The sequence below is a fragment of the Mesorhizobium muleiense genome (assembly GCF_900099905.1).
In the GTDB taxonomy this organism is placed as follows: Bacteria; Pseudomonadota; Alphaproteobacteria; order Rhizobiales; family Rhizobiaceae; genus Mesorhizobium; species Mesorhizobium muleiense.
The window spans coordinates 394,911-619,932 of sequence record NZ_FNEE01000002.1 but is presented as its reverse complement, the minus strand read 5'-3'; the positions used below and the strand labels follow the sequence as shown (position 1 = coordinate 619,932).

231 protein-coding genes, 3 tRNA genes and 2 pseudogenes (2 of these 236 only partly in view) are annotated in these 225,022 nt (G+C 62.5%); 140 read left to right on the top strand and 96 right to left on the bottom strand.

The window, feature by feature from the left end; all coding sequences use genetic code 11:
- Nucleotides 1–158: the final stretch of an OpgC family protein gene (locus tag BLT09_RS07035; RefSeq protein ID WP_091591597.1), read on the top strand. The gene continues 1,057 nt to the left of window position 1, outside the view; the window shows 158 of its 1,215 coding nt (coding positions 1,058–1,215); the start codon falls outside the window, past its left edge; the stop codon is at nt 156–158.
- Nucleotides 159–477: 319 nt separating this feature from the next.
- On the opposite strand, the gene BLT09_RS07030 is transcribed toward BLT09_RS07035, so the two are convergent.
- Nucleotides 478–1,560 (bottom strand): LacI family DNA-binding transcriptional regulator, encoded by a 1,083-nt coding sequence (locus BLT09_RS07030; RefSeq protein WP_023798425.1) that lies wholly within the window; start codon nt 1,558–1,560, stop codon nt 478–480.
- Between the two features lie 136 nt (nt 1,561–1,696).
- Here BLT09_RS07030 and BLT09_RS34220 point away from each other — a divergent pair, with 136 nt between their 5' ends.
- On the top strand, nt 1,697–1,840 hold the full coding sequence (locus BLT09_RS34220; RefSeq protein WP_091591595.1) for a hypothetical protein: 144 nt from the start codon (nt 1,697–1,699) through the stop codon (nt 1,838–1,840).
- A 68-nt stretch (nt 1,841–1,908) separates the two neighbouring features.
- A complete protein-coding gene (locus tag BLT09_RS34215) occupies nt 1,909–2,073 on the top strand; it encodes a hypothetical protein (protein WP_091591593.1) in 165 nt (54 codons plus the stop codon).
- 28 nt (nt 2,074–2,101) lie between these two features.
- Here BLT09_RS34215 and BLT09_RS07015 read toward each other — a convergent pair whose 3' ends face one another.
- Together BLT09_RS07015 and BLT09_RS07010 are read right to left on the bottom strand one after the other, a co-directional pair.
- Nucleotides 2,102–2,476: a DUF423 domain-containing protein gene (locus BLT09_RS07015; RefSeq protein WP_091591591.1), complete on the bottom strand. Its 375-nt coding sequence runs from the start codon at nt 2,474–2,476 to the stop codon at nt 2,102–2,104.
- Nucleotides 2,477–2,510: 34 nt separating this feature from the next.
- Nucleotides 2,511–3,770: a multidrug efflux MFS transporter gene (locus tag BLT09_RS07010; RefSeq protein ID WP_091591854.1), complete on the bottom strand. Its 1,260-nt coding sequence runs from the start codon at nt 3,768–3,770 to the stop codon at nt 2,511–2,513.
- A 149-nt stretch (nt 3,771–3,919) separates the two neighbouring features.
- Here BLT09_RS07010 and BLT09_RS07005 point away from each other — a divergent pair, with 149 nt between their 5' ends.
- Nucleotides 3,920–4,177 (top strand): DUF982 domain-containing protein, encoded by a 258-nt coding sequence (locus BLT09_RS07005; RefSeq protein WP_023798420.1) that lies wholly within the window; start codon nt 3,920–3,922, stop codon nt 4,175–4,177.
- A 258-nt stretch (nt 4,178–4,435) separates the two neighbouring features.
- Here the strand turns inward: BLT09_RS07005 and BLT09_RS07000 are convergent, their stop codons facing one another.
- Complete coding sequence (locus BLT09_RS07000; RefSeq protein ID WP_023798419.1) at nt 4,436–4,594, bottom strand: hypothetical protein; 159 nt, start codon at nt 4,592–4,594, stop codon at nt 4,436–4,438.
- Between the two features lie 203 nt (nt 4,595–4,797).
- Here BLT09_RS07000 and BLT09_RS06995 point away from each other — a divergent pair, with 203 nt between their 5' ends.
- Nucleotides 4,798–5,769 (top strand): glycosyl transferase family 90, encoded by a 972-nt coding sequence (locus BLT09_RS06995; RefSeq protein WP_091591589.1) that lies wholly within the window; start codon nt 4,798–4,800, stop codon nt 5,767–5,769.
- Nucleotides 5,770–5,803: 34 nt separating this feature from the next.
- Here BLT09_RS06995 and BLT09_RS06990 read toward each other — a convergent pair whose 3' ends face one another.
- Nucleotides 5,804–6,847, bottom strand: a complete 1,044-nt coding sequence (locus BLT09_RS06990; RefSeq protein WP_091591588.1) for an aldo/keto reductase — start codon at nt 6,845–6,847, stop codon at nt 5,804–5,806.
- 256 nt (nt 6,848–7,103) lie between these two features.
- On the opposite strand from BLT09_RS06990, the gene ppk2 reads away from it, so the two are divergent.
- Nucleotides 7,104–8,024 carry a polyphosphate kinase 2 gene (ppk2, locus tag BLT09_RS06985; protein WP_091591586.1) on the top strand — a complete coding sequence of 307 codons (921 nt, stop codon included), beginning with the start codon at nt 7,104–7,106 and terminating at the stop codon, nt 8,022–8,024.
- A 193-nt stretch (nt 8,025–8,217) separates the two neighbouring features.
- Here the strand turns inward: ppk2 and BLT09_RS06980 are convergent, their stop codons facing one another.
- The 4 genes from BLT09_RS06980 to hemB form a co-directional block, all read right to left on the bottom strand.
- The gene (locus BLT09_RS06980; RefSeq protein WP_091591584.1) at nt 8,218–8,862 is read right to left on the bottom strand and encodes a dihydrofolate reductase family protein; all 645 of its coding nucleotides are present in this window, start codon (nt 8,860–8,862) and stop codon (nt 8,218–8,220) included.
- 135 nt (nt 8,863–8,997) lie between these two features.
- The gene (locus BLT09_RS06975) at nt 8,998–9,348 is read right to left on the bottom strand and encodes a HepT-like ribonuclease domain-containing protein (protein ID WP_091591583.1); all 351 of its coding nucleotides are present in this window, start codon (nt 9,346–9,348) and stop codon (nt 8,998–9,000) included.
- Entirely contained in the window at nt 9,348–9,644 is a 297-nt protein-coding gene (locus BLT09_RS06970) for a nucleotidyltransferase family protein (protein WP_091591582.1), read from the bottom strand. Before BLT09_RS06970 ends, BLT09_RS06975 begins: the two co-directional genes overlap by 1 nt.
- A 42-nt stretch (nt 9,645–9,686) precedes the next feature.
- A complete protein-coding gene (hemB, locus tag BLT09_RS06965; protein ID WP_091591580.1) occupies nt 9,687–10,718 on the bottom strand; it encodes a porphobilinogen synthase in 1,032 nt (343 codons plus the stop codon).
- 205 nt (nt 10,719–10,923) lie between these two features.
- Here hemB and BLT09_RS06960 point away from each other — a divergent pair, with 205 nt between their 5' ends.
- The 16 genes from BLT09_RS06960 to BLT09_RS06885 all read left to right on the top strand — a co-directional run bounded on the left by BLT09_RS06960 (nt 10,924) and on the right by BLT09_RS06885 (nt 26,176).
- Complete coding sequence (locus tag BLT09_RS06960) at nt 10,924–11,967, top strand: enoyl-CoA hydratase/isomerase family protein (RefSeq protein WP_091591578.1); 1,044 nt, start codon at nt 10,924–10,926, stop codon at nt 11,965–11,967.
- Nucleotides 11,964–12,386 (top strand): DUF6163 family protein, encoded by a 423-nt coding sequence (locus BLT09_RS06955; protein ID WP_091591576.1) that lies wholly within the window; start codon nt 11,964–11,966, stop codon nt 12,384–12,386. Before BLT09_RS06960 ends, BLT09_RS06955 begins: the two co-directional genes overlap by 4 nt.
- Before the next feature lie 255 nt (nt 12,387–12,641).
- Nucleotides 12,642–13,157, top strand: a complete 516-nt coding sequence (gene ldtR / locus BLT09_RS06950) for a transcriptional regulator LdtR (RefSeq protein WP_027154640.1) — start codon at nt 12,642–12,644, stop codon at nt 13,155–13,157.
- Nucleotides 13,158–13,518: 361 nt separating this feature from the next.
- On the top strand, nt 13,519–14,772 hold the full coding sequence (locus BLT09_RS06945) for a L,D-transpeptidase family protein (RefSeq protein WP_091591574.1): 1,254 nt from the start codon (nt 13,519–13,521) through the stop codon (nt 14,770–14,772).
- Nucleotides 14,773–15,082: 310 nt separating this feature from the next.
- Entirely contained in the window at nt 15,083–16,396 is a 1,314-nt protein-coding gene (gene glyA, locus BLT09_RS06940; protein ID WP_091591572.1) for a serine hydroxymethyltransferase, read from the top strand.
- 81 nt (nt 16,397–16,477) lie between these two features.
- A complete protein-coding gene (locus tag BLT09_RS06935; RefSeq protein ID WP_413468438.1) occupies nt 16,478–17,068 on the top strand; it encodes an invasion associated locus B family protein in 591 nt (196 codons plus the stop codon).
- Between the two features lie 134 nt (nt 17,069–17,202).
- Nucleotides 17,203–17,679, top strand: coding sequence for a transcriptional regulator NrdR (gene nrdR / locus BLT09_RS06930; RefSeq protein WP_023798407.1), 477 nt, complete (start codon nt 17,203–17,205; stop codon nt 17,677–17,679).
- Between the two features lie 2 nt (nt 17,680–17,681).
- Nucleotides 17,682–18,803: a bifunctional diaminohydroxyphosphoribosylaminopyrimidine deaminase/5-amino-6-(5-phosphoribosylamino)uracil reductase RibD gene (gene ribD, locus BLT09_RS06925; RefSeq protein ID WP_091591570.1), complete on the top strand. Its 1,122-nt coding sequence runs from the start codon at nt 17,682–17,684 to the stop codon at nt 18,801–18,803.
- Nucleotides 18,804–18,920: 117 nt separating this feature from the next.
- The gene (locus tag BLT09_RS06920; RefSeq protein WP_091591568.1) at nt 18,921–19,538 is read left to right on the top strand and encodes a riboflavin synthase; all 618 of its coding nucleotides are present in this window, start codon (nt 18,921–18,923) and stop codon (nt 19,536–19,538) included.
- Between the two features lie 366 nt (nt 19,539–19,904).
- Nucleotides 19,905–20,399, top strand: a complete 495-nt coding sequence (ribH, locus tag BLT09_RS06915; RefSeq protein ID WP_091591567.1) for a 6,7-dimethyl-8-ribityllumazine synthase — start codon at nt 19,905–19,907, stop codon at nt 20,397–20,399.
- Nucleotides 20,396–20,896, top strand: coding sequence for a transcription antitermination factor NusB (nusB, locus tag BLT09_RS06910; RefSeq protein ID WP_023798402.1), 501 nt, complete (start codon nt 20,396–20,398; stop codon nt 20,894–20,896). The genes ribH and nusB overlap by 4 nt, the downstream gene beginning before the upstream one ends.
- Nucleotides 20,893–22,110 (top strand): MFS transporter, encoded by a 1,218-nt coding sequence (locus BLT09_RS06905; protein ID WP_091591566.1) that lies wholly within the window; start codon nt 20,893–20,895, stop codon nt 22,108–22,110. The genes nusB and BLT09_RS06905 overlap by 4 nt, the downstream gene beginning before the upstream one ends.
- 252 nt (nt 22,111–22,362) lie before the next feature.
- A complete protein-coding gene (gene osmF, locus BLT09_RS06900; protein WP_023798400.1) occupies nt 22,363–23,274 on the top strand; it encodes a glycine betaine ABC transporter substrate-binding protein OsmF in 912 nt (303 codons plus the stop codon).
- A gap of 39 nt (nt 23,275–23,313) precedes the next feature.
- Complete coding sequence (locus BLT09_RS06895; protein ID WP_091591564.1) at nt 23,314–24,480, top strand: ABC transporter permease; 1,167 nt, start codon at nt 23,314–23,316, stop codon at nt 24,478–24,480.
- Entirely contained in the window at nt 24,477–25,415 is a 939-nt protein-coding gene (locus BLT09_RS06890; RefSeq protein WP_091591562.1) for an ABC transporter ATP-binding protein, read from the top strand. Before BLT09_RS06895 ends, BLT09_RS06890 begins: the two co-directional genes overlap by 4 nt.
- A complete protein-coding gene (locus BLT09_RS06885) occupies nt 25,412–26,176 on the top strand; it encodes an ABC transporter permease (RefSeq protein WP_091591561.1) in 765 nt (254 codons plus the stop codon). Before BLT09_RS06890 ends, BLT09_RS06885 begins: the two co-directional genes overlap by 4 nt.
- Nucleotides 26,177–26,186: 10 nt before the next feature.
- On the opposite strand, the gene BLT09_RS06880 is transcribed toward BLT09_RS06885, so the two are convergent.
- Together BLT09_RS06880 and BLT09_RS06875 are read right to left on the bottom strand one after the other, a co-directional pair.
- A complete protein-coding gene (locus tag BLT09_RS06880) occupies nt 26,187–26,393 on the bottom strand; it encodes a type II toxin-antitoxin system HicA family toxin (protein ID WP_027154628.1) in 207 nt (68 codons plus the stop codon).
- Nucleotides 26,390–26,596 (bottom strand): type II toxin-antitoxin system HicB family antitoxin, encoded by a 207-nt coding sequence (locus BLT09_RS06875; RefSeq protein ID WP_208602482.1) that lies wholly within the window; start codon nt 26,594–26,596, stop codon nt 26,390–26,392. The genes BLT09_RS06880 and BLT09_RS06875 overlap by 4 nt, the downstream gene beginning before the upstream one ends.
- 102 nt (nt 26,597–26,698) lie before the next feature.
- Here BLT09_RS06875 and BLT09_RS33540 point away from each other — a divergent pair, with 102 nt between their 5' ends.
- Nucleotides 26,699–26,812: a DUF2165 family protein gene (locus BLT09_RS33540; RefSeq protein WP_139172543.1), complete on the top strand. Its 114-nt coding sequence runs from the start codon at nt 26,699–26,701 to the stop codon at nt 26,810–26,812.
- Between the two features lie 253 nt (nt 26,813–27,065).
- Complete coding sequence (locus BLT09_RS06870) at nt 27,066–29,207, top strand: sodium-translocating pyrophosphatase (protein ID WP_091591559.1); 2,142 nt, start codon at nt 27,066–27,068, stop codon at nt 29,205–29,207.
- Nucleotides 29,208–29,463: 256 nt separating this feature from the next.
- On the opposite strand, the gene BLT09_RS06865 is transcribed toward BLT09_RS06870, so the two are convergent.
- On the bottom strand, nt 29,464–30,006 hold the full coding sequence (locus tag BLT09_RS06865) for an outer membrane protein assembly factor BamE (RefSeq protein WP_091591558.1): 543 nt from the start codon (nt 30,004–30,006) through the stop codon (nt 29,464–29,466).
- A gap of 114 nt (nt 30,007–30,120) precedes the next feature.
- On the opposite strand from BLT09_RS06865, the gene BLT09_RS06860 reads away from it, so the two are divergent.
- The 7 genes from BLT09_RS06860 (at nt 30,121) to BLT09_RS06830 (ending at nt 35,158) form a co-directional block, all read left to right on the top strand.
- A complete protein-coding gene (locus tag BLT09_RS06860; protein ID WP_027154625.1) occupies nt 30,121–30,663 on the top strand; it encodes a ubiquinol-cytochrome C chaperone family protein in 543 nt (180 codons plus the stop codon).
- A gap of 26 nt (nt 30,664–30,689) precedes the next feature.
- A complete protein-coding gene (locus tag BLT09_RS06855; RefSeq protein ID WP_091591556.1) occupies nt 30,690–31,253 on the top strand; it encodes a YceD family protein in 564 nt (187 codons plus the stop codon).
- A 131-nt stretch (nt 31,254–31,384) separates the two neighbouring features.
- Nucleotides 31,385–32,455, top strand: a complete 1,071-nt coding sequence (gene plsX, locus BLT09_RS06850; RefSeq protein WP_023798389.1) for a phosphate acyltransferase PlsX — start codon at nt 31,385–31,387, stop codon at nt 32,453–32,455.
- Between the two features lie 9 nt (nt 32,456–32,464).
- Nucleotides 32,465–33,436: a beta-ketoacyl-ACP synthase III gene (locus BLT09_RS06845; RefSeq protein ID WP_091591554.1), complete on the top strand. Its 972-nt coding sequence runs from the start codon at nt 32,465–32,467 to the stop codon at nt 33,434–33,436.
- 105 nt (nt 33,437–33,541) lie between these two features.
- On the top strand, nt 33,542–33,865 hold the full coding sequence (locus tag BLT09_RS06840; RefSeq protein WP_023798387.1) for an integration host factor subunit alpha: 324 nt from the start codon (nt 33,542–33,544) through the stop codon (nt 33,863–33,865).
- 195 nt (nt 33,866–34,060) lie between these two features.
- On the top strand, nt 34,061–34,603 hold the full coding sequence (locus BLT09_RS06835; RefSeq protein WP_091591552.1) for a MerR family transcriptional regulator: 543 nt from the start codon (nt 34,061–34,063) through the stop codon (nt 34,601–34,603).
- A gap of 216 nt (nt 34,604–34,819) precedes the next feature.
- Complete coding sequence (locus BLT09_RS06830; protein WP_091591551.1) at nt 34,820–35,158, top strand: hypothetical protein; 339 nt, start codon at nt 34,820–34,822, stop codon at nt 35,156–35,158.
- 53 nt (nt 35,159–35,211) lie between these two features.
- Here the strand turns inward: BLT09_RS06830 and BLT09_RS06825 are convergent, their stop codons facing one another.
- Nucleotides 35,212–35,487 (bottom strand): hypothetical protein, encoded by a 276-nt coding sequence (locus BLT09_RS06825; protein WP_091591549.1) that lies wholly within the window; start codon nt 35,485–35,487, stop codon nt 35,212–35,214.
- A gap of 351 nt (nt 35,488–35,838) precedes the next feature.
- Nucleotides 35,839–36,366 (bottom strand): hypothetical protein, encoded by a 528-nt coding sequence (locus BLT09_RS35790; RefSeq protein WP_425284456.1) that lies wholly within the window; start codon nt 36,364–36,366, stop codon nt 35,839–35,841.
- Between the two features lie 18 nt (nt 36,367–36,384).
- On the opposite strand from BLT09_RS35790, the gene BLT09_RS06815 reads away from it, so the two are divergent.
- A tRNA-Pro gene (locus BLT09_RS06815) sits at nt 36,385–36,461 on the top strand.
- A gap of 449 nt (nt 36,462–36,910) precedes the next feature.
- Nucleotides 36,911–37,531: a hypothetical protein gene (locus BLT09_RS06810; protein WP_091591547.1), complete on the top strand. Its 621-nt coding sequence runs from the start codon at nt 36,911–36,913 to the stop codon at nt 37,529–37,531.
- 495 nt (nt 37,532–38,026) lie between these two features.
- On the opposite strand, the gene BLT09_RS34210 is transcribed toward BLT09_RS06810, so the two are convergent.
- Complete coding sequence (locus BLT09_RS34210) at nt 38,027–38,185, bottom strand: hypothetical protein (protein WP_167366352.1); 159 nt, start codon at nt 38,183–38,185, stop codon at nt 38,027–38,029.
- Nucleotides 38,186–38,301: 116 nt separating this feature from the next.
- Here BLT09_RS34210 and BLT09_RS06805 point away from each other — a divergent pair, with 116 nt between their 5' ends.
- Both BLT09_RS06805 and BLT09_RS06800 read left to right on the top strand, forming a co-directional pair.
- Nucleotides 38,302–38,481 (top strand): hypothetical protein, encoded by a 180-nt coding sequence (locus tag BLT09_RS06805; RefSeq protein WP_091591545.1) that lies wholly within the window; start codon nt 38,302–38,304, stop codon nt 38,479–38,481.
- Nucleotides 38,482–38,635: 154 nt separating this feature from the next.
- Nucleotides 38,636–39,391, top strand: coding sequence for a hypothetical protein (locus tag BLT09_RS06800; RefSeq protein WP_091591541.1), 756 nt, complete (start codon nt 38,636–38,638; stop codon nt 39,389–39,391).
- Nucleotides 39,392–39,495: 104 nt separating this feature from the next.
- On the opposite strand, the gene BLT09_RS33535 is transcribed toward BLT09_RS06800, so the two are convergent.
- The 5 genes from BLT09_RS33535 to BLT09_RS06770 all read right to left on the bottom strand — a co-directional run bounded on the left by BLT09_RS33535 (nt 39,496) and on the right by BLT09_RS06770 (nt 45,537).
- Entirely contained in the window at nt 39,496–39,891 is a 396-nt protein-coding gene (locus tag BLT09_RS33535; protein WP_139172541.1) for a hypothetical protein, read from the bottom strand.
- Nucleotides 39,892–40,858: 967 nt separating this feature from the next.
- Nucleotides 40,859–42,181: an O-antigen ligase family protein gene (locus BLT09_RS06785; protein ID WP_236473743.1), complete on the bottom strand. Its 1,323-nt coding sequence runs from the start codon at nt 42,179–42,181 to the stop codon at nt 40,859–40,861.
- Nucleotides 42,178–43,713 carry an undecaprenyl-phosphate glucose phosphotransferase gene (locus BLT09_RS06780; RefSeq protein ID WP_091591536.1) on the bottom strand — a complete coding sequence of 512 codons (1,536 nt, stop codon included), beginning with the start codon at nt 43,711–43,713 and terminating at the stop codon, nt 42,178–42,180. The genes BLT09_RS06785 and BLT09_RS06780 overlap by 4 nt, the downstream gene beginning before the upstream one ends.
- 124 nt (nt 43,714–43,837) lie before the next feature.
- Nucleotides 43,838–44,968, bottom strand: coding sequence for a glycosyltransferase family 4 protein (locus BLT09_RS06775; RefSeq protein WP_091591535.1), 1,131 nt, complete (start codon nt 44,966–44,968; stop codon nt 43,838–43,840).
- A 5-nt stretch (nt 44,969–44,973) separates the two neighbouring features.
- Nucleotides 44,974–45,537, bottom strand: a complete 564-nt coding sequence (locus tag BLT09_RS06770) for a polysaccharide biosynthesis/export family protein (RefSeq protein ID WP_091591533.1) — start codon at nt 45,535–45,537, stop codon at nt 44,974–44,976.
- A 259-nt stretch (nt 45,538–45,796) separates the two neighbouring features.
- Between BLT09_RS06770 and BLT09_RS06765 the strand changes: the two genes are divergently transcribed.
- Together BLT09_RS06765 and BLT09_RS06760 are read left to right on the top strand one after the other, a co-directional pair.
- On the top strand, nt 45,797–48,031 hold the full coding sequence (locus BLT09_RS06765; RefSeq protein WP_091591531.1) for a GumC family protein: 2,235 nt from the start codon (nt 45,797–45,799) through the stop codon (nt 48,029–48,031).
- Between the two features lie 57 nt (nt 48,032–48,088).
- Complete coding sequence (locus tag BLT09_RS06760; protein WP_091591529.1) at nt 48,089–48,460, top strand: endonuclease domain-containing protein; 372 nt, start codon at nt 48,089–48,091, stop codon at nt 48,458–48,460.
- Nucleotides 48,461–48,502: 42 nt separating this feature from the next.
- On the opposite strand, the gene BLT09_RS06755 is transcribed toward BLT09_RS06760, so the two are convergent.
- Entirely contained in the window at nt 48,503–49,726 is a 1,224-nt protein-coding gene (locus BLT09_RS06755; RefSeq protein ID WP_091591527.1) for a GNAT family N-acetyltransferase, read from the bottom strand.
- A 91-nt stretch (nt 49,727–49,817) separates the two neighbouring features.
- On the opposite strand from BLT09_RS06755, the gene BLT09_RS06750 reads away from it, so the two are divergent.
- From BLT09_RS06750 to BLT09_RS06710, 9 genes are all read left to right on the top strand, one after another.
- The gene (locus BLT09_RS06750) at nt 49,818–50,873 is read left to right on the top strand and encodes a polysaccharide deacetylase family protein (protein ID WP_091591526.1); all 1,056 of its coding nucleotides are present in this window, start codon (nt 49,818–49,820) and stop codon (nt 50,871–50,873) included.
- Between the two features lie 438 nt (nt 50,874–51,311).
- Nucleotides 51,312–52,376: an ABC transporter substrate-binding protein gene (locus BLT09_RS06745; RefSeq protein ID WP_139172537.1), complete on the top strand. Its 1,065-nt coding sequence runs from the start codon at nt 51,312–51,314 to the stop codon at nt 52,374–52,376.
- 47 nt (nt 52,377–52,423) lie between these two features.
- Nucleotides 52,424–52,816 carry a substrate-binding domain-containing protein gene (locus BLT09_RS06740; protein WP_091591522.1) on the top strand — a complete coding sequence of 131 codons (393 nt, stop codon included), beginning with the start codon at nt 52,424–52,426 and terminating at the stop codon, nt 52,814–52,816.
- A 51-nt stretch (nt 52,817–52,867) separates the two neighbouring features.
- Nucleotides 52,868–53,875 (top strand): ABC transporter substrate-binding protein, encoded by a 1,008-nt coding sequence (locus BLT09_RS06735; protein WP_091591850.1) that lies wholly within the window; start codon nt 52,868–52,870, stop codon nt 53,873–53,875.
- A 47-nt stretch (nt 53,876–53,922) separates the two neighbouring features.
- Entirely contained in the window at nt 53,923–54,933 is a 1,011-nt protein-coding gene (locus BLT09_RS06730) for an ABC transporter substrate-binding protein (protein WP_091591520.1), read from the top strand.
- Between the two features lie 89 nt (nt 54,934–55,022).
- The gene (locus BLT09_RS06725) at nt 55,023–55,517 is read left to right on the top strand and encodes an SCO family protein (RefSeq protein WP_139172535.1); all 495 of its coding nucleotides are present in this window, start codon (nt 55,023–55,025) and stop codon (nt 55,515–55,517) included.
- Entirely contained in the window at nt 55,483–57,591 is a 2,109-nt protein-coding gene (locus BLT09_RS06720) for a sensor histidine kinase (protein ID WP_167366351.1), read from the top strand. The genes BLT09_RS06725 and BLT09_RS06720 overlap by 35 nt, the downstream gene beginning before the upstream one ends.
- Entirely contained in the window at nt 57,588–57,953 is a 366-nt protein-coding gene (locus BLT09_RS06715; RefSeq protein WP_091591515.1) for a response regulator, read from the top strand. The genes BLT09_RS06720 and BLT09_RS06715 overlap by 4 nt, the downstream gene beginning before the upstream one ends.
- Nucleotides 57,954–57,966: 13 nt before the next feature.
- Nucleotides 57,967–59,115: a response regulator gene (locus BLT09_RS06710; protein WP_091591514.1), complete on the top strand. Its 1,149-nt coding sequence runs from the start codon at nt 57,967–57,969 to the stop codon at nt 59,113–59,115.
- A gap of 200 nt (nt 59,116–59,315) precedes the next feature.
- On the opposite strand, the gene BLT09_RS06705 is transcribed toward BLT09_RS06710, so the two are convergent.
- Nucleotides 59,316–59,534 (bottom strand): DUF2842 domain-containing protein, encoded by a 219-nt coding sequence (locus tag BLT09_RS06705; protein WP_091591512.1) that lies wholly within the window; start codon nt 59,532–59,534, stop codon nt 59,316–59,318.
- A gap of 152 nt (nt 59,535–59,686) precedes the next feature.
- Here BLT09_RS06705 and BLT09_RS06700 point away from each other — a divergent pair, with 152 nt between their 5' ends.
- Nucleotides 59,687–60,778 (top strand): COX15/CtaA family protein, encoded by a 1,092-nt coding sequence (locus BLT09_RS06700; RefSeq protein ID WP_091591848.1) that lies wholly within the window; start codon nt 59,687–59,689, stop codon nt 60,776–60,778.
- On the opposite strand, the gene BLT09_RS06695 is transcribed toward BLT09_RS06700, so the two are convergent.
- The 3 genes from BLT09_RS06695 to speB are packed head-to-tail and all read right to left on the bottom strand — an operon-like array spanning nt 60,768 to nt 63,578.
- Entirely contained in the window at nt 60,768–61,607 is an 840-nt protein-coding gene (locus BLT09_RS06695; RefSeq protein WP_091591510.1) for an aminoglycoside phosphotransferase family protein, read from the bottom strand. The genes BLT09_RS06700 and BLT09_RS06695 overlap by 11 nt on opposite strands.
- A complete protein-coding gene (argC, locus tag BLT09_RS06690; protein ID WP_091591509.1) occupies nt 61,608–62,540 on the bottom strand; it encodes an N-acetyl-gamma-glutamyl-phosphate reductase in 933 nt (310 codons plus the stop codon).
- Nucleotides 62,541–62,570: 30 nt separating this feature from the next.
- Entirely contained in the window at nt 62,571–63,578 is a 1,008-nt protein-coding gene (speB, locus tag BLT09_RS06685; RefSeq protein WP_091591507.1) for an agmatinase, read from the bottom strand.
- 406 nt (nt 63,579–63,984) lie between these two features.
- Between speB and BLT09_RS06680 the strand changes: the two genes are divergently transcribed.
- The gene (locus tag BLT09_RS06680) at nt 63,985–65,043 is read left to right on the top strand and encodes a glycerophosphodiester phosphodiesterase family protein (RefSeq protein WP_091591505.1); all 1,059 of its coding nucleotides are present in this window, start codon (nt 63,985–63,987) and stop codon (nt 65,041–65,043) included.
- Between the two features lie 273 nt (nt 65,044–65,316).
- On the opposite strand, the gene BLT09_RS06675 is transcribed toward BLT09_RS06680, so the two are convergent.
- Nucleotides 65,317–66,189 carry an aldo/keto reductase family oxidoreductase gene (locus BLT09_RS06675; RefSeq protein ID WP_091591503.1) on the bottom strand — a complete coding sequence of 291 codons (873 nt, stop codon included), beginning with the start codon at nt 66,187–66,189 and terminating at the stop codon, nt 65,317–65,319.
- Between the two features lie 97 nt (nt 66,190–66,286).
- On the opposite strand from BLT09_RS06675, the gene BLT09_RS06670 reads away from it, so the two are divergent.
- The gene (locus BLT09_RS06670; protein ID WP_091591500.1) at nt 66,287–67,195 is read left to right on the top strand and encodes a LysR family transcriptional regulator; all 909 of its coding nucleotides are present in this window, start codon (nt 66,287–66,289) and stop codon (nt 67,193–67,195) included.
- A 74-nt stretch (nt 67,196–67,269) separates the two neighbouring features.
- Here the strand turns inward: BLT09_RS06670 and rpsI are convergent, their stop codons facing one another.
- The 5 genes from rpsI to BLT09_RS06645 form a co-directional block, all read right to left on the bottom strand.
- Nucleotides 67,270–67,752 carry a 30S ribosomal protein S9 gene (rpsI, locus tag BLT09_RS06665; protein ID WP_023798354.1) on the bottom strand — a complete coding sequence of 161 codons (483 nt, stop codon included), beginning with the start codon at nt 67,750–67,752 and terminating at the stop codon, nt 67,270–67,272.
- A gap of 1 nt (nt 67,753) precedes the next feature.
- Entirely contained in the window at nt 67,754–68,218 is a 465-nt protein-coding gene (gene rplM, locus BLT09_RS06660; RefSeq protein WP_091591498.1) for a 50S ribosomal protein L13, read from the bottom strand.
- Nucleotides 68,219–68,498: 280 nt separating this feature from the next.
- Nucleotides 68,499–68,897, bottom strand: a complete 399-nt coding sequence (locus BLT09_RS06655; protein WP_091591496.1) for a type II toxin-antitoxin system HicB family antitoxin — start codon at nt 68,895–68,897, stop codon at nt 68,499–68,501.
- Between the two features lie 19 nt (nt 68,898–68,916).
- Nucleotides 68,917–69,108 (bottom strand): type II toxin-antitoxin system HicA family toxin, encoded by a 192-nt coding sequence (locus tag BLT09_RS06650; protein ID WP_091591847.1) that lies wholly within the window; start codon nt 69,106–69,108, stop codon nt 68,917–68,919.
- 50 nt (nt 69,109–69,158) lie between these two features.
- The gene (locus tag BLT09_RS06645; RefSeq protein WP_091591495.1) at nt 69,159–69,614 is read right to left on the bottom strand and encodes a PaaI family thioesterase; all 456 of its coding nucleotides are present in this window, start codon (nt 69,612–69,614) and stop codon (nt 69,159–69,161) included.
- Nucleotides 69,615–69,765: 151 nt separating this feature from the next.
- Here BLT09_RS06645 and BLT09_RS06640 point away from each other — a divergent pair, with 151 nt between their 5' ends.
- From BLT09_RS06640 to BLT09_RS06620, 5 genes are all read left to right on the top strand, one after another.
- Nucleotides 69,766–70,587: an enoyl-CoA hydratase gene (locus tag BLT09_RS06640; protein ID WP_091591493.1), complete on the top strand. Its 822-nt coding sequence runs from the start codon at nt 69,766–69,768 to the stop codon at nt 70,585–70,587.
- A 2-nt stretch (nt 70,588–70,589) separates the two neighbouring features.
- Nucleotides 70,590–71,012, top strand: coding sequence for a VOC family protein (locus tag BLT09_RS06635; protein ID WP_091591491.1), 423 nt, complete (start codon nt 70,590–70,592; stop codon nt 71,010–71,012).
- A gap of 107 nt (nt 71,013–71,119) precedes the next feature.
- Nucleotides 71,120–71,641, top strand: coding sequence for a CoA-binding protein (locus tag BLT09_RS06630; protein WP_091591489.1), 522 nt, complete (start codon nt 71,120–71,122; stop codon nt 71,639–71,641).
- 202 nt (nt 71,642–71,843) lie between these two features.
- Nucleotides 71,844–73,124, top strand: a complete 1,281-nt coding sequence (locus BLT09_RS06625; RefSeq protein ID WP_091591487.1) for an O-acetylhomoserine aminocarboxypropyltransferase — start codon at nt 71,844–71,846, stop codon at nt 73,122–73,124.
- Between the two features lie 21 nt (nt 73,125–73,145).
- Entirely contained in the window at nt 73,146–73,496 is a 351-nt protein-coding gene (locus BLT09_RS06620) for a cupin domain-containing protein (protein ID WP_091591484.1), read from the top strand.
- Here the strand turns inward: BLT09_RS06620 and BLT09_RS06615 are convergent, their stop codons facing one another.
- Nucleotides 73,497–74,753, bottom strand: coding sequence for a cytochrome P450 (locus BLT09_RS06615; protein WP_091591483.1), 1,257 nt, complete (start codon nt 74,751–74,753; stop codon nt 73,497–73,499).
- Between the two features lie 104 nt (nt 74,754–74,857).
- Between BLT09_RS06615 and BLT09_RS06610 the strand changes: the two genes are divergently transcribed.
- A complete protein-coding gene (locus BLT09_RS06610) occupies nt 74,858–75,958 on the top strand; it encodes an NAD(P)/FAD-dependent oxidoreductase (RefSeq protein WP_091591845.1) in 1,101 nt (366 codons plus the stop codon).
- On the opposite strand, the gene BLT09_RS06605 is transcribed toward BLT09_RS06610, so the two are convergent.
- Entirely contained in the window at nt 75,955–76,542 is a 588-nt protein-coding gene (locus BLT09_RS06605; protein WP_091591481.1) for a hypothetical protein, read from the bottom strand. The two genes, BLT09_RS06610 and BLT09_RS06605, sit on opposite strands and share 4 nt — an antisense overlap.
- A gap of 334 nt (nt 76,543–76,876) precedes the next feature.
- Between BLT09_RS06605 and clpP the strand changes: the two genes are divergently transcribed.
- The 4 genes from clpP (at nt 76,877) to BLT09_RS06585 (ending at nt 82,238) form a co-directional block, all read left to right on the top strand.
- Complete coding sequence (gene clpP / locus BLT09_RS06600) at nt 76,877–77,506, top strand: ATP-dependent Clp endopeptidase proteolytic subunit ClpP (RefSeq protein WP_091591479.1); 630 nt, start codon at nt 76,877–76,879, stop codon at nt 77,504–77,506.
- 294 nt (nt 77,507–77,800) lie between these two features.
- Entirely contained in the window at nt 77,801–79,075 is a 1,275-nt protein-coding gene (gene clpX, locus BLT09_RS06595) for an ATP-dependent Clp protease ATP-binding subunit ClpX (RefSeq protein ID WP_027155315.1), read from the top strand.
- A 284-nt stretch (nt 79,076–79,359) separates the two neighbouring features.
- Nucleotides 79,360–81,771, top strand: a complete 2,412-nt coding sequence (gene lon / locus BLT09_RS06590; protein WP_091591478.1) for an endopeptidase La — start codon at nt 79,360–79,362, stop codon at nt 81,769–81,771.
- A gap of 194 nt (nt 81,772–81,965) precedes the next feature.
- On the top strand, nt 81,966–82,238 hold the full coding sequence (locus tag BLT09_RS06585) for an HU family DNA-binding protein (RefSeq protein ID WP_023798342.1): 273 nt from the start codon (nt 81,966–81,968) through the stop codon (nt 82,236–82,238).
- Between the two features lie 76 nt (nt 82,239–82,314).
- On the opposite strand, the gene BLT09_RS06580 is transcribed toward BLT09_RS06585, so the two are convergent.
- The 4 genes from BLT09_RS06580 to BLT09_RS06565 all read right to left on the bottom strand — a co-directional run bounded on the left by BLT09_RS06580 (nt 82,315) and on the right by BLT09_RS06565 (nt 87,405).
- The gene (locus BLT09_RS06580; protein ID WP_091591476.1) at nt 82,315–83,337 is read right to left on the bottom strand and encodes an aldo/keto reductase; all 1,023 of its coding nucleotides are present in this window, start codon (nt 83,335–83,337) and stop codon (nt 82,315–82,317) included.
- Between the two features lie 202 nt (nt 83,338–83,539).
- A complete protein-coding gene (locus tag BLT09_RS06575; protein ID WP_027155318.1) occupies nt 83,540–84,457 on the bottom strand; it encodes a carbohydrate ABC transporter permease in 918 nt (305 codons plus the stop codon).
- An 11-nt stretch (nt 84,458–84,468) separates the two neighbouring features.
- Nucleotides 84,469–85,590 (bottom strand): carbohydrate ABC transporter permease, encoded by a 1,122-nt coding sequence (locus BLT09_RS06570; protein WP_091591475.1) that lies wholly within the window; start codon nt 85,588–85,590, stop codon nt 84,469–84,471.
- A gap of 150 nt (nt 85,591–85,740) precedes the next feature.
- Nucleotides 85,741–87,405 carry an ABC transporter substrate-binding protein gene (locus BLT09_RS06565; RefSeq protein WP_091591473.1) on the bottom strand — a complete coding sequence of 555 codons (1,665 nt, stop codon included), beginning with the start codon at nt 87,403–87,405 and terminating at the stop codon, nt 85,741–85,743.
- A gap of 291 nt (nt 87,406–87,696) precedes the next feature.
- Between BLT09_RS06565 and BLT09_RS06560 the strand changes: the two genes are divergently transcribed.
- The 3 genes from BLT09_RS06560 to rbsK all read left to right on the top strand — a co-directional run bounded on the left by BLT09_RS06560 (nt 87,697) and on the right by rbsK (nt 90,251).
- Nucleotides 87,697–88,755: an ABC transporter ATP-binding protein gene (locus tag BLT09_RS06560; protein WP_091591471.1), complete on the top strand. Its 1,059-nt coding sequence runs from the start codon at nt 87,697–87,699 to the stop codon at nt 88,753–88,755.
- Between the two features lie 97 nt (nt 88,756–88,852).
- Nucleotides 88,853–89,305: an RbsD/FucU family protein gene (locus BLT09_RS06555; RefSeq protein WP_023798333.1), complete on the top strand. Its 453-nt coding sequence runs from the start codon at nt 88,853–88,855 to the stop codon at nt 89,303–89,305.
- Nucleotides 89,306–89,309: 4 nt separating this feature from the next.
- Entirely contained in the window at nt 89,310–90,251 is a 942-nt protein-coding gene (rbsK, locus tag BLT09_RS06550; protein WP_091591470.1) for a ribokinase, read from the top strand.
- 860 nt (nt 90,252–91,111) lie between these two features.
- On the opposite strand, the gene BLT09_RS06540 is transcribed toward rbsK, so the two are convergent.
- Nucleotides 91,112–91,897: an ion transporter gene (locus BLT09_RS06540; RefSeq protein WP_091591469.1), complete on the bottom strand. Its 786-nt coding sequence runs from the start codon at nt 91,895–91,897 to the stop codon at nt 91,112–91,114.
- A 575-nt stretch (nt 91,898–92,472) separates the two neighbouring features.
- Here BLT09_RS06540 and BLT09_RS34850 point away from each other — a divergent pair.
- Together BLT09_RS34850 and BLT09_RS06530 are read left to right on the top strand one after the other, a co-directional pair.
- Nucleotides 92,473–92,790: an EF-hand domain-containing protein gene (locus BLT09_RS34850; RefSeq protein WP_236473745.1), complete on the top strand. Its 318-nt coding sequence runs from the start codon at nt 92,473–92,475 to the stop codon at nt 92,788–92,790.
- Nucleotides 92,791–92,845: 55 nt separating this feature from the next.
- Nucleotides 92,846–93,952, top strand: coding sequence for a flavodoxin family protein (locus BLT09_RS06530; protein WP_167366349.1), 1,107 nt, complete (start codon nt 92,846–92,848; stop codon nt 93,950–93,952).
- A gap of 167 nt (nt 93,953–94,119) precedes the next feature.
- On the opposite strand, the gene BLT09_RS06525 is transcribed toward BLT09_RS06530, so the two are convergent.
- Nucleotides 94,120–94,196 (bottom strand) — tRNA-Asp (locus BLT09_RS06525).
- Between the two features lie 215 nt (nt 94,197–94,411).
- Between BLT09_RS06525 and BLT09_RS06520 the strand changes: the two genes are divergently transcribed.
- Nucleotides 94,412–94,487: transfer RNA gene (locus tag BLT09_RS06520), tRNA-Val, on the top strand.
- 110 nt (nt 94,488–94,597) lie between these two features.
- On the opposite strand, the gene BLT09_RS06515 is transcribed toward BLT09_RS06520, so the two are convergent.
- The gene (locus BLT09_RS06515; RefSeq protein WP_091591467.1) at nt 94,598–94,846 is read right to left on the bottom strand and encodes a hypothetical protein; all 249 of its coding nucleotides are present in this window, start codon (nt 94,844–94,846) and stop codon (nt 94,598–94,600) included.
- A gap of 157 nt (nt 94,847–95,003) precedes the next feature.
- Between BLT09_RS06515 and BLT09_RS06510 the strand changes: the two genes are divergently transcribed.
- The 7 genes from BLT09_RS06510 (at nt 95,004) to BLT09_RS06480 (ending at nt 103,022) form a co-directional block, all read left to right on the top strand.
- Nucleotides 95,004–95,546: a class I SAM-dependent methyltransferase gene (locus BLT09_RS06510; protein WP_167366348.1), complete on the top strand. Its 543-nt coding sequence runs from the start codon at nt 95,004–95,006 to the stop codon at nt 95,544–95,546.
- Between the two features lie 509 nt (nt 95,547–96,055).
- Entirely contained in the window at nt 96,056–96,526 is a 471-nt protein-coding gene (locus tag BLT09_RS06505) for a VOC family protein (RefSeq protein WP_091591464.1), read from the top strand.
- Between the two features lie 316 nt (nt 96,527–96,842).
- Nucleotides 96,843–98,780 carry an asparagine synthase (glutamine-hydrolyzing) gene (gene asnB, locus BLT09_RS06500; protein WP_091591462.1) on the top strand — a complete coding sequence of 646 codons (1,938 nt, stop codon included), beginning with the start codon at nt 96,843–96,845 and terminating at the stop codon, nt 98,778–98,780.
- A 21-nt stretch (nt 98,781–98,801) separates the two neighbouring features.
- Nucleotides 98,802–99,059: an acyl carrier protein gene (locus BLT09_RS06495; RefSeq protein WP_091591461.1), complete on the top strand. Its 258-nt coding sequence runs from the start codon at nt 98,802–98,804 to the stop codon at nt 99,057–99,059.
- Nucleotides 99,060–99,081: 22 nt separating this feature from the next.
- Nucleotides 99,082–100,623 (top strand): class I adenylate-forming enzyme family protein, encoded by a 1,542-nt coding sequence (locus BLT09_RS06490; RefSeq protein ID WP_091591459.1) that lies wholly within the window; start codon nt 99,082–99,084, stop codon nt 100,621–100,623.
- The gene (gene nadE, locus BLT09_RS06485; protein ID WP_091591457.1) at nt 100,620–101,627 is read left to right on the top strand and encodes an NAD(+) synthase; all 1,008 of its coding nucleotides are present in this window, start codon (nt 100,620–100,622) and stop codon (nt 101,625–101,627) included. Before BLT09_RS06490 ends, nadE begins: the two co-directional genes overlap by 4 nt.
- 159 nt (nt 101,628–101,786) lie before the next feature.
- Nucleotides 101,787–103,022, top strand: coding sequence for a flavin-containing monooxygenase (locus BLT09_RS06480; protein ID WP_167366347.1), 1,236 nt, complete (start codon nt 101,787–101,789; stop codon nt 103,020–103,022).
- A gap of 94 nt (nt 103,023–103,116) precedes the next feature.
- Here the strand turns inward: BLT09_RS06480 and BLT09_RS06475 are convergent, their stop codons facing one another.
- From BLT09_RS06475 to BLT09_RS06440, 8 genes are all read right to left on the bottom strand, one after another.
- Entirely contained in the window at nt 103,117–104,226 is a 1,110-nt protein-coding gene (locus tag BLT09_RS06475) for a hypothetical protein (protein ID WP_091591454.1), read from the bottom strand.
- Between the two features lie 264 nt (nt 104,227–104,490).
- Nucleotides 104,491–105,276 carry an SDR family NAD(P)-dependent oxidoreductase gene (locus tag BLT09_RS06470; RefSeq protein WP_091591453.1) on the bottom strand — a complete coding sequence of 262 codons (786 nt, stop codon included), beginning with the start codon at nt 105,274–105,276 and terminating at the stop codon, nt 104,491–104,493.
- A 13-nt stretch (nt 105,277–105,289) separates the two neighbouring features.
- Complete coding sequence (locus tag BLT09_RS06465) at nt 105,290–106,285, bottom strand: ABC transporter permease (protein ID WP_091591842.1); 996 nt, start codon at nt 106,283–106,285, stop codon at nt 105,290–105,292.
- A 138-nt stretch (nt 106,286–106,423) separates the two neighbouring features.
- The gene (locus tag BLT09_RS06460) at nt 106,424–107,464 is read right to left on the bottom strand and encodes a sugar ABC transporter substrate-binding protein (RefSeq protein ID WP_091591450.1); all 1,041 of its coding nucleotides are present in this window, start codon (nt 107,462–107,464) and stop codon (nt 106,424–106,426) included.
- 39 nt (nt 107,465–107,503) lie between these two features.
- Nucleotides 107,504–108,268, bottom strand: a complete 765-nt coding sequence (locus tag BLT09_RS06455; RefSeq protein WP_091591840.1) for an ATP-binding cassette domain-containing protein — start codon at nt 108,266–108,268, stop codon at nt 107,504–107,506.
- Nucleotides 108,269–108,306: 38 nt separating this feature from the next.
- Nucleotides 108,307–109,473 (bottom strand): ROK family transcriptional regulator, encoded by a 1,167-nt coding sequence (locus BLT09_RS06450; RefSeq protein WP_091591839.1) that lies wholly within the window; start codon nt 109,471–109,473, stop codon nt 108,307–108,309.
- Nucleotides 109,474–109,816: 343 nt separating this feature from the next.
- The gene (locus BLT09_RS06445; RefSeq protein ID WP_091591448.1) at nt 109,817–111,106 is read right to left on the bottom strand and encodes a M23 family metallopeptidase; all 1,290 of its coding nucleotides are present in this window, start codon (nt 111,104–111,106) and stop codon (nt 109,817–109,819) included.
- Nucleotides 111,107–111,277: 171 nt separating this feature from the next.
- The gene (locus BLT09_RS06440) at nt 111,278–111,745 is read right to left on the bottom strand and encodes a peroxiredoxin (RefSeq protein WP_091591837.1); all 468 of its coding nucleotides are present in this window, start codon (nt 111,743–111,745) and stop codon (nt 111,278–111,280) included.
- Between the two features lie 95 nt (nt 111,746–111,840).
- Between BLT09_RS06440 and BLT09_RS06435 the strand changes: the two genes are divergently transcribed.
- Nucleotides 111,841–115,224, top strand: coding sequence for a YhdP family protein (locus BLT09_RS06435; RefSeq protein ID WP_091591447.1), 3,384 nt, complete (start codon nt 111,841–111,843; stop codon nt 115,222–115,224).
- A 104-nt stretch (nt 115,225–115,328) separates the two neighbouring features.
- Here BLT09_RS06435 and BLT09_RS06430 read toward each other — a convergent pair whose 3' ends face one another.
- Nucleotides 115,329–117,059 (bottom strand): adenylate/guanylate cyclase domain-containing protein, encoded by a 1,731-nt coding sequence (locus tag BLT09_RS06430; RefSeq protein WP_091591445.1) that lies wholly within the window; start codon nt 117,057–117,059, stop codon nt 115,329–115,331.
- A 307-nt stretch (nt 117,060–117,366) separates the two neighbouring features.
- Here BLT09_RS06430 and BLT09_RS06425 point away from each other — a divergent pair, with 307 nt between their 5' ends.
- Nucleotides 117,367–118,926 (top strand): BCCT family transporter, encoded by a 1,560-nt coding sequence (locus BLT09_RS06425; RefSeq protein ID WP_091591835.1) that lies wholly within the window; start codon nt 117,367–117,369, stop codon nt 118,924–118,926.
- A gap of 116 nt (nt 118,927–119,042) precedes the next feature.
- Here the strand turns inward: BLT09_RS06425 and BLT09_RS06420 are convergent, their stop codons facing one another.
- Together BLT09_RS06420 and BLT09_RS34845 are read right to left on the bottom strand one after the other, a co-directional pair.
- Nucleotides 119,043–119,264, bottom strand: a complete 222-nt coding sequence (locus tag BLT09_RS06420; protein WP_425284457.1) for a hypothetical protein — start codon at nt 119,262–119,264, stop codon at nt 119,043–119,045.
- A 250-nt stretch (nt 119,265–119,514) separates the two neighbouring features.
- A pseudogene (locus tag BLT09_RS34845) lies at nt 119,515–119,746 on the bottom strand (sulfite exporter TauE/SafE family protein); the annotation flags it as partial.
- 164 nt (nt 119,747–119,910) lie between these two features.
- Here BLT09_RS34845 and BLT09_RS06410 point away from each other — a divergent pair.
- The 4 genes from BLT09_RS06410 to BLT09_RS06395 all read left to right on the top strand — a co-directional run bounded on the left by BLT09_RS06410 (nt 119,911) and on the right by BLT09_RS06395 (nt 122,369).
- Nucleotides 119,911–120,357: a thiosulfate oxidation carrier protein SoxY gene (locus BLT09_RS06410; protein WP_091591834.1), complete on the top strand. Its 447-nt coding sequence runs from the start codon at nt 119,911–119,913 to the stop codon at nt 120,355–120,357.
- Between the two features lie 15 nt (nt 120,358–120,372).
- The gene (soxZ, locus tag BLT09_RS06405; protein WP_174654410.1) at nt 120,373–120,699 is read left to right on the top strand and encodes a thiosulfate oxidation carrier complex protein SoxZ; all 327 of its coding nucleotides are present in this window, start codon (nt 120,373–120,375) and stop codon (nt 120,697–120,699) included.
- 90 nt (nt 120,700–120,789) lie between these two features.
- The gene (locus tag BLT09_RS06400) at nt 120,790–121,104 is read left to right on the top strand and encodes a c-type cytochrome (RefSeq protein ID WP_091591443.1); all 315 of its coding nucleotides are present in this window, start codon (nt 120,790–120,792) and stop codon (nt 121,102–121,104) included.
- Nucleotides 121,101–122,369 carry an NAD(P)/FAD-dependent oxidoreductase gene (locus tag BLT09_RS06395; protein WP_091591441.1) on the top strand — a complete coding sequence of 423 codons (1,269 nt, stop codon included), beginning with the start codon at nt 121,101–121,103 and terminating at the stop codon, nt 122,367–122,369. Before BLT09_RS06400 ends, BLT09_RS06395 begins: the two co-directional genes overlap by 4 nt.
- Before the next feature lie 259 nt (nt 122,370–122,628).
- On the opposite strand, the gene BLT09_RS35650 is transcribed toward BLT09_RS06395, so the two are convergent.
- Genes BLT09_RS35650 through BLT09_RS06385 form a run of 3 tightly spaced genes read right to left on the bottom strand, consistent with a single transcriptional unit; the run spans nt 122,629 to nt 123,687 of the window.
- Nucleotides 122,629–122,904 (bottom strand): TlpA family protein disulfide reductase, encoded by a 276-nt coding sequence (locus BLT09_RS35650; protein WP_329608819.1) that lies wholly within the window; start codon nt 122,902–122,904, stop codon nt 122,629–122,631.
- A 58-nt stretch (nt 122,905–122,962) separates the two neighbouring features.
- On the bottom strand, nt 122,963–123,094 hold the full coding sequence (locus tag BLT09_RS35645; RefSeq protein WP_329608820.1) for a hypothetical protein: 132 nt from the start codon (nt 123,092–123,094) through the stop codon (nt 122,963–122,965).
- Nucleotides 123,094–123,687, bottom strand: coding sequence for a protoglobin domain-containing protein (locus tag BLT09_RS06385; RefSeq protein ID WP_077376545.1), 594 nt, complete (start codon nt 123,685–123,687; stop codon nt 123,094–123,096). Before BLT09_RS06385 ends, BLT09_RS35645 begins: the two co-directional genes overlap by 1 nt.
- Before the next feature lie 90 nt (nt 123,688–123,777).
- Here BLT09_RS06385 and BLT09_RS06380 point away from each other — a divergent pair, with 90 nt between their 5' ends.
- On the top strand, nt 123,778–124,359 hold the full coding sequence (locus BLT09_RS06380) for a MarR family winged helix-turn-helix transcriptional regulator (RefSeq protein WP_077376548.1): 582 nt from the start codon (nt 123,778–123,780) through the stop codon (nt 124,357–124,359).
- Between the two features lie 139 nt (nt 124,360–124,498).
- Here the strand turns inward: BLT09_RS06380 and BLT09_RS06375 are convergent, their stop codons facing one another.
- The 10 genes from BLT09_RS06375 to BLT09_RS06340 form a co-directional block, all read right to left on the bottom strand.
- Nucleotides 124,499–126,625, bottom strand: a complete 2,127-nt coding sequence (locus BLT09_RS06375; protein ID WP_329608823.1) for a heavy metal translocating P-type ATPase — start codon at nt 126,623–126,625, stop codon at nt 124,499–124,501.
- 56 nt (nt 126,626–126,681) lie between these two features.
- Nucleotides 126,682–127,410 carry a sulfite exporter TauE/SafE family protein gene (locus tag BLT09_RS34840; RefSeq protein WP_329608821.1) on the bottom strand — a complete coding sequence of 243 codons (729 nt, stop codon included), beginning with the start codon at nt 127,408–127,410 and terminating at the stop codon, nt 126,682–126,684.
- A gap of 30 nt (nt 127,411–127,440) precedes the next feature.
- A complete protein-coding gene (locus BLT09_RS35465) occupies nt 127,441–127,563 on the bottom strand; it encodes a hypothetical protein (protein ID WP_023798301.1) in 123 nt (40 codons plus the stop codon).
- 153 nt (nt 127,564–127,716) lie between these two features.
- On the bottom strand, nt 127,717–127,941 hold the full coding sequence (locus BLT09_RS06370) for a hypothetical protein (protein ID WP_023718671.1): 225 nt from the start codon (nt 127,939–127,941) through the stop codon (nt 127,717–127,719).
- Complete coding sequence (locus tag BLT09_RS06365; protein WP_091591438.1) at nt 127,895–128,089, bottom strand: hypothetical protein; 195 nt, start codon at nt 128,087–128,089, stop codon at nt 127,895–127,897. The genes BLT09_RS06370 and BLT09_RS06365 overlap by 47 nt, the downstream gene beginning before the upstream one ends.
- A 3-nt stretch (nt 128,090–128,092) precedes the next feature.
- Nucleotides 128,093–129,757 carry a cbb3-type cytochrome c oxidase subunit II gene (locus BLT09_RS06360; RefSeq protein ID WP_091591436.1) on the bottom strand — a complete coding sequence of 555 codons (1,665 nt, stop codon included), beginning with the start codon at nt 129,755–129,757 and terminating at the stop codon, nt 128,093–128,095.
- Complete coding sequence (locus BLT09_RS06355) at nt 129,754–131,196, bottom strand: cbb3-type cytochrome c oxidase subunit I (protein WP_091591435.1); 1,443 nt, start codon at nt 131,194–131,196, stop codon at nt 129,754–129,756. Before BLT09_RS06355 ends, BLT09_RS06360 begins: the two co-directional genes overlap by 4 nt.
- 135 nt (nt 131,197–131,331) lie before the next feature.
- A complete protein-coding gene (locus BLT09_RS06350; protein WP_023798298.1) occupies nt 131,332–131,796 on the bottom strand; it encodes a c-type cytochrome in 465 nt (154 codons plus the stop codon).
- An 11-nt stretch (nt 131,797–131,807) separates the two neighbouring features.
- Complete coding sequence (locus BLT09_RS06345) at nt 131,808–132,953, bottom strand: metallophosphoesterase family protein (RefSeq protein WP_091591434.1); 1,146 nt, start codon at nt 132,951–132,953, stop codon at nt 131,808–131,810.
- A gap of 90 nt (nt 132,954–133,043) precedes the next feature.
- Entirely contained in the window at nt 133,044–133,742 is a 699-nt protein-coding gene (locus BLT09_RS06340) for a carboxypeptidase regulatory-like domain-containing protein (RefSeq protein WP_413468442.1), read from the bottom strand.
- Nucleotides 133,743–133,936: 194 nt separating this feature from the next.
- On the opposite strand from BLT09_RS06340, the gene BLT09_RS06335 reads away from it, so the two are divergent.
- The 4 genes from BLT09_RS06335 (at nt 133,937) to groL (ending at nt 137,993) form a co-directional block, all read left to right on the top strand.
- Entirely contained in the window at nt 133,937–134,542 is a 606-nt protein-coding gene (locus BLT09_RS06335) for an SCO family protein (protein ID WP_091591431.1), read from the top strand.
- Nucleotides 134,543–134,622: 80 nt separating this feature from the next.
- Complete coding sequence (locus tag BLT09_RS06330; RefSeq protein WP_091591430.1) at nt 134,623–134,865, top strand: hypothetical protein; 243 nt, start codon at nt 134,623–134,625, stop codon at nt 134,863–134,865.
- Nucleotides 134,866–135,038: 173 nt separating this feature from the next.
- Nucleotides 135,039–136,295, top strand: coding sequence for a 5-aminolevulinate synthase (gene hemA / locus BLT09_RS06325; RefSeq protein ID WP_091591830.1), 1,257 nt, complete (start codon nt 135,039–135,041; stop codon nt 136,293–136,295).
- A 54-nt stretch (nt 136,296–136,349) separates the two neighbouring features.
- Nucleotides 136,350–137,993, top strand: coding sequence for a chaperonin GroEL (gene groL / locus BLT09_RS06320; RefSeq protein WP_091591429.1), 1,644 nt, complete (start codon nt 136,350–136,352; stop codon nt 137,991–137,993).
- Nucleotides 137,994–138,296: 303 nt separating this feature from the next.
- Here the strand turns inward: groL and tyrS are convergent, their stop codons facing one another.
- Entirely contained in the window at nt 138,297–139,550 is a 1,254-nt protein-coding gene (tyrS, locus tag BLT09_RS06315; protein WP_091591427.1) for a tyrosine--tRNA ligase, read from the bottom strand.
- A 205-nt stretch (nt 139,551–139,755) separates the two neighbouring features.
- Nucleotides 139,756–140,430 carry an alpha/beta hydrolase gene (locus BLT09_RS06310; RefSeq protein ID WP_027154148.1) on the bottom strand — a complete coding sequence of 225 codons (675 nt, stop codon included), beginning with the start codon at nt 140,428–140,430 and terminating at the stop codon, nt 139,756–139,758.
- A 258-nt stretch (nt 140,431–140,688) separates the two neighbouring features.
- On the opposite strand from BLT09_RS06310, the gene BLT09_RS06305 reads away from it, so the two are divergent.
- From BLT09_RS06305 to sufA, 7 genes are all read left to right on the top strand, one after another.
- Nucleotides 140,689–141,852: a cysteine desulfurase family protein gene (locus BLT09_RS06305; RefSeq protein ID WP_091591828.1), complete on the top strand. Its 1,164-nt coding sequence runs from the start codon at nt 140,689–140,691 to the stop codon at nt 141,850–141,852.
- A gap of 187 nt (nt 141,853–142,039) precedes the next feature.
- Nucleotides 142,040–143,557 carry a Fe-S cluster assembly protein SufB gene (gene sufB / locus BLT09_RS06300; RefSeq protein WP_023798290.1) on the top strand — a complete coding sequence of 506 codons (1,518 nt, stop codon included), beginning with the start codon at nt 142,040–142,042 and terminating at the stop codon, nt 143,555–143,557.
- Between the two features lie 30 nt (nt 143,558–143,587).
- Nucleotides 143,588–144,343, top strand: a complete 756-nt coding sequence (sufC, locus tag BLT09_RS06295) for a Fe-S cluster assembly ATPase SufC (protein ID WP_091591425.1) — start codon at nt 143,588–143,590, stop codon at nt 144,341–144,343.
- 43 nt (nt 144,344–144,386) lie between these two features.
- A complete protein-coding gene (gene sufD / locus BLT09_RS06290) occupies nt 144,387–145,655 on the top strand; it encodes a Fe-S cluster assembly protein SufD (RefSeq protein ID WP_091591826.1) in 1,269 nt (422 codons plus the stop codon).
- A 194-nt stretch (nt 145,656–145,849) separates the two neighbouring features.
- Nucleotides 145,850–147,091 carry a cysteine desulfurase gene (locus BLT09_RS06285; protein ID WP_091591423.1) on the top strand — a complete coding sequence of 414 codons (1,242 nt, stop codon included), beginning with the start codon at nt 145,850–145,852 and terminating at the stop codon, nt 147,089–147,091.
- A 5-nt stretch (nt 147,092–147,096) separates the two neighbouring features.
- The gene (locus BLT09_RS06280; protein WP_027154153.1) at nt 147,097–147,489 is read left to right on the top strand and encodes an SUF system Fe-S cluster assembly protein; all 393 of its coding nucleotides are present in this window, start codon (nt 147,097–147,099) and stop codon (nt 147,487–147,489) included.
- An 89-nt stretch (nt 147,490–147,578) separates the two neighbouring features.
- Entirely contained in the window at nt 147,579–147,959 is a 381-nt protein-coding gene (gene sufA / locus BLT09_RS06275; protein ID WP_091591421.1) for a Fe-S cluster assembly scaffold SufA, read from the top strand.
- 211 nt (nt 147,960–148,170) lie between these two features.
- On the opposite strand, the gene BLT09_RS06270 is transcribed toward sufA, so the two are convergent.
- A complete protein-coding gene (locus tag BLT09_RS06270) occupies nt 148,171–148,668 on the bottom strand; it encodes a GFA family protein (RefSeq protein WP_091591419.1) in 498 nt (165 codons plus the stop codon).
- A gap of 91 nt (nt 148,669–148,759) precedes the next feature.
- Between BLT09_RS06270 and BLT09_RS06265 the strand changes: the two genes are divergently transcribed.
- Complete coding sequence (locus BLT09_RS06265) at nt 148,760–149,083, top strand: TfoX/Sxy family protein (RefSeq protein WP_091591417.1); 324 nt, start codon at nt 148,760–148,762, stop codon at nt 149,081–149,083.
- Nucleotides 149,084–149,254: 171 nt separating this feature from the next.
- Here the strand turns inward: BLT09_RS06265 and BLT09_RS06260 are convergent, their stop codons facing one another.
- The gene (locus tag BLT09_RS06260) at nt 149,255–150,175 is read right to left on the bottom strand and encodes a carbohydrate kinase family protein (protein WP_091591415.1); all 921 of its coding nucleotides are present in this window, start codon (nt 150,173–150,175) and stop codon (nt 149,255–149,257) included.
- Between the two features lie 276 nt (nt 150,176–150,451).
- Here BLT09_RS06260 and recA point away from each other — a divergent pair, with 276 nt between their 5' ends.
- Nucleotides 150,452–151,549 carry a recombinase RecA gene (gene recA / locus BLT09_RS06255; protein ID WP_023798282.1) on the top strand — a complete coding sequence of 366 codons (1,098 nt, stop codon included), beginning with the start codon at nt 150,452–150,454 and terminating at the stop codon, nt 151,547–151,549.
- Nucleotides 151,550–151,904: 355 nt separating this feature from the next.
- Nucleotides 151,905–154,571, top strand: a complete 2,667-nt coding sequence (gene alaS, locus BLT09_RS06250; protein ID WP_091591414.1) for an alanine--tRNA ligase — start codon at nt 151,905–151,907, stop codon at nt 154,569–154,571.
- A gap of 338 nt (nt 154,572–154,909) precedes the next feature.
- On the opposite strand, the gene BLT09_RS06245 is transcribed toward alaS, so the two are convergent.
- Both BLT09_RS06245 and BLT09_RS06240 read right to left on the bottom strand, forming a co-directional pair.
- Nucleotides 154,910–155,536 (bottom strand): glutathione S-transferase family protein, encoded by a 627-nt coding sequence (locus tag BLT09_RS06245; protein ID WP_091591412.1) that lies wholly within the window; start codon nt 155,534–155,536, stop codon nt 154,910–154,912.
- Between the two features lie 8 nt (nt 155,537–155,544).
- Nucleotides 155,545–156,756 (bottom strand): NADP-dependent isocitrate dehydrogenase, encoded by a 1,212-nt coding sequence (locus BLT09_RS06240; RefSeq protein WP_091591410.1) that lies wholly within the window; start codon nt 156,754–156,756, stop codon nt 155,545–155,547.
- Nucleotides 156,757–156,973: 217 nt separating this feature from the next.
- On the opposite strand from BLT09_RS06240, the gene BLT09_RS06235 reads away from it, so the two are divergent.
- The 6 genes from BLT09_RS06235 to BLT09_RS06210 all read left to right on the top strand — a co-directional run bounded on the left by BLT09_RS06235 (nt 156,974) and on the right by BLT09_RS06210 (nt 161,837).
- Nucleotides 156,974–157,822, top strand: a complete 849-nt coding sequence (locus BLT09_RS06235) for an RNA methyltransferase (RefSeq protein ID WP_091591824.1) — start codon at nt 156,974–156,976, stop codon at nt 157,820–157,822.
- A 130-nt stretch (nt 157,823–157,952) separates the two neighbouring features.
- Entirely contained in the window at nt 157,953–158,765 is an 813-nt protein-coding gene (murI, locus tag BLT09_RS06230; RefSeq protein ID WP_091591408.1) for a glutamate racemase, read from the top strand.
- Between the two features lie 62 nt (nt 158,766–158,827).
- Nucleotides 158,828–159,016, top strand: coding sequence for a DUF3008 family protein (locus BLT09_RS06225; RefSeq protein WP_023717374.1), 189 nt, complete (start codon nt 158,828–158,830; stop codon nt 159,014–159,016).
- 361 nt (nt 159,017–159,377) lie between these two features.
- The gene (rpsD, locus tag BLT09_RS06220) at nt 159,378–159,995 is read left to right on the top strand and encodes a 30S ribosomal protein S4 (protein ID WP_023798277.1); all 618 of its coding nucleotides are present in this window, start codon (nt 159,378–159,380) and stop codon (nt 159,993–159,995) included.
- Between the two features lie 137 nt (nt 159,996–160,132).
- Nucleotides 160,133–161,020: a tRNA 2-thiocytidine(32) synthetase TtcA gene (gene ttcA / locus BLT09_RS06215; RefSeq protein WP_091591406.1), complete on the top strand. Its 888-nt coding sequence runs from the start codon at nt 160,133–160,135 to the stop codon at nt 161,018–161,020.
- Nucleotides 161,010–161,837 carry an inositol monophosphatase family protein gene (locus BLT09_RS06210; protein WP_091591404.1) on the top strand — a complete coding sequence of 276 codons (828 nt, stop codon included), beginning with the start codon at nt 161,010–161,012 and terminating at the stop codon, nt 161,835–161,837. Before ttcA ends, BLT09_RS06210 begins: the two co-directional genes overlap by 11 nt.
- Nucleotides 161,838–161,910: 73 nt before the next feature.
- Here BLT09_RS06210 and BLT09_RS06205 read toward each other — a convergent pair whose 3' ends face one another.
- Nucleotides 161,911–163,455 carry a GMC family oxidoreductase gene (locus BLT09_RS06205; RefSeq protein ID WP_208602481.1) on the bottom strand — a complete coding sequence of 515 codons (1,545 nt, stop codon included), beginning with the start codon at nt 163,453–163,455 and terminating at the stop codon, nt 161,911–161,913.
- Between the two features lie 46 nt (nt 163,456–163,501).
- Nucleotides 163,502–164,179 carry a FadR/GntR family transcriptional regulator gene (locus BLT09_RS06200; RefSeq protein WP_091591403.1) on the bottom strand — a complete coding sequence of 226 codons (678 nt, stop codon included), beginning with the start codon at nt 164,177–164,179 and terminating at the stop codon, nt 163,502–163,504.
- Between the two features lie 211 nt (nt 164,180–164,390).
- On the opposite strand from BLT09_RS06200, the gene BLT09_RS06195 reads away from it, so the two are divergent.
- The 9 genes from BLT09_RS06195 (at nt 164,391) to BLT09_RS06155 (ending at nt 173,466) form a co-directional block, all read left to right on the top strand.
- Nucleotides 164,391–166,019, top strand: coding sequence for a GMC family oxidoreductase (locus BLT09_RS06195; RefSeq protein WP_091591401.1), 1,629 nt, complete (start codon nt 164,391–164,393; stop codon nt 166,017–166,019).
- 274 nt (nt 166,020–166,293) lie between these two features.
- The gene (locus tag BLT09_RS06190) at nt 166,294–167,445 is read left to right on the top strand and encodes a cupin domain-containing protein (protein WP_091591399.1); all 1,152 of its coding nucleotides are present in this window, start codon (nt 166,294–166,296) and stop codon (nt 167,443–167,445) included.
- 72 nt (nt 167,446–167,517) lie between these two features.
- Entirely contained in the window at nt 167,518–168,651 is a 1,134-nt protein-coding gene (locus BLT09_RS06185) for an LVIVD repeat-containing protein (RefSeq protein WP_091591397.1), read from the top strand.
- Between the two features lie 9 nt (nt 168,652–168,660).
- On the top strand, nt 168,661–169,068 hold the full coding sequence (locus BLT09_RS06180) for a RidA family protein (protein WP_027154168.1): 408 nt from the start codon (nt 168,661–168,663) through the stop codon (nt 169,066–169,068).
- Between the two features lie 25 nt (nt 169,069–169,093).
- Nucleotides 169,094–169,714 (top strand): glutathione S-transferase family protein, encoded by a 621-nt coding sequence (locus BLT09_RS06175; protein WP_091591395.1) that lies wholly within the window; start codon nt 169,094–169,096, stop codon nt 169,712–169,714.
- Entirely contained in the window at nt 169,714–170,643 is a 930-nt protein-coding gene (gene fhmpcd1 / locus BLT09_RS06170) for a 5-formyl-3-hydroxy-2-methylpyridine 4-carboxylate 5-dehydrogenase (protein WP_091591820.1), read from the top strand. Before BLT09_RS06175 ends, fhmpcd1 begins: the two co-directional genes overlap by 1 nt.
- A gap of 124 nt (nt 170,644–170,767) precedes the next feature.
- Nucleotides 170,768–171,610, top strand: coding sequence for an ABC transporter ATP-binding protein (locus tag BLT09_RS06165; RefSeq protein WP_023798266.1), 843 nt, complete (start codon nt 170,768–170,770; stop codon nt 171,608–171,610).
- A 14-nt stretch (nt 171,611–171,624) separates the two neighbouring features.
- Complete coding sequence (locus BLT09_RS06160) at nt 171,625–172,422, top strand: ABC transporter permease (protein WP_236473751.1); 798 nt, start codon at nt 171,625–171,627, stop codon at nt 172,420–172,422.
- Nucleotides 172,423–172,455: 33 nt separating this feature from the next.
- Nucleotides 172,456–173,466: an ABC transporter substrate-binding protein gene (locus tag BLT09_RS06155; protein ID WP_091591391.1), complete on the top strand. Its 1,011-nt coding sequence runs from the start codon at nt 172,456–172,458 to the stop codon at nt 173,464–173,466.
- Nucleotides 173,467–173,505: 39 nt separating this feature from the next.
- Here BLT09_RS06155 and BLT09_RS06150 read toward each other — a convergent pair whose 3' ends face one another.
- A complete protein-coding gene (locus BLT09_RS06150; protein WP_413468439.1) occupies nt 173,506–173,925 on the bottom strand; it encodes a hypothetical protein in 420 nt (139 codons plus the stop codon).
- Nucleotides 173,926–174,028: 103 nt separating this feature from the next.
- On the opposite strand from BLT09_RS06150, the gene BLT09_RS06145 reads away from it, so the two are divergent.
- From BLT09_RS06145 to BLT09_RS34835, 8 genes are all read left to right on the top strand, one after another.
- Nucleotides 174,029–175,057 carry a putative B6 ABC transporter substrate-binding protein gene (locus tag BLT09_RS06145; protein WP_091591389.1) on the top strand — a complete coding sequence of 343 codons (1,029 nt, stop codon included), beginning with the start codon at nt 174,029–174,031 and terminating at the stop codon, nt 175,055–175,057.
- 78 nt (nt 175,058–175,135) lie between these two features.
- A complete protein-coding gene (locus tag BLT09_RS06140; protein ID WP_091591388.1) occupies nt 175,136–176,704 on the top strand; it encodes a putative B6 ABC transporter ATP-binding protein in 1,569 nt (522 codons plus the stop codon).
- The gene (locus BLT09_RS06135) at nt 176,701–177,798 is read left to right on the top strand and encodes a putative B6 ABC transporter permease subunit 2 (protein WP_091591386.1); all 1,098 of its coding nucleotides are present in this window, start codon (nt 176,701–176,703) and stop codon (nt 177,796–177,798) included. The genes BLT09_RS06140 and BLT09_RS06135 overlap by 4 nt, the downstream gene beginning before the upstream one ends.
- Before the next feature lie 4 nt (nt 177,799–177,802).
- Nucleotides 177,803–178,738: a putative B6 ABC transporter permease subunit 1 gene (locus BLT09_RS06130; RefSeq protein ID WP_091591384.1), complete on the top strand. Its 936-nt coding sequence runs from the start codon at nt 177,803–177,805 to the stop codon at nt 178,736–178,738.
- Nucleotides 178,739–178,782: 44 nt separating this feature from the next.
- Nucleotides 178,783–179,589, top strand: coding sequence for a 4-pyridoxolactonase (pldA, locus tag BLT09_RS06125; RefSeq protein WP_091591383.1), 807 nt, complete (start codon nt 178,783–178,785; stop codon nt 179,587–179,589).
- A 26-nt stretch (nt 179,590–179,615) separates the two neighbouring features.
- On the top strand, nt 179,616–180,794 hold the full coding sequence (ppaT, locus tag BLT09_RS06120; protein WP_091591381.1) for a pyridoxamine--pyruvate transaminase: 1,179 nt from the start codon (nt 179,616–179,618) through the stop codon (nt 180,792–180,794).
- 31 nt (nt 180,795–180,825) lie between these two features.
- Nucleotides 180,826–181,572 (top strand): pyridoxal 4-dehydrogenase, SDR-type, encoded by a 747-nt coding sequence (pldH, locus tag BLT09_RS06115; RefSeq protein ID WP_091591817.1) that lies wholly within the window; start codon nt 180,826–180,828, stop codon nt 181,570–181,572.
- Between the two features lie 268 nt (nt 181,573–181,840).
- Nucleotides 181,841–182,074 (top strand): hypothetical protein, encoded by a 234-nt coding sequence (locus tag BLT09_RS34835; protein WP_244529057.1) that lies wholly within the window; start codon nt 181,841–181,843, stop codon nt 182,072–182,074.
- Nucleotides 182,075–182,087: 13 nt separating this feature from the next.
- Here BLT09_RS34835 and BLT09_RS06105 read toward each other — a convergent pair whose 3' ends face one another.
- The 5 genes from BLT09_RS06105 to BLT09_RS06085 all read right to left on the bottom strand — a co-directional run bounded on the left by BLT09_RS06105 (nt 182,088) and on the right by BLT09_RS06085 (nt 188,212).
- On the bottom strand, nt 182,088–183,332 hold the full coding sequence (locus BLT09_RS06105) for a multidrug effflux MFS transporter (protein ID WP_091591377.1): 1,245 nt from the start codon (nt 183,330–183,332) through the stop codon (nt 182,088–182,090).
- A 110-nt stretch (nt 183,333–183,442) separates the two neighbouring features.
- A complete protein-coding gene (grxD, locus tag BLT09_RS06100; RefSeq protein WP_023798253.1) occupies nt 183,443–183,778 on the bottom strand; it encodes a Grx4 family monothiol glutaredoxin in 336 nt (111 codons plus the stop codon).
- A 173-nt stretch (nt 183,779–183,951) separates the two neighbouring features.
- Nucleotides 183,952–184,185, bottom strand: coding sequence for a BolA/IbaG family iron-sulfur metabolism protein (locus BLT09_RS06095; protein WP_023798252.1), 234 nt, complete (start codon nt 184,183–184,185; stop codon nt 183,952–183,954).
- An 80-nt stretch (nt 184,186–184,265) separates the two neighbouring features.
- Entirely contained in the window at nt 184,266–186,506 is a 2,241-nt protein-coding gene (gene purL, locus BLT09_RS06090) for a phosphoribosylformylglycinamidine synthase subunit PurL (protein WP_091591375.1), read from the bottom strand.
- A 293-nt stretch (nt 186,507–186,799) separates the two neighbouring features.
- Entirely contained in the window at nt 186,800–188,212 is a 1,413-nt protein-coding gene (locus tag BLT09_RS06085) for an aminotransferase-like domain-containing protein (RefSeq protein ID WP_091591373.1), read from the bottom strand.
- A 132-nt stretch (nt 188,213–188,344) separates the two neighbouring features.
- Between BLT09_RS06085 and BLT09_RS06080 the strand changes: the two genes are divergently transcribed.
- The gene (locus BLT09_RS06080) at nt 188,345–188,551 is read left to right on the top strand and encodes a DUF1127 domain-containing protein (RefSeq protein ID WP_413468440.1); all 207 of its coding nucleotides are present in this window, start codon (nt 188,345–188,347) and stop codon (nt 188,549–188,551) included.
- 289 nt (nt 188,552–188,840) lie between these two features.
- Nucleotides 188,841–189,092, top strand: a complete 252-nt coding sequence (locus BLT09_RS06075; protein WP_091591369.1) for a type II toxin-antitoxin system Phd/YefM family antitoxin — start codon at nt 188,841–188,843, stop codon at nt 189,090–189,092.
- A gap of 108 nt (nt 189,093–189,200) precedes the next feature.
- Here the strand turns inward: BLT09_RS06075 and BLT09_RS06070 are convergent, their stop codons facing one another.
- Genes BLT09_RS06070 through purC form a run of 5 tightly spaced genes read right to left on the bottom strand, consistent with a single transcriptional unit; the run spans nt 189,201 to nt 191,680 of the window.
- Entirely contained in the window at nt 189,201–189,617 is a 417-nt protein-coding gene (locus BLT09_RS06070) for a hypothetical protein (protein ID WP_027154186.1), read from the bottom strand.
- A 45-nt stretch (nt 189,618–189,662) separates the two neighbouring features.
- Complete coding sequence (gene purQ / locus BLT09_RS06065; RefSeq protein WP_023798248.1) at nt 189,663–190,331, bottom strand: phosphoribosylformylglycinamidine synthase subunit PurQ; 669 nt, start codon at nt 190,329–190,331, stop codon at nt 189,663–189,665.
- Nucleotides 190,328–190,582 carry a hypothetical protein gene (locus BLT09_RS06060; RefSeq protein WP_091591367.1) on the bottom strand — a complete coding sequence of 85 codons (255 nt, stop codon included), beginning with the start codon at nt 190,580–190,582 and terminating at the stop codon, nt 190,328–190,330. The genes purQ and BLT09_RS06060 overlap by 4 nt, the downstream gene beginning before the upstream one ends.
- Before the next feature lie 18 nt (nt 190,583–190,600).
- On the bottom strand, nt 190,601–190,843 hold the full coding sequence (purS, locus tag BLT09_RS06055) for a phosphoribosylformylglycinamidine synthase subunit PurS (protein ID WP_091591815.1): 243 nt from the start codon (nt 190,841–190,843) through the stop codon (nt 190,601–190,603).
- 42 nt (nt 190,844–190,885) lie between these two features.
- Nucleotides 190,886–191,680 carry a phosphoribosylaminoimidazolesuccinocarboxamide synthase gene (purC, locus tag BLT09_RS06050; RefSeq protein WP_023798245.1) on the bottom strand — a complete coding sequence of 265 codons (795 nt, stop codon included), beginning with the start codon at nt 191,678–191,680 and terminating at the stop codon, nt 190,886–190,888.
- Between the two features lie 277 nt (nt 191,681–191,957).
- On the opposite strand from purC, the gene BLT09_RS06045 reads away from it, so the two are divergent.
- Nucleotides 191,958–192,278: a DUF1476 domain-containing protein gene (locus tag BLT09_RS06045; RefSeq protein WP_091591813.1), complete on the top strand. Its 321-nt coding sequence runs from the start codon at nt 191,958–191,960 to the stop codon at nt 192,276–192,278.
- Between the two features lie 212 nt (nt 192,279–192,490).
- Nucleotides 192,491–193,264 (top strand): HpcH/HpaI aldolase family protein, encoded by a 774-nt coding sequence (locus tag BLT09_RS06040; protein WP_023798243.1) that lies wholly within the window; start codon nt 192,491–192,493, stop codon nt 193,262–193,264.
- Here the strand turns inward: BLT09_RS06040 and BLT09_RS06035 are convergent.
- On the bottom strand, nt 193,261–193,809 hold the full coding sequence (locus BLT09_RS06035) for an RBBP9/YdeN family alpha/beta hydrolase (RefSeq protein ID WP_023798242.1): 549 nt from the start codon (nt 193,807–193,809) through the stop codon (nt 193,261–193,263). The genes BLT09_RS06040 and BLT09_RS06035 overlap by 4 nt on opposite strands.
- Before the next feature lie 304 nt (nt 193,810–194,113).
- On the opposite strand from BLT09_RS06035, the gene BLT09_RS06030 reads away from it, so the two are divergent.
- A complete protein-coding gene (locus tag BLT09_RS06030; RefSeq protein WP_091591811.1) occupies nt 194,114–194,941 on the top strand; it encodes a VOC family protein in 828 nt (275 codons plus the stop codon).
- A gap of 218 nt (nt 194,942–195,159) precedes the next feature.
- Here the strand turns inward: BLT09_RS06030 and purB are convergent, their stop codons facing one another.
- From purB to BLT09_RS06015, 3 genes are read right to left on the bottom strand one after another with little or no spacing between them, the layout of a single operon-like run.
- A complete protein-coding gene (gene purB / locus BLT09_RS06025; protein WP_091591366.1) occupies nt 195,160–196,467 on the bottom strand; it encodes an adenylosuccinate lyase in 1,308 nt (435 codons plus the stop codon).
- 59 nt (nt 196,468–196,526) lie between these two features.
- Nucleotides 196,527–197,045: a hypothetical protein gene (locus BLT09_RS06020; protein WP_091591364.1), complete on the bottom strand. Its 519-nt coding sequence runs from the start codon at nt 197,043–197,045 to the stop codon at nt 196,527–196,529.
- On the bottom strand, nt 197,042–197,767 hold the full coding sequence (locus BLT09_RS06015) for a DUF2259 domain-containing protein (protein ID WP_091591363.1): 726 nt from the start codon (nt 197,765–197,767) through the stop codon (nt 197,042–197,044). The genes BLT09_RS06020 and BLT09_RS06015 overlap by 4 nt, the downstream gene beginning before the upstream one ends.
- Nucleotides 197,768–197,908: 141 nt before the next feature.
- On the opposite strand from BLT09_RS06015, the gene BLT09_RS06010 reads away from it, so the two are divergent.
- Nucleotides 197,909–198,163, top strand: a complete 255-nt coding sequence (locus tag BLT09_RS06010; RefSeq protein ID WP_023798236.1) for a DUF2171 domain-containing protein — start codon at nt 197,909–197,911, stop codon at nt 198,161–198,163.
- A 23-nt stretch (nt 198,164–198,186) separates the two neighbouring features.
- On the opposite strand, the gene BLT09_RS06005 is transcribed toward BLT09_RS06010, so the two are convergent.
- Both BLT09_RS06005 and BLT09_RS06000 read right to left on the bottom strand, forming a co-directional pair.
- Nucleotides 198,187–199,188, bottom strand: coding sequence for a P1 family peptidase (locus tag BLT09_RS06005; protein ID WP_091591810.1), 1,002 nt, complete (start codon nt 199,186–199,188; stop codon nt 198,187–198,189).
- A complete protein-coding gene (locus BLT09_RS06000) occupies nt 199,188–200,273 on the bottom strand; it encodes an ABC transporter substrate-binding protein (protein ID WP_091591808.1) in 1,086 nt (361 codons plus the stop codon). The genes BLT09_RS06005 and BLT09_RS06000 overlap by 1 nt, the downstream gene beginning before the upstream one ends.
- 191 nt (nt 200,274–200,464) lie before the next feature.
- Between BLT09_RS06000 and BLT09_RS05995 the strand changes: the two genes are divergently transcribed.
- The 7 genes from BLT09_RS05995 (at nt 200,465) to BLT09_RS05965 (ending at nt 207,019) form a co-directional block, all read left to right on the top strand.
- Nucleotides 200,465–200,959, top strand: coding sequence for a flavin reductase (locus BLT09_RS05995; protein ID WP_027154198.1), 495 nt, complete (start codon nt 200,465–200,467; stop codon nt 200,957–200,959).
- Between the two features lie 33 nt (nt 200,960–200,992).
- On the top strand, nt 200,993–201,922 hold the full coding sequence (locus BLT09_RS05990; RefSeq protein ID WP_027154199.1) for an AAA family ATPase: 930 nt from the start codon (nt 200,993–200,995) through the stop codon (nt 201,920–201,922).
- Between the two features lie 4 nt (nt 201,923–201,926).
- Entirely contained in the window at nt 201,927–203,177 is a 1,251-nt protein-coding gene (locus BLT09_RS05985; protein ID WP_091591361.1) for a vWA domain-containing protein, read from the top strand.
- A gap of 28 nt (nt 203,178–203,205) precedes the next feature.
- A complete protein-coding gene (locus tag BLT09_RS05980) occupies nt 203,206–203,544 on the top strand; it encodes an XdhC family protein (protein ID WP_091591359.1) in 339 nt (112 codons plus the stop codon).
- Between the two features lie 240 nt (nt 203,545–203,784).
- Entirely contained in the window at nt 203,785–204,489 is a 705-nt protein-coding gene (locus BLT09_RS05975; protein WP_091591358.1) for an XdhC family protein, read from the top strand.
- Entirely contained in the window at nt 204,486–206,108 is a 1,623-nt protein-coding gene (locus tag BLT09_RS05970) for an NTP transferase domain-containing protein (RefSeq protein WP_091591356.1), read from the top strand. Before BLT09_RS05975 ends, BLT09_RS05970 begins: the two co-directional genes overlap by 4 nt.
- A gap of 32 nt (nt 206,109–206,140) precedes the next feature.
- The gene (locus BLT09_RS05965; RefSeq protein WP_236473753.1) at nt 206,141–207,019 is read left to right on the top strand and encodes an alpha/beta hydrolase; all 879 of its coding nucleotides are present in this window, start codon (nt 206,141–206,143) and stop codon (nt 207,017–207,019) included.
- Here BLT09_RS05965 and BLT09_RS05960 read toward each other — a convergent pair.
- Nucleotides 207,016–208,065, bottom strand: coding sequence for a DUF1176 domain-containing protein (locus BLT09_RS05960; protein ID WP_091591355.1), 1,050 nt, complete (start codon nt 208,063–208,065; stop codon nt 207,016–207,018). The genes BLT09_RS05965 and BLT09_RS05960 overlap by 4 nt on opposite strands.
- A gap of 124 nt (nt 208,066–208,189) precedes the next feature.
- Here BLT09_RS05960 and BLT09_RS05955 point away from each other — a divergent pair, with 124 nt between their 5' ends.
- Nucleotides 208,190–208,696 (top strand): DUF1993 domain-containing protein, encoded by a 507-nt coding sequence (locus BLT09_RS05955; protein WP_091591353.1) that lies wholly within the window; start codon nt 208,190–208,192, stop codon nt 208,694–208,696.
- Between the two features lie 44 nt (nt 208,697–208,740).
- Here BLT09_RS05955 and BLT09_RS05950 read toward each other — a convergent pair whose 3' ends face one another.
- The gene (locus BLT09_RS05950; protein WP_023798224.1) at nt 208,741–208,905 is read right to left on the bottom strand and encodes a hypothetical protein; all 165 of its coding nucleotides are present in this window, start codon (nt 208,903–208,905) and stop codon (nt 208,741–208,743) included.
- Between the two features lie 243 nt (nt 208,906–209,148).
- Between BLT09_RS05950 and BLT09_RS05945 the strand changes: the two genes are divergently transcribed.
- Together BLT09_RS05945 and BLT09_RS05940 are read left to right on the top strand one after the other, a co-directional pair.
- Nucleotides 209,149–210,216 (top strand): aldo/keto reductase, encoded by a 1,068-nt coding sequence (locus BLT09_RS05945; RefSeq protein ID WP_091591351.1) that lies wholly within the window; start codon nt 209,149–209,151, stop codon nt 210,214–210,216.
- A 59-nt stretch (nt 210,217–210,275) separates the two neighbouring features.
- The gene (locus BLT09_RS05940) at nt 210,276–211,541 is read left to right on the top strand and encodes a cysteine desulfurase-like protein (RefSeq protein ID WP_091591350.1); all 1,266 of its coding nucleotides are present in this window, start codon (nt 210,276–210,278) and stop codon (nt 211,539–211,541) included.
- An 18-nt stretch (nt 211,542–211,559) separates the two neighbouring features.
- Here the strand turns inward: BLT09_RS05940 and BLT09_RS05935 are convergent, their stop codons facing one another.
- From BLT09_RS05935 to BLT09_RS05910, 5 genes are all read right to left on the bottom strand, one after another.
- Entirely contained in the window at nt 211,560–212,591 is a 1,032-nt protein-coding gene (locus tag BLT09_RS05935) for a histone deacetylase family protein (RefSeq protein ID WP_091591804.1), read from the bottom strand.
- A gap of 7 nt (nt 212,592–212,598) precedes the next feature.
- Entirely contained in the window at nt 212,599–213,042 is a 444-nt protein-coding gene (locus tag BLT09_RS05930; RefSeq protein WP_091591803.1) for a GNAT family N-acetyltransferase, read from the bottom strand.
- A gap of 274 nt (nt 213,043–213,316) precedes the next feature.
- Nucleotides 213,317–214,246 (bottom strand): 3,5-dioxohexanoate:acetyl-CoA acetone transferase, encoded by a 930-nt coding sequence (kce, locus tag BLT09_RS05920; protein WP_091591347.1) that lies wholly within the window; start codon nt 214,244–214,246, stop codon nt 213,317–213,319.
- Between the two features lie 3 nt (nt 214,247–214,249).
- Nucleotides 214,250–215,629: an aminotransferase family protein gene (locus tag BLT09_RS05915; protein WP_091591346.1), complete on the bottom strand. Its 1,380-nt coding sequence runs from the start codon at nt 215,627–215,629 to the stop codon at nt 214,250–214,252.
- Between the two features lies 1 nt (nt 215,630).
- Nucleotides 215,631–217,271 (bottom strand): N,N-dimethylformamidase beta subunit family domain-containing protein, encoded by a 1,641-nt coding sequence (locus BLT09_RS05910; RefSeq protein ID WP_091591344.1) that lies wholly within the window; start codon nt 217,269–217,271, stop codon nt 215,631–215,633.
- Nucleotides 217,272–217,427: 156 nt separating this feature from the next.
- Here BLT09_RS05910 and BLT09_RS05905 point away from each other — a divergent pair, with 156 nt between their 5' ends.
- The 8 genes and pseudogenes from BLT09_RS05905 to BLT09_RS05865 all read left to right on the top strand — a co-directional run.
- The gene (locus BLT09_RS05905) at nt 217,428–217,676 is read left to right on the top strand and encodes a ParB N-terminal domain-containing protein (RefSeq protein ID WP_023798216.1); all 249 of its coding nucleotides are present in this window, start codon (nt 217,428–217,430) and stop codon (nt 217,674–217,676) included.
- Nucleotides 217,677–217,815: 139 nt separating this feature from the next.
- Nucleotides 217,816–218,300 (top strand): annotated as a pseudogene (locus tag BLT09_RS05900) (SRPBCC family protein).
- 26 nt (nt 218,301–218,326) lie between these two features.
- Nucleotides 218,327–219,283: an alpha/beta fold hydrolase gene (locus BLT09_RS05895; RefSeq protein ID WP_091591801.1), complete on the top strand. Its 957-nt coding sequence runs from the start codon at nt 218,327–218,329 to the stop codon at nt 219,281–219,283.
- A gap of 187 nt (nt 219,284–219,470) precedes the next feature.
- A complete protein-coding gene (locus tag BLT09_RS05890; RefSeq protein ID WP_091591343.1) occupies nt 219,471–219,869 on the top strand; it encodes a GFA family protein in 399 nt (132 codons plus the stop codon).
- 184 nt (nt 219,870–220,053) lie between these two features.
- Nucleotides 220,054–220,302 carry a hypothetical protein gene (locus BLT09_RS05885; RefSeq protein ID WP_091591341.1) on the top strand — a complete coding sequence of 83 codons (249 nt, stop codon included), beginning with the start codon at nt 220,054–220,056 and terminating at the stop codon, nt 220,300–220,302.
- A gap of 218 nt (nt 220,303–220,520) precedes the next feature.
- Nucleotides 220,521–221,537, top strand: coding sequence for a glycoside hydrolase family 25 protein (locus tag BLT09_RS05880; RefSeq protein ID WP_091591340.1), 1,017 nt, complete (start codon nt 220,521–220,523; stop codon nt 221,535–221,537).
- A gap of 150 nt (nt 221,538–221,687) precedes the next feature.
- On the top strand, nt 221,688–223,886 hold the full coding sequence (locus tag BLT09_RS05875) for an esterase-like activity of phytase family protein (protein WP_091591338.1): 2,199 nt from the start codon (nt 221,688–221,690) through the stop codon (nt 223,884–223,886).
- Between the two features lie 870 nt (nt 223,887–224,756).
- Nucleotides 224,757–225,022: the 5' end (the start) of a glycine-rich domain-containing protein gene (locus tag BLT09_RS05865; RefSeq protein ID WP_139172529.1), read on the top strand. It continues 520 nt past the right edge of the window; 266 of the gene's 786 nt are visible here — the first part of the coding sequence; its start codon is at nt 224,757–224,759; the stop codon falls past the right edge of the window.

The following is a 225,022-nucleotide window of genomic DNA, read 5'->3' as shown; positions in this document are numbered from 1 at the left end:
GCCTGCTGATCGCCGCCGGCATCGCCATCCAGTTCGCGCTCGCCTATTATCTCGAATGGCTGTCTTCTGTTGGCGGCAACAGCAAGCCGGTCCGCAGCCAGGCGCCGCCGATCCATGCGTCCTTCGGCGTGGGGACCATGGCGACTAGCAACCCCTAGAGATTTTTGCAGCCGAGTGGAATCACTTGGCGTCACAGAAATGCGGCTAAAACAAATAGATAGAGCGGGATCCCAAGTTCAATTCGAATGCATCCCGCCCTAGTCCGGATAGTAATCGGGACAAAAATGGCGGGGAGGCAGCGGTGCCGGATCGGTCGCGCTACGGTCGCGCTGGCTGTGGGTGACGAGCCCAAAGGTCCGGGCCCTGACCGAGGCTTGTACCCGCGGGGGGTCACCTCGCGCTCCCTGCGGGCGGGGCAAGAACACTGGCCAGGCGCAGGAAACCGCGCCACGCATTAAATTAATTTGACGACCGGGCTCAGGCTGCCTTGGGCGGCGGTCCCGAAGATGCCCTGACGACAAGCTCGACGCCAAGCGTCTCGCGCCGCACCGTGCCGTCGAAATCGAGGATCGTTCGCGCTGCCCGGCGGCCGATCTCGGCGATTGGCTGCGCGACCGTGGTCAGCGGAGGATCGCAAAGTGCGGCGTCAGGCACGCCGTCGAAGCCGACGACGGAGACGTCGCCGGGAACCGCAATGCCACGCGCGGCCAACCATTCGATCGCGACCATGGCGATCCGGTCCGACATCGCCAGGATGGCGGTCGGCTGCGCTGCCGAGGCGAAGATCGTTTCGAGGCCGGCCCTTGTGCTGGCTTCGTCGTTTTCGGTCTCGTATACCGGGATCCCGGCGGTATCGACGCCATACCGGGAAAACGCCTCGAAATAGCCGACGAGGCGATCGCGCGTGCCGGTGTAAAGGGCCGTCCGGACCTTCTCCGGCGAGACAAGGCCGGTGCTGCCGTCGGCGAAGGGCAGCGCCAGCACGGCAAAGCGCCGATGGCCAAGCTCGGCGAGATGCTGCGCCGCCAGGCGGGCGCCGGCGACATTGTCGACGCCGATTGCCGAAACGGTGTCGTCGTCGAAGCCGAGTTCAAGCGCGACAAAGGGGAGTTTGCGTTCGCGCGTCAGTTCGACAAGCCGTGAACCGCCCTCGATGCAGAACAGGATGAAGCCGTCGACCAGCGCGCTCTGGATGTTCCAGGCAAGTTTTTCCTGGTTGCCGGCCGATACCAGCGCTATTCCCGCGCCGGTGGCGTCACAGGCCTCGGAAATGCCGGCCATCATCGCGCGGGCAAAGGGATCATCGAAGAAATAGGACAGCGGCTCGGTCGTGGCGACGCCGATCGCGTTGACCTTGCCGGCGCGCAGCAGCCGGCCCTTGGGGTCGGGCCCGGCATAGCCCATCGCCTCGGCCGCCGCCTTGACCCGTTCGCGGACTTCCTCGCGCACTATTTCGGGACGGCTGAAGACGTTGGAGGCGGTGCCGTGCGAAACCCCGGCGGCCTTGGCGATGTCGGCCAGCCGGATGGGTCTTGTATTGCTTTCGCTGGATGATGCCATTTTTCTGCTCCAGCCTGCTGTCTAGCACCTTTGTTGGATCGATTCAAATTTTGCTTGACATCAGAGTGATCCAAGCCTAGTTTTGAATCGATCCAATTGGGTGTCGTCATTGGATCGATTCAGCAAGGAGCGAGCCATGCACCCCGTCAACTATCTGTTCGAAGACGTCTATCGCAACGACTGGAGCATAATTTCGAAGCCGGTGACCCGGACGCGTCGCGGCAGCGCCGGCCCGTGGATCCGCGATCTGCGTTTTCTCGTGGAGCGCAAGCGGAGCTGATCGGCAGCGCTTTTTCATGCCTGTCGATTGGATCGATTCAAATCTCAAATCGAAAAGGAAACCAAGCCATGCACCCGATCAATCATCTGTTCGAAGAGATCTATCGCAATTATTGGGGCATCTCGCCGGCCATCGACAGGCCGGAGCGGCGGCGCCTGGCCAAGCCGGCGGCACGCAATCGCGACCTGCCGGTCCGGCCAGAGCGCCGGCAAGAGTGGCCATCGTCTGACTGACCTTTGGCGGAAACCGAATCCGGCCGCCTCAGGAGCGCGGGCGCTTCAGCGCCGAGGCCGCAACCGCCAGCCAACCGGCAATGAGCAAGGTGCCGCCGATCGGCGCCGACATCGAAAAAAGCCGCGAGCCGAGGAAGTCGCGGGCGAGCAGGTCGCCGCAGAACAAGACAAGCCCGACGAGAAGAATAAGGCTTGCGGTACGCATGATCCGGTTTGCGCCGACGAGCCCGACGGCCAGGAAGACCGGTGCATGCATGAGCAGGAACGACGCGACCGTGCCGACGAAAGCGCCGCCCAGATGTGCCGCCGCGGCAAAAAGCGCCACACCGGCCGCGCCGCACAGACCGCCGACGAAAACGAGGATGCGGCCGATGCCGCTTGCTGGGTGGTCGGCTGTGCTCATGTCTTGGACTCCGTGAAGTGGCCCGCAAACCGTGTCAGGATTTGCCCGCCTGCACCAGCATGTCGCGTGCGCGGCGCGACTGGACCAGCCAATTATACGCCGCTCCGCCCGCCATCAGCACGGATGTGCCGAGAAACACCGCGCGCATGCCGAAATGACCGCCGACGAAGCCGCCGAGCAGCGGCCCGGCAACCTGTCCGACATACTGCGCCGAGATCGACAGACCGAGCACATTGCCGCCGACGCCGTCCGGGACATTATGGCGGATGACGCTGGTGATGCAGGGCAGGAGGCCGCCAAGCGCCAGTCCCATCAGGAAACGCAGGCCGACGAGCTGCCAGCCCTGGGTGACGAAAGCCTGCGGGATCAGCAGCAGCGCCGAAACGGCAAGCGCCGCGATGATAACGTTCCAGTGACCGACGCGGTCGGCGAGCTTGCCGAGACGCGAGGCCGACAGGATGGCGCCAAGTGCTGCCGCCGACATGACCACGCCGGACATCAGCGTGACCCGGCTTTGGTCCTCGATGATCTGTTGCACATAGACCGCGATGATCGGCTCGATCGACATGGTGGCGAAGCTCAGCAGCATGCCGGTCACCAGCATCGCGACGACCGGGCGCTTGTCCGAGATTTGCGACCAGCCGCCTTTCGGCTTCTCGGTCGATGCCGATTTGTCGGTTTCCGGGCGAGGGTCCTCCTTGATGAGAAAAGTAGTTGCCAGGAACGCCAGGAAAATGACGCCGCCGGCGAGCAGGAAGGTGGCGCGGATGCCGATCAAGGGCGGCAGCGCGCCGCCGAGCAAGGGACCGACGAGAGCGCCGCCGGTGATGCCGGCCGACAGCACGCCGAGCGCCCAGCCCGACCGTTCCTTCGGCGTCTGCATGGCGACGAGAATGGTCGAGCCCGAGGAATAGCCACCGGCGAAACCGATCAGCAGGCGTAGCAGCACCAATTGCCAGACGGTCTCCACCATGCCGGTCAGCGACATGCAGACGGCCATGCCGAAACTGGCGCGCACCAGCATCAGCTTGCGGCCGTAGCGGTCGCCAAGCCGTCCCCACAGCGGCGCGACCAGCGCGGCGGCGAAGAAGGTCGCGCCATAGGCGACGCCGGACCATTGCACAACAGCCGCGTGGCCCTCGGCGCCCAGCTGCTCGACGTAAAGCGGCAGGAAGGGCAACAGCAGAGTCATGGCGACAAGCGTGCTGAACGAGCCGGCAAAGCACACGGCGAGATTGCGGCGCCAATGGATATTGTGGGCGCCTTGGGTGGCAGCGGTGGAGTCTTGCGGCATGTCTGTCCTGTCCGGCAGCCTCTCGACGGCATCATTGCACAAGAACTGGCGCGGCCTGCCTGCCAGGGGATTAGTCAGCGTCGCGAGGTGATTGCGGTGGCAACCACTTTCGCACTCGCTTCGCGAGCGGCGATGGCGTAAGAGCGGCGATGGAAAACAACCGATTTGAAACACCCGTGACCGTCAAGGGCGCGGCGGGAACCACTCAGCTCTTGCGCACGGCCCGCGAGGCTTCCGACTACCTCCTCAACAACTGGCCCGGCAAGCGCAGTCCAAAGCATCGCGAAGCGCTACAGGCCTGCCATGATGCGCTGGCCGGCGACAAACCGGCAATGATCGCAAGGCGTGCCTTCATCGCCGCCGCCCGCGAAGTGAACGTTTTCGTCAGCGACAAGGCGCCGGTCTGAAGACGCAGCGAAATCTGATCTGATCCGCCGCGCGGGCCGGTTGCGCTTTTACTAAGGGGCAATCGCTTTAGCTTGCGCTGCCCCTCTTGCCCTGCCCGTCCTCCGCAGCAGCTGCGGAGGGTGGACCGGGCATTTCTCACCGGACGGGAGAAAGCGGCCTGCACTAAGGGTTTCGCCAATCTCCGGCGTTGCAGAAAGCGCGCCAAAGTTGCGGCCAGTTCCCTTCTCGCCGTCACTAGGAAGCGATTGCCCTGCAGTTTACTCTGCGGTTTCCGTTTCGGTCTCGGACGTGGTCTCGTCTTCCGGCTTCGAACGTTCCTTGGCTGCAACCTTGGCCGCTTGCTTTTCCGCCTTCTTGGCAGCCTTCTGCCGGTCGCGTTCCTTGCGTTCCTGGCCGTAATTCGGTGCTCGCGCCATATCTCTTCCTTTCACAATCCCAAAGGTTCTTAGCCCTGCCTAGGAGCATTGGGCTGCAAACACAACACCGCAAAGAGCGATCGGCTCCATGGACAGCCAGGCAGGCCGGCTGAACACGGTTCCGTGGCTTGCAAGATAGCCGGCACAATGGTGTAGGAGGGACCGGGGGGCAAATCACAAGCCGATTTTTCACCAAGTGACCGATGGCCACCCTTCAAAGAAACGCACAGAAGCTATTCTACTATGCGCGCAATGCCGTGCGCGATATCGCACCGCAGGCGCTGTTCCGCCGCAGGCTCGCCGGGTTGCTCGATCAGGCCAGGCTTTCGGACGGATCGGTCCGGGCGCGTCTCAACTGCTACAACAGATTGCAGGACGCTTTCGCGCCGAGCGGCGGGGCCGTGCCGGTCAGCCGGCTACCGAGAGGCCGGAGCATGTATTACTACGATCTGAAGGAATTTACCCGCTACTTCGATCCCGATTTGCGCATCGATCTCGAATTCGGCGACGTCGTCGACGTGCCTGCGATGCCGTCGATCGTCAAGGATCGGCCGATCGCCGGCGACAACAGCAACGGGGTGCTGTTCAAGCTCAACAAGTTCCGCCACTTCCACATGCCCGCCGACGATGTAGCCTTCGCGGACAAGCTTCCGGTTGCGGTGTGGCGCGGCGAGCTCAACAACCCGATAAGGACCTTGCTTCTGGAGGTTGCGCGCGATTTGCCCTTTTGCGATGTCGGAACGCCCAAACCGACGGCAGCGCCGGAATATCGCAAGTCTTATCTGAGCATCGACCAGCAGCGGCGCTGTCGCTACATCATTTCGCTCGAAGGCAACGATGTGGCGACCAACTTGAAATGGGTCATGAGTTCGAATTCGCTGTGCCTGATGCCACCGCCGACATATGAGACATGGTTCGCCGAAAGCGAACTCGTGGCTGGTGTTCACTATGTGCCGCTCGAAGCCGATTTCACGGATCTTGCCGAGCGGGTGCAATATCTCGAACGGCATCCGACTGAGGCCGAACGCATCGTTGCCGCCGCCAACGCCTATTGCCGCAAGTTCGCCGACGAGCGGGCCGAGCAGGCGATCTGCTTGCTCGTGCTCTACAAATATTTCGTGCTCAGCGGCCAGATCGAGCCTGATCCCGAGGTCTGGCGTTTTATTTCAGGCTAGGCCCGCGGCGACTTCGACCTGATCCGGATCGTTGTCAGATGTCCTCCCGGTCAAGAACCAGATCGGCCGGACCAAACCGGTCTTTTGCCGTGAATTGCTGGTGCCAATAGGGGTAGAGAACGGGCGGGCGGCTCACAGCGTCGAGGCGTGCGCGCTCATCGCTGGTCAGCACCAGGCCGGCTGCGGCGATATTGTCCTTGAACTGCGCTTCGGTCCGTCCGCCGATCACCAGCGAACTGACCGCGGGCCGGCCGAGCAGCCAGGCAAGCGCCACCTGCGCCGCCGAAACGCCATGGTTCTCGCCGATATGGGCAAGCACGTCGACGATCCGCCACAGCCGATCCTCGTCGCGGATCGGCGGTTCGGTCCAGCCGCTGATCTGGCGGGCGGTGGCCTGGTCGCGGTGGTATTTGCCGGACAGCAGTCCACCGGCGAGCGGGCTCCATACCAGCACGCCAAGCCCCTGGTCGACCGAGATCGGCAGCAGTTCGTATTCGGCTTCGCGCGCTTCCAGCGTGTAGTGGATCTGCTGGGTGACGAAGCGCGGCTGGTGCTGGCGGTCGCTGATCCCCAGCGCCTTCATCACTTGCCAGCCGGAATAGTTGGAGCAGCCGACATAGCGGATCTTGCCCTGGCTGACGAGCGTGTCGAGCGCGGCGATGGTCTCTTCGAGCGGCGTCGTGCCGTCCCATTCGTGCAGGAAATAGATGTCGATGACGTCGGTCCTGAGGCGCTTCAGGCTCTTCTCGCACTCGCGGATCAGATGATAGCGCGACAGGCCCTCATCGTTGGGACCGTCGCCGATCCGCATGCGCGCCTTGGAGGCGATCAGCACATCGCCCTTGCGTTTGCCGCCGAGCGCTTCGCCGATGATCTCTTCCGAAAGCCCGTTCGAATAGACATTGGCGGTGTCGATGAGATTGATGCCGGCATCGATGCAGAGGTCGATCATCCGGCGTGCCTCGTCGAGATCGGTCTTGCCGACCGCCGAAAATGCGCCAGCGCCGCCAAAAGTCATGGTGCCCATGGTCAGCGTCGAAACCTTCAGCCCGGAACGGCCGAGTGTGCGGTATTCCATGTCAGATCCTCGCGATAGCGTTGAAAAGGGTGCTTTGAAGGTTGCTCGGGGAAACCTGGCATTTGTAGGACAATTCGAGCCGCTTGTCGTGCGTGCCAGGCAGGCTGATCGATCACATCTCGCGGAGTTGGGCGACCGGCGTGCGGGCCGGCTGCAATAAAACCGTCATTGCGGGCCTATATGCAAGTCGGCTCAAGGTGTCCGATCTCGGCCGGCAGGCCGAGGCCGACGCGGGCGTGCACGCGGAGCAGCATAAATGACCGAAGCAAAACAGAATTCTCCCGCCAGGGACTGGCTGGAAGCGGAACTCGCCGACACGCTCGACGAGGACTACGAGCTGGAGATGTCGGAACCGGCGCTGTCGCTGGAAATCGCCAAGATCTACAAGAACGCGCATCCGCCCTCGATGGATCGCCTGCAATATTTTCGCGACCTGATCACGCTGCAATCCGAATTGATCAAGCTGCAGTCCTGGGTGGCTTACACCAGGAAGAAGCTGGTGGTGGTTTTCGAGGGCCGCGATTCGGCCGGCAAGGGGGGCGTCATCAAGCGCATCACCCAGCGGCTCAATCCGCGCATCTGCCGCGTCGTCGCACTTCCGGCGCCGACCGAGCGCGAGAAATCGCAATGGTATTTTCAGCGCTACGTGCCGCATCTGCCGGCAGGCGGCGAGATCGTGCTGTTCGACCGCTCCTGGTATAACCGCTCCGGCGTCGAACGTGTGATGGGCTTCGCCGAGCCGGACCAGGTCGAGGAGTTTTTTCGCGACGTGCCGGAGTTCGAGCGCATGCTGGTCCGCTCCGGCATCACCCTGGTCAAATACTGGTTCTCCATCACCGACGAGGAGCAGCAGATGCGCTTTCAGATGCGCATCCATGATCCGATGAAGCAGTGGAAGCTGTCGCCGATGGACCTGCAGTCGCGCGTGCGCTGGGAACAGTATACCAAGGCCAAGGAAGAGACCTTCGCCCGCACCAACATTCCCGAAGCCCCCTGGTTCATCGTCGAGGGCAACGACAAGAAGCGGGCGCGGCTGAACTGCATCGATCATCTCCTCAAGCAGATGCCTTATGAGGAAGTGCCGCACGAAGAGATCACGCTGCCCGATCGCGTCTTCAATCCAGAATACGAGCGCCAGGTGCTGCCGCGCGAGCTGTATGTTCCGGAGAAGTATTGAGGAGCGCGCCTCTTCCTTCTCCCCTTGTGGGAGAAGGTGGATCGGCGCGCAGCGCCGAGACGGAAGAGGGTGTTGGAAGAAATGAGGCGCTGGTGATCCTGGCGCTGTGCGCCAAGCTGGAACACCCCTCATCCGACCGAGCTTCGCTCGGCCACCTTCTCCCACAAGGGGAGAAGGGGGAACTTAACCAGGCTCACGCCCGCTCGATGGTGACATGCATGGCATTCGGCGTGCCCACCTGCTCGCTGCAGCGGTAGCCGAGTTTGACCATGTCGATGCCGGCAAAAAGGTTCTCGCCTGAGCCGAGCAGCATCGGCGATATCGCCAGATGCATGTCGTCGATGAGCTTTTCCCTCAGATATTGCCGGATCGTGGCGACGCCGCCGCCGAGCCGGACATCCTTGCCGTCTGCCGCGGCTTTCGCCTTTTCCAGCGCCGAGTGAATGCCGTCGGTCACGAAATAGAAGGTCGTGCCGCCCTCCATGACGATAGGATCCCGCGGATGGTGGGTGAGCACGAAGACCGGCACATGGTAGGGCGGATTGTCTCCCCACCAGCCCTTCCAGGTGTCATCGGGCCAAGCGCCGCGGATCGGCCCGAACATGTTGCGGCCCATGATCCACGCGCCGATGTTTTCGAAGCTGCGCGTGGCGAACGCGTCGTCGGTATCCGTGGTCCCGTCATCTTCGCCGGACATGTTGCGGAAGCTTCGGGTGCCGAACATCCATGTGTGCAGGGCTTCCCCGCCGACGCCCAGCGGCTCTTTCAGGTCCTGGTCGGGACCGGCGCCGAAGCCGTCGATAGATACGGTGAAAGCGTTGACGCGAAGCTTTGACATGAGGACCTCCCTCTAATCCAGTTGTGAAATGCAAGCAGTTGTTTCTATCTAGACCGATTGCGTTTTGCAAGCGGTATTTCGCTGCCGAGCAGAAAGCGGCTCGTTTGGCTCGCAAAGAAGGGGTAGTTGCAGCAGCTACTTGCGCCGCGACGCCTCGAGTATGCGCTCGACAGCTAGGCGGAGCGGCGACAGACTGTCTGTCACTACGGTCCAGACGATGGCGTCGGAAGTCTTGTGGTATTCGTGACGCAAAACGTTGCCAATTCCACGAATCTGTTTCCAGGGAATTTCTGGAGCAAGAGCGAGCAAATCGTCCGGGATGTGCCGGGTGGCTTCGGAGATAATCTCGATGCCGCGCTCCACGCCATGACGAAGCAGCCAGTCGTCACGAAAGTCGTCCAGAGTCTTGCCGGCGGTGGCAGTGCTGATGCCATCCAAAGCCGCCATGATCTCGGCCAGGATAGGCTCGATCCGGCGGACGGCCATCAGAATACGCGCACGGCCGATCGTTCGATCTCGGCCTTCAACATGGGATGAAGGCTGTCACGCGTGGTGATGTCGATTTCCGTTGACATCTTCTCTTCCAGAAATTGCTTGATCCCGACCAGGTCGATCAGAGAAAAGCGCCGCGCCGGGTCATAGTCGATGAACAGATCAAGATCGCTGTCCGGCTGGGCATCGTCCCGCGCTGCCGACCCGAACAGATACAGCGAAGTCGCGCCCATGCCTTTGATGGCATCTGCGTTTCTCTGCAACCGTTCGATGACCTCGTTCCTGCTCATGGGTCCATTCTAGCGGATTGCAGCAGAATCCCAAAACGATGCTTACCCCCTCAGCATCGCCGCCACTTCAGGCGCGAAATAGGTGAGAATGCCGTCGCAGCCGGCGCGCTTGAAGGCGAGCAGCGATTCCAGCATCGCCTTGTCGCCGTCGATCCAGCCATTGGCGGCGGCCGCCTTGATCATCGAATATTCGCCCGACACCTGATAGGCGAAGGTCGGCATCCGGAATTCGTCCTTCAGCCTGCGGATGATGTCGAGATAGGGCAGGCCGGGCTTGACCATCAGCATGTCGGCGCCCTCGGCGAGGTCCTGCTCGGCCTCGCGCACGGCCTCGTCGGAATTGGCATGGTCGAGATAGTAGGTCTTCTTATCGCCCTTGAGCAGGCCGGCGGTGCCGACCGCCTCGCGATAGGGTCCGTAAAAGGCGGAGGCGAATTTCGTCGCGTAGGACATGATCGCCACATCCTGAAAACCATTGGCGTCGAGCGCATCGCGGATGGCGCCGATGCGGCCGTCCATCATGTCGGAAGGGGCAATGATATCGGCGCCGGCAGAAGCCTGGATGACGGCAGCCGCCGTCACCTGCTCCACGGTCTGGTCGTTGACGATGATGCCGTCACGCAAGATGCCGTCGTGGCCGTGCGAGGTGAAGGGGTCGAGCGCCGCATCGGTGATGATGCCGATCTCGGGCACTGCGCGCTTGATGGCGCGCGTGGCGCGGTTGATGACGTTTTCCGGATCGAGGATGTGCGAGCCGGTCTGGTCGCGCAGGCCGAGTTCGACATTGGGGAAGGTGGCGATCGCCGGAATGCCGAGCTTTGCCGCGCGCTCGGCCTCCTTGACGGCAAGGTCGAGCGACAGGCGGAAGACACCAGGCATGGCGGCGATCGGTTCGCGGATATTGTTCCCATCGACGACGAAGATCGGCCAAATCAGATCGTCGACGGAGAGCCGGTTCTCCTGCACGAGGCGGCGCGACCAGTCGGCCTTGCGCATGCGGCGCAAACGGCGACTGCCGGTGATCTCGTCGACGCTGCGCGCGCCGGCAGGCTTTGCTGGGGTGAATTTGTTCATCGCCAAAACTCCGGATTGGCGGCTTTTAACACGAGCCTCCGCCGCTGACCAATGCGGCACGATAGTGCCAGGCACAAGCTGGATACCGGTATACGAGTTCCTGACCGTTGTTGCCGGACGGGATTGCGGCTTGGCATTGACGCAGCCATGCGCCACGCTTTAGCACTTCAGTCCCGGCGGCATTGGGCGAGGGATTCTTTAGGCGATGGATTTTGGCGGCGGCAACGAGATCCGCTTCGAACGACTGGGCAGCGCCGGCGTCGTCACGCTGACGCGGCCGCAGGCGCTCAATGCCGTCACCCATCGCATGGTCAAGGCGCTCGACAAGGCGCTGCGCGCCTGGGAGCGCGACGACGGCATCGATGTTGTCGTCGTCAAGGCCGAGGGCAGGGCGTTTTCGGCCGGCGGCGACATCCTCCACATCTACGAGGCCGGCCGGGCGGGAAAGCCGCCGGTCGATTTCTTCGCCGACGAATACCGGCTGAACGCCCGCATCGCGCGGTTCGAAAAACCCTATGTCGCGCTGATCGACGGCATCGTCATGGGCGGCGGCGTCGGCATCTCGTTCCACGGCTCGCATCGGCTGCTGACCGAGAACGCCCAGTTCGCCATGCCGGAAGTCGGCATCGGCTTTTTCCCGGATGTCGGCGCCAGTCATCTGCTGCCGGGCCTCGGCGGCAGCTTCGGCATGTATCTGGCCCTGACCGGAAACCGCATCCGCTATGGCGACGCTTTGTGGTCGGGCCTGGCGACGAACACGATCAAGGCGCAGGACCAGGCCGGCTTTCTCGACCGGCTGGTTGCGACAGGCGACCCTGAAGCGGCGCTGCGCGGCTTTTCCGTCCCGGCCCGGCGCGAAACGGACAGTCCGACACTGGAAGCCATCGCCCGCCATTTCGCGCAGCCGTCGCTGAGCGACATCATCGGCAGCCTGGAGCGCGCCGCACCCGCAGACGCGTTCGCGGCAAGGACGCTGGCGACAATCCGCACCCGCTCGCCGACCAGCCTGCATGTTGCCTGGCGCGAGATAAGCGCCGGGCTGACGCTGTCGATGGACGAGTGCATGCGGATGGAGTTCCGTATCCTCAACCGCATGCTTGCCGGCCACGATTTCTACGAGGGCATCCGCGCCGCCATCATCGACAAGGGCTCGACGCCGCAATGGCGGCCGGCAGGCATCGACGACGTCAGTGCTGCCGACGTCGATGCCTATTTCGCTCCGCTCGGCGAACGGGAACTCAAGCTGTGAGCGAGGTCACGTCGAGACGCGTCGTGCTCCAGCCCTCGACGGTCGAGGTCATCTTCGCCTGGTTTCAGCGCGTCATCTCAGGCTACTGTCTGTTGTTCGGGATTTTGTACTGGATCCGGCTGATCGGCTTCTATCCCGGCTCGTTGTGGCGCTTCGACCTGATGCCGGTGCATTGGCAGGTGGCGGCGGTGACGCTCGCCGTCTTCTTTCCCTTCGCCGCCGCCGGTCTGTGGATGCTGGCCTCCTGGGGGCCGGTGATCTGGTTCATCTGCGCGGCGACCGAGACCGTCATGCATGCCGGCTTTCCCGAGCTCTTCGGTCACCGGCCGCTGATCGTCGCCTCGCATGCGGCGGTGGCGCTGCTCTACATCGTCTTTCGCGTGGTGATCTGGGTGCAGAAGCGCCGGAGCCGGCAATAGAGCATCGGATCGATGCTCAACAAGAATAACCCACGCGTCCGGTTGGACGGGCAAATTACCGCCCTGACTCATTGGCTAAATCTTTAGGTTAATCGTCCTTGTTGGGGTGACCCTTCGTTAAGCCTCTTTCGAAACCTATTACCGGTAAGCTCTTGTTAGCCCTAGCGTTTAAGTCGAATTTTATGAGTATTCGATAGTGTCGCGATCAAGGTGAAAAACAAAAAATCACCAGGCGACAAACGAGAGGCGAAGACAATGATCAATTCCCGTCCGGCGGCGAAGACCGCCAACGTATCCGATGACCGCCGCGAGGCGATCCGTTCGCTGTACATGGAATCGCTGCAGCTGGTGGAACGGCTGCACCGCCGCCTGCTTGACGTGATCAAGGACGAATTCGACCGCAACGGCCGTTCCGATATCAACGCCATCCAGGCGCTGCTGCTCTTCAATATCGGCAATTCGGAACTGACCGCCGGCGAGTTGCGCTCGCGCGGCTATTATCTCGGCTCGAACGTCTCCTATAATCTGAAGAAGCTGGTCGATCTCGGCTTCATCAACCACCAGCGCTCGCGCATCGACCGCCGTTCGGTGCGGGTCTCGCTGACGCCGAAGGGCAGTGAGGTGGCGGAAGTCGTCGCCGGCCTCTACGAGCGTCATGTCGGCTCGATCGAGCAGGTCGGTGGCATCAACACGGAAGAATTCAAGCAAATGAACCGCGCCCTGCAGCGCCTCGACCGCTTCTGGAACGACACCATCGCCTATCGCATGTAAACCATGTCCATCGCATGCAACCGCGCCACTGGCGCGGTCGGGGAGCGATCCAAAAGACCGGTGCCGAAAAGCATCGGTCTTTGCGTTTCGTGAGGCCAGCCGATCCAAATCGCGGTCAGGGTCACGTTGCCGCCATATTCCCGGTGGAAGCGAAAACGCGGTGATGTAGCGGCGCGAGCCAATCCGTCTCCCCGCCAACCGCCTCAGTGAAGGCGCGTCGCGCCCGGCGCGTTCTCGCACAGAATCGAGTGGTGCATGGTTGGCTAATTGTTAAGGGCGCCAACCTTAGAGTGGGCAGGGCCTAGCATGCGGGCGGATTGCCCGGTGAAAAAAAACTGTTACAGGACTATCTGGAGCGTACATGAGAACCAGTCGCCGTTTCTTCCTTTCCGGAGCCTCCGCGTTGGCCGCGACGATGGTTGCCGGTGGCGCCAGCGCGCAGGACGTGATCGCGGACATCCTGAAATCCTCGGGCCGCGGCAACTGGAACGACCAGTTCGACGCCCGCGCCAGCGAGGGCGGCAAGGTGGCCTCGACGCTGCCGATCGTCAGCCTACAGACCGTTGCGTACACCGAGCAGGCGATCGCGCAGTATCAGAACATTGTCGCGCAGGGCGGCTGGGAGCGGGTCCCGGACACCAAGAAATTGCAACTCGGCGTCATCGATCCCGACGTGGTGCCATTGCGCAGGCGCTTGATGATTTCGGGTGACCTGGCGCAGAGCGCCGGCCTTTCAGAGGCCTTCGATTCCTATGTCGATGCGGCGGTCAAGCGCTTCCAGGCGCGTCATGGCCTGCCTTCCGACGGGACCCTGGGCCAATATAGCTATGCGGCGATGAATGTCTCGGCGCAGGTCCGGCTTGGCCAGCTGCAGACCAACCTGCAGCGGCTGAACGAACGCGCCGGTACGCTGGGCAACCGCTATGTATTGGTCGATATTCCCGGCGCCCAGATCGAAGCGGTCGAAAACGACCGCGTCGTGCTGCGCCACACTGCCGTCGTCGGCAAGATCGATCGCCAGACGCCGATCGTCGATTCCAAGATCAACGAGATCATCGTCAATCCGTACTGGAACGCGCCGGTCTCGATCGTGCGCAAGGACATCATTCCGCTGATGCGGAAGGACCCCAATTATCTCAAGGACAGCAAGATCCGGCTGTTCGCACCGGATGGCAGCGAGGTCGATCCACTGACTGTCGACTGGTCGACCGACGACGCGGAGAAATACCGCTTTCGCCAGGATCCGGGCGCCGGCAATGCGATGGCCTCGGTCAAGATCAATTTCCCGAGTCCGGACGGCGTCTACATGCACGACACGCCGCAGCAGAGCCTGTTCGGCAAGATGATGCGCTTCGATTCCTCGGGCTGCGTGCGCGTCCAGAACGTGCGCGACCTCGTCACCTGGATCCTGCGCGACACGCCGGGCTGGAGCCGCCAGCATTTCGAGGCGTCGATCAAGAGCGGCGAGAACATCCCGGTGCAGGTTACCAATCCGGTGCCGGTCTTTTTCCTCTACATCTCGGCCTGGTCGACGGGGCCTGGCGTCGTGCAGTTCCGCGACGACATTTACGGGCTCGACGGAGCCAACGAGCTGCAGATCACCTCTGCGCTCTAAGCCACTGATCTTATTGAATTGATGAAAGGCCGCCATCGAGGCGGCCTTTTTGATGTGCGCCAGGCATCGCGCGTGGTGCGCAAGCACCGTTTGGCCGGGATGGTAGCCGGTCAATGACTGGAGGTGAAAGTCCTCTGCTGGCCCAAGTGGCGTCGCGAAGCCTTGCTGAACGGCCGGCAGGCGAGGAAATAGGTGGCTCTTCGCCACGCTGCCGCAATCCGACCAGCAAATTTCGCGCCGCAAACGTGGCGGGGCGAAAGCAACTGTGTTAATGGCGCGGCAGACCCCCCGGACGACAAGGATCTCAAGCATGGCAACAGCAGCGGCAGTGTCGAACAAATTCGAATCCTTCTTCGAAACCACGCTTGCCGATGCCGATCCGGAGATTTTCGGCGCGATCCGCAACGAACTCGGCCGCCAGCGCCACGAGATCGAGCTGATCGCTTCGGAAAACATCGTCTCCCGCGCCGTTCTGGAAGCGCAGGGGTCGGTCATGACCAACAAATACGCCGAGGGCTATCCGGGCAAGCGCTACTATGGCGGCTGCCAGTTCGTCGACGTGGCCGAGGACCTGGCCATCGAGCGCGCCAAAAAACTGTTCGGCTGCAACTTCGCCAACGTTCAGCCGAATTCCGGCAGCCAGATGAACCAGGCGGTCTTTTTGGCGCTGCTGCAGCCCGGCGACACCTTCATGGGGCTCGACCTGAATTCCGGTGGCCACCTGACGCACGGTTCGCCGGTCAACATGAGCGGCAAATGGTTCAAGGTCGTTTCCTACGGCGTCCGCAGGGACGATCACCTGCTCGACATGGACGCGATCGAGAAGACCGCCCACGAGACCAGGCCGAAGCTGATCCTGGCCGGCGGCACTGCCTATTCGCGCGTCTGGGACTGGAAGCGTTTTCGCGAGATCGCCGATTCGATCGGCGCCTATCTGATGGTCGACATGGCACACATCGCCGGCCTGGTCGCCGGCGGCGTACATCCGTCGCCGCTGCCATACGCCCATGTGGTCACCACCACCACGCACAAGTCGCTGCGTGGCCCGCGCGGCGGCATGATCCTGTGCAATGACGAGGACATCGCCAAGAAGATGAACTCGGCGGTGTTTCCAGGCCTGCAGGGCGGTCCGCTGATGCATGTCATCGCCGCCAAGGCGGTGGCCTTCGGCGAAGCGCTGAAGCCAAGCTTCAAGATCTATGCCGAGAGCGTTGCCGCCAACGCCAAGGCGCTGGCCTCCAGCCTGCAGGAAACCGGCCTCGACATCGTCTCCGGCGGCACCGACAACCATCTTATGCTGGTTGACCTCAGGCCGAAGAACGCCACCGGCAAGCGTGCCGAGGCAGCGCTTGGCCGTGCCAACATCACCTGCAACAAGAACGGCATCCCTTTCGATCCCGAAAAGCCGTTCGTCACCTCGGGCGTGCGCCTCGGCACGCCGGCTGGCACCACGCGCGGTTTCGGCCAGGCCGAGTTCCGCGAGATCGGCAAGCTCATCGCCGAAGTGCTGGACGGGCTCAAGGCCGCGAATTCCGATGAGGGCAATGCAGCCGCCGAAGCAGCGGTGAAGGCGAAGGTGGCCGCGTTGACGGATCGTTTTCCGCTCTATCCCTATCTCGGTTGAGCTCACGCAAGGTGTCGTCCGTTATCGCCGGACGAGAAGCACTTTTTCAGCGGGGACGGAGTCCGGACAGGAGCCTTGACGATGATGCAGATTTTCCGTGTCGCTGGCTTTGGCGCGCTTGGCGTGTTGTTGGTCACATTGACCAGCTTGCCGTCCGCCGCCCAGGCACAGTCTGCGCCCACCCCAGCCGCACCGAAGACCGAAACCTTCGGCAACTGGTCCACCACTGTGGACGAGATCGATACCGGTGGGGATCTGCGCAAGACCTGCGTCGCCTCGACCGCCTTCCTCGACGCGAGCGGTACCAGCGGCACGCTCACGCTTGCCATCTCGAACGGCGATGCACTGCCGCCCAATGGCTATCCGACCCTCGTCATCGCCATGAAGAACAAGGACTTGCCGACTGGCGAGAACATTCCGGCGGTGTTCGGCGATGGCGACGGCAAGGTCAAGGCGACCGTCGATGCCATGGCCGGTGGCGGCGGAAAATGGATGTTGAACAACAAGCCCGAGATCAGCCTGGCCCTGCTGCGTGCCATGCGCCGCGCCAGCGCGCTCGACGTCATATTCGCCGACACGCCGGTCGCGACCGTATCGATGGACGGCTTCACCAAGGCCTATCGCAGCCTCGGCGTGTCATGTGGGTTCCCGACTGCTGATGTCGCGCCGTAATCGGCCGGTATTGCCGTTGATGCTGGCAATTTTCCCCGCGCCTCGCTATCTCTGAGGCGCGACCCGATACTTTGCCATCGCGGCAAAAACCTCTAAGCCTTCGCTCCACGAGATTCGCGAACACAAGGCTGCTCATGCGCTGTCCCTACTGCCAGTCCGAAGATACGCAGGTGAAGGATTCGCGCCCCGCCGAAGACGGCGCGGCCATCCGCAGGCGGCGCGTCTGCCCCGATTGCGGCGGCCGCTTCACCACCTTCGAACGGGTGCAGTTGCGCGACCTCGTTGTGGTGAAGAAGTCCGGACGCAAGGTGCCGTTCGACCGCGACAAGCTGCTGCGCTCGGTCGAGATCGCCGTGCGCAAGCGCAACGTCGATCCCGAGCGCATCGACCGCGCGGTGACCGGCATCGTGCGCCAGCTCGAAAGCTCCGGCGAGACCGAGGTCGCCTCGGGCGAGGTCGGCCGCCTGGTGATGGAGGCACTGAAGTCGCTCGACGACGTCGCCTATGTGCGCTTCGCCTCGGTCTATCGCAATTTCCGCGAGGCCAAGGATTTTCATGACGTGCTGGGTGAGCTTAAAGGTGACGAGCTCAAGGAAGAGGACGCCGGCTGAGCATGGCAAGGCGCAGCCAAGCCGAGCAAGAGGTTCTTGATCGCCGCTTCATGGCGGCGGCACTGAGGCTGTCGCGGAAAAACGCCGGGCGGACCTCGACCAACCCTTCCGTCGGCACGCTGATCGTGCGCGACGACGGCGCCGGGCCGATGATCGTCGGCACCGGCGTCACCGCTGTCGGCGGCCGGCCACATGCCGAGACCGAGGCGCTGGCGGAGGCCGGCGAGCTCGCACGCGGCGCCACCGCCTATGTCACATTGGAGCCCTGCGCCCACCATGGCCGCACCCCGCCTTGCGCCAGTGCACTGGTCAATGCCGGCGTCGCGCGGGTGGTTGGGGCTGCGAGCGACCCCGATCCACGCGTGTCCGGCAACGGCTATGCGATCCTGCGTGCCGCCGGTGTCGAAGTGGTCGAAAAGGTGCTCGTGGCAGAAGCCGCCGAGCAGATGGCCGGCTATCTCATTCGATCTCTGAAAAAACGTCCGGAAGTGATCCTGAAACTTGCGATTTCCAGCGATGGCAAGATCGGCATGGAAGGCGCGGGGCAGGTCTCGATAACCGGCGACATCGCCCGGCGCGAAGTCTATCTGATGCGCGCCGAAGCCGACGGCGTGTTGATCGGCATCGGCACGGCGCTGGAGGACGATCCCGCGCTGACGGTGCGGTTGCCGGGGCTGGAGAACCGCTCGCCGGCGCGCATCGTGCTCGACCGCCAGATCAGGCTGCCGGAGACGTCGAAACTGGTCGCCGGCCTCGACCGGGTTCCGCTCTATGTCGCCGCCTGTGCCGAAGCCGATCCGCACCGGCGCGCCGCGCTCGAACGCGCCGGCGTGCGCTTCATCGGCACCGAGACGTATGAAGGCGATATTGCGCTGCCGGAACTGCTTGAGGATCTTGCCGCACTCGGCATGGCGAGCGTTCTGGTCGAGGGCGGCGCCAAGGTGGCCAAGGCCTTCCTCGCCGAAGGGCTGGTCGACCGCATCGTGCTGTTCCAGGGGCAGGAGCCGATCGGCAGGAGCGGCATTGTATCGCCCATCGACGCCGACCATATCCCGGCAGGATTTCGCAAATTGCGCGACATGCGTTTCGGCGAAGACAGCTACGCCGAGTGGATAAGACCATGATCCTGAAAAGTGGAGCCGATTTTTGGACAAGAACATGGTCAAACTGAAAGACATGATCCCGAAACGTGGGAACCGGTTTTCGGAAAAGATCATGGCCAACCAAGAAGCCAGAGTCTGATGTTTACCGGGATTGTCACCGATGTCGGCACCGTCGCTGCCGTCAAGCCGCTGAGAGAGGGCGTCGGCTTGCGCATCGACACCGCCTATGACCCGCAGACGATCGCCATTGGGGCTTCGATTTCCTGCGGCGGCGTCTGCCTGACGGTGACGGCGCTGCCGGAAAGCGGCGCCAACGCGCGCTGGTTCGAGGTCGAGGCCTGGGAAGAGGCACTCAGGCTGACGACGGCGATGGGCTGGAAATCCGGCACCAGGATCAATCTGGAGCGGCCGCTGAAGATCGGCGACGAACTCGGTGGCCACATCGTTTCAGGCCATGTCGACGGCATGGCCGAGATCGTTGCGCGCAAGGAGGAGGGCGATGCCGTGCGCTTTACGCTGGAAGCGCCGCGCGATCTGGCCAAATTCATCGCACCCAAGGGTTCCGTCGCGCTCGACGGCACCTCGCTCACCGTCAACAAGGTCGACGGCACCCGCTTCGACGTGCTCTTGATCCATCACTCGCTGACCGTGACCACCTGGGGCGAACGCCAGGTCGGCGACCGCGTCAATCTGGAGATCGACACCATGGCCCGCTACGCGGCCCGCCTGGCGGAGGCCGCGAAAGAGGGGCTTTGATGGTCCTGCCGGAGAGCGGCGTGGATTCATACGGTTATCCGAACAGGACGAGCACCTCGGATCTGATTGGCGCCCTTGTTCCGTTTGGCGCTGCCCCTCACCCGCCTGCCGGCGACCTCTCCCCGTAAACGGGGCGAGGGGCGATTTCATCGATGGTTTCGCCAATCACCAGCGTTGCAAGAAGGGCGGCGGCGATGCGGCCGGCCTCTTTCGCCCCGTTTACGGGGAGAAATGCCCGGCAGGGCAATGAGGGGCAGCGCCGGCTTCGGAGGAAACCAATAATCAGGCACGTCCGCATCTCCACCAATCTTCTGCTTGCGATCAAACCGGCTTCGGCCTAAGTCACCGGCGATCCCGGAGACATCTATGGCTGGCACATCCCAACACGGCAAAGCGTTCATTCGCCCGAAGAAGAAGGCCCACCTTCTTGTCATCGAGGCACGCTTCCACGACGACCTTGCCGACGCGCTGCTCGAAGGCGCGACAAGCGCGCTCGAGGAAGCGGGCGCGACATACGACGTCGTCACCGTTCCGGGCTCGCTCGAAATTCCGGCAGTGATTTCCTTCGCCCTCGACGGCGCCGCCGAAGGCGGGCCGAGCTATGACGGCTTTGTCGCCCTCGGCACCATCGTGCGCGGCGACACCTATCATTTCGACATCGTCGCCAATGAATCGAGCCGTGCCCTGATGGACCTGTCCGTCCAGGAAGCGGTCTGCATCGGCAACGGCATCCTGACCACCGAAAATGACGAGCAGGCCTGGACGCGGGCCAGGCGTTCGGAAGGCGACAAGGGTGGCTTTGCCGCGCGTGCAGCGCTGACCATGATTGCCCTCAAGCAACAGTTGGGAGAGCGGTCGTGAGCGAGCCCGCATCGCCCGGCCAGCCCGCGGTGCGCCACGCCAACAAGCGCGGTGCAGCCCGTCTGGCCGCCGTGCAGGCGCTCTACCAGATGGATGTGGCCGGCAGCGGCGTCTTCGAGATCACCGCCGAATACGAGGCGTTCAGGCTCGGCAAGGAAGTCGACGGCGCGCTCTATCGCGAGGCCGACGCGCAATGGTTTCGCGCCATCCTCGCCGGCGTCGTCGAGAACCAGAAGACCATCGACCCGATCATCCGCCAGGCGCTGACCGAGGACTGGCCGTTGTCCAGGCTCGATTCGACGCTGCGCGCCATATTGCGCGCCGGCGTCTACGAACTGATGAAGCGCGAGGACGTGCCGGTGGCTGTCATCGTCTCGGAATATGTCGATATCGCCAAGGCGTTTTACGAAGAAGACGAGCCGAAGCTGGTCAACGCGGTGCTCGATCGCGTGTCGCGCCGGGTGCGCGGCGAAGGGCGTGGCAAGGACGCTTCATGACGGCCGTCGCTATCGCCGAGGCCGGCAGGGAAGCGCGCCGCACGGCGCTCATCCTTGCCGCTTCGCAGGCGATCATCGGCTCGGCCGCACCCATCGCCATTTCCGTGGGTGGGTTGGCCGGGCACTATCTGCTCGGGTCCGACAAGTCGCTGGCGACGGCGCCGATCACCGGCTTCAACGTCGGCGTGGCGCTCGGCGCCCTGCCGGCAGCAGCCATCATCCGCCGGCTCGGCCAGCGTGACGGCTTCATGACCGGGACGATCGTCACCGCGCTCGGCGGTCTGGTCGCCACGCTGGCGCTATTTTACGCCAGCTTCTGGCTGTTCGCCTTCGGCCTGCTGGTGATCGGCATCGGCGGCGCCTTCGTCCAGCAATTCCGCTTCGCCGCCGCCGACAACGCGCCGCCTGAATTCAAGGCCCGCGCCATCTCCTTCGTGCTGGCCGGCGGCATCGTCACCGCCATCCTTGGGCCTCAGATCGTCATCTTCACCCGCGAATTGTTTGCTCCTGTGATGTTTGCCGGCTCGTTTGCCTCCATCCTGGTGCTGGCGGCGGTCGGCGCCGCCATCCTGTCGTTGCTGCGCATCCCGGCCAAGGCGACGGGCAAAGCGGAAATCGCCGACAGCGACGCGCGGCCGCTCGCCGAGATCGTCACCAGGCCGCGTTTCGTTGCGGCGCTGTTTTGCGCCGTTGGCAGCTATGCGCTGATGAGCTTCGTCATGACTGGCGCGCCGCTCGCCATGGTCGGCTGCGGCCTGTCGACGGACGACGCCACGCTCGGCATTTCCTGGCATGTCATGGCGATGTTCGCGCCGAGCTTCTTCACCGGCTCGCTGATCTATCGCTTCGGCGCCGAACGGATTGTCGCAACCGGCCTTGTGCTGCTGATCGGCTGCGCCGTGGTAGCGCTGTCGGGCCTGGCACTGTGGCAGTTCTGGACGGCGCTGATCCTGCTCGGCCTTGGCTGGAATTTCGGCTTCATCGGCGCCACCGCCATGGTCGCCGACAGCTACCGGCCATCGGAAAAGGCCAAGGTCCAGGGTTTTCACGACTTCGTCCTGTTCGGCTCCGTCGCCTTCGCCTCGCTGATGTCGGGCGCGGTCTACAACGCCTGGGGCTGGGAGATGCTGAACTGGATCATCTTCCCGGTGACGGTGCTGTGCTTCGTGGCGCTGGGCGTGCTGAAGATGACCGCGCGGCCGACCAGCTCATGACCCCGATCCGAAGGTTCGGAAAGGACCATGCGCAAATCAATAGTGCTACAGCGTCCTTTGCGCGTCCAAACGGACGCGACGCGCTGTAGTGACATGACGCTGTCGGGATCAGACAGCAGCGGATTCACCCGCATCCGAACAAAATTATTGCCCCCATCCCCCTTCTTATGAAACCGTGTGCCCCGACGGGGCATTGAAAGTCATGCTCATATGCGGCAGCCGCAGTCCGGTTCTCAGCAAGGGATTTGTGAAATGTTTTCAGTCAAGGTTCTGGCCGGCGCGGCACTGGCGCTCGGCATCACCGCAGCCTCGGCGAGCGCTCAGGTGGTCGTGTCGTCGAAGATAGACACCGAAGGCGGCGTGCTCGGCAACATCATCCAGCTGGTGCTGAACGCCAACAATATCCAGACCACCGACCGCATCCAACTCGGCGGCACCCCTGTGGTGCGCAAGGCGATCACCGCCGGCGAGATCGACATCTATCCGGAATACACCGGCAATGCCGCCTTCTTCTTCGAAAAGGCCGACGATCCGGTGTGGAAGGATGCCGCCAAGGGCTATGAAACGGCCAAGAAGCTCGACTACGACGCCAACAAGATCGTCTGGCTGTCGCCGTCGCCGGCCAACAACACCTGGGCGATTGCGCTGCGCAAGGATGTCGCCGAGACCAACAAGCTGGCGACGCTGTCCGACTTCGGCAAATATGTCTCCGGCGGCGGTCAGGTGGTGCTGGCGGCCTCGGCCGAATTCGTCAATTCGGCTGCCGCGCTGCCGGCTTTCCAGACCACCTATGGCTTCACGCTTAAGCCGGACCAGCTGATCACGCTCTCCGGCGGCGATACGGCGGCGACCATCGCCGCCGCGGCGAACCAAACCAACGGCGCCAACGCCGCCATGGTCTACGGCACCGACGGCGGCATCGCGCCGTCCGGCCTGGTCGTGCTCGAAGACGACAAGGGCGTGCAGCCGGTCTACCAGCCGGCGCCGATCATCCGCGAGGCGGTGCTGAAGGAGCATCCCGAAATCGAGACGCTGCTGAAGCCGGTCTTCGCCAAGCTCGACCTCGTCACCCTGCAGGAACTGAACGGCCGCGTTCAGGTCGGCGGCGAGCCGGTCAAAGGCGTCGCCGAAGACTTTTTGAAGAAGAACGGGTTTTTGAAGTAGTCAGCACGTTTTGAAAATGACGCCGGTGCGAGGCGCGCCATGACCACCCGCTTCGACAAGCTCGGTGTGATCATCGCCGCGATCGTTGCCTACGCCGCCTTCGCGGCGCCCTTCGCCACCTTGCGCGCCAACCGCATCGTGCCAGGCGAGGCGCGCTCGATTCTTGAAGCGCTGCCGCCGACGCTGGGGCCGCTGCTGCTTGCAGTCGTCGTCGTTGCGGCGGTCGTCGCCTTGCTGAAAACGCCGCTGGCCCTGCGCCTGGCCGCCAGCGTGGTCGCGCTTGCCGCACTGGCGCTGCTCATCGGCGTCGCCGGCAGCTTCCTGACGCCTGAGGGCAACAGCTTTGCCCGCATCTCGCCGGCTTCGGGTTTCTGGCTGCTCATCTTCGCCTTTACGCTGTTGCTCGCCGATGGGCTGACGAGGCTGAACCTGTCGCCATCGGCGCGGATCGGCGTGCTCGTCGTCGCGGCAGCGGCGATCGGCCTGCTGCTGGTCTCGGGCAGTTGGAACAGTCTGTCGATCCTCAAGGAATATGCCAACCGTGCCGACAGTTTTTGGGCCGAAGGCTCCAAGCATGTGACGCTGGCGTTGGGCTCGCTGGCAGCAGCGGTGTTAGTCGGCCTGCCGCTCGGCATCCTCTGCCACCGCGTCGAAAAATTGCGGGCCGGCGTGCTCAACGCGCTGAACATCATCCAGACCATTCCCTCGATCGCGCTGTTCGGCCTGTTGATCGCGCCGCTCGGCTGGGTCGCCACGCATGTGCCCGGCGCGGCCTCCCTCGGCATTCGCGGCATCGGCACCGCGCCTGCCTTCGTCGCCCTGTTCCTCTACTCGCTGCTGCCGGTGGTGGCCAACACCGTGGTCGGTCTTGCCGGCGTGCCGCGCGCCGCCAACGATGCCGCACGCGGCATGGGCATGACCGAGCGCCAGCGCCTGTTCGGCGTCGAATTTCCACTGGCCTTCCCGGTGATCCTCACCGGCATCCGTATCGTGCTGGTCCAGAACATCGGCCTTGCCACCATTGCCGCGCTGATCGGCGGCGGCGGTTTCGGCGTGTTCGTGTTCCAGGGCGTTGGCCAGACGGCGATGGACCTGGTGCTGCTCGGCGCCGTTCCGACGGTGGCTATGGCCTTTACTGCCGCCATCATCCTCGACGCATTGATCGAAATGACCTCCACCAGGCGACGCGAGGCACAACCGGCATGATCGAGATCGAAGGCATTACCAAGCGCTATGACGCGACGACCGTCGTCGACGACGTGTCGATGGTGATCGAGCCGCGCACCATCGCCGTCATCGTCGGCACCTCCGGCTCCGGCAAGACGACGCTGCTGCGCATGATCAACCGGCTGGTCGAGCCGACCGCCGGCGTGATCAGGCTCGACGGCGCCGACAACCGCTCGCTGCCCGGCTACGAACTGCGCCGCAGCATCGGCTACACCATCCAGGGCCATGGGCTGTTTCCGCATCGCACCGTGGCGCAGAACATCGCCACCGTGCCGGTGCTGCTCGGCTGGGACGCGGCCCGCACCAAGCGCCGTGTCGACGAGTTGATGACGCTCTACCAGCTCGATCCCCAGGCGTTCGGGCCACGCTATCCGCACGAGCTCTCCGGCGGCCAGCAGCAGCGCGTCGGCGTCGCCAGGGCACTTGCCGCGGAGCCGAACGTGCTGTTGATGGACGAGCCGTTCGGCGCGCTCGACCCGATCATCCGCAACAAGGCGCAGGAGGACCTTCGGGCGATCCAGAAGCGCTTCGGCACCACCATCATCCTCGTCACCCATGACATGGAGGAGGCGGTGCGTATGGGCGACAAGATCGCGGTGATGGATGCCGGCAAGCTGGTGCAATATGCCAGGCCCGCCGAGATCCTGGCGAAGCCGGCCAGCGCCTTCGTCGAGACCCTGGTCGGCGCCAGCGAAAAACCGTTCAGGCTGCTGTCGCTCGGCCGGGTGCGCGACGCCGTGGAGACGGGCACCGCCGAAGGCGAGGCGATCCCCGCCGACGTCAGCCAGCGCGATGCGCTGGCCGAACTGTTGTGGTCGGGACGCCCGGCGTTGCCGGTGACAGGCGCGGATGGCAAGCCGCTCGGCCGCGTGACTGTGGATGGGCTGGTGAAACGCGCGGCGAGGCCGGCATGAAAGAGGCCGGTGTAAAAGCCTGGCTTCCGTCACTGCTCAGGCTTGCCCTTGTGGTGCTGCTCATTGCGTTCGTGACCAATCCGGGTTGGTTCGAGCCGCTGCTGAAGCCGCTGACCGAGAGCAACGCGCCGGCAATCTACAACCAGGGCAGCCTGTTGACCCTGACGCTGCTGCATCTGAGGACCGTGCTGATCGCGACGGTGGCGGCAACCATCGTTGCCGTGGCGCTCGCCATCCTGGTCACCCGGCCGGCCGGCGTCGAATTCCTGCCGCTGTCGCGCAGCCTGGTCAATATCGGCCAGACCTTTCCGCCGGTGGCGGTGCTGGCGCTGGCCGTGCCGGCCGTCGGCTTTGGCGAGAAGCCGACACTGATCGCGCTGTTTCTCTATGGCCTGCTGCCGATCTTCGAGAACGCGCTGACCGGGTTGACGACGATGCCGGCCAATGTGGTCGAGGCGGCGCGCGGCGCCGGCATGACCGGCTGGCAAAGGCTGGTCAAGGTCGAGCTGCCGCTCAGCGCGCCGATCATTCTCGGCGGTATCCGGCTTTCGGTGGTCATCAGCCTCGCCACTGCGACGATCGGCTCGACCGTGGCGGCCAGGACGCTCGGCGAGGTGATCATCGCCGGTCTGTTGTCCAACAATCTCGCCTTCGTGCTGCAGGGCGGGCTGATCGTCGCCGCGCTTGCCGTGCTGATCTATGACGGGCTGTCGGCGATCGAGCGCTACACCGCACGCCGCATGGGGCAGGAGACGGCGTAATTAGCAAAATTCAGATATCGCCTTCGCTCATCTCGGCCAGCGCCAAGAGATGTCGCAAGAGTCCTGTTTTGAGCGGCCTGTTGCCGTGAATCGGGATCGAAAGGCGCACGATGCTGCCTTCCTTGCCGTAGATGTGATGACTGCCGGCAACACGCAAAAGCCTTCGTCCTTGCCGCTCGATGGCACGCGCAAGCTCCTTGCCGGAAATGGACTTCAAACAGCGATTTCCATGATCCGGCCGGGTTTTGAAGTGAAAGATAGCGGCTCTACCGAGAGGCAGCCTTCGATTGCTTCACGCAAGTTCTCGACAAGTTCGTCCAAGGTTTCACCCTGGGTCGCGCAGCCGGGAATTGCCGGCACTTCGGCCAGTAGCCACCTTCTTCGGCTTCGTGAATGATCGCCTTGAACTTCATCGGTCATCTCCAACTCCACCCTGAAGATAGGCTGGCCCGCCGATATTTGCAGAGCTGCATGAGCGCTGTCTATCTGCAAGTTCTGCCTGCCTGATCAGGCTCTCGACGGGTGTGGCAGTCCAACGTCTGCAACGGCCAGCAGAAGGCTTTCATGTTCTACATGACCATGCGGGCGGTGCTGATCTTCGCCGTCAGGCTGGACTGCGACCTGCGCAAAGGCTGACAACCGCCAGCCGATTTCAATCGATCTGATCGGGTGGCGGCACTTGCGAGCGTGTTGCCGCCCCATTGCTTTTGGGCGAAGGCCGGGGCTTTTGGGCGAAAGCCGGGCAAAAACCGAACAATATCTTGACGTTCGCAGCCCTGTTTCGCATAAGCCGATACGAGGGGAGCGGATTCGGCGCGCGGAATCCGCTCCCCGTCTCAACGGCCCAGGGAGGGGTTCTTTTGGGTCATCAATCGAGGAAAATCCGGCAATGACCATAATTTTAGCTGTCATCGCCTGCGGTCTGCTTTCAGTCCTTTACGCCATCTGGGCGACAAAATCGGTCCTCGCGGCCGATCAGGGCAATGCACGCATGCAGGAAATTTCCGCGGCCATCCGCGAAGGCGCGCAGGCCTATCTGGCGCGCCAGTACACCACCATCGCCATCGTCGGCGTCGTGGTCCTGCTGCTCGCCTGGTGGCTGCTTTCAATCACCGCCGCCATCGGCTTCCTGATCGGCGCCGTTCTGTCGGGCGCCGCCGGCTTCATCGGCATGCACGTCTCGGTGCGCGCCAATGTGCGCACCGCGCAAGCGGCTTCCAACAGCCTCGCAGCCGGCCTCGAGATCGCCTTCAAGTCGGGCGCCATCACCGGGATGCTGGTCGCTGGCCTGGCCCTGCTCGGCGTCTCGATCTATTACCTGATCCTCACCCAATTCATCGGCCTCCAGCCCAACGACCGCGTCGTCATCGACTCGCTGGTTTCGCTCGGCTTCGGTGCCTCGCTGATCTCGATCTTCGCCCGTCTCGGCGGCGGCATCTTCACCAAGGGCGCCGACGTCGGCGGCGATCTCGTCGGCAAGGTCGAAGCCGGCATTCCCGAAGACGATCCGCGCAACCCGGCCACCATCGCCGACAATGTCGGCGACAATGTCGGCGACTGCGCCGGTATGGCCGCCGACCTGTTCGAGACCTATGCGGTGACCGTGGTCGCCACCATGGTCCTCGCCGCCATCTTCTTCGGCGGCACCGCCGTTCTCAGCGCCACGATGCTCTATCCGCTGGCCATCTGCGGCGCCTGCATCCTGACCTCCATCGTCGGCACCTTCTTCGTCAAGCTCGGCTCCAACGGCTCGATCATGGGTGCGCTCTACAAGGGCCTGATCGTCACCGGCCTGCTGTCGATCGTCGGCCTCGGCATCGCCACCTCGGCAACGCTGGGCTGGGGCGAGATCGGCACGGTCGACGGCATGGCCATCACCGGCGCGAACCTGTTCATCTGCGGCCTGATCGGCCTTTTGGTGACCGGTCTCATCGTGGTGATCACCGAATATTATACCGGCACCGACAAGCGCCCGGTGAACTCCATCGCCCAGGCTTCGGTCACCGGTCACGGCACCAACGTCATCCAGGGCCTTGCGGTCTCGCTGGAATCGACGGCACTTCCAGCGATCGTCATCGTCGGCGGCATCATATCGACCTACCAGCTCGCCGGCCTCTACGGCACGGCGATCGCAGTCACCACGATGCTCGGCCTTGCCGGCATGATCGTTGCGCTCGACGCCTTCGGCCCGGTCACCGACAATGCCGGCGGCATTGCCGAAATGGCCGGCCTGCCCAAGGAAGTGCGCCAGTCGACCGATGCGCTCGATGCCGTCGGCAACACCACCAAGGCGGTGACCAAAGGCTACGCCATCGGTTCGGCCGGTCTCGGCGCGCTGGTGCTGTTTGCGGCCTACTCCAACGACCTGAAGTTCTTTGCCGCCAATGGCGACAAATACCCTTACTTCCAGGGCATGGGCGAAGTCTCTTTCGACCTCTCCAACCCTTATGTCGTCGCCGGTCTGATCTTCGGCGGTCTGATTCCGTATCTGTTCGGCGGCATCGCCATGACGGCTGTCGGCCGTGCGGCGGGCGCCATCGTCGAGGAGGTGCGCAAGCAGTTCCGCGAGGATCCGGGCATCATGGCCGGCACCTCGAAGCCGAACTATGCGCGTGCGGTCGATCTTCTGACCAAGGCGGCGATCCGGGAAATGATAATTCCGTCGCTGCTGCCCGTGCTGGCGCCGCTGGTCGTCTATTTCGGCGTGCTGCTGATCTCTGGCTCGAAGGCGTCCGCCTTTGCAGCACTTGGCGCCTCGCTGCTCGGCGTCATCGTCAACGGCCTGTTCGTCGCCATCTCGATGACCTCTGGCGGCGGCGCCTGGGACAACGCGAAAAAATCGTTCGAGGACGGCTTTACCGACAAGGACGGCGTCAAGCATCTCAAGGGCTCCGAGGCGCACAAGGCCTCGGTGACCGGCGACACGGTCGGCGATCCCTACAAGGACACCGCCGGTCCGGCAGTCAACCCGGCGATCAAGATCACCAACATCGTCGCCCTGCTGCTGCTGGCCGTGCTCGCGCACGGCTGAGGCGGCTTGGCCTTCCGAGGCCGAGATCCACAACCGAACCCGCAGGAGCGATCCCGCGGGTTCGTCTATTTTGGACGTCCAGCATCAGGGCATTGGCGCCGGTGACGGGTCCAAGCTCGCGTTGAAATGGTCTGAGGAAACAAAAACCCGCAGGATCGCTCCCGCGGGTTTTCGGTCGCCTGAGATGTTGCTGCTTCCCCTCGAAGTTAAAAGAAGGGAAGCAAAAAAGATGAGAAGCCGATTCTGCCGGGATTGATCAGGTGCCGGGCGAGGCGCCGCCGCCGCCGGGGAGGCCGGGCGCCAGCTTGCTGGCGCCGCCCATGATCTGGCTGAGGAAGCTCTGGTCCTTGCCGCCGGTCGGCGTGGTCCGCGAGATGAAGTCGAACACCTTGCCGTCCTTCAGGCCGTAATTGGCGATCTGGGTAACGCGCCCGTCCTCGCCGAAATAGACGGCCAGCACCTTCTGGTCGACCAGCCTCGGCTTGTCGAAGGCGACGTAACGCTTGCGCGTCTGTGAGATGTAGTAGAAGGCCTCGTTGTCGAAAGTCGCCTTGGTCGACGGGGTGCCGAGCGCCAGAAGCACCTGTTCGCGGCTCGAGCCGACCGGCACCAGGTCGATCGCCTGCTGGTCGATGACGTAGCCCTGCGTCAGCGTCTCGCTCGGATTGAGATCACCGATCATCTTCGACGAGTTGCAGCCGCAAAGCGCCGAAGCTGCCACCAGCAGCGAGATCGCGCCGGCGGATCTCGGAAAAGCGGACCTGGGCAGAAAAGTCGACTTGATTTTCAGCGCGCGCAACTACAACTCCATTAGCTGGCCGCAACTTGCGCTGGGCCGCAAAACCGGTAAACCAGCTTGCTCGCCGATGCAACAAGGCCAATTCAACAAACGGTCCCCGGGAGACCACCCTCAATGTTCCAGCGCCTTTTTGGTCGCGAACGTCACGCCAACCGCGCTATCACCGAGGCGCTTTACGCACAAATCGTGGCAGCGGCGCGGCAAACCGTGTTTTATTCCGACTGGGATGTCCCGGACACGCCGCTTGGCCGCTTCGAGATGCTGTCGCTGCACATGTTCCTGTTCCAGCACCGGCTGCGCGGCGAGGGTGGTGTTGCCGGGGAGGTCGCGCAGGTGCTGATCGACGAGTTCTTCATGGATGTCGAGCATTCGCTGCGCGAACTCGGCATCGGCGACGTCGGCGTGCCGAAGCGCATGAAGAAACTGGCGAAGATGTTTTATGGCCGCACCGCCGCCTATGACGATGCGCTGGAACGAAACGACCATGACGCACTCGTCGCGGCGCTTGCCCGCAATGTCAGGCCCGATGCCGGCACCTGGCCGCAGGCGACGCATCTGGCCGGCTACGTCGCCGATGTCTCCAGGCGACTCGCGGAACAGCCAACCGAATCGATTGTTTCCGGCACTGTGGCATTCCCCGCGGCCAAACCTATTTAAGAAAACAAGCCTATTTAAAGGAAAATATGAAACACGCCGATTCCCAGAGCCCCGATCGCCAGAGCCCCGTGTCCTTCGTGGCCAACGTCGCCCGGCTGCCGCAAAAGGGACTGCCGGTGCTGATCGATGCCGACGCCGCGCAGCGCGCCGCGCTGGCAGGCGAGCACGAGTTGCTGTCGGTCGAGAACTATCGCGCCGAACTGCTGGTGGCGCCATGGAAGCGCAACGGCGTCAAGGTCAGCGGCCGCGTCGAGGCCGATATCACCCAGGCCTGCATCGTCACCCTGGACCCGATCGAGGCGCATATCGACGAGGCGGTCGACGCACTGTTCCTGCCGGAGCAGTCGAAGCTCGGGCGGCAGGGTTTCGAGGGCGGTGGCGAGATAATGCTCGATGCCGAAGGGCCGGACAGCCCGGAAACATTTTCCGGCAATTCAATCGATGTCGGGGCGCTCGCCGAACAGTTCTTTGGACTGGCGATCGATCCCTATCCGCGCAAGCAAGGCGTTTCGATGGAGGCTGCCGACGATGCCGGGACTGCGGAAAGCGAATTTCAGCAAAAGCTGCGTTCCCTGCTGGGGAAATCCTGAAAACCCGACCCAATCGGAGAAAGCCGGTTGTGCGGCAGCCCAAAAACGCTATTTTCGCCGAACCTTCGCGAGCCCCAAACCCGTTGCCAGCGCCAGGCGCTCGCTCAAGCAAACTGTGAGATGAACACCGCGTGATCAGGATTTCCATCGATGCCATGGGCGGCGATCACGGACCAAGCGTGGTCATCCCGGCGCTCATGACGGTCGCGACCCGGCGTCCCGACATCCGCTTCGTCATCTATGGTCGCGAGGAGGCAGTGCGCCCCGAACTCGCAAAGCTGCCCAAGCTGGCGGAAGTGAGCGAGTTCATCCACTGCGAGATAGCAGTCCGGATGGACGACAAGCCGAGCCAGGCGCTGCGCCATGGCCGCTGGAAGTCGTCGATGTGGAAAGCGGTCGAGGCGGTCAAGGCAGGCACTGCCGACGCCTGCATCTCGGCCGGCAACACCGGCGCGCTGATGGCGATGTCGAGATTCTGCCTGCGCACCATGGCGACCATCGACCGTCCGGCGATCGCGGCGCTGTGGCCGACATTGCGTGGCGAAAGCGTGGTGCTGGACGTCGGCGCCACCATCGGCGCGGATGCGCATCAACTGGTTGATTTTGCCATTCTGGGCACTGGCATGGCGCGCTCGGTTTTCGGCATCGAACGGCCGAGCGTCGGTCTGCTCAATGTCGGCGTCGAGGAGATCAAGGGCCAGGAAGAGGTCAAGGAGGCGGGCCGCATGTTGCGAGAGGCCAACATGGCCTCGATGAACTACCATGGTTTCGTCGAGGGCGACGACATCGGCAAGGGCACGGTCGACGTGGTCGTCACCGAAGGATTTGCCGGCAACATCGCGCTGAAAACGGCGGAAGGCACGGTACGGCAGATCGCCGGTTACCTGCGCGCCGCGATGGACCGCACGCTGATGGCCAGGATCGGCTATGTATTCGCCAAGGGCGCCTTCGATCGCCTGCGCGAAAAGATGGATGTCGGCCGCTCCAACGGCGGGGTTTTCCTGGGTCTGAACGGCGTCGTGGTGAAAAGCCATGGCGGCGCCGATTCGGACGGCTTCGCGGCGGCGATCGAGCTTGGCTACGACATGGTGCGCAACAATCTGCTCGATCGCATCGAAGCCGATCTTGATCTGTTCCATGCGCGCAATCCGCATGCCCAGACATCCAGGAAATCCGACGTCGTTGCCGACGCAGAGGAATAGGAAAGAGCCTTGATCAGATCAGTCGTGCGCGGCACAGGCTCCGCGCTGCCCCGCCGCATCATGAAGAATGCCGATTTCGAAGGCATGGTCGAGACGTCAGACGCATGGATTGCCCAGCGCACCGGCATCCGCCAGCGCCATATCGCGGCCGACGACGAGACGACGGCTTCGCTCGGCGAGGCGGCGGCGCGCGCAGCCCTCGACAATGCCGGCCTGACGCCGGCCGATATCGACCTGATCGTGCTGGCGACCTCGACTCCCAACAACACCTTTCCGGCGACCGCCGTCGACATCCAGAACCGGCTCGGCATGCATCACGGCTTCGCCTTCGACATGCAGGCGGTGTGCTCGGGCTTCGTCTACGCGGTGACGACGGCCGACCTCTATATCCGCGGCGGCCTCGCCAAACGCGTGCTGGTGATCGGCTCCGAAACCTTTTCGCGCATCCTCGACTGGAGCGATCGCTCGACCTGCGTGCTGTTTGGCGACGGCGCCGGCGCGATGGTGCTGGAAGCAGGCGAGGGGGCGGGCGGCATTGCCGACCACGGCGTGCTGGCGGCCAGCCTGCGCTCCGACGGGGCTCACAAGGACAAGCTGTTCGTCGACGGTGGAGCGTCGACCACCGGAACGGTGGGCCATCTCAGGATGGAAGGCCGCGAAGTGTTCAAGCACGCGGTCGGCATGATCACCGACGTCATCGAAGCGACGTTCTCAGCTGCCGGGATCACCGCTGAAGATCTCGACTGGTTCGTGCCGCATCAGGCCAACAAGCGGATTATCGACGCTTCCGCCAGGAAGCTCGGGATAGCGGAACAAAAGGTGGTGGTTACCGTCGATTTGCACGGTAACACCTCGGCTGCTTCGGTGCCGCTGGCGCTGTCGGTGGCGGTCGCCGACGGCCGCATCAAGAAGGGTGATCTGGTGCTGATCGAGGCGATGGGCGGCGGCTTCACCTGGGGCGCGGTCCTGCTTCGCTGGTAAGTGCCGAACGGACCGGTTCGGTCCTTGACCTTGCCGGATCAATTACTTAGGCTCTATCTTTGCTTATATAGAGTTATGTTTTTTGAGCTGATGGGGACGGTTCGCATGGGGGGAAAGACACTTACGCGCGCCGATCTTGCTGAAGCCGTTTATCGCAAGGTTGGCCTGTCGCGTACTGAATCGGCCGAGCTCGTCGAAGCGGTTCTGGACGAGATCTGTGAGGCGATCGTTCGCGGCGAGACGGTAAAATTGTCGTCGTTCGCAACCTTCCATGTCCGCTCCAAGAACGAGCGCATCGGGCGCAACCCCAAAACCGGCGAGGAAGTGCCGATCCTGCCGCGCCGCGTGATGACCTTCAAATCGTCGAATGTGCTTAAGAACCGCATCCTGCGCGCGCACCAGATCAGCAAGGCCAAGGGCAGCAAATAGCGCCTGCGCTTCAAAGCCCGGTTGAAAACGGTCGCCTGCTTTGACGCCGGGCTTGAATATTGTTTCATAAACCGCTGAAATAAGGCTCGATTCGGCAGGACAAGCCGGATCGGAATGACTCTTTGTTGAGCATGATCCTGGCCGAAAACCGTTTCCCACTTTTCGGGACCATGCTCCAGCGTGAGGATTTCGCCCATGGACAAGAGCCCCGACGCTTTCCGCACCATCAGCGAGGTCGCAGAAGATCTCGACCTGCCGCAGCATGTGCTGCGTTTTTGGGAAACGCGCTTCAACCAGATCAAGCCGATGAAGCGCGGCGGTGGCCGCCGCTACTACCGGCCGCAGGATGTCGAATTGATCAAGGGCATCCGCCACATGCTCTACGATCAGGGATACACGATCAAGGGTGTGCAGAAGCTGTTGCGCGAGAACGGCAATCATTTCCTGGTCGCCATCGGCAATGGCGACATGGCGGCCGTCGAGGCGATCTCGCAGCGCCGGCAGGCCGATGCGGTGCCGTTGACACCGGCGGCCCAGCCGCGCGCCGCCGATGACGAGATGCTGGTCGGCGAGCCCAAGGTGAAACCCAGCCGGCGCTTTTTCGGCCTGGGCAAGACCGAGGAAGAAGGCCCGGTACAGCCGGGCACGTCGAAACTCTCGCGCGACAATCGCGCTTTGCTGCAGGAGGCGCTGTTCGACCTTCTGGAATGCAAGCGCCTGCTCGATCAGGTGCGCTAGCATGGCCCCGAAAAATGCGCAAAAAAATGCTGCAGACACCTTGCGCCTCCGATAGGACGCGCCGCGCTGTAGTGCATGTTGGGATAGCGACTGCATAGAACTTCACGCGGGTCGCATGAATCCCTTCTGAGGCGACGCGCTCTAGGGATCGGTCGCGGCAAAAACCGGAACCGGTTTTGCGATCGTGCGTTCCTTCGCAAAAGAAGGAAGCCTGTCATGGTATCATTTTCGACCCTCTCCGACATCGATCTTGAAAAACAGGTCGCGGCTCTCTCCAGGGAACTGGCGGCGTTGAGGAAAGCCGTTTCCAGGCGCGGCAGCGCCTATTACGAGGACGGGCGTGACACCGCGTCGGACTATTACTCGGACCTCGCCGAGCGTTTCAGTGACGCTCTGCCTGCGATCAGGAGGCATGGCAGGGTGATAGAGAAGACAGCCCGCGATCATCCCGCGACAGCCGCCGCAGTCGGTCTGGTTGTGGTCGGGCTCGTCGCCAGCATGTTCCTCAGCCGCCAGCAGAAAACGTCGCGGACGAGATCGAGATCGGCACGTTGAGACAAGAAAATGGCGGCGCGGACGGCCGCCATTTTCGTTGACCAAAAGGTCGATCAGCGCGCGACCTTGAGCTTGTTCTTCGGGCTGACCTGCGCGGTCTGGCTGCATTTGCCGTAGACGGTGCCGTTGGAGTCGGTGGCGTCCGTATAAGTACCCTTGCAGTCGAGCTGCAGCACCAGGCAGTGACCCGCGCCCTTGCAAACCGCGCCGCCGCCGCTCGGATGCGTGCCGTTGGCGAAGGCCGAGCCCGGCAGTGAAATCGAGCCGAAGGCCGAGACGACGATGGCAGCGGCGAGCGACAGGCGCTTGAAGTTCGAGATGTTGGTCATTTGAGCATTTCCTTCTCTTGATCGAGGATCGCCGCCAGGGCGTCCTTCCGGTTGGGACCGCCTTTGTGGCGTCCATGCCGTGTGGTGCGGCCCGGAGAGAAAAGGTTCACGCGTCGGTTCAAGAAAATTCGCAGCCCCTGACGCGTTCTGCGTGCTCCGGCTCCCGCTGCTGAGATTCGATCCTACAGCCGCTTGACAAGGGAGCCGCTCAGAACCGTCGAACAATTCGGCGATCGGCCAGTCAAAGACCCCGATCGGGATGACCGTCCCGTGCCGGTGCCGCCGAGGCCTGTGCCGGGCTGCGCCGATCGGAATCACGATGCCGTGACGGCGTTTTTGGCGCTTGGCAAATCACCATCGAGAGGGCATTCTCTGCGCCGTCTCAGGCAACTTCTTGATTTGATCAAACTCTTTAAATCCACGGAGTTGCCAAATGCCCCAAATAGCAACAAGCGAAGCTTTTTCCGAACTGTCGGCGACCGAAGCTGCGCCCGACCACAGCGCCCTTAAGGCCATCCGAGAAACCAGGGGATACAGCATGGAAGAGCTGTCCCTGACGTGCGGACTGTCGGTCGATGAGATCGCCGACATCGAGAACGGCAGGAATGCCGATTTGTCGAAGCTCAGGCGAATAGCCTCTGCGCTCCGGCTTCCGGAAAGCGCGCTGATCGATACGGCCGCGCTGACACAATCCGTGGAAAATCCAAGACCCGTCTCATAGCAGCGACGCCAGAGGATCAAGCCAGACAGGCGAGGTGTGTTCTGGATTTGAAGTTCCTGAATGCTGACGACATCCACCAGAGCAGGAACTTCAAATCCACCATGCCGGGCATCGGCGTGATGGCCGCCGAATTCGGTTGACCCGAACCGCGTTATCACGATACATCGCGACCGGTCCGGAGTGTAGCGCAGCCCGGTAGCGCACTTGACTGGGGGTCAAGGGGTCGTCGGTTCGAATCCGGCCACTCCGACCATTAATTCCTTGAAATCCCTACGTCTTATTGAAGGCGCCCTCTGGCGCCTTTTTCCAGTTTCGGAATGAAAGGCGCTCAAATCGCCCGTTTCGGAACCCGGAGTCCCGAAAAAGGCCCGAAGCGGACGCGCGAATGTTCTGCATTCGTGCGCCTCGGCGATTCCGGATTCAGTACCAAACCCTCTCTAAAGGAACCCGCGATGCGTATCCTTTCCATTGTGCCCACCGTAGACCCTGGCGATGGACGCTTTCCGTGCGTCGCCAAATTCGATGCAGAGATAACAGCCGATATCCGAATGTACGGAATGCGACTGCTGAAATCTCCAGACGGGAGATACCTCACCTACGCTCCGTCCGCCGGAGCGAAAAGGTGCGCCACATTCTCTCCCGGCTTTGCCGAGGCTATCACGGCCGCAGCGACTGCGGCTTTTCACGGAGGCCGTGCAGCCAATGTCGGAATCTGAAACCGGTCTCTCCTACTGGACCAAGAACGTGAAAGACCCACGAGATCCCGTCGGCAAAATCAAGCTCTCCGACCTAATGAACTACGACGCGAGGGCGACCTATAAGTACAAGATGCTCTGGGAATTCCATCTTGGCTGGTCGCATGCCGATTACGAACATACGTCGCTGGCAAGCGTGCGGAGGATCCGGGACACGTTCAAAGAGCGAAGCCCATTCGGCAAGACCATGTCGATTCAGCATATCGACGAAGGCAATCGCGACCTGTGCGCGTGGGGATACATGCGCGAGCTTGAAAAAGGCAAAGGCACCAAAGCCTCTCGTTTTTCCATAAATTGGGATTTGCTGGCGCTGGCGGCATCTGGCCGCTTCCCGCCTAGTGTTCACCTACAGGGTGACGCTAGCGAAATTGAATCTAGCGTTCACCCTGTAGGTGACGCATGTGTTCACCCTGTAGGTGACGCAAGCCTCGATAGCGTTCACCCTGCAGGTGACGAAGACCTGTTTACTTCTACCCGGCTAAAGACCGGGTTAGAAGTAATCAGTAATGAAGTATCCGCGGCTGGACGCACCGGCTGCTGTCGCGCCGGGCGCCGCCGCGGGATTTGACAAATGCTGGTGCTCTTATGGCAAGTACGGCAGCAAGGTTGCCTCTAAAGCCGCGTGGGCAACCATCTAGAATCCGGATGTGGACCACATAGCGGCGCGTGCTGCCTCGTGGTGCGCCTCAGCAAGACCTGGCCAGAAGCGCATGCCCTTCGAAAAATGGTTGGCCGAAGAGAAGTACGACGAAGCCGATCGTAAGATCCCGACAGTCGTCAAGATGCCTCGCAAGAGGCCGGGCGCCACCAGGCGAAAACGCCTATAAGTTGGGTTATTCGAGTCTTGCGACTGCATGGCTCTCGACGTTGACCCAATGTGGCGACGCGCTAGCAACGACTAGCTGAAACCGCGTCTCGAGCGCCCTTTCCTGAAGACGCCATATAACCACAGCCCGCACCGTCACCATTGGCGCGGAAACGGTACAGGTACGCCGCATCAGTTGGGCCGAGTTTTATCGCCTGCGGCCCGACCTGCGGCCGGCGAACGATAATGAGCAAATGCCTAAGTCGGCTCACCGAACTCTGCCTCGTTTCTTGCCGCCGGCCGACGCTCGTCATCGACAGGCGGAAGCTGCATGACCTCCGCCTCGGTGCGACCGAACTCACGGCCGATTTGAAATGCTGCGAACAGCGCGCCAAGGCCGATCAAGAATCTAAGCATAGTGTGGTCTCCCTTCGGCGGTAGAAACCGCACGGCATGCAGTTTGTTCCACATGGGCGGAACCTCAACGTTCAACACTCGTTGCCACAGACCGTGGGCCAAGAAGGACGCAACACATGGCAGTCAAAAAGAACAGCGACACCAGCCGAGTTAAGAAGGGTGCAGAGCTAGAGGTTGAACACCTGACGGAAGTTACGGATTTGTCGCCCAACCAGGCGCGAGGCCTCCTACGCAAGCACGGCAACGATTGGGCGAAGATCAAAGACGAGGCCAAGGACTTAAAAAAAGACGACTAAGGGGGGCTTTCGATCTCCAGCCGGGGGCATTCAGGCGCACCCGCTGCAATCTCACTCAGACATTTTTTGATTATCTTTGATTTTTCTACCGCCCCGCACATTGCGGTTCGGCACTGCCCGGCCAAGCCGGTTTCTCAAGATGGGATGACCACCCATGACCATGACTACCCGCAAGGAAATGTTTGCTGCAGCCGACGCCATTCTGAAAGCCAACCCTGAGAAAAGCACGACAACGCGCATTCGATACCGTGGCGGCCGTCCGGCCTGGAACTGGCTAAGGAAGCATGACCAGAAAGGCGCCGCCTGCCTGTGGCTGATTGCTCGGCAACGGTTGCCGCAGGCCGCCAACGACAACCTGCCAACTGAAGCTGGCCTCAACATCGACCGAAGCCGAAAGGACGGAAGGCCGAGAGGCAAGAATCCGGATCCGCGCTCATTAGATGCGTACCTGGCCTTGCCTGCCGTAAAACCCCGGCTAGGCGACCCGGAACCAGAGCCGGCAAGAACAGGCAATTGGGATGCGGTCTCGCGCGGGGTCAGTATAAAATCGCGGGACTGGTTATATCCGGACGCCGTTTTCACAGGCGCAACGCGCTTCAGCTTCCATCCTCCTGAGATCGCGCCAGGCGCAAGCTTCCTTGGTGCCATAGGCGGTCTCGGCCAGCTTAAAATGGGCAAGAGCCGCGGTGATGTTCGGATGGTTGCCGGATCAGTTCCGTCTGCCCCACCCGGCGACGTTGAGACGGTCATCGAGGTGATCCTTTCGGGAGACAACGTTGCCGACGTTGGCAAGGCCTTTGGGGCAAAGGGCGGATACGCCGACCGGCGCGGGAGCGCAGAACTACTCGCTGCCGGCAGATGGGCAAAGTTGGCGGTGGCGAATGATGGTCACCGGATAAGGGCAGCTTAGCAGCCTTTTAGGGGCTGATCATGCGATAGCCGTTCCCGTCATTTCGCCATCGCTCGGTCCCTGTGGCGTCCGTGATATCGGCCCACAAGCCGGGTTGCCGGAACTCAGCTTTCACCTCTTCGCCCTTTATGCGGATGGCGGAGAGTGAAGTACCGCCGCTCAAAAGGAAGCATTGCATACGAGACTGCATCTCCATCAGAGATGCAGTTCATGCCCGATTTTTCGATGATCGTCCCAACAGTAAAACCGGTGCTGGGATCCCGTAGATTTTCAAGGGTGCTCCAACGCACCCTTACCTTTTTGCCGGTGACTGCGGCGATGCATCGGTATTCGGTACTCGAGTAGATAACGGTGCCCGCATCTTGGCGATTAAGAGTGTTGACACCGATCCAGACCAACCCGCCGACCCACAGGAACGCAAAGATCACAATCGCGCGATGATCGTGCCGTACGAGCGATGAAGTCACAGCAGGCATGTTAGCTTCGTCCAGGTTACCCATCAGTTTTAGTCATAGCCTATAGCCGAGATGTGCCTAGAGGCCTGGTGCCAAATCGTGGCCGCAAAAACCTATAGGGCAACAGCAACGATCGGGGCGCTTCGGCGTCCCTTATCTTTTGCGCTCGACGCCTCGTTATCGTCGTGCGCAACCCGTCTTCGGCTAAGTAGGCCGGGCGGGACCAATTCAAAAGCCGCCGCCTTCGGGCGAGCGGCTCCTTTGACGACCTTCAATTCAGGATTCCCATGAAATGAAAGACCGCCGCATCTCGGTGCGCGATGTCATCGACACCGTAGCGCGAGGGGCTTGGTTGCCCATGCCGCACGTACGGCAGGTTATCAGTGGCCTCAAACTTCGCCGACGCATCGGCGCAGGGCGCCCGGTGGCGCCACCCACTACGCCTCGAACTGCACCTGGAAGCGGACCTTCGAAAGTGAAGGGCTCGAAACGCGGGAACCTTTCATCCGCGAGCCGCTTTGTTTGCATGTCCCAAGCCGTGCAACCACCCATATTGCCAAAGGGTAGCCCAGATCGGGACGTCAACTGTGAAGTCGCCTTGGAAGCCGCATTTGCAGCCTTGGTGACTGCCTCGGAAGCGAAGGGGTGGACGCCGCGCGAAACGGCTGCAGCCCTACTGAAAATCGCAACGGAGCATGCCCAGCGGTTCAGGCTTGTGCCGGCTGAGCCGCCAAGGTGGCGAACGCGAAGAGGTATGTTCATCGCGTGTGCCACGCTCGTGTTTTTGCTGTGTGCAGCCATCGTTGGTGGGTTGCTTAGATGACGATCAACGTTTCGCCCCCGGATACGGCCGTTGCCGCGGTCGTAGTGATGGCGTTGCCGCCGTTAGATTGCGCAACGCTCGCCTAAGTTCATCCGGCCAGCGCCATGCCGACGGCTATGCCTATGCCCATCACCAGCCCTGCAGCGAGTTCCCGCCATATTCGACGGCAGTGGCTAAGACCACCACTCGCTACGCCCACGTGCTGGACCTCCGACCATTTTCAAGGGACTTAGACTTGCCCCAGAAATCCATCATGCCCCAGCCGCCGGCGAACACAGCGCCCGCCGGCCGCAACTGCCGCTGATGGCGATATTCGAGAGCGATCGCGCCCCAGATCAGCCCGAGCAGCAGATAGACGTGGCGCCAGTGATCGATGTCGATGAAGGTGCCCAGCGCGATATTGCCGATGAAGGCGACATAGGCGCACAGAAGGTAGGGCTGCCACGGCCTGTCGCGCAGGAGAATGCGGAAGCCGGTTGCCATCGTCCAGCAGGTCAGCGTCAGGAACGAGACGAAGCCGAGCCAGCCATAGTCCAGCAGCATTTTCAGCCAGATGTTGTGCGTGTCCTCGCCGAAAATCGTGCCGAAGACGAGCGGGCCGATGCCGAGCGGATGCTCCAGCGCCATCTGGAAACCGAAGATATAGCGGGCGAAACGGCCGAGGCGGGCGGTATCGTAGCTCTGTTCCAGCTGGGCGCGGCTGGAGAACATTTCCGAGACGCCCGGCAGCTGCAGGATGACGAGCATCGCGATGACCAGCAGCGAAATGGCGGCGATGGTCATGACGACGACACGCAGCCGGAATTTTCCGCTGGCGCTCTGCAGGAACAGGGCGCCGGTGAGCAGGATCGCCGAAACGCCGAACATGCCCCAGGCGCCGCGCGAGAACGAGAAGAAAATCCCGGCGGTGATGATCAGCAGCGGCATCGCCAGCAACGGCATGCGTGAGACGGGGCCGGTCAGCAGGAGGTGGAGCAGGTAGATGCCGGGCAGCACCAGGAACGGCCCGAACACGTTCGGATCCTGGAAGGCGCCGGTGGCGCGGTCGTATCTGGTGAAGATCTCCGCCCCCGGGAAGGCATGGAAATAGCCGGCGATCCCGAGCAGCGAGGTCAGCACCGCCGACATCACATAGGCCCGGAAGATCACCCGGTAGAGATTTGGCTGGACCGATGTCACCGAGGCGAAGAACACCGCGGTAAGCGCCAGGAACAGCGACACGGCGAGATAGAGCGGGGTGCCGGCAATATCCGACATCAGGGTCATCGCGATCATGCCGCCGATGTTCATGACCACCAGCAGCACCAGCAGCGGCGCCGCCGCGCGCGATATGCGCAGGCCGAACAGGGCCCACACCGCCATCAGCGCGACCATATAGAGGTCGTATGGCGCCGGCTCGGCGATGACGAAGCCGGACAGGAAGACGCCGAGGAAAACCGCGCCCGACGCAATCAGCGCGATCAGCTTGGCGTTGACCGCGGCCGGCGACAGTTCATGCGCGACTGCGCTCAATAGGCATTTTCCGTATTGAGCAGCCGGATCGGTGTCAGGAACAGGATCCTCAGATCGAACAGCAGCGACCAGTTCTCGATATAATAGAGGTCGTACTCCGTCCGCATGCGGATCTTCTCGTTGGTATCCATCTCGCCGCGCCAGCCATTGATCTGCGCCCAGCCGGTGACGCCGGGCTTGACCTTATGGCGTGCGAAATAGCCGTCGACCACCTCATTATAGAGAAGGTTGTGCGACTGGGCGGCAATGGCATGCGGGCGCGGGCCAACCAGCGACAGCGAACCGAAAAGCGAATTGAAGAACTGCGGCAACTCGTCGATCGAGGTCTTGCGGATGAAGCGGCCGACGCGGGTAACGCGCGGGTCGTTCCTGGTCACCGTCTGCTTGGCGGTCGGGTCGGCCTTGTCGGTATACATCGAGCGGAACTTGTAGACCTCGATGATCTCGTTGTTGAAGCCATGCCGCTTCTGGTGGAACAGCACCGGTCCCTTGCTGTCGAGCTTGATGGCGATCGCGGTCGCCAGCATGACCGGCGAGAACACGATGATGCCGATGATCGAGAAGACGATGTCGAAGGCGCGCTTGGCGACCGAATCCCAGTCGTTGATCGGCCTGTCGAAGATGTCGAGCATCGGCACCGAGCCGATGTAGGAATAGGCGCGCGGCCGGAATCGCAGCGCGTTCGAATGTGCCGAGAGCCGGATGTCGACAGGCAGCACCCACAGCTTCTTCAAAAGCTGCAGGACGCGCGATTCGGCGGTCAGCGGCAGCGATACGATCAGCATGTCGATGCGGGCGATGCGGGCGAACTCGATGAGCTCGGAAACGGTGCCGAGTTTTGGATAGCCGGCGACGATGGGCGGCGAGCGCTTGTCGCCGCGGTCGTCGAAGATCCCGCAGATGCGGATGTCGTTGTAGGGCTGCTTTTCGACGGAGCGGATCAGGACTTCCGCCGCCGTGCCGCCGCCGACGATGACGGCGCGGCGCTCCATGCGCCCGTCGCGCGCCCAGCGCCGGATCAGCTTCGACATCAGCAGTCTCAGGCCGAAGATCAGCATGAAGCCGACGACGAACCAGGTGCCGAAAACCAGGCGCGAATAGTCTTGCGACATCTTCATGGCGAATGCCGTCAGCGCCATCAAGGCGAAGGTGCCGGCCCAGACCATCAGCAGACGGCCGAAATTGGCGAGCGGCCGCATGAACGAGACGATCTGGTAGCAGTCGGTGACGTCGAGCAGCACCACGGCGAGCGACGAAGCGGCGGCGATCGCCAGCGGATATTGCCAGGCGAGATGGTTGAAGAAGCCGACATAGTAAAAATAGATGCACAGGCCCGACAGGAACAGCAGTGCGAATTCGACCATCCGCAAGACGCCGCTGACCATGATCGGCGACATGGTGTCGCGCCGGTATTGCGACGCGACCTGACGGGCGACGTCGTTCATGCCGCCGGGGCTATCGTCAGCGGCCGGGCCGTTGAAATTGCGCACCGCGTCTTTCGAAAAGCGGCGTTTGGGATCGAAGTCGCTCATGATGCATCCGCAAAGCTTCACGCAAGTGAATAGCGAAATAGAGCTAAGAAACCCTTGAAACAACAAATAGGTGTTGGAGAAGCTTTGAAGTCAGCGCCGTTTTGGGGTTAGCGCCCATTTCGGGTTAGCGCTTGAGCGCCGCGAAATAGGCCGTCTCGATCGCGGCGGCCATCACGTCGGCGCCGAATCGCGCCTTGAGGTCGGCGGTATCGGGCATCAGCCTGCCATAGGCATCGGGGTCGGCCAGCGCCGCGCTCATCTTGTCGGCGAGCTCGCGCGGATCGGGCCGGATCAGGGCAGGGGAGCCGGCGCCAAGAATTTCCGGGATGCCGCCGACGCCGGTGGCGATCATCGATTTGCCGGCGGCGAGCGTCTCCAGTACGATGTAGGGCATGGCTTCCGCGCGCGAGGGCACGACAACCAGTTCGGCCAACTCGAAGGCCTTGCGCGCCGGCATCGGCGGCAGGAAGCGCATATGGCCTTCGAGCCCGAGCCGCTTCACTTGCGCATGGTAGCGCGGCAGGTCGTCGCCGTCGCCGACCATCACCGCATTCACCGGGCGGCCAAGCCGCGCTCCGGCAAGAACCAGCGCATCGATGAAGATGTCCGGTCCCTTGAGGTCGCGCATCATGCCGATATAGAGGGCATCGGCCGCATTCGGCTCGGTTCGCACCGGCTCGAACTCGGCGGCGCTCAGTCCATTGTAGACAAGGTTGTTCGGGATCGGTGGTTCGCCGACCTTCCTGCGATAGGTCTGCCTTTCATAGTCGGAGACAAACAGAAGATAGTCGGTGAAGCGCGCCATGAACCGCTCGAGCGCGAAGAACAGCTTCCCCGTGGCGGTGGTCTCGTCATAGTGAAGAGAGCCGCCGTGCGGCGAATAAAGGCGGGCTACGCGAGACCTTGATGCCCGCAACAATGAGCCGAACAGGCGGGCATAGGCGCCACCCTTGGCGCCGTGCCCGTGGAGCACGTCCGGCCGCAATTCCTTGATGATCTCAAATGTGCGCCAGGCCGAGGCGAGGTCGCCCGGTCCGACATGCCGCTGCATCGGCGTGCGATGGATGCCGAGCGCCATTATGCCCTTCATCTGTTCGAACAGATGTTCCTCGAAGTCGCCGCCCGTCGTCGAATCGCAGACGATGCCGACGGCATGCCCGGCGGCGACCTGCGCCTCGGTCAGGTCGCGCACGTGACGAAAAATCCCTCCGACAGGTGAGCGAAAGCAGTGGACGATCCTGAGTGTGTCCGCCACGTGGTCTAGAACAGGCGTTCGCGAACATAGACCGTGTCGCCGGGCAGAAGCGGGTCGGAGGTGGCAACGCGGCCGGTCATGACCTTGCCGTTGATGTCGCGGGTGATGTCGACGCTTCCCTGGTTGGCGCGCGGGCTGAAACCGCCGGCGATGGCAATCGCCTTTTGCACGGTCAGGCCGGGAACGTAGGAGTACTGGCCCGCAGCACCGACTTCGCCCATGATGAAGATCGGCCGGTAGCGGTCGATCTCGACCGAAACGTCCGGATCACGGAGATAACCCTGGCGTAGTTTGTCGGCGATCTCGCCTTCGAGTTGCTGTGCGGTGTGGCCGCGCGCCGGCACGGCGCCGACCAGCGGGATGGACAGATAGCCGGATTGGTCGACACTGTAGACGTTGGTCAATCCTTCCTGCTCGAATACGGTGACGCGGACCCGGTCGCCGGCGCCGAGGCGATAGGGCTGATCGAGCATTTTATGAAAGGCCGCCGGCGCCGGCCGGTAGCTGGAGCAACCGGCAAGCAATGACACGGCGAGCAGCGCACGGAACAGGGGAGCAGTGCTTTTCATGACCGGACATGTACCTTCGACTGGCCGCCGCTACACCGCGGCAAACGCTGGAGATCGAGGCCCGTTATCATCCGGTTAGGGTTAATGGCCGGTAAAGGCGGGCGGCCGAAGCGACGGCAACCGACAACAGGCGGCCGGTTCCGGTGCTTTTAGCTGCCGCGTGCGCGTAAAACCTGACAGGTTGCTTACCGTAATATTAACGGCTGAGTTACCATATTTGTTTACGGTGTATACTGACTAAAATACCGGAGCAGGATGCATGTCCGTTCAATCCGCGGCCGCAGATGTCGACGTCGATCTCAGGCAGCTCTTTGCCAGCCTTGCGAGGAATTGGCTGCGCATTCTTGTCGTCGCGCTGGTTGTAACCAGCCTGGCGTTCGCGCTCACCTGGCTCGCCACGCCGCATTACCGGGCCGAAACCCGGCTTTTGATCGAAACGCGCGAATCGGTCTACACGCGCCCCGACGGCACCAATGACAACGACAAGCCTATACTCGACGAGGAAGGCGTGACTAGCCAGGTCGAGGTCATTTCCTCGACCGACATCCTCAAGCAGGTGGCGCAGAAGCTTGATTTGTCGCGGCTGCCCGAGTTCGACGAGACGGCGGATATGCCGGCGTTGAGCCGTCTGCTTGTCGTCGCCGGCCTGAAGAGCGACCCCAACGAGATTCCGCCGGAAGAACGCGTGCTGACGAAGATGCGTGAGAAGCTCAACGTCTATCGCGTTGAAAAATCTCGCGTTATCGTCATCGAATTCTCCTCGGAAGATCCCCGGCTCGCCGCCGCAATCCCGAACGCCATCGCCGACGCCTACATCTCCGTCCAGGGCAATGCCAATATCGAATCGAATTCCGCCGCAACCGACTGGCTTGCGCCGGAGATCGCCGACCTGTCGAAGCGGGTGAAGGATGCCGAGGCCAAGGTGGCAAGCTACCGCGCCCAGTCCGATCTTTTGATGGGCGGCAACAATTCGGTGCTCGCCACGCAACAGCTTTCCGAACTGTCCAGCGAATTGTCGCGGGTGCGGGCCAATCGCGCCTCGGCGGCAGCGACTGCCGACAGCGTGCGCAGGGCGCTGCAGAATGGCGGCTCGCTGGATGCGGTACCGGAGGTGCTGTCGTCTGGACTGATCCAGCGGCTGCGCGAGCGGCAGGTCGAGCTCAAGACCAACATCGCCGACCTTTCCACCTCCTTGCTCGACAATCATCCGCGAATCCGGGCGCTGAGGTCGCAGCTTGCCGATCTCGACCGCCAGATCCGCAACGAGGCGGAAAAAATCATGACAGGGCTGATGACGCAGGCGCAGACCGCCCAGGCCCGCGAAAACCAGCTTGTCGCCGACGTCAACACGCTAAAGGCCGCATCGGCGCGCGCCGGCGACCAGCAGGTCGAACTGGACGCGCTGCAGCGCGAAGCGACCGCCCAGCGCCAGCTGCTCGAATCCTATCTGACCCGTTATCGTGAGGCGTCCTCGCGCAAGGACAGCAACTATCCGCCGGTCGACGCCCGTGTCTTTTCCCGCGCGGTGGCGCCGTCCCAACCCTATTATCCAAAAATCCTGCCGATCATCGGTGCGGCGTTCGTCGGCTCGCTGCTGGTCATGGCGATCGTGACGCTTCTGCAAGAGCTGTTTTCGGGTCGCGCCATGCGGCCGGCCGCCGGCGCCCGCTTCGAGCGGATCGAACAGGTCGCGATGCCGGTTGCCCGCGAACCGCCCAATCACGAACCGTCCGATCACGAACCGCCCGATCACGAGCCACCCAATCAGGAATCGGCCGATATCGAAGACCTTGGGGATCGGATGGCGGAAGTCCAGGCAGAGCCGCAAGCGGCTGCCGCGGCGCCAGCAACTGGCCCGGCAACTGGTGACGACGTCGGGCCGGCGCGCCGCAGCCTTGGCGAGGTCGAAATCGACAAGGCGGTGGAGAAACTGATCACAAGCGGTGCGGCACGCGCCATATTCGTGTCGCCGGAAGGCGACGAGGCGGCCGCCTCGGCGGTGCTGGTGGCGCGTGAGGTTTCCGACACCGGCCTGCGCGTGCTCCTGCTCGATCTCACCGCTTCGGGCGCCGCTTCGCGGCCGACGCTGGACAGCAGGCTTTTCCCGGGCATCACCGATCTGCTCGCCTCCGAAGCGCAGTTCAGCGACGTGATCCATGCCGATCTCTATTCGGACTGCCACGTCATTCCCGTCGGCAACGCCGATCCGGTTCGCGCCATGCGCGCCGCCGACCGACTGCCGATCATCATGCAGTCGCTGACCACCGCCTACGATCTGGTCGTGGTCGAATGCGGACCCACCGACGCGCAAGGCATCAGCCGCCTTGTCGGCGAGGGCACAGAAGTCTTCCTGTCGCTGCTGGAGCCGAACGACGAGGTGGCGCAGGCCGCGGTCGAACTGATCGAGAGCGGCTATCCCGACCTGACGCTGGTGACGCCGGTCGGCCATCAGACGCCAGGGACGCCGCTACCCGGACGGCGCTCCGCCGCCTGAGACAGTTCGATAATTCTCTTGAACGTTATCGACCAGAGTTTGCAGTAATCTCGCCCGATGCCGCATCAGCCCGTCGCTCCGACCAAACGTCGTTTCGCCCGCTCGATGCGCCGCGAGTCAACGGAGGCGGAAGACCGCCTGTGGCACGAGCTGCGCGGACGCAGGCTCGACCGCATCAAATTCCGGCGTCAGGTTCCTATCGGCAGATTCATCGCCGATTTCGTTTGCGCCGAGGCCAGGCTGATCGTCGAGATCGACGGCAGCCAGCATGCGGATTCAAACTATGATCGGGAGCGAGACGCCGAATTGAAGGCGAGGGGCTTTCGTGCGCTGCGCTTCTGGAACGACGACGTGCCGCGCGATTTGAACGCCGTCTGCGATACCATCATCGCTTATGTCGGCGACCAGAGTTTGCAGCCGTGGCGGTAATAGGGGAGCTAAATCACTTACTTCCCGGAATCTCGGCAGCGTTCAGCTGTCGTCCTCTGCTGGTGCTGCCTGCCCGGCCGCCTTGCGGCGCAGCATCTTGGTCAGCTTCCAGATCGTCGGGCTGTTCTTGACGAAGGCTTTCAGGCGCGCGCCCTGCCGCAGGACAAACACCAGCGCGCGGCCTTTTGCCGTCAGCGGAACCAGGACCTCGAAATGCCGGGTTTCGATATCGCACCACAGCCGCTTGTAGGGTTCGTCGCCGACCGAGAAATCATAGACATCGAACCCCTTCTCGCAGGCTTCCTCGATATTGTCGAAGAACAGGAAGTCGCCGGGGCTGGCATGGGCAAGGTCGTCGTCGGCGATCGCTCCGAATTCGCAGATCAGGCGTTTTCCCGAGCGGCTCGATCCGGTGACAGCGCGAAGCTTGCCGGCGACTTCGAGACCATGCAGCACGAAGGACGGCGTGTCGTCGCAGAGCGCTTCGACGAACAAGGCGCGGAAGAAAGCACGAACCTGTGGCTCGCCGAAGACGTTGGCGATGCCCATCTTGCGGAAGCGGAACTCCTTCATCTCGAAAAACGCATCGAGCAGCCTGTTCACCTCGTCCGCCGTCCGGGCCTCGATGCGGCGGTGGCTGCCGACGGCCCCAAACTTGCGCGCCTGCGAGCGGTGCCTCTTGCGCCTGCGCTTGCCGCTGGCGCGGGAGAGCAGGGCATCAAAACCTCCCGCCAGGTCGACGGCCAGCGACAGGTTGGGGCTGGGAAAATGCGGGAGGGACAGAAGCGGATTGGCAACGCGGTCGAGATCGGGCAGCAGCCGTTCCAGCGAGACAAGGTCGATGTCCGGCCGCGCCCTGGCGATCGCCGCCAGCATCGAGCGGATCGCCGCGCCATCCGCCCTGGTCAGCCAGAACGGGTCGGCGGCGGCGAAATTGCCGTTGGCATGACGGCCGCCCATGAAACGGGCGACGCGTAACGGACCGCGGCTGGTGACTTCCAGCGCCAACCAAAAAACCGGCCGGCCGTCAGCACTCAGCGTCGCCAAGACGGTGTCCGCTTCGGCATGTCTGGCCCAGTTCAGGATCCAGGCCGGGCTCTGCGCCGGCGCGAACAACGCCGAACCGCAGAACTCGGCATAGGCCGCAAGTGCCGCACCGTCGGCGACCGACACCGACAGGCCGCCATGATCCGCAGGTACCGCGCGCGGCGCCGCCTGCATGGCCTCGAGCCGATTGCCGTCAAATGACGCGGTGGCGTCAACCATACCTCAATCCTTTAGGGCGTATTCACCGCGATTGGGGGCGCGCATAGGCGCATTCCGTGCTTGGATGAGCCTAGGCGCAAAAGGTGAATGAATGATCGACGGGGGCGAGGCAATCCGGAAACTGGCGCTCAACGTCGTGCGTTATACCGGTCTTGCCCCGATGGCCAAGCCGTTCGTCGGCGGCATCGGCGCCATCCTGATGCTGCACCGGGTCACCGCCACGCCGGAAAAGCCTGATAGCGTCAACCGGCATCTCAACATCGCGCCTGAGTTCCTCGACGCTGTCATCGCCGACATGAAGGCGCACGGCTATGCATTCGTCACCCTGGACGAGGCGATCGAGCGCATCAAGGCCGGCGGCAAGGGTGGCCAGTTCGCGGCGATCACCGCCGACGACGCCTATCGCGACAACATGACCGAGGCGCTGCCGGTGCTGGAAAAGCACGGCGCGCCGATCACCATCTATGTCGCGCCGGGGCTGATAAACGGCGCCGCCGATCTATGGTGGGAGGTGGTCGAGGACATCGTCAGCGCGCGCAACCGGCTGGTTTTGACGACAGCGAACGGTCCGGTGACGATCGACTGCTCGACCCCGGGCAAGAAAATCCAGGCCTTTGCGCGCCTGCACGATTATCTGACGCTGGAGGTCCGCGAGGAGGACCAGCGCGCGGTGCTGCGCGAATTGGCGCGGACGAACGGTATCGAGTTGGGCGCGCGCCAGAACCTGTTGATGAACTGGGACGAGATCCGCGCCATGGCAGGGCATCCGCTGGTGACGATCGGCGCGCACACCGTCAATCATCGCAATCTGAAGCGGCTTTCCGAAGCCGATGCTCGGCACGAGGTCGACGACGTCAGGGGCATATTGCAGGCCGAGCTTGGCAAGGCGCCGCGCCATTTCGCCTATCCCTATGGCTATGCCAGCGCCGTTGGTGACCGCGAAGTCGGCTTTGCCCGCGACGCCGGCTATGTCTCGGCGGTGACGACACGCCACGGCGTGCTGCGCGCCGAACATGCCGGTTTCCTGCACGCGCTGCCGCGTATTTCGGTCAACGGTCGCTATCAGAGCGTTGCCCATATCCGCACGATGCTGTCGGGCGTGACGACGCCGCTGGCCAACGCCGGAAAGATGCTCGTCACCATCTAGCGGTGAGACACTCCGGTGGAGGGCAAACCCTTTGCGGACCATCCCTGATGGGAGGTCAAGGGAACGTCGTGACCCAAGGCGGTCATTCCCGAACCGTCCGCCCAAGGTCTGAATCGACTATCAGGGCGGACGTTCAACGCCCTATTGTCGAAGGTCTCTTTCGCAAGAAGAGACTGTGCCAGCGCGAGGTCGCGACCGGTAGGCTGACAGATGGGCTAGTCTGGCGGAGCAGCGGCAGCGTAAAGGATAGTCGTTTGAGGCTGAGTGAGCTTTACCCTCGCTACGCGCGCCAATCGGGAGTATAGTTGCGTATCGCTGGCTGGGACCTCACGGGGCCGGCGACTGAGAGCGCAAGACTCCCGCATCAGACTGGGCGCGCTCCAACCTGCAGCTGTTCGGCGCGCCCACGAGACTATCTGCCTCTGCCGGAACCTCTTTTTGCTCGGTTCCGACCGGAATTGTCGTTTGCAGTTCGGGAGAGGGAGCGATCCCATGCAGATCATTCAAAATCGCCGCACGTTCCTGGCCGGCTTGACGGCGGCCGGCGGAGCGCAACTCTTCAACATTCGTCCATCCAAAGCTGCGGGGGAGCCACCGCCGGAAACGACTTCCGTCCGTCTGGGGCGGTGGATCGATGGCTCCTATTGCTGGGCGTCGCTCTATCTCGCGGGCGAGTTGATGCGCGCCGACGGATTGACCGATATCCGCTACGTGCAAGGCGACACCAACGTCGACAACACCGAGTGGCTTACCGCCGGCGTCACGGATTTCGATTTCAACATGCCGTCGATGCACATCCGGAGCATCGAATCAGGGGCAAGTATCAAAATCCTGACCGGCGTGCACACAGGCTGCTGGGAACTGCGGGGCAATGACAGCGTCAACGGCATTGCCGACCTGAAGGGCAAACGGGTCGGGATTTGGGCGTTCAACGACCACCCGCATGTCTTTCTCAGCTTGATGGTCAACTATGTTGGGCTTGATCCCCTTCACGAGATCGAATGGGTGTTGGGCATCTCTCCGATGCAGGATTTCATCGAAGGCAAGGTCGACGCCTTCCTCGCCGGCATCACCGAGTTGCCCGGCCTGCGCGCGAAGAAGATCGGCCACACGATCATCAGCAACGCCGTCGACCGGCCCTGGTCACAATATTACTGCTGCATGGTCGCCGGCAGGACTGATTACGTGGACAAGTACCCTGCTGCGACCAAGCGCATATTGCGCGCCATCCTGAAGTCCATCGATTTCTGCGCGTCGGATCCGTCATCGGCTGCGCGCGAACTCGTCGATCGAGGCTTTCTGCCCAGCTATGACCTCGCTCTGATAACGCTGAAAGAGGCCCAGCACGACAGGTGGCGAGGTTACGATTCCCAGGATTCGGTCCGCTTCTATGCGCTGCGAATGCAGGAGACGGGCATGATCAAGTCGAGCCCGCAACAGATTATCGCCCAGGGAACGGACTGGCGCTTCCTCGACGAGTTGAAGCACGAGCTGAAACTGTGAGCGTGTGGCCGGCACGCTGTGCCGTATCCACGGAAGGGAGCGTCCAAATGCAGGTCATCCAGAACCGCCGCCACTTCTTAGCCGGTATGAGTGCAATCGGCGCCGTTGGACTTGCCGGCGGTCGCAATTCATCCGCCGAGAATGCCCTGCTCGATACGACCACCGTCCGCTTCACCCATACCCCCGCCACCTGCAACGCACCTCTCTACCTCGCCGAGGAACTGTTGCGCGCCGACGGCTTTACCGGCCTCACCTATGTGGACGTGGATGCGGGCGTCAATACGCCGATGAAAATGACAAACGGCGAAGCGGATTTCGGGTTTGAGTTCGCCAGTGCGTTCGTCATCGCAATCGATGCCGGCACAGCAACTCGCTCCAACAAACTGAAGGGGCGGCCGAGTGGATGCGCGTTCAGTGATTCAGTCCGACATCAGATTTGACCCGCGGATGACTCGACTGCCCGTTGGCCGAAGCTAACGATGGAGATATCCATGCAGAAGGTCCAAAGCAGACGCCGCTTCTTGGCCAATATGGCGGCGGCAGGAGTCGCCGGAGTTGTCGGCACCCGAAATTCACGTGCCGAAGAGGGCGGTCTCGAAACGACCACGGTCCGGCTCGCAAAACTCCCTGCCATCTGCATGGCGCCACAGTACGCCGCCAAGGAGTTGCTGCACGCAGAGGGCTTTACCGAAGTTCGCTATGTTGCAGTTGAGCTAGGTGACGCAACGACGAAGAGTATTGCAGCAGGCGAGGTGGATTTTAGCCTGAACTACGCGGGAAATCTCATCGTGCCGATGGATCTTGGAATACCGATCACGGTGGTTTCCGGCGTGCACACGGGATGCTTCGAGCTCTTCGGGAGCGAAGGGATCCACCGCATCACGGACCTGAAGGGCAGGACCGTAGGCGTGCCAAGTATAGGATCAGGGCCCCACCTGTTCTTGGCAAGTATGGCCACTTATGTCGGGCTTGACCCTGTGAGGGACATCAACTGGGTTGCCAGTCCATCCATCAAGCCAAAGGAGCTCTTTGTTGAGGGCAAAATCGATGCATTCCTTGGCCTTCCACCCGATCCGCAGGAGCTGCGCGCCCGCAGCATCGGCCATGTGGTCGTAAATAGTGCTGTCGATCCTCCCTGGTCGCAGTACTTCTGCTGCATGCTGGCGGGCAATGCCGAGTTCGTTCGGAACAACCCTGTCGCCACCAAGCGCGTCTCGCGCGCCATTCTCAAGGCGGCAGACCTTTGCGTCGCAGAGCCGCAGCGCGTCGCGCAACAGATCGTCGATAACGGGTTCACCGCCAACTATGACTATGCCCTGCAGACGATGAATGAAGTGCCTTATGGCAAGTGGCGCGAATACGAGCCCGAGGACACCGTACGGTTTTACGCCTTGCGCCTGCATGAGGCCGGCATGATCAAGACGAGCCCCCACCAGATTATCGCCAACGGAACGGACTGGCGCTTCCTCAACGAGTTGAAACGCGAGCTGAAAATGTAAGCGTGGGGCCGGCACGCAGTGCCGTATCCGCGGAAGGGAGCGTCCAAATGCAGGTCATCCAGAACCGCCGCCGCTTCTTAGCCGGTATGAGTGCAATCGGTGCCGTTGGACTTGCCGGCGGTCGCAATTCATCCGCCGAGAATGCCCTGCTCGATACGACCACCGTCCGCTTCACCCATACCCCCGCCACCTGCAACGCACCTCTCTACCTCGCCGAGGAACTGTTGCGCGCCGACGGCTTTACCGGCCTCACCTATGTGGACGTGGATGCGGGCGTCAATACGCCGATGAAAATGGCAAACGGCGAAGCGGATTTCGGGTTTGAATTCGCCAGTGCGTTCGTCATCGCAATCGATGCCGGCACTCCGGTCAAGGTGCTGGGCGGACTGCATGCCGGCTGCTACGAACTTTTCGCGCATGAAGGCATCACCAGCGTCCTCGGCCTGAAAGGCAAGCGCATCGGTGTGGGCCAAAATCTGAAATCGGATCCCTATCTGTTCGTGAGCGCGATGGCGACCCATGTGGGCCTCGACCCTCGCCGGGATATCGATTGGGTCATCAGTGCCGAAGCTCAGCCGATGCAGCTTTTCATCGACGGCAAGGTCGATGCCTTCCTGGGCTTCGGAACCGAATGTCAGGAGCTGCGCGCCCGCAAGATCGGCCATTCGATCGTCAGCGGAGTCCTCGACCCTCCGTGGTCGCAGTATTTCTGCTGCATGCTGGCCAGCAGCACGAAATATGTCGAGGACTATCCAGTCGCGACCAAGCGCGTGCTGCGCGCCATCTTCAGGGCTGCCGATCTGTGCACGTCCCACCCCGAGCGTGCAGCGCGTCTCATGGTCGATAGGGGATACGCCGCGCACTATGAATATGCCCTCCAGGCGCTCCGGGAAATCCGCTACAGTGCCTGGCGGGAATTCGATCCAGAGGATTCGATCCGGTTCTTTTCGCTGCGGCTGCACGAAAATCGCATGATCGAATCGAGCCCCCGGAAGATCATCGCCAACGGAACGGACTGGCGCTTCGTCGACGAGTTGAAGCGCGAGTTGAAGACGTGAGCGGGTGGCCGGCACGTATTCTGTTGCTGGCGGCTCTGTTTTCCTGGCCGGCGCATGCACATGACGCGCCGCACGACCAGCGCCTTCCGATGATCGGACCGGCACCGGATTTTAACCTGATATCGCAGGACGGCGCGCGCGTGTCGCTTCGCGACTTTCGCGGGAAGGTGGTCGCCGTCACTTTCATCTATGCTTCCTGCACTGACATCTGCCCGATGCTGACGGCCAACATGGCGTACGTGCAGGACAAGCTAGGTTCTGCGTTCGGGCCCAGGGTTGCCTTCGTTTCGATCACCGTCGATCCGGAGCACGATACGCCCGAAGTGCTGAAGCAATATGCACAGGATTTCGGCGCTGATCTGGACGGCTGGGCGTTTCTTACCGGCGATCCGACGATCATCCGCGAGGTCGGACGGAAGTACGGCATCTTCGCGAGGAAGATGGCGGAGGGAGACGTCGATCACACATTCCTGACGTCGCTCATAGACCCGGATGGCATCTTGCGCGTACAGTATCTCGGCGTTCGGTTCGACCTGGAGGAGTTCCGGGGTGACCTTCTCAGCCTCTTGGACGAATCCAAATAATATCACGAACCGGCTGGTCGGCTGGGTTGCGCGGCTGCCGGCGCGCGTCCAGACCAAGCTGCTGGTCGCCTTCCTGTCAATCGTTGGCCTGCTGATCGTGCTCGGGGCTGTCGGGTTGCAGGTGTTGAGCGGGGTCAACGATCAAACAAATGAGTTGATCAAGCTGCAGCGTAGGATCGCAGCCTACCGCCAGGTGCAGCACGATACGACAAACCAACTCTACAGCATCTCGACCGCACTTTTGCTTCAGGACGACCGGATGCTGGATGCGGCGCTGCGCCAGCTCAACCAGTTTGGCTACGACCTCGACCGCATGGAGTTCGTCGCCGAAAGTGAGGCGGAAGTGCTCGGCCAGGTCCGGCAAGAGTACGATCGGTTTACGGCCGGGGTGACGCATGTCGTGGAGCTCATCCGCGCCGGCCGCACTGAGGAGGCGCGTACGGTTCAGCAGACTGAGATCATGCCGTTGGCCGACCGCCTCGAGCGGCTGACGAACCAGCTGGTCAACACGGCCGAAGCCGACATGGTGGCGGCAATCGAAGCGACCGAGGGGGCGTACGGGAGCTCCCGACTGATCGTGGTCTCCTTTGCGGTGGGCAGCATCCTGCTGGCGCTGGGGCTGGGCTACATCATCTCATGGTCGTTGATTGAGCCGGTCAAGAAGATCGAAACGCGTCTGCGCCAGATCGCAGCCGGCGACTTTGCCCAACAGGTCACCGTCGTCAATCGGGACGAGCTTGGAGTGCTCGCCGGCAATGTCAACCAAACCTCCGAGCAGCTGGGGCGGCTTTACCAAGAGGTGCAGGCGCGCACGGCCGAGCTTGCACGCTCGGTCGGCGAACTGGAGGCGCTCGGGGAAGTCAGCAAGGCGGTCAATTCGACGCTCGATCTCGACACGGTGCTACAGACGATCGTGGCGAAGGCGGTTCAACTCTCGGACACGGATGCGGGCACTATCTATGTGTTCAGCAGCACCAGGCAACAATTCCGCTCCCGCGCAACCTATGGGATGAGCGACGAGCTCATTGCCGCAATTTCCGATCAGGCCATCGGGCTGAACGATCAGGGGATCGGCGACGCCGCACGGCGCCGCGCGCCCGTCCAGGTACCCGATCTCAGCGAAGGAACACCCTCTCCCGCTCAGAAGATCGTCCTCGACGCCGGATATCGCAGCGTTCTGGTGGTTCCGCTGCTCAGGCCGAACAAGATCGTCGGCGCGCTCGTCGTCAGGCGCCGCAAGTCAGGTGAATTCGACCAGCAAATCGTTCATCTGCTGGAGACGTTCGCAGCGCAATCGGTGCTCGCAATCCAGAATGCCAAGCTGTTCCGCGAGATAGAGGAAAAAGGCCGGGAGCTGGAGGCAGCCAGCCGCCATAAGTCTCAATTCCTCGCGAATATGAGCCACGAACTCAGGACGCCGCTCAATTCAGTTCTGGGCTTCACCGAATTGCTGGTCGACGGCATTTACGGCGAGCTCCCGGACAGGGCAAAAACGACGGTTGCGCGCGTGCAGGCAAACGGCCGTCATCTCCTGGGGCTCATCAACGATGTGCTCGATCTCTCAAAGATCGAAGCGGGCCAGCTCACGCTGGCGCTGGAGGATTATTCCGTTGGGCAAATTGTTCGATCGACCATTACAGCTGTGGAGCCGCTGGCGCGTTCAAAAGGGCTTTCGCTCGCTGCGACCGTTGCCGAAAATCTTCCGCTGGGCCGCGGGGACGAACGGCGCCTGACCCAGGTCCTGCTCAATCTTGCCGGCAATGCCGTCAAGTTCACCGAGAGGGGCGCGATCGACATCCGTGCCGATGCAGTCGACGGGCACTTCGAGATCATCGTGCGCGACACGGGTCCCGGCATTGCCCCCACAGACCAGGTGCTCATCTTCGATGAATTTCAACAGGTCGATAGCAGCAGCACCAGGCAGAAGGGTGGCACCGGTCTCGGCCTGGCGATCTCGAAGCGTATCGTGGAAATGCATGGTGGAACCATAGGCGTCGAGTCCGTGCCCGGTTCAGGCTCGACATTCCGCATGAGAATACCGATCCGGGTGGGAGAGGATGTGAAGGCAGCATGAGCAAGCGAATCCTGATGGTGGAAGACACCGAGGACAACCGGCAGATCGTGCGCGATCTCATCGCCACCACCGAATACACACTGATCGAGGCCGCGGACGGTGCCGCCGGCGTCGTCGCTGCCGCAGCAGAGAAGCCGGACCTGATCCTCATGGACATTCAGCTCCCCGTGATGGACGGGTATGAAGCTGCTCGCCGCATAAAGGCTGACCCGGCGCTCCGGCACATTCCGATAATCGCCGTCACGTCCTACGCGTTGTCGGGCGATGAGGCGAAAGCCCTTGCTGCCGGGTGCGATGGCTACATTGCCAAGCCATTCAGTCCGCGCCAGCTGCTTGCCAAGATCCGCGAGTTGCTTTCCTAAAGGAGACAGGGCCTTGCACGATCCGCCTCGCATTCTCGCCGTCGACGACACGCCGGAAAATCTCGAAATTCTGCGTATGCGCCTCGAGGCGAACGGCTACGAAGTGGTGACAGCTGCGGACGGCGAAGAGGCGTTTGGGAAGGTGCGCAGCCTCAAGCCCGACCTGATCCTCCTCGATATCATGATGCCGAAGCTCGACGGGATAAGCGTTGTGCGCATGCTCAAGGCAGACGTTTCGCTGCGATCGATCCCGGTCATCCTTGTCACCGCAAAAGCCGATACGCGGGATGTGGTCGAGGGATTGGATGCCGGCGGCGACGACTATCTAACCAAGCCGTTCGACCACAGGGCCCTGGTGGCGCGCGTGCGGTCGATGCTGCGCCAGAAGGCGCTTTACGATACCGTCGAGAGCCAGACGCGGCTCCTCGAGCATCAGGCAGCGCAATTGGCTGCATGGAATCGCTCTCTTGAACAAACAGTGGCGGAGCAGGTTGCGGAGATCGAGCGGATGGGCCGGCTCCGACGGTTTCTGCCCGCGCAGGTCGCCGACCTTATTGTTGCAGCGGGGAATGGCGACGCGCTTCTTCAAAGCCACCGTCGCGAGGTGACCGTCGTTTTCTGCGATCTGCGCGGCTTTACAGCCTTCGCCGAGACTGCCGAGCCCGAGGAGGTAATGACGGTGCTTGGCGAGTATCATTCCTGTCTTGGCGAACAAATCGTCCGTCACGACGGGACTTTGGAGCGGTTCGTGGGCGACGGCATCGTTGTGGTTTTCAATGATCCGCTACCCTGTGCCGATCACACCGAGAGGGCTGTCTCAATGGCCGCGGCGATGCGTGACGCAATTGACGAGCATTCGGAGCGATGGCGCAAACGGGACTACTTGCTAGGCTTCGGAATCGGCATCGCCCGGGGCCACGCCACCATCGGGCGGATCGGTTTCGATCAGCGCGCGGACTATGCGGTGATCGGCACTGTGTCGAACCACGCGGCCCGATTATGCGAGGAGGCCAGGTCTCGCCAGATTCTCGTCAGCCAACGGGTTCTTGGTGCCGTCGAATCATTGGTCGAATCCGTTCCAGTTGGCGAACTGACCCTGAAGGGGTTTCGCCGCCCTATGCTGGCTTACGAAGTTGTCCGGTGGCTTGGCCGGTCAAGTTAGGGACGAACGCAGCCCGACTCGCGGGCGGACCGAACGACGGCATGAAGTGACCGCAACGGTGGAAAGCAGTCGTTCCGTCGGCAGCAAGCGAACGGCAACTCTTGGCACCGCCTGTGCGTTCCGATCGGCGACGCGGCAGGCAGAAAACCATCCTGAGCTGCCTCGGGCGTCAGGCTTTCACCATCTAGGGCGGGCAAACCTCAGTTCTTCGGCCGCGGCGGCTCCAGGATCAGCCACTTAATGATGCCCATGGCCGGCAGCACCCAGAGCATGCCGCTGAGCAGGAAGAACAGGAAATGCGCCAACGGTCCCGATTCCGCCAGTTGCGCAACCGCCACGATCGATGCGACCAGCGCATAGACGATGACCAGCGCCACCAGCAGGATTGTTCCGATCAGCTTTCTCAGGCGAATGGGCATTTCGCGATCCGGTTGATCCCTATCGCTTAGGCCCAACGGAAGAGGCACGCAACAGCCAAGAAGCGGCGCGACGGCGTGCCGCGCTGTCCGGTCTTGCCAGTTGGATTGCGATGGTTCACCAATCCGCGACTGCAACCTGCCGGGACAAGACCATGGCTGCCATATCAGCTGCCGCTCCTTTCGTGGCCCGCGACCGCGACCTGCGCAACCGGGCGCTGGTGCGCGGCTGGCTCTACGTCGTGCTCCTGGTGCTGTTTGTGCTGGTGCTGGTCGGCGGCGCCACCAGGCTCACCGAATCCGGGCTTTCGATCACCGAATGGAAGCCAATCCACGGCATCATCCCGCCGCTCAACGACGCCGAATGGCAGGAGGAATTCCAGCGCTACCAGCAGATCCCGCAATATGCCGAGCTCAACAGGGGCATGAGCCTCGAAGCGTTCAAGTCGATCTTCTGGTGGGAATGGTTGCACCGGATCCTGGCGCGCGGTGTCGGCGTGGTTTTCGCCGTGCCGCTGGTGTTTTTCTGGGCGACGCGCCGCATCGAACGCGGTCTTGGTCCGAAATTATTGGGCATTCTTCTTCTCGGCGGCCTGCAGGGCGCGATCGGCTGGTGGATGGTGGCGTCCGGGCTGGTCGACCGCGTCTCCGTCAGCCAGTACCGGCTGGCGACGCATCTGACGCTGGCGGCGCTGATCTTCACCGCGACCATGGTGGTCGCTCGGGGGTTGGCCCCGCATTCCGAGCCCGCGGCCGACCGCTCGACCCAGCGTCTGGCCGGCCTTCTGGTGCTGCTGGCGCTGATCCAGATCTATCTCGGCGGGCTGGTCGCTGGGCTCGATGCCGGCCTGAGCTACAACACCTGGCCGCTGATGGACGGCAAGCTCATCCCCGGCGACCTGTTGATCCTCGAGCCGGCATGGCGCAACTTCTTCGAGAGCCCGAAGACGGTCCAGTTCATCCACCGGCTCGGCGCCTACGCTATGTCAGTCGCAGCACTTTGGCACATGATCGCCACGCACCGGCGCCAGCCCGGCACCACCCATGCGCGCCGCGCGATGCTGCTGTTTGTGCTGGTGCTGCTGCAGGCCCTGATCGGCATCGGCACGCTGCTGATGCAGGTGCCGCTGCACATGGCGCTGATGCATCAGGCTTTCGCGCTTGTCCTGCTGGGCTTTGCCGCAGCGCATTGGCGCGGCACCAAGGGCGCTTATCCCATGCCTAACCAGATCGCCGTCAGAGGCTGAGCCGCACCGTCTTGATCGCCGTGGCAATGGACAATTCGCGGCTTTCGTCGATCGCATTGCCGTCTTCATGATACCATGACGCCGACAGGCAGCCATAGGCGATGGCATAATCCAGGATGGCTGGCGGCGTCTGGCCGAGCGTTCTGGCGAAAATCTCGGCCATGTCGGCAATCCGCCGGGGGTCGCGGCAAAGCTCGTCGCGGTCGAGCGGATTGTAGAACATGTTCGCCGCGTCGAAGCCGGGATCGCCGAGAACGCCCTTCGGATCGATCGCCAGCCAGCCGCGCGCTCCGTGCATGATGTTGTCGTGATGCAGGTCGCCATGCAGCGGCAGCACCTCGACAGGATCGGCCAACAGCCGTTCCGCGGTCGCAGCCGCTTCGACGTAGAGGCTCTTTTCGCCGGCTTCGCGATCGATCCTCGCCTTGTTGAACAGACTGGAAAACCGCACCCGCAGCGGCTGAAGATCTGGCGGGACAGGGTGGTCGGATGGCGAAAACAGCCTTGCCATCACTTCGGCCGCGATTGCTGTAGCGGCGTTGTCTCCCTGCTCGGCGAGAACCTGCGACAGCAAGGTTTCACCGGCATATTCGAGCAGCATGCAGTGGCCGTCGCGGCCGAGCAGCCGTACCGCGCCTTCGCCGCGCCGCCAGGCGAGAAAATGGGCGCCGCGCAACTCGTCCTCGACGTCCTCGAAAGCTTTGAGGGCCTTGACGATCGCCGGCGAGCCGTCCTCGCGAACAACCTTCCAGATGCGACTGCTGAACGTCTCGGCAATCAGTTCTGGCGCGTCGACGTTCCAGCGGCTTGGCAATGCCGGAGCGTCCATTCAAAGCTTGAGGCCGAGCATCAGATCCATGTTCTGCACGGCAGCACCCGAGGCGCCCTTGCCGAGATTGTCGTAGACGGCGAGCAGCAGCGCCTGGGCCCTGTCGTCGTTGGCGAAGACATGGAGCATCATCCGGTTGGTGCCGTTGTAGATTTCCGGATCGATCTCCGGCACGCGCTCCAGATGCGCATAGGGCGCCACCTCGACCACGCCGCCATCGATGGCGGCGAAATGGTCGGCGATCGCCGCATGAAGCTCGGCGCCGGTCGGCACATAGTCGAGACCGCCGAGTTGCAGCGGCACCACGGTGATCATGCCTTGCGCGAAATTGCCGACCGCCGGCTGCATGATCGGATCATGCGACAGCTTCGCATAGGTCCTGAGCTCCGGCACATGCTTGTGCTGCAGGGTCAGCCCGTAGGGCAGGAATTCCGACGCTTCCTCGCCCTTGGCGACATAGTCCTCGATCATCGGCCGGCCGCCGCCCGAATAGCCCGTAATGCCGTTGACGGTGACCGGAAAATCCGGCGGCAACAGCCCGGCCGCCACCAGCGGCCTGAGCGTCGCGATCGGGCCTTGCGGCCAGCAGCCCGGATTGGTGACGCGCTTCGCCGAGGCGATCTTGCGCGCTTGACCCTTGTCCATTTCGGCAAAACCATATTCCCAGCCTTCTGCCACGCGATGCGCGGTCGAGGCGTCGATAACCCTCGTGGTGTCGTTGTTGATCAGCGAGACGCTTTCTTTCGCGGCTGCGTCCGGCAGGCACAGGATCGCGACATCGGCGGCGTTGAGGAACTCGGCTCTGGCTGCCGGTTCCTTGCGGCGCTCGGTCGGAATCGAGATGATCTCCAGGTCGCCGCGCTCGGCAAGCAGCGTCCTGATCTGGAGACCGGTGGTGCCGTGCTCGCCGTCGATGAAGATTTTCGGTTTCATTTGCCTGCCTGAATCCCTGATAATTCGTAGTTATATGCCACTTGCCTGGTTCAATCCGGCAACAATGTGATTGCCGTTGTTCATCTCTTCGAGCCGGGCCTTTCGTTCCGCCAGCAGCCCGAGATAGTGCATGGCCACCGTCGACCCGGCAATTGCCGTTATATCGGCGTGATCATAGGCCGGCGCAACCTCAACGACATCGGCGCCGACGATGTCGAGCTGATTGATCTGGCGCAGCACCGACAGGATTTTTGCCGAGGACGGCCCGCCGGCGACCGGTGTGCCGGTGCCGGGGGCGAAGGCCGGGTCGAGGCAATCGATGTCGAAGGTGACGTAGGCCTTCTTGCCGCCGGTGCGGTCGACGATGGAATAGGCGATATCGGACGCGCGCATGTCCTCGATTTCGTGGCCGTACAGGATCTTGATGCCGAAGGTGTCGGGCGCATGGGTGCGGATGCCGATCTGGATCGAACGGTCGGGATCGATAATTCCCTCTTTGACCGCACGGCCGACGAAGGAGCCGTGATCGATGCGCTTGCCGTCGTCCGGCCAGGTGTCCTGGTGGGCGTCGAACTGCACCAAGGCCAGCGGACCGTGGATGGCGGCATGCGCCTTGAGCAGCGGCCAGGTGACGAAATGATCGCCGCCGAGCGATAGCAGGAAGGCGCCGGATTTCAGGATCTTTGCCGCCTCGCGCTCGATCGTCCCCGGCGTCTTCTGGTGGTTTCCGCTGTCGAGCAGGCAATCGCCATAGTCGACCACGGCGAGATGTTCGAACAGATCGCGTGAAAACGGATATTGCGGGTCGTTGTCGAGGATGGTCGAGGCGCGGCGAATCGCCTGCGGTCCGAAACGCGCGCCCGGCCGGTTGGTGACGGCGGCGTCGAAGGGGATGCCCCACACCACCGCGTCCGCGCCCTTCACGTCCTTGGTGTATTTGCGCCGCATGAACGACAGCGCGCCGGCATAGGTCGGCTCGAAGGACGCACCCGTCCTGGCCCGGGCGGTGAAGGCGTGGTCGATGTTGGTGTTCGGCATGAAGCGGTCTCCTGTGCATCGAGGCGCAACCTTATTGGATATAATTCCAGGAAATGCGACCCCTTCCGAGGGCCATGACCGTTCGAGCTCGGTCACAACTTCTTGCTTGCCAGGTGAGCCCGCATGGCCAACCCGGAATTTGCGTAGATTTGCATGAATACAACCGAAAGTAGCCAGCGGTCCTTGCGCGGGATGGTTGTCAGCCGGGGAACGCAGCAGATTTCAGCACGCCAAGCCGGCCACCGACCGCCAGGACGGCGGCATCGATCTCGGCAAGTCGAGATTGAAGAACAGCCGCTTCAGCCGGCATTTGACCTGACTTTCCGGCATTTGCGAAGCCGGCTTCGTTCACTGGGCTGTCACGCGCGTCGCTTATCCGGGTTTGCATCCGGTAGGAGCGATTCTCATGCGAACGACCTGGCTGAAACTTGTGCTTGCCGCCGCTTCGGTGCTGTTCACTGGCTCGGCATTGGCTGGCGAAACACGCGCCAAGCAGATTCTCGACCGCTTCGAACACGCCAACCAGTGGCGCGACCATGTCATGGTGGCGGCACACCGCGCCGGCAGCCTGCAGGCCCGCAAGACGCTCTTTGCCGAAAACTCGATCGCCGCCCTCGAGGCCTCGATCGCGCTTGGCGCCGAAATCGTCGAGGTCGATGTCAGGCGCTCGAAGGACGGCGAGTTCGTCGTCATGCATGACAGCTGGCTCGACCGCACGACGAACTGCAGGGGCGAGGTGGTCAAGCGCACGCTGGCCGAACTCAAAACCTGCAGGCTGGTGATCGAGGGCACCGGCGCCGTCACCGACGAGCCGGTTTCGACGCTGCGCGAGATGCTGATGGCGACCAGGGACAGGATCCTCGTCAACATCGACAACAAGCTCGACGTCGACAGCCTGGCCGGCATGATCGCGGTGGCGCGTGACCTTGGCATGGCCGAACAGGTGATCGTCAAGGAGAACCTGTGGAACCCGGCCAGGATCACCACTGTCAAGGCAGCCATGGGCGCGATCGGCAGCGGTTTCCAATTCATGCCGATCATTGCCGACGACGCGGTTCGCGACGCCGGTTTCGCCGAGAAAGTCAGCGGCGCCTTTTCGCCGCGCGCGGTCGAGATGATCAACTGGCGGGACGGCGCGGAGACGCTGACCGAGACCGGCGGTCCGCTGTTCAGCCCGCGCATGCGCGCCGCGGCGATAAGGGGCGACTGGCACATCTGGGCCAATACCTACGCCATCGTCAACAAGCCGGGCGGCTTCCTTGCCGGCGGTCGCGGCGATGAACTGGCGGTGTTCGCCAGCCTGCCGCGCGAGACCTACGGCTTCTGGGCCGAGCGCGGCGCCACCATCATCCAGACCGACGAGCCGAAAGCGGCGATCGACTGGCTGGCGGCAAACGGCTATCGCGTGCCCTATTCGGATGCGGCGCGGCCGGCGGAGCCGGCGAATACGGCGAGCATCAATTAGTTCCTCTGCACAGGGGATTTGGTTCTTTGAGTGACGCTGGCGATTAGCCACATCCCATCACACCTTCGTCATCCTAGGGCAAAGCAAGGAGCGAAGCGCTTCGCTGACAGCGTCCTTTTTGCAAGGTTGGTGGTTGGCGAAATCATTTATGAAGGCCAATCTCCCCCCTTGTGGGGGAGATGCCGGCAGGGCAGAGGGGGGCGCTGTCCAGGGCGCTGTCCCGCCAGCCTGTCGATCATGGCGAGATTGGCTCGTTGCCGCTTTCGCCAATCCTCATGCCGCCATCGCCACGCCGTCCAACTCCCTCAGGGCATCCTCCGGCAGTTCAAGTTCGGCCGCGGCAAGATTCTCCCGCAAATGCGCAACGGAGGACGTGCCGGGGATGAGCAGGATGTTGGGCGCGCGACCGAGCAGCCAGGCGAGTGCGACCTGCATGGGCGTGGCGTCCAGGCGCTGAGCGACGCGGGACAGGGTAGACGACTGCAGCGGGTTGAAGCCGCCGAGCGGAAAGAACGGCACATAGGCGATACCGTCGCGGGCGAGTTGGTCGATCAAGGCATCGTCGCCCCTGTGCGCCAGGTTGTATTGGTTCTGCACGCAGACGATCCGGGCGATCCGTCGCGCCTCTTCGATCTGTGCCGGCGTGACATTGCTGAGCCCGATATGACGCACCAGGCCCTGCCGCTGAAGCTCGGCCAGCACAGTGAACGGCGCCTCGATCGACCCTTCGGCGGTGCCATGCGCGTCGAACATGATCCTGAGATTGACGACGTCCAGCACGTCGAGCCCGAGATTGCGCAGATTGTCGTGCACCGCCTCCGTCAGCGCTTCGGGCGAGAAGGCCGGGAGCCACGAGCCATCCGCGCCGCGACGGGCACCGATCTTGGTGACGATCGTCAGATCGTCGGAATAGGGCGCGAGCGCTTCACGGATGAGTAGATTGGTGACGTGCGGCCCATAGAAATCGCTGGTGTCTATGTGATTGACACCGCGCGCAACAGCTTCGCGCAGCACGGCCAATGCCGCGCCATGGTTCTTGGGCGGACCAAAGACGCCGGCTCCTGCGAGCTGCATGGCGCCGTAGCCGAGCCGCTTCACGGTGCGGTCGCCGAGAGTGAACGTGCCGGAAAGGTCAATGCTGGACATGGTCTATCTCCGTTCAAGATGTGAGGCTGGAGATAGGCGCTGTCCGATCTCACGATAATTGGGTACATTCCGCACGGGCTGTACGGAATGTCGAACAATGAAGATCGACCTCGGAGACCTCAACGCCTTCGTCGCCGTAGCGCGGGCCAAGGGTTTTCGCGATGGCGCCCGCGCCAGCGGCGGCAGTGCGTCGGGCTTGAGCGAGGCGGTGCGCCGCCTCGAGACGCAGCTCGGTGTCAGGCTGCTCAACCGGACGACCCGCAGCGTCGTCCTGACCGAAGCGGGCGCGAGCTTGCTGGCTCGGCTCGGCCCTGCCTTGACCGAGGTGGAATCGGCCCTCGACGTTGTGAATGGCTTTCGCGACAGGCCTGCAGGTACGTTGCGCCTCAACGTGCCGGTCAGCGCGGCGCGGCTGGTGCTGCCCAGCATCGTCCCGGGTTTTCTCGCTGCCTATCCCGGCATCCGGCTGGAGGTGATCGCCGAGGAGAGCTTTGTCGACGTCCTGGCGGCAGGCTGCGATGCCGGCATCCGTTACGACGAGCGGCTGGAACAGGACATGATCGCGGTGCCGATCGGACCGCGCCATCAGTGCTTTGCCACCGCCGCCAGCCCTGCCTACCTTGATGGCCACGGCCGGCCGCAACACCCGCGCGATCTGCTCGGCCACGCCTGCCTGCGCGGCCGCTTCGCCAGCGGGGCGATGCCGCCATGGGAATTCGAACGCGACGGCGAGGTGGTGCGGGTCGATCCGACGGGGCCGCTTCTCGTGACCCTGGGCGGAGCGGCCGATCTCGCCGTCGATGCAGCCATCGCCGGTACCGGCATTGTCAGCCTGTTCGAGGATTGGCTTCGCCCTCACTTTGAGAGCGGTGCGCTCGAACCCGTCCTCGAACCTTGGTGGCAGAGCTTCCCCGGGCCGTTCCTCTATTATCCCGGCCGGCGTCTCGTGCCGGCGCCGTTGCGGGCGTTTATCGACTTCATCAAGGTACCGGCCGATCGTTCCTAAATTTGGGCCAGGTTCATCAAAAGAAAAGGCCGCCCGGAGGCGGCCGTTTCGACTCTCTGGAGCTGAAGCAGTGCTTAGCGCTTCGAGAACTGGAACGAGCGGCGGGCCTTCGCCTTGCCGTACTTCTTGCGCTCGACGACGCGGCTGTCGCGGGTCAGGAAGCCGCCCTTCTTGAGCACGGGACGCAGCGCCGGCTCGTAATAGGTCAGCGCCTTGGAGATGCCGTGGCGCACCGCACCGGCCTGGCCGGAAAGGCCGCCGCCGATGACCGTGGCGACGATGTCGTACTGTCCGGCGCGGTTGGCGGCGATGATCGGCTGGTTGAGGATCATCTGCAGGACCGGGCGCGCAAAATATTCGGCAAACACCTTGTCGTTGACGACGATCTTGCCGGAGCCGGGCTTCACCCAGACACGGGCGATGGCGTTCTTGCGCTTGCCGGTGGCATAGGCGCGGCCCGACTTGTCGAGCTTCTGGACATGGACGGGTGCAGCCGGCTGCGTGTTGGTGTTGCCGGTGGCAGTTCCGAGTTCTGCGAGCGAGGAAAGCTCAGCCATTTTACGAAACCTTCTTGTTCTTGGCGTTCAGCTTGGCCACGTCGAGCGTGACGGGCTGCTGGGCGACATGCGGATGTTCCGTGCCTGCATAGACGCGGAGATTCTTCATCTGGCGACGGCCGAGCGGACCACGCGGGATCATGCGTTCGACGGCCTTCTCAACGACACGCTCGGGGAAACGGCCTTCGAGCAGCTGGCGCGCGGTGCGCTCCTTGATGCCGCCGGGATGGCCAGTGTGCCAGTAATAGACCTTGTCGGTGAATTTCTTGCCGGTGAACACCACCTTGTCGGCATTGATGACGATGACATTGTCGCCGTCGTCGACATGCGGGGTGAAGGTGGGCTTGTGTTTGCCGCGAAGATGATTGGCGATGACAGTGGCGAGACGGCCGACGACGAGACCCTCGGCGTCGATCAGCACCCACTTCTTCACCACATCCGCAGGCTTCTGCGAAAAGGTTGTCATGGATTTGTTGCTTTCGGTTCGGACCTTCCCCCATTCACGAACGAAAAGGGAAGGCGTTTCTTGCTGCTTGAATTGACGCCGGGCGCTCGCCCGCCGCCAATAACAAAACGGCGGCCTTTGCGGGCCGCTGTTCCGTGAGGGCTTATAGGCGAGGGGGAGTATCACGTCAAGGCGAATAAAAAGGCAAGTAGCGCAAAAACTGAAGCAAAAACAAAGGATTGAATAACAGGTATTATTTTACCACATTGATCTAGTGTTAATTGCGGTGCCGAAGCTGGCCTTAGTGCTTTGCCTCGATCTCCTTGCGGGCCGCGCTGGAGAGGAACGCAGATCGCGTTATGCCGCGTTCGCGCGCTGCGATGTCGATCGCCCGCAAAACGCCGCGCTCGAAAGTCACGTTTGCCCTGACGACGGCGCTGTCATTATCGATGAGCGGCACCGAGACCAGATAGGCTCCTTTGGCGAGCGCGTTGCGTATGTCCGGAAGCGCGACAATCGCTTCGTGGTTGGACGGCTCTGGAACGGGCATATCCTCTGCCCACAACTGCAAGGCTTCAACGGCATTGGGCACGATGTCTTCCGCCGCGTCCGCAGCCGAAAAGCAGCCGGGAATGTCCGGAAAGCGGATGCCGAATGCGCTGTCGGGATCTTTGTCGACCAATGCGAAATAGTTCTTCATTTGCAATCTCCAGGACGCTTCAGCTCGTCCTTATCCAGCCTGCCTGCTTGGCGATCGCGCGAGCGGTACCGGTTGGCAGATCCTTCTCGGGATGCGGAACGATCAACACAATCTCGCCCCTTCGGAATTTGTGATGCGAGCCGCGTACGGAAATCAGTTCGAAACCGTCCTCCTTGAGACGCTTCACGATCTTGCGGCTGTCACGTTCCAGCAAAGGTCACCTATGCGCACATATATACACATCAACCGGAAATGCAATTGTCAAGATGGCGACCGCTTCGGCGGGATCGAATAGGTTCCCGTGGCGTGCGCCACCGTGTGTCCATCCGGTCCGGCGACGATGTCGATTTCGAACACCATCAGGCTCCTGCCCAGCTTCAGGATGCGGCAATGGCCGTCGATCGGTCCGGCCTCGGCCTTGCGGACGAAATTGATGTTGAGATTGGTGGTGACCGAAAGCGCATCGGGCCCGGCATGCGAAAGTACGCAGACATAGCCGCCAATGTCAGCCAGCGTGAACAGCGACGGGCCGGAAACGGTTCCGCCGGGGCGCAAATGCCGCTCGTCGGCATTCAGGCGCACCGTGCAGCCGCCCGCAAACACCTCGATCGCCTCGTAGAAGGTGAACTTGTCGTTGAGCTGCGGGTAGACGGTCTCCATCAGTGCATTGACCTGCGCCGCGGTCAGCACCGGCTTAAGATTTTTTTGCGCAGGCATAGGCGGTTTCCTGTATGTGCCGTGGCCTGAGAAAACACGCCTTAAGCCTGTTCTTCAATCGGCACCGTGCTAGTTCTTTTGTTCCATGGCCCGCGAATCCGATGCCGCTGGCCAATGATGAGGGTGGAGACATGGGAAGAGGTTTTGAAAAATGGCCGAAATCGTCGCCATCAAGCCGGCTGTTGCCGAAGGTCCTGTTATCGCGAGTCTGGACGAGGGCATCCTGCGCCTGACGCTCGCCAATCCGCCGGCCAATGCGCTGTCGCTGGCGGTGATGGCGGCGCTGACGGCGGAACTCGACCGCGCGAAATCAGACAGATCCGTCCGCGTCATCATCCTGGCGGCCGCCGGAAAAATGTTCTGCGCCGGACACGATCTCAAGGAAATGACCGCGCGCCGCACCGATGCCGATCGCGGCAAGGCATTCTTCGAGGAGACGTTTTCCGCCTGCGCGGCACTGATGCAGGCGATCGTGCGCCATCCGAGGCCGGTCATCGCCGAGGTCGACGGTCTGGCAACGGCGGCCGGGGCGCAACTGGTGGCGAGCTGCGATCTCGCCATCGCCTCACACGAGGCGACCTTCTGCACGCCGGGCGTCAATATCGGGCTGTTCTGCTCGACGCCGATGGTGGCGCTGTCGCGCAACGTTTCGCGCAAGCACGCGATGGAGATGCTTTTGACCGGTGAGACCATCGATGCGGCGACGGCAAAGGAATTCGGCCTCATCAACCGCGTCGTGCCGCGCGAATATCTCAATCAGATTGTCACCAAATACGCGCAAACCATTGCTGCAAAATCGGCCTTGGTGGTCAAGACCGGCAAGGAAGCCTTTTACGCGCAGGCCGAAATGGGGCTGGCCGACGCCTATGCCTATACCGGCCGCGTCATGGTCGACAACATGCTGGCGCGCGACGCAGAAGAAGGCATCGGCGCCTTCATCGGCAAGCGCAAGCCCGAATGGACGGACGACTAGATATGGAAGCCCGCATCTCCATCATCACCATCGCCGTCGACGATTTCGAGCGCGCCACACGCTTCTACGAGGCGATGGGCCTGACCCGCCATGCCGGCATCACCGACGGCGTCGCCTTCTTCCAGATGGGCGGCGTCATTCTCGGCCTGTTCCCGCGCGCAAGCGCCGAAGAGGATTCGGGCATCACCTTCGGCACGGCGCCGTCGGCGATCTACCTCGCCTACAACACCCGCTCCGACGCGGAGGTCGATGACGTGCTGACGATGGCCGAGAACGCCGGCGGCCGCATCGTCAAGCCGGCCGGCCGCGCCTTCTGGGGCGGCTGGTATGGCTATTTCGCCGACACCGAAGGGCATGTCTGGGAAGTGGCGCACAATCCGGCTTTTCCGATCGCGGAAGACGGCAGCATCTCGCTGCCGGGTTGAGCGCGTTTCCCACCGCTTTCGACGATACCGATCATTTCCGCATGATGCGCAGTTTTCTGCAACGATCCGGATGGTTTTCTCGCCGAGGCTCTGTATGAGGAAGAGGCATGAACCATGACGCCTACGACAATGCCTATATCGCCGGGATCCTCAATTCGGTGAAGACCATCGCCATGGTCGGCGCGTCCGCCAACGATGTGCGGCCGAGCTATTTCGTGCTGAAATACCTGCTGGGCAAGGGCTTTTCGGTGTTCCCGATCAATCCCGGCCAGGCCGGCAAGGAAATCCTTGGCCGGATGACCTATGCCAGGCTCGCCGATGTTCCCGAGCCGATCGACATGGTGGACGTGTTTCGCGGCTCGGCGGCGGTGCCGGGCGTTGTCGACGAGGTCTTGCGGCTCGATCCGTTGCCGAACGTCATCTGGATGCAGCTTGGCGTGCGCCATGACGAGGCAGCCGCACGCGCCGAGGCCGCCGGCATCAAGGTGGTGATGAACCGCTGCCCCAAGATCGAATATGGCAAGCTGTCGGGCGAAATCGGCTGGACCGGCGTCAACTCAGGCGTGCTGTCGTCGAGGAAGCCGCTGATGCGGCCGGGATTCCAGAGTTTTGGCGTCCGCCGGAAGTAGGTGGTGAATGGTGTGAACGGTGAATAGTGAATAGTGAATAGTGAATAGAAAGATTTTTCGGGAAGGCGGCCACAGCGGCATATGAGCCGCTTGCAATCAGGATGGGGCTGGCCGACCTTGCCTTCACCATTCACCATTCACCATTCACCATTCACCATTCACCATTCACCACTCAGCATTCAGCATTCAGGGGAGGTAATCCATGACCCGCACGCCCGGTTTCAACACGCTCGCCGTCCATGCCGGCGCCAAGCCCGATCCGGCGACCGGCGCGCGTGCCACGCCGATTTATCAGACGACCTCCTTTGTCTTCGATGATGCCGACCACGCCGCTTCGCTGTTCGGGCTAAAAGCCTTCGGCAACATCTACACCCGGATCATGAACCCGACGCAGGCGGTGCTGGAAGAGCGTATCGCGGCACTCGAAGGCGGCACCGCGGGTTTGGCCGTCGCGTCGGGCCATGCCGCGCAGGTGCTCGTGTTCCACAACCTGATGCAGCCCGGCGACAATTTCGTCGCCGCGACAAGGCTTTACGGCGGCTCGATCAACCAGTTCGGCCACGCCTTCAAGAATTTCGGCTGGCAGGTGCGCTGGGCCGACACCAACGACATCTCGACCTTCGAAAGCCAGATCGACGAAAGGACCAAGGCGATCTTCATCGAGAGCCTGGCCAATCCGGGCGGTGTCTTCGTCGACATCGAAAAGATCGGCGACATCGCCCGCAAGCATGGCCTGCCGCTGATCGTCGACAACACGCTGGCCTCGCCCTATCTGGTGCGGCCGATCGAGCATGGCGCCGACATCGTCGTGCATTCGCTGACCAAGTTCATCGGCGGCCACGGCAATTCGATCGGCGGCGCCATTGTCGACGGCGGTACCTTCGACTGGTCGAAATCCGGCAAATATCCGATGCTGTCTGAGCCGCGCCCCGAATATGGCGGCCTCGTCCTGCACGAAACATTTGGCAATTTCGCTTTCGCCATTGCCGCGCGCGTGCTCGGCCTGCGCGACATGGGCCCGGCGATCTCGCCCTTCAATGCGTTCTTGATCCTGACCGGCCTGGAAACCCTGCCGCTCAGGATGCAGCGCCATTGCGACAATGCGGTCACCGTCGCCGCGTGGCTGTCCAACCACCCAAAAATCGCCTGGGTGTCCTATCCCGGCCTGCCCAGCGACAACAACAATGCGCTGCAGAAGAAGTACTCGCCGCTTGGCGCCGGTGCCGTGTTCACCTTCGGCCTGAAGGGCGGCTATGCGGCGGGCATCAAATTCGTCGAGGCGCTCGAACTGTTCTCGCACCTCGCCAATGTCGGCGACACCAAGTCGCTGGTTATCCATCCGGCATCGACCACGCATCGGCAACTGTCCGACGAGCAGAAGGTCGCGGCCGGCGCTGGGCCGGATACGGTCAGGCTGTCGGTCGGCATCGAGGATGTCAACGACATCGTCGCCGATCTGGAACAGGCTCTCGCCAACGTCTGATCCCCGCTGGAAGGAGTTTCCATGACCGCGCCGAAGTTTCTCTCCGTCGATATTGAAAGCGTCGAGCCGGAACCTGGCGCGCCGGCGCCGGATCGCCTGATTTCAGGCGATCCAAAGTTCCGCACCTGGAATGTCGAGGAACGCGACGGTGGCCTCTATGCCGGCATCTGGGAGGCGACGCCGGGCAAATGGCGCATCGAATACGACGAGTGGGAGTTTTGCCACATCCTGTCGGGCGTTTCGGTGATTTCAGAGGAGGGCGGCGAGGCGCGCACCGTCAGGGCCGGCGACAGTTTCGTGCTCAGGCCAGGCTTTAAGGGAAGCTGGGAAGTGCTTGAAACGACACGCAAGGAGTATGTGATCAAGCTTTGATCATTGCCCGGTGTGCACGACGAGTCTTTCCAGCCCGTGGAAATGATAGGTGTCGCGAAAACGCTGCTGTTCGGCCAGATGCAGCCGCGGCAGCCGGTCGAACAAGGTTTTCAGCGATACCTGCAATTCGAGCCGGGCGAGCGGCGCGCCGATGCAGAAATGAATGCCGGCGCCGAACGAGACGTTCTTCTGGTCGGCGCGATCCGGCCTGAAGGCAAAGGGTTCGGCAAAGGCCGCCGGGTCGTGATTGGCCATGCCGAGCAGCAGGCCGATCGTCTCGCCCGGCCGCACGATGACACCGGGACCGACCTCGATCTCTTCATAGGCATAACGCGTGAACATGTGCAGCGGCGCGTCGAAGCGCAGGCATTCCTCGACCGTGGCGGTGGTCGTTTGCGGCGAGGTGAAGAAGCGGCGCGGGTCGCCGCCTTGCGCGAGAATCGCGCGCACCGCATTGCCGGTCTGGTGGACGGTCGCCTCGTGGCCGGCATTGAGCAGCAGGATGGCCGAGGACACCAGCTCGTCCTCAGAGAGTCTTTGGCCATCGTCTTGCGCCGAGATCAGCAGCGACAACAGATCGTCGCCGGGTTTTTTGCGCCGCTCGGCAACATGGCCGCGCAGGAAATCCGAAAAATCATGTGCTGCGCGATTGGCCGTCTCTTCCGTTTGGCGGGTGCGGCCGTGCATGTACATGGCGACCATCCGATGCGACCAGTCGAGGAGTTGCGGTCCCATCTCGACCGGCACGCCGAGCATCTCGGCAATGATGGTGATCGGCAAAGGCGATGCGAAGGCTGGCAGCAGGTCGACCTGGCCCGGTTCGAAACGGTCGATCAGCTCGTTGGCCAGTGCCTCGACGCGCGGCTTCAGCCGCTCGACCTGGCGCGAGACGAAGGCGCGGGTGACCAGCGTTCTGAGCCTGGTGTGAACGGGCGGTTCCAGCTCCAGCATCGAATTGGCCTCGATGCCGTCGAAGCTGCCGAGATGGCTGCGATCCTCGCCGACGGCGCTTCTGTCAGGGATGCCGGCCGGGTTGTGGCGGCCGAAGCGGCGGTCGCGCAGCAGCCGACTGACGTCGTCGAAGCCGCCAAAGCACCAGAAGCCGAACTCTTCCCAGAAGAAGACATTCGATGCGCCATGCATGAAGGCATAAGCCGCGTAGGGGTTCTGGAAGAAAGCCGCCTCGTGCGGATCGAGCCGCACATGGCGGGTGGCCGGATTGAAGGCCAGGTAAGTCGGTGGCACCAAATCGGTCATTGTGGATCATTAGCGCGGCTTGCCAGCTTGACGCCAGACCGTATGTTGGCGCCCGGTGATCCTTCGTGTTGGCCGGCCGGCGCGGCTGCGGAAAGACTGAGTTGATGAATGTGATCGTGGTTGGCGCAGGCATTGCGGGGCTGTCGACGGCCTGGTCGCTGGTCAAGGCCGGGCACCGGGTCTCGATCGTCGAGCAGGGACCGATTCCCAATCCGCTTGCCGCCTCGGGCGACCATCACCGCATCATCCGCCGCGCCTATGGCGCAGCCTCGGGTTATGGCCGGCTGATCACCGAAGCCTATGCGGCCTGGGACGAGATGTGGGCCGATCTCGGCGAGAACCATCTCGACCCGCGCGGCTTCATCTGCATTTCGCGCGAGCCGGGAGACGAAGCCGAGGAATATCGCGAGGGCATGGAAGCCGGGAACTACCCGATCGAACTGTTCGAGCCGGACGCCGCGGCCAAGCGCTGGCGCTTCCTGCAGCCCGGCTCGTTCCGCTACGCGTATTTTTCGCCGGAAGGTGGTGCGCTGCATTGTCGCAAGATTGCCTCCCGCCTCGCCGAATGGCTGCGGAGAATCGGCGCCAACGTCTACGAAAACAGCAAGGTGACGGAGGTCGACGCCGAGGCTGGCCGCCTCGTGCTTGAAAGCGGCGAGACGATGCAGGCCGACCGCATCGTCGTCACCGCTGGCGCCTGGGTGCTGAAACTGTTTCCGGAGCTGGGCGGCGACCTGAAGACCTGGCGCACCGCGCTCGCCTATGTCGACCCGCCGGCGGATCTGAAAGCGGCGTGGCATTCGGCCCCGGTCATCCTCGATGTCGGCGGCGCCGTCGACGGCTACGTGATCCCGCCGTCCGGCGGCGCCGGCATGAAATTCGGCTCAGGGCTGCACAGGGTGCCGACCAGCGATGCCGACTGGAACCGCCAGCCGGTGGCGGGCGAGGGCGAGGCGATCCGCGACCTGTTTTCGCCGCCGATCGCCCGTGTCGAAGAATACAAGGTCACCGAGGTCGTCACCTGTGCCTACACTTTCACCGCCGACGAAAAGTTCCTGGCGCATGAGAAGGGCAAATGCCTTGTCGTCTCGGCCTGCTCCGGCCACGGCTACAAGTTCGGCGCGGCGGTCGGCAGGCGTGTCGCAGCGACCGTCGGCAATGGCGATGTCGGCGGCTTGAAAGCGTGGCTGCGGGCGGAAGCCTAGAACCGGCAGTGCCGCGGAATTCGCACCTGCCGCCAGCGTGACGAGCCCTCACGGACCAGAACCCGGCGCGCCACTGTCTGGTAGGTGGCGGGAAAATTGACGATCCGCCGCTGCTCCGGCTGCACCAGAACCTCCTCGGCGACGCTCTCGTACTCGGCGGGACTGAGGACGCGCCGCTGGCGCTCAGGCTGCACCACCACGGTCTCGGCCACCCGTTGATAGCGCGCCTTGTGCCTGACCTTGCACAGCACCTTGCGGCCGTTGATGACGCGCCATTCCCAGGAGTAGCCGCCATCGACCTTCACCGTGCGGTAGATGGTGCGGGTGATGGCAGGCACGATCTCGTAGCTGACACGCGCCGGCGCGATCTGCACCACCCGCTCGCGCGTCCCGTAGATCGCCGGAACGGATTCCACCTGCTGACCGGCCGGGCTGACGAGCACGTTTTCGTAGACCGTCTCGTAGACGGCCGGCCTGTTGACCTGCTCGTAGCATTCGACGGCGCGCCCGCCGGCAGCCGTTTCGGACACCATGCCGAGGACGGCGAGGCTGGCGATGGCCGAGGAAGCAGTTTTCCCGATCATTGCACTCCCCCCAGTTTGAACTTTCCACGCAAGCTCAACGTTGAATTGTAGGGGAAGCCGTGTCCCGGGAAAGCGGTTTCGGCGCATTTCGTTAAGCGACGCGGTTAAGAAAGTGCTACTCGGCAGCGCAGCCACACCGCTTCAACAGCAGCCGGCGCAGCTTCGGGCGAATTCTGTGCAGAAAGCTTGATTCGACTTAACCGGATGGCTAGGAGGGGCGGCCTTGCGCTAGGGTGAGCCGACATCCTATTTACAGGGTAACGATCCAGAACCGATTCTGCCCGACTTGCTCATCTCCCGGCGCCGGAATCCCATCTTCAATAAGGGATAGTCCATGAAGAACCCCGTCGAAACCTACATGAACCTCGTTCCGATGGTGGTCGAGCAGACCAATCGCGGCGAGCGGGCCTACGACATTTTCTCGCGCCTCCTGAAAGAGCGCATCATTTTCATCACCGGTCCGGTCGAAGACGGCATGGCGACGCTGGTCTGCGCGCAGCTCCTGTTCCTCGAAGCCGAGAATCCGAAGAAGGAAATCAACCTCTACATCAATTCGCCCGGCGGCGTCGTCACCTCGGGCATGGCGATCTACGACACCATGCAGTTCATCAAGCCGGCGGTGGCGACGCTGTGCATCGGCCAGGCCGCCTCGATGGGCTCGCTGCTTCTCACCGCCGGCGAAAAGGGCATGCGCTTCGCCACGCCGAACGCCCGCATCATGGTCCACCAGCCTTCCGGTGGTTTTCAGGGCCAGGCTTCCGACATCGAGCGCCACGCCCAGGACATCATCAAGCTGAAGCGCCGCCTCAACGAGGTCTATGTCAAGCACACCGGCAAAAGCTACGACGAGATCGAAAGGACGCTCGACCGCGACCATTTCATGACCTCCGACGAGGCCAGGGATTTCGGCCTCATCGACAAGGTCATTTCGTCGCGTGAGCCGATCGAGGGTCTTGCCACATAAGCCCGGTGGCAGCTGGATGGTGCGAAAACACGCTTTTGATGCCGCTCGCGGCATTTCGGCCACAATTGGCTGTTCCCTCGACGGGAGCGATTGCCTACGTTAAGCCTATGTTGATTTTCGACGGCTTAGCTTTGTGCGGGGTTGATGCGAATCATTGCGACGTTTTCTGATATGTGTTTCGTATGGAATGCGTTGCGGGAGCCGGACTACTGGCGGCGGCGATTTCCCGCGATAGATTGAGTTATGCGCCCTTTCAACCAGACCATCGGCGGGCGGCTATGAAAGGACATGAAAATGAGCAAGGTCGGCAACAGCGGCGGTGATTCCAAGAACACGCTTTATTGCTCGTTTTGCGGCAAAAGCCAGCACGAAGTGCGCAAGCTGATCGCCGGCCCGACGGTGTTCATCTGCGACGAATGCGTCGAGCTCTGCATGGACATCATCCGCGAGGAGAACAAGACCTCGATGGTGAAGTCACGCGAGGGCGTGCCGACCCCGCAGGAGATCCTCAAGGTTCTCGACGACTACGTCATCGGCCAGCCCTACGCCAAGCGTGTGCTGTCGGTGGCCGTCCACAACCACTACAAGCGCCTCGCGCATGCCGGCAAGAACAACGACGTCGAACTGGCGAAGTCCAACATTTTGCTGATCGGCCCGACCGGCTGCGGCAAGACGCTGCTCGCGCAGACGTTGGCCCGCATCATCGACGTGCCGTTCACCATGGCCGATGCGACGACGCTGACCGAGGCCGGCTATGTCGGCGAGGACGTCGAGAACATCATCCTCAAGCTGTTGCAGTCGGCCGACTACAATGTCGAGCGCGCCCAGCGCGGCATCGTCTACATCGACGAGATCGACAAGATTTCGCGCAAGTCGGACAATCCCTCGATCACCCGTGACGTGTCGGGCGAGGGCGTCCAGCAGGCGCTGTTGAAGATCATGGAAGGCACGGTCGCTTCCGTACCGCCGCAGGGCGGCAGGAAGCATCCGCAGCAGGAATTCCTCCAGGTCGACACCGCCAACATCCTGTTCATCTGCGGTGGCGCCTTCGCCGGGCTGGACAAGATCATCTCGGATCGCGGCCGCAAGACCTCGATCGGCTTCGGCGCCACCGTCGCGTCGCCCGAGGATCGCCGCACCGGCGACGTTTTCCGTCTGGTCGAGCCGGAAGATCTGTTGAAGTTCGGCCTCATTCCCGAGTTCGTCGGCCGTCTGCCGGTCCTGGCAACGCTGGAGGACCTCGACGAGCCGGCGCTGATCCAGATCCTGACCGAGCCGAAGAACGCGCTGGTCAAGCAATACCAGCGGCTGTTCGAGATGGAGAATGTCGACCTGACCTTCCACGAGAATGCGCTGTCGGCGATCGCCAAGCGCGCCATCGAGCGCAAGACCGGCGCGCGCGGCCTGCGCTCGATAATGGAAGCGATCCTGCTCGACACGATGTTCGAGTTGCCGGCGCTGGAAGGCGTGCGCGAAGTGGTGATTTCGGAAGAGGTGGTGTCCGGCAACGCCAGGCCGCTCTACATCTATTCCGAGCAGAAGGAAAAGAAGGGCAACGTCAGCGCCTGACGTCAGTCCTGTAGTGGAATTCTTCAAACGGCGCCGCAAGGCGCCGTTTTGCCGTTTGCGGATGGGCAGGCTATGATGAACGGATTATGACGGATTGGATGAACGGTTTCGTGTCGACCCTTGATCTTTGCCCCGCGTGCCTCCAACTAACGGGGGAAGGCCGTGGCGCCGAATTCTGTGCTGTAAAACTCCCGTCACAAACGGTGGTAGGCGGAACCATCCCCGGTCGTTAATATGAGAATCGCGGTTGGCCGATTGGCAGTCGCGACATGAAAGGTTGGACAATGGCCAAAATATCCAAGGCTCCCAGCGACGGCGTCTACGCAGTCCTCCCACTGCGCGACATCGTGGTGTTCCCTCACATGATCGTTCCGCTCTTTGTCGGGCGTGAAAAGTCGATCAAGGCGCTGGAAGAGGTGATGGGTCAGGAAAAGCAGATCCTGCTTGCGACCCAGATGAATGCCGCCGATGACGATCCCGAGTCCGATGCGATCTTCGACATCGGCACGCTCGCCAATGTGCTGCAGTTGCTGAAGCTGCCGGACGGCACCGTCAAGGTGCTGGTCGAAGGCGCCTCGCGCGCGAAAATCGTTTCGTTCACCGACCGTCCCGACTTCCACGAGGCCCGCGCCGCGGCGCTGGTCGAACCGGATGAGGAAGAGGTCGAGGTCGAGGCGCTGGCCCGTTCCGTCGTCACCGACTTCGAGAACTACGTCAAGCTGAACAAGAAGATCTCGCCCGAAGTGGTCGGTGCCGCCAGCCAGATCGACGACTATTCCAAGCTCGCCGATACAGTCGCCTCGCATCTCGCCATCAAGATCCCCGAGAAGCAGGAGATGCTGGCCACGCTTTCGGTCAAGGAGCGGCTGGAAAAGGCGATGGGCTTCATGGAAGCCGAAATCTCCGTCCTGCAGGTCGAGAAGCGCATCCGCTCGCGCGTCAAGCGCCAGATGGAGAAGACGCAGCGCGAATACTACCTCAACGAGCAGATGAAGGCGATCCAGAAGGAGCTCGGCGAGGGCGAGGACGGCCGCGACGAGGCCGCCGAGATCGAGGCGCGCATCAAGAAGACCAAGCTCTCCAAGGAGGCCCGCGAAAAGGCGGAAGCCGAACTGAAGAAGCTGCGGACGATGTCGCCGATGTCGGCTGAATCGACCGTCGTGCGCAACTATCTCGACTGGATCCTGTCGATACCGTGGGGCAAGAACTCCAAGGTCAAGCAGGATCTGGCTTTCGCGCAGAACGTGCTCGACACCGACCATTTCGGCCTCGACAAGGTCAAGGACCGCATCGTCGAATATCTCGCCGTGCAGAGCCGCCAGAAGAAGCTGAAGGGGCCGATCCTGTGCCTCGTCGGACCTCCCGGCGTCGGCAAGACCTCGCTCGGCAAGTCGATCGCCAAGGCGACCGGCCGCGAGTTCATCCGCATGGCGCTGGGCGGCGTGCGCGACGAGGCCGAGATCCGCGGTCACCGGCGCACCTATATCGGCTCGATGCCCGGCAAGGTCATCCAGTCGATGAAGAAGGCGAAGAAGTCCAACCCGCTCTTCCTGCTCGACGAGATCGACAAGATGGGCCAGGATTTCCGCGGCGATCCGTCGTCGGCGTTGCTCGAGGTGCTCGATCCCGAGCAGAACTCGACGTTCATGGACCATTATCTCGAGGTCGAATACGACCTGTCGAGCGTGATGTTCGTGACGACGGCGAACACGCTGAACATCCCTGCGCCCTTGATGGACCGCATGGAGATCATCCGTATCGCCGGCTACACCGAGGACGAGAAGATCGAGATCGCCAAGCGCCACCTGATGCCGAAGGTGATCCGCGATCACGCGCTGCAGCCGAAGGAGTTCTCCGTCGGCGAGGACGCGATCCGCGGCATCATCCAGACCTACACCCGTGAAGCGGGCGTCAGGAGCCTGGAGCGCGAGCTGATGAAGCTCGGCCGTAAGGCGGTGACCGAGATCCTGAAGACGAAGAAGAAGACGGTCGACATCACGGCGGACAATCTCGCCGATTACCTTGGTGTTCCGCGCTTCCGCTTCGGCCAGGTCGAGGCCGACGATCAGGTCGGCGTCGTCACCGGGCTCGCCTGGACGGAAGTCGGCGGCGAGCTGCTGACGATCGAAGGCGTCATGATGCCCGGCAAGGGCCGCATGACGGTGACCGGCAATCTGCGCGACGTGATGAAGGAATCGATCTCGGCGGCGGCCTCCTACGTCCGCTCGCGGGCTCTCGATTTCGGCGTCGAGCCGCCGCTGTTCGACAAGCGCGACATCCACGTCCACGTGCCCGAAGGCGCAACGCCCAAGGACGGACCGTCGGCGGGCGTGGCGATGGCGACGGCGATCGTCTCGGTGCTGACCGGCATCCCAGTCAGGGCCGACGTGGCAATGACCGGCGAGATCACGCTGCGCGGCAGAGTGCTGCCGATCGGCGGGCTCAAGGAGAAGCTGCTTGCAGCACTGCGCGGCGGCATCAAGAAGGTGCTGATCCCGGAAGACAACGCCAAGGATCTGGCGGAGATTCCGGACAACGTGAAGAACGGTATGGAGATCGTTCCGGTCGGGCGGGTCGGTGAAGTCTTGCGCCATGCGCTTGTGCGTATGCCGGAGGCGATCGAGTGGGTCGAGCCGGTCAATGCGCCGGCTGCGGTGGATGCCGGAGACGACGCCAGCAAGTCGCTTGCTCATTAGCACGTGCTAAAGTTGCAATGCACAACGGAGAGCCGGGCCTAGAGCCCGGCTCTTTCATGTGAAAAACCCCGGAATTCCGGGGTTTTTTCGACTCTTTTGACGCTTTTCGACTTGGTTGCGGAAGCGCTTCTTTCTAAAGTCCGTTTCCTGCCGGATGAGTCGTACGTTCCGGTTTCTCATGGAAGGGAATTTTTATGAACAAGAACGAACTGGTGTCCGCTGTCGCCGACGCCGCGAGTATTTCGAAGGGTGACGCGCAGTCGGCGGTCGATGCGGTGTTCTCCGTCATCACCGGCGAACTGAAGAAGGGCGGCGATGTCCGGCTTGTCGGCTTCGGAAATTTCACCGTGTCAAAACGCGCTGCCTCGACCGGCCGCAATCCGCAGACCGGCGCCGAAGTGCAGATCCCGGCGCGCACCGTGCCGAAGTTTTCGGCCGGCAAGGGCCTCAAGGACGCAGTCAACTAAGCGCCTTCGTACCCTTTTCAGAGACCAGAAAAGCCGGGCATGCCCGGCTTTTCTTTCGCGCCCACTTTGGCGGGCTCTATGCCGTCGGTGCATCGGCGCGCATCAGCCCTTCCTGCTTGAGATCGGCCCAGAGTGCCGATGGCAGCTTAGCGTCGAGCAGCGACCGGTTGCTTTCGACCTCGCTCGGCCGCTGGCCGCCGGGGATCACCGACACGACCGAAGGGTGCAGCAGCGGAAATTGCAGTGCCGCCTCGATCAGGCGCACGCCGTGGCGTTTGCAGACGGCCTGGATGCGCGCGACGCGATCGAGGATGTCCTGCGGCGCCTCGGTATAATCGTAATAGGCGCCGGGCTTCGGACCGGTTGCCAGGATGCCGGAATTATACGGCCCGCCGAGAACGATGCCGATGCCGCGCTTCTGGCATAGCGGCAGGAAGGATTGCAGCGCCTCCTGCTCCAGCAGCGTATAGCGCCCGGCAAGCAGGAACAGGTCGAAGTCGCCGCGCTCGGCAAGCGTCTGGGCAACCTGCCATTCGTTGATGCCGCCGCCGAACGCCTTGATGACCCCCTGGTCACGCAGGGACAGCAGCCCGTAATAGCCCGAGCGCATGAACTCCTCGATGCGCTGGTCCGCGGCCTGCTTGCTGCCATGCGTGAAGACGTCGACGTCATGCACGAAAAGGATGTCGATGCGGTCGACGCCGAGGCGTTCCAGCGAGGCTTCGAAGGAGCGCATGACCCCGTCATAGCTGTAGTCGTAGACCTCGCGGCGCGACGGCGTGTCGAAGAACTTGCCCATGCCGGTGCGCTGGTCCGGCGGGCAGGCGCGCATGATGCGGCCGACCTTGCTCGACAGCACATAGTCGTCGCGCTTTTTCGAGCGCAGGAACGGATTGAGCCGCGTTTCCGACAGGCCAAGCCCGTAGAGCGGCGCGGTGTCGTAGTAGCGGCAGCCGACCCGCCATGCGGCCTCCAGAGTGGCGTTGGCATCCTCATCGGAGACGGCGCGATAAAGATTGCCGAGCGGCGCCGTGCCGAAGCCGAGTTCCGTGAAACTGATGCCGCCATTGCCGATGCGGTCGAAATGCCGTGTCTTCATACGCTGCCGTTTCCTTATTTGCGTATAGTGCATTGAGCGCGGCTCTTCCTTCTCCCCTTGTCGGAGAAGGTGGCCGCGCAGCGGCCGGATGAGGGGTGTTCCAGGGAACGCCACGCCTCATTTCTTTCAGCACCCCTCATCCGTCTCGGCGCTGCGCGCCGATCCACCTTCTCCCACAAGGGGAGAAGGGAAGAAGCAACCGCTACTTCACCGCGCCTGCGGTCATGCCCATGATGAGGTAGCGCTCCAGCGCGATGCCGATGACGGCGAGCGGCGTTATCGCGGCGGTGGCGAGTGCCGCCATCGACCACCAGTTGATACCCTGCGAGCCGGTCTGGCTCGCCACCATGACGGGAATGGTTTTTGCGTCGGTCGAGGTCAGCAGTGCGGCGAAGAAATACTCGTTCCAGCACAGCACCATCGCCAGGATGAAGGCTGCGACCATGCCCGGCAGCGCGATCGGCATGACGATGCGGAAGAAGGCGCCCCAGATCGACAGGCCGTCGACGAGGGCTGCTTCCTCCAGTTCGACCGGGATCGAATTGAACTGGTCGCGCATGATCCAGATGACGATCGGCAGCACCATCAGCGTGTAGAGCAGGATCAGCCCGATGCGCGTGTCGAGCATGCCGACTTCCCGGTACAGCACGAGAAAGGGCAGGGCGAGCACCACCGGCGGCAGGATCAACTGCGACAGGAAGAAGAAGGAGATGTCCTCGTTCTTGAACCAGGCGAAGTGATAGCGGAAGCGGGTGAGGCCGTAGGCGGCGAGGCTGCCAATGACGATGGCGAGGCTCGATGCGCCGACCGAGGTGATGACCGAATTCATGAAGCGCTTGATGAACTCGTCGCGCACCGTCGAGGTCCGGAAGATCGCATCCGGCGACAGGCCGAGCGAGCGCCAGCCCTTCCAGTCCGGCTGGAAGTCGACGAACGGGATGAGATGGCCCTGGGTGACGTCGACCGCGGTCTTGAACGAGGTGGTTATCGTCCAGTAGATCGGGAACAGGCAGATGAAGGCCCAGAACACCAGTGCGCCATAGATGAAGACGCGGTTGGCGAAAAAGCTCGCCGGCGAGCGGATTTCGGAAGCGGCATAGTCGGTGGTCTGAACGCTCATCTGGCCGCCTGTCAGTTGACGTTGCGCACGAAGCGATTGGCGAATTTCAACAGCCACGTCACGAACACGATGATGATGATGAGGTAGGCCATCGCCAGCATGGTGCCGTAGCCGACATTCGAGCGGTCGCGATACTCGCGGTAGATGAAGCTCGACACGGAATCGGTCGCGCCGCCCGGGCCGCCCGAGGTGACGGTGATGATGATGTCGGCAAGCTTCAACTTGAAGATGATGCGCAGGATGATCGCCGTCACCGATACCGGCAGCATCAGCGGAAACGTGACCTGCCAGAAGGTCTGCCAGGCATTGGCGCCGTCGACCCTGGCCGCCTCAAGCACCTCGCGTGACATCGCCTGAAGGCCGGCGAGCAGCATGATCATCATGAACGGGATGAACGTCCAGGCATCCAGTACCATGATCGAGATGCGGGCGGTGATCGGGTTTGAGAAGAAGGCGGGGTTTTCCCAGCCGAGCTGGCGCGCCAGCGCCGCGGCCGGCCCGAAGCGGTATTCCATCAGCGACTTGCCGATCATCCACGACACCGCGACCGGCGACAGCATCAACGGCATCAGGAAGACGACACGGAAGAATTTGCGCGCGCGGATTTGTGCGTTGAGCAGCAAAGCGAGGCCAAATGCGATGACGTATTCGACCAGCACCGCCAGCACATAGAGTACCATGTTGAACAGCGCGTTGCGGTAATAGGGATCGGCCAGCATCTGCCAGAAATTGTCGAGCCCGTTGAACTTGCGGCCGGAGAAGGAACTGAGGTTCCAGTCGGTCAGCGCAATGTAGAAGCCGAACAGCGTCGGGAAGATCACCATGGCGATGGTGAACAGCAGCGCCGGCAGCAGGAACAGCGCGCGCTGGCCGTCTTCGCCGCGCGTCAGCACCTGGCCGATGCCGAGCGCAACACCCCACAGCACATAGGCATAGACGACCGGCCGCCAGGTCTCGAAGCCGATCGTGTTGACCTCTGTCTTGTAAAGGATCTGGATTGCGATCACTGCCAGCAGGCCGAACGTCGCAACGGCCATCAACGCCCGGCCGAGCCGCTTGCGGCCCGGCGATATCAGATCGGATGGAGCGGCGTTTGCCGGCCACGCACTGGTGGGCAAGGTCTCGTCAGCCACGCGTCTCGTCCGTTCACTGAAAGCTGCTATGACCGGCTGGCCGGTCAACTGTTATGACCGGCTGGCCGGTAAAGGCTGTTATGACCGGCTGGCCGGTCAAACTGGTCCGGCGGCTTTGCGTCGCCGGACCACGGTCCCTAGAATCTCAGCCTACATACCAAGCGAGGCCTTGTAGAGCTTGATCTGGTTTTCGCGGCCGATCTGGTCGGTCAGCTTCTCCCAGGCGGCTGCAATGGCGTCGGCGCCTTCCTGCGCCGTCATCTTGCCGGCAAATGTATTGGCCAGGATGTCCTCGGCGGCGCTGTAATATTGGAAGATGCCGGGGATACGCGGCTCGATCGCGGCGTTCGGATGGTTGTAGCTGTCGGCCTCCGATTTCAGATACGAGGTGATGAAAGCCTCGTCGTAACCGGCCGCCACCCATTCCGGAATGTCGAAATGCGAGTTGCGGTAGGGTTGGAAGCCGGACGGATATGCTGCGCACCAGAGCGACAGGTCCTTGCCGCCGAGATGGGCAGCGGCAGACCAGGCCGCCTTCTTCTTCTTTTCGTCGCTGTCGACCCTTGCCATGACGTAGACGCCCCAGCCGAGATAGGCGCAGTTCGGCGAATAATTCGGGCCGCTGGCGAGCTTGTCCCACTGGCCGGTCTTGGAATTGTAGACGTCATCCGAGCCGGGCAGGATCGAGAAGCCGGTGACGTCGCCGACAACAGAACTGTCGTTGGTCTTGACGTTGGAGCCGACGTCGCCCCACCAGGTGACCATCGAACCGGTGCCGGCCAGGAACTGCTGGAAGGCGGTGGTGTTCGGGTCGGCGTTGATCTGGTCGGCAGGCTCGGACGGCAGCGCGTCGATCACGTCCTGGATCGCCCGCACCCAGGCCGGATTGTTGATGCGCGGCTTCATCGTATCGGCATCGAACAGCCAGGCCTTGTCGTCGGGATGCTTGGCATAGGCGCTGGCGCGGCTGCCGAGGAAATAGAAGCCGAAGCCGCCCCACGCCTTGGGCGCGTCGAGATAGCCAAAAACGTCCTGGCCCTGGAACTGCTTGCCCTTGAGGAATTTTGTCACCGCCTGCACCTGCTGCCAGGTCTTCGGCACGCCCCATTCACCGCCACCGCCGCCGTCCTTCCACGCCTTGGCGAGGTCGGCATCGGCAAACACGTCGGTGCGGTAGTTGAAGTTGTGCGCGTCGCCATCGACGGTCACGCGGTACTGCTTGCCGTCCCAGGTGCCGACCGGTGGCTGCAGATAGGCCACGACGTCCTTCATGTCGATCTGGTCCTTGACCCAGTCCGGCATTTCGGACGTGAGACCCTTGCCGCAGACGTCGCCTTCGAACGGCGCGCCCATCTCGATGATGTCGAAATCGACGGTGCCGGTGGCGATCGACTGCTGCAGGCGGGCGTTGTAGTCCGCCTGCGCCAGGTCGATCCAGTTGATCTTGGCGCCGGTATAGGTCTCCCACGGCTTCAGGAAGCCGCGAAACAGCACATTGTGCAGGTTCTGGTTGTTGAGCCCCATGAAGGTGAGCTGGACGCCGGCGAATTCGCCTTCCTTGACGCTGGCCTTGGTCGCCTCCAGGCAAAGCTCGCCGACCTGCTGGAAGTCGGCATCGGTCGGCTGGCCCTTGCCGACACCGGGGATCTGCAGGATCTGCGCGCGCAATTCGCTTGCCGCGGAAGCCGGGCGCGTCAGCGCGCCAAGCCCGGCGCCGGATGCCGCTGCGACGGCGGCGATGCTGGCCGCGCCCTTGAGGACATCGCGGCGCGTGGCACCCGCGCACATGAATTGGTTGTAAAGGCTGACTTTCATTTCGTTCCTCCCAGAATCTCTATGGTGATTGTTCGGGTGTTTGGAGCGCTGGAAATGTTCCCCAACAACAGCGGCTCCCAGAAATAGCGGCCCAAGTCCTCCGCAACGCTTCGATTTCCGTGGTCCGGACCAGCGTGCCGGCGCGCCCGGAACAGGGTCAAAACCCGAGCCCTTTCACTATTCTCACAACCAGGTGCCGTGTCAAACGCGAACAGAGTTTTTTATCTATAAAAGACTGACTTGCCCTCGCTGTTTGCGTTGTTTAGCTTCACCGCAACGAAAGGGGGGCCAATGGCTCAAGTCGCGATCAGCAATGTGGCCAAGGCGTTCGGAACCGTCAAGGTCCTGCACGGTGTCAGCGTCGACATCGCCGACGGGCAGTTCGTGGTGCTGGTCGGTCCTTCGGGGTGCGGCAAGTCCACGCTGCTCAGGATGGTGGCGGGGCTGGAGACCGTTTCCGGCGGAACGATCGCCATCGGCGACCGTGTCGTCAACCATCTGCCGCCGGCCAAGCGCGACATCGCCATGGTGTTCCAGAATTACGCGCTCTATCCGCACAAGACGGTCGAGCAGAACATGGCCTTTGCGCTGAAACTGCGCAAGACCGATCCGGCCGATGTCGCCGAGCGGGTCAAGCGCGCCGCCGATATCCTCGACCTCAATCCCTATCTCAAGCGCTATCCGCGCCAGCTCTCGGGCGGCCAGCGCCAGCGCGTCGCCATGGGCCGCGCCATCGTGCGCAACCCCCAGGTGTTTTTGTTCGACGAGCCGCTGTCTAACCTCGACGCCAAGCTGCGCGTCCAGATGCGCACCGAGATCAAGGAACTGCACCAGCGGCTGAAGACCACCACCATCTATGTCACGCACGACCAGATCGAGGCGATGACCATGGCCGACAAGATCGTCGTGATGCGCGACGGCCGCATCGAGCAGGTCGGCGCGCCGCTGGAACTGTTCGACCGGCCGACCAATCTGTTCGTCGCCGGCTTCATCGGCTCGCCGTCGATGAACCTGCTCAAGGGCGTGGTGCGCAAGGGCGACAAGCCCATCGTCGAGATCGCCGGGACGCCGTTCCCGATGGCTGCGAGCAGCAAGGTGGAGGACGGGCGCAACGTCGTCTACGGCGTCCGGCCCGAGCATCTCGAAATCCACCCCGACGGCGTGCCGGCGAAGATTTCCGTCGTCGAGCCGACCGGTTCCGAAACGCTGGTGTTTCTGCGTTTCGGCGAGGGCGAGATGGTGGCGCTGTTCCGTGAGCGCCACGACTTCAAGCCGGGCGACACGCTGCATCTGAAACCGCGGCTCGACCAGGTCCATCTCTTCGACGCAGAGACCGGCAATCGTCTCTAAAACACTTTGAATTGCGCATGATCTTGTCCGAAAACCGACAACGCTTCGGGATCATGCGCCAGGCTTGGCATCAAAAAAGCCCGTTCGGGAGGGAACTATGCTCAAAGGGATCAATCCGCTGCTCAATGCCGACGTGCTTCAGGCGTTGCGGGCAATGGGCCATGGCGACGATCTGATCATCGCCGACACCAACTTCCCCTCCGATTCGGTGGCCCGCCAGACCGTGCTCGGCCGGCTGTTGCGCATCGATGCACCGGCGGCTGACGTGGTCAAGGCGGTGCTGTCGCTCTATCCGCTGGACACTTTCGTCGACGATGCCGCGGCCCGCATGGAGATCGTCGGCAAGCCGGACGAGATTCCCGCCGTGCAGCAAGAAGTGCAAGGCGAGATCGATGCTGCGGAGGGCAAGGCCTGGCCGATGATTTCGGTCGAGCGCTACGCCTTCTACGAACGTGCCAAAAAGGCCTATTGCGTCATCCAGACCGGCGAGCGCCGCTTCTATGGCTGTTTTGCCTTCCGCAAGGGCGTCGTTCCTCCCGACGCGGAGTAGCGAGATGCCAGGCAAGCCTGTGGTCATCAAGCCTGTCGTCATATTGGGCGTCTTCGTCGCCGACACTGCCTACCGCGCCGCCCGCCAGCCGCGCATGGGCGAGACGATCCTCGGTACGTCCTTCACCCTCGGCCCGGGCGGCAAAGGCTCCAACCAGGCGGTCGCGGCCGGCCGTCTCGGCGCCGACGTCACCTTTCTGACGCGCCTTGGCGTCGATCCCTTTGCCGATATGGCCAGGCAAACCTGGACGCAGGCCGGGGTGAAGAGCGCTGTCATCGACACGCCGGAGAGTTATACGGGTGCGGCCTATATCTTCGTCGAGGAGACGAGCGGCAACAACGCCATCATCGTCAGTCCGGGTGCGGCCATGCTGATTTCGCCCGACGACATCGAGGCTAACGCCGGCCTGATCCGCTCGGCCGGCGTTTTCGTAACCCAGCTCGAGCAGCCGATCGAGGCGGCGATGCGGGCGCTGGAGATCGCGCGCGGGGCAGGGGTGACGACCATCCTCAACCCGGCGCCCGCGGCAAGCCTGCCCGAGCGCATCTACACGCGCTGCGACTATGTCACGCCCAACGAGACCGAGGTCGAGGAACTGACCGGCATCAAGGTGTCGTCCATCGACGACGCCCGCCGCGCCGCCGATCGTTTGCTCGAAAGAGGCGCCGGCGCGGTTATCGTGACGCTCGGCGAGCAGGGCGCGCTGCTGCACACGGCCAGCCGATCTGAGCATGTCGGCGCGATCAATGCCGGTCCCGTGGCCGAGACAACCGGCGCCGGCGACGCCTTCAATGGCGGCCTGGCCGCAGCACTTGCGAGAGGCGTGGACCCGCTGCAAGCGGTCCGCTTCGCCTGCGCCGTCGCCGGCATCTCGGTCACCCGTCCGGGCACGGCGCCGTCGATGCCGACGCTGCAAGAGGTCGAGGCATTGCTCGCCAGGGGTTGATCTCCCCCCTTAAGGGGGGAGATGGCCGGCAGGCCAGAGGGGATCGTCTCACGTCGAGCGCCAACCTCCACTGTCGCAAGAGAGAAGGCCGCCCCCAGTCGAACCGGCCCCCCCTCTGCCCTGCCGGGCATCTCCCCCTCAAGGGGGGAGATTGGCCTTCATCACTGATTTCGCCAACTACCAGCCTTGCAAAGAGGACGTTGTCCGCGAAGCTGCTAATCTCCCCCCTTGAGGGGGAGATGGCCGGCAGGCCAGATGGGATCGTCTCACGTCGAGCGCCAACCTCCACTGTCGCAAGAGAGAAGGCCGCCCCCAGTCGAACCGCCCCCCCTCTGCCCTGCCGGGCATCTCCCCCTCAAGGGGGGAGATTGGCCTTCATCACTGATTTCGCCAACTACCAGCCTTGCAAAGAGGACGTTATCCGCGAAGCTGCTAATCTCCCCCCTTGAGGGGGAGATGGCCGGCAGGCCAGAGGGGGGTCGTCTCACGTCGAGCGCCAACCTCCACTGTCGCAAGAGAGAAGGCCGCGCCCAGTCGAACCGACTCCCTCTGTCTGCCGGACATCTCCCCCTCAAGGGGCCCTCAAGGGGGAGATTGGCCGTCATCTCCGACCACGGTGACATATTAGCCACAGTGAATATGAATCGCCAAACCCGTCTTGCGTCTTTGGCATAGGTGTCCCGTAATGGGTCACTGGGTCTGGCGCCGCAATTGCACGGTCAGCGAAGCCGGGGGGCAATCTTGACCTGGCAATCGAGGGGGTATTGGGGGACCCGCCGCTTCGCAAATGAAGCGGCGGGCTCTTTCATGGCACCCATCACAAGCCGCCGACGGTGTTTTGCAATGCTCGCGGAGGCGCTCTAGCCGCGAACGCCGGTCAATTCGCGGACCTCCGCCCGCAGTGCCTGCAATTCCGCCAGGATCATCGCCTGGTCGCTGTGCAGCGTCGCCCTGTCGGCCGATTCCACGGCTTCATGCTCGGCCTCCATCGCCGAAACGATCACGCCGATGAACAAGTTGAGCACGGTGAACGAGGTCGCGATGATGAACGGGATGAAGAACAGCCAGGCGGCCGGATAGACCGCCATGACCGGGCGCACCACGCCGTCCGACCAGCCCTCGAGGGTCATGACCTGGAAAAGCGTGAACAGCGACGCCGGTATGCCGCCGAACAGTTCGGGAAACGACGCGCCGTAGAGCTTCGTCGCCATCACCGCAAAGACGTAGAACACCAGCCCGAGCAACAGCATGATCGAGCCCATGCCGGGCAGGGCGGTGATGAAGCCGGTGACGACACGGCGCAGCGAAGGAACGATGCTGATCAGGCGCAGCACCCGCAGGATCCGCAGCGCCCGCAGCACCGAGAGCGAACCGGTCGTGGGGATCAGCGCGAAACCGACGACGAAGAGGTCGAAGATGCGCCATGGATCGCGGAAGAAACGCGTCCGGTAGACGACCAGCCGGATCGCGAGTTCGAGCACGAAGACGCCGAGGATCGCGCGGTCGATGGCCGTTAGCAGCGGGCCAAAGGCAGCAATCGCGTCGGGCGAGGTTTCGAGGCCGAGCGTGACGGCGTTGATCAGGATCAGGACCATGATCGCGAGGTCGAAGCGGCGCGATTCGATCAGCGATTTCAGGGCATCCAAGGCTTCTTCTCCGTTAGAGCATCGGACCCGAAAATGGGAACCGGGCATGGAAACTCCAATGCTCAAACGCATATGGCCGGCTTGTGGCGCACCGGATACAAAAAGTCGAAACAGCCGAAGAATGCTGCGGCTAAGCTACTGATCCCCCTTGAGGGGGAGATGGCCGGCAGGCCAGAGGGGGTCGCCGCGCGTCGAGCACCAACCTCCACTGTCGCAAGAGAGAAGGCCGCGCCCCGTCGAACCGACCCCCTCTGCCCTGCCGGGCATCTCCCCCTCAAGGGGGGAGATTGACCGTTATCGCCGCTTTCACCAATCACTAGCGTTGAAACGCGCCAGGAACCATGCGGCGAGCAGCGGGTTTGGCTTGGATGCCGACACGTTCGGTCCACCCATTCTCCAAGGAGAACACGATGACATCAGCAAGCAAGACCACAGCAATTGCCGCGGCGTTGGCTATGCTGGCTTCGCCGGCGATATCCCAGACGAGCTCGCCTGCGCCCGCCGCACCTGCGCAGGGTTCACAGCCGTCGCCAGGCGGGCCAACCGAAGACTCCATGCGGCAAACGATGCGTGAGATGATGACCGAGATGCTGGAGGAGAGAATGCAGGAGCATCGCCGCCCGCGAGCAGAGCGGCGAGGTGACGACCGTTGGCATCGCGATTTCCGAAGGCATGACCGGCGCCATATGGGAGGCGGGATGATGCATGGTGCGCGGATGCGAATGATGTTCGCGATAGTCGACGCCGACGGCGATGGTGCGCTTTCTCAAACCGAGGTTCAGGATTTTGTCGAGCGGATATTCAGCGCCGTCGACGAGGACGGCGACGACAGCATCGACAGGGAGGAAATTCGATCCTTCTTCCACGGAGGCGCCGACGGAACGGGCGAATAAATCACTGCAAATCTTGCGCGTTCCTGGACGAGAATTCGGGAAAGGGAATTCGGAAATGGCTGGTCTCGTTGGCAAGTTTGCCGGGAAAGCCCCGGCGCCTCGCAAGGGCATGGCTAGTCCCAGACTGAGTGAGAAAGCCTTCAAGGCGAGGTACAAGCAGCAATTCGTCGACCCGGCGTTCGAACCGCTCGCCCAGTCGATTGAGCAAATCGCTTCGATCGCCTGGCAGGCTTATGCGGATTCCCGCAAGAGCCCGATCACGAGGAAAGCCGGTCCTGCGTTCAGCGACCCCGACTACGATCTGTCCGTCGATTGGATTGCGGCGCACGAAGCCGTGCTGCAGGCGCAGCGTCGGTACGAGGATCTAACGGTGCCGCCGCGTCTGTTGATCATCAACGGGTCGTCGCGCAGCGAGCACACCTGTCCCGGCGAGATGTCGAAGAGTTTCCGGCTCGCCGAAATCGCCCGTGAGACCATCGACAAGGAAACGAAACTTGCAGTCGAAATTCTCGATCTGTCGCGGCTTGCTTCCGAATACGGGAGGAACATCCATCCGTGCAAGGCGTGCTTTTCGACGGCCGCTCCGCTCTGCCATTGGCCCTGTTCCTGCTATCCCAACCATTCGCTTGGGCAAGTTCAGGACTGGATGAACGAAATCTACCCGATGTGGGTCGCCGCCCATGGCGTCATGATCATCTCGCCGGTGAATTGGTATCAGGTTTCCTCGCCTGTCAAACTGATGATGGACAGGCTTGTCTGCGCTGACGGTGGCAATCCAGACCCCTCGCTGACACAAGGCAAGGATGCGGCAAAGGCAAAGCAGGTAGAACTGGCCGGGTGGGACTATCCGCGTCATCTGGCAGGCAGGCTGTTTTCTGTGATCGTGCACGGCGATGTCGAAGGTGCGGAGAATGTGCGGCATTCCATCGCCGACTGGCTGCGCTTCATGAAGTTGTCGCCGGCCGGCCCGAGCGCCGAGCTCGACCGCTACATCGGTTACTGGAAGCCGTACGCCACAAGCCATGAGGAACTCGATGCCGACGAGACAATCCAGGAAGAGGTCCGCAACGCCGCCCGCGCGCTCGCCGAAGCCGTCGTCGAACGTCGGGCGGGCCGTTTCCGTCAGATCGGCATCGGCCTGGAAGACCCGAGGCAAAAATAGGAACACTAGAACGGCGATCCGCAAGCGGTGATGGGCCAGATCGAACGGATCTCTAAAAATCGGACCAAACGCTAGATTTATCGGGTGCCAGGGTCGACCCGAATATCTGAATTGCCGGTCCGGCATTCAGAGTTTTTTTCATTTCCAATCAGCTAAGTGATTGAAAATGGCGCGAGTGACGGGGCTCGAACCCGCGACCTCCGGCGTGACAGGCCGGCACTCTAACCAACTGAGCTACACCCGCGCAAGACGAGCACGGTCAGCCGTGTTCGTCGTTGGGGCGGTGGATAAGGCGTAAGCCACCGGGTGTCAAGCGGAGCGCGACAGCATAACAGCAAACAGCAGAAGGTTTTTTGACAAGCCGGATTTTGCCGCCGAAAACGACCAGCGGCGAGGCCGTTGCGCGCTCATTTGGCCTTGCGAACCCCGTCCTAACTGCTTAAAGGTCCGCCCCGGAGCGGGCGATTAGCTCAGTTGGTAGAGCGCTTCGTTTACACCGAAGATGTCGGCGGTTCGAGCCCGTCATCGCCCACCAAATTTCTTAAGGAAATTCACATAGGTTGCCGACGGACAGAATCCAAACGAGCGGGTCGTCGCCGTAAGAGCCGGACAGACCGTCCTCATACTGTTCCGTCGCGGTGAAACTCAAAGGTCCCCTTCCATCGGGATATCCGCCCGACAGAGGACTTTGGAGGCATCCACGCGGTCGGCGGCAATGAAGCGGACGTTGTAGGTCTTCCCTTTCCCCTTCTTGATCTCAAGCCAGCACTGGGCTTGCGGGCACTCCATGCTGTACTCGCCGACATAGGGGTCGCGGCCGGCGGCGTGGATCGTCGCAAGGCCTGCCGACATGGAAAAGAGAACGGCAGCCGCCGAGAGTTTCCAGCGGCGCATGTCAGTAAACCTTTGCCGTATTGACGAAGGCTAGACAGCCCGATGCGCCAATCCGAATTCTAGGAACAACGCTGGCTTGCGCGCTCACTTTGTTGAGTGCTATCGAAGCCAGATGCTTAATCGGATTTGGATTTTCGGACGTGGCCGGACGACAGTCTTGCGCAAGCACGTTAATCGGTGCCTGAAGGACTTTTGCTCACCGCTGGGGGCAAAAACGGTTCTCAATGTCGGCGCGAAGCCAAACCACAGAGACAAGGAAGGCCGAGTTTACGAAGACTATTTCCCCGGCGCGGATTTCAGAACCTTGGACTTGGCCCCGCATGATGACCCCCGCCATATCCACGGGGACTTAATGAATCTTCCGGCAGATGCCGGAACCTACGATTTGGTAATCGCGAACTCGGTCATCGAACACATCGACAGGCCGTGGGTTGCCGCTCCAAACATAACCGGCCTCGTTCGGCCGGGCGGCCACCTTTTCATCGCTATGCCCTGGTTCTACCCTGTTCATGAAGGCCCGTATTTTGGCGACCATTGGCGGGCCACCCCTTCCGGGATGCGCTTTCTTTTTGAGGACATGAAAGAGATCAGGCACGACTTTTCGCCATCCAGTATCCTAGCGGTTTGGGACCGTAAGAAATATTGGAATGAGACGAACAGCACATCTGCCGGCTTTTGCATGCTGATGAGGCGGGAATAGCTTGTCTAGGAGACCTACAGTCAGTCTCTTCGCCAAAATTCGACGCGGGTATAAATTTCAATCTCGGAATAGCCTGCCGCCGCACCCAAACCATCCGTTCCTCAGGTGCTGGTGCAACGGTGTTCCACCCTATAAGCCTTTCCAGCCACGACGGGACACGCACCCATGCTTGTAACGGTAATGCCAGCGCCATTGCCGGCGTAGCCCGCAGTCCCGACTGCCGCCACGGCCCCGTCTGTAACGTTGTAAAGCCGGCTCTTGTGCTGGTCTGCAAGGGCGGGAGCATTGTTTACACCGAGGATGTCGGCGGTTCGAGCCCGTCATCGCCCACCATGTTTTCTCAAGGGTTTGAGGTTTTCCGGTTCAGCAGCCGCCACGAAACCCGTATCGAACAGCCGCTTTGCGGACCGAATCGGCCCGTTCGCGTTCAGTGATGTACCGCGGCTCCAGGTCGCCCGGTTCAACGCGAGATGGTATGCTCGTCATATTATCGGCAAGGGAGGTTCGGCATGCCTGTAACGGTTGGTGCGCACCATCTGACGCTGTTCACACACGACATGGACCGTTTCATTCGCTTTTATGAAGAAATCTTCGACGCGGAAACGAAGTTCGATCTGTCCGAGCCCGGTCCCGGTGGCGGCACTCTTCGTCACTCACTAATCGACGTTGGAGGTGGCTTTGCCCTTCATCCGTTCCAAATGCCGGAACCAACGGGGTATGAAGATGGGTCGATGCAGATGGGCAAGAGAGGTCACATAGATCATCTTGCGCTGAAGGTACACGATGAAGAGTGCTTGCAGGAAGTCAGGCGACGTCTGGTGAAGGCCGGCGCTTCGGATGGGACCATTACAGATTTCGGCGCTGTCCGTCTTGTGAGCTTCAAGGACCCGGATGGAATGGAGGGCGAGGTCGCGCGGTGGACCAATAGCAAACGCGTGCTCGGCTTTGAAGAACGCAAGCGGGAGCTTTGGCCAGACTGATCGCGAAGGCCGCATTGGGCTGCCTCACACCTGTTCTCCAGTCATCGGCCTTTACTGTGCTATCAGCTACCTCCGATGAGGACTGGAGTCGCTGCGCGAGTCGGTCAGGCGGGGCAACGCTATCGCGCCGCCGTTGCTCGAACAAAAATTGCGTTTAGCGTTGAAATATACTTTTATCCGGGAAGAGATAATAGAACAAAAAAGTACCTTGTCTTTTAATTGTTGTTAACCATGTGTCAGCCGACATTATCCAGTTAACGCTTGAGTCCGCTATCACGGTTATGTTCCGTACCTCACCGATGTATGAGTCGTAGCAATGTGCGGATTCGGGGGCTATTTCGGTTCGATCCGGGATGCGGAAGCTTTGCTTGCGCGCATGATCGCTGCGATCGTCCATCGCGGGCCGGATGAGCAAGGGAAATTTATGACAGCCGACGCTGGGCTCGGCCATGCGCGGCTGTCGGTGATCGGCATCGGTGATGGCCAGCAGCCGATGTCTGACGAGTCAGGCAATTTGACGATTGCGTTCAACGGCGAGATTTTCAACTACCTGGAATTGCGCGAAGGGCTGATCGCCAAGGGCCGGCGCTTCCGCACGTCGAGCGACACCGAGGTCATCCTGCAGCTGTATGACGAGATGGGCGAAGACTGCCTGTCGCTTCTGAACGGCGATTTCGCCTTGGCGATTTGGGATAACAGGCGTCGGCGCATGGTGCTTGCCCGAGACCGGATGGGTGTCCGGCCGCTGTTCTACACGAACAGGGACGGCGTGCTGTACTTCGCGTCGGAGATCAAGGCGCTCCTGAAGGTTCCCGGCGTCTCGGCCGAAATCGATCCGATCGCACTCGACCAGATCTTTACGCTGTGGGCGCCGATCGCTCCCCGCACGGCTTTCCGCAATATCCACGAGCTGGAGCCGGCAAGCGTGATGATCGCGACACCGGAGCAAGTCACGATCAAGCGCTATTGGCACCTCGACTATCCGCATCGGGACGCGCCCTCGAAGCTCACCAACGAGGACGATGCGGCCGAGGAACTGCAGGCGCTGTTGAGCGATGCGGTGAGGCTTCGCATGCGCGCCGACGTGCCGGTCGGCTCTTATCTTTCGGGCGGGCTCGATTCATCCCTGGTCTCGACGCTTGCCGCCGGCATGACCCCTCTCCAGCTGCAGACATTTTCGGTGACGTTCGACAGCGCCGAGCACGACGAAAGCGCTTTCCAGATCGAGATGGCGTCAGCAATTGGCTCCCGGCACCGAACCATTGCCTGCCAGGCCGGCGATATCGCCGGCGTCTTCCCCGAAGTCATCCGCTTTGCCGAGCGGCCGATCATCCGCACCGCACCGGCCCCGCTCTATCAGTTGTCCGGCCTGGTTCGCCAGGCTGGCCTGAAAGTGGTGCTGACCGGCGAGGGCGCCGACGAGGTTTTTGCCGGCTACGATATTTTTAGGGAAGCGCGTGTGCGTCGGTTCTGCGGGCGGCAGCCGGCATCGCGCATCAGGCCACAGCTGTTCCGCAGGCTTTATCCCTATCTGCCGGGTCTGCAGCAGCAGTCCGTAGAGTATTTGGCGGCGTTCTTCGGCGCCGGCAACGCTGCGCTCGACGATCCGCTGTTCTCGCATCGGCCGCGCTTCAAGACCACGGCGGCGGCGAAGATTTTCTTTTCCGGCGACCTGCGCGCGACGTTGAAGGGCTATGATGCGGCCGAGGAACTGGTCAGCCGGTTGCCCCAGGCTTTTTCGCTATGGCACCCGCTGCATCAGGCGCAATATCTCGAAAGCCGCTTCCTGCTGCCGGGCTATATCCTGTCCAGCCAAGGCGATCGGATGGCCATGGCGCATGGGATCGAAGGACGGTTTCCCTATCTCGACCATCGCCTGGTGGAATTTGCCGCAAGACTTCCGCCTGAAATGAAGCTGAAGGGACTGGTCGAAAAGCACATATTGCGCAAAGCCGCGGGGCATCTGCTTCCCGGCGCGATCGGGGAGCGTGCCAAGCAGCCCTACCGGGCGCCGGAAGCCCGCTCCTTCGTTGGAGCCGGGGAACTGGACTATGTGCGTGATTGCTTAAGTGAAGCGAACATCGCTGCCGGCGGACTGTTCAACGCCAAGGCGGTGGCCAGCCTTCATGAGAAATGCCGCACGCAGCCAGCGTCGGGATTCCGCGACAACGCTGCCTTCGTCGGCATCCTGTCGACGCAGCTGTGGCAGAAGAATTTCACCGGCCAAGAAGCCAGTGCAGCAAGAGCAGCTTGAGGAATCCAGGGAAGGGAAAAAATGATGATAACAATCAAGGACAAGGTCAGAGCCTTTATCGTCGACAATTTCTTGTTCGGCGACACGTCTTACGAACTTGCAGATACAGCCTCGCTGATCGAGAACGACATCATCGACTCGACCGCCGTGGTCGAACTCGTGGCGTTCATCGAGGATACCTTCGGCATTGCGATGGTCGATTCCGACATCGTGCCGGCCAATCTGGATTCGATTGACCGTATTTCATCCTTCATCAAGGCGAAAGCGCCGGCAGTCTAGGCGCGATCGGCGAGGAGCGTCCGTGCGGATCGAACATTTTCTGGCCGCGAATGCCGCTGCCCAACCTGCCAAGACGGCATTGATCACCGGGCATAAAAGGCTGAGCTACGAAGAATTTTACGATCTCTCGAGCCGCCTTGCCGCTGCGCTTTTCGCGAACGGCGTCAGGCGCAACGACCGGGTCGTCGTTTTCATGGACAATTGCTGGGAGATCGCGGTTTCGATTTTCGCCGTGCTCAAGGCAGGGGCGACCTTCATCCCGGTCAACCCATCGACCAAGGCCGACAAGCTTGCCTACATCCTTGCCGATTGCGACGCTGCTGCGATCCTCACCCAGGCAAAACTGATGCCCGTGGTCACTGAAGCCTGCGGCGGCAACACCGGCATCTTCGTGGCTTCGACCGTCGGTGCCGATGGTCAATGCCCGGTGGGGGCCACATCCCTGGCCGACTGCCTGACGCTTGAAGCCGGAGAGATCGACCACCGCGGCATCGACGTCGATCTGGCGATGTTGATCTACACGTCGGGCTCGACCGGCCGGCCCAAGGGCGTGATGATGACGCACCGCAATTGCGACGCGGCCTCGGACTCCATCACCACCTATCTGCGCAACACGTCCGACGACATCATTTTGAATGTGCTTCCGCTCGCCTTCGACTATGGCCTTTATCAGTTGCTGATGGCCGTCAGGCTCGGCGCCACGCTTGTGCTCGAAAAATCCTTCGCCTTTCCTCAGGCGATCTTTGAGCGTATCCGCGAGGAGGGCGTCACCGGTCTTCCGCTGGTGCCGACGATGGCAGCGATGATCCTGCAGATGCGTGACCTGGAGCCGGGCTTCCTGCCCAGCGTTCGCTATATTTCCAATACGGCGGCGGCCTTGCCGCCGGCCCATATCGAACGCCTGCGCTGCCTTTTCCCCGGTGTCAGGCTGTATTCGATGTATGGCCAGACCGAATGCAAGCGCTGCACCTATCTGCCGCCCGAGGAACTCGATCGCCGGCCGGGGTCGGTCGGCATAGCCATTCCGAACACCGAAGTGTTTGTCGTCGACGACCACGGGCAACGCGTGCCGCCAGGTGTGGCGGGTGAGCTGGTCATTCGCGGACCGCACGTCATGCAGGGTTATTGGCGAAACGAAGCTGCGACCGAACGAGCGCTGCGGCCGGGCCCGAACCCTTGGGAGAAGGTCCTCTACACCGGTGATCTGTTCAGGACCGATGAGGGCGGCTTTCTCTATTTCGTCGGCCGCAAGGACGACATCATAAAGACGCGGGGAGAGAAGGTGGCGCCGAAGGAAGTGGAAGCCGTGCTTCACGGCCATCCGGGCATCGCCGAGGCCGTTGTCGTCGGTGTGCCGGATCCGCTGCTCGGGCATGCGATCGGCGCGCTCGTCATACGCTCGGACCCGAAGCTCAGCGAAAAGGATGTCATGCGCCACTGCGCCCGTCATCTCGAGGATTTCATGGTGCCCAAAATCATAGAGTTCCGTCTGGAATTGCCGAAGACGGATACGGGCAAGGTCAGCCGCCAGCTTGCGTCGGAGATGATGGAGGCCGCGCAATGAGCGTTCGCCCCGGCGATGACGCGCCGGCCATTCTGGCGCAGGCCCTGGCGATCGACCCCGGCGCCGAAACGGACAGGATCGTGAGCGCCTTGCGCCAGCAGTTGCGCGGCATTCGCAAGCGCGGCCTGGTGCTCGGTCTTTCCGGCGGGATCGATTCCAGCGTTTCGGTGGCGTTGGCGGCGCGAGCCGTCGGGCCACAGAATGTACTGTGCCTCTTCATGCCGGAAAACGATTCCGATCCGGAAAGTCTGCGGCTCGGCCGCCTTGTCGCCGGCACTTTCGGTGTCGAGGCCATTGTGGAGGATATCGGGCCGACCTTGCGCGCCATGGGCTGCTATCAGCGTCGCGACGCCTTCATCCGCGAATTGGTCCCGGACTACGGCGAAGGCTGGGCCTCGAAGATCGTGATTGCGAACGCCCTCGAGCATGAGGGCTACAATATTTCGTCGCTGGTGGTGCAGGACCCCGGGGGCAAGCAGACCAAAATAAGAATGCCGCTGCCGGTCTATCTCGGCATCGTCGCCGCCACCAACATGAAACAGCGCACCCGTAAGCAGATCGAATATTTTCATGCCGACCGGCTGAACTTCGCTGTTCTAGGAACGCCCAACCGGCTGGAATACGACCAGGGCTTCTTCGTCAAGAACGGTGACGGCGCGGCGGACGTCAAGCCGATCGCGCACCTCTATAAAACGCAGGTCTATGCGCTCGCGGCCCATCTCGGCGTGCCCGAGGAAATCCGCAATCGGCCGCCGACCACCGATACCTACTCGCTGGCGCAGACGCAGGAGGAGTTCTACTTCTCGCTTCCCTATGACCGCATGGATCTTTGCCTTTGCGGCCTCAACAACGGCGTGGCGGCCGAAGTGGTGGGGCAGGCGGCAGGACTGGACGCCTCGCAGGTGGAACACGTCTGGGCCGACATCGCCGCCAAACGCAAGGCAACGCGCTACCTGCACCTGCGCCCGCAACTCGTTCATGAGGTCGAGGAAGTCGATACCTGACCTGCCTCTCCAACCTAGCCACGGCGACCGCTTCAGGGTGACCGATGTTCCGCCTGTCCGTCTTGAATGCGCTGGGCCAGTCGGACGGAAATCGGCGGTGCTGGACTAGTTGCCGTGGACAAGGCTTAATGCTGCGCGGCGAGACTGCCGGGGGCGATTATGAGATCACCGCAGCAAGTGACCGATGGCGGCGATGTTCTCGATGCTGTCGTCATCGGGGCCGGCTGGGCAGGCCTGGGTGTCAGCTATTGGCTGGCGCGACGGGGGCTGCGCCACAGCGTATTGGAGCGGGGCCGCATAGGAGAGACCTGGCGCACACAGCGATGGGATTTATTTCGGATGAATACCCCCAACGTCCAGACCGTCATGCCGGGCGATTGCTATGACGGTCCGGATCCGGATGGTGCCCTGACGCGCGATCAGTTTGTTACTCTCCTTGAGGATTTCGCCGGGCGCAATGCGCTGCCGATCGAACCGGATACTGCGGTAAGCGAACTCACGCACGAGAATGGCGCCTATCGGCTGACCACCTCACACGGCACGCGTTGGGCGCGCAATGTGATCGTCGCAAGCGGCAGCCTGAATTGTCCGGTGCGCCCGGTCTGGGCCGCCGCGCTGTCGCCCGCTCTCCGCCAGATCGACGCCTCCGGCTACCGCAGCGCAGCCGATCTGCCCGATGGAGCGGTGCTGGTGGTCGGAAGCGGCCAATCTGGTGCCCAGATCGCGGAGGAATTGGCGGACGCGGGTCGAACGGTCTTCCTTGCGACCAGTCGTGTCGGACGGCTTCCACGGCGCTACCGGGGTCGCGACATCATGGTCTGGCTGCTCGAAAGCGGGTTTCTCGACGTGCGCCGGGAGGAGGTCATTCGACTTGCGGGACGCATTCCGCCGCGTGGTGTGCTCGGGTCGGTGCGCACGATAAGCCTTCAGGCGCTCAGCGCCCAGGGTGTCGTGCTGCTTGGGCGTCTCATCGGCATCGAGTATGGCGGCAGCCTCTCGTTTGCCGACGATCTCGAAGCGAATGCCCGCTTTGCGGATGAAGCCTCCGAAAATGTCAAACGCAATGTCGACGACTATATCAGCCGCATGGGGATCGACGCACCCGTTGCGGAGCCCGACCCGGCGGAGACGGTCGCGATGCGTCAGCCGAACCCGAAGATCGGTTCGCTCGATCTCTCCCGCTCCGGCGTAACGAGCGTGGTGTGGTGCACGGGCTTTAAGGGCGATTTCAGTTGGATGAGGCTTCCCGGTGCGCTCGACAGCGCCGGACAGCCTGTTCACGCGGATGGCGTGGCCGCCCTGCCGCGCCTTTACTTCGCACGCAAGTCCGGCACCATCCTGGCGATCGCCGAGGAAGCACCTCGCCTTGTCGAACATATCGCAGGGCATTCGTGACCGCCTGGCATAGTCAAGAAGCTCCTGACAGCTGAGCGAAGGCAAAGGCTTCCAACGATCAGCCAATATCTTCGCTCCCCCACGACTGAATGCTTCAGGTGAAGCGGCCCAGCCGGCTCCACTGCTCGCCCGCAAGCCCGTTCAGGAAAGCTTGCGAGTTCTTCATGGCGTTCAAAAGCTCTGGATCGCGTGAATGCACCACGGTCGAGGCAACGGTCAGGAAAGCGATGCGTCGCCCAAGCATTGCTTCCAGAAGTGCAGGTTGAATGCGGCCGCGCAGGCCGCTGACGCCGCGGGCGGCAGCATCATCGATCAGGCAGTCGATCACCGAACCAGCCTGGCCGGGGAGGGAGAGGATCTGCAGCACGCGGCCGATTCCACCTGCCAGTGCGTGATAGGCGAATGCGCCGACATTGGTGCCGACCGGCGATGCCACGGAAACGTAGACAAGCTCGCCCAGATCCGGCCTTTGTGCCGCATCGGTCAGCATATGATCAAGCTGGCCTGCCGCCCAACTCGGGCGCAGGGCGAACTGGGCGGTCAACGGTTCGACGAGCCTGGCAAATGCGTCGCTGTCGATTTGCGATGTCCGAAAAGCCCCATGACCTGCCCCGTCCGCCGCCACACCGGACCAGCGTCGTTCGCTGGACTTCATTCGCCTGCAATAAAACCGGTCGATTGCATGCGCAAACGGATTGAGCATTCGGACAGATTTCATGCGACTGGCGGAAAGGCTGAGCACAAAGCTCGACGGCCGCATCACGCGCACCCAGTCGAGACTGTATTGCGGCAGGACAACGCCGCGCAGCCGGGTCCACAATTTTGCGGAAATATCATTGGCGGTCTCGCTGAACGAGATATCCTGCGGGCCATCCAGATAAGCCTTCAACAAGCGGGCGCCGGCCATCGGGTCGCGCTCATGATCCTCGACCATCAGCGAGCTGCAGATGGCGGCGCGTAATTGCCGGCCGTTGAATTGCATCGGCAACACGTGAACGCCGACGAACCCGGAGACGTCGCCGGCGTCGTTGACATGGACAAGCGAGCGGAGATCGCCTCCGCAACCGGGCGCCTCCAGATAAAACCGTCTCATATAGTCGATGAGCGCGGCCGGCGCTTCGGTCCGCTCCTTGCGCAGCACGCGTTGAAACATGCCTGCGACTGCCGGAAGATCGGCACTTTCCAGGGCGCGAATGACGCTCAAGCCCGGCTCCCGGCACCGGAGTCCCCGCGATTCCAGACCATGGCAAGGCCCGGCTCCCCATTGGCCATCGCCGCGAACGGCAACTGCCCGCAGCTATGCAATCTACAATTGCACTCGCTCCGGTGGTGGTCGAAAGGAGAGCTGTAACGCTGCGGCAAGGCAGACCCTTTGCTTGATCATGAAAACGAGCGTCGTTGCTGTTACCAGCTTCGGGTAAACCGATGTTGAAGTATTGGACGGCGAATCGAGTTTATCGGGCGCGGATCATGGCGGAAGCAGGCGGAAATCCTTGCCTTCGGGCAGCAGCTGCCCGCCATCGACGATGATGGTGGTGCCGGTGATGTAGCTGGCGTCGTCCGAGGCCAGGAACAGGAAGGCATTGGCCACGTCGCGCGGGCTGCCGAGGCGGCCGAGCGGGATGGAGTCCTCCATGTTCTTGATATAGGCGGCGCCGCGATGCAGCTGGATGGCTTCGGTGAGGATGTTGCCGGGCTCGACGCCGTTGACGGTGATGCCGTAGCCCGAGAATTCGAGAGCGGCCGAACGGATCAGGCCGTTGATGCCGGCCTTGGTCGCCGAATAGTGGCCGTGACCGGGGCTGGTGACGTGCGGGCCGGTGATGGAGGAGGTGAACAGCATGCGGCCAGAGTGCTGCGCCTTCATCGGAACGAGCGCGGCACGGGCGGCATTGAAGCTGCCGCGCAAATTGACCGCCATGACACGGTCCCAGTCCTCCGGGCTGGTGTTTTCCAGCAATTGCCAGGGATAGATGCCGGCATTCTGGACCATGATGTCGAGACGGCCGTGATGGTCGAGCGCCAGTGCTACGGCGGCCTCGGCATCGGCCATCTGCGAGATGTCGGTGCGGATGAAGGCAGCGCCGACTTCGTCCGCGGCCGCTTGCCCGGCCTCGACCTCGGTATCGGCCAGCACCAGCTTGGCGCCTTCTTCGGCAAAGCGCTGTGCGATGCCCTTGCCGATGCCGCGCGCACTGCCGACGATCAGCGCGACCTTGTCCGAAAGTCTTCCGATCCCTGGACGCCCGGTCATGCCAGCCCCCCTCTCATGCCAGTCTTTGTCGGATGGTTTGCTTGAACGCGTCGAGCAGCACGGCGGCAAGCACCAGCAGGCCATGGATCACCTGGGTGAAGTTGGCCGGCAGGCCCATGAGGTTGATTGCGGTGTTGATGGCCGACAGCAACAGCACGCCGGCATAGACGCCGGGCAGGGTGCCGACGCCGCCCTTCAGGCTGACACCGCCGATGACGACGGCGGCGAAGGCGTTGAACAGCAGGCCGACGCCGAGATTGGCGGTGGCGCCGGAGGTGCGGATCGCCAGCAGCCAGCCGGCAAGGCCGGCGATGGCGCCGGCGAGAACGAAGGCGATGACGAGGTTGCGGTTGACGCGGATGCCGGCGCGGAAGGTTGCGGTCTCGTTGCCGCCGATCATGATCAGGTGCCTGCCGAAGGGGGTCTTGGCCATGATCAGCGAGAACACCACGAAACACGCAATCGCGATCCAGGCGGTGAGCGGCAGGCCAAGCAGGCGCTGAATGCCGAACCAGCGGATTGCCGGCGCGAGGTCCTGTGCCGAGCGGCCGCCGGAAATGACCAGCACGAGGCCGCGCACCCAGATGTAGGACGCCAGTGTGATGATGAAGGCGCTCATCTTCACCTTGACGACCAGGTAGCCGTTGATGGCGCCGATGATGCCGCCGACGACAAGCCCAATCAGCAGCGAAACCGGAACCATCAGCCATTCCGGGTGCAACTGAACGCCAAGGCCGATACCCGCCGAGCAGAACAGGATGCCGACCGCCATGGCACTGAGCGCCGCCACGGATTCGACCGACAGGTCCATGTGACCGGTGATGATGACCAGCGCCAGGCCGATCGACATGACGCCAAGCACGCTCGACGCCTCGATGATGTTGGCGAAGATGCCGAGCTGGAAATAGTTCGGAATGGAGATGGAGAAGACCACCAGCACGACGACCAGCATGAACCAGACGAGGTTGTCGAGGACGAATTCGAGGGCGTGGCGCGTGCGGGGTGACATGTGCTGATCCGGCTGGCGCATCGATTCTCGAAAAGGATCACGCGCGGATTGGAAAAATTGCTGCAGCTTGCTCTGCGCGTCCGTTCGAACGCCCAGGGCTCCGGGCCAGCGCGGCCCGAAGCCTTGGGCGATTTTTTGCTACTCGACCGGCTTCACGGTGCCCGAGGGCGGCTTCATGTTGCCCCAGAAGGCCGGGTTGTCGACGTTTTCCTTGGTGATCGCAGCGCCGGGGATCTTGATGTTCGGTCCCCAGGCTTCGATCGTCACGGCCGACTTCAGGCCGAGCACGTCGTACTCGCCCGGCTTGATCTCCTGCTTGTTGACGACCTTGTCCATGAACATGGCGACGGCGGCGGCCTGTGCGTAGAGCGGCTGCTCGACTTCGACGTTGAGCCAGCCCTTGCGGATCAGGTCGAGGCCGACCGGCGCACCGTTCGAGCTCATCAGCATGACGTCGCCCGGCTTCTTGCCGGCGGCCTCGAGCGAGGCGACGGCAGCGACCGAGAGATGGGCGGCGTGGCTGAAGATCAGGTCGATATCCGGGTTGGCGAGCATCTGGTCGTTGACGATGGTTCCGGCTGCATCCGCCGCCCATTGCATGGCCGGAACCGAGATGATCTTGACGTCCGGGAACGCCTTCATCTTCTCCTCGAAACCCTTCTGGATATCGAGCGTGTAGGGGTCGCCGGGATCGCCGAGCACCTGGAGGATCTTGCCTTTCACCGATCCGTGCTTCGCCTTCAAGAGTTTTTCGGCTTGGTCGGCGGCAATCTGGCCGATCTCGACCGTTCCAGCCACCGAGGTGAAGTCGGATGGCGTCGAGGTGATCTGGCGATCGAACTCGACAACCGGGATGCCGGCGGCGCGGGCGGCCTCGATCGACGGCTTCAACGCATTGAAATCGACGGCGGCAAGAATGATCGCCGACGGTTTGAGCGCAATGACGTCGTTCATCTGCGATTGCTGAGCGTCGGTCTTGTTGTCGGCGTTCAGCGTCTTCATCTCGTAGCCGACCTGCTTCAGGAACATCTCCAGAGCGCTCACCGAGCCGGTCTGGAATTCGTCGAGCAATGTCGGCACCAGGTAGTAGACGGTGCCCTTGGACTGGGCGAATGCCGGCGTGAGCGTGGCAAAGGCCAGTGCCAGGATACCGAAGACGGAAAGAAGTATTCTCTTCATGTCGTTCGCTCCTCTTGCGCCGGACCCCTCATTTGTCCCTCAGCCTGCCGGTCCGGCACCGGCGAGCGTCTCTCCGGTGATCATGTCGATCACCGCGTCGGGACTTGTCTTGTTGCGCGCGACATCGCCGGCCACGACGCCTTGCCGGATCACCACGATCCGGTCGGCGACCTGGAAGGCCTGCTGCATGATATGGGTGATGATGACGACGCCGATGCCTTGCCTCGCCACTTGGCGGATCATGTCGAGGCCGCGCCGCGTCTGCTCGACACCGAGTGCTGCGAACGGCTCGTCGAGAAGCACGAGCTTGCCGCCAAAATGCACGAATCGATTGAGTTCGATGGCCTGCCGCTGGCCGCCCGAGAGATGCTCGACATTGGTTCTGAGCGAAGGGATGCGGGTGCCGGCGCTGGCCAAGGCCTTTTCGACCACCTGCTCCATGGCCGGTTCGTCGAGCACGGGAACGCCAAGGAATTTCCTGGTGATCTCGCGGCCCATGAAGAAATTGGCCACCACGTCGACATTGGTGCAAAGCGAGAGGTCCTGGTAGACGGTCTCGATCCCAGCCGCCTTGGCCTCGGCGGGAGATTTGGCGAGGAATTCCTTGCCCTCGAACAGCATGCGGCCGGAGGTCGGCTCCAGGCCGCCGGCGATGATCTTGACCAGCGTCGATTTGCCGGCGCCATTGTCGCCCAGAAGCGCCACCACCTCGCCTTTGCCGATCGAGAAGCTGATGCCCTTGAGCGCTTCGATCGCGCCAAAATTCTTGGTGACATTGTCGAGCACCAGCAGGGGTTGGCTCATGCCAGGCTGAGCTCCGCTCATGCCAGGCTGAGCTCCGCTCATGCCGCGATCCCCTTGCCTTGCAGTATATCTCGCCCGCGTTCGCGCTCGGCGGTGAATATCTGGCCGAAGCGCGGCGAAAGCACGCCTGAGACGGCAAGTGCGGCGGCCCCGCGCAGCACCGCATGCTGGCCGCCGCGTGCGACGGTGACACGCGGCGCCGTGCGGTCGCTTCGCGCCGAGATCGAGTTGGCAAGCCTGGCAGCCGAACCGGCCAGCCGTTCAAGCAGATCGGTGGACGCCAGTCCGCCGAGGATGATGGTTTCGGGATCGAACAGGTTCTCGACGATGGTGATGGCGTTGCGGAAGATCGGCCCGACTTCGTCAACCCAATCGGCGTCGCTGATGTTCCGGCGCTGCAGCGCCTCGAGCGAGAGGTATCGTTCGAGGCAGCCGCGATTGCCGCAGGGGCACGGCTCGCCACCCGGCACAACAGGGATGTGTCCGATTTCGCCGGCATTTCCCCAGGCGCCGCGCAACGCGCTTCCGTCATGGACCATGACGCCGCCAAGACCGACGCCGAAATACAGATAGTAGTATTCGGAATACCCGGTCCCGAGGCCATACAGGCGCTCGCCCATTGCCGCGGCCGCCATGTCGGTCTCAAAAAACGCGGGCAGCCCGGTCGAGGCCTCCAGCCGTTCCCGAAGTGCCACGTCCTTCCAGCCGGTCATCGTCGTCGGGCCGATAAAGCTCATCGACTCCACGCCGAAAGGGCCGGGCAGCGCCATGCCGATGCCGAGAACGCGACCGCCCGGCCGCAGCCCGGTCAATTCAAGCACCATCGCGCCGATCAGATCGAAGGCATGGTCTGGCGTTGCGTTGGCGGCCTCGCGGTAGGCGCTCTCGATCACGTCTCCGCTCAAATTGATCAGCGCCGCATTGATGCCGAGCGGGGTGACGTGGATGCCGACGGCATAGCCGCCCTCCGGATTGATCCGCAGCGTCGCCGGAGGCAGCCCGCGCCCGCGCGGCTCTTCGCGCATCGACAGGACGTAGCCGTGCTCTTCCAACTCGCGAACGATGGTCGAGACCGTTTGAACAGTGAGCCCGACCCGCTTGGCAATGTCGCCGCGGGCGATCGGACCGTGAAGGCGAATGGACTCAAGGACGATACGCCTGTTGTAAGGCCGCCCAAACTCCTGATTGGTCCCCCGCAGTGCCATGTCTTGCATCCCTGGGAGACAAGAGGTTCGCACCAAATATTTATTCAGTCAAATGGAATTCAAAAAGAATGACTGGTGTGAAGTGCGGGCAGAGCGCCGAAGCTGCAGATCTCCCCCCTTGCGGGGGAGATGGCCGGCAGGCCAGAGGGGGGTGGGAAGGATCGCCGACTTTTCGCGTTAGTCGCCCTAACCGCCAAGCCAATTCAAGAACGCGGCTGCTATTGGTTGACAGGCCGGCGGGACAGCACCCCCTCTGTCCTGCCGGACATCTCCCCCGCAAGGGGGGAGATCGGCAGTTTTTTCCGACGACACTCTTTTGCAGCCTGGGCGATGCCTGCAGCCACTAAAGATACCGCGCGACCTTCTTGCCGACCCTCAGGAAGCGCAGCGGGTCGATGGCCTCGCCATGATGGCGGATTTCGTAATGCAGATGCGGGCCGGTCGAGCGGCCGCTGCTGCCGGTTTTGCCGATGACGTCGCCGGCGTTGAGCCTCTTGCCGACGGTCACGTCGATTTTGCTGAGATGCCCATAGCGCGTCGCAAAGCCATTGCCATGGTCGACCTCGACCATGCGGCCGTAGCCGCCGTTCCAGCCGGCCTTGACGACGACGCCGGGCGCCGTGACCTTGGCTGGCATCCCGGTCGGCGCCCTGAAATCCATCCCCGAATGCAGCGCGGCGGTGCCGAGGAGCGGATCGGTGCGCACGCCGAACGGGCTGGTGACCGAGCGACCGGGCGCGGGGTTGGCGAGCGGCAGCCGTCGCGCCTCCGTCTTCAGCCGGTCGAGCGCGTCCAGCGCCTCGTCGAGTTCCCTTACCTTGCTGTCGAACGTCATCGAACTGTCGAGTGGTATCAGCGGACCGCCGGCATCGCTCTTGCCGAAATCGCCGTCGACCGGCAGGCCAGCCGCCTCGAGCGCCTGAGAAATCGCGTCGGCGTTTTTGTAGGCGTTGTCGGCAAGCGTGGCGATGCGGGTGAGCTGCTGGCTCTCTATGGCCTTGAGCGCGGCGTTGATCGACACGAACAGCCTGTCGGCACGATCGGCCGCCGTGTCGCTCGGCAGCGGATCGGAGCGGGTCGACCACAGCGAGAACGGCCTGGTGTCGCCAGCGCCAAGGTTGGCGCCGAGGCTGGCAACCGCATAGGCCTGTAGCGGGGCGTCGGTCACCTCGGCGCGTTTATCCGGCTTTGCGGACGCAGCCGTGCCTGCGGCGGGCGGCGTTCCGACGTCGCTCTCGGCGCGTTCGAGGAGCGGGCCGATGCGGCCGTGGCGCAGGCTGAGCTGGGTCTGTCGTTCCAGCAACTCGCCAACTTTGGTTTCCATGAGCTGCTGGTCGAGAAGCTGACGGCTGGTGATCCGGTCGACCTGGGCGCGCAGTGCGGAGATGCGGTCCTCATAGGCCTGCTGCATGCGCGCCTGCCGTGCCGTGGTCGCGCCGATCAGGTCGTCGCGCAGCACGAGATAGGAGGTCGCCAGCAGATAGCCTATCGCCATCGCCGCCAGCGCCGAGCCGCAAAATGCGGCGACCCATGGCCGTATGGTGAAATGCCTGATCTCGTTGCCCCGGGCGATAATGACCGTATGGGGCTCGTTGCGCCTGCCAAAGACCGTTGACTGACTGGCTACGTTCACAGGACAAGCTTTCGTTACGACACCAATGACAAGCCCGATTACACATCATTAAGGTTAACGGTCGGTTGCTGGCGCCCAGCCTGCAGCCCATGGGTTGCAGCCGGATTGCTTCGGCGCCCGTGCTTCACACGGGTTCAGGCCACAGCCGAAATTGACGTCCCGAAATCGACGTCAAAGAGCGCGCACGGCCTCAAGCACCGCCTCGGCATGGCCTTTGACGCGAACGTTTCGCCAGATCCGGGCGATCCGTCCGTCGCTGCCGATCAGGAACGTTGCGCGCTCGACGCCCATATAGCGGCGGCCATAGAGTTGCTTCTCGACCCACAGATGATAGGCTTCGATCACCTTGCGCTCCTCGTCGGCGACGAGGTCGACGGTCAGATCGTATTTCGACTTGAATTTGTCGTGTTTTCGGACGCTGTCCGGCGACAGGCCGATCACCACAGCGCCGAGCTTTTCGAATTCCGGCTTCAACTGCGAAAAGCCGATCGCCTCGTTGGTGCAGCCGGTGGTGTCGTCCTGCGGATAGAAGTAAAGCACGACCGGCTTTCCCCGCAATGACGCGAGGCTGAGCGATCCGCCGCCGTCGCGGGGAAGGTCGAACTGCGGCGCAACGTCGCCGACGTCGAGATCAGCCATATCGATGCCCTTGTTTGTGGTTACGCGCGAAGCCTCATCGATATATTGTCGCACCGGGAGTCGTCCACGGTCGAGTTCGTTCAACGGAAAATTGTGTGGATCAGGAGCAGCCGCAGCACGAGAAGATCAGATTCAGGCGTGATGAAATCACCGACCTGGGGGCCTTCCCGTCCGCGTGCCGCATACCGCCGCTCGGCCAGGGCCGCGGCGTTGGTATTCTTGCGCGGCTGTTTGCCGGCCTTTTGGCGCTTGTGCTGCTGGCCACCGCCGCTGTCTATGCGATCGGCATGTCCGGCTTCGGCACCGAGCGGCTGCGGGCCGAAGCGGAAACGGCCATCGAGAAATTGGCCGGCGTCGACGTCGACGTTGCGGTCGGGCCGGCCCGTCTCACGCTCGACGGATCGAGCTTCATTGCGCTGCAGGTCAGCGACGTCAGCCTCAAGACGGCCGACGGCAAGCCGATGGCCGATGCCGGGCGTGTCCGCTTCGGCGTAAGGCTGATGCCGCTGCTTTCGGGCGAGGTGCGGCTTACCAGCGCCAGGATTTCCGACGCGCGCATCGTGATGACGGCGCTGCCGTCGGGTGGCGACTGGACGGCGGCACTGCGCAATGACGACGGCCTCATCGATCCGGAAAGGCTGGCCGGCATGGTCTTTGCCAGCATCGGTCACGCGCTCGATGCGGTGCGCGAGGAGCAGATGCGCCGGATCGAGCTGCGCAATGTCGACCTCGTTCCGCCCGAGGCCGGGTTGGTCAAACTGGTCAGGATCGCGGATGCTACCGTTGCGCAGTCGGGGCCGGGCGGCATGGAGTTTTCATCCGACGCGGCTGTCGACGGCAGGGCACTCACCATCGCCGCCTCAGCCAGCCGTGATGCGACGACGCGGCGCGTGACGGCGTTGGATGCCAGCGTCGAGATAGCGCAGCTTGACCAGGCTGCGGCAGCGCCGGGCGGGACGCTTGGCGCGATTGCCTTGAAGCTGGCGGGATCGGAAGGATCCGGCGAGAACGCGTCGCGGCTGACGGCCTCGTTGTCGTTCGCCGGTTCCGTCCTCGATCTTGGCACGCGTGGCTCGCTTCCAGCCGATGTCGATCTCGCTGCGACGCTTGTCGCCGGCGCCAACAAGGTCCAGGTGGACCGGCTGCAAGTGAGGACGGGTCGCTCGACATTCGCGTTCGCCGGTTCGATCGGGCCGAAGCCGGCGACCGGAACAGCAGGCGAGGAGCCGTCCTATCGCTACGACCTGACCAGCGACGGCTCGACACTGGCGCCTTCGGAATCCTCCGAACCCGCGCTCGATTTCATCGCCCGGGTGGCCGGCGTCTACCAGACCCGCAGCCGCAAGCTGGTGGCCGAGCAAATCGGGATCAGGTCCGGGTCCGCCAGCGAGGCGCTGGGCACGGCTTCGGTCGAATTCCCCGAGGGAAAGGTGCCGGGCATATCTGTAGCCTTCAACGTCCACGACATGCCGGTCTCGCATGTCAAGCAGTTGTGGCCCTGGTTTGCGGCGCGAAACGCTCGCCTGTGGGTGTTGAAAAACCTGTTCGGCGGCCGTGTCGTCGACGCCAGCCTGCAGTTCCAGGTCGTGCCCGGGCGCCTTGGCAACGGCATCCCGCTTTCATCTGATGAGGTATTCGGCCGTTTCCAGGTCGAAGGATCGCGCTTCGATACAGCCGGTCACATCCCGCCGATACGCGATGCCGTCGGCGTCGTCGAATTCCACGGCAATGACGTCGACATCGCCTTGTCCTCGGGCAACGTCTATATGGCCAGCGGCCGCACGGTCGCGGCAAGCAACGGCACGATGACGGTCAAGGCGGCGAACCGCCCGCCGGTGATCGGCGCGCTCGATATCGATGTTGCCGGGGAGGCGTCCGCGATCGCCGAGCTCGCTTCCTACGAGCCGATCAACGGCATGCGCCGTGTCGGGCTGCTGCCGGAAGACCTGTCCGGCACGGTGACCGGCCACGTCAAGGCGGACATTCCGCTGCAGCGCGGCGTCGACAGCTCGAAACTCGATTGGCTGGTGACGCTCGATTACAAGGACCTGTCGCTGGGCAAGCCGTTCGAAGACCAGACGGTGACGGACGCGGACGGTTCGATCACGGTCGAACCCGAGAAGGCGGTGATATCAGCCAAGGCGCTGCTCAATGGCATTCCAGCCGAACTCGACCTGATCGAACCGCTCAGGGATGGCGGACCGCCACGCAGCCGAAAAGTGGCGCTGACGCTCGACGACAAGATACGTGCCGCCGCCATGCCTGGCCTGTCGGAGCTGCTTTCCGGAACCGTCAAGGTTGAGATCGACAAGAGCGGCACGGGCAACACGGGCAACCAGACTGTCTCGGCGGACCTGACCAATGCCAGGCTGGACATTCCCTGGGCAGGCTGGAGCAAGGGCCCCGGCATTCCAGCCAATGTCACATTTGCCATGGCCAAATCCGGCGACACCACGACGCTGTCCGACTTCGACCTGAATGGAAAGACCTTTTCGATCGATGGCGGCGTGGTGCTGGTCAAAGGCGCCCTGTCCTCGGCGCGGTTCAGCAACGTCAAGCTGAACCGGGGAGACAACGTTGCCGTTTCGGTGAAACGATCGGGCAAGGGCTACGCGATCGACATCAGCGGCAGCGCGCTGGACGCGCGCTCGCTGATCAAGCAATTCACGTCCGATGTCGACACCGCCACCAAGGCCACCGGTTCCGACGCGATTTCGGTCAGCGCCGACGTCAATTCGCTGACCGGCTTCCACAACGAGACGCTGTCGAACCTGAAGCTCGACTACAGCGCCGCCGGCTCAAGGGTGAATGGGCTCAAGGTGAGCGCCACGGCAAGTTCGGGTGCTGCCATCAGCATCAGCAATACGACCGGCGCCGGCAAGCGCGCCCTCAACGTGCGGTCGGCCGACGCCGGCGCCATCCTGCGGTTCCTCAACATCTATGAGCATATGGAGGGCGGCTCGATCACCCTGGCCCTCGCCGGGGCAAGCGATGGGCCGATGAAGGGCCAGGTCGACTCGCATGATTTCTTCGTGGTCAACGAGCCGAAACTCGCCTCGCTCGTATCGACGACGCCGGCCGGTGACAGCCGCAGCCTCAATGAAGCCGTCAAAGCCAATATCGACACGTCGAGAGTGAAGTTCGAGCGCGGCTTTTCCGAGATCGAAAAGGGCGCCGGCTATCTGAAGCTGGCCAATGGCGTGCTGCGCGGCCCGCGCATCGGCACCACCTTCCAGGGCACGCTGTACGACCGCAACAACAACATGGACATGACCGGGACCTTCATGCCGGTCTACGGCATCAACCGCATCTTTGGCGAACTGCCGCTGTTCGGCGCGTTGCTCGGCAATGGCCGCGATCGCGGGCTGATCGGCGTGACTTACCGGCTCAGGGGCAATGCCAACAAGCCCAAACTGGACGTCAATCCGCTGTCGGTGATCGCGCCCGGAATTTTCAGGTCGATCTTCGAGTACCGGTAAGGGCAAAACCCAATCACTTCGGGCGACCGAATCTTGACCCTGGTGTTGGGGGGGCGGTCTTTTTGCCTGTCCCCGATTGGATCCGGTTCGGAGTTACGGGCTGGCTACAGGTGGGCAATACCGGCTTTCAGCAGTCCCTCGCGGACGTGCTGCACATCAGACTCTTGGGCATAGTGCAGGGTGGCGATAAATGAATCGAGGTCGAATTGGGGATCGAGCGTTTTGACCTTGCGTAGATGCGCCGCGGCGGCGATTTCGTCGCCGAGCCAGCCGTAGCAGGCAGCGGCGAAAGCATGCTGAACCGAGTCCATGGTTGACAGATGCATGAAAGCTTCGATCGCCTCGCCATACTGGCGCGCGGCGAAACGCGCCTTTCCCAGATGGCTCCAGAACCTCTCCGGGTGGTGCGGATTCAACTGCATTGCCTTGCGGATCCATTCAATTCCCTCTTCCGGCCTCCCCAGCCACGTCAACAATTCGCCTTGCTGTACCACCACGAGGTCGTAATTGGGATTGAGGGCCAGCGCCCGCTCTTGATGGTAGCGCGCTGTGGTCAGCTCATTGTTGTTCACGTTCACTGCGGCGAGGATGCGGTGGACATCGGCATCGTTGTCGTCCAGCGCCAGCGCCCTGTCCAGCGCTGCCATGATGTCGTTCCAGACGGCATCCCGGTCTTTGCACCAGTTATAGACCCAGGCCTGACCAAGAATGCAGGCCCGCCAGGCATGGGCATGGGCATAATCGGGGTCGAGCGCGACGGCCCTGCCTATCAAGGTTTGCGCGCGTTCATTATCCGCAATCGTGCTTTTGTGATGCAGCACCTTGGCGGCAAGCACACATTCATACGCGGCCATGTTTGCGGGTTTCGCCCGCGCGAGCTGGTCCCGCTGAGCCGCCTCGACACGACCGGGCAGCGTGGCTGCGATCGCCGCGGTCACCTCATCCTGAATCGCGAAGATGTCGTCCAGCTTCCGGTCATATTTGTCTGCCCAGATATGAGCGTCATTCGCCGTGTCGATGAGCTGAACCGTCACGCGCACCCTGTCGCCGATCTTGCGAACGCTTCCCTCCACCAGGTATTGGACGTCTAGTTTCTCGGCCACCTCGCGCACATTCACGGCGCGGTTCTTGTAGACGAAGCTGGAATTGCGCGAGATGACGAACAGCTCATGGTGGCGGGACAGTTCGGTGATGATGTCCTCGGTCAGTCCGTCCGCGAAAAATTCCTGCTCGGGGTCGCCGCTCATGTTGGTGAATGGCAGCACCACTATCGAAGGTTTCGAGATGGATCGCTTTGCCTCGACTTCTGGCAGGACAGGACTGTCAAGCCCAATGCGATAGAGGCGAACCGGGCGGCTGATGTTCTTTAACGTCTTCTCGCCCAAATCCTCCATGGCAATTTCGAGACGGTCGGCAATTTGGGTCGCCACCGCTGCGGTCACGCAGATACCGCCGACGTCGGCGAGTTGCTCGATGCGCGAGGCAATATTGACGCCGTCGCCGAAAATGTCGTCATCGTCGAAAATGATGTCGCCGAGATTTATGCCGATCCTGAATTCGATACGCCGTTCTTGCGGCACATCCGAATTGCGCCGTTTCATGCGCTGTTGGATTTCCACGGCGCATTTCACGGCATCGGTCACGCTCTGGAACTCAACGAGCATGCCGTCTCCGGTGGTCTTGATGATCCGGCCCTTGTTCTTCGCGATGGCGGGATCGACCAGTTCTATGCGATGGGTCCGAAGGCGTGCGAGCGTGCCGGATTCGTCGGCCTCCATTAGCCGACTGTAGCCCGCCATATCGGCAGCCAGAATTGCGGCCAGTCTCTGTTCCATCGCCTGAACCAAAAACCAAGCCTATCCTTCCTGGGCTGCCAAATCCAGCAATTTGGGCATGTGGCTGATCAAGGGCGCCGGCTATCCGAATCGGGGCTAATGGCGTGCTGCGTGGCCCGCGCATCGGCACCACCTTTGACAACCTTTCGAATGTGTCGGAACTGGGTCGCAACGAAGTCGCGATTGAGCCAGCTAACGCAGCGTCATTCAATCAGTTTTACCACGCGAACCGCTCTGTCGTTCCAGCCAGAAAATGCTTGAAAAGCCGGCCGCGCACGATGTTCCACGCAAAAATGGGAGTGAGCGGATGTCCATAACAGGCACCCGGAGTGTAGACTCCGGCGTATTTTGGCCGGCTGTCATCATAGCTGGCGGCTTTGTGCTTTGGGGCGGCCTCGCTCCTGACAGTCTCGCCACAGTGGCGACAGCGACCTTGAATACGATCATCAAGACATTCGGCTGGATGTTTGTCGTTTCGACGGCGTTCTTCCTGATGTTCGCTGTTTTCCTGGCGGTTGGCAGGTTCGGCAAGATCAAGCTCGGGCGAGATGACGAAAAGCCTGAATTTTCGACCGTTTCATGGGTCTGCATGATGTTCAGTGTCGGGATGGGCATCGGCCTGATGTTTTGGGGAGTGGCCGAACCGGTCTTCCATTTTGGCGCGCCACCGCACGGAATGGCGGAGCCGCAGTCAAGGGAGGCCGCGGTCGTGGCGATGCAATACGCCTATTTCCATTGGGCGCTGCACCCGTGGGCGATCTACGCGGTTGTCGGATTGGCGCTTGCGTACTTCAGCTACAGGCGCAACCTGCCGACTTTGATGTCGAGTGCCTTCCAGCCTCTCCTCGGCAACCGCATCCACGGCCCGATCGGCCGGGCGATCGACGTCCTCGCAATCATCGCGACACTGTTTGGAACGGCCACTTCGTTGGGACTTGGCGCTCAGCAGATCAACAGCGGGATGAACTTCCTCTGGAATACCGGCGAGTCCGCAACAATCGCACTGACGATTATCGCGGCATTGACCGTTCTGTTCATCCTGTCGGCGGTTTCCGGTGTCGGCAAGGGCGTGCAATTCCTGAGCAACCTGAACATGGTCATTGCTCTGCTGCTCCTGCTCTTTCTGGCGATCATTGGACCGACCGTGTTCATATTCGACACGCTGATCGAATCGCTTGGCTACTACCTCAGCGACCTGGTCTCCATGTCGTTCCGCACGGCAGCATTCAGCGACGGAAAGTGGCTTGGCAGCTGGACCATCTTCTATTGGGCCTGGTGGATATCCTGGGCTCCCTTTGTCGGCGTTTTCATAGCTCGGATCTCTCGGGGCCGCACAATCCGCGAGTTTATCGTTGGCGTGTTGCTCATCCCCAGCGCTGTTACCTTCTTTTGGTTCACCGTCATGGGCGGAACTGCGCTTCACTCGGAACTGATGGGATTGGGCGGACTTGTCGAAGCCGTCAACGAAAAGGGCGCTCCAGTATCGCTGTTCGCGCTTCTTGCCCAATATCCGGCCACCACGCTGACATCGACCCTTGCGATGTTCCTGGTAGCAATATTCTTCGTTTCGGGAGCTGACGCGGCTTCCGTTGTCATGGGAATGCTCTCTTCGCGCGGAACCCTTCACCCAAGGCCAGGGATCGTTGTTCTGTGGGGCATTTTGGCCGGAGCCTCCGCTTGTGTCTTGCTGGTGATGGGCGGCCTGGCTGGGCTCCAGACCGCATCCATTGTCGCGGCCGCGCCGTTCCTCCTCGTGATGGTCGGGTTATGTGTGTCGCTGTGGATGGGACTTCTCGATGATATCGAAGTCCATGGGCGGTTTAACGAATTGGAGGCCGCTCCCGCGGTCCCGACGCCGCCGGTGTGAACTCCGAAAACAACAAAGTTGCGCGGTTTGTTCCGCACAACTTTTGGTAGCAAGATGCGAGTTCGATACGCGCGCTGTCCAGGAACGTCCACACATGGCGCGTCCGAGCTGGCCGGTCAGACCGGCCGCACCAGAACGTGTTTTTTCTTGCCGAGCGACAGCTTTACGACCTGTTCCGGACCTAGATCCTCAAGTGTCACCAACCGGCGATCGTCGGACACGGACTGGTCGTTCAGCCGCACGGCGCCGCCCTGGATGTGTCGCCGCGCCTCGCCGTTGGACGCGGTAAGCCCGTGATGGCGAGCGAGGACGGACGCGTGGTCGGCGTCCATCGCAATACCGGGGAGCGCAACGGCAAACGGCTGGATGTGCTCTGTTGCATTGTCTTCGACATCAAGAATGGCAAGGTGATTGATCTGGGCTTAGCCTCGCGAGTTATCTCGGGCGGCACGCGAGACTGCCCCGGGCTCCGGCCCGGATGGGTCAGCTCAGGGGCGCCACTTGCTCGTTGGGACGAGACCAACGACCGTTTCCCACCCTAACCCGTCCTTTTTCAGCCTTATCATGAATGTCGCGCAGGCTTGTAAATCAGACATTGCGCTGGCGCGGTTCGAGCGCTCCAGTTAATTCGAGCATCTGATAGCCGGCCAAGAGTGTGATCAGAGATCCGACAACCCAAGAGCGTCCTTTCCCGCAATGCCTTGACCATCTATCCCGACAGCGGTGCCGCAATAACGCCTCCAGCGATCAGGCCGGCGACCGAAGTTGGGTAGCCGCAGAATCCGCCGGCGTGCTCCCAACGGCCGGTAAAACAGAATGCATTGGTTAAAGGGCGGCCATGGGCACTTCCGCGAGATTGCTCCCAGCGGTTGTCGGTGCTAAATTTGGTAGAAGCTGCCGCACTGATGTGTCCGAGTGCGCCGCCTGCCGCCGCCGATGTGTTCTTGGAGTGGCCTAGAGATGGCAGGTTTGGAGACCGGGACGATGAGCTTGACGCGCCGCGATGTTTTGATCGCCGGGAGTGCGGGATTTGCCGGAGTCGCGCTCTTCTCGCCGCCGAGCGCGCGTGCGAACGATGAAGCGTTGGATCTCGTCGAGCAACTCATCGGACGGAAGGCCATGATGTCAGATCGCCTTCATCTGATTATGCCGGCGGACTTCCCGACCGGCTACACCGTGCCCATGAGTCTTTACATCGACAGCCCCATGACCGAGGCCGACCATGTGAGGCAGATGCGCGTGTTCGCGCCGCGGAACCCGCTTATCGAAGTCGCCAGTTTCCATTTCGTCCCGCAACGCAGTCTACCTCGCGTGTCGACACGCATCCGGCTTGCCAAACCGCAACACGTCGTCGCTGTCGCTGAAATGAATGACGGCGTCTTGCTGATGACCACGACGTGGGTCCGTGTCGCCACGGATGGCTGTGCCTGAGATCGGAGAGAGACAGTGACCACCCCGACACCCCGCGTGATCGTGCCGAGCGCCGCGGCGAAGGGAGAGATTTTTCAGGTCAAGACCATCATCAGCCATGAGATGGAAACAGGGCTACGCCATGATGATCAAGGCAACGTGATCCCGCGCAAGATCATCAACAAGTTTGTCTGCCGCTACAACGAAACCGTGGTGTTCAGTGTCGATCTCCACGAGGCGATTTCGGCCAATCCGTTCTTCGAATTTTCCTTGCGCGCGACGGAGAGCGGCCGGCTCGATTTCGTTTGGGAAGAAGACGGCGGTGCCGTCTATACGTTGTCGCACCAGTTCACGGTCGGTTGAGGTGGCGGCGCAATCGAGCTGCGCGAATTATGACGTGACAAGTTGAGTGGGAGCGTGACCGGAAAACTCCGACACAGACGGGTATTCAGCATGCGCCCCGTCGCGAGATCTGCGATTGCCACGGGCCTCGTGCTGCTCGTCAGCCAATCCGGCGTGGCGGCGGAGACCGATCAAGGCGCTCAACTCGCCGCGACCTGTGCGTCCTGCCATCGTCTTGATGGCGGCGGCACAGGCATTCCCAGCATTATCGGGCTTGGTGAGGAGAGGCTCACCAACGCCCTGCTTGCCTACCGGGCCAGCGAGAGTTCAAATCACATCATGCACGTTATCGCGCTGTCGCTCAGCGACGAGGAGATCGCGAGCGTCGCGCGCTATGTCGCGAAGCAGGGAAGTAACCCGCGATGAAATCCTGGACGCGTCGCGAGTTCGGCCGCCTGACGGGAGCAGCGTTGCTAACGGCGCTCAACCAGCCGAAGGCGCGGGGCCAGGCCAAGGCGCGTGTCGTCGTGGTCGGCGGCGGCATCGGCGGCGCAACGGTCGCCAAATATCTCGCCTCCAGCGCCACGGCCGTCGACGTGACCCTGGTCGAACCGCGGCAGAGCTACACGACCTGCTTTTTCAGCAATCTCTATCTCGCCGGGCGACGACCGTTCGAATCGCTCGGCCATGGTTATGAAGCGCTGGCAAGGCAATACGGCATCACGGTCATTCATGAGTCCGCCGCGGCGATTCACCCGGCGGCGAAAACCGTTGCGCTGAACAACGGCTCGAAACTCAGCTATGACCGCCTCGTTGTTGCGCCGGGCATCGCATTCAGGGACCGGGCGCTTGAGGGCTATGACGATGCGGCGATGGAGATCATGCCGCACGCCTGGAATGCAGGGCAGCAAACCAGGCTGTTGCGCCAGCAACTGGAAAGCATGGAGGACGGCGGGCTGTTCGTGCTCGTTGCTCCGCCGAATCCGTTTCGCTGCCCGCCCGCCCCCTACGAGCGCGCTTCGCTCGTCGCATCCTATTTCCAGCGCCGCAAACCCAAGGCCAAAATTCTGATCCTCGATGCGAAAGACAGCTTCAACGCGCAGGACCTGTTCCAGGACGCTTGGAACCGCCATTATCCGGGAATGATCGAATGGCTACCGGCCCAGTTCACCGGCGGGGTCACAGCAATTGACGCGAAGACCCGGTCGATGATCACCGCGGGAGGAACATTCAAGGCCGCGGTGGCCAATGTCATCCCGGCGCAAATGGCCGGACGCTTGGCGCAGCAGGCGGGGCTCGCCAATCGGTCGGGCTGGTGTCCGGTCGATCCGGTCACCTTCGAATCGGCGCTGCAGCCCGGCGTCCATCTGGTCGGTGATGCGATCATCGGCGGGGATATGCCGAAATCCGCCTTCTGCGCCAACAGCCAAGCCAAAGCCTGCGCCTTTGCCATCGCGGCCGATCTCACCGGATCAGCGCGTTTCCCGGCGCATTTGTTCAACACCTGCTACACCTATCTCGCCCCCGACGATGCGTTCAGCAACGCCATCAGCTTCAAACCCGTCGACGGGAAGCTCAAGAGCGTCATCAGCTTCGTCAGCAAGGTCGAGGAAAGCTCCGAGGTCCGCCGGCAGGCTGCGCGCGCGGCGGAAGGCTGGTATGACGCCTTCACGCACGACGTGTTTGGTTGATCACCGTTGCCAAGTGAGGCCAACCGCCGAGGCGGTCCAGGCACGACGACACGGGGCAAGGCGGGCCATGGACAAGATGATGGAATCCACACCGTGTCATGCTCAACCCGCGCCGCAACGTGTCCCGCTGTTCGTGTCGTGACGGACGTACTGCGGCCCTGTCGGAAAGGGTAAGGTTATGCGTGGGCCTGGCCAGCGATGCGGCATCCCTCGTCATCACATCCGGCATTCGGTTTTGCTTCGCCCGCGCGCCTCGGTGTCAGCGTATCCCGATGAGTGTCGCGATCGCAGCACCGAGACGCATGTCATCAAGACGGCCGAACTTGTGAATGTGCAAATATCCGCGCCGGTCGATTAGAAGCGTTGTCGGCGTGCCCTGCATGCCATAGGCGCGCATGGTCTGTGGACCCTCGCTGCCCGGATCCTGCGCATCGATGCCCACGGGGAAGGTGATGCGACACTCATGCAGGGCCGCGAGCGCAGCGCGCGTTCCTTGCGCTTCGTGATGCTCGAACACGGTGTACAGGCCGATCACGGCGAGATCGTTCTCGGGGAACGCGTCGCCCGCCCGGACAGCTTGCGGCAGGCCGTGACTAACGCAAACCGGGACACAGAATCTGGAACGCCACCGCGAACACAACCTTGCCGCGAAGTTCTGCCAGCGGCGAGGGAGCGTTGAGCCAACGGGCGATCTGCCAGTCCGGCGCCGGACGGAGTTGCGCCATCAAAAGTCTCCCTCCCTCGCATAGGGCCTCGACCACAGAATGGCCTGCAGCAACACGGCCTTGCTCCAGGCGGCGTGCATCGCTTCGACCTCGGCGGACGCATGCCCCTTCTTGGCGAGGAACGGCTTCATGGTGACCGAGATCGGAACGGCGAGCGCGAGCACGTAGCGCATGGGGATATGGGGCGCTGCCGAGACCCCGTCTGTCCTGTTCTTGCCGGAGCGGTGATGGCGGCGGCCGATCTCGTCCTGCCAGGCAAGCCATGCCTCGTCGTAGTCAGCCCGGCAGGTGTCGAGGATCCATTGGCCGAAGCGCTTGCGCACCGCATCGAGATAGGCGCCCAACGGCTGATGCGTCTTGGCGTCGCTGAAATAGGCGAGGAGGTGCGGCGTGCTGCCGACGAACCCGTACCAGACGTCGAGGATGGCTTCGACTTGATCCTCGACGACGCCGTGCGCCTGGCGCAGCGCGGCGACGTCCGCGTCTCCGAAGAGCAGCGTTGTCTTGAGCGTCGCGAGATCGTCTTTCGTGAGCGGCGACTTGGGCAGCGTCGTATCGCCGAGCCGGTAACCCGGAATGGAACTGGTCGTCATGGAATGTCCTCCTTGGGCTTGCCGAGATAATTGCTACTAGCTATTACTGCAGCGCGAATCCAAGCCGGTCAACACTGATTAGGAGCAATCATGCCTGTCTCGCCAGAGGCTCTCGAAGCCGCCCATCTGATCGACCGGCTGGAGCGCCTCGCCCGCTCGGGCGAGCAGTCCGGGCGGCTCAATCCCGCTCAGTGGGACGCGCTCAGGTATCTCGCGCGCGCCAACCGTTTCTCGCGCACGCCAGCGGCGCTTGCCGACTATCTTGCTTCGACGCGGGGCACGGTGTCGCGGACGCTGGCCTCCCTTGAGTACAAGGGCTATGTGTCGCGGGGTCCAAGCGCGCGCGACGGGCGTTCGGTCGAGTTCGCACTCACTCCGAAGGCGGAACATGCACTGGCGCGCGATCCCCTGCGCATCGTCGCCACGGACATCGAGCAGGCAACCGACGGCAATGTGGCGAAGCTGCTTGACGGACTCAGGCGCACCCTTAGGAACTCAATCGCCCGCAACAATGGCCGCGCGTTCGGCGCCTGTCTCTCATGCTGGCATTTTCGCGTCCGCGTCCGGCTATCGTCCCGGACGCCGCACCATTGCGGCCTGCTCGACGAACCCCTTTCCGAAGCCGACAGCCGCACCATCTGCGTCGAGCAAGAGCCGGCAGCCGCTGCATAGCTGGATTGAGCGATTGTCCGTGCCATGAAGCCGCTGTCGACGGCAAGGCCGAGGAAAACTCCGGGGTCCGCCGCCAGGCGGCGCGCGGCGGAAGGCTGGTACGACGCCTTCACGCGACGTGTTTGGTTGAAGGAGAGGCTCAGCTCCGCTCGACGGCCGAGCCAGCCATGACCGAAGCGCCGACAGTATGGCGGGCACGCTCCGCCTTGGTGCCGGATCGTTGCTCCGGGATCAGCGCTGGAACAGGGTCGGGCAGCTGCTCCAGCCGCAGCGAATTCACCACCACTAGGATGCTCGAGCCGGCCATGACCGCCGCCGCAAGGATTGGCTGCAGAAGTCCGAATGCTGCGAACGTCAGCGCGACGAGGTTGTAGCCGAACGCCCACATAAGGTTGGTCAAGATGGTCCTGCGGACCGCGCGGGCCACGTCGACGATCCAGGGCAGCATCCACAATCCGTCCGCAGGCAGCACGAGCGCCGCAGTCTCGCGGGCGAGATCGGTGGCGGAGCCGACGGCAATACCGACATCTGCGGCGGCCAGGACCGGCCCGTCATTCAGTCCATCGCCGACCATCGCCACCGAACCGTGGTCATGGCGGAGCCGATCCAGGGCCAGCCGTTTGGCCTCCGGCGAAAGGTCCGCTTGGACGTCCTTGATCCCGACCAGGGCCGCGATCCGCTCCGCCGCTTGCGCCAAGTCGCCGGTCAACAGCGTGGCGTCGAGCCCGCGCTCACGCAGGGCCGCGATCGCGGCCTGAGCCTCGGGAAGCGGTGAATCATCGAGCGACAGCACGGCGTGAACCTGCTCGCCCCAACCGACATAGACCACCGAATGACCGCTCGCCTCCAGCGACCGCGCACGCTCAGTCAGCGACGGGGGAAGCGGCCAGCCCAGATCATTCATCAATCTGCCGTTCCCTGCCGCTATGGGCCGGCCTTCGGCACTGCCGCGGATGCCACGGCCGGGAACCGTCCGGACATCGCGGGTGACGAGCGGCGTGATACCGCGCTGAGCGGCGGCTGCCGCGATGGCCCGCGCCAGACCATGCTCGGAAAGGCGCTCCAGACCGGCGGCGCGCGCCAGTACTTCGTCGATGCCGACCTCCTGGCAGTCGACGCCGACGAGGCGCGCTTTGCCCGCCGTCAGAGTGCCGGTCTTGTCGAAGGCGAGCAACCGGACACGAGCGAGGGTCTCGAGCACGCCGGGGTCGCGGACCAGGCAGCCGTGCCGTGCCAACCGGCCGATGCCGAGTGATGTCGCCATCGGAGCAGCGAGGCCGACGGCACAAGGACAGGCAACCACCAGGACCGAGAGGCCAATCAGCAACGCCCGATCGAACGGCAATGACTGCGCCCAGTAAACAATCGTCAGCCCGCCGAGGGCGAGGACGAGCGGCACGGACACGCCAACGACGCGATCGGCAAGGCGTTGGGTTGGACTGCGACGGCCCAGCGCTTCGCGCACCGACCGGCAAATCCGCGCCCAGCGGGTTGCAGTTCCGTCACCGCTGCATTGGATCAGGAGCGGGCCGTCGATATTGATACTGCCGGCAATCACCTTGGAGCCGGCGCCCTTGGTCACTTGCCGGCTTTCTCCGGTAATCACGGCTTCATCGGTGTTCGATTCGCCCTCGACAACCATGCCGTCGACCGGAATGCGCTCGCCTGGCCGGACCCGCACCAGCATGCCGGCCGATACCTCCCGCACCGGACGGCGGATCTCTGCTGCGCCATCGACCACGGTCGCGCTCTCGCTTTCTGCGGCCAGAAGAGGTTCGAGGTCGCGCGCCGCCCTGGCGCGGCCAACAGCCTCGAGATAGCGGCCAACGGTGAACAGCATCAACACCATCACGGCGGTGTCGAAATAGACATGCGTGCTGCCCTCGAACACAGCAAATGCCGAATAGAGGTAAGCGGCAGCGACGCCAATCACGATGAGTGCCGACGACGTCACTCGTCCCTGTATGCCATTGAGCCACAGTTCGCGCAGATAGGGTCCGCCGAGAATCACCACCGCCGGCGTCGCGAAGATCCAGAGCAAAAGGTGAATCCACGGCAGCACGGCCGCATCGACGCCGGCGAACGCATCCGAATAGAGGAGGAGGCTGAACATCATGATATTCATCGACAGAAAGCCTCCCACGCCGAGCTGGATCAGAAGCCAGGCGGCTTCCCACTCTTCGTGTCTGCCGCTCTTCACCTGAAAGGCGATGCAACAGCCGTAGCAGCAGAACGCGCAAGCCTCACCGTTGAGCCTGCGCTCCATCGGGCGCAGGCCGACGGGCAGCGAACAATGGCTACAGAGGAGATCGCCATGCGCAGTCATGCGGGATGTCCGCCCAGCCAGGCAAGGCCGATATGCGCACCGGAAGGCAGGAGACCACGGCCGAGCGTGATGAGACCGAGCAAAAGAATAAAGCCACCAGCCAGCCGCACGCCGCGCCGCCGCCAGGCTGGCCCGAGTATCCCGCCAACGCCGCCCATCATCAACATCGCGGGGAAGGTTCCCAGTCCGAACCATGCCATGACGAGAAACCCGGGAAGCGCTCCGGCGGTGCTCGCCGCCTGGGCGGCGAAGGCATAGACCAGGGGACATGGCAGGAAGCCGTTGAAAACGCCAAAGGCGAGCGGTGCGGCGCAGCTCCGGGCGGTCAACAGGCCGCGCAGGGACAATGCAAATGTGCTGCCGCCAAATCCGATCGCAAGGCGATGAAAGACCTGCAGCCAGCCGAAGAACTGCAACGCCATGGCGATCATGAGCAGGCCAGCGACGATCGCGAGAATTCGTTGGGCGGTGTCGAGGGAGCCGTTCAAGAGCGGCGGCGCCGTTAGACCTTGCGTGGTGCAGATGACCTGACCGATCGCACCCGCGAGCCCGCCCAGAAAGCAATAGGTAGTCAATCGGCCGGTATTATAGAGCAGGTGGCGAAGGACGGTTGCGCCTCCGCCTCGCTGATCGCGGCCCAGCGCGCAGGCAAAGCCGCCGCACATGCCGATGCAATGAAAGCTGCCTGCAAATCCAGCGGCGAAGATCACGAGGTAGTAGATCATTGGCGTTTTCGCAGCGCCGCGTCCGCGTCGCTATTGCCGCACAAGATAGACAAGAAAGATGATAAAGCCGACGGTGCAGCCGCCATAGATGAGGAAGCCGAGCATCTGTGGCAAGCCGGCGTCGGCGAGCTTGAAAACCGTGTCCTGTAGCATCCGCTGCTCCTATGTCAGCCGAAATAAAGACGAAGCACGTTTATCGCCACCTCGAAGGCCAGGAAAAGGAGGTTCAATGCGGCGACCCCAAGGAGAATTTTGGCTACCAACATCTCCATCACTCCTGCCTTACCAGCTCTTGCGACAGTCTTCTTAGAACAGACGGCCGGGGCCGAGCCCGCCCCAATAAACATACATGTAATACAGCCCCCAGGCGAACAGCAGCACGTAGACGACGAGAAGCCATAGCGGAATGAATCCCACACGCGCCTGTATCAGGCCGCCGGCATAGTCCTCCAGTTCAGGGTGCGAGCTTTGACGCACATCCAGTTCAGGGTGCGTCGGGCTCTCCGGATCGCTGCTCTGCAGATCGCTCATTCTCCATCTCCCTTTCAAAAAACCCGTTGGCGGCTTTGTCGGTGCCGCTCAACGCGCCGGATAGGACGCCCCAGATGAACAAGAACAGGGCCGCCAGGCTCATCATCATGGCGCCGACATAGGGTCCGGTGACTTCAAAACCGAGCATGCGCTAACCTCCGGTGGGTGCCTGTTCCTCGCCAGGCGGCGCTGGCGGGCCGGACGCCGGCACCGACGGATCGGGCACATAGGCTCGCTCAGGCTTGTCAGCGACCAGTTCCAGATCGTTCAGCGCGGCGCGGGCCGACTGCTTGATCGACAGCGGCTGCAGCGAGAGCGGGTCTTTATATGCGGAAAGCGCCACCACGAAATAGGAAAGCGCCCACCGGTCCTCGTCCGGAAAAGAATCCCGATAGGACGGCATCGGCGTGCCGCTGAGGCCGGTAGTTATCGTCCGGAAGATGTCTTCGACGGCCGGGCCAGACTTGAACTGGCCGCTGGTGAGGTCGGCCGGCGGGGTGGCGAACCCGATATCATCCTTGAGGCCGGCAGCCTTTTCGCCGTCGCCCTTGCCGCCTTGGCCGTGGCATTCCCAGCACTTCGCCACCTGCCAAACCTCCTTGCCACGGTCCAGCATCGTCTGGGACGGGGTCGGCGGGCGCCCGATATACAACGGTGGGCCAGGCGGCTCCTCGACGAAGAAAGCGTAAGGACTGGCGGGGTCGGAACGGTCAACCGCCAGCTCATATTTGATGTACTGGATCACCGCCAGCCGATCGTTGAGCGGCAGTTCGTACCAAGGGGGCATTGCCGTGCCGCGGATGCCGCGAGTAATGGTGCGCAGCATGTCGCCGTCCGTGGGCAGGGGCTCCTTTGTCAACCTGAACTTGAAGACTGCGGACGTGAAGTCCCTGGGCCGCTGGTTAAACATAAAGGTGGCGGCCGGCCCATTGCCGTCGCCTTTGGCACCGTGGCAACCGATGCAGCGGCGCTCATAGACTTCCTTGCCATAGGCAATCCATTCCTCGGAGCGCGGCATGGTCGCATCCATGACCTCCAGGCTTTGCGGCTCGAACAGATCGCGCCATTTACCCCGGTTCGTGCCGAGCTTCTGGACGTAGGAAACGAGCGCCGCCAGCGTTTCCGTCTCCGCCGCGATGCTGACGGTTTCTCCTGTGTATTCTTCGTTCGGCGTCAGGATGATCGGCTTTCTTTTGCGCGCCTTCAGCGGCACGAACAGCAACCCGTACGCATTCGGCGTCAGTTGGATCGCTTGCTGGCTGTCGAAGTCGAAAAGGCCTTCGGTGACCTCTGTCCTTTCCAGGGTCCGACCGCCAGCGCCGTCGTCAACGATACGGACGGCCCCATCGGGCTCGTGGAAGAGACCGCGATACGGCGCCATTATCGAGTCCGGCACCAGCATCCGCGGATTGTAGAAGTGCGCCAGGTGCCATTCGTCGCTGTATTTCAGGCCGACGCGCGTCAGGTCCGGCCCGATCCGGCGTGTGCCTAACAGGTGCGGCACGTCATAGGCGTATTCGCCCGCCTCGCTGACCGGCCCCCAGCGGCGGATCTCGCCGGTTACCGGCCGCACGAATTGCGAATGGCAGTACCAGCAGCCTTCGCGCAGGTAAATGTTGCGGCCGCGACGCTGCTGCTCGGTGTAGTCCGTCGCCTCTGAAACCGTCCATTTCAGCTGGCCGAAATCCGTGCGCACCACCGAGGTCACGCGCGTAGTTCGCGAGGACGGCTCTACGAAGGGCAGCACGCCCTGCGTGATCACCGCAAGGGTGATGCAAAAGACGCCGGCGAACAACGCGAAGAAGCGAACGTTCACTGCGCGGGCCCTCCCGCCGGGGCCGGGATAGGCGCCTCCACCGGCCCGCGGACGCGTCGCGCCTCAGCCGCCGGGCTGGTCAGTGCGGTCAGCATCAGATTCACCACCAGCAGCGACATACCGATATCCATGCTGATGCCTGCCAGGGTCCGCGCCAGCCAGTAGGGCTTCACCCAGACGAGCGAGTCGAGCCATTCGACACCATTCATCCATTGATAACCCTGCTGCAGCCCGCCCGCTGTGAGAACCAGGCCCATGGTCGTGATGCCGACGGTGATCAGCCAGAACGACCAGTTGCCGAGCTTGAAGGACCAGAGTTCGCGCCCGAACAGCCGCGGCCAAGTATAGACGAGGCCCCCCATCGCCCATACGACGAAGGTGCCGAACACGGTGAGATGCGAATGCGAGATGACGAAATCGGTGAAATGGGTCGGCTGCTGCAGCTGCCGCAGCGCCTCGGTCGAGCCCTGGAAGCAGCCGACGAGATACATGAGCGAGCCCATGATCAGGAACTTCGCCGGCAGATTCCTGCCGAACTCATGCCACTTGCCCATCATAGTGCCGAAGAAGTTCACCAGTACCGTCCACACCGGAATGATCAGTAGCATCGACGTGACGACGGCCAAGGTCTCGGCCCAGTCCGCGATCGGGCTGTAGAGGTAATGGTGGATGCCGACGAACGGGTAGAACAATGCCAGGGACCAGAAGCCTACAAGCGAGAGCTTATGGGCATAGAGCGGATTTCGCGCGCTGATCGGCAGGAAATAGTAAATGATCACGTAGCCCGCGGGCGTTAGCCACAGCCCGACGATGTAGTGGAGATAGAGGCCATGGAAGGCGGCGCTGTTGATGCCCGAGATCGTGTACGGCAGGATGAAGCTTCCAAGCACGAAGTTCATCGTCGTCCACACGAAAGTGGCGATCAAGTACCATAGCGCGACATAGATCGCCGGCTCGAGCCTTCGACTGATCGTGATCAAGAATTGCGCGGTAGCAACGGCCACTACGATGAAGAATGCGACCTTCGCATAGAGCGGAAACTCACCGGCTTCCAAACCGTCACTGTCGCCGAACAGCAAGCCGACCAAACCGGCAAGCGTTGCGATGTTCCAGACCCATGCGAGGAGAACCGACCACTCCGACCATATCACCCGCACCCCCGACAGACGCGGCACGAGATAGTAGCAAAGGCCGATGAAAAGCGTCGAGAAGGCGCCGAAGATGACACCGTTGACGTGGACCGGGCGCAACCGGCCGAAGGTGAGCTCGAGGTTTCCCGATCCAAGATAGTCGGGGTAGTTGAAGGTGCTCGAGATCAGGACGCCGACGGATGGCGTCACCATCAGCCAGAACATGCCGAAATAAAGCCAGGTCCGCACGACCCGGTTGTCGACCAGCGCATCCAGGTCCACATTCGCGAACTTGCCGCGCAGCTCCATCCCAGTCTCTGCCAACGCATAGACCTCCCCGCGCGGTTCCCGGGCCGCACGACTGCTTCAACCCCACCCATCGAGGTGTCACCCCGATGGCGGACGCGCTCCCGTGAAGCCGATGCCCCCCCTCTATCGACGAGACTAGTACTTGCCTGGCACCAACACCGAGCCGGTGTTCGACCAAGTGATGTACGCCTCGAGCGCCTTCATCGCCTCCGATTCGGGATCGATCTTCTCGCCCTGGTTCGGTTTCTCGATGCACCAGTTGATCATGTCGCGCAGTGTCGCGAATTTGGCCATCGACTGCTGGAACTTCGGGAACGCATGCGGGTGGGTATCGGAGGCCATCGGATGGCACATGGCGCAGGCCCACCCGGTGGTCGACAGCTTGACGCCCAACTGCTCCGCCATCGCCGCATCACCGTGGAACAGGAGGTCTCCCTTCCTGACCTCCTCCATGAACGCCTCTTGATAGAGTTTCAGCTGCTTTGGCGTCACCGGGTCCTTGTTGGCACTGGCCGGGCCGACGACGACGGCAGCTGCGACGACTGCTCCGGCGACGGTGGAACGCCTCAGAATGCAGAGGAATGTCGATGTGTTTATCATAGCCACCCCTTTTATGGATTTTCCCACGGGTACTGTCTGTCGGCGATGCGTGGCTGTATGACCTCCTCAATGCTCTTGTCGTGGTCCTCCGGCGACCGGACGAACACCTCCTTGCGCCCCCACATGATGTACTCGACATCGACCTTGTCGTCGGCGTTGACGTTCACGGTTTCCCAACCGACCCCGTCGAAGGGATCGCCAGGATCGACACGGATCATCGGCTTGGTCAGCTTGGGCACGCCTTCCGGCGCATACGGCCACGGCCAGGAGGTCGCCAGCATGCCGATCGAGCGCATGCTGCCGATCTCGTTGTAGAGCACCTGGTGCACGTGACCGTGGATGTTGGTGACCTTAGTATAAGGCTTCAGCACGTCATTCACTTCGCGCCAGTCGCGCACCCAGAAATTCCAGGGCGGGTAGTACTCGTACAGCGGATTGTGGCTGAAGATGACGATCGGCTTGGACTTATCCCACTCGGCGAGTGTCTTCTGCATCCAGTCGAGTTGCTCGCGGCCGACGCCGGCCCACGCGCCGGCAACCGTGCCGTCGAGGGTAGCCATGTGGCCCATGCGCTCCTCTGGCGTCATCTTTTTCGCTGTCCAGTAGTCCGGTCCCCGGCTGACCGTATCGAGCCCGATGAAGCGCACGCCTTTGTGATCGAAGGTCCAGTTGGGTTGGCCGAATAACTCGCCCCACTTCTTGCCCATATCCAGATACCAGTCATGCTCGCCCGGGATGTAGTACTTCTTGATCTTCAGATCCTTGAGGAGCTCAACGCCAAGCTCAAGTTCCTCGATCTTTCCGAGCTGGGCCAGGTCGCCGCCGAAGATCAGGAAGTCGGCCGGCGGATCCATGGCCTGGACCTCTTGTACGGCGCGCACCACCTTGTCGACGAAGCGCGTGTTGAGGGACCTCTCGTAGAGATGGGTGTCCGAAATCCAGGCAAACTTGAAGGGCGCTTCGGCGGCGTGAGCGACGTCGATGGTGTTGAGCAGCGGCCACCACGCGAACGTCTGGCCGACGGAAGCAGCGCCGAACAGCAGCGATCTGTGAATGAATGTGCGGCGGGTGATTTGGAGCGAGTCGTCGGGCCGTACTCCAGGCGGCTGCAGCACCGCATGCATTTCGCGCCGAATGCGGTCAAGCTCGTCGGACATCAGGGTTCCTCCTCAGTGCAGACCGTTTCTTAAAGCGTCGGCCTTCTCGCAGGAGCGCGACCCTATTGAATCAGTGGGTCGCCCATTTTCTTATTTTTTCAGTTCAATCGTCAGACTGGTGGCCTTATTCTCCTCTACCTTTACGGTCTGCTCGATGGGCCCGGTGAAGGGGTGGATCGCCACGAGCTTGTAGTCCCCAGGCGGAACATCGGTTATGCTGAACTTGCCGTCGGCGCCGGTGACAGCGTAGTAGGGATTGTCTACCACATAGACCCAGCCTTCCATCCAGCCATGCGCGTCGCAGTCGACGCGGACAGTGCCGGCCCGCTTCAGTTCGACGGGTATCCGCTGGCCCTTATTGGGCAGCGCCAGGTTGAAGGCGGTGCGCTTGCCATAATACCCGTGGGTGTTGTGGAGCATTGGGTCGCTGTTGACCACCTCCAGCGAACCGGCGGGTATCATCTGAACCGCGGGCTCAAAGCGACATTTGAGGTTGTTGAGCTCAGGCGGCTTTCCGGGCTCCGGCCAGGCCTTTCCCTGTGCCACGTCGACCAGCTGCACCGCCGCGTTCAGCACGGCCTGATCGCTGCCGACTTCGATCAGCGGCTCCTCGCGGGGATCGCCGCACACCTCGATATCCTTGGTGGGGATGATCTTTGTTGTCGGCACGTCGCCGCGGTAGACGATCGTACCCTCGATCGTTCCGCCTCCCGTGACCGGACCCACTTCGTAGGCTTGCGCAGGCGCGGACACCATCGCAACGAAAGCGATCGCCGCCAGCCCGCTCATCAATTCGCGAATGGTCATAAAAGCCTCCTCCTTCTAGCGAGATGAGGGGCAACTTTTAAAAATAGAGCTAAACCAGTACCATGTCTAGCCATTCAGCAACAAAACATGATAAAGTGAGATAGTTTAGGCGAGTTTGTTAATCACAAACACACGCGGGGGTTGGTGCGTCATTCTCGAAGTGCCGGAGGTACTTGATGAAGCGGCGGCATGGACTCCTCAGCCCCTGGGCCTACGGTCCGCATACCCTCTTCTGCATCATATTCGCAGCGGCCCTGTTGATCTGCCAACCGCTCGTGCGGGCCGACACGGCGCCTGTGACGGTCGGTGGCCCATTCACGCTTACGGCGCCGGACGGCACGACGGTCACCGATGAGACTTATCGCGGCAAATGGCTGCTGGTTTTCTTCGGCTATACTTCTTGTCCCGACATCTGTCCGACGACGCTGTCATCAATCGCCGCGGCGATTGAGGAACTCGGCCCCGACGCCGCAAAACTGCAACCGCTCTTCATCACTGTCGATCCCGAACGCGACACGCCTGAGGTGATGGGAAGCTTTACCGCAGCGTTCGATCAGCGCATCGTGGGACTGACCGGCAGCCCGCAACAGATCGCTGCGGTTTCGGAGGCATATGGCGCCTATGGTGTGGCGCGCCGGGGCGAGGCGGGCGGCGACGACTACCTAATGGATCACGGCACCCACATCTACATCATGAACCCACAGGGGCAATTCGTGGAGGGGCTAGACTCTGACACACCAAGCAGCGGCATTGCCGCTAGGTTGGGTGAACTGGTGCGATGACACCAGCCCTGGGATGACGGACATCACGATTATGCAGTTGAGCGATCCATAGAAAGTTGTCATCCGGAAGGAGAGCGACCATGCAAAGACATACAAAGGAGGCTTCGGAGCTTAAGGCATTGATCCTCGCGGATCTTCATAAGGAGCCGGGATGCGAGCACGTCACTGATTTTGTGATTCAGCGGCTCGAAACCAAGGAGAACGGGGCAAACTGGACTGTCAAATATCTGGATCCTAATCAAGATAAGGTCTGCGAGACAATTCTGATAAACATCGCGCGAATGTTGCAGCTCAATTTCGACCTTCCTAAAAGCGGGTCGTGAGGAACTATGCCAGCGGGATCGGCGCGCATCGCGCTTCGACATAATTCGTATGCAAGCAGGGGAATCAGGCGATGGCGGAACCCACAGCGTTGCACACCGGCAAACCTGGCGGCGTAAAGAACGTCCTTGCGCCGCGGCGATTTGGACCTCCGATGACCGGAGATGCGGGCGATATGGCCGATGGGCAAGGCCGTATCTTGGTGCCAGGCAATACGAGTTATGACGGTTTCTTTGCAGATGCGATCGCGCGTCTGCAGGAGGAACGGCGCTACCGTGTGTTCGCGGACCTTGAGCGCGTCGCCGGACGCTTTCCCAATGCCGTGTGGCATTCCCCGCATGGACCGAAGGACGTCGTGATCTGGTGCTCCAACGACTATCTCGGGATGGGACAACACCCAAAAGTGGTCGCCGCCATGGTGGAGACTGCTACCCGCCTGGGAACGGGGGCCGGCGGGACGCGCAATATCTCCGGCACCAGCCATCCGCTCCTAGAGCTCGAGAGCGAGCTTGCCGATCTCCACGGCAAGGAGGCGGCACTGGTCTTTACGTCCGGCTATGTTTCGAACCAGACTGGCATCTCGACCATCGCCAAGCTGATCCCCGGTTGTCTGATCCTGTCCGATGCGCTCAACCACAATTCGATGATCGAAGGTATCCGTCAGTCCGGTACGCAGAAGAGCATCTTCCGCCACAACGACGTCGATCATCTCGAGGAATTGTTGAAGGCAGCGGGTCCGGATCGGCCAAAACTCATCGTCTTCGAAAGTCTCTATTCGATGGACGGCGACGTCGCGCCAATCAATCGCATTTGCGAAATCGCCGATCGTTACGGCGCAATGACCTATCTCGACGAGGTCCATGCTGTGGGCATGTACGGCCCTCGCGGCGCCGGCATCGCCGCGCGCGACGGCGCCATGAACCGGATCGATGTGATCGAAGGCACGCTCGCCAAGGCCTTCGGCTGCCTCGGCGGCTATATCACGGGAAGTGCTGTGCTGATCGATGCGGTTCGTTCCTATGCTCCGGGTTTCATCTTCACCACCGCGTTGCCGCCGGCGATCTGCGCCGCGGCCACAGCGGCGATCCGGCATCTGAAAACCTCGCACTGGGAGCGCAAGCGCCAGCAGGATCGCGTCCGGCGGGTCAAGGCGGCGCTGGGTGCCGCTGCGCTGCCGGTCATCCTGAGCGACACCCATATCGTTCCGGTGGCAGTCGGCGATCCGGCGCATTGCAAAGCGGCGAGCGACCTGCTGCTGAGCGATCACGACATCTATATCCAGCCGATCAATTATCCGACTGTGGCGAAGGGAACTGAGCGGCTGCGCATCACGCCGACACCCTGTCATGAGGACATCATGATTGATCGGCTCGCGGCAGCTTTGTTCGATGTCTGGAATCGGCTCGGGCTGCCACGGGACAATCTCGCCTGAGCGGCCGAATGAGGCGTCGCCGTTCCCGAAGATTTGGTCTTAAGGATCAAGGAAATGACTGCCAAGGAAATCATGTTCTCGTTCGAAGCTCGCGACAGAATGCTGCGCGGCATTGACATCCTGGCGAATGCGGTGAGCGTCACGCTTGGCCCGCGGGGGCGCAACGTCGCGATCGGCAGGGAGCACGGCGCGCCAAGGGTCACGAAGGACGGCGTGACCGTCGCCAGGGAAATCGAACTCGACAACAAGTTCGAGAACATGGGCGCCCAGATGGTGCGCGAGATAGCAACAAAAACCTCCCATCAGGCCGGCGACGGCACGACCACCGCCGTCGTGCTCGCGCATGCGATCGCCCGGGAGGGCGCCAAGGCGGTGGCCGCCGGCATGAATCCCATGGACCTGAAACGCGGCATCGATCTCGCGGTCGAAGCCGTCGTCGCGGAACTCAAAAACAACGCCACGAAGGTCACCTCGAACGTCGAGATTGCGCAAGTCGGGACCATCTCGGCCAACGGCGACAGGGAGATCGGCCGCTGCCTCGCCGACGCCATGAAGAGGGTCGGCAATGACGGCGTGATCACTGTCGAGGACGGGACGTCGCTCGAAACCGAACTCGAATTCGTCGAGGGCATGCAGTTCGACCGCGGCTATATCTCGCCCCATTTCATCACCAATCGCGCAAAGATGCGGGTCGAGATGCAGGATGCCTATGTCCTCGTCAGCGAGAAGAAACTGTCCAGTCTGAACGAAATACTGCCGCTGCTGGAGAAGGTGGTGCAGGCCGGCAAGCCGCTGCTCATCATCGCCGAGGATGTCGAGAGTGAGGTGATGGCGGCGCTGGTGGTCAACAAGTTGCGCGGCGCTCTCAAGGTTGCAGCCGTGAAGGCGCCGGCCTACGGAAACCGCCGCAAGGCGATGCTGCAGGATCTCGCGCTGATGACCGGCGGAACGGTGATCTCCGAGGATTTGGGCATCAAGCTCGAACATGCTTCCCTCGATATGCTCGGGCGCACCAAGAAGGTGATGATCGACAAGGCAAACACCACGATCGTCGGCGGCGCCGGCGAGCGGGAAAGCATCGAGGCCCGCATCGCCGAGATCAAGCTCGAGCTTGCTGAAACCACCTCCGATTTCGACCGCGAGAACCTCCAGGAGCGGCTGGCCAGGCTCGCCGGTGGCGTCGCCGTTATCCGGGTCGGCGGTGCAACCGAAGTCGAGGTCAGGGAGAAGAAGGATCGCATCGATGACGCGATGAACGCGACAAGAGCCGCGGTTGCAGAGGGCATTCTCCCCGGCGGTGGGGTCGCCTTACTGCGCGCCGGCAGGGCGCTCAAGAAGCTCAAGGGCAGCAACGAGGACCAGCAGGTCGGCATCGCGATCGTCAGGAAGGCGATCACCTGGCCGGCTCGGCAAATCGCGATCAATGCCGGCCTGGAAGGCTCGGTCGTCATCGCCGGGATCCTCGAAAACGACGACAACGCCTATGGCTACGATGCCCAATCGGGCGTGTACGCGGATCTGGTGTCAAAGGGCATCATCGACCCGGCCAAGGTGGTGCGAACGGCGCTCCAGGGCGCAGCCTCGGTGGCAGGCCTCCTCATCATGACGGAGGCGATGGTGGCCGAAGTGCCTGGCCCGCCGCCGCCGGAGCTTCCCGGTCACGAGCATCATCATCACGATATGGATTTGGATTTCTGACCGCTTCGCGGTCGTAATCCGGGATCGCCGCCGTCAACAATGATCTCGTCCGCTATCGAGGTGAGACAAGTCGTCGAGGATCACGGTATCCAAGGTGTCGGCTTATGGGGCTACCTGCTCGCTCCGATAGATGAGACGAATGGCAATATTCACCCATCTCGGCCCTTCTCAGTACCTACCTGATTAGGTTTTACCTGGGCCGTGATCCCGAACCGAAGGTCAGCGCAGCAAGATGTGAAACCGGTTTCGGGAAAGGACTAATGAAGCCCCATCCCGATTCCATCTTGATCGATCAAGCGCCGGTCAGACCGGCCGCACCAGAACGTGTTTTTTCTTGCCGAGCGACAGCTTAACGACCTGTTCCGGACCTAGATCCTCAAGTGTCACCAACCGGCGATCGTCGGACACGGACTGGTCGTTGAGGCGCACCGCGCCGCCCTGGATGTGTCGCCGCGCCTCGCCGTTGGACGCGGCAAGCCCGGCGGCAACGAACAGCGACAATATGCCGACGCCGCTTTCCAGATCGGCCTTGCCGACCTCGACGGTCGGCAGCGTTTCGGCCAGCGCGCCTTCTTCAAACGTCTTGCGCGCGGTTTCCTCGGCTTGCTCGGCCGCTTCGCGGCCGTGCACGATGGCCGTCGTTTCCGTGGCCAGGACCTTCTTGGCCTCGTTGATCTCTGAGCCGCCAAGCGCGGCGAGCCGCGCGATCTCGCTGAGCGGCAGGCGGGTGAAAATCTTGAGGAAGCGCGTGACGTCGGCGTCCTCGGTGTTGCGCCAGTACTGCCAGAAATCATAGGGCGAGTAGAGGTCGCCGTTCAGCCAGACCGCGCCCTTGGCCGATTTGCCCATCTTGGCGCCTGACGACGTCGTCAGCAGCGGTGTGGTCAGGGCATAAAGCTGCGGCGTGCCCATGCGGTGTCCGAGATCGACGCCGTTGATGATATTGCCCCACTGGTCCGATCCGCCCATCTGCAGGCGGCAGCCATAGCGCCGGCTGAGCTCGACGAAATCATAGCCCTGCAGGATCATGTAGTTGAATTCGAGGAAGGAGAGCGATTGCTCGCGCTCGAGCCTCAGCTTGACGCTGTCGAAGGTCAGCATGCGGTTGACCGAAAAATGCCGGCCGACATCGCGCAGGAACTCGACATAGTTGAGCTTCATCAGCCAGTCGGCATTGTTGACCATGATCGAGTCGTTTGGACCGTCGCCGAAACGCAGGATGCGGCCGAAGATGCGCTTGATGCCCTCGATGTTGGTGGCGATGGCCTCAGGCGTCAAAAGCTTGCGCTGGTCGTCGCGGAAGGAAGGATCGCCGATCATCGAAGTGCCGCCGCCCATCAGTGCGATCGGCCTGTGGCCGGTCTCCTGCAGCCAGTAGAGCATGGTCGCGGATATCAGATTGCCGATATGCAGGCTGGTCGCGGTGGCATCGTAGCCGACATAGGCGGTCACCGTTTCCCTGGCGAAAAGCTGGTCGAGGCCGGCATCATCCGAAATCTGGTGGATGAAACCACGCTCGCTCATTACGCGCAGGAAATCGGATTTGAAGGCGGACATTTTTTCTTTCCCGAAAGCGCCCGACCGAAGCGGATCGGGCGTGGCATGCGTGAACGCGGGCGTTTAGCATCCAAGCGCGGTCAGCAAAAGGGGAATCCGGTTTTGCCACCTGACCGCTGTAACGGCGCGGCACGGCTTCGAATCGAATGCCATATCCTGCGACAGAGCCCGACGCGGGATGCCGGAGATATCTTCGCTGTTCGGCCTATCTCAACCGTTTCGGCCGCGGGTCGGACAACTCGCCTGCCAGACGGCGATCGAGATAGTCCGCGCATTCCTGGAGCAAGAGGTCCGCATCGTTGGAGAAGAAATGGTTGGCGCCGGGCAAGGTCTTCTGGGTGATGGTGATACCCTTTTGCGTGTGCAGCTTGTCGACCAGCCCCTGCACGTCCTTTGGCGGCGCGACCTTGTCGGCGTCGCCATGGATGATGAGGCCGGACGACGGGCAGGGCGCCAGGAACGAGAAATCATAGGTGTTGGGCTGCGGCGCGATCGAGATGAAGCCTTCGATCTCCGGCCGGCGCATCAGAAGCTGCATGCCGATCCACGAGCCGAACGAATAGCCGGCGACCCAGCAGCTCTTGGAATCCGGATGCAGCGACTGCACCCAGTCAAGTGCCGCGGCCGCATCCGACAATTCGCCGGTGCCGTGGTCGAATTCGCCCTGGCTGCGGCCGATGCCGCGGAAATTGAAGCGCAGCGTGGTGAAATCCCGCTTCTGGAACATGTAGAAGAGGTCGTAGACGATCTTGTTGTTCATCGTGCCGCCGAACTGTGGGTGCGGATGCAGGATGATGGCGATCGGCGCGCTCTTTTCCTTGGAAGGCTGGTAGCGACCCTCCAGGCGGCCGGCCGGACCGGTGAAAATGACCTCAGGCATAAAATACTCCACATGGCATAAGAATGCGCGGCGCTTGGAACAACTCTTCCTCTGGCCCCAGTCTTCCGCAGGCCTTGACGCAGGGCGAGCGTCTTCTTAGAAGCTAGTTTAGAATTGTTCAAAACTGGGTGGCCAAAACGTCGTGGTTCGGCCATCCACGCCGCAAGTCGCGTAAATAGGACGGCTTGCCTTGCAATTTCAAGGAAATAACGCGCTATCCTCGCGGAATGGCTCTTGAAGGGACCGATCGAAACGAAAATGGCCGGAAGACGCGCCTATCTCGACTACAATGCCAGCGCGCCGCTGCTTGCCGCGGCGCGCACGGCAATGATTGCCGCGCTCGATACTGCCGCCAACCCGTCGTCGGTCCATGCCGAAGGTCGTGCCGCACGGCGGCTGATCGAGAATGCAAGGCGCGATGTGGCGCTGCTGGTCAACGCCGGCGCCGAGCATGTCGTGTTCACCTCCGGTGCGACGGAAGCCGCCTCGACGCTGCTGACGCCGGATTGGCAGATGGGGCGCGGCACTGTCCGCATGAGCCGGCTCTATGTCTGCGAAGCCGATCATCCTTGTGTGCTGAATGGCGGGCGCTTTCCGGCAGCCCGGGTAACACGCATCGGCGTCGATGCCGACGGCATTGTCAGGCTGGACGCGCTGGCGGCGGCACTTGGCCGTCATGACAAGGCGGACGGCCTGCCGCTGGTGGCGATCCATGCCGCCAACAACGAGACCGGCGTCATCCAGCCGGTCGGGCGCATCGCCGAAATCGTCAAGGCGGCGGGCGGCATCCTGGTCGTCGACGCCGTGCAGGCTGCCGGTCGCATTCCGCTCGATATGTCAGCGGGTTATGCCGATTACTTGATTCTGTCTTCGCACAAGATCGGCGGTCCCAAGGGCGTTGGCGCCATTATCGCCGCCGCTGAACTGATGATGCCCAGGCCCTTGATATCAGGCGGTGGCCAGGAAAAGGGTCATCGCGGCGGCACTGAAAACCTGGCCGCGATCGCCGGTTTTGGCGCAGCGGCGCGCGAAGCCCTGATCGGATTGAAGCGCATCGACGACGTCGGCAGCCGCCGCGACGAGATCGAGGCCATCGTGAAAACGCTGGTGCCGGATGCGGAAATCTTCGGAACCGGCGCGCCGAGGCTTGCCAATACGACATTCTTCGCTATTGCGGGCATCAAGGCCGAGACGGCGCAGATCGCCTTCGACCTCGCCGGCGTGGCGCTGTCTGCCGGTTCCGCCTGTTCGTCGGGCAAGGTCGGCCCGAGCCATGTGCTGAAAGCCATGGGATACAATGACAGCCTTGGCGCTTTGCGCGTGTCCATCGGCCACGCAACGAGCGCGCAGGACATCGAACTGTTCCGCACTGCGCTGGCAGGCATTGCCTCACGCCGCGCAGGCAGGGAAGAGGCCGCCTGAGCGCGGCAAACAAACGCAGGCTTTTTGGCCTGGTAGAGCCGTGCGTTTCATGGTGGCCGGGTGAATTCCCGGCAGGGACGCACTATATGGAACTTACGCCGCCTCGGGTGCCTCGCGGGTACTGGTTTCGCGGTGCCATAGTTTGAAAACTGCCGGGCCTTGACCCCGGCGTGGATGGAGAACGCTGATGCCTGCTGTGCAGGACACGATCGATCGGGTTCGAAAGATCGACGTCGACCAATACAAATACGGATTCCAGACCGAAATCGCGATGGACAAGGCCCCAAAGGGCCTGAGTGAAGACATTATCCGCTTCATTTCGGCGAAGAAGGACGAGCCGTCCTGGATGCTGGAATGGCGTCTGGAAGCCTATCGGCGCTGGGTGACGCTGGACGAGCCGAAATGGGCGCGCGTCCATTATCCGAAGATCGATTTCCAGGACCTCTACTATTATGCGGCGCCCAAGAGCACGCCAGGACCGACATCGCTGAGCGACGTCGACCCCGAACTGTTGAGGGTCTATGAAAAGCTCGGCATCCCGCTAAGGGAACAGGAGATCCTCGCCGGTGTGCAGAAGACCGACGCGTCGGAACTCGAGGAAGCCAGCGACAATGTCTACAAGTCGGGCCGCGTCGCCGTCGACGCCGTGTTCGATTCCGTGTCCGTCGTCACCACCTTCAAGAAGGAGCTGGCGCAGGCCGGCGTCATCTTCTGCTCGATCTCGGAAGCCATCCGCGAGCACCCGGATCTGGTGAAGAAGTATCTCGGCTCGGTCGTGCCGACCTCGGACAATTTCTACGCCACGCTGAATTCGGCGGTGTTCACCGACGGTTCTTTCGTCTTCGTGCCCAAGGGCGTGCGCTGCCCGATGGAACTGTCGACCTATTTCCGCATGAACGAGAAGAACACCGGCCAGTTCGAGCGCACGCTGATCATCGCCGAGGAAGGGGCCTATGTCTCCTATCTCGAAGGCTGCACGGCGCCGCAGCGCGACGAGAACCAGCTTCACGCTGCGGTTGTCGAACTGATCGCGCTCGACGATGCCGAGATCAAATACTCGACGGTGCAGAACTGGTACCCCGGCGACGCCGAAGGCAAGGGCGGCATCTACAATTTCGTCACCAAGCGCGGCGACTGCCGCGGCCACCGTTCGAAGATTTCATGGACGCAGGTCGAGACCGGCTCGGCGATCACCTGGAAATATCCGAGCTGCATCCTGCGCGGCGACGATTCCAGCGGCGAGTTCTATTCGATCGCCGTGTCGAACGGCTACCAGCAGGTCGACAGCGGCACCAAGATGATCCATCTCGGCAAGAACACGTCGAGCCGCATCATCTCCAAGGGCATCGCCGCCGGCTTCTCGCAGAACACCTATCGCGGCCAGGTCTCGGCGCACCGCAAGGCGACCAACGCCCGCAACTTCACCAACTGCGACTCGCTGCTGATCGGCGACCAGTGCGGCGCCCACACCGTGCCCTACATGGAAGCCAAGAACGCAACGGCGCAGTTCGAGCATGAGGCGACGACGTCGAAGATTTCCGAGGACCAGAAATTCTACGTCATGCAGCGCGGCATTCCCGAAGAAGAGGCGATCGCGCTGATCGTCAACGGCTTCGTCAAGGACGTCATCCAGCAACTGCCGATGGAATTCGCGGTCGAGGCGCAGAAGCTGATTGGGATCAGCCTCGAGGGCTCGGTCGGCTGACCGGACCGAAAATTTTCAGGAAAAGAAAAAATGCTTGAAATCAGAAATTTGCATGCTCGCATCGTCGATGACGGCACCGAGATCATCCGCGGCCTGAACCTGACGGTGAAAGCCGGCGAGGTCGCCGCCATCATGGGGCCGAACGGCTCGGGAAAATCGACGCTGTCCTACATCCTCGCCGGGCGCGAGGATTATGAGGTGACCGAAGGCGACATTCTCTACAACGGCCGGTCGATCCTCGAAATGGACCCGGCCGAGCGCGCCACATCAGGCATTTTTCTCGCCTTCCAGTATCCGATGGAGATACCCGGTGTGGCGACGATGGAATTCCTGAAAGTGGCGATGAACGAGCAGCGCAAGGCCCGCGGCGAGGAGCCGCTAAAGATCCCGGAATTCCTGAAGCGCGTGAAGGATGCCGCCGCCTTGCTCGACATGGACATGGCGATGCTGAAGCGGCCGCTCAATGTCGGCTTTTCCGGCGGCGAGAAGAAGCGCGCCGAGATCCTGCAGATGAAGCTTCTGGAGCCAAAGCTGTGCGTGCTCGACGAGACCGATTCCGGCCTCGACATCGATGCGCTGAAGATCGTTTCGGAAGGCGTCAATGCGTTGCGCGCGCCGGACCGCGCCATCGTCATCATCACCCACTACCAGCGCCTGCTTCAGTACATCGTGCCGGATAGTGTGCACGTGCTGTACAGAGGCCAGGTGGTCAAGTCGGGCGACAAGTCGCTGGCGCTCGACCTCGAGGCCAATGGCTATGCCGGCGTGATCGGCCAAGCTGCGTGAGATGCCAGAAGGCCAAGAAGGCAAGCCAAACAAGGCGAGACCGATGAATATACATACGACACCCCAGCGAACGCCGGCCGAAACGGCGCTGATCGACGCCTTCAGCGACCGGCTGTCGTTGCTGCCCGGCGACGGCACGGTGATGCTGAAGCGCGACGACGCCATCGAGGCGATCAAGAGCGGCCTGCCGACGCGGCGCATCGAATCCTGGCACTACACCGACCTGCGCCGCCTATTGACTTCGGTTCCGGATTTCGATACCGCAGCCGCCCCAAAAGCCATTGCGCCTGTCGTCGAAGGATCCGCTGTCCTGCCGGTGCTCAACGGCGTGTCGAGTGCGAAAATGCCTGAAATCGAGGGCATCGCCGTGCAGCGCCTGTCGGAGAAGCTGACCGACGGCAGCATCGCACCGGGCCTCGACCTCTATGGCGCCGACGATGCTATCGGCGCGCTCAATATGGCTTTCGTGGCCGACGGCTATTTTGTCGACATCGCCGACGGTACCGAACTGGACAAGCCGATCGAACTGCAGAACCTGCAGGCCGGCGGCCAGACGCATGTCCGCCTCAGCGTCCGCGTCGGCGTTGGCGCCAAGGCCGTGATCGTCGAGCGCCAGGCGGGCGAGGGCGCCGCACTGGTCAGCTCGGTCAGCCAGCTTCTGCTTGACGAGGGCGCCGAGGTGATGTGGCTGATCGTGCAGGAGCAGCCGGATACGGCGACGCATCTTGCCCAGTTCAAGGCGCATCTCGGCAAGAATGCGAAGCTGACGCTGTTCGTGATGAACGCCGGCGGCAAGCTGGTGCGCCAGGAGATCGTGGTCAGGACGACCGGCGAAGGCGCCGATTTCACGCTGCGCGGCATCAACCTGCTGGCCGGTGACACTCATACCGACGTGACCATGGTGCTCGACCATGCGGTGCCGCATACGGCTTCGACGGAAGTGATCCGCAACGTGGTGACGGGAAGAGCGCGCGGCGTCTTCCAGGGGCGCATCAACGTCCACCAATACGCGCAGAAGACCAACGCCAAGATGGCCTGCAACACGCTGCTTCTGTCGGATGACGGCGAGTTCTCGACCAAGCCTGAGCTCGAAATCTTCGCCGACGACGTCGTTTGCGGCCACGGCGCCACCGTCACCGAGATCGATCATAGCCACTTGTTCTACCTGATGGCGCGCGGCATCGACGAGAAGGCCGCTCGTGGCCTGCTGGTCAAGGCGTTCGTCGCCGAGGTGATCGAGGAACTCGACGACGAGGCGATCGTCGAGGCGCTGGAAACGAGGCTCGACGGCTGGTTCGCGGCGCACGGGTGACAGTGGGTGAGGGTTGGGCGCTTCGGCCAACACCCCTCATCCGACCGAGCTCCGCTCGGCCACCTTCTCCCACAAGGGGAGAAGGAAGAGCGCCTCTCCTTCTCCCCTTGTGGGAGAAGGTGGATTGGCGCGTAGCGCCAAGACGGATGAGGGGTGTTGGAACGAACGCGGCGTAGAGCGGCAAGGACTTCGAAATGGACCAGAAAGTCGAAAACATTCCCTACGACGTCGAGGCGATCCGCCGCGACTTTCCGATCCTGTCGCGGCAAGTCTACGGCAAACCGCTGGTCTATCTCGACAATGGCGCCTCGGCGCAGAAGCCGCAGGCCGTGCTCGACGCCATCCAGCACGCCTACGCCCAGGAATATGCCAATGTCCATCGCGGGCTGCATTTCCTGTCGAATGCCTCGACCGACGCCTTTGAGAACGCGCGCAAGATAGTGCAAAGATTCCTCAACGCGCCAAGCACCGACAACATCGTCTTCACGTCGAACACGACCGCGGCGATCAACACCGTTGCCTATGGTTATGGCATGCCCAATATCGGCGAGGGCGATGAAATAGTCCTGTCGATCATGGAACACCATTCCAACATCGTGCCGTGGCATTTCATCCGCGAGCGGCAGGGCGCGAAGCTGGTCTGGGTGCCGGTCGACGATCTCGGCATCTTCCACATCGAGGAGTTCGAGAAACGGCTGACCGACCGCACAAAACTGGTCGCCATCACGCACATGTCGAATGCGCTGGGCACGGTGACGCCGATCAAGGAGATCGTCCGCATCGCGCATGCGCGCGGCATTCCGGTGCTGGTCGACGGCAGCCAGAGCGCCGTGCACATGCCGATTGACGTGCAGGACCTCGACTGCGATTTCTTCGTCTTCACCGGCCACAAGGTTTATGGGCCCTCGGGCATCGGCGTGCTCTATGGCAAGAAGGACATGCTGGAGCGCATGCGCCCGTTCATGGGCGGCGGCGAGATGATCGAGGAGGTGACGCAAGACATCGTCACCTACAACGATCCGCCGCACCGTTTCGAGGCAGGCACGCCGCCGATCGTCCAGGCGATCGGGCTGGGTGCGGCGCTCGAATATATGGAAAAGATCGGCCGCGAGCGCATCGCCGCCCACGAGGCCGATCTCAGGGATTATGCCCATCAGCGGCTGCGCGCCATCAATTCGCTGCGCATCTTCGGCGATGCGCCTGACAAGGGCGCCATCATCTCCTTCGAACTGCAAGGCATTCATGCCCACGACGTGTCGATGGTGATCGACAGGCAAGGCGTCGCCGTCCGTGCCGGCACCCATTGCGCCCAGCCGCTGTTGAAACGTTTTGGCGTAACCTCCACATGCAGGGCATCGTTCGGCATGTATAACACCAGAGCCGAAGTCGACGCTTTGGCCGATGCGCTCGAAAAAGCGCGAAAGTTCTTCGGATGACGATCATGGATGATGCAGGCCACACCGCTGAGACCACGTCGGAAACGGTAACCAATGAGGTGGTTTCCGCCTCAGCCATTCCCGCCGACGAACTGGCACGGCTGACCGACGACATCGTTTCGGCGCTGAAGACGGTCTACGACCCGGAAATCCCGGCCGACATCTATGAGCTCGGCCTGATCTACAAGATCGACATCGAGGACGACCGCTCGGTCAAGATCGACATGACCCTGACCGCGCCGGGCTGCCCGGTGGCCGGCGAAATGCCGGGCTGGGTGGAAAATGCCGTCGGCGCCGTCGAAGGCGTTTCCGGCGTCGAGGTCAACATGACCTTCGATCCGCCCTGGTCGCCCGACCGCATGTCGGAAGAGGCGCAGGTCGCGGTGGGCTGGTATTGAGGCGCACTTGCGCCAGGCAGAAAACTTCACCATTTTAGGTGAAGACTCATTCCGCAGGCCTTGAACCTGCGCGAACGCGGAGAAAAAGAATGGGACGCTTCGCCGTCATCACGATGACCGAAAAGGCTTCCGATCGGGTTCGCGAGATCGTCGCGACCCGTGAGAATGCGCATGGCATTCGCCTTGGCATCAAGAAGGGCGGCTGCGCCGGCATGGAATATACGGTCGACCTGGTGACCGAGCCCAACACCAAGGACGATCATATCGAGCGCGACGGCGCCCATGTCTATGTCGCGCCTGAGGCAGCGCTTTTCCTGTTCGGCACCGAGATGGATTTCGAGCAGACGACGCTGCGCACTGGCTTCACCTTCCGCAACCCGAACCAGAGCTCGGCCTGCGGCTGCGGCGAATCGGTGGAGCTCAAGCCGGCCGATCTGAAGGCCTTGGCCGAGGCGCGCGCATCGGCCTGATCTTCCCTTCTCCTCGTGTCCCCCTCATTCGGCCCTTCGGGCCACCTTCTCCCCGCCGGGGAGAAGAGGTTGGCATCACCGCTGGCGACCTCCTCTCCCCTCGGGGAGAGGTCGGATTGCCCCGAATTGCCCTTCGCAATTCGGTTGGCAATCCGGGTGAGGGGCACTTACCCACGTGCGATTGCCCTGCCGTAAACGGGGCGAAGAAATGCTAATCCACCCACATTCCCGTTCGTTTGTGCCAGTCTGCGATCGATTCCTCGGGATAGACGTCGAAGACCTTGTCGTCCTTGCCGATTTCGGGCTCGACCCAGTTCGCCTTGTATTTCAGCATGAGGTGCACCTTTTCAGGCGGTTTCGGCAGGTCTGTGTCGATCGCCGAGGCGAAGGGGTGGACCAGTTCCGGCCAGGTCCGGTCATAGAGCCACAGTGCCGAACCACATTTTTTGCAGAAATTCCGCTCGCCTGACGAGATCTCGCATTGCGGATGCTCGTCGTCCTCGATCTCGGCCTGGTAGACGCCAAGATGGCGCTTGCCCTTGATTTTCAGCGTCTCGAAATCGGCACCGAGATTGATGGCAAAGCCACCGCCGCCCTGCTGCTTGCGGCAGATCGAGCAGTAGCACAGCATGAACGGCACCGGCGTGTGGCTTTCCACCTCGAAGCGGACAGCATTGCACCGGCAGGACCCTTTGAGCAGAAGCGGCATGAAAAAACTCCGGCGAAATTGGCTTTCAACTTGTCAGGATGGTGCCGGCTGCGGCGATGACAAGGGGAAATCCGGGTGACATGATCGCGGCATGGACAATGAACGCATTGCCGAACTTTTCGAAGGCCTCGGACCGGTCAGCATTCGCAAGATGTTCGGCGGCAAGGGCATCTATTTCGACGGCGTGATCGTCGCCATCGTCATTCGTGACGAATTGATGCTGAAAGCCGATGCGGAAAGCGCGCCCGAATTCGAGGCGGCCGGCTGCCGGCAATGGACCTATACGGGGTCGCGGCACGGCAAGCTGGTGTCGATGCCGTATTGGAGCGTTCCCGACAGCGCCTTCGACGATCCGGATGAGATGGCGGTCTGGGCACGCCTGGCCTATGAGGCGGGGCTGCGTGCCGGCAAATAGGTGTGTCCGCTAGCCACTCAGCTAAAGACAATCGCTCCAGGTTGGCGCCGCCCCTCCCCGTGAAGGACGGGGAGAGGGGTCGCCGGCGTCGCGGCCAAGCCCCTTCTCCCCGTCCTTCACGGGGAGAAGGTCCCGGCAGGGGGTTGAGGGGCGGCGCCAACATCCAGGATTTCATGCCAGGTCGCGCGCCTCGGGCACGAATGCCAGCGCCTCGGCAAAGATAGCGCTCGTGAAGGCGGCGCTCTCGACGGCGAGCATTGCTGCGGCAACGCCTTCGCGCAGCGCTGCGCCCAGCGTTAGGCCGCGCAGCAGGGCGGCCATCGTCGCGCCCGCCAGCGCATCGGCGGCGCCGACCGTGACTTTTTTCGGTGGCAGGATCGAGAAGGCGCCGGCCGCGTCGAAACCCAGCACCGGACCGTCACCAGCGGTGACCACGCCGCTTTTCAGGCCGGCGCGTCTTAGGCCGTCGATAATGCCACGCTCGTCGGCATCGACGTCGGCGCCGGTAAGCGCGCCGGCCTCGTGCCGGTTCATGAAGGCCATCGCCAGAAACTCAAGCACCAGCGTCAGCCGCGCCGCCTTGCTGGGCGAAACGGCAAGTGCAAACACGGGCTTGTCGGCTGCAAGCGCTACCAGCCGCTCGAGCGCCGCCGACGGCAGGTTTGCGTCGCAAAGGACTGCATCAGCGGTGCTGATTGCCTCGCGCACCTTGGCACGGCGGATCTGCTTGGCAAGCGCCAGGTCGTAGAGCGCCATGTCGGCGAGGCCGGCGATCAGCGCGCCGTCGCCGTCGATCAGCACTGTGTTGCTCGGCGTCGTGCGATCGAGGAACACCACGGAAAGATCGGCAATGCCGGCTGCAGCAATGGCGCGTGAAAGCGTATCGGCCAGAACATCGCCGCCCCGTACCGAAAGCAGCGAGCCGGAGACGCCGCGGCGCACGGCGCAGCGCAGCGCATTGAAGACGGCGCCGCCGACTTCCTCGCGCATCGTGCCGGGGTTCGACGCCGCCGGCACGAAGGCGCCCGAAACCTGGCCGCGCCGCTCGATATAGGCGCCGCCTACTGCCAGGATCGTCGGCGACTTCATCATGCCCAGTGAGATGACCTTTGCTGCTGCCGGGTGGAGACTAGGTTGTCCGGCCGAACCCGGCAACCGGAGGCGCGATTCGGAAGATGCCTAGCAGAATCCTGCGGGTGAAGCCGGGATGCATCCTGGGTGAAAACACGAAACAAAAAAAGAACAAATCCGGATATTGTTGGTTTTTCAATCGGTTGTATCCCCTTGCCAATCGAGAACAAAAAAGGTACAAATTGATAGGGATTACGGATTGTCCGGCCTTCATTGACGACCAAGGGGTGATGTATCATGGCTCAGAATTCTTTGCGGCTTGTAGAGGACAAAACGGTGGACAAATCAAAGGCTCTGGATGCGGCGCTGTCGCAAATCGAGCGTGCCTTCGGCAAGGGCTCGATCATGCGGCTCGGCGCAAACGAGCAGGTCGTCGAGATCGAAACGGTGCCGACCGGTTCGCTTGGCCTCGACATCGCGCTCGGCGTCGGCGGCCTGCCGCGCGGCCGCATCATCGAGATCTACGGGCCGGAAAGCTCGGGCAAGACGACGCTGGCGCTGCACACTGTGGCGGAGGCCCAGAAGAAGGGCGGCATCTGCGCCTTCGTCGATGCCGAGCACGCGCTCGACCCGGTCTATGCCCGCAAGCTCGGCGTCGACCTCGAAAACCTCTTGATCTCGCAGCCCGATACCGGCGAGCAGGCGCTGGAGATCTGCGACACGCTGGTGCGTTCCGGCGCCATCGACGTGCTGGTGGTCGATTCGGTCGCGGCGCTGACGCCGCGCGCCGAAATCGAAGGCGAGATGGGCGATTCGCTGCCCGGCCTGCAGGCCCGCCTGATGAGCCAGGCGCTGCGCAAGCTGACCGCCTCGATCTCGCGCTCCAACACCATGGTCATCTTCATCAACCAGATCCGCATGAAGATCGGCGTCATGTTCGGTTCGCCCGAGACCACGACCGGCGGCAACGCGCTGAAATTCTACGCTTCGGTGCGCCTCGACATTCGCCGCATCGGCTCGGTCAAGGACCGCGACGAGGTCGTCGGCAACCAGACCCGCGTCAAGGTGGTCAAGAACAAGCTGGCGCCGCCCTTCAAGGTGGTCGAGTTCGATATCATGTATGGCGAGGGCGTGTCCAAGACCGGCGAGCTGGTTGACCTCGGCGTCAAGGCTGGCGTGGTCGAAAAGTCGGGCGCCTGGTTCTCCTACAATTCGCAGCGTCTCGGCCAGGGCCGCGAGAATGCAAAACTGTTCCTGCGCGACAATCCCGATACGGCGCGCGAAATCGAATTGGCACTACGGCAGAATGCCGGGCTGATTGCGGAAAAGTTCCTCGAGAATGGTGGTTCCGAAGGCGGAGACGATGGTTTCGAGGACGAAGCCGGCGCCATGTAGGCTTCGGCAGTGGCCGGAGTTTGGCCATGATTCCCGCGCATCAGCTCCAGCCTGTGTAATCGAGTCCTGTATTGTTGCGTTCGAACCGCCGGCCTAGCGCCGGCGGTTTGCGTTTCAGCGGTGGTGCCGAGATGACCGGCAAGCCGGCAACGAGATGACCGGGAGGCCGGCAACGAGATGACCGGCAAGCCGGCAACGAGATGACCGGCAGGCCGGCAACGAGATGACCGGCAAGCCCCGCAAATTGGCCCAATTCCGTGTTTCTGGACAGGGTGCAACGCGGCGGCTAAAAGGCCATGTCCATTTGCCGTCGGCCGCGCCGGCGGCTCTCTCTAAAAGCTAAAAGGCAGTATTCATGAGTGGCGTGAACGAGATCCGGTCGACATTCCTCGACTATTTCCGCAAGGAGGGTCACGAGGTCGTCGCGTCGAGCCCGCTGGTGCCGCGCAACGACCCGACACTGATGTTCACCAATGCCGGCATGGTGCAGTTCAAGAACGTTTTCACCGGCCTGGAAAAGCGACCCTATTCGCGTGCCACGACGGCTCAGAAGAGTGTTCGCGCCGGCGGCAAGCACAACGACCTCGACAATGTCGGCTACACCGCGCGCCACCTGACCTTCTTCGAGATGCTCGGTAATTTCTCGTTCGGCGACTATTTCAAGGAGCGCGCCATCGAGCTTGCCTGGAACCTGATCACCAGGGAGTTCGGGCTGAAGAAGGACAAGCTGCTGGTCACGGTCTATCACACCGACGACGAGGCTGCCGGCTACTGGAAGAAGATCGCCGGCTTTTCCGACGATCGCATCATCCGCATTCCGACGTCGGACAATTTCTGGGCGATGGGCGACACCGGACCTTGCGGTCCGTGCTCGGAGATCTTCATCGACCGTGGCGAGCACATCTGGGGCGGCCCTCCCGGCAGCCCCGAGGAGGATGGCGACCGTTTCCTCGAATTCTGGAACCTGGTGTTCATGCAGTATGAACAGGTGACGAAGGATGAGCGCATCGACCTGCCGCGCCCGTCGATCGACACCGGCATGGGCCTGGAGCGCATGGCCTCCATTCTGCAAGGGGTCGAGAGCGTCTTCGAGACCGACCTGTTCCGTCACCTGATCGAGGCCGCGTCATCCGCACTCGGCCGCGGTCCGGATGCCGACACCGTCGGATCGTTCCGCGTCATCGCCGACCATTTGCGTTCGTCCTGCTTTCTGGTGGCCGACGGCGTGCTGCCGTCCAATGAGGGCCGCGGCTACGTGCTGCGTCGCATCATGCGCCGCGCCATGCGCCACGCGCAGCTTTTGGGCGCCGGTGATCCGCTGATGTGGCAGCTGGTGCCGGCGCTGGTGCGCGAGATGGGCCAGGCCTATCCGGAACTGGTGCGCGGCGAACAGATGATCACCGAGACGCTGAAGCTTGAAGAAACCCGTTTCCGCAAGACGCTGGTGCGCGGCTTGGGCCTGCTTTCGGAAGCGACGGAAAAGCTGGGTGCCGGCGACATGCTGGATGGCGAGACCGCCTTCAAGCTCTACGACACCTATGGCTTTCCGCTCGATCTGACGCAGGACGCGCTGCGTCAGCGCAACATCTCGGTCGATCTTGCCGGCTTCACCAATGCGATGGAGCAGCAGAAGGCCGAGGCGCGCAAGAGCTGGGCTGGTTCCGGCGAGGCGGCGACCGAAACAGTGTGGTTCCCGGTGCGCGAGAAGCATGGCGCCACCGAGTTCCTCGGCTACGAGACCGAGCAGGCGGAAGGCCTTATCCAGGCGCTGGTCAGGGACGGCAAGATCGTCGACAGCGCCGCCAACGGCGAGGCGGTTGCCGTAGTCGTCAACCAGACGCCGTTCTATGGCGAATCCGGCGGCCAGGTGGGCGATACCGGCGTCATTTCAGGCGAAGGGTTCTCAATCGAGATCTCCGATACGCAGAAGAAGGCCGACGGGCTTTTCGTGCATCTCGGCAAGGTGGCCGACGGCACGGTCGACACGGGCGCGACCGTCGAACTGAAGGTCGACCATGCGCGCCGCTCCAGGCTGCGCGCGAACCATTCCGCGACGCATCTGATCCACGAAGCGCTGCGCGAGGTGCTAGGCACCCATGTCGCGCAGAAGGGCTCACTGGTCGCGCCCGAGCGTCTGCGCTTCGACATTTCGCACAACAAGCCGATCTCGCCTGACGAGATCGAAGAGGTCGAGCGGATGGCGAACGAGATCGTCGTTCAGAACAGTCCGGTCACCACGCGGCTGATGTCGGTTGACGATGCCATCGCCGAAGGCGCCATGGCGCTGTTCGGCGAAAAGTATGGCGACGAGGTGCGCGTCGTTTCGATGGGCACGGGCTTGCATGGCGCCAGGGCCAACCGGCCTTATTCGGTCGAGCTATGCGGCGGCACGCATGTCAGGGCGACCGGCGACATCGGTCTGGTGCGCATCGTGTCGGACAGTGCAGTCGCTGCCGGCGTGCGCCGCATCGAGGCGCTGACCGGAGAGGCGGCCAGAAAGCATCTCGACGAGCAGGACAAACGGTTGAAGGCCACTGCGGCGGCGCTGAAGATTTCGCCGGCCGACGTGCCGGCGCGCGTCGAGGCGCTGCTCGACGAGCGCAAGAAGCTCGAGAAAGAACTGACCGAAGCGCGCAAGAAACTGGCGCTGGGCGACCGCTCGCCAGCCGGCGTGCCTGCCGAGAACGAGACCATTGCCGGTGTCGGTTTCCTCGGCAAGGCGGTATCGGGCGTCGCGCCGAAGGATTTGAAGCCATTGGCCGATGCCGGCAAGAAGTCGCTCGGCTCCGGCGTCGTCGTCTTCGTCGGCGCCGGCGAGGACAACAAGGCCAGCGTCGTGGTCGGCGTCACCGACGACCTGACCGGCCGCTTCAGCGCTGTCGATCTGGTGCGTGTGGCGTCCGCGGCATTGGGCGGGCAGGGCGGCGGCGGTCGGCCTGACATGGCCCAGGCCGGCGGCCCGGACGCCTCAAGGGCCGAAGACGCGATCGCTGCGGTGAAAGCGGCCCTGGAGGCGGCCTGATCGGGTCTTGACTTCTCCCCTTGTGGGAGAAGGTGGATTGGCGCGCAGCGCCAAGACGGATGAGGGGTGCTGGCCGGAGTGCTGTTGGTGCCAAGCTGGAACACCCCTGCCATGAAAGTAACTTCAAACTCTGTTTCATTTCAATCGGATAGCGACTTGGGCCAAGGGCTCGATTTTAAACCCGATATACCAGAGAAAGCGGCCCGCGCACCTTTCATCTACGATGGCGCCCGGCGCCGGGCGATGTGTCTCATCCGACCTCGCTTCGCGAGGCCACCTTCTCCCACAAGGGGGACAAGGGGAGCGCCGCACCAGCGGGCAGGCACGGGCCCCTGCTGTCACCCAGCCTTTTCGGTCTTCGCAAAACTCTCCCGTCCGGCGATGCGAGCCCACCAGTCCCGAATATCGGCAAACTCCGCCAGCAGGTTTTGCCCCTCAGTGACCTTGACGAAATAGCCGATGATGGGTGCTGCATGCAGGTCGGCCAGCGTCAGTTGCTCGCCCAGCAGCCACGGCCCGGCGGCTTTCAGTGAGGTGAGTGCGCGAAGCACTGTCGCCGCCTGCAGAAGCCCATTGGCGATCAAAGCCTCGTCAGGCGCCGTTTTCTCCAGCCGCTCGACGGCGACATCCCAGACCATGGCTCGATAGGCATAGGCGTCGAGCATGCCGATGATCTGGTTCATACGTGCGCGAGGCCGGGCTTCGATCGATTGCAACGCCGGGCCGTCGAACGCTTCGTCGACATAGCGGGCGATCGCGCTGGTCTCGTGGAGGCGAAACCCGTCATGCTCGAAGGCCGGGATGCGGCCGAACGGCTGATGGTCGAAATACCAGCCCGGAATGCCGTCCGCCGCGAAGATGTCGACCGGCACAAGTTCGTAGCCGATGCCTTTTTCCTCGAGTGCGAGGCGGACGATGCGCACATAGACGCTGTAGTCCGCCCCGTAGACGACGGGCCTGCTCACAACGCTGGTCAGGCCATCGCCTTCTGCAGATTCTCGTCGATCTTGTCGAGGAAGCCGGTGGTCGAAAGCCATGGCTGGTCGGGACCGATCAGCAGCGACAGGTCCTTGGTCATGAAGCCGGCTTCGACGGTCTGGATGCAGACTTTTTCCAGCGTCTCGGCAAAACGCATCAGCTCGGCATTGTCGTCGAGTTTGGCGCGGTGCGCCAGGCCGCGTGTCCAGGCGAAGATCGAGGCGATCGAATTGGTCGAGGTTTCCTCGCCCTTCTGGTGCTGCCGATAATGACGGGTGACGGTGCCGTGCGCCGCCTCCGCCTCCACCGTCTTGCCGTCCGGCGTCATCAGCACCGAGGTCATCAGGCCGAGCGACCCAAAACCTTGCGCCACCGTGTCCGACTGCACGTCGCCATCATAGTTCTTGCAGGCCCAGATATAGCCGCCCGACCATTTCAGGCTGGAGGCAACCATGTCGTCGATCAACCGGTGCTCGTACCAGAGCTTCTCGGCTTTGAACTCGGCTTCGAACTCTGCCTCGTAGACTTCCTGGAAAATGTCCTTGAAGCGGCCGTCATAGGCCTTGAGGATGGTGTTCTTGGTCGAGAGGTAGACCGGGTAGTTGCGCAGCAGGCCGTAATTGAGCGAGGCGCGGGCGAATTCGCGGATCGAGTCGTCGAGGTTGTACATGGCCATGGCGACGCCGGCGGCCGGCGCATCGAACACGTCATGCTCGATCACCTTGCCGTCCTCGCCGACGAACTTGATCGTCAGCTTGCCCTTGCCGGGGAAGCGGAAGTCGGTGGCGCGGTACTGGTCGCCGAAGGCATGACGGCCGACGATGATCGGCTTGGTCCAGCCGGGCACCAGCCGCGGCACGTTCTTCATGATGATCGGCTCGCGAAAGATGGTGCCGCCGAGGATGTTGCGGATGGTGCCGTTCGGCGACTTCCACATCTTCTTCAGCCCGAATTCCTCGACACGCTGCTCGTCGGGGGTGATCGTCGCGCATTTCACGCCGACGCCATGCTTCTTGATGGCATTGGCCGAATCGATGGTCACCTGGTCGTTGGTGGCGTCGCGGTGCTCAACGCTGAGGTCGTAATATTCAAGCTTGAGGTCGAGATAGGGGTGGATCAGCTTGTCCTTGATGAACTGCCAGATGATGCGGGTCATCTCGTCGCCGTCGAGTTCGACGACCGGGTTCGCCACCTTGATCTTCGCCATGGAAAGAATGCCTCATTGTTGGGGATCGGAACGGCCTTGCCCGCATGGCTTTGGCCGGGGATGCGGCCCGTATATCAAAGCATTTTTGGCCGCGCAAACGGCGATCCGCCCCAGCGGGCTCGCCCCTGGCATCGGGCGCTGCCTGCCAAAGCTTCATTTTCGCGGCCGGATATGGCAGGGGACGCTGAAATGCCGCAAACAGCAGTTCATTGAGACAATGCAAGCCAGCAACGACATCCTTCCTGCCACCGGCCCGGCGATCATCCTGGTCGAGCCGCAGCTCGGCGAGAATATCGGCATGGTCGCGCGCGCCATGGCGAATTTCGGTCTGTCCGAACTGCGCCTCGTCAATCCGCGCGACGGCTGGCCGAGCGAAAAGGCGCGCGCTGCCGCGAGCCGCGCCGACCACGTCATCGATGCCGCTGGAGTATTTGACGATCTGGCCTCGGCGATCGCCGACCTGAACTTCGTCTTCGCCACCACGGCGCGCGCGCGCGACAATTTCAAGCCGGTGCGCGGACCGGTCGAGGCGGGCAGGGCGCTGAGAGCGCGGCAGCGATCCGGACAGCGCACCGGCATTCTGTTCGGCCGCGAGCGGTTCGGGCTCTACAATGACGAGGTCGGCCTCGCCGACGAGATCGTCACCTTCCCGGTCGATCCCGCCTTCTCCTCGCTCAACATCGCCCAGGCCGCCTTGCTGATGTCCTATGAGTGGATGAAGTCGGGCCTGGAAGACGAGACCAAAACCAATTTTTCCAGTCCCGACATGATGCCGGCGACCAAGGAACAGTTGCACGGCCTGTTCGCCTATCTGGAAGGCGCGCTCGAAGCGCGCGGCTATTTCCGCCCGGCGGCGAAGAAGCCGAAAATGGTCGACAACCTGCGCGCGGTGCTGACGCGCGCCGGCTTCGCCGAGCCGGAGCTCAAGGTGCTGCGCGGCATAATATCATCGCTGGACAGGTTTTCGCCGGCCATGCCGCGCGGCGACGGATCGCCGGGCGATGATCCAAGGCGGCTTCCGGCAGCGGCCCGCGCCGCCAAGGCGACAGACAAGGACCAGGCCTGAGAGACAGGCTCTAGCCGTAACCGAATGTTATTTGCTGTGGTCCATCATCCCAAAAATGATGGATCAGACCTAGACCATCTTCCCGCCGCGGGCCCGCAGCCTTCTCCGCCTTCTCCTGTAGACGATGACAATGACCGATCCTTCAAGCGCTCGCCCGATCCTGATGTTCGATTCCGGCATCGGCGGCCTGACGGTGCTGCGCGAAGCGCGGGTGCTGATGCCCGACCGCCGCTTCGTCTATGTCGCCGACGACGCGGCCTTCCCTTACGGGGCTTGGGAGGAAGCGGCACTGAGGGCACATGTGCTGGAGCTGTTCGGCAAGCTGCTCGACCGTTTTTCGCCGGCCATTTCGGTCATCGCCTGCAACACCGCCTCGACGCTGGTCATCGATGCGTTGCGCGAAAGATTTCCCGGTCATCCTTTCGTCGGCACGGTGCCGGCGATCAAGCCGGCGGCGGAACGCACGCGCTCCGGGCTGGTTTCGGTGCTGGCGACGCCCGGCACCGTCAAACGCCAGTATACCCGCGACCTGATCGGCAAATGGGCGCAGAAATGCCATGTCCGCCTGGTTGGCAGCGATAGTCTGGCGGGACTGGCCGAAGTCTATATGCGCGATGGCTTTGTCGATGAAGAGGCGGTGCGTGCCGAGATCGCGCCGTGCTTCATCGAACATGACGAACTGCGGACCGACATCGTCGTGCTTGCCTGCACCCACTATCCCTTTCTGGCCAATCGCATGCGCAAGACGGCACCCTGGCCGGTCGATTGGCTCGATCCCGCCGAGGCGATCGCACGGCGGGCGCTCTCGCTGCTCGCGCATGCCGAGGCCAGCCACCGCGGCGAGGCGTTGCCGGAAGGCGCCGACCTTGCTGTCTTCACCTCGAAGCGGGTCGATTTCCCGACTCGCCGCCTGATGCAGGGGTTTGGACTGGCGATTTCCTGATATCTGGGAACATCACCACGACCGGTGCGTTTTTCCCGCATCGCAAGACGGGAGAAACGATCATGCCAGCCACTTCAAAAGCCCAGCAGAAAGCCGCCGGCGCGGCATTGTCCGCCAAGCGTGGCGAGACCAAGAAGAGCGAGCTCAAAGGCGCTTCGAAGGGAATGTACAAATCGATGAGCGAAAAGCAGCTCGAGGAGTTCGCCGAGACCAAGCGCAAGGGCCTGCCGGAGAAGAAATCGAAACACTAGCCGCTCGTCCGCAGCCGAGGTCCGGTCCCATAGTTGGATAGCCGCGGTCAGCACGTCCGCGCGGGGGAACCGCGCATGCCATTCACCGACGCCAGTGGCGAGCTTGACACCAGTTGAATCTCCGTCTAATCAGCCCACCAACACCGGGCCGCAATGTCCGGTGGTTTCTTTATGGGCGCAAGACATTTGGGAAGCCGCTCTATTTTTCCCAGAGTCTTGTCTAGAATGACGTGTCCCGTGGGTTTTCCGCCGCGTTGCGTGGGAGAACCCTGTCAGGTCTCGAAAACGGGGGCCAGAGGAGGGCGCGTTTCCTTCACCCGGACCATGAGGTGCCGGGTGTGTCTTTTTGAAAGGGAATGCGATGAGCAAGCGCGAATCCGCGAAATACAAGATCGACCGCCGTCTCGGCGAAAACATCTGGGGCCGCCCAAAATCCCCGGTCAACAAGCGCGAATACGGTCCCGGCCAGCACGGCCAGCGCCGCAAGGGCAAGCTTTCCGATTTCGGGCTGCAGCTGCGTGCCAAGCAGAAGCTGAAGGGTCACTACGGCGACGTGTCGGAAAAGCAGTTCCGCAAGGTCTATGAAGAGGCGAACCGCCGCAAGGGCGACACCTCGGAGAACCTGATCGGCCTGCTCGAGTCGCGTCTCGACGCGGTCGTCTACCGCGCCAAGTTCGTGCCGACCATTTTTGCCGCTCGCCAGTTCGTCAATCACGGCCACATCAATGTCAACGGCAAGCGCGTCAACATCGGCTCGTACCGCTGCAAGCCGGGCGATGTCATCGAAGTGCGCGAAAAGTCGAAGCAGCTGGTGATCGTCCTGGAATCGGTAGGCCTGGCTGAGCGCGACGTGCCTGATTACATCGAGGTCGACCATAACAAGATGACGGCGTCCTTCGGGCGCATCCCCGGCTTGTCGGATGTTCCCTTCGCCGTGCAGATGGAACCGAACCTGGTCGTCGAATTCTATTCGCGCTGATCGATTTTTTTCATCTGCGACATCATCGAAGGCCGCCCTCGAGGCGGCCTTTTCTTTGCGGTTCCGAAAATCGATTTCGATTTGCGGGCCGATGCGCTACTCCGGGCAGCAACAAGGATTTTTGGGGCCGCCGCGCCATGAACATGCTGCCAGAAACAATCGAACCGATCACTGACGCCGCAGGCGGCTTTCATCCGCTGTTTGCCGATGTGCCGTCCTCCGTCGAATTCAACAAGCTGCGCAAGCGGCTGCTGCGTCTCGCCCGTCAGGCGATCGACGATTTTTCGATGGTCAGGCCCGGCGATCGCTGGCTGGTCGCCCTGTCCGGCGGCAAGGATTCCTACGGCCTGCTTGCGTTGCTGCTCGACCTCAAATGGCGCGGGCTGCTGCCGGTCGACCTGCTGGCCTGCAATCTCGACCAGGGCCAGCCGAACTTTCCAAAGCACATTCTGCCCGATTATCTTAACACATACGCCATTGCGCATCGCATCGAATATCAGGACACCTATTCGGTGGTGACCGACAAGCTTCCCCAGGGCAGCACCTATTGCTCGCTGTGCTCGCGGCTCAGGCGCGGCCATCTCTACCGCATCGCGCGCGAGGAGGGCTGCTCGGCTTTGGTGCTTGGCCACCACCGCGAAGACATTCTCGAGACCTTTTTCATGAACCTGTTGCATGGCGGGCGCCTCGCCGCCATGCCGGCAAAACTGCTCAACGACGACGGCGACGTCATGGTGTTGCGGCCGCTTGCCTATTGCGCCGAGGCCGATCTCGAAAAATTCGCCGGCGCCATGAAGTTCCCGATCATCCCGTGCGATCTGTGCGGCAGCCAGGACGGCTTGCAGCGCAATGCGATGAAGGCGATGCTCGACGACCTGGAAAAGCGTATGCCCGGCCGCAAGGACACGATGATCCACGCCATGACCAATGTGCGGCCCTCGCATCTGCTCGACAGAAAGCTGTTCGATTTCGCCGCGCTCAACGAAACCCTGAGCGCAAGGCAAGACATTCCCGATGACATTTGACGATACCGCGATCGACTGGCTCGCCACGCTTCTGTCCGACGCTGCCATTGCCGAGATCATGCCGCGCTTTCGCCGGCTGGATGAGGGCGACATCCGCCAGAAGACCTCGGCAGCCGATCTGGTGACGGAGGCCGATGTGAGTGCCGAGCGGCTCATCACCGTCAGGCTGCGTGAGCGCTACCCGCAGGCGATGATCGTCGGCGAGGAAGCCTGCTCCGACGACCCGGCGCTGCTCCAGGGCCTCGGCGAAGCCGATCTCGCCTTCGTCATCGATCCGGTCGACGGCACTTTCAATTTCGCCTCGGGCGTGCCGCTGTTCGGCGTCATGCTCGGCGCCGTGGTGAAGGGCGAGACCATCGCCGGCATCATTCACGATCCCATCGGCAAGGACTGGCTGATCGGCGCCAGGGGTGCAGGCAGCCACATACGGCATGCGCATGGCACTTTGGAGAAGGTGCATGTCGCCGAGCCTGCGCCGATCTCGCAAATGACCGGCGCGGTTTCCTGGCAATACATGCCCGAGCCGGAACGGTCACGGCTGGCGCGCAACCAGACGAAATGCTTGTCGCAATTCGGCTATCGCTGCGCGGCTCACGAATACCGCCTGCTGGCGAGCGGCCACGCCCACTTCGTCGTCTACAACAAGCTGATGCCGTGGGATCATCTGGCCGGTGTGCTGATCCATGCCGAGGCAGGTGGTTACGCGGCGCGTTTCGACGGCAGCACCTATCGGCCTTCGCATGTCGGCGGTGGCCTTCTTGTCGCACCGGACGAAGCAAGCTGGCGCGAACTGCGCCGGGAACTGTGGGCGGAATAGGCCGTTTGGCATCGATCCGATTCGGGCCATGCCCGGCCGATCCGATTTTTGGGATCATGCGCTAATGCGGCGGTCAAACGCGACGCGCTTTAGGCGGAGCTGACGCCCAGGTTTCCGCTATGGCGACTACCGCGGCATTGATGGGTCCGCTCGGGATCGTCGGCATCACCGACGCGTCGACGATGAAGACGTTGTCGAAGCCGTTCAGCCGCAAATCCGGGTCGACGACTGCGTCGGCATCCCCGCCCATCCTGCAGGTGCCGGCAGGATGATGATGTGTGGAGGCCGCGCTGGCGATGAAAGCGTCAAGCTCGTCGTCCGACTGCACCCGTGATCCCGGTAGGATTTCCACATCGCGCCACTCGTCGAGCGCTCGATGATGGCCAATCGCGCGCGCCGTCTTCAGCGCTATCCGGAAAACGGCCCGGTCATGTTCGGTTTCGAGATAATGCGGATCGATGATCGGTGCATCGTTCCGGCCCGGCCCGCTCGGTGCGATGCGCCCACGACTGGTCGGCTGGGTGACGCCGCATAGTATCGTGAAAGCCGAGCCGTAGGGCGGTGCATTCAAGCCCACTGCGGCCGATGGAGCAACGACGCAGGCGAGGACGATATCGGGGTTTCCCGTCGAACGGGTCGGGTCGCTGCCGTGCAGGTACATCAGCGATTCCGAGTGCTGCAGGCGCGACGGGGGCAGCGGCTTTTTCGTGCTGTAGACGTTCCCAAGGGCCAGCAGATGGTCCTGCAGATTGCGGCCGACATCGCGCCGGTCGGCACGACAGCGAATCCCCGCCCGCTTCAGCGTATCCGGATCGCCGATGCCCGATCGCATGAGGATGAGCGGCGACGACACCGCACCGGCACAAAGAACGATCCTGTCGGCGGAGATCGTCATGCTCTCCCCATCGCACACGACAGCCACACCCGTGGCCCGCTGGCCTTCCAGCACGAGGTGCTCGACCTCGTGAGCGGTGAGCAGAGCGAGGTTCGGTCGCACCATGACCTCCGGCGGCAGATAGGCGTCGGCGACGCTCAGGCGCTTGCCGGCGCGGATGTTCAGCGAATTAGGGCTCGTGCCAGCGAGCTCGCCGCTGTTGTGGTCGGTCAGGACGGGGATCCCCATGGCCTGTCCAGCGGCTATATAGGCGCGGACGACGGGGCTGACCTCCGCTTCCGGCAGATAGACGTCCAACGGTCCGTTGCGGCCGCGCGACGGCGCGTCGAAGGCGGTGAAAGCTTCGCTGCGGACGAAGCCAGGCAACAAGCCCGAAAAGGACCAGCGCTCGCCGCCTGCTACTGCCCAGGGCTGGAAATCATCGGGATGGCCACGCACATAGGCCATGGCATGCAGGCAGCTAGAACCGCCGACGATCTTTCCGCGCGGCCATTCGTGGACGCGGTTTGCGGTAAAGGGTTGCGGCACCGTCCGATAAGCCCAGTCATAGGCGCGGCCCTGCAGCATCGTCCATTTCAACGGGTCGGCGATATCGGGATCGGACGGCATGACCCCGGCTTCGATCAAACCGACTTGGCACGCGCTGTCCTCGCTTAACCGGCTAGCCACCACCGAGCCGGCAGATCCGGCGCCGACGATCAGCACGTCGAAATGACGCATCAATTTAAAAGTTCGCGCGAGCAGGCTGTCTGGCTAGAATACGAGACGCTCATGCCGCAAAAGCGCCGGCATTCGACCGCTCCGTGATTCGTCTTTGCACGGATAGCAAATGCGCGCGCATGGCCGCTTCGGCTGCTTCGGGGTCGCGTTTCGAGATCGCTTCGGCGATCAGACGATGTTCGCCGTCGCGCTCGGCGATCCGCTTAGGGCAGGTGGGTGCTGCGGTCCGTGCGACCTTGACCCGCGCATCGACCCCGACCTGGCGCAGCATCTTGTAGAATTCGGCGGCAAGATGGTTGCGGGCGGCAGCGACGATGGCGGAATGAAAAGCGAAATCGACCGCGCCAGACGAGGCATTCTCCGGCGTGGTTGCCGCATCGATGATCCGGGCCGTCTCGAACGAGGAGGCGCGCAGCGATGCCAGCCGGGCGAGGCCCGGTTCCATGAGCAGGCGCAACTCCAGAACCTCGATGGGGTTGGTTACCCTGACAAGTTCTTCGCCATATCGGGGCAGGGCGGTCGGCGCACGCCTGGCGCGCGTCGGTTTCAAATCACCTGATTGGCGCAGCATCTCGAGCGCCTTGCGAAGCTGATGACGTTTCACGTTGAGATGTTCGGCAAGGTCACGCTCGGAAGGAAGCTTGCCGCCGCCCTGCTGCAACTGGCGGACCGCCGCGATGATGTCGTCGAGGTCCGAAGATACGACCTGCGGCTCGAATGCGCTCAAAACCAAATCTCCTGTCTGATCGGCAGCGGTCGACTCGACGTCCCGATATCAAGTTGTGACACGGAATCGATGAGAACGGCACTCAACCAACTCAACCAATCTACATCTGCGCCCGGTGGTTGACAACACCAGTTGCGCGATGGTTGAGTACCGCAGTTGTTTCTTTGACGGCTCATATCTCGGCGGGGCCGTCTTCTCCCGAGGACAGTGCATGCCGTTTGGGGAAACTTTCGACTATGTCATTGTCGGCGCCGGGTCGGCCGGTTGCGTGCTTGCAAACCGCCTGAGCGAAGATCCTGATGTTTCCGTGCTGCTCCTGGAAGCTGGCGACTGGGATCGCGACCCGATGATCCACATCCCGCTCGGCTGGGGTAAGATCCTGACCGAACGCCGTCACGACTGGATGTATTTCTGCGAGCCCGAGGCCAATGTCGGCGGACGCAAGGTCGAATGTGCGCGCGGCAAGGTCATCGGCGGCTCCTCCTCCACCAACGCCATGGCCTATGTGCGCGGCAATCGCGGCGATTACGATCGCTGGGCGGCCAGCGGTCTCAGCGATTGGTCATTCGACAAGGTGCTGCCCTATTTCAAGAAGCAGGAGCGCTGGGAGAAGGGCGAGAGCGACTATCGCGGCGGCAGCGGGCCGTTGAACACGCAGTTCTGCCGCTACAAGGACGAACTGATCGATGCCTTCGCTACGGCGAGCCGGGATGCCGGATATCCCCAGACCGACGATTACAATGGCCCGGTGCAGCAAGGCTTTGGCCGCCTGCAGATGACGATCGCAAACGGTCGCCGCTGCTCGACCGCGTCGGCCTATCTGCGTCCCGCCATGCGCCGCAGCAATGTCAAGGTGCTGACCGGCGCGATGGCGACGCGGATCGTGCTGAAGGATGGGCGAGCGACCGGCATCGCCTATACCAGGGGCGGCGCGACCCACCAGGTTCTGGCGCGGCATGAGGTTGTGCTTGCCGGCGGCGTCATCAACACGCCGCAGTTGCTGATGCTGTCGGGGATCGGCGATAGCGGCGAGCTCGCCGCGCATGGTATCGAGACGAAAGTAGACCGTCCGCAGGTCGGCAAGAACCTGCAGGACCATGTCTCGGTCATTCTGATGTATCGGCGCAAGCAGCCGGGGCCATTCCACAAGATGATGCGTGCCGATCGTATCGGGCTGGATTTCGTCAAGACCTATTTCACCGGAAAGGGCTTTTCGGGAGATGTGCCCGGCGGGGTCGTGGCGTTTCTGAAAAGCGATGCAAGCCGGCCGTTGCCGGATGTTCAGCTGCTTTTCACGGCTGCGCCGCTTGCTGCATGGCCTTACATGCCGCCATTCAAAGCGCCCTTCGCCGATGGCTTTGCGACCCGCATTGTCGCCGTCCAGCCGGAGAGCAGGGGGAGCGTGGAACTGGCGTCGAACGACCCGTTGGCCGCGCCGCTGATCCACCAGAATTTCCTGTCATCGCCGCACGACTGGCAGTCGCTTCGCGCCGGCTTCCGCGTCGCGCGCAACCTCGCTGCACAACCGTCGATGACGCCGTTCATCGCCTCGGAGTTCTTTCCGGGCTCGCAATGCCAGAGCGACGATGAGATCGATGAGCATATTCGCAACACCTCGATCACTGTGCATCATCCGGCCGGCACCTGCCGCATGGGTGTCGACGCGGAGTCGGTGGTCGACCCGCAACTACGGGTGCGCGGCGTTGCCGGCCTTCGCGCGGTGGATGCTTCCGTGATGCCGGATCTCGTTTGCGGCAACATCAATGCGGCGGTCATCATGATCGCCGAAAAGGCCTCGGACCTGATCCGCGGCCGTGCTGAACAAAGCATGGCCGCCTGATTGCTGTCGCCCGGGTTCAACCAAGTTCCTTTGGTTGAAAACAAAATTCGAGTTGGTTGGGCTGCCGAGCGATTGCCACGGCCGCAATGGTACGATCCGCCGGCCATTTTCTCGCATATTTTCGACTTTCTTGCCCCTTTGGGGCCATTCGGCCTCCATAGGAGCACTCAACCAAAAATTTAAAAATTCTCAGTTTTGGGATTGTCCAGAAAAACCAATCCGAATACGGTTGAGTTGGTTAAACGCATTTTCTTCGTGAAGAGAGGTGTCAGAGATGTCCTTGGCGCAACCGGCAGACCTTACCGTCACCAACAAGAAGGCAGCGCTGAAGGGCCTTTATGACGCCCTCTACGAAAAGAATATGTTCCCGTTCTGGGCGACGTCGGAAGGCGTCGATCACGACGAGATCAAGCAGCTCATGGCGACCTCGAAGGCGATCCCCTTCGTCTGGTCCTATGCCGATATCGAGCCGCTGCTGCAGCGCGCCGCCGAACTGGTGACCATGGACGACAGCGAGCGCCGGTCGCTGATCCTGGTCAATCCGGGGCTTGCGCCCAAGCGCGCCTCGGTCAGCACCATGTACACCGCCTACCGCCTGAATGATCCGGACGAGATCATGCCTCCGCACAAGCATTCGCCGAGCGCGATACGTTTTGGCCTGACCGGCAAGGGCAATTTTACCGGCGTCGAGGGCGAGGACGTGGTTTTCGGCCCCGGCGACATGGTGCTGACGCCGAACGACGCCTGGCACAATCACGGCACGGTCGGCGGCGAACAGGCGGTCAACCTTTCGGTCCTCGACCTGCCGCTGGTCGAGACGCTGCACGCCGTGCATTTCGATCACAAATACACCGAGATGGTCGACGGCAAGGAAGTCGAGAAGAAGGTGCAGACCGCTCGTTTTCCGAGCGATTATTCGCAGCGAATCTATGGCGAGGGCGGCCTGATGCCGCGCTTCGTCGACCACAAGCGCGGCGGCGGCCTGTCGTCGCCGATGTATGTCTATCGCTGGGAAAAGATGGAAGCGATCCTCGACGCGCACAAGGATTGGGACGGCGATCCGCATGAAGGCATCGTCATCGACTATGTCGACCCCACCACCGGCGGCCCGGTCTTCCGCACGATCAACTTCTACGTGCAGATGTTGCGGCCGGGCGAAAAGACGCTGCCGCAGCGCGAGACCGCCAGCCTGCTGTTGGCGCCGTTCCGCGGCAATGGCCATTCGATGATCGACGGCAAGCGCTACGACTGGAACCAGTTCGACACGATCGCCATACCGGGCGGTTGCTGGGTCGAGCATGTCAATGGCTCCTCGACCGAGCCGGCCATCTTCTTCGGCGCGACCGATGCGCCGACACAGAAGGCGCTGCTGCTCTACAAGCGCTGGGGCCGCAACCCGGCCGGCGATCTGCTCCGCATCGTCTAGTTTGCAGCGGAAACCGTCCGCGCCGCCATAGTGGCGCGGACATCGAACGAGACGGTTCAGCAGCAAGGGCGGATGCATTTGGTTTCGGCGTTCAACACAAAGCAGATCGGCCATGTCGACTGCCCGGGCGGTGGTCAGGTCTGGGTCGACGGCAACATTCTCTATATCGGCCACATGCGTCCGCCGAGCGGCACGACGCTTGTCGACATTTCCGATCCGCGCAATCCCAGGAAGGTCGCGACGATCGACGTTCCGCCGGGCTGGCACTCGCACAAGGTGCGCGCCCAGGACGGTCTGATGATCATCAACCACGAGCGCTTCGGCAATGCGGGTCCGGCCGATTTCGGCGGTGGCCTGGCGCTCTACGACACGACCCGACCGGCGGAGCCGAGGCTGATCTCGAAGTGGATAACCGCCGGCCATGGCGTGCATCGCTACGACTATGACGGCCGCTACGCCTATATCTCGCCGACCGCCGACGGCTATGTCGGCAACATCGTGATGATCCTCGACCTGATCGATCCGGTAAATCCGGTCGAAATCGGGCGCTGGTGGATACCGGGGCAATGGACCGGCGGCGGCGAAGAGTATCCGTGGCATGATTACGTCACGCCGCGCTGCCACCATCCGTTACGCATGGGCGACCGGCTCTATGTCAGCTACTGGCATCACGGCCTGTTCATCCTCGACATTTCCGACATTTCGAAGCCGACGCTTGTCTCGCATGTCAATTCGAGCCCGAGCTTCCCGCATCCCACGCACACATGCCTGCCGATCCCGCAGCCGCTCAAGGGCCGCAACATCATGGTGGTGGCGGACGAGGATGTCGCCAAGCTCCGACCTTCGCCGCCGGCCTTCACCTGGATCTACGACATCACCGACGAAACGAACCCGCTGCCGATCTCGACCTTCCAGGTGCCTGGCCTCGACCCGGATGGCGAACCACAACCGCCAATGACCGGCTGCCATCAGCCTTCCGAGCGGTTCAAGGGCACCATCATTCCGTTTGCATGGTTCGCCCAGGGGCTGCGGCTGGTCGACATCGCCGACCCGTTCGCACCCAAGGAGGTCGGCCATTTCGTGCCCGATGCGCCTGAGGGCGCCGAGCGAGCGTCTTCCAACGACGTCACCATCGACGATCGCGGCATCGTCTATCTTATCGATCGCGTCCGTGGCGTCGATATCATCGAAACCAGCGTTCTCTAGGGGGATAGGTTGAGCGACAGCACGCGAAAATCCGCCAGCCACTACGCCATTGGCAAGAAGAATCCGAACCTGCCGTTTCATCCGGCGGTGCGTGCCGGCGATTTCATTTTCGTCTCCGGCCAGGTGCCGAAGGACGAGAACAACAACATGATCAGCGGCACGATCGAGGAAGAGACGCTGGCGACGCTGAGGACCATCGCGCGCGTCATTGCCGATGAGGGCGCAACGCTCTCCGATGTCGTGCGGATCACCACCTATCTCGAGGATACGCGCGACTTCGGCCGCTACAACAAGGCGTTTCTCGAAGGGATCGGCGACGCGGTGCTGGCGCGCACGACGGTGGAGGCAAAGGCCGTCATCAACACCAAGATCGAAATGGACGCTATCGTCTACAAGCCGCTGCCGGCCGGCAAGTAGGCCACGACACAATCGAGGAGATGATATGTACAAGCTCTTAGGCCGCCAGACATCGGGCAACGTTCAAAAGGTGCTCTTCATGCTCGAAGAGCTTGGCGCGCCATACAAGCGCGAGGATTACGGCCGCCAGTTCGAAAACACCCAGACGGCCGAATACAAGGCGCTTAATCCGACGTCGAAAGTCCCGACGCTGGTCGACGGCGACACCGTGATCTGGGAGTCCAACACCATCCTGCGCTATCTCGCGGCATCCGGCGGTGAGCGGCTGAATGGCGCCACCCCTGCGGAAAAGACCGAGGTCGAGCGCTGGATGGATTTTCTGCTGGCGGCGGTCAATCCCGGCTATATGGCAGCCTTCAAGGGCGCCAAGCTGACGCCAGAGGAACAGACCGCCGAATACAAGGAACAGGTCAAGGACCTGGTGGCGCAGCTCAAGATCATCGACGGGCATCTGGCCGGCAAGGAATTCCTGGCGCTGGGAAAGCTGACCATTGCCGACATCGCCTGCGCACCGATCCTGAAACGCTGCATCGACTTCAAGATCGACCGGCCGTCGCTGCCCAATCTCGAGCGCTGGGTCGCCGCAATCGCCGCTCGTCCAGCCTTCAAGGCGGCAATCGCTGCGGCTCCCGCTAAGGCCGCATGATGATCAAGCGCGCCGCTCTCATCGGACTGGGAACGATGGGTCCGGGCATCGCCGCGCGGCTTTCGCGCGGCGGGCTCGATGTGGCGGCGTATGATGTTTCCGAAGTCGCGGTCGAACGCGCCTGCGGCACGCTCGACATCGCGGGCGGGGTTCTGGACCGTCTCGACATCAAGGTGCCGGCAACGGGCGCCGGCACGGTGCGCTTCGTCCGCACCATCGCCGAGGCCGTCGATGGGGCGGAACTGGTCATCGAGAATGTGCCTGAGAATATCGACACCAAGGCCGAAACCTATCGCGCCATCGACCCGCTGATCGGCTCTTCGGTGATCGTCGCCTCGGACACGTCGGGTATTCCGATCACCAAGCTGCAGGCCCATATCTCGCACCCCGAGAGGATGGTCGGCATGCACTGGTCGAACCCGCCCCACATCATCCCGATGATCGAGGTGATCGGCGGCGAGAAGACCGCGCCCGAAACGGTGGCGACGATACGCGACCTGATCCGCTCGATCGGGCTGTTGCCGGTGGTCGTGAAGAAAGACGTTCCCGGCTTCGTCGAAAATCGCGTGCTTTACGCACTGCTGCGTGAAGCGGTGGATCTGGTCGAGCGCGGCGTCATCGAACCGGAGGATCTCGACACCTGCGTATCCTGGGGCATCGGCTACAAGATCGCCGTCATCGGGCCAATGGCGCTGCTCGATATGGCCGGCCTCGATATCTACAAATCCGTCTCTTCGTTCCTGAACGCCGATCTCTCCAATCGGGATGATGTGGCGCCGATGGTGCTGGAGAAGACCGGTGCATCGAAGTTCGGCATCAAGTCGGGCGAGGGCATGTTCTCCTATACGCCCGAGCAGATAAGGGCGCTGCAAAGCGAACGGGCGCGCAAGCTGGTCGCGGTGCGCCGCATCCTCGAGGGCCGGGAGTAGCCGATGGCACGAGTTAGGAATGAGGCTGGCCATGCCGGGGACTTCACCCGGTTGGCCGTTCATGCGGACTGTGCCATCAAGACAGCGCAGCTGCGGCCAATCACGATGCATGGGGTGATCGACCATGCAGGTTGAAACCATTCGACCCGCCGGCGGCCGACCGACCCACATCCGCCACGACGACCTCATTTCCGCCAAAGGCGTTTCGGTGGTCATGGGCACGGATCGCAACCGCCAGCTGATCCTCAGGGATATAGACCTTGCAGTTCCGCAAGGCTCGTTCGTTTCCCTGATCGGCCCTTCGGGTTGCGGCAAGAGTACGCTGCTCAAAGTGCTGGCTGGGTTGGTAAATCCGAGCAGCGGCAGCGTCTCGGTTGCCGGCGTTTCGCCAGGCGAAGCGGCGCGCAAGCGGATGATCGGTCTGGTCTTTCAGGATGCCAATCTGCTGCCGTGGAAAAACGCCGTCGACAATGCCTCGATGCTGCTCGGCATCGCCGACAAATCGATGTCACGCTCGGCGCTGCGGGCACGTGGACAGGAAATGCTGGACCTGGTGGGACTTGGCGATGCCGCCCACAAGCGCCCAAACGAACTGTCTGGCGGCATGCGGCAGCGGGTTGCCATCGCCCGGGCTTTGGCGCTCGATCCGGCGGTCTTGCTGATGGACGAGCCGTTTGGCGCCCTTGACGCGATCACCCGCGATTCGATGGGCCAGTCGCTGCTGGAGATCTGGCAGCGGACCGGCAAGACGATCGTCTTCGTGACGCATTCGATCGATGAAGCCATTCAGTTGTCGCGCCAGGTTCATGTGCTGGGAATCAAACCGGGACGCATTACCCAGAGCCTGGACATTCCGCTGCCTTATCCGCGCGACGCTTCCGTGACCGAAGTCCCCGAATTCGTCAGGCTGGTGCTTCAGCTTCGAACGATGCTGCGCTCCAGTCACCAGCCGGGAGGCGCGACGTGAGCAGGCGACCCGTCATGAATCTCTCATCGCCGCAACCGGTTTCCGGCTGGGACGCGGCAACGAGCAGCTGGCTTCCGGCGGCTATCCTTCTGCTGGTGACGATCGTGTTGTGGGAAGCGGCGGTGCGGATATTCTCGATATCTTCCTTTATCGTTCCTGCCCCATCCGAGATTGCAAAATCGCTGGTCGCGCAGTGGGGCACTCTCATGCAGGCGACGGTGGTCACGGCAGGCGAAATCCTGTTTGGCTTTCTTGTCTCGGTCATAGTCGGCATTGCGCTTGCTCTCGTCATCGTGCGCTTCGATTGGCTGGGCCGCGCGCTCTATCCGCTCGTCGTGCTGTTCCAGAATGTGCCGAAGGTCGCGCTGGCGCCGATATTCATCCTCTGGTTCGGTTATGGGCTCGCTCCCAAAATCGGTCTGATTCTGGTCATCGCCTTCTTCCCGGTGACGCTGTCGATGCTGGCCGGCATGCAATCGGTCGACCGTTCGCTTCTGTCGCTGATGAATTCGGTCGGCGCCAGCCCGACCCAGATCCTGTTCAGGATCCGTGTCCCCCACTCGCTTCCGAGCCTGATGGCCGGGACCAAGATAGCCGCGACCCTGAGCGTGATCGGCGCGATCGTCGGCGAATTTGCCGGAGCCTCGGACGGACTCGGCTACGTCATCCAATTCGCGTCGACTCAGCTCGACACGGCCCTTGTCTTCGCGGCGCTGCTGATGGTTTCAGTGCTCGGCATCGCCTTCTACTACGCAGCCGAAATTCTTGAACGTGTCGTGGTGCCGTGGGCGCCGAAATTCAGCCAGGCCTAGGATCTTTCGAACAACCAAACAAGGGAACAGACAATGCTGAGACGCTCTCTTATCAAGGCGGCCACCTTTGCGGCGTTTGTCGGCGCGCTTGGCTTCTCGAACGCGGCGCTGGCGGCGGACACGGTCAACGTCCAGCTCGACTGGGTGGTGCGCGGCAATCACGCCATGTTCTTTGTCGGCATGGAAAAAGGCTTCTTCGCCAAGAACGACATCGATGTGAGCGAGGTCCGCAAAGGGTCCGGCTCGCCTGACGCCATGCGGCTGGTGGGCAACGGCAACGCTGAATTCGGCTTCGGCGATCTTCCCACGCTTGCCGTGGCAAGGTCGCAGAATGTTCCCGTCGTGGCGCTGGCGGCGGTCAACCAGCAGTCGCCGCTGGGCATTATTTCGCTCGCCAAGACGCTCAAGCTGACCAAGCCTTCAGACCTCAAGGGCCTGACCATCGGCATCCACCCGGCGGGCTCCACCTACATTTTCTTCAGGGGGTTCCTGGCTGCCAACGGCATGAGCGAGAAGGACATGACGCTCAACAGCGTCTCGCCGCCGTACGAAAGCTACCTGCTGCTCGGACGGGTGCAGACGGTCGTCGGCTATCTCGACGCCGAAGTGCCAGAACTTGAAGCCAAGGCTGGCGGCCCAGGGTCGCTGAGCATCATGCTCGGCGCGGATCACGGCTGGAAGGCCTATGGATCGGGGCTGTTCACCTCTGAAGCGATGATCAAGGACAACGCCGATGTCGTGCGCCGCTTCGTGAAGGCCTACAGGGAGGCTTTCGACTATGTCGCGGCCCATCCGGAAGAAGCTGCCGAAATCACCGCCAGGGCCGTTCCTGGCTATGCGGAAAAGAAGGATGTGCTGCTGGCCCAGCTCAAGGCCGACATCGCTTCGACGTTCAACAGCCCGGCGACGAAGGAACACGGCCTCGGCTGGATGACGAAGACCCAATGGGAAGAGACCTTGAAGACGCTGACGGATCAGGGCGTGCTCAAAACGGCACTGTCGGCCGACGACGTCTTCACCGACAAATTCCTGGCGGCAGAGTGAAGGTCGGGGGCGGTGTCTGACCTGGCAAAAAGCGAGCGTCTACCGGCAGACCAGCCTGTCGTCCGCTCTGCTGCAGGTCACGGCCATTTGCCCCTTTCTTCCACTGGTCCGGTCGAGCACGATTTGCACGCGCGTGGCGTATGCCTGTCTGGCAAGGCCGCACCACAGCCGCTCGACGGGCAGGTTTTCGCGCTTGTCGTTGAGGATCGCAAATGTCCCGGTTTCTGGATCGAACCACAGCTCGACACGGGCGCTCTTGCCAGGCGCCGCGGTGGCGATCGTGGCCGAATACCAGTGGGCGAAGTCTGCATTGCAGGAAAGCGCCTCATGCCCCGCATTCGAGATCGTCAGCGGCACCGGATCGAGCCCTTCGGTGCCGGTTCGCACAGTGATGTGCCGCAATTCAACCGCGTTGGCGAACGATGTGAACGCCAGAATTATCGGAAGAATGTATCGCACAACCACCTTGCCTGAACTCCGTGTGGAATTGTTCAGGCAGTCTACCTCGCTTTTGCGCAATAACAATAAGAATATCTTGGGTCAACCGAACAGAGAGGGTAACATGTCTAAGTTCCTGAAGGGCAACGTAAGCGCTGTTATATTAAGCGGCCTCTTGCTGGGCAATGCACTTGCCGCCGAAGTCAAGTCCATTGCCATCCTGACGCCGGAAGAAGGCACCGATTATGGCTGGAACCAGCAAGGCATCGACGCTGCCAAGGCAGCGGCGAAAGCTGCCGGTGTCGAGATAGTGACGGCGCAGGGGCTCGGCTATGGCGACGTGCGCCCGACATTGCGCGAACTGGCGGCCGACGGCGCCAGCCTGTTGATTGCTCATGCCAGCGGGTACAACACCGCGGCTCCCGAAATCGCCAAGGAAACCAAGGTGCCAGTGGCGATCGTCGACACGCCGACCGGCCTGGAGGCTGGGCTCGTCGCAGACTACACGCTGAGCGGTCACGAAGGTGCGTACCTTGCCGGCCGTCTCGCCGCCAAGATGTCGCGTTCCAAGTCGGTCGGCATCGTCGTGTCCGGCGAGCCTCCGTCGTGGAACTCGCAGTCGGCGGCGTTCGCGCAAGGTGTGAAGGCCGAGAACCCGGACGTCAAGGTCACCTATGCGGTGATCGGACCCGCCGCCTACAGCGATGCGGCCGGCGGCAAGCGCGTTACCGAAAGCGTGATCGCATCGGGCGCCGACATCATCTTCGGCCAGGGCAACGGCTCGAGCTTCGGCATGCTGCAGGCGGTCGAGACGACCAAGGCCGGCGATGGCGGCAAGGTCTATTTCATCGACGTCATCGGCGACAAGACGCCGATCGACAAAGGCTTCCTGCTGTCGTCGGTGGTTTGGAACATCGAGCCGGTCTATGCGGCGATGATCGCCGACCTCAAGGCCGACACGTTCGGCACCAAGAGCTACTCGATCGGCCTCAAGGACGATTCGGTCAAGCTTCTGAAAACCGCTGCGATCCCGGACAATGTATGGGCGGAGATCCAGACGCTGCGCGAGGACATCATTTCCGGCAAGACCAAGGTCGATCCGGTCTATGATGCAGCAGCAGTCAGGGCGCTGATGACCAGCGTCGCCCAGTAAGGCGCTTCAATGCAGACTTCCGGAGGGGTGACAATTCACCCCGCCGGACCGATTTCATGTTTTCAAGGCCTTGGCTTCATGAGTAGTGCGACCTCATTGTCGGTCGACAAGCGCGACATCGTCGCGCTTGAAGGCGTGACCAAGCGGTTTCCCGGCGTCGTCGCCAACGACAGCGTCGATCTGGCGATCCGTCCGGGTGAAGTGCATGTGCTGCTCGGTGAAAACGGCGCCGGAAAATCCACCTTGATCGGCATGCTGTCCGGCCTGCAGCAGCCGGACGAGGGCCGCATACTGGTCGACGGCGAGCCTATCGCGATCACCTCGCCGCGCCATGCGCTGGCGCTCGGCATCGGAACCGTATTCCAGCACGTGATGCTGGTGCCGACGCTGACGGTGGCGCAAAACCTGTTGCTCGGCGGGCCGTGGTGGCAGCGGCCCAAGACCGAGGAGCTGGAAGCGCGCGTCGCCGAAATCACCAGGGCGCTCGGTATCACTGTCAAGCTGCATGCCAAGGTGTCGGAACTCTCGCTCGGCGAACAGCAACAGGTCGAGATCCTGCGCGCGATGGTGCGCAACAGCCGGCTTCTGATCCTCGACGAGTCGACCTCGATGCTGACGCCGAAGGGCATCGATGAGCTGGGCGCGCTGATGCGCCGCCTTGTCGAGCAGGGGCTGGCGATCGTCTTCATCACCCATAAGCTCAAGGAGGCCGCGGCTTTTGGCGATCGAATCTCGGTGCTGAAACTCGGCCGCAAGGTCGGCGAAATTCCTCCCGAGCGGTTTCGCGCGCTAGGCGAGCAGGCGATCGTTTCGGAGATCGTCGAATTGATGTTCGGCAAGCAGAAGGACGACCCGGAAGCGTCCGAACGTCCGGTTCGCACCATTCACGCCGGAGCGGCTCCGCTGCTTCAGGTCCATGAACTCGCGGTCGCACCGACAGACGACGCGCCGGGCCTGTTATCGATTTCGTTCGACATCCGTCCAGGCGAGCTGCTGGGCATCGCTGGTATCGACGGCAATGGCCAGAAGCAATTGGCGGAGGCGCTGGCTGGCCAGCGGGCGACGGTGAGCGGTTCGGTGCGGCTGCAGGGCACGCCCATCGAGGCGCTGAGCGTCGGCGAACGCCGTGAGCGAGGCCTTCGCTACCTGACCGACGACCGGCTCGGCGAGGGCACGGTCGGGACTTTTCCGGTCTCGATCAACTTCTTCCTCAAGCAGGTCGGCGCCGCTCCCTTCTGGCGCAACGGCGTCGAGCAGCGCGCTGAAATCGACAAGCGCGCCGCTCAGCTCGTCCGCGAATACGACGTGCGCACGCCCAGCCTGAAAACGCCGGTCGCCCGGCTCTCCGGCGGCAACATCCAGAAGGTGCTGCTGGCGCGCGAACTCGCCGAAGGCGCAAAAGTGGTGATCTTCAACAAGCCGACCTATGGGCTCGATCTCGCCAATACATTGGCTTCGCGCCAGCGAATCCGCAACACGGCGGCTCGCGGCCTTGCCGTGCTGCTCATCTCCACCGACCTGGAGGAGTTGCTCAGCATGTGCGACCGCATCGCCGTCATCTCGAACGGCTCGCTGGTCGGCACGGTCGAGAATGTCGGCGATGCCCGCTCCAAGATCGGTCGCTTGATGATCGGACTTGCCGCATGAGCATCGACACCGTCCCAGCCGCCGGCGCAACCGCACTCGATGCCACGGCTGCTGTGGTCACGCGCCGCGATATCCAGCATCGGCTGCTGATGACCATCGGCCCTATACTGGCCGCGCTTATCATCGCCGGCTGCATCCTGCTTGCCGTCGGCGTAGACCCGCTTGCCTATTATGGCTTTGTGCTCGAGAGAGGGCTTTTGTCGCCGCTCGGCATCCAGCAGACGCTGACGCGCATGGCGCCGCTGCTGTTTCTTGCCGCCGGCCTGATCGTGGCCTTTCGCGCCGGCATGTGGAATCTCGGCGGCGATGGCCAGTTCCTGCTCGGCGCAGTAACGGCCGCCGCCAGCGCGCCGGTTTTCGTGGAAGTCATGCCTGCCTGGTTGGCGCTGATCTGCTCGTTCGTCATCGCCATGGCGGTTGCGATGCTCTGGTCGCTGGTGCCAGCCCTTTTGCGGGCCTATCAGGGCGTCAACGAGATCATCACCACGCTGATGATGACGTTCCTGGGCACCTCGCTCGCCAATGTGCTGGTCAAGCTGATGATTCGCGATCCGGGCACAACCGTGCCGCAGACCCGCACCTTGCCGGTCGAGGACCGGCTGCCGCGCCTGTTCGACACGACCATCACCAGCGGCCTGCTTCTGGGACTGGCGGCGATCATCACCGTACATCTGGTGATGACGCGCACGGCCTTCGGCCTGAAGCTGAGGATCGTCGGGGCTAACCCACGCGCGGCCATCCATGCGGGGCTCGGCGTGCCGAATCTCACCATTGCCGTCTTCGCCATCTCGGCCGGGCTGGCCGGACTTGCCGGCGCTGTCGATATCCTCGGCGTCCAGGGTAACGTCCGCGCCGACTGGAACCCCGCCTATGGGCTGGCGGTCATTCCCGTCGTGTTCCTCGCCCGCATGAACGGCTTTGCCGCCATCGGTTTCGTGTTCCTGCTTTCGGTGCTGTCGATCGGCGGCGAGAGCGCGGCCCGCCGCCTCGGCGTGCCCAATCATTTCACGCTGGTGCTGGTCTCCATCGTGCTGATCGTGCTCGCGCTCGCCGAATACATCGATCACCGGTACAATCAGTCGCGGAGGGCCTGAAGTTATGACCGGGCTGTTCAGCGAAGTCTTTCTCAGCGCGCTTTTGTTTGGCGCCGTCACCGCGGCGATCCCGCTGCTGCTGGCTGGCCTCGGCGAACAGATGTCCGAAAAGGCCGGCGTGCTCAACATCGGCATCGAAGGCATGATGCTGGCCGGCGCCTATCTCGGCTTCGTCGGCGCCTTCTATTCCGGATCGCTGTGGCTGGGCTTTCTCACCGGCGCCGGCGGAGGTATCGCCGTGGCGCTGGTCATGGCGCTGCTTTGCGTGCGCATCGGCTTGAACCAGATCGTCATCGGCATAGCGCTGACATTGGGACTTGAAGGCCTGACGGCGCTGCTCCACCATTTCCAGTTTTCGCGCAGCTATCCCCGCCTGCCAGCGGTGGATGTGACCGTCATTCCGTTGCTGTCGGGCATTCCGGTGATCGGGCTGGCGTTGTTCAGGCAGCATCTGATCGTCTACCTGGCGGTAGCACTGGTTTTCGCCATGGGCTACATCTATCGGCGCACGCAGCTCGGCCTGAACCTGCAGGCGGCGGGCGACAAGCCGGCCGCGCTTGACGTCGCCGGCATCGACGTCGCACGAACCCGCACCATCGCCGTGCTGACGACTGGAGCGCTGGCAGGGCTTGGCGGCGCCTTTCTCGCCAATGTCGGCGCCGGCCTGTTCATTCCCTTCATCACCAATGGCGCGGGCTTTCTCGGAATCGTGCTGGCCATGCTGGCGCGTGGTCGCCCGGTCTGGGTGCTGTTCGGTGCCTTGTTGTTCGGCGTGTGCCTGTCGCTGACGACAGCCATGCAGGTGGCCGGCATCAACATACCAACCGACGTCATCCAGATGCTGCCGTTCCTGGCGGTGATGATCATGCTGGTTCTGTTCGGCCGGCGGGCCAGCCTGCCGGCAGCGCTCGGCATTCCATACGAGCGCGGCGTGCGCTGATCAGGTTCAGGCGCGGGACCCGCGCCAACAGAGGAGAGAACAAAATGTCGGATACCAAGGTCTACCTGCTCGATGGTGGCTCGCTCGTTCTCGACGGCTATCACGTGTTCTGGAATCGCGGCCCCGGCGGCGAAGTGCGCTTTCCGGTCTATTCGATCCTGATCGAGCATGCCGAGGGCCGGTTTCTCATCGACACCGGCTACGACTACGACCACGTCATGAAGGTGCTGCCTTTCGAAAAGCCGATCCAGGAAAAGCACCAGACGATTCCCGGCGCCCTGGCGCTGCTCGGCCTCGAGCCGAAGGATATCGACGTCGTCGTCAACTCGCATTTCCACTTCGACCATTGCGGCGGCAACAAGTATTTTCCGCATGCCAAGAAGATCTGTCATCGCACCGAGGTGCCGCAGGCCTGCAATCCTCAGCCTTTCGAGCACCTTGGCTATTCGGATCTGAGCTTTTCGGCGGAGGCTGCCGAAGCGCGTGGCGCGACCGCGCAATTGCTGGAGGGCACGACGCGGGCCAACTCGACCTTCGAGGGCATCGACGGCGATGTCGAGCTTGCCAGGGGGGTCAAATTGATCTCGACGCCCGGCCATTCTATCGGCCATTACAGCTTGCTGGTCGAATTTCCCAAGCGCAAGCCGATCATGTTCACCATCGATGCGGCCTACACGCAGAAGAGCCTTGAAACGCTGTGCCAGGCGGCCTTCCACATCGACCCGGTGGCGGGTGTCAACTCGATGCGCAAGGTGAAGAAGCTCGCCGAGGATTATGGGGCCGAGCTGATGTATTCGCACGACATGGAAAACTTCAAGACCTATCGGACCGGCACGCAATTCTACGGCTGACCGCCGCCAACGAAGAGACAAAGACCATGCGCTATCTCGAACACGCCGAACCGGTCATCACGCTCACCGCCGGGCCAGTGAACGCCTATCCCGATGTGCTGCGCGGCCTCGGCCGCACCGTGCTCTACGATTACGACCCGGCGTTCCAGCTCTTTTACGAGGCTGTGGTCGACAAGGTGCAGAAGGCGATGCGGCTGTCCAACAAGCCGGTCATTCTGCATGGCGAGCCGGTTCTTGGCCTGGAAGCCGCGGCAGCCTCCCTGATCACGCCAGACGACGTCGTGCTCAACCTTGCCTCGGGCGTCTACGGCAAGGGGTTTGGTTATTGGGCGAAGCGCTATTCGCCGCATCTGCTCGAAATCGAGGTGCCCTATAACGAGGCGATCGACCCGCAGGCGGTCGCGGCAATGCTGGAAGCGCATCCGGAAATCAGCATCGTTTCCGTCTGCCATCACGACACGCCGTCGGGCACCATCAACCCGATCGATGCCATCGGCGCGCTGGTTTCGGCGCATGGCGCCTATCTGATCGTCGACGCCGTTTCGTCCTTCGGCGGCATGAAGACGCATCCGGAGGACTGCAAGGCCGACATTTATGTCACCGGCCCGAACAAATGCCTCGGCGCGCCTCCCGGGCTGACGATGATGGGCGTCAGCGAGCGGGCCTGGGCGAAAATGAAGGCCAATCCACTGGCGCCGCGCGCGTCGATGCTCAGCATCGTCGATTGGGAGCATGCGTGGTCGAAGGACAAGCCGTTTCCGTTCACGCCGTCCGTCGCGGAAGTGAACGGGCTCGACGTCGCGCTCGACCTCTACCTCGATGAGGGACCGGCGGCGGTGTGGGCGCGCCACGCGCTCACCGCCAAGGCCATGCGCGCCGGCGTCGCCGCGATGGGTCTGTCGATCTGGGCGGCCAGCGACATCATCGCATCGCCGACCACGACTGCCGTCCGAACGCCCGAAGGCATCGACGAGGAGGCGCTTCGCCAGGCTGCGCGCGCCCGTTACGGCGTGGTGTTTTCGTCGGGCCGGGGCGAGACATTGGGCAAGTTGACGCGCATCGGCCATATGGGCCCGACCGCCCAGCCGATCTATGCGATCGCGGCGCTGACGGCACTTGGCGGCGCGATGAATGCTTTGGGCGAAAAGCTCGCGGTCGGCAAAGGCATCGACGCGGCGCTCGCCGTTATCGACGCCGACGCCTGAGATGAAGTCACAGATCACATGGAGCACGGAAATGACTGAACGGCTTGCGGGAAAGACCGCCCTGGTTACCGGGGCGGCACAAGGCATCGGCAAGGCGATCGCCGCGCGCTTGGCCGCCGATGGCGCGACCGTCATCGTCAGCGACATCAATGCGGAAGGCGCCAAAGCGGCGGCGGCGGCGATCGGCGCAAAAGCGAAGGCGATCGCTGCCGACATTTCCGATCCGGCATCCGTCAAGGCGCTGTTCGCCGAGATCCAGGCACTGACCGGTGGCATCGATATCCTGGTCAACAACGCCAGCATCGTGCCCTTCGTCGCCTGGGACGATGTCGACCTCGACCATTGGCGCAAGATCATCGACGTCAATCTGACCGGAACCTTCATCGTCAGCCGCGCGGCAACGGACCAGATGCGTGCCGCCGGCAAGGCCGGCCGGGTGATCAGCATCGCCTCCAACAGCTTCTTTGCCGGCACGCCGAACATGGCGGCCTATGTCGCGGCCAAGGGCGGCGTCATCGGCTTCACCAGGGCGCTCGCCACAGAACTCGGCAAATACAACATCACCGCCAACGCGGTGACGCCGGGCCTGATCGAGAGCGATGGGGTCAAGGCGAGCCCGCACAACGAGGCGTTCGGCTTCGTCGAGATGCTGCAGGCTATGAAAGGCAAAGGGCAGCCGGAACATATCGCCGATGTGGTGTCGTTCCTGGCCTCGGATGACGCACGCTGGATCACCGGCCAGACGCTGAACGTCGACGCCGGCATGGTGCGCCACTAAAGCGCCGACGTCTGAAAGGACCATCCGCAGCGCTGATACTCGATGGAAGCTTTCGTCGATAAATTCGATTACATTTATCGCGCGAAACCGGAGACCCGAGATGAAACCTCGGTCCGCAATTGTCGCCCTTACCCTTGCCCTGGTTGCCGGGCCTAGCGCGGCAACATCGCAGGAGCGCGGCTGTCGCAGTCCCGAACCCGTCGACACCATAAACGAGATGTTCTCCGCGATCGTCGCCTGTTGGGAGCCGCCGCCCGGAACCGCGGGCATGACCCTGACGCTGCAGTTCTCAATTCGCCGAAACGGCACACTTATCGGCAAGCCTCGCGCCACCTACTCCCGTCTGGGGGATGATGGCAGCCTCAACCGGGCTTTCGTCGCCTCCGTCCTCGAGGCCCTCGACAAGGCTCTGCCACTGCCGGTTTCGGACAGGATGGGTGGGGCGATCGCAGGGCGTTTGCTGTTCCCTCGCTTCACCGCAGCGAGCGGGGATGAATCCTGAAACGCGTTCGGCCTTAAACCGGCGGGTTCTGCGGCTGGAAGAATTTGCCGCGCTCGGCGATCAGCACCATCACCAATGCGCCAAGCGAAACGCTGCAGAATCCGGCGGCCAAGGGCGTCACCGTGCCGTTGAAGGCTTGGCCGATCAGCGTGCCGAGCACGCCGCCGAGGAAGGTCTGCATGAAGCCCAGAATGGACGACGCCGTCCCGGCCAATTGGCCGAGCGGCTCCATGGCGAGTGCGTTGAAATTCGCGCCGAGTGCGCCGAACGGGACCATCGTGCCGGCAAAGAAGGTGATGAAAAGCCAGAGCGGCATCTTCATCTGGATGGAAACGACCAGCCAGGCGAGGCTGATGGCCAGAAACAAGAGCAGCGCGCTTTGCGACAGGCGGCGCATGCCGATGCGTCCGACAAGGCGCGAATTCAGATAGCTCGACAAGGAGAGCACGCCGGCGATCCCTGCGAAAATCACCGGGAACATCTCGCCGACGCCGAAGACGTCGACATAGATCTGCTGCGCCGAGTTGATGAAGCCGAACATCGCACCGAAGGCAAAAGTGCTGGCGAAGGCATAGCAGAGCGCGATGCGATTGGTCAGAACGATGCGGAAACCGCCAAGGACGGATGATGCCGTCAGCGGCCGGCGATATTCGGGATGCAGCGTTTCCGGCAGCCGCAGCAGCGACCAGGCTGAGACGACCAGTGCGCCTGCCGCCATTGTGATGAAGATCCAGTGCCAGGAGGCAAACAGCATGATGAACTGGCCGATGCCTGGCGCCACCACCGGAATGGCCATGAACACCATGAAGATCAGCGACATCACCTCAGCCATGCGCCGGCCATCGAACGTGTCGCGCACGATCGAGACGGCGATGACGCGTGTGGCCGCGGCGCCGATGCCTTGCACCACCCGGCACAGGATAAGCGTAGCGAATGTCGGGGCGATCGCCGCCGCACTCGCCGCTGCGACATAGATAACCAGTCCGACGACGAGCGGAGCGCGGCGTCCGAAGCGGTCCGAGATCGGCCCGAAGAAGAGCTGTCCGCCGCCAAAGCCGAGAATGTACGCGGCAATCACATATTGGCGGTGGTTTTCATTTTCCACGCCCAGCGAGGCGCCGATCTGCTGCAGCGCCGGCAGCATGATGTCGATGGCCAGCGAGTTGAGCGCCATCAACGCCGCGCACAGCGCGATGAATTCCCAGCGCGGAATAGGCAAGGTGCTTGCCTGTTGCTGCGCTTCTGCATGCTGATCCACGGCAAAGTCCGATCTTCAAACGAAAAAGCGCCGGCGCACCGGCGCATTCATTCGTCTTGTGCCCCGATACCGGGGAGACAATCAGCTTGGCGAAGTGCCCTAAATGTCCGTCAGGCGGCGCCTTTGACGCTGACGCCCTTTTCTACGAGGAACGTCTGCAGTTCGCCAGCCTGGAACATCTCGCGGACGATGTCGCAACCGCCGACGAACTCACCCTTGACGTAGAGCTGAGGGATTGTCGGCCAGTTGGAGTATTCCTTGATACCTTGCCGCAACTCGGCCGAGGTCAACACGTCGACGCCCTTGTAGTCGGCCCCGATATAGTCGAGGATCTGCACGACCTGACCGGAAAATCCGCATTGCGGAAAACCGGGCGTGCCCTTCATGAAGAGAACGACGTCGTTGGCCTTCACTTCGCTGTCGATGTAGTCGTTGATACCGCTCATAGAAAATCCTTTCATGCCCGCGGGAGCCGGGCTCGAAACATACCCTTTCAAATAAACCCATAGGTTGCCTGAAACAAGACGTTTGCCGCCTTGTCACGCAAATGGCGCAAAGGATGGCCTGGGCCAAGAGCATCGGACGGCTATCTTCCCAAGCCAGCAAAGCCCTAAAAAGCTTACTCCGGCACGCTGGTCTGCAGTGCGAGCGCGTGCAGCACGCCGCCCATATTGCCCTTCAGCGCGTCATAGACCATCTGATGCTGCTGGACGCGGCTTTTGCCGCGAAAGCTTTCGGCCACCACTTCGGCCGCATAATGGTCGCCGTCGCCGGCCAGGTCGCGAATCGTCACCTTGGCGTCCGGAATGCCTTCCTTGATCAACCGTTCGATGTCGTGCGCGTCCATTGCCATGCGAGGATTCCTTGTTCAGATCTCATAGATATGATCGAAACGGCGGATGAACCACACCGCAACGACCCCGCTCGATCAAATCAGGGGTCCACGACCTCATTTGCCATGAAGCGAGGAAACCAGGATTCGTGGGCAGCGGTCAATTCGCTGACAGCGATCGCCCGCGCCTCGCCGAGTTTCAGGTCGCTGCCGCCGGTCGAGCCGATCCACGGCGCGAAGATGCCGAGCTTGCTCTGCTGTTCGCGAATGGCGTCCCATTCCTCGCTTTGCGGATCGATCGACAGCGTCAAGAGGTAGCGGCCCTGATCCTCGCCGAACCAGACCGGGATCGGGTCGGTCCCGACCAGGCCGGGGACAGTTGCGCCGATGCCGGACGCAATCGCCATCTCGGCCAGCGCGACGGCAATGCCGCCATCGGAAACGTCATGCGCTGATGTGACGACGCCGGAGGCGATCAGGGCGCGTACATGGTCGCCGACGCGCTTTTCGTGGTCGAGGTCGACCGGCGGCGGCGGGCCATCGGTGCGGCCATGGATGTCGCGCATATAGGCCGACTGGGCGAGATGCGTTCCCCACATCGACGGCGCGCCGACCAGCAGGATCATCTGGCCCTCGGCGGCAAAGCCGATCCGCGCCATCTGGGACCAGTCGGCGATCAGTCCGACGCCGCCGATGGTCGGCGTCGGCAAGATGCCTTGCCCGTTGGTTTCGTTGTAGAGCGAGACATTGCCGGAGACGATCGGAAAGCCGAGCGCGCGACAGGCGTCGCCGATGCCTTTCACGGCGCCGACCAACTGGCCCATGATCTCGGGTCGTTCCGGGTTGCCGAAATTGAGGTTGTCGGTGGCCGCGAGCGGCAGGGCGCCGGTGGCGGTAAGATTGCGCCAGCATTCGGCCACCGCCTGCTTGCCGCCCTCGTAAGGGTCGGCCTCGCAATAGCGCGGCGTCACGTCGGAGGAGAAGGCGAGCGCCTTGGTCGGATGGCCCTCGACGCGCACCACGCCGGCATCGCCACCCGGAAGCTGCAGCGAATTGCCCTGGATCAGCGTGTCGTATTGTTCCCATACCCAGCGACGCGAGGACAGGTCGGGCCCGCCAAGCAGTTTCAGCAGCGCCTCGGCGACATCCGCTTGCGGTGCATCGCCGGCCGCCAGCGGCGCCGGCTTCTTCGGCTCGGTCCAGGGACGGTCATATTCCGGCGCCTGGTCGCCAAGGTCCTTGATCGGCAGATTGGCGACTTCGTCGCCCTGGTGCAGCACGCGAAAGCGCAGATCGTCGGTTGTCTTGCCTACGATGGCGAAGTCGAGGCCCCATTTGTGGAAGATCGCCTCGGCTTGCTTTTCCTTTTCGGGGCGCAGCACCATCAGCATGCGCTCCTGGCTCTCCGACAGCATCATCTCATAGGCGCTCATGCGCTCCTCGCGCACCGGCACTTTGTCGAGGTCGAGCTCGATGCCGAGGTCGCCCTTGGCGCCCATCTCGACCGCCGAGCAGGTGAGGCCGGCAGCACCCATGTCCTGGATGGCGATGACGGCGCCGGACGCCATCAGTTCGAGGCAGGCTTCGAGCAGGCATTTTTCGGTGAACGGGTCGCCGACCTGAACGGTGGGCCGCTTCTCGTCGATCCTGTCGTCGAATTCGGCCGAGGCCATGGTGGCGCCGCCGACACCGTCGCGGCCGGTCTTGGCGCCGAGATAGACGACCGGCAGGCCGACGCCCTTGGCTTCCGACAGGAAGATCGCATCGGTCTTGGCCAGCCCCGCCGCAAAGGCGTTGACCAGGATATTGCCATTGTAGCGCGCGTCGAAATTGACTTCGCCGCCGACCGTCGGCACGCCGAAGGAATTGCCGTAGCCGCCGACGCCGGCAACGACGCCGGCAACCAGGTGCCTGGTCTTGGGATGGTCCGGCGTACCGAAGCGCAGCGCGTTCATTGCCGCGATCGGCCGGGCGCCCATGGTGAAGACATCGCGCAGGATGCCGCCGACGCCGGTCGCCGCACCCTGATAGGGCTCGATGAAGGAGGGATGGTTGTGGCTCTCCATCTTGAAGACGACGCAGTCGCCGTCGCCGATATCGACCACGCCGGCATTCTCGCCCGGCCCCTGGATGACCTGCGGCCCGGTGGTCGGCAGCGTGCGCAGCCACTTTTTCGAGGATTTATACGAGCAGTGCTCGTTCCACATCGCCGAAAAGATGCCGAGCTCGGTAAAGCTCGGCTCGCGCCCGACCAGGTCGAGGATGCGCTGATATTCGTCGGGCTTCAGCCCGTGCGCGGCAATGAGTTCCGGAGTGATCGGCACGGAATTGGAAATGGTCATGGGCGGCAATTTATGTCCTTGGGATCGAGTCCCGTCTTATCGCAAGCTTTGCAGCCGATACACCCATCAAGCGACGAAAAACGATGGAAAGCGGTAAGAGACTGTTTTCGAAATTCGCTCTGGCGAGTCATATGGTGGTGGTTTCGAGAACCGGCGCGCAGCGGACATTTAGGTCCGTGAGCACCGGAAGCGCAGAAAACGCCGCCAGATGGCCGCCAGAGTAGAGTTTCCAAACGGTCTCGGTGCAGCAAGTAGCGAAAGATCGCCATTCGGCCCGCCGGTTTCAAGCCGGTTCAGGAGAAACTGTCGTAGCCGGCGCGGCCCTCGTCCAGCAGCCGCCGGATCACGCCAACGCCGCCCGCGATGTCCTCTCGTCGCTCCGGCTGTGAAACGCCAAACCGCACGCCGTGAAAAACCTGCTCGGAACGCCCGGCCTTGAACTCGTCCTCATCGTCGATGAGCACGCCATGTTCGAGACAGGCGTTCTTGAAGGTGCCGGAAAGCCATGGATCAGGCAGGGTGAGCCAGACGAAGGGCACATTGTCTAGTGCGTTGAAGTCGAACCCGGCTAGTGTCTCGCGCACGATCGCCACGCGCGCGTTGATCTCGACGATGCTGCGCTTGCGCATCTCGCTGGCCTGGCCGGACAGAACCAGTCGGCTACACAGTTCCGCCAGCAGGAAAGGGAGGCCACCCGTCAGCATCTTGTGAGCGACCCGAATCCGGTGGCGATAGGCCGGCGGACAAGCGAGCCAGCCGCCGCGAACGCCCGCCGCAACGGATTTCGACAGGCCGCCGGCAACGATGGTCCGTTCGGGGGCATGTTCGGCCAGGAGCGGCGTCGGGTCGTCGGTCAGATCGCCATAGAGATCGTCCTCGATCAGGATGACATTGTATTCGCGCGCGACGCGCGCGATGGCCTCGCGGCGCGTTGCCGACAGCGTCACCAATGTAGGGTTCTTGGCCGTCGGCATCAAAAACATCATTTTCGGGTGTTTTTGCGCGCAGACGCGCTCGAAATCCTCTGGATCGAGCCCTTCCGCGTCCGACGTCACCAGCGCGGTGCGGCGGCCGATCAGGCCGGCGCTGCGAGAAATCTGCGAATACGTGAGGTGCTCGAAGACGATATAGTCGCCGGGCGTGGTCAGCGCGGCAATCGCCGCCATAACCGCGGCATGGGTGCCGAGCGTCGGAACGATGCCATCGGGGCTTGGGCGAAACGAATTTCGCGACAGCCAGCTGCAGCCGGCCTCGACCCAGCGGTTGGGAAAATCCCGCGTATAGCTTGAAATCTCGTACGGATGCTCCTGCGCCGTGCGCGAAAGCACATCGGCGACAATGGCGCCCTGGCCGGTATCAGGCGCAGCCGTGCTGTCGAAGCGCAGTTTGCCGCGAGGCGCATCGATAAAGCGCGTGCCTTCCACCTGCGGGTCGGGCGCCAGCAGATCGGTCTTGGTGTCATGCCGGCCAAGCACATAGGTTCCGCGTCCGACTTCGCCGCTCACCAGGCCCCGCTCGCGCAACAATTGGTAGGCCCTGCCGACCGTGCCGACGGTCGTGCCGATGTCGTATGCCAGATCGCGCTGCGGCGGCAATTTTGCCCCGGCGGCGATCAAGCCACGGTCGATGTCCGTTTCGATGGAATCTGCAAGCCGCTGATAGAGCGGCCCGGAGCTGGCGGAAAAGTCGGGAAGCCAATTTGTCATGGTGACAATTTTCTATATTGCACCGTTTTGAGAGTCAATACATATGTGACCGCGCAACAAATAGATACAATCTCGAATTTTGGTAGCAAGAAAATGGCTGCAATCGATACAATCCGTTACATGAGAGCTGGGTTGCCCGGAGCTCGCCCGTCAGGCCGGCAAGGCTATGTCCGTCGCCTGGTGCGAATGGTCAATTCACTCGCAAACCGGATCGGCAACCTGCTGGATCGCCGGCGCAGCCGGCTGGTCTTGCTGGAGTTGACCGACGATCAGCTCAAGGATATCGGCATCTCGCGTGCCGACGCCCATCGTGAGGGTCTGAGGCCGTTCTGGGACTGAAAATACGTCGTCGCATGCTCCCGGCTCGAATAACGGGGGTATGTCGGCAGACCGGCGTTGAGTGCCGCTGCGATCTTCTTCATTGCCCGGAAACTACCCACCTTCTTCTTGCTTTGATGTCGAAAACGTACCGCGCACTGCGATCGGCCGCGGCAGCGAGGTCGCGGTCTGGCAGACCACGATGCACTCGCAGACCTTCACTGCATTCTCGCCCCGCGAGTCCCGATGAATAGGCTATTGCTGAAAACAGCTAATTCGCCTATTTTCGGGGTAATGAAGGGAAGTCTTTATGGCGAGTTTCACCCTCACAGATCTCGGCAACAAATCCGGCGAGGTTGTGGAGGCCGCGTTCCGCGGCCCTGTCGACATCACCAAGCGCGGCAAGCGCAAGTTCGTTCTCCTGACGGCGGAGCAGTTCGACCGTCTCGCCGGCCGTAGCGCCCAGCGGGCACACCGTGTCGAGGACCTGTCAGCAGAGGAATGCGAAGAGCTTCTCGCCGGCCTCGATGCCGTCGCGCGCGACGATCACCGGGATGACTGAGCCGGACCACCACGGACAGATCATTCTCTATTCCTATCTGTGGGCGCGGGAATATGACCGGAAAGCGGACGCAAGGCGCGGCCGACCTGCAGGCAGCGGCTCAGTGCCCTATGCAGCCGCACCGCAGGCCTGATTGCCAGCCTGCCAGCGGGCAATGTCCGAGCCGATGCGTGCGCCGAGCGGTTCGGCCATCAGCGGACCGTACACGTCAACCCGGCGTGAATTGCCCTGTGCCTGCACGACCAGCAACGGCTTTCCGCCATAATGCTTGACCGGAACCAGCAGGAAGCGCGGCGTGCCGGTGAACGAATTCAGCTCGTTGGCCATCTGATAGGGCTTGAAAGCGGGATCCTTGCTGGCGATCCAGCATTTGTGGGCGGCGATCGCCACCTGTTCCATGGCAAGCAGCGCCGCACTCTTGCCCGAAGGCGCCGGCGCGTTCTTCGGCTTCGACTGGCAGGAGGCGAGCACAAGGCCGGCGGCGGCGACAAGAGCGAGGCGGGCGATCGTCTGTCTCGGGCTCATGCGGCGCCTATTTCGAATTCGGAAAAAAGATGAATGCTGAAGATATCAAGCGGCGATGCCAAGCGCACTTTCGAACAGCGCCCGGCCGTCGCTGCCGCCATGCGCCGCTTCGATCAGGTTCTCGGGATGCGGCATCAGGCCGAGCACATTGCCCTGGCCGTTGATGATGCCGGCAATGTCGTTGATCGAGCCGTTGGGATTGGTGCCTTCGGCATAGCGGAACACGACCTGGCCTTCGCCTTCGAGCCTGCGCAGCGTCTCGGCGTCGGCAAAGTAATTGCCGTCATGATGCGCCACCGGCGAGCGGATGATCTGGCCCGGCTGATAGCGGCGGGTGAACATCGTGTTGGCGTTGGCGATCTGCAGCTTGACCTGTCGGCAGACGAATTTCAGCGACGTGTTGCGCATCAAGGCGCCTGGCAAAAGGCCGGCCTCGACCAGGATCTGGAAGCCGTTGCAGACGCCGATGACCATCACGCCCTTGGCCGCCTTTTCGGCGACCGCCCGCATCACCGGCATGCGCGCGGCAATGGCGCCGCAGCGCAGGTAATCGCCGAAGGAGAAGCCGCCGGGAATGGCGATCAGATCGACATCGGGGATTTCGGTGTCGGTCTGCCAGACGGTGACCGGCGGCGTTCCCGAAATCTTGGTCAGCGCCGCGATCATGTCGCGGTCACGGTTGAGGCCCGGGAGAAGAACAACGGCTGATTTCATTTCGGTTCGTAAGGCCTCTGGGCTTCGGCAAGCTCGCGCAGGTCTAAGCGGCGTTCAATATGTTCCAGGCGCTCGTCCTGGCGAGCCAGTACGCCATAAATGTTCTTCACGTCGCCCTCGGTGGCGATGAGATGGCCGCGGATAGAGCCAAGCTCGGACTTTACCTCCCCGAGCGTCAAATCCATCCTGTCCAGACGCGACTGAATGGACTTGAGGACTTCAAATATCAAGCTTCCATCAATCTCGGCCATCTGCCCTCCGGCACAACCTCAGGTAATGGCCACACTATAGTTCTCAATCACCGTATTCGCCAGAAGCTTGTCGCACATGGCTTTGAGATCGGCTTCGGCCTTGGCCTTGTCGCTCTCAACAAGCTCGACGTCGAAAACCTTGCCCTGCCGAACCTGGCCGACGCCGTCAAAGCCCATCCCGGACAATGCGTGTTCGATCGCCTTGCCTTGCGGGTCGAGCACGCCGTTCTTGAGAGTGACGGTAATGCGGGCCTTGATCACGCTGGACATGCTCCTGTTCGACGTGTTGAGCGGCAAGAAATCTCAGTGCGGCTTGCCTTTGAGGCCATCGGTCGAGGCGACGAGCACCGGCCCGGCGGGACGCGGCGGCTCGTTCTCGTTCATGATGCCGAGGCGGCGGGCGACTTCCTGATAGGCTTCGACCAGACCGCCCATGTCGCGGCGGAATCGATCCTTGTCGAGCTTGTCCTGGGTCGCCACGTCCCACAGACGGCACGAGTCCGGCGAGATCTCGTCGGCAACGACGATGCGCATCATGTCGCCTTCGAACAGCCGGCCACATTCGATCTTGAAGTCGACAAGCTGGATGCCGACGCCCATGAACAAGCCGGAGAGGAAGTCGTTGACGCGGATGGCCAGCGCCATGACGTCGTCGATCTCCTGCGGGCTTGCCCAGCCGAAAGCGGTGATGTGCTCTTCAGACACCATTGGGTCGTCGAGCGCATCGGCCTTGTAATAGAATTCGATGATCGAGCGCGGCAGCACGGTGCCCTCCTCGATGCCTAGACGCTTGGCCAGCGAGCCGGCGGCGACATTGCGCACGACCACCTCGAGCGGGATGATCTCGACTTCCTTGATCAGCTGCTCGCGCATGTTGAGCCGGCGGATGAAATGGGTCGGAATGCCCATCCGGTTGAGATGGTTGAAGATGTGCTCGGAAATGCGGTTGTTGAGCACGCCCTTGCCATCGACGATTTCGTGCTTCTTCTTGTTGAAAGCGGTCGCGTCGTCCTTGAAGAACTGGATCAGTGTTCCCGGCTCAGGGCCCTCATAGAGGATCTTGGCCTTGCCTTCATAAATGCGGCGGCGATTTTTCATCTGATCTTTTCTCTGGATTTCCGGGCAGGCGGCAAGCGACCAGTTCCTGTCCGTACGCCTAAATTAGTGCGGCAACGGTAGGGGTTCAATGCCGGTGTCTATCCCAATCGCAGTGTTTGCTCAATCGGCAAATCCTTTCAATCACCGCTTTCCGGAATGAAATGCCGCAGCGCAGCAAGTGATGTAGCATATTGACCGGCCCGCGGCCTTTTGGTTTGTGCTGGGCAAGACACATATTTCGACTGCCAACCAAATCGGATTTGACCGGAGGGATGCCATGAGCAGCATGAAAGATCGCGAGGAGGGCTTCGAGCGCAAGTTCGTAATCGACGAGGAACTCCGGTTCAAGGCTGCGGCCCGCCGCAACAAGGCGCTCGGCCTGTGGGCCGCCGAAAAGCTCGGCAAGGCCGGGGCCGACGCCGAAGCCTATGCCAGCCAGGTCGTCCTCGCCGATATCGAGGAAGCCGGCGACCACGACGTTTTCCGCAAGATCCGCAAGGATTTCGACGAAGCCGGGGTCGTCCAGTCGGACCACCAGATTCGCCGCACCATGGACGATCTGATGGCGCAGGCAATCGAGCAGATCAAGAACACCTGACCCTTTGCTCTGAGCCAATCGACACGCTGGACCAATCGACCGCCTCGCCCCTCCGGGCGGTTTTTCTTTGCCTTTGCAGCTGTTTCCGGCTGAACTGCATTAGAGTGACGTGCATCCATTCGGAAAGTACGCTCTAAAACTTTGACTCCTCGCGTCGGGCCGACTTTGTCGGCGATTTTGGGCCGATGCGAGGTCGAATAAGGAAGGCGCCCATGTCCCTCAAGTCACGCCTTGCGGCCGATGAAACCTTGTGCACCGCATGGTCCGGCGTGCCTGATGCCCTGACGGTCGAGATTCTTGCCAGACAGGGTTTCGATGCCGTCACCCTCGACATGCAGCATGGCGGACATCATGAGGACAGCGTGCTGCGCGGCCTTGGGCCGGTGCTGGCCGCCAACAAACCGGCGCTGGTGCGCATTCCGGTCGGTCGCTTCGACATGGCCAGCCGCGCGCTCGATTTCGGCGCCGAGGCGGTGATTGCGCCGATGGTGAATTCGGTGGCGGATGCCAGGCTGTTCGCTGCCGCCATGAAGTACCCGCCGCTCGGCGAGCGCTCCTGGGGCCCGACTTACGCCTTTCCGCGTCATGGCAAGGGCGACTATGCCGACTGGCTGCGCGACAGCAATGCGCGCACCATGGCCTTCGCCATGGTCGAAACGCGCGCCGCGCTCGATGCACTCGACGGCATCCTCGACACGCCGGGTATCGACGGCATCTTCCTCGGCCCATCGGATTTTTCGATCGCCTGGTCGAACGGCGCCGCCGTCAACTCGACGCTCGAAAGCATGATGGAAACAGTCGCCTCGATCGCCGAGCGGACGCGCAAGGCCGGCAAGCATGCCGCCATCTACGTCATCGAGCCGGCCATCGCCGGCCGTGTGGTGTCGATGGGCTACCGGCTGCTGGCGATGGGCTCCGAGCACGCGCTGATCGGGCTGGGCGCAAAAACCCTGCTGAAGAGCGTGAGGGACTCGATCAGCGCCTAAAGGTCCGTCAGGAATTTCGCAAAAGTCATCGAGCCTTCGGGCCAAGGGCCGAAGCCGGCATCGGCGTTGAGATGTCCGGCCTCGCCGGCGTCGATGAACAGCGAGCCCCAGGCGCCGGCGATGTCCTCGGCCACCTCGAAGGTGCAGAACGGGTCGTTGCGGCTGGCGATCACCACCGAGGGAAATGCCAGCGGCTCGCGCGGATAAGGTCCGAAGGTCATCAGGTGCCTGGGTTTTATCTCTGGGTTGGCGACGTCGGGCGGCGCCACGAAGAAGGCTCCGGCGACCGGACGCTGGAACTGCGGCATTGCCTGGATCACGGCGGCGACGCCGAGTGAGTGCGCGACGATGACGACCGGTCGCTCGGCCTCGTTGACCGCCTTCGCCACGCTCGCCGTCCAGTCTTCGCGCACTGGCTTGGACCATTCCGCCTGCTCGACGCGCCGCGCCGTCGACAATTTCGATTGCCAGCGGCTCTGCCAATGGTCGGGGCCGGAATTGGTGTAGCCCGGCACGATGAGAATGTCTGCATCCCTGACTTTCATGGCGCGCATGTAGCGAGGGACACGGTTTCGTGCAACCGCGCATGATCCCAAAAAGCGTGAAGCGGTTTTTGGATAAGATCACGCGCAACCGGATCTGATCATTTGCGATTGCTCACAATAGTGAACACCATGTTCGCTTCTTGGCGTCTTGTGTGAACGATCGCGATAGACGATCTGTCATCGGGAAAAGAAACAGCCGTGTAATGAGAACCAGGATTTGGAACTGACACGACGTACGATGGTAGGTGGCGCCGGGCTCCTGGCTTTGGGGATCTCGTCGAAGGCCGCCCAAACGGAGACTTTGATGAGTGAATTGCCTTTTGCCGCCACGACCCCGGTCAGCGTTGCCCGCGTCGGGCTGCGGGCGCGCGATGCCGAAAGCCTGGCCGCTTACTATCGCGATGTCGTCGGGCTGCGGGAACTGAGCCGCACCGCTGGCACGATCACGCTGGGCGCCGCCAATCGTCCCTTGCTCGACATCGAAGCGGATGCAGCGGCGAAGCCTGACGATCCGCGCAGCGCCGGCCTGTTTCACACTGCCTTCCTGCTGCCCAGCCGGGCCGACCTCGGGCGCTGGATCAACCACGCCATCGCCAACAAAATCGGCATCGACGGCGCTTCCGACCATCTGGTCAGCGAGGCGCTCTACCTGACCGATCCCGAAGGCAACGGCATCGAGATCTATTCCGACCGCCGCCATGAGGACTGGAAGTGGAATGGTGACAAGATAGCGATGGCGACCGAACGGCTCAACATTTCGTCGGTCGTCGCCGACGTGCCCGCCGGCAATGCCGCCTGGCAGGGCATGCCGGACAACAGCATCATCGGCCATGTCCATCTGCGCGTCGGACGGCCGGAAGACGCCGAGGCCTGGTGGCACCAGGAATTCGGCTTCGATACCATGGCGAAATATGGTGGCGCGGCGGTGTTCCTGTCATCAGGCGGCTACCACCACCACATCGGCGCCAATTCGTGGCAGAGCGCCGGCGCCGGCCGTCGCGATCCTTCCCGGTCCGGCCTCGCCTGGGTTGAAATGCGTTCGAACAATGTGACTGATGAAACGACCCGCGAGGACCCATGGGGAACGGTGATCAGGACCGTTCCCGGCAATGACGGTACGCTGAGCAGGTGAAGGCTGCGCCAGGCTGGAACACCCCTCATCCGTCTCGGCGCTTCGCGCCGATCCACCTTCTCCCACAAGGGGAGAAGGGCGAGCCTGCCTTTCGCGCCTCGGCAATCTCGCAGTTTGGTGGTCGATGCCGTCTTTTACCTTCTCCCCCTTGTGGGAGAAGGTGGCCTCGCAAAGCGAGGTCGGATGAGGGGTGCTCCAGCTTGGAACCGCCGGTCAAATCAAGCTTCTCCGAACACCCGCTTGAAGATCGTGTCGACATGCTTGGTATGATAACCCAGGTCGAATTTTTCACGAATTTCGGCCTCGGGCAAGGCTGCGGTGACCTCCTTGTCGGCCAAAAGTTCCTCAAGGAAATCAGCGCCTTGCTCCCATACCTTCATGGCGTTTCGCTGCACCAGCCGGTAGGCGTCCTCACGGCTGACGCCGGCCTGCGTCAGCGCCAGCAGCACACGCTGCGAATGCACGAGGCCGCGGAACTTGTTCATGTTCTTCAGCATGTTGTCGGGATAGACGAGCAATCTGTCGATGACACTGGTCAGCCGCGATAGCGCGAAATCGAGCGTCACAGTCGCATCCGGGCCAATCATGCGCTCGACCGACGAATGCGAAATGTCGCGCTCGTGCCAGAGCGCCACGTTCTCCATCGCCGGCAGCGCGAACGAACGCACCATGCGGGCAAGCCCGGTGAGGTTTTCGGTCAGCACCGGGTTACGCTTGTGCGGCATCGCTGACGAGCCCTTTTGCCCGGGCGAAAAATACTCTTCGGCCTCCAGCACCTCGGTGCGCTGCAGATGGCGGATTTCCGTCGCCAGCCGTTCGATCGACGAGGCGATGACAGCGAGCGTCGCAAAGAACATCGCATGGCGGTCGCGCGGGATCACCTGCGTCGACACCGGCTCCGGCTTCAATCCGAGTTGCTTCGCCACATGTTCTTCGACATAGGGATCGATATTGGCGAAGGTGCCGACTGCACCTGATATGGCGCATGTCCCAATATCCTCGCGCGCGTGCACCAGCCGCTCGCGGCAGCGCGAGAATTCGGCATAAGCCTGCGCCAGCTTGACGCCGAAGGTGGTCGGCTCGGCATGGATGCCGTGGCTGCGACCGATGGTGACGGTGTCCTTGTGTTCGAAGGCGCGGCGCTTGAGCGCCGCAAGCAGGCCGTCGATGTCGGCCAGAAGGATGTCGCTGGCACGGGTGAGCTGCACGGCAAAGCAGGTGTCGAGAACGTCCGAGGAGGTCATGCCCTGATGAATGAAGCGGGCGTCCGGACCGACGAATTCGCCGAGGTGGGTGAGGAAGGCGATGACGTCGTGCTTGGTGACGCGCTCGATCTCGTCGATCGCCTCGACGTCGAACTTGGCGGCTCCGCCTTTTTCCCAGATGGTTTTGGCGGCCTCCTTCGGGATCACGCCGAGCTCGGCCAGCGCGTCGCAAGCGTAGGCCTCGATCTCGAACCAGATGCGGAACCGGGTTTCGGGCGACCAGATGGCCACCATTTCCGGCCGGGAGTAGCGAGGGATCATCGGTCAGTCCTGACTTGCGAGGGCGTTCGCCCGCGTCGTAACAGAGGCGGACAAAATGCTCAACGCTGCTGCCGCGCAAACCAGATACTGGCGAGAGCAAGCGCGATGAAACCGAGCGGAAAATAAAGCCGGATACCCAGCACGATGAATTGATAGAACGCCGTTGCCATGGTGTGCACGAACTGGATGGACCAGCCAATGGTCAGTGCAGGTTCATGCCACTGGGCATAGTAGGAACGGTATTGCAGCGCAAAGAGCCCACCGGTGAAGCCGATCGTGGTGGCAAGAAGGCAGACAAACGCGGCCGCCAAGGCTACTTGCCAATGCCGCCCGAGCGAGACGAGCCGCGCCAGGAACAGGCCAACCGGAAAGGCGAGCGCACCGCCCGCCGCATAGAGCAACGAGACGAAGCAGATATTTGCCGGGGTCACCCAGTCGTCCAGCAGCAGATTGACAAGTGCGCTGGCGCCCATCGCGGCGGCCCACAGCAGGGCGCCGCAAACTGCGGCGGACGGCGACGGCAAGGCCTTGCGGATGCGATCCAGGACGCCGTTGCGTATGGCGGGGAGCGACGTCACAGCCGGCCGGTCACCGCGATCCAGCGATAGTCAGGCCCTTCGAAGCCGTACTGGCGCACCGCGATCAGCACGGCATAGGCGCTGAGGCCCTGCATGGAAAATGTCTGCACCGCGCCGATCCGATAGCCGTTCGGGCAGCCTCTGCTTTTGGGGATCGACTTGTCTTCGTGCAGGAGTTCAGTCTTGCCGCCGCCTTTCGCCTCGATGCGCATCAGGCGAAAGCCGTTGATCTCGCCAAGGTTTTGGCAGGTTTTGGTATCGTTCATGCCGATCTCGTCGAGCCGGAACTCGAGCGGATCATCGACCGGCGAAAAGATCGGCCGCGGGTTGACCACCATGCGGAACGGATCGGCCGAAAGCTCGGTCACCGGGTTGGAGCCGGCGGTGATGCCGCGATTCGCGGTCAATTCCGCCTGCTTGATGATAGCTTCACCTTTCTGCCGAGCTGCAAGACGCGCCGCGTCGAGCGTTGCGTTCTCGTCGTCAAGCCGCACCCTGATTGGTGTGCCCTTGAGAAAACTGTCGTCGGCGGTGTTGATGTAATAGCGATTGGCATAGGGAAACCCCGACCCGTCCTGGACACCATACTCCTCGAAGACGAAGGCGCCGCCATCCCCGGTGAAGCCGAGGATTTCAAGCTCGGCAACATCGCCGGCATGCGCAGCGAGCGAAGTTGCAAACTGGGCAAGGAGGGACACAGCAAACAGGACGAGAATTCGCATCGGATTTCCGTTTGAGCAGCCAGCGTTGTTTCGATCACTATCACGACATCGTCAAAACGTCGTGCCCTCTGAGACGCAACCCGATGCATCCAATCGTGCCGTCATTTGTTTATGTTGGCAGCTTGAAATGGAGAACCCACAATGACCGATGCAGCCAGCATTCGCGAACATATGGAAGTGATCGGCGCCGACGGCGTCCATGTCGGCACTGTCGACAAAGTTGAGGGACAACGAATCAAGCTGACCAAGCGCGACAGCGGCGAGGGCGCCCACAGGGGGCATCACCACTTCATTCCGCTCAGCCTCGTAGCCGAAGTCGAGGGCCAGAAAGTGCGGCTGTCGGCAAATTCGGATGTCGCGGTCACGTTCGAGGAAGAAAAATCCGACCCCACCTGATGACGGGCCACGGCAGCCCGCATTCAGCGCGACGACCAGACCGGAAACAGATCACCATCGGCGGGCGTCGCGGCAAAGACGCCGCGGCTGATGGCGCGCGCCATGGTGGCGCCGGCCGCGGCGTAAAGCTCGATGGCGTCGTTGGGCGCGAGCTCGATGCCGCTCTTGCCGGTCGCCAGCGCGAAAACCAGATCGCCGTCGGCCGGCGTATGTGTCGGCCAAATGGCGCGCACGAAGCCGTCATGCGCTGATATCGCCAGGCGTTTTGCGGCGGCCTTGGTGAGAAGTGCGTCCGTGGCGATGACGGCGATGGTCGTGTTGCCTCCGACGTGCTTGTCGCGAAATTTCAGCAGGATCCTTTTCGCGTCCGCCGGCATCGGCGCGGGATAACCAAGCCCGCCGAACTCGTCGCCGATCTCGAAGGGCGCTGCCCAGAAGTGCCTGCTTCGGGCGATCGTCACCGAGCCGGTCGGATTGACGGCGGCGAGTGCGCCGATGGTGACGCCGCTGTCGAGCATCGTCGAGGCCGATCCGAGGCCGCCCTTGAGGCCGGAACTCAGGGCACCGGTGCCCGCGCCGACCGTGCCGAGCGGAAAATCGATGCCGACTGCCTGTGCCGCCTCATAGCCGAGATCGCGGTAGGGCGGATAGCGGCCCCAGTCCTTGTCGCCGCCGTTGCGCAGGTCGAACAGGATCGCCGCCGGCACGATCGGCACGCGAAAGCCGCCGACCTCCACGCCGATGCCGTTTTCGCGTAGTGCCGCCTGTACGCCGGAGGCGGCATCGAGGCCGTAAGCCGAGCCACCCGAAAGCACCACGGCATGGATCGCCTCGATCGAATTGTGCGGCTCGAGCAGGTCGGTCTCGCGGGTGCCCGGCGCACCGCCCAGGATCTGCACACCGGCCACTGCCGGCTCGTCACAGACGATGGTGGTCACCCCGGACTTCAGCCTCGCATCGGAAGCGTTGCCGACACGCAGGCCGGCGACATCGGTGATGAGATTGCGCGGCCCGGTGCGAAACATCATTTGGCCTCCGCCGGCACGAAATTTGCGCCGTTGAAACGGAAGACCCGATAAAGGTTTTCGGTCAAGTCGCCCTTGCCGTCAAAGCGGATCGGTCCGATCGCGGTGCTGAAGTCATGCGCGGCGAGCGCATCGGCCAGCAGCTTGCCGGAGGGTTCCGCCAGCGCCGTCGCCGCCTTGGCGATCTCGACCGCCGCATAGACCGGCAGCGTGTAGCCCTCCGGCACGATCTTTTGTGCGGCAAAGCTTTCGAGCACCTTGGAGTCGGCGACATCGGCCCATTCGGGCGGCGCAAACATCAGCGTGCCAGTGGCATAAGGCACGTCGCCGGGCGCTGTGCGCAGCGCTTCGCCGCCGGCAAAAATGATGCCGGCGTCGAGCTGGCCGGCGTCGCGGCCCATGATGGCGATGTCTTCGCCGTCGCCGCCGGCAAAGACATGCGTTGCGCCGGCCTTCCTTAGCCGCCCGATCAGCCCGATCTGGTTGTCGAGCTGCGGCCTGAATGTGTCGACGAACACCGGTTTCAGCGCCGCCTGCTCGGCTGCCGCCCGAAGCGTCTCGGCGATTTCGCGGCCGTAAATCGTGCCGTCGTCGATGATGGCGAACAGCTCGTCCTGCCATTGGCGGGTGAGATTGAAGGCGACGGCGTTCCGCTCGTCATCGCCGCGCGGCCCGAGCCGAAAGATCGGCCAGCCGGTCTTGGCGCGCCGGTCGGTCAGGCTTTCGGTGCGCACGCCGACGGTGATGACCGGTATGTTGGCGTCCTTCAGGATCGGCAGTGCCGCCTCGATCGCCTCGGTGCAGAGGAAGCCGACGACCACGCCGACCTTCGCCGCAACGAATTCCCTCGCCGCGGCAGCCCCGCCATCGGCCGTGCAGGCGTCGTCGACAACCTTGAGTTGAGTACCGTTCGCCGCTGCTGCCAGGCCGGCGCCCGCCTCGATCTGCTTGCCGAGGGTCGCCGACGGCCCGGACAGTGGTGCCGCGACACCGACCAGCAGCGTCTCAGCGTTCGCATCACCGGCGAGAGACAGCCAGGCCAGCACCGCTATTGTCGTTGTCGTGCCTATTGTCCGGGGTCGCATGCGAGCGAAGAATTCCTCCGCGCCGGTCGCGTGTTTGCCGGCGCCACTTCCTGCCAAGACCTAAAGGCTGGTCAGCTTTCACGCAACACGCGAAATTCAGGATGCGTGTCAACCACTTCGCTTGTGGCATGCAATATGCCGCCATATATAACGGTTGGGTTCATCTCGCTTCAAACCAATGGAAATCGCCGGTGCTGAAGAAGAACGACATAGGGCCGCAGGCCTATCGCGACGCGATGGCCCATTTTGCCGGTCACGTCCATGTGGTCACCACCGATGGTTCCGCCGGCAGGCGCGGTGCGACTGTCATTGCAGCCTGTTCGGTGTCGGACACGCCGCCGACCATCCTGGTCTGCCTCGATCGCGAAAATCCCAAGAACGAGCCGTTCGTGAAGAATGGCAGGTTCGCCTTGAACGCGCTGGCTTCGGACCAGGAGGCGCTGTCGGTGGGCTTTTCCGGCCTCACCGGCCTGCCCGTCGAGGAACGCTTCGCGCTCGCCGAGTGGGATATGATCTCGACCGGCGCGCCGACACTGAAGGGCGCGCTTGCCGTGTTCGACTGCGAACTGATCGATACCAAGGATCTGGCCACCCACCGTGTGCTTTTTGGCAAGGTGACAGGCCTGCGTATCGGCGATAATTTGCGGCCGCTGATCTATCACGACCGCGGCTATCACGCTCTGTAGAGGCTCTGGATGGGCCGCACGCACGGAGAGAGAATGACCGGGTTGAAACCACGCCCTACGCCGCGGACGATCGATGAGACGCTCGATCTCCTGACCGGCGCGGACTATGTGGCGGACCGGTCGCTGGCGACCGTGCTGTTCTTGTCTCTGCGCATGAATCGGCCGCTGTTCCTTGAGGGCGAGGCCGGCGTCGGCAAGACCGAGATCGCCAAGGTGCTGGCGCAAGCGCTCGGCCGCCGGCTGATCCGCCTGCAATGCTATGAAGGCCTTGATGTCTCTTCGGCCGTCTACGAGTGGAATTACGCCGCGCAGATGATCGAGATCCGCATGGAGGAGGCGGCCGGCAAGGTTGACCGCTCCGACATGGAGCGCAACGTCTTTTCCGAAAAATACCTGATCCGCCGCCCGGTGCTCGACGCGCTGACCGGCAAGGCGGGCGCCGCCCCGGTCTTCCTGATCGACGAGCTCGACCGCACCGATGAGGCCTTCGAGGCGTTCCTGCTCGAAATCCTCTCCGACTTCCAGGTCACGGTGCCCGAGCTCGGCACGATCAAGGCGGAGGAGCCGCCGATCGTCATCATTACCACCAACCGCACCCGCGAGATCCACGACGCGCTGAAGCGGCGCTGCCTCTATCACTGGGTCGATTACCCGAATGCCGAGCGCGAGCTGGAAATCGTGCGCCGGAAAGTGCCGCAGGCCAACAGCCGGCTGTCGGCCGAGGTGGTTTCGTTCATCCAGAAGCTGCGCCAGATCGAGCTGTTCAAGGTGCCGGGTGTTGCCGAGACCATCGACTGGGCCGGCGCGCTGACCGAACTCGACAAGGTGGCGCTCGATCCGGAAACCGTTTCCGACACGATCGGCGTGCTGCTGAAATACCAGGACGACATTGCCCGTATCGAGCAGGGCGAAAGCCGGCGCATCCTCAACGAGGTCAAGGCCGAGCTTTCGGCGGCGGAGTAGGGCGATGGCAACGCTGCGTCCCGAACCGAAAGAGGCCACGCCGGACGGGCGGATCGCCGATAACATCGTCTATTTCGCCCGCACCTTGCGCAAAGCCGGCATGCGGGTCGGCCCGGCCTCGGTCAAGGATGCCATCGAGGCGGTGCTGGCCGCCGGCATCGGTTCCCGCGACGATTTCTACTGGACGCTGCATGCCGTGCTGGTATCGCGGCACGAGGATCACCCCACCTTCGACGAAACCTTCCGGCTGTTTTGGAAATCGCACGAGCTGATCGAAAAGATGCTGGCGATGTTTTCGCCGGTGGCGCCTGATATCAGAGAGAAGCAAAAGCCGCGGGCTGCCGAAAACCGCGTCAGCCAGGCGATGTTCGAGGGCCACCAGAAGAACCAGCCGGCGCAGGAAATCCCCGAGATCGAGGTCGACGCCCGCTTCACATTTTCCGGCAACGAGGTGCTGAGGGGCAAGGATTTTGCCCAGATGAACGCCGCCGAGATGATCGACGCCAAGAAGGCGATCGCCGCGTTGCGGCTGCCCTTCGACATGGTCAGGACACGCCGCTTCAAGTCTAATGCGCATGGTCGCCGTATCGATCCGCGCGCCATGATGCGTTCCGCTGCGCGCACCGGCGGCGAACTGATCCTGCCGAAATTCCGTTCAGCCCGCGAGGTTCACCCGCCGCTGGTCGTGCTTGCCGATATTTCCGGTTCGATGAGCCAGTACACGCGCATCTTCCTGCATTTCCTGCATGCGCTGACCGAAAAGCGCCGGCGCGTGCACGCCTTCGTTTTCGGCACCAGGCTGACAAATCTGACGCGGCAGATGCGCCATCGCGATCCAGACGCAGCACTCGCCGACTGTTCGGCGGCGGTGATGGATTGGTCGGGAGGCACCCGCATCGGCGATACGATGGGCGAATTCAACCGGCTGTGGTCGCGGCGTGTGCTGGGGCAGGGTGCGGTGGTTCTCCTGATCACCGACGGGCTGGAGCGCGACGACGTTGCCGGCCTGTCGGAGGAAATGGAGCGCCTGCGCAAATCCTGCCGGCGGCTGATCTGGCTGAACCCGCTGCTGCGCTTCGACGGCTTCGAGGCGCGCGCCCGCGGCGTCAAGGCGATGCTGCCGCATGTCGACGAATTCCGCTCGGTGCACAATCTCGATGCGCTCGCCGACCTGTGCGCGTCGCTGGACAAGACTTCGGCGCGCTCCGTCGACCCACGCAGATGGATTGAGGGTGGCGCGAGAGACGCAGCATAGTCATATGTTTTCTCAGGGAGAAACGGTGATGGATAACAGCATTTATCTCGATGAGGCCCGCGATCCGCTGATCATCGCGGAAGGCTGGATGAAAGACGGCAAGGATGTCGCCATTGCCACCGTGGTCGAGACCTGGGGCTCGGCGCCGCGCCCGGTCGGCAGCCACCTTGTCATCGACGCGGACGGCAATTTCCACGGCTCCGTCTCTGGCGGCTGCGTCGAAGGCGCGGTGGTCACCGAGGCGGTCGACGTCATCGACAGCGGCAAGGCCAAGATGCTGGAATTCGGCGTCGCCGACGAGACCGCCTGGCAGGTCGGCCTGTCCTGCGGTGGCCGCATCAAGGTCTATGTCGAGCGGTTGGGTTAGAAGCATGATCCCGCAAAGTGGGAACCGGTTTGCGGACAAGAACCATGCTTAAACAAGAAAGCATGATCCCGCAAAGTGGGAACCGTTTGCGGACAAGAATCATGCTTAAACAAGAGAGCATGATCCCGCAAAGTGGGAACCGGTTTGCCGACAAGAATCATGCTTAAACAAGAGAGCATGATCCCGCAAAGTGGGAACCGGTTTGCCGACAAGAACCATGCTTAAACAAGAGAAATTTCGATGGACCCCTACGCGCTGAAGACAGTGAACGCCGAACGCCGAGCCCGCCGCGCGGTGATCCTGGTCACCGATCTCGGCGATGGCCGCGATCGCATCGTGCGGGAGGGTGATCAGGTCGCCGGCGAATTGGGCGCTGCGATCGCCAAGGCGTTTCGCTCAGGCAATTCCGCGTCGGTCGAGGCGGAAGGGCGAACCTTCTTCCTCAACGCCTACCTGCCGCAGCCGCGCCTGGTGGTGATCGGCGCAGTCCATATCAGCCAGGCACTGGCGCCGATGGCCAGGATCGCCGGCTACCCCGTGGAGATCGTCGATCCGCGCACGGCCTTTGCCACCGCAGACCGCTTTCCCGATGTCGCGCTGCATGCCGAATGGCCGGAGGATATCCTGAAGCGCCAGCCGCTCGACAGCTATACGGCGCTGGCCGCCGTCACCCATGATCCGAAGATCGACGATTTCGCGCTGAAGGCGGCGCTCGACGCCAACTGCTTCTATGTCGGTGCGCTCGGCAGCCGCAAGACCCATGCGAAGCGGGTTGAGCGCCTGCTGGCATTGGGCGCGACCGCCGACCAGATCGCCCGCATCCACGCGCCGATCGGTCTCGACATCGGTGCGGCGAGCCCGGCCGAAATAGCTGTGGCGGTGTTGGCGCAAGCGATCCAGGCGTTTCGTTCGCGCGGCCACGAATCCAAGGACGCGGTGGCGTGAAGTTTGGGCCAATCCCCGTAGATACGGCCGAAGGCGCAGTACTGGCGCATGCCACCACGGCCGGAGAACGGCGCTTGCGCAAGGCACACAGGCTGAGCGCCGAGGATGTGTCTTTGCTCAAGGCAGCAGGGATTTCGGAGATTGTCGCGGCTGTTCTTGCTCCCGATGATTTGAGCGAGGACGCTGCCGCCGAAAAGATCGCCGAAAGCATGATCCATCGCAATGTCGAGGCGAGGCCCGCCGCGACCGGCCGGGTTAATCTGCACGCCCGGGCGGCCGGTATCTTCACGGTCGATGCCGCGATGATCAACGCCATCAACGCCGTCGATCCGACCATCACCATCGCCACGCTGGCGCAGCACGCACCGGTCGAAAATGGCCAGATGGTCGCAACCGTGAAGATCATTCCCTTCGCCGTTGCTTCCGCCCTGGTCGATGCGGTGGCAAGGTTCTGCGCCAGCGGCGAGATCTTTGCCGTCAATGCCTATCAGCCGGTGCGTGTCGGCGTCATCCAGACGGTTCTGCCCGGCATCAAGCCGAGTGTGCTCGACAAGACATTGCGGGTCACCGAAGACCGTCTGGCGCGCTCGGGTGGCCGGCTGACGGCCGAGCGCCGCACGTCGCACGAAATTGGCGCCGTTGCGGAGGCTGCGGGCTCGCTGGCGCGTGACAACGATATTGTGGTGATCTTCGGCGCCTCGGCGATGAGCGATTTTGGCGACGTCGTCCCGGCAGCGATCGAGAAGGCCGGCGGCACCGTCATCCGCGCCGGCATGCCGGTCGATCCCGGCAATCTCCTGGTGCTCGGCGCGCTTGCCGGCAAGCGCGTCATCGGCGCGCCGGGCTGCGCCCGCAGCCCCAAGGAGAACGGCTTCGACTGGGTTCTCGACAGGTTGATCGCCGGTCTTGACGTGACGGCCAAGGATATTGCCGGCATGGGTGTCGGCGGTCTGTTGATGGAAATCCCGACCCGGCCACAGCCGCGCGAGCCGCTGCCGGCGCCAAAGTCTGAGGGTGCCGAGTTGAAGGTCGATATCGTGCTGCTGGCCGCCGGCCGCTCCAGCCGCATGGGCGGCCCGAACAAGCTGCTGGCACTGTTCGACGGCCAGCCGCTGGTGCGCCGCAGCGCCGAGCGCGCGCTCGGCTCTAAAGCTTCGGGCACCGTCGTCGTCACCGGCCATCAGCGCGAGCGTGTACGCGCCGCGTTGTCGGGACTGGATGTGACTTTCGCCGATAATCCGGATTTCGCCGAGGGCCTGTCTTCATCGCTGAAGGCCGGCATCGCGCGGGTCAGCGGCGATGCTGCCGGCGCCATGATCGTGCTTGGCGACATGCCTGGCATCGCATCAGCCGACCTCGACAGGCTGATCGATGCATTCCGCAAATTCGAGTGCCGATCGGTCGTGCGCGCCTCGCATGAGGGAAAGCGAGGCAACCCTGTGTTGCTGCCGCGTTCGCTGTTTGCGGCGATCGCTCATCTGGAAGGCGATACCGGCGCGCGCCATCTGGTCGAGGCCGAGGGGCTCGATGTCATCGATGTCGAGATCGGCAGGGCAGCGTCCATCGATGTCGACACCCCCGAGGCGCTGGAAGGCGCCGGCGGCGTGCTGCAGGATTGACAAACCGGGGCCGAAAAACGCATGCCTGAGGGATGGCTATTCGAACCGTGCTATGCGCTCTACTGACTTCAATATTTTTCCTGTTTTCTTGCGCTGCTTACGCTGACGTTCTCAAGCCCTTCAAAGACGATCTGTTCGCCTATCCGGCCATCCTCTCGTCCGAGGGCGCCTATGCAGTCGTCGACTATCGCGAGCTGCGCGATATCAACGCCCGCGACCAAGTGCCGGAGCGTCGCGCGCAGGCGCAGTATGTCGACATCGGTGTGCGCAAGGTGCAGCAGGATCTGCTGCTGAAGACCGACGCCGGCAATATCCGCCACGTCGCCGTCGGTCGCACGCAAGGCGCCGGCATCATCGTGCTCTATCTCCACGGGCAGGGCGGCAGCCGTAAGCAGGGCGTCGACGATTTCACCTTCGGCGGCAATTTCAACCGCATCAAGAACCTGATGGCCGGCAATGGCGGCCTCTATCTGTCGCCGGACTTCTCCGATTTCGGCGACACAGGTGCCGCCCAGATCGCCGCGCTGATCGGCCACTATGCCGAACGGTCGCCGGGCGCGAAGATCTTCGTCGCCTGCGGCTCGATGGGCGGCGCACTGTGCTGGAAGCTGGCCGTCCGCAAGGATACTAGCGGCCGCATCGGGGGGCTGCTGCTGCTCGGTTCGCTGTGGGATGAAAGTTTCCTCTCGAGCCCGGCCTTCAGCCGCCGGGTTCCGGTCTTCTTTGGCCAGGGCAGCAAGGACCCGGTGTTTCCGGTCGAGAAACAGGAAGCCTTCTTCCGTTCGATCCTGGCCAAATCGAAAACCTATCCGGCCCGCTTTGTCCGCTTCGAGACCGGTACGCACGGCACGCCGATCCGCATGACCGACTGGCGCGGCACGCTCAACTGGATGCTGTCGAAGGCGCCTTAAGGCGGTGTGTTGTAGTCCACCACTGTCTGCGGATTGATCTCGCCGTCATAGGAGGCGTCGACATCGTACTGCACCAGCGAGAAATTGCCGTTGCGAAACAGATACGTGCCGGCCGACGCGGCATCGCCGACACCGCGCCACTTGTTGAGCGAAGAGATCGTCTTGGTGGCGTCGTCATACTCGGAATTGACCAACTGGTCGTCGGTCTGGAAGCCGGTGACGTTGATCGCCTCGACCTTGCCTTCGCTATCGTTGTTCTCATAGTGGATATCGAGTTCCGGCGAGGCGAACTGCAGCTGCCGGACGCCTGACACATCGTCGTAGACATAGTAGACGGCACTCTCATTGTAGGCAGCCATCGAGCAGAAGAAGCGAAACAGCCGCGTCTCGCGTTCGGGCTGATCGGCCTCGGCGCCGGCATCCTTGTAGCGCAGGGAGTAGGCGTCCGGCTCTGCCAAGGGCTCGCCGCCAGGCATTTCCTTGTCGCACTGGTCGCCATAAGTGGCCGCAAACGCCTTCTTGGCTTGCTCCAGCGCCGCATCCTTCTTCGGCGGCGGCGGTGCGTCGCCGCAGCTTGCCGGCATGGCGTCCTCGAATTCGGCCTTGGACGGTTTCAGCGCGCCCTTGTCGATGAAGATCGGGCGGAATGGCGGTTCCTGGATCGAGGCGTTGACCTGGCGCAGCGTGTAGCAGCCGGCAAAGACATTTTCGCTGCCGTCCTTGGCTGTCGCCCGGATGGCGACCGGAACATTGTAATAGATGCTGCCGGCCGCACCGTCTTCGGACACGCCACCGGTTTTGACCTCGACCCTTTCGGTGCCGTCATAGCCCTTGACGAAGGCGTCGAAATCCTGGACCGGCTTGGTTTCGCCGAAATAGTCCCAGGCGCGCGCGAATTCTTGCCGGTTGATGGCGCTGTAGAACGAGCGGATGACCGCTTCGGCGTCCGACCTGTCGTCGACATAAGGCGCTTCGGCGGCGAGCACCGATTGGCCTGTCACGGCAAGGGAGAAAAAAGCGGTCGCTGCAAAAAGGGCGCTTCTCATCGGGAATCTCCACCGGATGGGAAATCCTATCATAGCGATTGCGGCGACGCGGTGACGCTTGAAGAATCGCCGGCGGAGGCGCTAGCTGCCGCCGTCGGCGTTCCCGCCGGGATAGGAGAGTCTCGTGACCATATCGATGTACGAAGCGTCCGTGCCGGTGTTTTCGGCCAGGTTGAAGGCGCTATCCAACGTGCTGAACATCGCCGAGCAGAATGCGCTCGAACGCAAGATCGATCCGCAGGTGTTTTTGACGTCGAGGCTGGCGCCGGACATGTATGCGTTGACCAGGCAGGTGCAGATCGCCACCGACCACGCCAAGGGCGCGCCGTCGCGGCTTGCCGGTCGCGAGGTGCCGAAATACGAAGACAACGAGGCGAGCTTTGCCGATCTCCAGGCGCGCGTCGCGAAGACCGTCGACCTTCTGGCGACATTCTCGGCTGCCGATATGGACGGCTCCGATGACAGAATGATCGAGCTGAAGCTTGGCCAGCGCGAATTTTCGATGGCCGGCATGCAGTATCTGCTGCATCTCGCCATGCCCAATTTCTATTTCCACGTGACCACGGCCTACGACATCCTGCGCCACAATGGCGTGCCGCTGAGCAAGGCGATTTTCATGGGTTCACGTTGAAGAAGGGCGAGGGAGATATCCCGGTCGAGCCGGGATATCCGTGACTAACGTGAGGACATTTCGCGGGCGACGCGCGGAAAATCGGCTGGTTTGATGCCGATGTCGGCCCGGTCGGCATTGCTCATCGAATGAAGCAGCGCCAGAGCGGCGCGGTAGCGCAGATGTTCCTGCGGACGCGGACGGGCGAACATTTCAGTGAGAAAACCCATGATTCAAGCCCCTGGTTGGTCCTCCCGAGCCCCAATATAGGCAAACAATGACAAGTGTGCAGTGCAGCATTAGCATGGCAGCCATGCCGCACTGATCTTTGACTTCGCCGAGCGCCCCGCTTCGGCCTCTCGGAAAAGTCGCTGGCCACTGGCGGCAGGGTTGGAGACAGCCCGCGCATTCCTGTATGCTGCGGCTTCCTTCCTGCGCTGCCGCGCAAAAGAGTTCCCGCCGGAGAAATTACCATGCAAAAACGCCGCCTTGGTCGGACCGACCTTCTTGTTTCCCAGATTTGCCTGGGATCGATGACCTGGGGCCAGCAGAACACCCAAGCGGATGGCCACGCCCAGATGGATCTGGCATTTTCGCGCGGCGTCAACTTCATCGATACTGCCGAGCTCTACCCGATCCCGCCCAAGGCGGAGACACAAGGCTGGACCGAAAAGATCATCGGCAGCTGGATGAGGGCAAAGGGCAACCGCGACCAGGTGATCCTCGCCTCAAAAGTGGTTGGCCGCACCGCCAACAAATGGTTTCGCGGCGATCGCCCGTCGAAGCTGGTGCGCGCCGACATCTTCGATGCCGTCGAAAAGTCGCTGACCAGGCTCAACACCGATTATCTCGACCTTTACCAGATCCATTGGCCGGAACGGGAGGTGCCATGGGGCGCCAATCCGAACCGCGTCGGCGCCGTGCCGCTGCGGGCAGACTCCGCCGGTGCACCGGGCGGCGAGACGCCGATTCCCGAAACGCTCGCCGTCTTCGACGAATTGGTGAAGGCCGGAAAAATCCGCCATTTCGGCCTGTCGAACGAGAGTTCCTGGGGCGTCATGCGGTTTATCGGCGAAGCCGACAAAGGCGTCGGCCCGCGCCTGGCGTCGCTGCAGAACGCCTATAATTTCGTCAACCGCGGCTTCGAGGTGAACCTTGCCGAGGTCTGCGAGCGCGAACAGGTTTCCCTGCTCGCCTATTCGCCGCTAGCGCAAGGCTACCTGACCGGCAAATACGATCATGGCGCGCGGCCGCAAGGCTCGCGTTCTCAGCTTTTCAACCGCGGCCAGCGCTACGAGACGCCCAATGCCGCGGAGGCGCAGCTCGAGTACAACGAACTGGCGCGCACTTTCGGCATGGAGCCGGCATTGTTTGCCAACGCCTATGTCACAAGCCGGCCCTTCGTCACTTCGAGCATCATCGGCGCGACGACCCTTCCGCAGCTCGAAATGGCGCTGTCTTCCGCCGATGTCGTCTGGAGCGAAGACATGCAGAAGGCGGTCGATGCAATCCACCAGCGTGTCGGCAACCCGTGTCCGTGAGCTGCTTTCCGGCTCTGTAGGTGTGATTGCCAAACGATTTCAGTAGGGAGGGGGAAAAAGTGAATTTTCCGATTGAGGTCGTGCGCGAGAAATTTCCGGCACTGTCGCTGACCGACAAGGGCCGTCGCCGCATCTATCTCGACACCCCTGCCGGCACGCAGGTGCCGCAAGCGGTCGCCGACGCGGTGTCACGCTGCCTGCTGACCACAAACGCCAATCTCGGCGGCTTCTTCGAAACCACGATCGCGGCGCAACAGATCGTCGATGACGCCCATGCGGCGATGGCCGATTTCCTCGGTGCTGCAAGCCCGCAGGAAATCATCATCGGCGCCAATATGACGACGCTGACTTACCACATGTCGCGCACCCTCGGCCGCACGATGAAACCCGGTGACGAGATCATCCTCACCCGTATGGACCACGAGGGCAACGTTTCGCCGTGGCTGCAGCTCGCCGAAGATCTTGGCCTGGTCGTGCGCTGGCTGGCTTTCGATGAGCAGAGCTGGCAGATCGAGGAGGCGGCGCTTGCTGCGCTGCTCACCGACAGGACGCGGCTTGTCGCCTTGAACTACGCCAGCAATCTGACCGGCTCGATCAACCGGGTGAAGGCGCTGACCCGCATCGCCAGGCAGGCCGGCGCGCTGGTCTATGTCGACGCCGTGCAGTTCGCGCCGCACGGCCTGATCGACGTCAGGGATCTCGGCTGCGATTTCCTGGCCTGCTCGGCCTATAAATTCTTCGGGCCGCACATGGGCATAGTGTGGGGCCGGCTGGATGTCATCGACGCGCTGACACCGTACAAATGCCGCTGTTCGTCCAACGCTCTGCCGGAGCGGTTCGAACTCGGCACGCCGCAGATCGAGTTGATGGCCGGCCTGAGCGCCGCGATCGATTATTTTGCGGAGCTGGGCGCCGCCGCCAGTGAGGATGGTTCGCGCCGTGCCAGGATAGGCAAGTCGTTTGAAATTTCAACTGCTTACGAGAACAGGCTGACGAAAAAGTTGATTGACGGGCTGTCGGCTATTTCAGGCCTGACCATCCACGGCATCACCGATCCGGCGCGGTTCGGAGAGCGCGTGCCGACGGTCTCGTTCACTGTCGACGGCATCGTGCCGGAGACGATCGTGCGGCAGATGAATGCGGAAAACATCTTCCTGTGGTCCGGCCACAACTACGCCTGGGAGATCGTCCATCAGCTCGGCATTCCAGCCGAGCACGGTGTCGTGCGCATCGGCATCGCCCATTACAATACGGCGGCCGAGATCGACGAGACGCTGGAGAGCGTGCATCGCGTTATCGCGATGCTGCGACAGGAGCGACTCTGAAGCGGCATCCGGCTGATATTAGCGCTTCTTGCCGCCGCTGAACCCGGTGAGGAAGGCAGTAAGATTGTCGCCGAGTTCGTCGCAGAGATAGCCGCCTTCCTGGACGATGACCGTCGGCAGGCCACAACCGGCGATGGCTTCGCCGATGCGCGAGAAGCCTGGCGTCGTTACCGTCAGTCCGCCGAACGGATCGCCCTCGAAGGCGTCGAGGCCGAGCGCCACGACAAGCGCTTCCGGCGCAAAGGCGCGGATGCGCTGGAACGCCATGTCGAGTGCTTCCAGGAACGCGGCATCGCCGGATTTGCGCGCCAGCGGCAGGTTAAGATTGTAGCCGAGACCAGGCCCTTCGCCGCGTTCGTCGGCATGACCCCAGAAGAACGGATAGAAGCGCACCGGATCGGCATGCAGCGAGACGGTGAGCACGTCCGGCCGCGCGTAGAAAACGCCTTGCGTGCCGTTGCCGTGATGCAGGTCGACGTCGAGGATCGCCACCCGTGCGGCTTGCTTGCGTAGCGTCTGTGCCGCGACCGCCGAATTGTTGATGAAGCAGAAGCCGCCGGCGACGTCAGCAAAGGCGTGATGGCCGGGAGGACGGCACAGCGCATAGGCAGCCGGCGCCCCCGCCATCACCGCGTCGGCGGCCTCGACCGCGCTCCAGGCGCTCCACAGCGCGCTCCGCCAGGTCTCGCCGGAGATCGGGCAAGCGGTATCGGCCATGTGGTAGCCGGCCTGGCCGACCGCCGAGGCCGGATAAGAGCCGCCCCGCGCGATCGGATGGATGTTGGGGATCACTTCGGCCGAAGCGCCTTCGATGCGCTGCCAGCGCGCGAAGATGTGCTCGAGAAAATCGAGATATTCGGGCGTATGCACAGCGGCAACCGGACCAAGCCCGTGATCTCTCGGCCGTTCGATCGTGCAGCCGGCAGCCTCGGCGCCGGCGAGCAGCCGTTCGACGCGCTCCGGCTTTTCCGGATTGGGCTTTTGGGCGCCGCTGGAGAGGAACGCCTTGGGATCGTGGCGCTTCTGCTCTTCGGCATAAAAGGCTTTCATGATTTCCTCATTCCTCTGGTGCATCGGCGAAGGCAAAGAACGCGTCGCCGACGATCTTCTGCACCTGCTCGTAGCTCGACCAGGCAATGCCCAGCCTTTCGTAAAAGGCCTTGGCGGTTTCATTGTCGCTGTCGACGGACAGTCTGAGATAGGCGCCGCCGTCCTTCCGGCATTCTCGGGCGACACGCCGAAGCAGGCGTTCGCCGATCCTGCGGCCGCGAAACCGATCTTCGACATAGAGATCCTGCACATAGACGCCGGGCCGCCCCATCCAGGTCGAGAAGATCGGGAAATGCAGGCACAGGCCGGCGAACTCGCCGCCGACTTCGGCGATCAGAGTCGAGAAGGCAGGTTTTTCGCCAAAGCCGTAGGTGCGCAGGTCTTCGGGCGTAGAAGTGATTTCCTGGTGTGCGCCGGTATGCGCGCCAAGCCGCAGGATCGCGGCATGCATGGTTTCGACGTCCTCGATGGTGCCGGGCCGGATGATGATTTTGGGTAAATCGGCAGTCACTGGAGGTTCGGCGCCCAGGCACCCCCCTCTGGCCTGCCGGCCATCTCCCCCGCAAGGGGGGAGATTGGCAGCTTCGGTCTTGTCGCCAATTCTGCAACGTCGGCAATTGGCGAAAGCCGCCGCAGTGATGTCCAATCTCCCCCCTTGCGGGGGAGATGGCCGGCAGGCCAGAGGGGGGTGGGACGGAACGCAAGCATCTCAGGCCGTAACCATCTCAGAAAGCCACCCGGTCACCGCCCTTGAGCGCCAGCATCTCGCGCGCCTCGGTGGGCGTGGCGACGTCCAGCGACAGCCCGTCGAGCACGCTGCGGATGCGGCGCACCTGGTCGGCATTGGACTTTGCCAGCTGGCGGCCGTCGTAAAGGCTGTCCTCCAGCCCGACGCGGACATTGCCGCCCATCGCCGCCGCAATCGCAATCATCGGCATCTGGTGGCGCCCGGCGGCCAGCACCGAAAACTGGTAGCTGTCGCCGAACAGTTTGTCGGCGATGCGCTTCATATGGACCAGATTGTCGGGATCGGCGCCGATACCGCCGAGAATGCCGAACACGAACTGGATGAACAGAGGTCCCGCCACCAGACCGCGATCGCGAAAATGCGCCAGTGAATAGAGGTGGCCGACATCGTAGCATTCAAATTCGAAGCGTGTGCCGCAGCCCTTTCCAAGTCTTTCGAGCACGGTCTCCATATCGGCAAAGGTGTTTTTGAAGATCGTGTCGCGGGTCGCTTCCAGCAGTTTCGGCTCCCACTCGTGCTGCCACTCCCTTGACCGGTCGAGCATCGGGAACAGCGCGAAATTCATCGAGCCCATGTTGAGCGAGCACATTTCGGGCTCGGCCCTGAGTGGTGCGGCCAGCCGCTGGTCGAGCGTCATCAGCGAGGAGCCGCCGGTGGTGATGTTGATCACCGCTGATGTCGCCTGCTTGATGCGCGGCAGGAACTGCATGAACACATCAGGATCGGCGGTCGGCCGCCCATCCCCGGGATCGCGGGCGTGAAGATGCAGGATCGAGGCGCCGGCTTGGGCAGCCGCGATCGCCTCTGCGGCGATCTGGTCCGGCGTCACCGGCAGATGCGGCGACATCGACGGCGTGTGCACCGACCCGGTGACGGCGCAGGTGATGATGACTTTTCGCGGCGCCATGGCTCAGCCTTCGACCGGCAGGTCGAGTTCGCCGGCCAGCACCTGCAGCGAGTCACCGATGATGGCGACGATCTCGCCGATCTGCTCGGCCGTGACGATCATCGGCGGCGCCACCATGAAATTGTCGCCGTCGACGCCACCCTTGACCTTTCGCCCATAGATGATCAGGCCGCGCTCATAGGCGAGGTCGAGCAGGCGCTGGGTGGCCTTCTTCGCCGGTGCGATCGGCCGCAGCGTATCGGGGTCGGCGACCATCTCGGCACCTAGCAGCAGGCCCTTGCCGCGCACGTCGGCGACGAACGGAAACCGCTTGGCCAGGCCCGTCAACTCAGCCATCAAAAGATCGCCCATGCCCGCCGCATTGGCGATCAGGTCGAGACGATCCATTTCGCCAAGCACGGCGAGCCCGGCGGCGCAGGCGAGCGGATTGCCGGCATAGGTATGGCCATGCTGGAAGCCGCCGGAGGCGAGCAGCGGCTGCACCAGCCGCATGGATGCCGCCAGCGCGCCGAGCGGCGCATAGCCCGAGCCCAGCCCCTTCGACAGCGCGACGATGTCGGGCTTGCAGTCAAAATGGTCGCCGCCGAGGAATTTGCCGGTGCGGCCGGCACCGCTCATCACTTCGTCATGGATGAGCAGGATGCCGTAGCGGTCGCAGATTTCGCGGATGCGCGGATAATAGCTGTCCGGCGCCACCAGCGCCGCGGTGGCAGCGCCGCCGACCGGCTCCATGATGAAGGCGAGCACGCTTTGCGGCCCCTCGGCGAGGATCTTCTCCTCCAGCATGTCGGCGTAGCGGACGCCGCGCTGTTCCATCGAGAGATTGTCGCGGTCGCGCCAGGCGGCCGGCGCCGGCACGGTCGGCATGACCTGCATCATCGGCTCAAAGGTTTCGGCCAGCGCATCGTCGCCGGTGACGGCGAGCGCCCCGAGCGTGCCGCCATGATAGGATGGAAAGCGCGTGATCACCTTCCAGCGGCTGGCCTGTCCGGTGGCGACAGCCCATTGCCGCGCCAGCTTGACGCAGGATTCCGTCGCTTCCGAACCGCCCGAGACAAAGAAGATCCGGTCCAGGCCTTCGGGCAGCTTTCCGGCCAACTCCCGTGCCAGGTCCTCGGCCGGCTCGTTCTCGAAATGCAGCCGGTACGCGAAGGTGGCGCGATCCATCTGCCGCTTCATCGCATCGAGCACGTTGCGGTTGGAATGACCGATATTGGCGACCATCGGTCCGCTCGACCCGTCGATGAAGCGGCGGCCGTCCTGCGTCCAGATGTAGATGCCTTCGGCGCGGTCGACCAGCGGCCGGCGCAGGCTGGACAGATAGAACAGATGCGACGGCAGGCGCGTCTCGGTATCCGGGGCAGGGGTCTGGGACTTCAGCATGTCAGGATTTTCCGAGATAGCGGTCGAGTACATTCCTGGTGACGCGCTCGACCATCGCGTCCTGCCTTAGCAGGCCGGCGACCCATTCGCAGCTTCCGGCGTGGAACACCTCGCCCTTGCCGCGCCGGAAATTGACGATCATGCCGTTGCCGCGCTTGACCTTGTCGAGATTGGCGTCGCTCGCCTCGCCGAACAGCGTTTCGGCGGTGAAGCGTCCATCCTCGTCGCCGAGAAACTGGTGTTCGAACGGGATATCGGCGCTCTCCTCGACTTGCGCAGCCATGCCGACCGCAAGGATTTCCAGCCCATCCGGCGCGCCGCTGTCGGGCGTCGGGTAGGGCAGGCCGCCGTGGATCTCGTGGTCGAGCCCGTCGACCTCATAGCCATAGACATGGCTGTCGGCGCCGAGCAGGTCGCCGTAATAGATGCCTGTGCCGGCGAACGCCCAATGCTCAGGCCGGTAGACCGGAAAGCCGCGCACGCCGCGCGGTGCGCAACCGCCCCAGCCGGCGTAGATGCCCCTGGTCGCATTGAGCCCGAAGGTCGTCGCACCCGGCCGGCCGATTTCCGGTGCTTCCCAGGAGTTGGTGGCGCGGGTCACGTCGCCGCCGCGATAGACCGGATCCTCGGCGCGGGCGCGGTATTTGTAGCAGACCTGACGGCGGCCCTCGTCCTCCAGTCTGGTCTGCCACATGAAATTGCCGGCGAAGCGCGCCGCATGGCCGCCGCGCTCGACATAGGCGTCGACAGCGTCGCGCATCTCCCAGGTCCAGTATTCGTCATGGCCGACGAAGACGACGCAGTCATAGCCGTCGAGGATTTCGGGCGAGAAATGCAATTCGTGCTGGCTGGCAAGGTCGACCGCATAGGCGGCACGCTCTGCAAAACGAAAGAAGTGGCTGTCATAGCTTGCCCAGCCCGACGAGGCGTATTTCTTCGAATGGCCGGTGGCGAAGGCCCATTCCATATGCGGATAGCGCGGCACGGTTTTGGGCGCCACGGCGACCTCGAGCGGCACGCGCGGCGCCTCCTTCGGCAGGACAACAAAGCCGCGGCACCATGGCCGCTGCGTCGACACCATTGGGGCATACTGGTCGCGGTTCGGGCCGGTGATGCCTTCGTAATGATTGGAGCCGCCCCAAGTGCTGTAGGCAAGCCAGGTGCTGGTGGCGGCGACCTGCAGCACACGACCCCGTTTCTTGCCGGGCTGCGGGGTAACGATGAAAAGATGGTGGCAGCGGACCGGCTTGCCATCGCGGCCATCCGCCGTCAGCGTGACGCGATAGGCCCCGGACGGCCAGTCGTCGCCGACGCGAAATTCAAACGACGCGTCCCAGCCGCAGCCTAGGACCGAACATTGGTCGGGTGTATCCTGCCAGCGTGCCGCGATCCCGGCCTTCTCGGACATTTTCGTCTCGATGCCGCCGTCGCGGACGATCGCCATGCTGAAGCTGGAGGCCGTCGAGCTGACATGCAGCGTCACCGTCTCGCCCCGACGGTATGAGAAACGGTCGCTGTAGCACCAGATCTCGCCATGTTCGCTGTCCATGCCCGGCCACTCCCAGTAGAGGCCGCGCACCGCTTGCCGGCGCTGGTGGAGCGTCAGTCCGAAATCGGGGAATTCGGTCGGCAAGTCAGTCATGGCTACCGGCATGATCGAAGATCGCCATTTCGGCCATCTGCTCGGCAAGCGTCAATCGGAAACGATCGGGCCAGCGATAGCTGACAGCCGGCCTTGGCCTTGCCTGTCAAACCGACTATCTCTCAAAAGGCGGCCTTTTCCGCCGCGGGAGCCGACATGCTGAGAGTGCAAAAGGTCAGGGTGGACGACATCTACGTGCCGACCGCGCGCAGGAAGACGCTGCATCCCGAGACCGTTCGGCATCTGGCCGAGGACATTCTGGAAAACGGCATGAAGACGCCGATCCAGGTGCGCCACGACGGCAAGCGCCATATCCTGGTTGAAGGCCTGCACCGGCTGGAAGCGGCAAAGTGGCTCGGCGAGACCGAGATCGAAGCCTATCTGGTGCAAGCCAAGCGCCACTAAGCTCTCATTCGGGCGTCCGCCGGAATCGGCCTGGCGAAGTTTTTCGCGAAACCGTGTCGGGCTGCGCGTTGCCCACTCGTCCTTGAGACGGAAACCGGCATTCAAGCCAACTCTTTAGCAAGCAAGTGAGGAGACCATCATGACGACCAAGCTCGACATCGCCCCCAGCTCCGACCGTGAACTGGTTCTTGCCCGCATCATCGATGCGCCGCGCGAGAACGTCTATCGCTGCTGGACCGAGCCGAAGCTCGTGACGCATTGGTTCGCGCCAAAGCCGTGGACGACGCCGCGCGCCGAAATGGACGTACGCACCGGCGGCTCCAGCCTGGTCGTCATGGCCGGACCGACGGCAACGAATTCCCGAACCCCGGGGTCTTCCTCGAAGTCGTGCCGGGCAAAAAGATCGTTCTCACCGACGCCTATACAAAGGCCTGGGAGCCTTCCGAAAAGCCGTTCATGACGGTCGTGCTGACCTTCGAGGATGAGGGCGAGGGCAAGACCCGCTACATCGCCCGGGTTGCGCATTGGTCGGTCACTGACCGCGAAGAGCACGAGAAGATGGGCTTTCACGAGGGCTGGGGCCAGTGCGCCGACCAGCTCGAAGAAGTCGCCAGGCGGCTTTGATATCGGCGGGACGCAAGGAGACCGACATGTCCAGATCGATGTTTTTCGCCATTTTCGCCTCGGCCGCGGCGCTCTTCGCCGCGCCGGGCGCCAGCAATGCCGAGGACGTAAAGCCGTCCATGACCAGCGAAACGAAAGCCATGCCCAAGCCGGCGAAATCCGGCCTGCTGCCGATCAACGGCCTGAATTATTATTACGCCGTCTATGGCCGGGGCGAGCCGCTGCTTCTGCTGCATGGTGGTCTCGGCACCACAGACATGTTCGCGCCGATCCTGCCGAAGCTTGCCGAAAGCCGCACCGTCATCGGCGTCGACCTGCATGGTCACGGCCGCACCGCGCTCGGCGATCGGCCGTTGAGCCTTGAGGCGATGGGCGACGACATGGCGGCGATCGTCAAGGCGCTCGGCTACGACAAAGTCGACGTCATGGGTTACTCGCTGGGCGGCGGCGTCGCCTTCCGCATGGCCGTCCAGCATCCCCAGACAGTGCGCCGGCTGGTGCTGGTCTCGACCGGCTATGCCTCGGACGGCTTCTATGCCGACATGCGTACTCAGCAGGCGCAGGTCGGCGCCGCGATGGCCGACATGATGAAGGACACGCCGATGTACAAATCCTACGTGGCGGTCGCGCCGCACCCGCAGGATTTTCCAAAACTGCTCGACCAGCTGGGCACCCATATGCGCAAGGACTACGACTACTCCGCCGAAGTGGCGAAGCTGAAGATGCCGGTCATGCTGGTGTTCGGCGACAGCGACATGTACCGGCCCGAGCATGAGATCAAGTTCTACCAGATGCTCGGCGGCGGGTTGAAGGACGCCGGCTGGATGCGCGAGAACCTGTCGCAGAACCGCCTGGCCATCCTGCCGAACCGCACCCACTACGACGTGTTTTTCGCACCGGAACTGGTGACCGCGGCGCTGCCCTTCCTCAATGACGAGACCAAGGTCAAGACCTGGGACGAGGTCATCAGCGAAACGGAATAACCACCTGACAACGGCCTGTCCGGCCCATATCCCGCGAGATGGCCGGCGACGCTCGTTGCGCATCGCGCCTGATCGTACATTCGGCCTGCCGCATCACGCCAACAGATGGCGCCATCAATGCTTTTCAATTGACGCTCCTATCCCGGCAGCTACCTTCCTGCCAATCTTCAGAAAGAGGGCTAAGGCAATGGCGAAACATCAGGGTGGCTGCCTGTGCGGGGCAGTGCGCTACCGCACCGAGGCTGCGCCGATCAACGAGCGCGTCTGCCATTGCCGGCTTTGCCAGAAGGCGCTCGGCGCGGCCTTCAACGCCCGTGTGCTGTTCCGTATCGACGATGTGACCATTGACGGGCCGGTGGCGACGGTGAATTCCTCGCCCGATCTCAAGCGCGGCTTCTGCCCGGGCTGCGGCACGACGATATTTTCCCGGCGCGACTCCGCCGGCATCATCGGCATCACCTCCGGCTCGCTCGACGATCCTTCCATGTTCAAGCCGCAGATGCATATCTGGACCGCCTCGAAGCAGCCCTGGGTACAGCTCGACGACGGACTGCCGCAATATGAAGGCGCCCCACCGCCGAATTGAAGCACAGGCGAATTGAAGTACATGCGAACTGAAGCACAGGCGAACCGAAGCGCAGGCGAAATCAAGCACAAGGCGTGCCCAAATTTTTTCGTCCGGGACACGAGATAGTCGGCAAAGCGTCATTGGCGAGCCATCATTGCCGCCTATCTATTGCCTGCGGGTCGGCAGTCGAAGGAGGCGACGGATGAACGACAGAATTAACACCCTGGATGAGCTTTTGAGCGATCCGATGGTCAAGCTGGTGATGGAGCGTGACCGCGTGCAGCCGGCCGAGCTTCGCTCGCTGCTCGAAGAAAAGGTTCGCCGGGATGATGATGCGCCGGTCAATCCCGTCACCGATCGCCCCAACTCTGATCGCCTTGGCACCGACCGCTCCGTCCCGCCCGCTCATATGGTAGCCGAGAGCTGCCACAATCTATGGTTGTGCGGCTAGGCAGCGACCTGCTGGCGTCGCGATCCTTCGCGCCCTCTCGGTCCTGCAGCGTTTCCAGGCTCTCACCGCTACGGTGAAAGAGCGAGCGCCTTGCCCAGCCCCTCTGCCCTAACAATTTGATTCAAACTTTGTTGGTAATTTCTTGTTAGCAATCCGGACTGGTTTGTCCGGCGGCGTTGTCTTGCCCTCGGTCTGTTCTGTTCTGCGTACAGGTCCAGATGCGGTTATCAGGCGTCGTCATCTTCTCGATCGCGTCACTTTGCCTTGCCGGCTGCACGTCCACGTCCGGCGTCGACGCGCTGCAAGTGCCGTCCAGCGAGACGACCAGCTCGGTTGTACGACCGCCCGCGCCGGTGGCGTCGGTCAGCGCTGCCGATGCCGAACCCGACTTCGCGCCGGAGGAGGCGACGGAGCAGACTGTGGCGATGGCCACTCCGGAGCCTGTTGAAAGCATCGAACCGCCCGCCGAGCCGATTGCCCTGGTGGCGCCGACGCGGCTGGCACGGGCAGCACCGATGCTCGCCGAGCCGGTCCAGCGCTATCGTTTTCGCGACGCCAAGCCGATCAATTTCGGCAGGGCATCGCCCAGGCACCTCGCCGTTCACGGCGTCGACGTCTCGCGCTGGCAAGGCAACGTGAACTGGGGCAAGCTGCGCGCGCAGGGCGCGAACTTCGCCTATATCAAGGCGACCGACGGCGGCGATCACCTCGACCCAATGTTCAGGAAGAACTGGCGCAATGCCGACGCCGCCGGCCTCAAGCGTGGCGCCTATCACTTCTTCTACTGGTGCCGCACCGCTGGTGAGCAGGCTGACTGGTTCATCCGCAACGTGCCGAGGGTCGAGGGCGCCTTGCCGCCGGTGATCGATGTCGAGTGGAACGGCGAATCCAGCTGCAAGCGGCGGCCGTCGCGGCAAAAGGTGCTGGAGAAGATGCAGGTGTTCATGGACAAGCTCGAGCGCCACTACGGCCAGCGGCCCATCATCTACACCGCGCCTGATTTCTACCGCGACAATCTCAGAGGCGCATTTCTGGACTATCCATTCTGGCTGCGCGCGGTGGCACAGCACCCGTCAAAGGTCTATCCCGGCCGCAAATGGGTGTTCTGGCAGTATTCCGGCTCCGGCCTGTCGCATGGGGTGAGGGGCCGCATCGACCTCAACGTCTTCCACGGCGACGAGAGAGCCTGGCGGAACTGGGCTGGCGGGCGGCAGATGGTGGCCGAGGCGGAGTAGGCGGCCGAGGAAAGCGCCCATTCGCAGGCCAGCATGAGGTGAATATTGACGGACCTGGCCGCCTGTCGCGGAAGTGTCATCGATCCGTCATCGCATTGAAATGTCGTTCCCGCAATCAGGTGGCTTCCATTCGAACAGGAGACGCCACCCGTGCCCCGCCATTCCGCGCTTTTCGTCCTGACGGCAGCGCTTGCTGCCTCGGTTTCGCTGCCGGCCCATGCCGACATGATGTTCAACCGGGTCGCTAGCTTCGCGGTGGCCGGAAACCTCCCGGCGGATGTCGAGAAGACCACGCCGACTTCGTCCGAGATCATCACGGCGAGCGAAGACGGCATGACGCTGGTTTATTCCGATAGCCCGCTCGGTGCGGTCGGCTTCATCGACATCGCCGATCCCAAGGCGCCCAAGGCCGGCGGCATCGTCAAGATATCAGGCGAGCCGACCTCGGTTGTGGTCATCGGCGGCAAGGTTCTGGCCGGCGTCAACACGTCGGAAAGCAAAGCCAGGCCTTCGGGCAACCTCAGCGTTATCGACCTTGCCTCCAAGGCGATCGAAAGCACTTGCGACCTCGGCGGCCAACCGGACTCGCTGGCGTTCAGCAAGGACGGCAAGTTTTTGGCCATCGCCATCGAGAACGAGCGCGACGAGGATCTGAACGACGGAGAAATTCCGCAGATGCCGGCCGGCGACCTCAGAATATTCACGCTTGCCGGAGGCCAGCCTGATTGCGCGACGATGAAGACCGTCAACCTGGCGGGCATTGCCGAAGTCGCTGGGGAAGATCCCGAGCCGGAATTCGTCGCCTTCAACGAGGCCGGCGAGATAGCGGTCACGCTGCAGGAAAATAACCACATCGCCATCGTCAACGCCGAAACCGGCGCGATCGTCACGCACTTCTCCGCAGGCTCGACCACGCTGGACAAGGTCGACACCAGGAAGAACGGTGCCTTGTCGTTCGATGGCAAGATCGAAAACGTCGCGCGCGAGCCCGACGCCGTGAAATGGCTCGACAATGACCGCCTCGTCGTTGCCAACGAAGGCGACTACAAGGGCGGCTCGCGCGGCTTCACGATCCTCAGCAAGAAGGGCGAGGTTCTCTACGAATCCGGTCCGTCCTTTGAGTACCAGGTTGCCAATGCCGGCCATTATCCCGACGACCGCAACAAGAAGGGCGTCGAGCCGGAAGGTCTCGAGACCGGCACGTTCGGCGAGGACAGGCTGATTTTCGTCGCTTCGGAGCGTGGCTCGATTGTCGGCGTCTACAAGGACACCGGTGCGGAGCCTCGGTTTGTCCAGATCCTGCCGTCCGGCATCGGTCCGGAGGGCCTGGTCGCGATCCCGTCGCGCAATCTCCTGGTCACCGCCAACGAGGCCGACCTGGTCGAGGACGGGCTCGCCCGCTCGCACGTGATGATCTACAAGCGCTCCGAAGGCCCCGCCGCTTACCCGATGATCACGGCAAAGCCCACGGCAGACGGGACGCCGCTCGGCTGGGGCGCGCTTTCGGCGCTCGCAGCCGGCGACACTGCCGGCAAGCTGTTCGCTGCCTCGGACTCTTTCTACGCCAACGCGCCCTCGATCTTCGAGATCGATGCCACCCAAACGCCGGCGCTGATCACCGGCAAGACCATCGTCACGCGTGATGGCCATCCTGCACAGAAGCTCGACATCGAGGGTCTTGTCGCCGACGGTGAAGGCGGCTTCTGGCTGGCCAATGAAGGCGATCCGGCAAAGCTCGTCCCGCACGCCATCCTGCGCGTCGACGACGAGGGCGTGATCAAGCAGGAAATCGGCTTCCCGACGGAACTGCTCGCCCACCAGAGCCGCTTCGGTCTCGAAGGCATCACCGTGATCGGCGAAGGCGACGACCTGACGCTGGTGATGGCCGTCCAGCGCGAATGGGCCGACGACCCCAAGGGCCAGGTCAAGCTCTTGGCCTACAAGCCCAAGGCCAAGGAATGGTCGGCGGTGCGCTACCCGCTCGAAGCGACCGAAGCTGGCTGGATGGGCCTGTCGGAGATCACCACGCATGACGGCAAGCTCTACATCCTCGAACGCGACAACCAGATCGGCGACCTGGCCAAGGTGAAGCGCATCTATTCGGTGGCGCTCGACGCCTTCAAACCGGCCAAGCTCGGTGGCGACCTGCCGTTGGTCGAAAAGACGCTGGTGCGCGACATCGTCGGCGACCTGAAATCAGCCACCAACGGCTATGTCATCGACAAGGTCGAAGGGTTCACCATCGACAAGAACGGCGACATCTTCGTCGCCACCGACAATGACGGCGTCGACGATTCTTCCGGCGAAACGCTGTTTTTACGCCTGGGCAACATCAGCGCTGTGAACTGAGCTTTCTTGCCTTCTCCCCTTGCGGGAGAAGGTGGATCGGCGCGTAGCGCCGAGACGGAAGAGGGGTGTTGGCCGGAGTGCTGTTGGTGCCAAGCTGGAACACCCCTCAGAATGCGATTCATCCTTCCGACGGCAGGCACAGCGATTGAATCGTCTCCGCGCAGCGCTTCGCATCCTTCGTAAAAGGGTTCGATGAACAGCGGCGCATTATCGGCCGTTTGCCACATGAGCCTGTCGAGATCAGATTCAGCCCAGCTTTCAGAGGAGCTGCGGTCTGTTCACCCGAAATAGCCTTTGAAGTGCTCCAGCATGTTCCAGCGGCTGCCTTGCCCAACGACTTTGCCGAGCAGGCTGTCAAATGCCCGAACGGCCTCGCGGCATGGGACCGGGAGTATCAAAGCGCCAGGAACTTTCCATTTTCATTTTGCGATCGTCCTTCAGCTGGAAAGTTTTTCGAGTAGCTCTGCTTTTGCAATGTGCGACGACGAAAGCATCTGGGCGAAAGATCGAGCAATGAACTCGATATATTTCTCGATTCGCGACAACGTCGAGCCGGAACTCCGAAAGCGCATCCTGGGTGTCCAACGGATCTGGCTTACAGACCGCAACCACTGCGGAGCCAACAAAGAGTGCCTGAACTCGGTTTACGACCAAAGGCTTCAGGAACTCAAAACAATAGTCATTCAGTGACTTCGATAACGAATAGGGAAACCATCAGACGCAACAAATTCGCCCTGGCGGCGGCAATCGTCTTGGCTCTTGGTTTTCCCTCGTCCGTATCGGCGGGCGACGCGACTGTCCGCCCCTCTGTTGGGGAGTGGTCGATTACAATGATGCGCAGCTAGAGAGACGCAAACACGTACCCCGCCGGTGCATTCCGCAGAATGTGCTATAGTTCTTGTCGTTCCACCGTCGGTGAGAGGGCAGATGAGCGGACCAAGCGACCTCAATCTCTGGCATCGCATTGAAGGCTACAATTTCGATCAACCCGACATCAATCTGCCCTTCTCGGCCAGGCTTGCCCGAGAAAACGGCTGGCCGTCGGAGTTTGCGCAGCGTGTCGTCGAAGAATACAAAAAATTCGTCTACCTGATGTGCGTCTCTGACGAGATGCTGACTCCTTCGCAGGCAGTCGA

Coding starts and splice junctions, on each gene's coding strand:
- BLT09_RS06240 (WP_091591410.1), bottom strand. CDS start 156,756: ATGGCGAAGATCAAGGTGGCGAACCCGGTCGTCGAACTCGACGGCGAC.
- rpsI (WP_023798354.1), bottom strand. CDS start 67,752: ATGGCTGAGCTTTCCTCGCTCGCAGAACTCGGAACTGCCACCGGCAAC.
- sufA (WP_091591421.1), top strand. CDS start 147,579: ATGGGACGCTTCGCCGTCATCACGATGACCGAAAAGGCTTCCGATCGG.
- BLT09_RS05935 (WP_091591804.1), bottom strand. CDS start 212,591: ATGAAAGCCTTTTATGCCGAAGAGCAGAAGCGCCACGATCCCAAGGCG.
- BLT09_RS06280 (WP_027154153.1), top strand. CDS start 147,097: ATGGATGATGCAGGCCACACCGCTGAGACCACGTCGGAAACGGTAACC.
- BLT09_RS34220 (WP_091591595.1), top strand. CDS start 1,697: ATGCACCCCGTCAACTATCTGTTCGAAGACGTCTATCGCAACGACTGG.
- BLT09_RS06400 (WP_091591443.1), top strand. CDS start 120,790: ATGCGCCCCGTCGCGAGATCTGCGATTGCCACGGGCCTCGTGCTGCTC.
- sufD (WP_091591826.1), top strand. CDS start 144,387: ATGAATATACATACGACACCCCAGCGAACGCCGGCCGAAACGGCGCTG.
- argC (WP_091591509.1), bottom strand. CDS start 62,540: ATGAAACCGAAAATCTTCATCGACGGCGAGCACGGCACCACCGGTCTC.
- BLT09_RS06340 (WP_413468442.1), bottom strand. CDS start 133,742: ATGAGCGGGCTGGCGGCGATCGCTTTCGTTGCGATGGTGTCCGCGCCT.
- BLT09_RS06270 (WP_091591419.1), bottom strand. CDS start 148,668: ATGCCGCTTCTGCTCAAAGGGTCCTGCCGGTGCAATGCTGTCCGCTTC.
- BLT09_RS06670 (WP_091591500.1), top strand. CDS start 66,287: ATGAAGATCGACCTCGGAGACCTCAACGCCTTCGTCGCCGTAGCGCGG.
- BLT09_RS06635 (WP_091591491.1), top strand. CDS start 70,590: ATGGAAGCCCGCATCTCCATCATCACCATCGCCGTCGACGATTTCGAG.
- BLT09_RS34215 (WP_091591593.1), top strand. CDS start 1,909: ATGCACCCGATCAATCATCTGTTCGAAGAGATCTATCGCAATTATTGG.
- BLT09_RS05945 (WP_091591351.1), top strand. CDS start 209,149: ATGCAAAAACGCCGCCTTGGTCGGACCGACCTTCTTGTTTCCCAGATT.
- BLT09_RS06740 (WP_091591522.1), top strand. CDS start 52,424: ATGCAGGTCATCCAGAACCGCCGCCACTTCTTAGCCGGTATGAGTGCA.
- BLT09_RS06040 (WP_023798243.1), top strand. CDS start 192,491: ATGTCCCTCAAGTCACGCCTTGCGGCCGATGAAACCTTGTGCACCGCA.
- BLT09_RS06075 (WP_091591369.1), top strand. CDS start 188,841: ATGGCGAGTTTCACCCTCACAGATCTCGGCAACAAATCCGGCGAGGTT.
- BLT09_RS06030 (WP_091591811.1), top strand. CDS start 194,114: ATGAGTGAATTGCCTTTTGCCGCCACGACCCCGGTCAGCGTTGCCCGC.
- BLT09_RS06210 (WP_091591404.1), top strand. CDS start 161,010: ATGACATTTGACGATACCGCGATCGACTGGCTCGCCACGCTTCTGTCC.
- BLT09_RS06395 (WP_091591441.1), top strand. CDS start 121,101: ATGAAATCCTGGACGCGTCGCGAGTTCGGCCGCCTGACGGGAGCAGCG.
- BLT09_RS06755 (WP_091591527.1), bottom strand. CDS start 49,726: ATGGTTGACGCCACCGCGTCATTTGACGGCAATCGGCTCGAGGCCATG.
- BLT09_RS06835 (WP_091591552.1), top strand. CDS start 34,061: ATGGACAAGAGCCCCGACGCTTTCCGCACCATCAGCGAGGTCGCAGAA.
- BLT09_RS06680 (WP_091591505.1), top strand. CDS start 63,985: ATGCGAACGACCTGGCTGAAACTTGTGCTTGCCGCCGCTTCGGTGCTG.
- BLT09_RS06035 (WP_023798242.1), bottom strand. CDS start 193,809: ATGAAAGTCAGGGATGCAGACATTCTCATCGTGCCGGGCTACACCAAT.
- BLT09_RS06375 (WP_329608823.1), bottom strand. CDS start 126,625: ATGGAGCGCAGGCTCAACGGTGAGGCTTGCGCGTTCTGCTGCTACGGC.
- BLT09_RS06735 (WP_091591850.1), top strand. CDS start 52,868: ATGCAGAAGGTCCAAAGCAGACGCCGCTTCTTGGCCAATATGGCGGCG.
- BLT09_RS06870 (WP_091591559.1), top strand. CDS start 27,066: ATGACCATAATTTTAGCTGTCATCGCCTGCGGTCTGCTTTCAGTCCTT.
- BLT09_RS06760 (WP_091591529.1), top strand. CDS start 48,089: ATGCCGCATCAGCCCGTCGCTCCGACCAAACGTCGTTTCGCCCGCTCG.
- BLT09_RS06705 (WP_091591512.1), bottom strand. CDS start 59,534: ATGCCCATTCGCCTGAGAAAGCTGATCGGAACAATCCTGCTGGTGGCG.
- BLT09_RS05950 (WP_023798224.1), bottom strand. CDS start 208,905: ATGGGTTTTCTCACTGAAATGTTCGCCCGTCCGCGTCCGCAGGAACAT.
- BLT09_RS06990 (WP_091591588.1), bottom strand. CDS start 6,847: ATGGAATACCGCACACTCGGCCGTTCCGGGCTGAAGGTTTCGACGCTG.
- BLT09_RS07010 (WP_091591854.1), bottom strand. CDS start 3,770: ATGCCGCAAGACTCCACCGCTGCCACCCAAGGCGCCCACAATATCCAT.
- recA (WP_023798282.1), top strand. CDS start 150,452: ATGGCTCAGAATTCTTTGCGGCTTGTAGAGGACAAAACGGTGGACAAA.
- BLT09_RS06970 (WP_091591582.1), bottom strand. CDS start 9,644: ATGAGCAGGAACGAGGTCATCGAACGGTTGCAGAGAAACGCAGATGCC.
- BLT09_RS05965 (WP_236473753.1), top strand. CDS start 206,141: ATGGCTATTCGAACCGTGCTATGCGCTCTACTGACTTCAATATTTTTC.
- BLT09_RS06440 (WP_091591837.1), bottom strand. CDS start 111,745: ATGGCTGATCTCGACGTCGGCGACGTTGCGCCGCAGTTCGACCTTCCC.
- BLT09_RS06620 (WP_091591484.1), top strand. CDS start 73,146: ATGACCGCGCCGAAGTTTCTCTCCGTCGATATTGAAAGCGTCGAGCCG.
- BLT09_RS06155 (WP_091591391.1), top strand. CDS start 172,456: ATGCTGAGACGCTCTCTTATCAAGGCGGCCACCTTTGCGGCGTTTGTC.
- hemA (WP_091591830.1), top strand. CDS start 135,039: ATGGCCGATGGGCAAGGCCGTATCTTGGTGCCAGGCAATACGAGTTAT.
- BLT09_RS06625 (WP_091591487.1), top strand. CDS start 71,844: ATGACCCGCACGCCCGGTTTCAACACGCTCGCCGTCCATGCCGGCGCC.
- BLT09_RS06700 (WP_091591848.1), top strand. CDS start 59,687: ATGGCTGCCATATCAGCTGCCGCTCCTTTCGTGGCCCGCGACCGCGAC.
- BLT09_RS06860 (WP_027154625.1), top strand. CDS start 30,121: ATGTTCCAGCGCCTTTTTGGTCGCGAACGTCACGCCAACCGCGCTATC.
- BLT09_RS06725 (WP_139172535.1), top strand. CDS start 55,023: ATGATCGGACCGGCACCGGATTTTAACCTGATATCGCAGGACGGCGCG.
- groL (WP_091591429.1), top strand. CDS start 136,350: ATGACTGCCAAGGAAATCATGTTCTCGTTCGAAGCTCGCGACAGAATG.
- BLT09_RS06385 (WP_077376545.1), bottom strand. CDS start 123,687: ATGACGACCAGTTCCATTCCGGGTTACCGGCTCGGCGATACGACGCTG.
- BLT09_RS06095 (WP_023798252.1), bottom strand. CDS start 184,185: ATGGCAATGGACGCGCACGACATCGAACGGTTGATCAAGGAAGGCATT.
- asnB (WP_091591462.1), top strand. CDS start 96,843: ATGTGCGGATTCGGGGGCTATTTCGGTTCGATCCGGGATGCGGAAGCT.
- BLT09_RS06195 (WP_091591401.1), top strand. CDS start 164,391: ATGCCGTTTGGGGAAACTTTCGACTATGTCATTGTCGGCGCCGGGTCG.
- BLT09_RS06695 (WP_091591510.1), bottom strand. CDS start 61,607: ATGGACGCTCCGGCATTGCCAAGCCGCTGGAACGTCGACGCGCCAGAA.
- BLT09_RS06135 (WP_091591386.1), top strand. CDS start 176,701: ATGAGCATCGACACCGTCCCAGCCGCCGGCGCAACCGCACTCGATGCC.
- BLT09_RS06455 (WP_091591840.1), bottom strand. CDS start 108,268: ATGAGCCAACCCCTGCTGGTGCTCGACAATGTCACCAAGAATTTTGGC.
- BLT09_RS06750 (WP_091591526.1), top strand. CDS start 49,818: ATGATCGACGGGGGCGAGGCAATCCGGAAACTGGCGCTCAACGTCGTG.
- BLT09_RS06655 (WP_091591496.1), bottom strand. CDS start 68,897: ATGAAGAACTATTTCGCATTGGTCGACAAAGATCCCGACAGCGCATTC.
- BLT09_RS06825 (WP_091591549.1), bottom strand. CDS start 35,487: ATGACCAACATCTCGAACTTCAAGCGCCTGTCGCTCGCCGCTGCCATC.
- BLT09_RS06505 (WP_091591464.1), top strand. CDS start 96,056: ATGCCTGTAACGGTTGGTGCGCACCATCTGACGCTGTTCACACACGAC.
- BLT09_RS06575 (WP_027155318.1), bottom strand. CDS start 84,457: ATGAGCGTTCAGACCACCGACTATGCCGCTTCCGAAATCCGCTCGCCG.
- BLT09_RS06355 (WP_091591435.1), bottom strand. CDS start 131,196: ATGGAGCTGCGCGGCAAGTTCGCGAATGTGGACCTGGATGCGCTGGTC.
- BLT09_RS06335 (WP_091591431.1), top strand. CDS start 133,937: ATGAAGCGGCGGCATGGACTCCTCAGCCCCTGGGCCTACGGTCCGCAT.
- ribD (WP_091591570.1), top strand. CDS start 17,682: ATGGCAAGGCGCAGCCAAGCCGAGCAAGAGGTTCTTGATCGCCGCTTC.
- clpX (WP_027155315.1), top strand. CDS start 77,801: ATGAGCAAGGTCGGCAACAGCGGCGGTGATTCCAAGAACACGCTTTAT.
- BLT09_RS06350 (WP_023798298.1), bottom strand. CDS start 131,796: ATGATAAACACATCGACATTCCTCTGCATTCTGAGGCGTTCCACCGTC.
- BLT09_RS06810 (WP_091591547.1), top strand. CDS start 36,911: ATGTCGGAATCTGAAACCGGTCTCTCCTACTGGACCAAGAACGTGAAA.
- rpsD (WP_023798277.1), top strand. CDS start 159,378: ATGAGCAAGCGCGAATCCGCGAAATACAAGATCGACCGCCGTCTCGGC.
- grxD (WP_023798253.1), bottom strand. CDS start 183,778: ATGAGCGGTATCAACGACTACATCGACAGCGAAGTGAAGGCCAACGAC.
- BLT09_RS35645 (WP_329608820.1), bottom strand. CDS start 123,094: ATGGCGCAACTCCGTCCGGCGCCGGACTGGCAGATCGCCCGTTGGCTC.
- BLT09_RS06265 (WP_091591417.1), top strand. CDS start 148,760: ATGGACAATGAACGCATTGCCGAACTTTTCGAAGGCCTCGGACCGGTC.
- BLT09_RS06450 (WP_091591839.1), bottom strand. CDS start 109,473: ATGGCACTGCGGGGGACCAATCAGGAGTTTGGGCGGCCTTACAACAGG.
- BLT09_RS06465 (WP_091591842.1), bottom strand. CDS start 106,285: ATGTCACCCCGCACGCGCCACGCCCTCGAATTCGTCCTCGACAACCTC.
- BLT09_RS05890 (WP_091591343.1), top strand. CDS start 219,471: ATGGCGAAACATCAGGGTGGCTGCCTGTGCGGGGCAGTGCGCTACCGC.
- BLT09_RS06580 (WP_091591476.1), bottom strand. CDS start 83,337: ATGAAGACACGGCATTTCGACCGCATCGGCAATGGCGGCATCAGTTTC.
- BLT09_RS05905 (WP_023798216.1), top strand. CDS start 217,428: ATGCTGAGAGTGCAAAAGGTCAGGGTGGACGACATCTACGTGCCGACC.
- BLT09_RS06305 (WP_091591828.1), top strand. CDS start 140,689: ATGGCCGGAAGACGCGCCTATCTCGACTACAATGCCAGCGCGCCGCTG.
- BLT09_RS06905 (WP_091591566.1), top strand. CDS start 20,893: ATGACGGCCGTCGCTATCGCCGAGGCCGGCAGGGAAGCGCGCCGCACG.
- BLT09_RS06140 (WP_091591388.1), top strand. CDS start 175,136: ATGAGTAGTGCGACCTCATTGTCGGTCGACAAGCGCGACATCGTCGCG.
- BLT09_RS07015 (WP_091591591.1), bottom strand. CDS start 2,476: ATGAGCACAGCCGACCACCCAGCAAGCGGCATCGGCCGCATCCTCGTT.
- BLT09_RS05910 (WP_091591344.1), bottom strand. CDS start 217,271: ATGACTGACTTGCCGACCGAATTCCCCGATTTCGGACTGACGCTCCAC.
- BLT09_RS05980 (WP_091591359.1), top strand. CDS start 203,206: ATGGATAACAGCATTTATCTCGATGAGGCCCGCGATCCGCTGATCATC.
- BLT09_RS07030 (WP_023798425.1), bottom strand. CDS start 1,560: ATGGCATCATCCAGCGAAAGCAATACAAGACCCATCCGGCTGGCCGAC.
- purC (WP_023798245.1), bottom strand. CDS start 191,680: ATGAAAAATCGCCGCCGCATTTATGAAGGCAAGGCCAAGATCCTCTAT.
- BLT09_RS06190 (WP_091591399.1), top strand. CDS start 166,294: ATGTCCTTGGCGCAACCGGCAGACCTTACCGTCACCAACAAGAAGGCA.
- nadE (WP_091591457.1), top strand. CDS start 100,620: ATGAGCGTTCGCCCCGGCGATGACGCGCCGGCCATTCTGGCGCAGGCC.
- BLT09_RS06310 (WP_027154148.1), bottom strand. CDS start 140,430: ATGCCTGAGGTCATTTTCACCGGTCCGGCCGGCCGCCTGGAGGGTCGC.
- BLT09_RS06225 (WP_023717374.1), top strand. CDS start 158,828: ATGCCAGCCACTTCAAAAGCCCAGCAGAAAGCCGCCGGCGCGGCATTG.
- BLT09_RS05915 (WP_091591346.1), bottom strand. CDS start 215,629: ATGCTGAAGTCCCAGACCCCTGCCCCGGATACCGAGACGCGCCTGCCG.
- purB (WP_091591366.1), bottom strand. CDS start 196,467: ATGATCCCTCGCTACTCCCGGCCGGAAATGGTGGCCATCTGGTCGCCC.
- BLT09_RS05930 (WP_091591803.1), bottom strand. CDS start 213,042: ATGCATGCCGCGATCCTGCGGCTTGGCGCGCATACCGGCGCACACCAG.
- BLT09_RS06130 (WP_091591384.1), top strand. CDS start 177,803: ATGACCGGGCTGTTCAGCGAAGTCTTTCTCAGCGCGCTTTTGTTTGGC.
- ldtR (WP_027154640.1), top strand. CDS start 12,642: ATGATCAATTCCCGTCCGGCGGCGAAGACCGCCAACGTATCCGATGAC.
- BLT09_RS06980 (WP_091591584.1), bottom strand. CDS start 8,862: ATGTCAAAGCTTCGCGTCAACGCTTTCACCGTATCTATCGACGGCTTC.
- BLT09_RS06855 (WP_091591556.1), top strand. CDS start 30,690: ATGAAACACGCCGATTCCCAGAGCCCCGATCGCCAGAGCCCCGTGTCC.
- BLT09_RS06885 (WP_091591561.1), top strand. CDS start 25,412: ATGAAAGAGGCCGGTGTAAAAGCCTGGCTTCCGTCACTGCTCAGGCTT.
- alaS (WP_091591414.1), top strand. CDS start 151,905: ATGAGTGGCGTGAACGAGATCCGGTCGACATTCCTCGACTATTTCCGC.
- BLT09_RS06010 (WP_023798236.1), top strand. CDS start 197,909: ATGACCGATGCAGCCAGCATTCGCGAACATATGGAAGTGATCGGCGCC.
- BLT09_RS05990 (WP_027154199.1), top strand. CDS start 200,993: ATGACCGGGTTGAAACCACGCCCTACGCCGCGGACGATCGATGAGACG.
- BLT09_RS06780 (WP_091591536.1), bottom strand. CDS start 43,713: ATGAGCGACTTCGATCCCAAACGCCGCTTTTCGAAAGACGCGGTGCGC.
- BLT09_RS06920 (WP_091591568.1), top strand. CDS start 18,921: ATGTTTACCGGGATTGTCACCGATGTCGGCACCGTCGCTGCCGTCAAG.
- BLT09_RS06410 (WP_091591834.1), top strand. CDS start 119,911: ATGAGCTTGACGCGCCGCGATGTTTTGATCGCCGGGAGTGCGGGATTT.
- lon (WP_091591478.1), top strand. CDS start 79,360: ATGGCCAAAATATCCAAGGCTCCCAGCGACGGCGTCTACGCAGTCCTC.
- BLT09_RS06730 (WP_091591520.1), top strand. CDS start 53,923: ATGCAGGTCATCCAGAACCGCCGCCGCTTCTTAGCCGGTATGAGTGCA.
- BLT09_RS06175 (WP_091591395.1), top strand. CDS start 169,094: ATGTACAAGCTCTTAGGCCGCCAGACATCGGGCAACGTTCAAAAGGTG.
- BLT09_RS06045 (WP_091591813.1), top strand. CDS start 191,958: ATGAGCAGCATGAAAGATCGCGAGGAGGGCTTCGAGCGCAAGTTCGTA.
- BLT09_RS05975 (WP_091591358.1), top strand. CDS start 203,785: ATGGACCCCTACGCGCTGAAGACAGTGAACGCCGAACGCCGAGCCCGC.
- BLT09_RS06330 (WP_091591430.1), top strand. CDS start 134,623: ATGCAAAGACATACAAAGGAGGCTTCGGAGCTTAAGGCATTGATCCTC.
- BLT09_RS06945 (WP_091591574.1), top strand. CDS start 13,519: ATGAGAACCAGTCGCCGTTTCTTCCTTTCCGGAGCCTCCGCGTTGGCC.
- ttcA (WP_091591406.1), top strand. CDS start 160,133: ATGAACATGCTGCCAGAAACAATCGAACCGATCACTGACGCCGCAGGC.
- clpP (WP_091591479.1), top strand. CDS start 76,877: ATGAAGAACCCCGTCGAAACCTACATGAACCTCGTTCCGATGGTGGTC.
- purL (WP_091591375.1), bottom strand. CDS start 186,506: ATGACCATTTCCAATTCCGTGCCGATCACTCCGGAACTCATTGCCGCG.
- BLT09_RS06770 (WP_091591533.1), bottom strand. CDS start 45,537: ATGAAAAGCACTGCTCCCCTGTTCCGTGCGCTGCTCGCCGTGTCATTG.
- BLT09_RS06610 (WP_091591845.1), top strand. CDS start 74,858: ATGAATGTGATCGTGGTTGGCGCAGGCATTGCGGGGCTGTCGACGGCC.
- BLT09_RS06145 (WP_091591389.1), top strand. CDS start 174,029: ATGTCTAAGTTCCTGAAGGGCAACGTAAGCGCTGTTATATTAAGCGGC.
- BLT09_RS06875 (WP_208602482.1), bottom strand. CDS start 26,596: ATGACCGATGAAGTTCAAGGCGATCATTCACGAAGCCGAAGAAGGTGG.
- BLT09_RS05880 (WP_091591340.1), top strand. CDS start 220,521: ATGCGGTTATCAGGCGTCGTCATCTTCTCGATCGCGTCACTTTGCCTT.
- BLT09_RS06615 (WP_091591483.1), bottom strand. CDS start 74,753: ATGACCGATTTGGTGCCACCGACTTACCTGGCCTTCAATCCGGCCACC.
- BLT09_RS06060 (WP_091591367.1), bottom strand. CDS start 190,582: ATGGCCGAGATTGATGGAAGCTTGATATTTGAAGTCCTCAAGTCCATT.
- osmF (WP_023798400.1), top strand. CDS start 22,363: ATGTTTTCAGTCAAGGTTCTGGCCGGCGCGGCACTGGCGCTCGGCATC.
- BLT09_RS06430 (WP_091591445.1), bottom strand. CDS start 117,059: ATGGAACAGAGACTGGCCGCAATTCTGGCTGCCGATATGGCGGGCTAC.
- fhmpcd1 (WP_091591820.1), top strand. CDS start 169,714: ATGATCAAGCGCGCCGCTCTCATCGGACTGGGAACGATGGGTCCGGGC.
- speB (WP_091591507.1), bottom strand. CDS start 63,578: ATGCCGAACACCAACATCGACCACGCCTTCACCGCCCGGGCCAGGACG.
- BLT09_RS06935 (WP_413468438.1), top strand. CDS start 16,478: ATGATGCAGATTTTCCGTGTCGCTGGCTTTGGCGCGCTTGGCGTGTTG.
- BLT09_RS06560 (WP_091591471.1), top strand. CDS start 87,697: ATGGCTCAAGTCGCGATCAGCAATGTGGCCAAGGCGTTCGGAACCGTC.
- BLT09_RS06285 (WP_091591423.1), top strand. CDS start 145,850: ATGGACCAGAAAGTCGAAAACATTCCCTACGACGTCGAGGCGATCCGC.
- BLT09_RS06005 (WP_091591810.1), bottom strand. CDS start 199,188: ATGTTTCGCACCGGGCCGCGCAATCTCATCACCGATGTCGCCGGCCTG.
- BLT09_RS06565 (WP_091591473.1), bottom strand. CDS start 87,405: ATGAAAGTCAGCCTTTACAACCAATTCATGTGCGCGGGTGCCACGCGC.
- BLT09_RS06370 (WP_023718671.1), bottom strand. CDS start 127,941: ATGAGCGATCTGCAGAGCAGCGATCCGGAGAGCCCGACGCACCCTGAA.
- BLT09_RS06015 (WP_091591363.1), bottom strand. CDS start 197,767: ATGCGAATTCTCGTCCTGTTTGCTGTGTCCCTCCTTGCCCAGTTTGCA.
- ppk2 (WP_091591586.1), top strand. CDS start 7,104: ATGACCGAAGCAAAACAGAATTCTCCCGCCAGGGACTGGCTGGAAGCG.
- BLT09_RS05960 (WP_091591355.1), bottom strand. CDS start 208,065: ATGAGAAGCGCCCTTTTTGCAGCGACCGCTTTTTTCTCCCTTGCCGTG.
- BLT09_RS06460 (WP_091591450.1), bottom strand. CDS start 107,464: ATGAAGAGAATACTTCTTTCCGTCTTCGGTATCCTGGCACTGGCCTTT.
- BLT09_RS06260 (WP_091591415.1), bottom strand. CDS start 150,175: ATGATGAAGTCGCCGACGATCCTGGCAGTAGGCGGCGCCTATATCGAG.
- BLT09_RS06765 (WP_091591531.1), top strand. CDS start 45,797: ATGTCCGTTCAATCCGCGGCCGCAGATGTCGACGTCGATCTCAGGCAG.
- kce (WP_091591347.1), bottom strand. CDS start 214,246: ATGGCGCCGCGAAAAGTCATCATCACCTGCGCCGTCACCGGGTCGGTG.
- BLT09_RS06530 (WP_167366349.1), top strand. CDS start 92,846: ATGGCTGGTCTCGTTGGCAAGTTTGCCGGGAAAGCCCCGGCGCCTCGC.
- rbsK (WP_091591470.1), top strand. CDS start 89,310: ATGCCAGGCAAGCCTGTGGTCATCAAGCCTGTCGTCATATTGGGCGTC.
- tyrS (WP_091591427.1), bottom strand. CDS start 139,550: ATGTCCGCCTTCAAATCCGATTTCCTGCGCGTAATGAGCGAGCGTGGT.
- BLT09_RS06000 (WP_091591808.1), bottom strand. CDS start 200,273: ATGCGACCCCGGACAATAGGCACGACAACGACAATAGCGGTGCTGGCC.
- rplM (WP_091591498.1), bottom strand. CDS start 68,218: ATGACAACCTTTTCGCAGAAGCCTGCGGATGTGGTGAAGAAGTGGGTG.
- nrdR (WP_023798407.1), top strand. CDS start 17,203: ATGCGCTGTCCCTACTGCCAGTCCGAAGATACGCAGGTGAAGGATTCG.
- ribH (WP_091591567.1), top strand. CDS start 19,905: ATGGCTGGCACATCCCAACACGGCAAAGCGTTCATTCGCCCGAAGAAG.
- sufB (WP_023798290.1), top strand. CDS start 142,040: ATGCCTGCTGTGCAGGACACGATCGATCGGGTTCGAAAGATCGACGTC.
- BLT09_RS33535 (WP_139172541.1), bottom strand. CDS start 39,891: ATGGGTAACCTGGACGAAGCTAACATGCCTGCTGTGACTTCATCGCTC.
- BLT09_RS06345 (WP_091591434.1), bottom strand. CDS start 132,953: ATGTCCGACGAGCTTGACCGCATTCGGCGCGAAATGCATGCGGTGCTG.
- BLT09_RS06830 (WP_091591551.1), top strand. CDS start 34,820: ATGGTATCATTTTCGACCCTCTCCGACATCGATCTTGAAAAACAGGTC.
- BLT09_RS06715 (WP_091591515.1), top strand. CDS start 57,588: ATGAGCAAGCGAATCCTGATGGTGGAAGACACCGAGGACAACCGGCAG.
- hemB (WP_091591580.1), bottom strand. CDS start 10,718: ATGAACAAATTCACCCCAGCAAAGCCTGCCGGCGCGCGCAGCGTCGAC.
- BLT09_RS06640 (WP_091591493.1), top strand. CDS start 69,766: ATGGCCGAAATCGTCGCCATCAAGCCGGCTGTTGCCGAAGGTCCTGTT.
- BLT09_RS06160 (WP_236473751.1), top strand. CDS start 171,625: ATGAATCTCTCATCGCCGCAACCGGTTTCCGGCTGGGACGCGGCAACG.
- BLT09_RS06515 (WP_091591467.1), bottom strand. CDS start 94,846: ATGCGCCGCTGGAAACTCTCGGCGGCTGCCGTTCTCTTTTCCATGTCG.
- BLT09_RS34840 (WP_329608821.1), bottom strand. CDS start 127,410: ATGATCTACTACCTCGTGATCTTCGCCGCTGGATTTGCAGGCAGCTTT.
- BLT09_RS05985 (WP_091591361.1), top strand. CDS start 201,927: ATGGCAACGCTGCGTCCCGAACCGAAAGAGGCCACGCCGGACGGGCGG.
- BLT09_RS35465 (WP_023798301.1), bottom strand. CDS start 127,563: ATGCTACAGGACACGGTTTTCAAGCTCGCCGACGCCGGCTTGCCACAG.
- BLT09_RS06185 (WP_091591397.1), top strand. CDS start 167,518: ATGCATTTGGTTTCGGCGTTCAACACAAAGCAGATCGGCCATGTCGAC.
- BLT09_RS06470 (WP_091591453.1), bottom strand. CDS start 105,276: ATGACCGGGCGTCCAGGGATCGGAAGACTTTCGGACAAGGTCGCGCTG.
- BLT09_RS06235 (WP_091591824.1), top strand. CDS start 156,974: ATGCAAGCCAGCAACGACATCCTTCCTGCCACCGGCCCGGCGATCATC.
- BLT09_RS06960 (WP_091591578.1), top strand. CDS start 10,924: ATGGATTTTGGCGGCGGCAACGAGATCCGCTTCGAACGACTGGGCAGC.
- BLT09_RS06890 (WP_091591562.1), top strand. CDS start 24,477: ATGATCGAGATCGAAGGCATTACCAAGCGCTATGACGCGACGACCGTC.
- BLT09_RS06975 (WP_091591583.1), bottom strand. CDS start 9,348: ATGGCCGTCCGCCGGATCGAGCCTATCCTGGCCGAGATCATGGCGGCT.
- murI (WP_091591408.1), top strand. CDS start 157,953: ATGACCGATCCTTCAAGCGCTCGCCCGATCCTGATGTTCGATTCCGGC.
- BLT09_RS06380 (WP_077376548.1), top strand. CDS start 123,778: ATGCCTGTCTCGCCAGAGGCTCTCGAAGCCGCCCATCTGATCGACCGG.
- purQ (WP_023798248.1), bottom strand. CDS start 190,331: ATGAAATCAGCCGTTGTTCTTCTCCCGGGCCTCAACCGTGACCGCGAC.
- BLT09_RS34835 (WP_244529057.1), top strand. CDS start 181,841: ATGACCCTGACGCTGCAGTTCTCAATTCGCCGAAACGGCACACTTATC.
- BLT09_RS34210 (WP_167366352.1), bottom strand. CDS start 38,185: ATGCTTAGATTCTTGATCGGCCTTGGCGCGCTGTTCGCAGCATTTCAA.
- BLT09_RS06630 (WP_091591489.1), top strand. CDS start 71,120: ATGAACCATGACGCCTACGACAATGCCTATATCGCCGGGATCCTCAAT.
- sufC (WP_091591425.1), top strand. CDS start 143,588: ATGCTTGAAATCAGAAATTTGCATGCTCGCATCGTCGATGACGGCACC.
- BLT09_RS06605 (WP_091591481.1), bottom strand. CDS start 76,542: ATGATCGGGAAAACTGCTTCCTCGGCCATCGCCAGCCTCGCCGTCCTC.
- BLT09_RS07000 (WP_023798419.1), bottom strand. CDS start 4,594: ATGGCGCGAGCACCGAATTACGGCCAGGAACGCAAGGAACGCGACCGG.
- BLT09_RS06585 (WP_023798342.1), top strand. CDS start 81,966: ATGAACAAGAACGAACTGGTGTCCGCTGTCGCCGACGCCGCGAGTATT.
- BLT09_RS06800 (WP_091591541.1), top strand. CDS start 38,636: ATGACCATGACTACCCGCAAGGAAATGTTTGCTGCAGCCGACGCCATT.
- BLT09_RS06645 (WP_091591495.1), bottom strand. CDS start 69,614: ATGCCTGCGCAAAAAAATCTTAAGCCGGTGCTGACCGCGGCGCAGGTC.
- BLT09_RS06365 (WP_091591438.1), bottom strand. CDS start 128,089: ATGCTCGGTTTTGAAGTCACCGGACCCTATGTCGGCGCCATGATGATG.
- BLT09_RS06840 (WP_023798387.1), top strand. CDS start 33,542: ATGGGGGGAAAGACACTTACGCGCGCCGATCTTGCTGAAGCCGTTTAT.
- pldA (WP_091591383.1), top strand. CDS start 178,783: ATGTCGGATACCAAGGTCTACCTGCTCGATGGTGGCTCGCTCGTTCTC.
- BLT09_RS06070 (WP_027154186.1), bottom strand. CDS start 189,617: ATGAGCCCGAGACAGACGATCGCCCGCCTCGCTCTTGTCGCCGCCGCC.
- BLT09_RS05895 (WP_091591801.1), top strand. CDS start 218,327: ATGTCCAGATCGATGTTTTTCGCCATTTTCGCCTCGGCCGCGGCGCTC.
- BLT09_RS06425 (WP_091591835.1), top strand. CDS start 117,367: ATGTCCATAACAGGCACCCGGAGTGTAGACTCCGGCGTATTTTGGCCG.
- BLT09_RS06805 (WP_091591545.1), top strand. CDS start 38,302: ATGGCAGTCAAAAAGAACAGCGACACCAGCCGAGTTAAGAAGGGTGCA.
- BLT09_RS06675 (WP_091591503.1), bottom strand. CDS start 66,189: ATGTCCAGCATTGACCTTTCCGGCACGTTCACTCTCGGCGACCGCACC.
- BLT09_RS06085 (WP_091591373.1), bottom strand. CDS start 188,212: ATGACAAATTGGCTTCCCGACTTTTCCGCCAGCTCCGGGCCGCTCTAT.
- BLT09_RS06495 (WP_091591461.1), top strand. CDS start 98,802: ATGATGATAACAATCAAGGACAAGGTCAGAGCCTTTATCGTCGACAAT.
- BLT09_RS05885 (WP_091591341.1), top strand. CDS start 220,054: ATGAACGACAGAATTAACACCCTGGATGAGCTTTTGAGCGATCCGATG.
- BLT09_RS06995 (WP_091591589.1), top strand. CDS start 4,798: ATGGCCACCCTTCAAAGAAACGCACAGAAGCTATTCTACTATGCGCGC.
- BLT09_RS34850 (WP_236473745.1), top strand. CDS start 92,473: ATGATGACCGAGATGCTGGAGGAGAGAATGCAGGAGCATCGCCGCCCG.
- pldH (WP_091591817.1), top strand. CDS start 180,826: ATGACTGAACGGCTTGCGGGAAAGACCGCCCTGGTTACCGGGGCGGCA.
- glyA (WP_091591572.1), top strand. CDS start 15,083: ATGGCAACAGCAGCGGCAGTGTCGAACAAATTCGAATCCTTCTTCGAA.
- BLT09_RS06895 (WP_091591564.1), top strand. CDS start 23,314: ATGACCACCCGCTTCGACAAGCTCGGTGTGATCATCGCCGCGATCGTT.
- BLT09_RS06480 (WP_167366347.1), top strand. CDS start 101,787: ATGAGATCACCGCAGCAAGTGACCGATGGCGGCGATGTTCTCGATGCT.
- BLT09_RS06555 (WP_023798333.1), top strand. CDS start 88,853: ATGCTCAAAGGGATCAATCCGCTGCTCAATGCCGACGTGCTTCAGGCG.
- ppaT (WP_091591381.1), top strand. CDS start 179,616: ATGCGCTATCTCGAACACGCCGAACCGGTCATCACGCTCACCGCCGGG.
- BLT09_RS06165 (WP_023798266.1), top strand. CDS start 170,768: ATGCAGGTTGAAACCATTCGACCCGCCGGCGGCCGACCGACCCACATC.
- BLT09_RS07005 (WP_023798420.1), top strand. CDS start 3,920: ATGGAAAACAACCGATTTGAAACACCCGTGACCGTCAAGGGCGCGGCG.